This is a genomic window from Chitinophaga oryzae (assembly GCF_012516375.2).
Lineage (GTDB): Bacteria > Bacteroidota > Bacteroidia > Chitinophagales > Chitinophagaceae > Chitinophaga > Chitinophaga oryzae.
This window is the reverse complement of sequence record NZ_CP051204.2, coordinates 3,343,966-3,574,651: the sequence shown is the minus strand read 5'-3', so window position 1 is coordinate 3,574,651 and position 230,686 is coordinate 3,343,966. Positions and strand designations below refer to the sequence as shown.

At 51.2% G+C, this 230,686-nt stretch carries 196 protein-coding genes and 4 tRNA genes (2 of these 200 running past the window's edge); 89 read left to right on the top strand and 111 right to left on the bottom strand.

The window, feature by feature from the left end; genetic code table 11:
- Positions 1 to 479 carry the end of an SDR family NAD(P)-dependent oxidoreductase gene (locus HF324_RS14955; protein WP_168860178.1) on the top strand. The gene continues 979 nt to the left of window position 1, outside the view, so only the last 479 of its 1,458 coding nucleotides appear in the window; its start codon lies off the left edge, out of view; the stop codon is at positions 477 to 479.
- Positions 480 to 515: 36 nt separating this feature from the next.
- Complete coding sequence (locus tag HF324_RS14950) at positions 516 to 1,493, top strand: leucine-rich repeat domain-containing protein (RefSeq protein WP_168860177.1); 978 nt, start codon at positions 516 to 518, stop codon at positions 1,491 to 1,493.
- Positions 1,494 to 1,512: 19 nt separating this feature from the next.
- Here the strand turns inward: HF324_RS14950 and HF324_RS14945 are convergent.
- The 7 genes from HF324_RS14945 to HF324_RS14915 all read right to left on the bottom strand — a co-directional run bounded on the left by HF324_RS14945 (position 1,513) and on the right by HF324_RS14915 (position 4,439).
- Positions 1,513 to 1,584 (bottom strand) — tRNA-Ala (locus HF324_RS14945).
- A gap of 89 nt (positions 1,585 to 1,673) precedes the next feature.
- Positions 1,674 to 2,636, bottom strand: coding sequence for a zinc-binding dehydrogenase (locus tag HF324_RS14940; RefSeq protein WP_168860176.1), 963 nt, complete (start codon positions 2,634 to 2,636; stop codon positions 1,674 to 1,676).
- A gap of 44 nt (positions 2,637 to 2,680) precedes the next feature.
- Entirely contained in the window at positions 2,681 to 2,977 is a 297-nt protein-coding gene (locus HF324_RS14935) for an ArsR/SmtB family transcription factor (protein WP_246269540.1), read from the bottom strand.
- Between the two features lie 316 nt (positions 2,978 to 3,293).
- Positions 3,294 to 3,369, bottom strand: a tRNA-Cys gene (locus tag HF324_RS14930).
- A 12-nt stretch (positions 3,370 to 3,381) separates the two neighbouring features.
- A tRNA-Trp gene (locus tag HF324_RS14925) sits at positions 3,382 to 3,451 on the bottom strand.
- 35 nt (positions 3,452 to 3,486) lie between these two features.
- On the bottom strand, positions 3,487 to 3,843 hold the full coding sequence (locus HF324_RS14920; protein ID WP_168860175.1) for a GIY-YIG nuclease family protein: 357 nt from the start codon (positions 3,841 to 3,843) through the stop codon (positions 3,487 to 3,489).
- Positions 3,840 to 4,439 (bottom strand): TetR/AcrR family transcriptional regulator, encoded by a 600-nt coding sequence (locus HF324_RS14915; protein ID WP_168803248.1) that lies wholly within the window; start codon positions 4,437 to 4,439, stop codon positions 3,840 to 3,842. The genes HF324_RS14920 and HF324_RS14915 overlap by 4 nt, the downstream gene beginning before the upstream one ends.
- 249 nt (positions 4,440 to 4,688) lie before the next feature.
- Here HF324_RS14915 and cfa point away from each other — a divergent pair, with 249 nt between their 5' ends.
- Positions 4,689 to 5,855: a cyclopropane fatty acyl phospholipid synthase gene (cfa, locus tag HF324_RS14910; RefSeq protein WP_168860174.1), complete on the top strand. Its 1,167-nt coding sequence runs from the start codon at positions 4,689 to 4,691 to the stop codon at positions 5,853 to 5,855.
- Here cfa and HF324_RS14905 read toward each other — a convergent pair.
- The gene (locus HF324_RS14905; RefSeq protein WP_168860173.1) at positions 5,845 to 6,678 is read right to left on the bottom strand and encodes a class I SAM-dependent methyltransferase; all 834 of its coding nucleotides are present in this window, start codon (positions 6,676 to 6,678) and stop codon (positions 5,845 to 5,847) included. The two genes, cfa and HF324_RS14905, sit on opposite strands and share 11 nt — an antisense overlap.
- Before the next feature lie 190 nt (positions 6,679 to 6,868).
- Here HF324_RS14905 and HF324_RS14900 point away from each other — a divergent pair, with 190 nt between their 5' ends.
- Both HF324_RS14900 and HF324_RS14895 read left to right on the top strand, forming a co-directional pair.
- The gene (locus HF324_RS14900; RefSeq protein WP_168803245.1) at positions 6,869 to 8,098 is read left to right on the top strand and encodes a YncE family protein; all 1,230 of its coding nucleotides are present in this window, start codon (positions 6,869 to 6,871) and stop codon (positions 8,096 to 8,098) included.
- Positions 8,098 to 9,336 (top strand): TolC family protein, encoded by a 1,239-nt coding sequence (locus tag HF324_RS14895; RefSeq protein WP_168860172.1) that lies wholly within the window; start codon positions 8,098 to 8,100, stop codon positions 9,334 to 9,336. Before HF324_RS14900 ends, HF324_RS14895 begins: the two co-directional genes overlap by 1 nt.
- On the opposite strand, the gene HF324_RS14890 is transcribed toward HF324_RS14895, so the two are convergent.
- Positions 9,325 to 10,068 carry a class I SAM-dependent methyltransferase gene (locus HF324_RS14890; RefSeq protein WP_168860171.1) on the bottom strand — a complete coding sequence of 248 codons (744 nt, stop codon included), beginning with the start codon at positions 10,066 to 10,068 and terminating at the stop codon, positions 9,325 to 9,327. The genes HF324_RS14895 and HF324_RS14890 overlap by 12 nt on opposite strands.
- A gap of 7 nt (positions 10,069 to 10,075) precedes the next feature.
- On the bottom strand, positions 10,076 to 10,882 hold the full coding sequence (locus HF324_RS14885; protein ID WP_168803242.1) for an aminotransferase class IV: 807 nt from the start codon (positions 10,880 to 10,882) through the stop codon (positions 10,076 to 10,078).
- A 128-nt stretch (positions 10,883 to 11,010) separates the two neighbouring features.
- Between HF324_RS14885 and HF324_RS14880 the strand changes: the two genes are divergently transcribed.
- The 6 genes from HF324_RS14880 to HF324_RS14855 all read left to right on the top strand — a co-directional run bounded on the left by HF324_RS14880 (position 11,011) and on the right by HF324_RS14855 (position 20,292).
- Positions 11,011 to 11,613: an RNA polymerase sigma factor gene (locus HF324_RS14880; RefSeq protein WP_168803241.1), complete on the top strand. Its 603-nt coding sequence runs from the start codon at positions 11,011 to 11,013 to the stop codon at positions 11,611 to 11,613.
- Positions 11,614 to 11,712: 99 nt separating this feature from the next.
- On the top strand, positions 11,713 to 12,882 hold the full coding sequence (locus tag HF324_RS14875) for a FecR family protein (RefSeq protein WP_168860170.1): 1,170 nt from the start codon (positions 11,713 to 11,715) through the stop codon (positions 12,880 to 12,882).
- Between the two features lie 328 nt (positions 12,883 to 13,210).
- Complete coding sequence (locus HF324_RS14870; RefSeq protein ID WP_168803239.1) at positions 13,211 to 16,732, top strand: SusC/RagA family TonB-linked outer membrane protein; 3,522 nt, start codon at positions 13,211 to 13,213, stop codon at positions 16,730 to 16,732.
- A gap of 14 nt (positions 16,733 to 16,746) precedes the next feature.
- Complete coding sequence (locus HF324_RS14865; RefSeq protein WP_168803238.1) at positions 16,747 to 18,198, top strand: RagB/SusD family nutrient uptake outer membrane protein; 1,452 nt, start codon at positions 16,747 to 16,749, stop codon at positions 18,196 to 18,198.
- Between the two features lie 25 nt (positions 18,199 to 18,223).
- On the top strand, positions 18,224 to 19,132 hold the full coding sequence (locus tag HF324_RS14860) for a hypothetical protein (RefSeq protein ID WP_168860169.1): 909 nt from the start codon (positions 18,224 to 18,226) through the stop codon (positions 19,130 to 19,132).
- A 38-nt stretch (positions 19,133 to 19,170) separates the two neighbouring features.
- Positions 19,171 to 20,292 carry a TlpA disulfide reductase family protein gene (locus HF324_RS14855; RefSeq protein ID WP_168860168.1) on the top strand — a complete coding sequence of 374 codons (1,122 nt, stop codon included), beginning with the start codon at positions 19,171 to 19,173 and terminating at the stop codon, positions 20,290 to 20,292.
- Positions 20,293 to 20,336: 44 nt separating this feature from the next.
- Here the strand turns inward: HF324_RS14855 and HF324_RS14850 are convergent, their stop codons facing one another.
- Positions 20,337 to 20,717, bottom strand: coding sequence for a nuclear transport factor 2 family protein (locus HF324_RS14850; protein ID WP_168803235.1), 381 nt, complete (start codon positions 20,715 to 20,717; stop codon positions 20,337 to 20,339).
- 74 nt (positions 20,718 to 20,791) lie between these two features.
- Between HF324_RS14850 and HF324_RS14845 the strand changes: the two genes are divergently transcribed.
- Positions 20,792 to 22,435, top strand: coding sequence for an acyl-CoA dehydrogenase family protein (locus HF324_RS14845; RefSeq protein ID WP_168860167.1), 1,644 nt, complete (start codon positions 20,792 to 20,794; stop codon positions 22,433 to 22,435).
- Positions 22,436 to 22,644: 209 nt separating this feature from the next.
- The gene (locus tag HF324_RS14840; protein ID WP_168860166.1) at positions 22,645 to 23,337 is read left to right on the top strand and encodes a hypothetical protein; all 693 of its coding nucleotides are present in this window, start codon (positions 22,645 to 22,647) and stop codon (positions 23,335 to 23,337) included.
- Positions 23,338 to 23,438: 101 nt separating this feature from the next.
- Here the strand turns inward: HF324_RS14840 and HF324_RS14835 are convergent, their stop codons facing one another.
- Positions 23,439 to 24,404: a DUF5996 family protein gene (locus tag HF324_RS14835; protein WP_168860165.1), complete on the bottom strand. Its 966-nt coding sequence runs from the start codon at positions 24,402 to 24,404 to the stop codon at positions 23,439 to 23,441.
- Positions 24,405 to 24,453: 49 nt separating this feature from the next.
- A complete protein-coding gene (locus HF324_RS14830) occupies positions 24,454 to 25,623 on the bottom strand; it encodes an acyltransferase family protein (RefSeq protein WP_168860164.1) in 1,170 nt (389 codons plus the stop codon).
- Positions 25,624 to 25,793: 170 nt separating this feature from the next.
- Between HF324_RS14830 and HF324_RS14825 the strand changes: the two genes are divergently transcribed.
- The gene (locus HF324_RS14825) at positions 25,794 to 26,672 is read left to right on the top strand and encodes an alpha/beta fold hydrolase (protein WP_168803226.1); all 879 of its coding nucleotides are present in this window, start codon (positions 25,794 to 25,796) and stop codon (positions 26,670 to 26,672) included.
- A 65-nt stretch (positions 26,673 to 26,737) separates the two neighbouring features.
- On the opposite strand, the gene HF324_RS14820 is transcribed toward HF324_RS14825, so the two are convergent.
- The 5 genes from HF324_RS14820 to HF324_RS14800 all read right to left on the bottom strand — a co-directional run bounded on the left by HF324_RS14820 (position 26,738) and on the right by HF324_RS14800 (position 30,466).
- Positions 26,738 to 27,805, bottom strand: coding sequence for an alpha/beta hydrolase family protein (locus HF324_RS14820; protein WP_168860163.1), 1,068 nt, complete (start codon positions 27,803 to 27,805; stop codon positions 26,738 to 26,740).
- Entirely contained in the window at positions 27,802 to 28,188 is a 387-nt protein-coding gene (locus tag HF324_RS14815) for a DUF4890 domain-containing protein (protein WP_168803224.1), read from the bottom strand. Before HF324_RS14815 ends, HF324_RS14820 begins: the two co-directional genes overlap by 4 nt.
- A gap of 99 nt (positions 28,189 to 28,287) precedes the next feature.
- Entirely contained in the window at positions 28,288 to 29,064 is a 777-nt protein-coding gene (locus HF324_RS14810; RefSeq protein WP_168860162.1) for a LytR/AlgR family response regulator transcription factor, read from the bottom strand.
- Positions 29,061 to 30,080: a sensor histidine kinase gene (locus HF324_RS14805; RefSeq protein ID WP_168803222.1), complete on the bottom strand. Its 1,020-nt coding sequence runs from the start codon at positions 30,078 to 30,080 to the stop codon at positions 29,061 to 29,063. The genes HF324_RS14810 and HF324_RS14805 overlap by 4 nt, the downstream gene beginning before the upstream one ends.
- Positions 30,081 to 30,163: 83 nt before the next feature.
- Positions 30,164 to 30,466 carry a hypothetical protein gene (locus HF324_RS14800; RefSeq protein ID WP_168860161.1) on the bottom strand — a complete coding sequence of 101 codons (303 nt, stop codon included), beginning with the start codon at positions 30,464 to 30,466 and terminating at the stop codon, positions 30,164 to 30,166.
- 237 nt (positions 30,467 to 30,703) lie between these two features.
- Here HF324_RS14800 and HF324_RS14795 point away from each other — a divergent pair, with 237 nt between their 5' ends.
- The 5 genes from HF324_RS14795 to HF324_RS14775 all read left to right on the top strand — a co-directional run bounded on the left by HF324_RS14795 (position 30,704) and on the right by HF324_RS14775 (position 38,643).
- Positions 30,704 to 31,171 (top strand): sigma-70 family RNA polymerase sigma factor, encoded by a 468-nt coding sequence (locus HF324_RS14795; protein WP_246269538.1) that lies wholly within the window; start codon positions 30,704 to 30,706, stop codon positions 31,169 to 31,171.
- A gap of 46 nt (positions 31,172 to 31,217) precedes the next feature.
- The gene (locus HF324_RS14790) at positions 31,218 to 32,393 is read left to right on the top strand and encodes a FecR family protein (protein WP_168860160.1); all 1,176 of its coding nucleotides are present in this window, start codon (positions 31,218 to 31,220) and stop codon (positions 32,391 to 32,393) included.
- A 212-nt stretch (positions 32,394 to 32,605) separates the two neighbouring features.
- On the top strand, positions 32,606 to 35,980 hold the full coding sequence (locus HF324_RS14785) for a SusC/RagA family TonB-linked outer membrane protein (RefSeq protein ID WP_168803218.1): 3,375 nt from the start codon (positions 32,606 to 32,608) through the stop codon (positions 35,978 to 35,980).
- A gap of 14 nt (positions 35,981 to 35,994) precedes the next feature.
- Complete coding sequence (locus HF324_RS14780) at positions 35,995 to 37,449, top strand: RagB/SusD family nutrient uptake outer membrane protein (RefSeq protein WP_168860159.1); 1,455 nt, start codon at positions 35,995 to 35,997, stop codon at positions 37,447 to 37,449.
- A 69-nt stretch (positions 37,450 to 37,518) separates the two neighbouring features.
- Complete coding sequence (locus HF324_RS14775; protein WP_168860158.1) at positions 37,519 to 38,643, top strand: AhpC/TSA family protein; 1,125 nt, start codon at positions 37,519 to 37,521, stop codon at positions 38,641 to 38,643.
- 80 nt (positions 38,644 to 38,723) lie between these two features.
- On the opposite strand, the gene HF324_RS14770 is transcribed toward HF324_RS14775, so the two are convergent.
- From HF324_RS14770 to HF324_RS14760, 3 genes are all read right to left on the bottom strand, one after another.
- Positions 38,724 to 39,011 (bottom strand): hypothetical protein, encoded by a 288-nt coding sequence (locus HF324_RS14770; RefSeq protein WP_168860157.1) that lies wholly within the window; start codon positions 39,009 to 39,011, stop codon positions 38,724 to 38,726.
- A gap of 429 nt (positions 39,012 to 39,440) precedes the next feature.
- Complete coding sequence (locus HF324_RS14765; protein ID WP_168803214.1) at positions 39,441 to 40,370, bottom strand: helix-turn-helix domain-containing protein; 930 nt, start codon at positions 40,368 to 40,370, stop codon at positions 39,441 to 39,443.
- Positions 40,371 to 40,380: 10 nt separating this feature from the next.
- Positions 40,381 to 41,274: an NmrA family NAD(P)-binding protein gene (locus HF324_RS14760; RefSeq protein ID WP_168860156.1), complete on the bottom strand. Its 894-nt coding sequence runs from the start codon at positions 41,272 to 41,274 to the stop codon at positions 40,381 to 40,383.
- A 211-nt stretch (positions 41,275 to 41,485) separates the two neighbouring features.
- On the opposite strand from HF324_RS14760, the gene HF324_RS14755 reads away from it, so the two are divergent.
- From HF324_RS14755 to HF324_RS14745, 3 genes are read left to right on the top strand one after another with little or no spacing between them, the layout of a single operon-like run.
- Positions 41,486 to 42,892 carry a TolC family protein gene (locus HF324_RS14755; protein WP_168860155.1) on the top strand — a complete coding sequence of 469 codons (1,407 nt, stop codon included), beginning with the start codon at positions 41,486 to 41,488 and terminating at the stop codon, positions 42,890 to 42,892.
- Between the two features lie 33 nt (positions 42,893 to 42,925).
- Positions 42,926 to 43,882 (top strand): HlyD family secretion protein, encoded by a 957-nt coding sequence (locus tag HF324_RS14750; RefSeq protein ID WP_168803211.1) that lies wholly within the window; start codon positions 42,926 to 42,928, stop codon positions 43,880 to 43,882.
- 6 nt (positions 43,883 to 43,888) lie between these two features.
- A complete protein-coding gene (locus HF324_RS14745) occupies positions 43,889 to 45,064 on the top strand; it encodes an ABC transporter permease (RefSeq protein ID WP_168803210.1) in 1,176 nt (391 codons plus the stop codon).
- A gap of 44 nt (positions 45,065 to 45,108) precedes the next feature.
- On the opposite strand, the gene HF324_RS14740 is transcribed toward HF324_RS14745, so the two are convergent.
- The 7 genes from HF324_RS14740 to HF324_RS14710 form a co-directional block, all read right to left on the bottom strand.
- Positions 45,109 to 45,660, bottom strand: coding sequence for a hypothetical protein (locus HF324_RS14740; RefSeq protein ID WP_168803209.1), 552 nt, complete (start codon positions 45,658 to 45,660; stop codon positions 45,109 to 45,111).
- 43 nt (positions 45,661 to 45,703) lie between these two features.
- The gene (locus tag HF324_RS14735) at positions 45,704 to 46,414 is read right to left on the bottom strand and encodes a dioxygenase family protein (protein WP_168860154.1); all 711 of its coding nucleotides are present in this window, start codon (positions 46,412 to 46,414) and stop codon (positions 45,704 to 45,706) included.
- 86 nt (positions 46,415 to 46,500) lie between these two features.
- Positions 46,501 to 47,202 carry a LytR/AlgR family response regulator transcription factor gene (locus tag HF324_RS14730; RefSeq protein ID WP_168803207.1) on the bottom strand — a complete coding sequence of 234 codons (702 nt, stop codon included), beginning with the start codon at positions 47,200 to 47,202 and terminating at the stop codon, positions 46,501 to 46,503.
- Positions 47,203 to 47,234: 32 nt separating this feature from the next.
- On the bottom strand, positions 47,235 to 48,305 hold the full coding sequence (locus tag HF324_RS14725; protein WP_168803206.1) for a sensor histidine kinase: 1,071 nt from the start codon (positions 48,303 to 48,305) through the stop codon (positions 47,235 to 47,237).
- Between the two features lie 110 nt (positions 48,306 to 48,415).
- A complete protein-coding gene (locus HF324_RS14720; RefSeq protein ID WP_168860153.1) occupies positions 48,416 to 48,766 on the bottom strand; it encodes a VOC family protein in 351 nt (116 codons plus the stop codon).
- A gap of 72 nt (positions 48,767 to 48,838) precedes the next feature.
- Positions 48,839 to 50,299, bottom strand: a complete 1,461-nt coding sequence (locus HF324_RS14715) for a hypothetical protein (protein ID WP_168860152.1) — start codon at positions 50,297 to 50,299, stop codon at positions 48,839 to 48,841.
- Positions 50,296 to 50,565: a hypothetical protein gene (locus HF324_RS14710; protein ID WP_168803203.1), complete on the bottom strand. Its 270-nt coding sequence runs from the start codon at positions 50,563 to 50,565 to the stop codon at positions 50,296 to 50,298. The genes HF324_RS14715 and HF324_RS14710 overlap by 4 nt, the downstream gene beginning before the upstream one ends.
- Between HF324_RS14710 and HF324_RS14705 the strand changes: the two genes are divergently transcribed.
- The 8 genes from HF324_RS14705 to HF324_RS14670 all read left to right on the top strand — a co-directional run bounded on the left by HF324_RS14705 (position 50,527) and on the right by HF324_RS14670 (position 58,014).
- Entirely contained in the window at positions 50,527 to 51,666 is a 1,140-nt protein-coding gene (locus tag HF324_RS14705; protein WP_168860151.1) for a PepSY-associated TM helix domain-containing protein, read from the top strand. The genes HF324_RS14710 and HF324_RS14705 overlap by 39 nt on opposite strands.
- Entirely contained in the window at positions 51,659 to 51,838 is a 180-nt protein-coding gene (locus tag HF324_RS14700) for a DUF4175 domain-containing protein (RefSeq protein WP_168803201.1), read from the top strand. Before HF324_RS14705 ends, HF324_RS14700 begins: the two co-directional genes overlap by 8 nt.
- A 113-nt stretch (positions 51,839 to 51,951) precedes the next feature.
- The gene (locus HF324_RS14695) at positions 51,952 to 53,202 is read left to right on the top strand and encodes an MFS transporter (protein ID WP_168803200.1); all 1,251 of its coding nucleotides are present in this window, start codon (positions 51,952 to 51,954) and stop codon (positions 53,200 to 53,202) included.
- A gap of 29 nt (positions 53,203 to 53,231) precedes the next feature.
- Positions 53,232 to 53,969 carry a DUF2625 domain-containing protein gene (locus tag HF324_RS14690; RefSeq protein WP_168803199.1) on the top strand — a complete coding sequence of 246 codons (738 nt, stop codon included), beginning with the start codon at positions 53,232 to 53,234 and terminating at the stop codon, positions 53,967 to 53,969.
- Positions 53,970 to 54,120: 151 nt separating this feature from the next.
- Entirely contained in the window at positions 54,121 to 54,558 is a 438-nt protein-coding gene (locus tag HF324_RS14685; protein ID WP_168803198.1) for a lipocalin-like domain-containing protein, read from the top strand.
- A gap of 39 nt (positions 54,559 to 54,597) precedes the next feature.
- Positions 54,598 to 56,124: an AMP-binding protein gene (locus tag HF324_RS14680; RefSeq protein ID WP_168860150.1), complete on the top strand. Its 1,527-nt coding sequence runs from the start codon at positions 54,598 to 54,600 to the stop codon at positions 56,122 to 56,124.
- A gap of 1 nt (position 56,125) precedes the next feature.
- Positions 56,126 to 57,106, top strand: a complete 981-nt coding sequence (locus HF324_RS14675; RefSeq protein WP_168803196.1) for a beta-ketoacyl-ACP synthase 3 — start codon at positions 56,126 to 56,128, stop codon at positions 57,104 to 57,106.
- 20 nt (positions 57,107 to 57,126) lie between these two features.
- Positions 57,127 to 58,014, top strand: a complete 888-nt coding sequence (locus tag HF324_RS14670) for an MBL fold metallo-hydrolase (protein WP_168803195.1) — start codon at positions 57,127 to 57,129, stop codon at positions 58,012 to 58,014.
- Positions 58,015 to 58,121: 107 nt separating this feature from the next.
- On the opposite strand, the gene HF324_RS14665 is transcribed toward HF324_RS14670, so the two are convergent.
- The 8 genes from HF324_RS14665 to HF324_RS14630 all read right to left on the bottom strand — a co-directional run bounded on the left by HF324_RS14665 (position 58,122) and on the right by HF324_RS14630 (position 70,738).
- The gene (locus HF324_RS14665) at positions 58,122 to 59,624 is read right to left on the bottom strand and encodes a RagB/SusD family nutrient uptake outer membrane protein (protein WP_168803194.1); all 1,503 of its coding nucleotides are present in this window, start codon (positions 59,622 to 59,624) and stop codon (positions 58,122 to 58,124) included.
- Between the two features lie 27 nt (positions 59,625 to 59,651).
- Positions 59,652 to 62,765, bottom strand: a complete 3,114-nt coding sequence (locus tag HF324_RS14660; protein WP_168860149.1) for a SusC/RagA family TonB-linked outer membrane protein — start codon at positions 62,763 to 62,765, stop codon at positions 59,652 to 59,654.
- Between the two features lie 342 nt (positions 62,766 to 63,107).
- The gene (locus HF324_RS14655; RefSeq protein ID WP_168860148.1) at positions 63,108 to 66,296 is read right to left on the bottom strand and encodes a PVC-type heme-binding CxxCH protein; all 3,189 of its coding nucleotides are present in this window, start codon (positions 66,294 to 66,296) and stop codon (positions 63,108 to 63,110) included.
- Positions 66,297 to 66,332: 36 nt separating this feature from the next.
- Complete coding sequence (locus HF324_RS14650) at positions 66,333 to 67,205, bottom strand: ThuA domain-containing protein (RefSeq protein ID WP_168860147.1); 873 nt, start codon at positions 67,203 to 67,205, stop codon at positions 66,333 to 66,335.
- Positions 67,206 to 67,228: 23 nt separating this feature from the next.
- Positions 67,229 to 68,179, bottom strand: coding sequence for a 2-hydroxyacid dehydrogenase (locus HF324_RS14645; RefSeq protein ID WP_168860146.1), 951 nt, complete (start codon positions 68,177 to 68,179; stop codon positions 67,229 to 67,231).
- Positions 68,176 to 68,664: a VOC family protein gene (locus HF324_RS14640; protein WP_168803189.1), complete on the bottom strand. Its 489-nt coding sequence runs from the start codon at positions 68,662 to 68,664 to the stop codon at positions 68,176 to 68,178. The genes HF324_RS14645 and HF324_RS14640 overlap by 4 nt, the downstream gene beginning before the upstream one ends.
- Positions 68,665 to 68,679: 15 nt before the next feature.
- On the bottom strand, positions 68,680 to 69,846 hold the full coding sequence (locus HF324_RS14635; RefSeq protein WP_168860145.1) for a mandelate racemase/muconate lactonizing enzyme family protein: 1,167 nt from the start codon (positions 69,844 to 69,846) through the stop codon (positions 68,680 to 68,682).
- A 7-nt stretch (positions 69,847 to 69,853) separates the two neighbouring features.
- A complete protein-coding gene (locus HF324_RS14630) occupies positions 69,854 to 70,738 on the bottom strand; it encodes a sugar phosphate isomerase/epimerase family protein (RefSeq protein WP_168803187.1) in 885 nt (294 codons plus the stop codon).
- 235 nt (positions 70,739 to 70,973) lie between these two features.
- On the opposite strand from HF324_RS14630, the gene HF324_RS14625 reads away from it, so the two are divergent.
- The 3 genes from HF324_RS14625 (at position 70,974) to HF324_RS14615 (ending at position 74,069) form a co-directional block, all read left to right on the top strand.
- Positions 70,974 to 71,879, top strand: coding sequence for an AraC family transcriptional regulator (locus HF324_RS14625; protein WP_168803186.1), 906 nt, complete (start codon positions 70,974 to 70,976; stop codon positions 71,877 to 71,879).
- 234 nt (positions 71,880 to 72,113) lie between these two features.
- Positions 72,114 to 73,586, top strand: coding sequence for a T9SS type A sorting domain-containing protein (locus HF324_RS14620; RefSeq protein ID WP_168860144.1), 1,473 nt, complete (start codon positions 72,114 to 72,116; stop codon positions 73,584 to 73,586).
- 135 nt (positions 73,587 to 73,721) lie between these two features.
- Complete coding sequence (locus tag HF324_RS14615) at positions 73,722 to 74,069, top strand: DUF6463 family protein (RefSeq protein ID WP_168803184.1); 348 nt, start codon at positions 73,722 to 73,724, stop codon at positions 74,067 to 74,069.
- A gap of 14 nt (positions 74,070 to 74,083) precedes the next feature.
- Here the strand turns inward: HF324_RS14615 and HF324_RS14610 are convergent, their stop codons facing one another.
- A complete protein-coding gene (locus tag HF324_RS14610; RefSeq protein WP_168860143.1) occupies positions 74,084 to 74,530 on the bottom strand; it encodes a DinB family protein in 447 nt (148 codons plus the stop codon).
- A gap of 5 nt (positions 74,531 to 74,535) precedes the next feature.
- On the bottom strand, positions 74,536 to 75,033 hold the full coding sequence (locus HF324_RS14605) for a RidA family protein (RefSeq protein WP_168860142.1): 498 nt from the start codon (positions 75,031 to 75,033) through the stop codon (positions 74,536 to 74,538).
- Positions 75,034 to 75,098: 65 nt separating this feature from the next.
- Between HF324_RS14605 and HF324_RS14600 the strand changes: the two genes are divergently transcribed.
- Positions 75,099 to 75,491 (top strand): Fur family transcriptional regulator, encoded by a 393-nt coding sequence (locus tag HF324_RS14600; protein ID WP_168803181.1) that lies wholly within the window; start codon positions 75,099 to 75,101, stop codon positions 75,489 to 75,491.
- An 80-nt stretch (positions 75,492 to 75,571) separates the two neighbouring features.
- On the opposite strand, the gene HF324_RS14595 is transcribed toward HF324_RS14600, so the two are convergent.
- A complete protein-coding gene (locus HF324_RS14595; RefSeq protein ID WP_168803180.1) occupies positions 75,572 to 75,961 on the bottom strand; it encodes an MmpS family transport accessory protein in 390 nt (129 codons plus the stop codon).
- Between the two features lie 164 nt (positions 75,962 to 76,125).
- Here HF324_RS14595 and HF324_RS14590 point away from each other — a divergent pair, with 164 nt between their 5' ends.
- The 3 genes from HF324_RS14590 to HF324_RS14580 all read left to right on the top strand — a co-directional run bounded on the left by HF324_RS14590 (position 76,126) and on the right by HF324_RS14580 (position 79,639).
- Complete coding sequence (locus HF324_RS14590; protein WP_168860141.1) at positions 76,126 to 78,084, top strand: sensor histidine kinase; 1,959 nt, start codon at positions 76,126 to 76,128, stop codon at positions 78,082 to 78,084.
- A complete protein-coding gene (locus HF324_RS14585; protein WP_168803178.1) occupies positions 78,047 to 78,682 on the top strand; it encodes a response regulator in 636 nt (211 codons plus the stop codon). Before HF324_RS14590 ends, HF324_RS14585 begins: the two co-directional genes overlap by 38 nt.
- A gap of 153 nt (positions 78,683 to 78,835) precedes the next feature.
- Positions 78,836 to 79,639 (top strand): heparin lyase I family protein, encoded by an 804-nt coding sequence (locus HF324_RS14580; RefSeq protein ID WP_168860140.1) that lies wholly within the window; start codon positions 78,836 to 78,838, stop codon positions 79,637 to 79,639.
- A 38-nt stretch (positions 79,640 to 79,677) separates the two neighbouring features.
- On the opposite strand, the gene HF324_RS14575 is transcribed toward HF324_RS14580, so the two are convergent.
- From HF324_RS14575 to HF324_RS14535, 10 genes are all read right to left on the bottom strand, one after another.
- The gene (locus tag HF324_RS14575) at positions 79,678 to 81,717 is read right to left on the bottom strand and encodes a GxGYxYP domain-containing protein (protein WP_168860139.1); all 2,040 of its coding nucleotides are present in this window, start codon (positions 81,715 to 81,717) and stop codon (positions 79,678 to 79,680) included.
- 337 nt (positions 81,718 to 82,054) lie between these two features.
- Entirely contained in the window at positions 82,055 to 82,207 is a 153-nt protein-coding gene (locus tag HF324_RS14570) for a hypothetical protein (RefSeq protein WP_168803175.1), read from the bottom strand.
- Between the two features lie 3 nt (positions 82,208 to 82,210).
- Positions 82,211 to 83,551 carry a c-type cytochrome gene (locus HF324_RS14565; protein WP_258539529.1) on the bottom strand — a complete coding sequence of 447 codons (1,341 nt, stop codon included), beginning with the start codon at positions 83,549 to 83,551 and terminating at the stop codon, positions 82,211 to 82,213.
- A gap of 13 nt (positions 83,552 to 83,564) precedes the next feature.
- Entirely contained in the window at positions 83,565 to 85,022 is a 1,458-nt protein-coding gene (locus tag HF324_RS14560; RefSeq protein WP_168803174.1) for a c-type cytochrome, read from the bottom strand.
- A 186-nt stretch (positions 85,023 to 85,208) separates the two neighbouring features.
- On the bottom strand, positions 85,209 to 85,343 hold the full coding sequence (locus tag HF324_RS33605) for a hypothetical protein (protein WP_258539528.1): 135 nt from the start codon (positions 85,341 to 85,343) through the stop codon (positions 85,209 to 85,211).
- Between the two features lie 14 nt (positions 85,344 to 85,357).
- Positions 85,358 to 85,510 carry a hypothetical protein gene (locus tag HF324_RS14555; RefSeq protein ID WP_168803173.1) on the bottom strand — a complete coding sequence of 51 codons (153 nt, stop codon included), beginning with the start codon at positions 85,508 to 85,510 and terminating at the stop codon, positions 85,358 to 85,360.
- A 128-nt stretch (positions 85,511 to 85,638) separates the two neighbouring features.
- Positions 85,639 to 86,502 carry an AraC family transcriptional regulator gene (locus HF324_RS14550; protein WP_168860138.1) on the bottom strand — a complete coding sequence of 288 codons (864 nt, stop codon included), beginning with the start codon at positions 86,500 to 86,502 and terminating at the stop codon, positions 85,639 to 85,641.
- Between the two features lie 47 nt (positions 86,503 to 86,549).
- On the bottom strand, positions 86,550 to 86,915 hold the full coding sequence (locus HF324_RS14545; RefSeq protein WP_168860137.1) for a hypothetical protein: 366 nt from the start codon (positions 86,913 to 86,915) through the stop codon (positions 86,550 to 86,552).
- Complete coding sequence (locus tag HF324_RS14540; RefSeq protein ID WP_220101318.1) at positions 86,912 to 87,556, bottom strand: SCO family protein; 645 nt, start codon at positions 87,554 to 87,556, stop codon at positions 86,912 to 86,914. Before HF324_RS14540 ends, HF324_RS14545 begins: the two co-directional genes overlap by 4 nt.
- A 247-nt stretch (positions 87,557 to 87,803) precedes the next feature.
- Positions 87,804 to 88,916, bottom strand: a complete 1,113-nt coding sequence (locus HF324_RS14535) for a type I restriction endonuclease (RefSeq protein WP_168803170.1) — start codon at positions 88,914 to 88,916, stop codon at positions 87,804 to 87,806.
- 323 nt (positions 88,917 to 89,239) lie between these two features.
- Here HF324_RS14535 and HF324_RS14530 point away from each other — a divergent pair, with 323 nt between their 5' ends.
- Both HF324_RS14530 and HF324_RS14525 read left to right on the top strand, forming a co-directional pair.
- Positions 89,240 to 90,784 (top strand): hypothetical protein, encoded by a 1,545-nt coding sequence (locus HF324_RS14530; protein WP_168860136.1) that lies wholly within the window; start codon positions 89,240 to 89,242, stop codon positions 90,782 to 90,784.
- A complete protein-coding gene (locus HF324_RS14525) occupies positions 90,784 to 91,872 on the top strand; it encodes a hypothetical protein (protein WP_168860135.1) in 1,089 nt (362 codons plus the stop codon). Before HF324_RS14530 ends, HF324_RS14525 begins: the two co-directional genes overlap by 1 nt.
- 57 nt (positions 91,873 to 91,929) lie before the next feature.
- Here the strand turns inward: HF324_RS14525 and HF324_RS14520 are convergent, their stop codons facing one another.
- From HF324_RS14520 to HF324_RS14500, 5 genes are all read right to left on the bottom strand, one after another.
- Positions 91,930 to 93,306 carry a RagB/SusD family nutrient uptake outer membrane protein gene (locus HF324_RS14520; protein ID WP_168860134.1) on the bottom strand — a complete coding sequence of 459 codons (1,377 nt, stop codon included), beginning with the start codon at positions 93,304 to 93,306 and terminating at the stop codon, positions 91,930 to 91,932.
- Between the two features lie 26 nt (positions 93,307 to 93,332).
- On the bottom strand, positions 93,333 to 96,677 hold the full coding sequence (locus HF324_RS14515) for a SusC/RagA family TonB-linked outer membrane protein (RefSeq protein ID WP_168803166.1): 3,345 nt from the start codon (positions 96,675 to 96,677) through the stop codon (positions 93,333 to 93,335).
- A 236-nt stretch (positions 96,678 to 96,913) separates the two neighbouring features.
- Complete coding sequence (locus HF324_RS14510; protein ID WP_168860133.1) at positions 96,914 to 98,098, bottom strand: FecR family protein; 1,185 nt, start codon at positions 98,096 to 98,098, stop codon at positions 96,914 to 96,916.
- Positions 98,099 to 98,199: 101 nt separating this feature from the next.
- Positions 98,200 to 98,808, bottom strand: a complete 609-nt coding sequence (locus HF324_RS14505; protein ID WP_168803164.1) for an RNA polymerase sigma factor — start codon at positions 98,806 to 98,808, stop codon at positions 98,200 to 98,202.
- A gap of 216 nt (positions 98,809 to 99,024) precedes the next feature.
- Positions 99,025 to 102,789: a DUF3857 domain-containing protein gene (locus HF324_RS14500; RefSeq protein WP_168860132.1), complete on the bottom strand. Its 3,765-nt coding sequence runs from the start codon at positions 102,787 to 102,789 to the stop codon at positions 99,025 to 99,027.
- Between the two features lie 253 nt (positions 102,790 to 103,042).
- On the opposite strand from HF324_RS14500, the gene HF324_RS14495 reads away from it, so the two are divergent.
- The 3 genes from HF324_RS14495 (at position 103,043) to HF324_RS14485 (ending at position 105,433) form a co-directional block, all read left to right on the top strand.
- Positions 103,043 to 103,324: a hypothetical protein gene (locus tag HF324_RS14495; protein ID WP_168803162.1), complete on the top strand. Its 282-nt coding sequence runs from the start codon at positions 103,043 to 103,045 to the stop codon at positions 103,322 to 103,324.
- 90 nt (positions 103,325 to 103,414) lie between these two features.
- Positions 103,415 to 104,158 carry a helix-turn-helix domain-containing protein gene (locus HF324_RS14490; RefSeq protein ID WP_168803161.1) on the top strand — a complete coding sequence of 248 codons (744 nt, stop codon included), beginning with the start codon at positions 103,415 to 103,417 and terminating at the stop codon, positions 104,156 to 104,158.
- Between the two features lie 9 nt (positions 104,159 to 104,167).
- Positions 104,168 to 105,433, top strand: coding sequence for an FAD-dependent oxidoreductase (locus HF324_RS14485; RefSeq protein WP_168860131.1), 1,266 nt, complete (start codon positions 104,168 to 104,170; stop codon positions 105,431 to 105,433).
- 59 nt (positions 105,434 to 105,492) lie between these two features.
- On the opposite strand, the gene HF324_RS14480 is transcribed toward HF324_RS14485, so the two are convergent.
- Positions 105,493 to 105,885, bottom strand: a complete 393-nt coding sequence (locus tag HF324_RS14480; RefSeq protein ID WP_168860130.1) for a RidA family protein — start codon at positions 105,883 to 105,885, stop codon at positions 105,493 to 105,495.
- Positions 105,886 to 105,964: 79 nt separating this feature from the next.
- On the bottom strand, positions 105,965 to 106,624 hold the full coding sequence (locus tag HF324_RS14475) for a helix-turn-helix transcriptional regulator (protein WP_258539527.1): 660 nt from the start codon (positions 106,622 to 106,624) through the stop codon (positions 105,965 to 105,967).
- A 517-nt stretch (positions 106,625 to 107,141) separates the two neighbouring features.
- On the opposite strand from HF324_RS14475, the gene HF324_RS14470 reads away from it, so the two are divergent.
- Together HF324_RS14470 and HF324_RS14465 are read left to right on the top strand one after the other, a co-directional pair.
- Positions 107,142 to 108,647, top strand: a complete 1,506-nt coding sequence (locus tag HF324_RS14470; RefSeq protein WP_168860128.1) for a T9SS type A sorting domain-containing protein — start codon at positions 107,142 to 107,144, stop codon at positions 108,645 to 108,647.
- A gap of 30 nt (positions 108,648 to 108,677) precedes the next feature.
- On the top strand, positions 108,678 to 111,197 hold the full coding sequence (locus HF324_RS14465; RefSeq protein WP_168860127.1) for a phosphocholine-specific phospholipase C: 2,520 nt from the start codon (positions 108,678 to 108,680) through the stop codon (positions 111,195 to 111,197).
- Between the two features lie 156 nt (positions 111,198 to 111,353).
- Here the strand turns inward: HF324_RS14465 and HF324_RS14460 are convergent.
- Positions 111,354 to 111,437 (bottom strand) — tRNA-Leu (locus HF324_RS14460).
- A 159-nt stretch (positions 111,438 to 111,596) separates the two neighbouring features.
- Here HF324_RS14460 and HF324_RS14455 point away from each other — a divergent pair.
- Positions 111,597 to 112,868, top strand: coding sequence for a hemolysin family protein (locus tag HF324_RS14455; protein ID WP_168860126.1), 1,272 nt, complete (start codon positions 111,597 to 111,599; stop codon positions 112,866 to 112,868).
- Here the strand turns inward: HF324_RS14455 and HF324_RS14450 are convergent.
- From HF324_RS14450 to HF324_RS14425, 6 genes are all read right to left on the bottom strand, one after another.
- Positions 112,855 to 113,598, bottom strand: a complete 744-nt coding sequence (locus tag HF324_RS14450) for an ABC transporter permease (protein WP_168860125.1) — start codon at positions 113,596 to 113,598, stop codon at positions 112,855 to 112,857. The genes HF324_RS14455 and HF324_RS14450 overlap by 14 nt on opposite strands.
- 18 nt (positions 113,599 to 113,616) lie before the next feature.
- Positions 113,617 to 114,396, bottom strand: coding sequence for an ABC transporter ATP-binding protein (locus tag HF324_RS14445; RefSeq protein ID WP_168803154.1), 780 nt, complete (start codon positions 114,394 to 114,396; stop codon positions 113,617 to 113,619).
- 129 nt (positions 114,397 to 114,525) lie between these two features.
- Positions 114,526 to 115,161, bottom strand: a complete 636-nt coding sequence (locus tag HF324_RS14440) for a response regulator transcription factor (protein ID WP_168803153.1) — start codon at positions 115,159 to 115,161, stop codon at positions 114,526 to 114,528.
- The gene (locus HF324_RS14435; RefSeq protein WP_168803152.1) at positions 115,158 to 115,949 is read right to left on the bottom strand and encodes a sensor histidine kinase; all 792 of its coding nucleotides are present in this window, start codon (positions 115,947 to 115,949) and stop codon (positions 115,158 to 115,160) included. Before HF324_RS14435 ends, HF324_RS14440 begins: the two co-directional genes overlap by 4 nt.
- Entirely contained in the window at positions 115,919 to 116,557 is a 639-nt protein-coding gene (locus HF324_RS14430; protein WP_168803151.1) for a hypothetical protein, read from the bottom strand. The genes HF324_RS14435 and HF324_RS14430 overlap by 31 nt, the downstream gene beginning before the upstream one ends.
- Positions 116,558 to 116,575: 18 nt before the next feature.
- Positions 116,576 to 117,121 carry a hypothetical protein gene (locus HF324_RS14425; protein WP_168803150.1) on the bottom strand — a complete coding sequence of 182 codons (546 nt, stop codon included), beginning with the start codon at positions 117,119 to 117,121 and terminating at the stop codon, positions 116,576 to 116,578.
- Between the two features lie 208 nt (positions 117,122 to 117,329).
- On the opposite strand from HF324_RS14425, the gene HF324_RS14420 reads away from it, so the two are divergent.
- Complete coding sequence (locus HF324_RS14420; protein ID WP_168860124.1) at positions 117,330 to 117,944, top strand: YdeI/OmpD-associated family protein; 615 nt, start codon at positions 117,330 to 117,332, stop codon at positions 117,942 to 117,944.
- A gap of 102 nt (positions 117,945 to 118,046) precedes the next feature.
- Here the strand turns inward: HF324_RS14420 and HF324_RS14415 are convergent, their stop codons facing one another.
- From HF324_RS14415 to HF324_RS14395, 5 genes are all read right to left on the bottom strand, one after another.
- Complete coding sequence (locus tag HF324_RS14415; RefSeq protein ID WP_168860123.1) at positions 118,047 to 118,577, bottom strand: helix-turn-helix domain-containing protein; 531 nt, start codon at positions 118,575 to 118,577, stop codon at positions 118,047 to 118,049.
- A gap of 59 nt (positions 118,578 to 118,636) precedes the next feature.
- Positions 118,637 to 119,164, bottom strand: a complete 528-nt coding sequence (locus HF324_RS14410; protein WP_168860122.1) for a hypothetical protein — start codon at positions 119,162 to 119,164, stop codon at positions 118,637 to 118,639.
- Positions 119,165 to 119,720: 556 nt separating this feature from the next.
- Positions 119,721 to 120,743 (bottom strand): LLM class flavin-dependent oxidoreductase, encoded by a 1,023-nt coding sequence (locus tag HF324_RS14405; protein ID WP_168803145.1) that lies wholly within the window; start codon positions 120,741 to 120,743, stop codon positions 119,721 to 119,723.
- Positions 120,744 to 120,770: 27 nt separating this feature from the next.
- Positions 120,771 to 122,972 carry a B12-binding domain-containing radical SAM protein gene (locus HF324_RS14400; protein WP_168803144.1) on the bottom strand — a complete coding sequence of 734 codons (2,202 nt, stop codon included), beginning with the start codon at positions 122,970 to 122,972 and terminating at the stop codon, positions 120,771 to 120,773.
- Positions 122,973 to 123,141: 169 nt separating this feature from the next.
- Positions 123,142 to 123,306 carry a hypothetical protein gene (locus HF324_RS14395; protein ID WP_168803143.1) on the bottom strand — a complete coding sequence of 55 codons (165 nt, stop codon included), beginning with the start codon at positions 123,304 to 123,306 and terminating at the stop codon, positions 123,142 to 123,144.
- A gap of 233 nt (positions 123,307 to 123,539) precedes the next feature.
- Here HF324_RS14395 and HF324_RS14390 point away from each other — a divergent pair, with 233 nt between their 5' ends.
- The 5 genes from HF324_RS14390 (at position 123,540) to HF324_RS14370 (ending at position 130,107) form a co-directional block, all read left to right on the top strand.
- Positions 123,540 to 124,793 (top strand): peroxiredoxin family protein, encoded by a 1,254-nt coding sequence (locus tag HF324_RS14390; RefSeq protein ID WP_168860121.1) that lies wholly within the window; start codon positions 123,540 to 123,542, stop codon positions 124,791 to 124,793.
- A gap of 81 nt (positions 124,794 to 124,874) precedes the next feature.
- Positions 124,875 to 125,519 carry a YceI family protein gene (locus HF324_RS14385; RefSeq protein ID WP_220100748.1) on the top strand — a complete coding sequence of 215 codons (645 nt, stop codon included), beginning with the start codon at positions 124,875 to 124,877 and terminating at the stop codon, positions 125,517 to 125,519.
- A gap of 303 nt (positions 125,520 to 125,822) precedes the next feature.
- On the top strand, positions 125,823 to 126,758 hold the full coding sequence (locus tag HF324_RS14380) for a cytochrome-c peroxidase (RefSeq protein ID WP_168803141.1): 936 nt from the start codon (positions 125,823 to 125,825) through the stop codon (positions 126,756 to 126,758).
- Between the two features lie 17 nt (positions 126,759 to 126,775).
- Positions 126,776 to 129,325: a TonB-dependent receptor plug domain-containing protein gene (locus tag HF324_RS14375; RefSeq protein ID WP_168860120.1), complete on the top strand. Its 2,550-nt coding sequence runs from the start codon at positions 126,776 to 126,778 to the stop codon at positions 129,323 to 129,325.
- A gap of 14 nt (positions 129,326 to 129,339) precedes the next feature.
- Entirely contained in the window at positions 129,340 to 130,107 is a 768-nt protein-coding gene (locus HF324_RS14370; RefSeq protein ID WP_168860119.1) for a DUF4397 domain-containing protein, read from the top strand.
- Positions 130,108 to 130,162: 55 nt separating this feature from the next.
- Here HF324_RS14370 and HF324_RS14365 read toward each other — a convergent pair whose 3' ends face one another.
- Positions 130,163 to 132,049 (bottom strand): TonB-dependent receptor plug domain-containing protein, encoded by a 1,887-nt coding sequence (locus HF324_RS14365; protein ID WP_168860118.1) that lies wholly within the window; start codon positions 132,047 to 132,049, stop codon positions 130,163 to 130,165.
- A 156-nt stretch (positions 132,050 to 132,205) separates the two neighbouring features.
- On the opposite strand from HF324_RS14365, the gene HF324_RS14360 reads away from it, so the two are divergent.
- On the top strand, positions 132,206 to 134,587 hold the full coding sequence (locus HF324_RS14360) for an alpha-L-rhamnosidase-related protein (RefSeq protein WP_168860117.1): 2,382 nt from the start codon (positions 132,206 to 132,208) through the stop codon (positions 134,585 to 134,587).
- A 117-nt stretch (positions 134,588 to 134,704) separates the two neighbouring features.
- On the opposite strand, the gene HF324_RS14355 is transcribed toward HF324_RS14360, so the two are convergent.
- From HF324_RS14355 to HF324_RS14345, 3 genes are all read right to left on the bottom strand, one after another.
- Positions 134,705 to 135,472 carry an isocitrate lyase/PEP mutase family protein gene (locus HF324_RS14355; RefSeq protein ID WP_168860116.1) on the bottom strand — a complete coding sequence of 256 codons (768 nt, stop codon included), beginning with the start codon at positions 135,470 to 135,472 and terminating at the stop codon, positions 134,705 to 134,707.
- 10 nt (positions 135,473 to 135,482) lie between these two features.
- Positions 135,483 to 136,280 (bottom strand): PhzF family phenazine biosynthesis protein, encoded by a 798-nt coding sequence (locus tag HF324_RS14350; RefSeq protein WP_168803135.1) that lies wholly within the window; start codon positions 136,278 to 136,280, stop codon positions 135,483 to 135,485.
- Positions 136,281 to 136,373: 93 nt separating this feature from the next.
- Positions 136,374 to 137,453 (bottom strand): 3-oxoacyl-ACP synthase III family protein, encoded by a 1,080-nt coding sequence (locus HF324_RS14345; protein ID WP_168860115.1) that lies wholly within the window; start codon positions 137,451 to 137,453, stop codon positions 136,374 to 136,376.
- A 285-nt stretch (positions 137,454 to 137,738) separates the two neighbouring features.
- Between HF324_RS14345 and HF324_RS14340 the strand changes: the two genes are divergently transcribed.
- Entirely contained in the window at positions 137,739 to 138,098 is a 360-nt protein-coding gene (locus tag HF324_RS14340; protein WP_168860114.1) for a SnoaL-like domain-containing protein, read from the top strand.
- A 54-nt stretch (positions 138,099 to 138,152) separates the two neighbouring features.
- Here the strand turns inward: HF324_RS14340 and HF324_RS14335 are convergent, their stop codons facing one another.
- Positions 138,153 to 139,151, bottom strand: coding sequence for a sterol desaturase family protein (locus HF324_RS14335; RefSeq protein WP_168860113.1), 999 nt, complete (start codon positions 139,149 to 139,151; stop codon positions 138,153 to 138,155).
- 89 nt (positions 139,152 to 139,240) lie between these two features.
- On the opposite strand from HF324_RS14335, the gene HF324_RS14330 reads away from it, so the two are divergent.
- On the top strand, positions 139,241 to 140,149 hold the full coding sequence (locus tag HF324_RS14330) for an alpha/beta fold hydrolase (protein ID WP_168860112.1): 909 nt from the start codon (positions 139,241 to 139,243) through the stop codon (positions 140,147 to 140,149).
- Positions 140,150 to 140,231: 82 nt separating this feature from the next.
- Positions 140,232 to 141,335 carry a metallophosphoesterase gene (locus tag HF324_RS14325; protein ID WP_258539526.1) on the top strand — a complete coding sequence of 368 codons (1,104 nt, stop codon included), beginning with the start codon at positions 140,232 to 140,234 and terminating at the stop codon, positions 141,333 to 141,335.
- A gap of 103 nt (positions 141,336 to 141,438) precedes the next feature.
- Here HF324_RS14325 and HF324_RS14320 read toward each other — a convergent pair whose 3' ends face one another.
- The 6 genes from HF324_RS14320 to HF324_RS14295 all read right to left on the bottom strand — a co-directional run bounded on the left by HF324_RS14320 (position 141,439) and on the right by HF324_RS14295 (position 150,988).
- The gene (locus HF324_RS14320; RefSeq protein ID WP_168803130.1) at positions 141,439 to 141,816 is read right to left on the bottom strand and encodes a VOC family protein; all 378 of its coding nucleotides are present in this window, start codon (positions 141,814 to 141,816) and stop codon (positions 141,439 to 141,441) included.
- 181 nt (positions 141,817 to 141,997) lie between these two features.
- Complete coding sequence (locus tag HF324_RS14315) at positions 141,998 to 142,729, bottom strand: glucosamine-6-phosphate deaminase (RefSeq protein WP_168860111.1); 732 nt, start codon at positions 142,727 to 142,729, stop codon at positions 141,998 to 142,000.
- 52 nt (positions 142,730 to 142,781) lie between these two features.
- The gene (locus HF324_RS14310) at positions 142,782 to 144,218 is read right to left on the bottom strand and encodes a Gfo/Idh/MocA family oxidoreductase (protein WP_168860110.1); all 1,437 of its coding nucleotides are present in this window, start codon (positions 144,216 to 144,218) and stop codon (positions 142,782 to 142,784) included.
- Positions 144,219 to 144,225: 7 nt separating this feature from the next.
- Entirely contained in the window at positions 144,226 to 146,286 is a 2,061-nt protein-coding gene (locus tag HF324_RS14305) for an alpha/beta hydrolase family protein (protein ID WP_168860109.1), read from the bottom strand.
- A 28-nt stretch (positions 146,287 to 146,314) separates the two neighbouring features.
- On the bottom strand, positions 146,315 to 147,865 hold the full coding sequence (locus tag HF324_RS14300) for a SusD/RagB family nutrient-binding outer membrane lipoprotein (RefSeq protein WP_168860108.1): 1,551 nt from the start codon (positions 147,863 to 147,865) through the stop codon (positions 146,315 to 146,317).
- Positions 147,866 to 147,883: 18 nt separating this feature from the next.
- The gene (locus tag HF324_RS14295; RefSeq protein WP_168860107.1) at positions 147,884 to 150,988 is read right to left on the bottom strand and encodes a SusC/RagA family TonB-linked outer membrane protein; all 3,105 of its coding nucleotides are present in this window, start codon (positions 150,986 to 150,988) and stop codon (positions 147,884 to 147,886) included.
- Between the two features lie 139 nt (positions 150,989 to 151,127).
- Between HF324_RS14295 and HF324_RS14290 the strand changes: the two genes are divergently transcribed.
- Together HF324_RS14290 and HF324_RS33410 are read left to right on the top strand one after the other, a co-directional pair.
- Positions 151,128 to 152,144: a LacI family DNA-binding transcriptional regulator gene (locus HF324_RS14290; RefSeq protein ID WP_168803124.1), complete on the top strand. Its 1,017-nt coding sequence runs from the start codon at positions 151,128 to 151,130 to the stop codon at positions 152,142 to 152,144.
- Positions 152,145 to 152,206: 62 nt separating this feature from the next.
- Complete coding sequence (locus HF324_RS33410) at positions 152,207 to 152,587, top strand: hypothetical protein (RefSeq protein WP_168860106.1); 381 nt, start codon at positions 152,207 to 152,209, stop codon at positions 152,585 to 152,587.
- On the opposite strand, the gene HF324_RS14285 is transcribed toward HF324_RS33410, so the two are convergent.
- A complete protein-coding gene (locus HF324_RS14285; RefSeq protein WP_168803122.1) occupies positions 152,588 to 152,938 on the bottom strand; it encodes an iron chaperone in 351 nt (116 codons plus the stop codon).
- A 122-nt stretch (positions 152,939 to 153,060) separates the two neighbouring features.
- Between HF324_RS14285 and HF324_RS14280 the strand changes: the two genes are divergently transcribed.
- Positions 153,061 to 153,777, top strand: coding sequence for an SDR family oxidoreductase (locus HF324_RS14280; RefSeq protein WP_168803121.1), 717 nt, complete (start codon positions 153,061 to 153,063; stop codon positions 153,775 to 153,777).
- Between the two features lies 1 nt (position 153,778).
- Here HF324_RS14280 and HF324_RS14275 read toward each other — a convergent pair whose 3' ends face one another.
- From HF324_RS14275 to HF324_RS14250, 6 genes are all read right to left on the bottom strand, one after another.
- Positions 153,779 to 154,711 carry an NADP-dependent oxidoreductase gene (locus tag HF324_RS14275; RefSeq protein WP_168803120.1) on the bottom strand — a complete coding sequence of 311 codons (933 nt, stop codon included), beginning with the start codon at positions 154,709 to 154,711 and terminating at the stop codon, positions 153,779 to 153,781.
- Positions 154,712 to 154,861: 150 nt separating this feature from the next.
- On the bottom strand, positions 154,862 to 156,196 hold the full coding sequence (locus HF324_RS14270; RefSeq protein ID WP_168860105.1) for an MBL fold metallo-hydrolase: 1,335 nt from the start codon (positions 156,194 to 156,196) through the stop codon (positions 154,862 to 154,864).
- A gap of 12 nt (positions 156,197 to 156,208) precedes the next feature.
- Positions 156,209 to 156,631 (bottom strand): DUF6691 family protein, encoded by a 423-nt coding sequence (locus HF324_RS14265; RefSeq protein WP_168803118.1) that lies wholly within the window; start codon positions 156,629 to 156,631, stop codon positions 156,209 to 156,211.
- Positions 156,632 to 156,644: 13 nt separating this feature from the next.
- Positions 156,645 to 157,214, bottom strand: a complete 570-nt coding sequence (locus tag HF324_RS14260; RefSeq protein ID WP_220101317.1) for a YeeE/YedE family protein — start codon at positions 157,212 to 157,214, stop codon at positions 156,645 to 156,647.
- A gap of 83 nt (positions 157,215 to 157,297) precedes the next feature.
- Entirely contained in the window at positions 157,298 to 158,095 is a 798-nt protein-coding gene (locus tag HF324_RS14255) for a sulfite exporter TauE/SafE family protein (RefSeq protein ID WP_168803117.1), read from the bottom strand.
- A gap of 68 nt (positions 158,096 to 158,163) precedes the next feature.
- Positions 158,164 to 158,811, bottom strand: coding sequence for a Crp/Fnr family transcriptional regulator (locus tag HF324_RS14250; RefSeq protein ID WP_168803116.1), 648 nt, complete (start codon positions 158,809 to 158,811; stop codon positions 158,164 to 158,166).
- Between the two features lie 134 nt (positions 158,812 to 158,945).
- Here HF324_RS14250 and HF324_RS14245 point away from each other — a divergent pair, with 134 nt between their 5' ends.
- The 10 genes from HF324_RS14245 to HF324_RS14205 all read left to right on the top strand — a co-directional run bounded on the left by HF324_RS14245 (position 158,946) and on the right by HF324_RS14205 (position 168,245).
- A complete protein-coding gene (locus HF324_RS14245) occupies positions 158,946 to 159,344 on the top strand; it encodes an HYC_CC_PP family protein (RefSeq protein ID WP_168803115.1) in 399 nt (132 codons plus the stop codon).
- A gap of 202 nt (positions 159,345 to 159,546) precedes the next feature.
- Positions 159,547 to 160,836: an efflux RND transporter permease subunit gene (locus tag HF324_RS14240; protein ID WP_168860104.1), complete on the top strand. Its 1,290-nt coding sequence runs from the start codon at positions 159,547 to 159,549 to the stop codon at positions 160,834 to 160,836.
- A gap of 1 nt (position 160,837) precedes the next feature.
- A complete protein-coding gene (locus tag HF324_RS33600; protein WP_258539525.1) occupies positions 160,838 to 161,461 on the top strand; it encodes an efflux RND transporter permease subunit in 624 nt (207 codons plus the stop codon).
- Positions 161,458 to 162,771: an efflux RND transporter permease subunit gene (locus tag HF324_RS14235; RefSeq protein ID WP_258539524.1), complete on the top strand. Its 1,314-nt coding sequence runs from the start codon at positions 161,458 to 161,460 to the stop codon at positions 162,769 to 162,771. Before HF324_RS33600 ends, HF324_RS14235 begins: the two co-directional genes overlap by 4 nt.
- Positions 162,755 to 164,074, top strand: coding sequence for a TolC family protein (locus HF324_RS14230; RefSeq protein ID WP_220101316.1), 1,320 nt, complete (start codon positions 162,755 to 162,757; stop codon positions 164,072 to 164,074). Before HF324_RS14235 ends, HF324_RS14230 begins: the two co-directional genes overlap by 17 nt.
- Complete coding sequence (locus HF324_RS14225) at positions 164,052 to 165,263, top strand: efflux RND transporter periplasmic adaptor subunit (RefSeq protein ID WP_168860102.1); 1,212 nt, start codon at positions 164,052 to 164,054, stop codon at positions 165,261 to 165,263. Before HF324_RS14230 ends, HF324_RS14225 begins: the two co-directional genes overlap by 23 nt.
- A 3-nt stretch (positions 165,264 to 165,266) precedes the next feature.
- Positions 165,267 to 166,490 (top strand): efflux RND transporter periplasmic adaptor subunit, encoded by a 1,224-nt coding sequence (locus tag HF324_RS14220; RefSeq protein ID WP_168860101.1) that lies wholly within the window; start codon positions 165,267 to 165,269, stop codon positions 166,488 to 166,490.
- A 33-nt stretch (positions 166,491 to 166,523) separates the two neighbouring features.
- Positions 166,524 to 167,078, top strand: a complete 555-nt coding sequence (locus HF324_RS14215; RefSeq protein WP_168860100.1) for a DUF3347 domain-containing protein — start codon at positions 166,524 to 166,526, stop codon at positions 167,076 to 167,078.
- A gap of 16 nt (positions 167,079 to 167,094) precedes the next feature.
- Positions 167,095 to 167,733 (top strand): DUF3347 domain-containing protein, encoded by a 639-nt coding sequence (locus tag HF324_RS14210; RefSeq protein ID WP_168860099.1) that lies wholly within the window; start codon positions 167,095 to 167,097, stop codon positions 167,731 to 167,733.
- A gap of 65 nt (positions 167,734 to 167,798) precedes the next feature.
- Positions 167,799 to 168,245: a heme-binding domain-containing protein gene (locus HF324_RS14205; protein ID WP_168803107.1), complete on the top strand. Its 447-nt coding sequence runs from the start codon at positions 167,799 to 167,801 to the stop codon at positions 168,243 to 168,245.
- Positions 168,246 to 168,257: 12 nt separating this feature from the next.
- On the opposite strand, the gene HF324_RS14200 is transcribed toward HF324_RS14205, so the two are convergent.
- Positions 168,258 to 168,728, bottom strand: coding sequence for a hypothetical protein (locus HF324_RS14200; protein ID WP_168803106.1), 471 nt, complete (start codon positions 168,726 to 168,728; stop codon positions 168,258 to 168,260).
- Between the two features lie 108 nt (positions 168,729 to 168,836).
- Here HF324_RS14200 and HF324_RS14195 point away from each other — a divergent pair, with 108 nt between their 5' ends.
- From HF324_RS14195 to HF324_RS14165, 7 genes are all read left to right on the top strand, one after another.
- Positions 168,837 to 169,811: a helix-turn-helix transcriptional regulator gene (locus tag HF324_RS14195; RefSeq protein ID WP_168860098.1), complete on the top strand. Its 975-nt coding sequence runs from the start codon at positions 168,837 to 168,839 to the stop codon at positions 169,809 to 169,811.
- Positions 169,812 to 169,996: 185 nt separating this feature from the next.
- Positions 169,997 to 170,287 carry a hypothetical protein gene (locus tag HF324_RS14190; RefSeq protein WP_193114995.1) on the top strand — a complete coding sequence of 97 codons (291 nt, stop codon included), beginning with the start codon at positions 169,997 to 169,999 and terminating at the stop codon, positions 170,285 to 170,287.
- 145 nt (positions 170,288 to 170,432) lie between these two features.
- Positions 170,433 to 171,623, top strand: a complete 1,191-nt coding sequence (locus HF324_RS14185; RefSeq protein WP_168803103.1) for an efflux RND transporter periplasmic adaptor subunit — start codon at positions 170,433 to 170,435, stop codon at positions 171,621 to 171,623.
- Between the two features lie 19 nt (positions 171,624 to 171,642).
- Complete coding sequence (locus HF324_RS14180; protein ID WP_168803102.1) at positions 171,643 to 174,813, top strand: efflux RND transporter permease subunit; 3,171 nt, start codon at positions 171,643 to 171,645, stop codon at positions 174,811 to 174,813.
- A gap of 25 nt (positions 174,814 to 174,838) precedes the next feature.
- Entirely contained in the window at positions 174,839 to 176,257 is a 1,419-nt protein-coding gene (locus tag HF324_RS14175) for an efflux transporter outer membrane subunit (RefSeq protein ID WP_168860096.1), read from the top strand.
- 65 nt (positions 176,258 to 176,322) lie between these two features.
- A complete protein-coding gene (locus HF324_RS14170) occupies positions 176,323 to 177,426 on the top strand; it encodes a sensor histidine kinase (RefSeq protein WP_168860095.1) in 1,104 nt (367 codons plus the stop codon).
- 9 nt (positions 177,427 to 177,435) lie between these two features.
- Complete coding sequence (locus HF324_RS14165; RefSeq protein WP_168803099.1) at positions 177,436 to 178,194, top strand: LytR/AlgR family response regulator transcription factor; 759 nt, start codon at positions 177,436 to 177,438, stop codon at positions 178,192 to 178,194.
- 4 nt (positions 178,195 to 178,198) lie between these two features.
- Here the strand turns inward: HF324_RS14165 and HF324_RS14160 are convergent, their stop codons facing one another.
- A complete protein-coding gene (locus HF324_RS14160) occupies positions 178,199 to 179,353 on the bottom strand; it encodes a FecR family protein (protein WP_168803098.1) in 1,155 nt (384 codons plus the stop codon).
- Between the two features lie 41 nt (positions 179,354 to 179,394).
- Positions 179,395 to 179,946: a sigma-70 family RNA polymerase sigma factor gene (locus tag HF324_RS14155; protein ID WP_168803097.1), complete on the bottom strand. Its 552-nt coding sequence runs from the start codon at positions 179,944 to 179,946 to the stop codon at positions 179,395 to 179,397.
- 508 nt (positions 179,947 to 180,454) lie between these two features.
- Here HF324_RS14155 and HF324_RS14150 point away from each other — a divergent pair.
- The 3 genes from HF324_RS14150 to HF324_RS14140 are packed head-to-tail and all read left to right on the top strand — an operon-like array spanning position 180,455 to position 186,492.
- Complete coding sequence (locus tag HF324_RS14150) at positions 180,455 to 183,778, top strand: SusC/RagA family TonB-linked outer membrane protein (protein WP_168860094.1); 3,324 nt, start codon at positions 180,455 to 180,457, stop codon at positions 183,776 to 183,778.
- A gap of 26 nt (positions 183,779 to 183,804) precedes the next feature.
- Positions 183,805 to 185,208, top strand: coding sequence for a RagB/SusD family nutrient uptake outer membrane protein (locus HF324_RS14145; RefSeq protein WP_168860093.1), 1,404 nt, complete (start codon positions 183,805 to 183,807; stop codon positions 185,206 to 185,208).
- Between the two features lie 30 nt (positions 185,209 to 185,238).
- Complete coding sequence (locus HF324_RS14140) at positions 185,239 to 186,492, top strand: TlpA family protein disulfide reductase (RefSeq protein WP_168860092.1); 1,254 nt, start codon at positions 185,239 to 185,241, stop codon at positions 186,490 to 186,492.
- 786 nt (positions 186,493 to 187,278) lie between these two features.
- On the opposite strand, the gene HF324_RS14135 is transcribed toward HF324_RS14140, so the two are convergent.
- The 4 genes from HF324_RS14135 to HF324_RS14120 form a co-directional block, all read right to left on the bottom strand.
- Positions 187,279 to 187,527: a hypothetical protein gene (locus HF324_RS14135; protein ID WP_168860091.1), complete on the bottom strand. Its 249-nt coding sequence runs from the start codon at positions 187,525 to 187,527 to the stop codon at positions 187,279 to 187,281.
- A 76-nt stretch (positions 187,528 to 187,603) separates the two neighbouring features.
- The gene (locus HF324_RS14130) at positions 187,604 to 188,032 is read right to left on the bottom strand and encodes a MauE/DoxX family redox-associated membrane protein (RefSeq protein WP_168860090.1); all 429 of its coding nucleotides are present in this window, start codon (positions 188,030 to 188,032) and stop codon (positions 187,604 to 187,606) included.
- On the bottom strand, positions 188,029 to 189,426 hold the full coding sequence (locus tag HF324_RS14125) for a serine/threonine protein kinase (RefSeq protein WP_168860089.1): 1,398 nt from the start codon (positions 189,424 to 189,426) through the stop codon (positions 188,029 to 188,031). Before HF324_RS14125 ends, HF324_RS14130 begins: the two co-directional genes overlap by 4 nt.
- 381 nt (positions 189,427 to 189,807) lie before the next feature.
- Positions 189,808 to 190,788, bottom strand: a complete 981-nt coding sequence (locus tag HF324_RS14120) for a helix-turn-helix transcriptional regulator (protein ID WP_168860088.1) — start codon at positions 190,786 to 190,788, stop codon at positions 189,808 to 189,810.
- Between the two features lie 217 nt (positions 190,789 to 191,005).
- Here HF324_RS14120 and HF324_RS14115 point away from each other — a divergent pair, with 217 nt between their 5' ends.
- On the top strand, positions 191,006 to 191,617 hold the full coding sequence (locus HF324_RS14115) for a hypothetical protein (protein ID WP_168860087.1): 612 nt from the start codon (positions 191,006 to 191,008) through the stop codon (positions 191,615 to 191,617).
- A 17-nt stretch (positions 191,618 to 191,634) separates the two neighbouring features.
- Positions 191,635 to 192,099, top strand: coding sequence for a GNAT family N-acetyltransferase (locus tag HF324_RS14110; RefSeq protein WP_168860086.1), 465 nt, complete (start codon positions 191,635 to 191,637; stop codon positions 192,097 to 192,099).
- Here the strand turns inward: HF324_RS14110 and HF324_RS14105 are convergent.
- Positions 192,096 to 192,662, bottom strand: coding sequence for a hypothetical protein (locus HF324_RS14105; protein WP_168803086.1), 567 nt, complete (start codon positions 192,660 to 192,662; stop codon positions 192,096 to 192,098). The two genes, HF324_RS14110 and HF324_RS14105, sit on opposite strands and share 4 nt — an antisense overlap.
- 273 nt (positions 192,663 to 192,935) lie before the next feature.
- Between HF324_RS14105 and tnpA the strand changes: the two genes are divergently transcribed.
- The 3 genes from tnpA to HF324_RS14095 all read left to right on the top strand — a co-directional run bounded on the left by tnpA (position 192,936) and on the right by HF324_RS14095 (position 195,242).
- On the top strand, positions 192,936 to 193,100 hold the full coding sequence (gene tnpA / locus HF324_RS33405; protein ID WP_373997300.1) for an IS66 family insertion sequence element accessory protein TnpA: 165 nt from the start codon (positions 192,936 to 192,938) through the stop codon (positions 193,098 to 193,100).
- A 130-nt stretch (positions 193,101 to 193,230) separates the two neighbouring features.
- Positions 193,231 to 194,088, top strand: coding sequence for an IS3 family transposase (locus HF324_RS14100; protein WP_220101314.1), 858 nt, complete (start codon positions 193,231 to 193,233; stop codon positions 194,086 to 194,088).
- A 51-nt stretch (positions 194,089 to 194,139) separates the two neighbouring features.
- Positions 194,140 to 195,242 (top strand): IS3 family transposase gene (locus HF324_RS14095; protein ID WP_168802981.1). Its coding sequence is split into 2 segments (ribosomal slippage): positions 194,140 to 194,403 and positions 194,406 to 195,242, totalling 1,101 coding nucleotides; the frame shifts between segments, so codons are not numbered across the junction.
- A 99-nt stretch (positions 195,243 to 195,341) separates the two neighbouring features.
- Here HF324_RS14095 and HF324_RS14090 read toward each other — a convergent pair.
- From HF324_RS14090 to HF324_RS14080, 3 genes are read right to left on the bottom strand one after another with little or no spacing between them, the layout of a single operon-like run.
- Complete coding sequence (locus tag HF324_RS14090; protein ID WP_168860085.1) at positions 195,342 to 195,809, bottom strand: hypothetical protein; 468 nt, start codon at positions 195,807 to 195,809, stop codon at positions 195,342 to 195,344.
- Between the two features lie 4 nt (positions 195,810 to 195,813).
- Positions 195,814 to 200,205: a DUF6443 domain-containing protein gene (locus tag HF324_RS14085; RefSeq protein ID WP_220101313.1), complete on the bottom strand. Its 4,392-nt coding sequence runs from the start codon at positions 200,203 to 200,205 to the stop codon at positions 195,814 to 195,816.
- A gap of 4 nt (positions 200,206 to 200,209) precedes the next feature.
- Positions 200,210 to 204,055, bottom strand: a complete 3,846-nt coding sequence (locus tag HF324_RS14080; RefSeq protein ID WP_168860084.1) for a DUF5977 domain-containing protein — start codon at positions 204,053 to 204,055, stop codon at positions 200,210 to 200,212.
- Between the two features lie 252 nt (positions 204,056 to 204,307).
- On the opposite strand from HF324_RS14080, the gene HF324_RS14075 reads away from it, so the two are divergent.
- Both HF324_RS14075 and HF324_RS14070 read left to right on the top strand, forming a co-directional pair.
- A complete protein-coding gene (locus HF324_RS14075) occupies positions 204,308 to 204,949 on the top strand; it encodes a methyltransferase family protein (RefSeq protein ID WP_220100745.1) in 642 nt (213 codons plus the stop codon).
- A 49-nt stretch (positions 204,950 to 204,998) separates the two neighbouring features.
- Complete coding sequence (locus HF324_RS14070) at positions 204,999 to 205,454, top strand: GNAT family N-acetyltransferase (RefSeq protein WP_168803074.1); 456 nt, start codon at positions 204,999 to 205,001, stop codon at positions 205,452 to 205,454.
- 50 nt (positions 205,455 to 205,504) lie between these two features.
- On the opposite strand, the gene HF324_RS14065 is transcribed toward HF324_RS14070, so the two are convergent.
- The 3 genes from HF324_RS14065 to HF324_RS14055 form a co-directional block, all read right to left on the bottom strand.
- Entirely contained in the window at positions 205,505 to 206,830 is a 1,326-nt protein-coding gene (locus tag HF324_RS14065) for a DUF3472 domain-containing protein (RefSeq protein ID WP_168860083.1), read from the bottom strand.
- A 277-nt stretch (positions 206,831 to 207,107) separates the two neighbouring features.
- On the bottom strand, positions 207,108 to 208,505 hold the full coding sequence (locus HF324_RS14060; protein WP_168860082.1) for an MFS transporter: 1,398 nt from the start codon (positions 208,503 to 208,505) through the stop codon (positions 207,108 to 207,110).
- Positions 208,506 to 208,523: 18 nt separating this feature from the next.
- Positions 208,524 to 209,567: a bifunctional transcriptional activator/DNA repair enzyme AdaA gene (locus tag HF324_RS14055; protein ID WP_168860081.1), complete on the bottom strand. Its 1,044-nt coding sequence runs from the start codon at positions 209,565 to 209,567 to the stop codon at positions 208,524 to 208,526.
- 194 nt (positions 209,568 to 209,761) lie between these two features.
- On the opposite strand from HF324_RS14055, the gene HF324_RS14050 reads away from it, so the two are divergent.
- Both HF324_RS14050 and HF324_RS14045 read left to right on the top strand, forming a co-directional pair.
- The gene (locus HF324_RS14050; RefSeq protein ID WP_168803070.1) at positions 209,762 to 210,286 is read left to right on the top strand and encodes a DUF4269 domain-containing protein; all 525 of its coding nucleotides are present in this window, start codon (positions 209,762 to 209,764) and stop codon (positions 210,284 to 210,286) included.
- A 223-nt stretch (positions 210,287 to 210,509) separates the two neighbouring features.
- A complete protein-coding gene (locus HF324_RS14045) occupies positions 210,510 to 211,289 on the top strand; it encodes a class I SAM-dependent methyltransferase (RefSeq protein WP_168860080.1) in 780 nt (259 codons plus the stop codon).
- A 56-nt stretch (positions 211,290 to 211,345) separates the two neighbouring features.
- Here the strand turns inward: HF324_RS14045 and HF324_RS14040 are convergent, their stop codons facing one another.
- Both HF324_RS14040 and HF324_RS14035 read right to left on the bottom strand, forming a co-directional pair.
- Complete coding sequence (locus HF324_RS14040) at positions 211,346 to 213,319, bottom strand: M1 family aminopeptidase (protein WP_168803068.1); 1,974 nt, start codon at positions 213,317 to 213,319, stop codon at positions 211,346 to 211,348.
- A gap of 53 nt (positions 213,320 to 213,372) precedes the next feature.
- On the bottom strand, positions 213,373 to 214,167 hold the full coding sequence (locus HF324_RS14035) for a helix-turn-helix transcriptional regulator (RefSeq protein WP_168803067.1): 795 nt from the start codon (positions 214,165 to 214,167) through the stop codon (positions 213,373 to 213,375).
- Positions 214,168 to 214,290: 123 nt separating this feature from the next.
- On the opposite strand from HF324_RS14035, the gene HF324_RS14030 reads away from it, so the two are divergent.
- Both HF324_RS14030 and HF324_RS14025 read left to right on the top strand, forming a co-directional pair.
- Complete coding sequence (locus HF324_RS14030) at positions 214,291 to 215,322, top strand: S66 family peptidase (RefSeq protein ID WP_168860079.1); 1,032 nt, start codon at positions 214,291 to 214,293, stop codon at positions 215,320 to 215,322.
- A gap of 145 nt (positions 215,323 to 215,467) precedes the next feature.
- Complete coding sequence (locus HF324_RS14025; protein WP_168860078.1) at positions 215,468 to 217,903, top strand: TonB-dependent receptor; 2,436 nt, start codon at positions 215,468 to 215,470, stop codon at positions 217,901 to 217,903.
- A gap of 51 nt (positions 217,904 to 217,954) precedes the next feature.
- Here HF324_RS14025 and HF324_RS14020 read toward each other — a convergent pair whose 3' ends face one another.
- From HF324_RS14020 to HF324_RS13980, 9 genes are all read right to left on the bottom strand, one after another.
- The gene (locus HF324_RS14020; protein WP_168860077.1) at positions 217,955 to 219,094 is read right to left on the bottom strand and encodes a PepSY-associated TM helix domain-containing protein; all 1,140 of its coding nucleotides are present in this window, start codon (positions 219,092 to 219,094) and stop codon (positions 217,955 to 217,957) included.
- A 64-nt stretch (positions 219,095 to 219,158) separates the two neighbouring features.
- The gene (locus HF324_RS14015) at positions 219,159 to 220,379 is read right to left on the bottom strand and encodes a DUF4374 domain-containing protein (RefSeq protein WP_168860076.1); all 1,221 of its coding nucleotides are present in this window, start codon (positions 220,377 to 220,379) and stop codon (positions 219,159 to 219,161) included.
- Between the two features lie 18 nt (positions 220,380 to 220,397).
- The gene (locus HF324_RS14010; protein ID WP_220101312.1) at positions 220,398 to 222,719 is read right to left on the bottom strand and encodes a TonB-dependent receptor; all 2,322 of its coding nucleotides are present in this window, start codon (positions 222,717 to 222,719) and stop codon (positions 220,398 to 220,400) included.
- A gap of 189 nt (positions 222,720 to 222,908) precedes the next feature.
- Positions 222,909 to 223,820, bottom strand: a complete 912-nt coding sequence (locus tag HF324_RS14005) for a helix-turn-helix domain-containing protein (protein ID WP_168803059.1) — start codon at positions 223,818 to 223,820, stop codon at positions 222,909 to 222,911.
- Between the two features lie 20 nt (positions 223,821 to 223,840).
- Positions 223,841 to 224,563 (bottom strand): SDR family oxidoreductase, encoded by a 723-nt coding sequence (locus tag HF324_RS14000; RefSeq protein ID WP_168860074.1) that lies wholly within the window; start codon positions 224,561 to 224,563, stop codon positions 223,841 to 223,843.
- A 122-nt stretch (positions 224,564 to 224,685) separates the two neighbouring features.
- Entirely contained in the window at positions 224,686 to 225,783 is a 1,098-nt protein-coding gene (locus HF324_RS13995; RefSeq protein WP_168860073.1) for an efflux RND transporter periplasmic adaptor subunit, read from the bottom strand.
- Between the two features lie 25 nt (positions 225,784 to 225,808).
- Complete coding sequence (locus HF324_RS13990) at positions 225,809 to 228,961, bottom strand: efflux RND transporter permease subunit (RefSeq protein WP_168860072.1); 3,153 nt, start codon at positions 228,959 to 228,961, stop codon at positions 225,809 to 225,811.
- A gap of 7 nt (positions 228,962 to 228,968) precedes the next feature.
- Positions 228,969 to 230,342, bottom strand: a complete 1,374-nt coding sequence (locus HF324_RS13985) for a TolC family protein (protein ID WP_168860071.1) — start codon at positions 230,340 to 230,342, stop codon at positions 228,969 to 228,971.
- A 164-nt stretch (positions 230,343 to 230,506) separates the two neighbouring features.
- Positions 230,507 to 230,686, bottom strand: partial view of an AraC family transcriptional regulator gene (locus HF324_RS13980; protein WP_168860070.1) — the end only. The gene runs 642 nt beyond the window's last position; only the last 180 of its 822 coding nucleotides appear in the window; the start codon falls outside the window, past its right edge; it ends in the stop codon at positions 230,507 to 230,509.

The window sequence follows — 230,686 nt, the reverse complement described above, 5'->3', positions numbered from 1 at the left end:
GGACGCTGCGGCTGGATGAAGTGCCGCCGGGCGAAATGCTGGAGACACAGCTGGTGAACGTGACAGCGCCTTTTATGCTCAACAGCCGCCTGAAAGCGCTGCTGAAACAATCGCCATTTCCGCGCCGGTTTATCATCAACGTATCGGCCATGGAGGGACAGTTTAACCGCGGCTCCAAAACGCCGTACCACCCGCATACCAATATGGCCAAAGCGGCGCTGAATATGATGACACGTACGTCCGCACAGGATTATGCACTGGACGGCATCTACATGAACAGCGTAGACACCGGCTGGATTACGCAGGAAAATCCGCATCCTAAAAAAGAACGGCTATATGATGAAGACGGCTTTGTGCCGCCGCTGGATGAAACCGACGGCATGGCGCGCATCTACGATCCTATCGTGTCCGGCCTCTCCGGTCCGGACATCCCGCTGTTCGGACATTTCCTGAAAGACTACCAGCCGTATGCCTGGTAACACTTATTTCGATCATCACCCTGTAAAAGCAATGATATGCAGAATAATACCGTTGTCTGTCCCGTCGATTATGTAAAAGACACGTTTCCTTTTCACCGGAGCGATCTTGACCCCGTGCTGGCGTACCTCGAAAACAACCAGCCGTTGCCCGTTACCGACCTGGTGTTCCCGGTAGGCACGGTCACTACAGACGGACGGCTGGACATGTGCAAACAACAGCTGGGCGTGGAAGGCGTACAACTGGTGGCTGCCGCGCTGCGGGAGAATACACAGATCAAACATATCCTGATGGGCACCAATGCCTTTGGCAATCCCGGCGCACAGGCCGTGGCAGACCTGGTGTCTGTAAACCGTACGATTGAAACCGTATATCTCGGCTGCAACTACATAGAGCAGGCAGGCACAGAGGCGCTCTGTGAGGCCCTCGGCGGAAACCGGTCCGTTAAAAGCATGTGGCTCAAAAGAAATCCCATCGGCAGCCAGAGCATGAAAAACATTGTACGGCTGCTGCAACAGAACCCGCACCTGCGTACGCTGGACCTGGTGAATACCTGCGCCGGGGAGGGCTTCCTGACACTGCTGGAATACTTGAAAGAAAACAGGACGGTAGAACGGTTGTACCTGAGCGGCAACTACCTGACCGCCGATATGATGATACCTGTCAGCGATATGCTGATCGCCAACAAACACCTGAAATCCCTCTTCCTGAGCGTGAATAATATCGGCGATAAAGGAGTGGCTCATCTAATACGCGGGCTGCAGCAAAACACCACGCTGGAACAGCTTAGCCTGTCCAGCTGCGGTATCGAAGCCGAAGGGATGCAGTTGCTCCATGACCTGCTTTCCTCCAGGCCTTACCTGAAATGGATAGACCTTGGCTATGCCCCTTCCACCAAGGCATTGGGCGCGAAAGGCAATCTGCCGCTGCACCTTTCCGCGATGAAAGATTTCCCGGCGTCGCCCGGCAATTTTGTACATCAGGACAGTAAAGCAATAAAGAGTGTGTATCGTTAACGGAGAGCGAAAAATGTGACAGGACCGGGGAGAATCGAACTCCCACCTCCTGCTTGCAGAGCAGGCGCTCCTCCAATTGAGCCACGGTCCGTCACGGGCGCAAACATAATAACATTTTTCAATATTTATAAAGAATATTGTAAAGCAAGAGAGGCGCACTTTGCAGGCGCCTCTTTCGCTTTACAGTGACAGCACAATTTTACCCAATAAAGGCCTGTCCCGTTTTGCGTCCTCTATTCTCCGATGCGCACTTTGAGCGTCGTCGATCGGATAGACGCTGTCTATCACCGGCTTCACCTGTCCGGTTTCAATTAAGCTGGTAATAGGATGCAGTTCCTCTCTGCTCTGCCGGGTAAAAACAAAATGGTAGGTCGCATTTCGTTCCCAGGCATGGATAAGATTCTGTGGCAGTGCAATGTCCACCAGGGTAACAATGCGGCCGTAGTCGGCCAGGGCTAGCGGACTGTCCGAGAGCGTGCTGCCGCCAACCGTGTCAATGATTACATCCACTCCTCTTCCTTTAGTATGGGCCTGTATCTCTTCGATGTAATTTTTTTTGTGATGGTCAATGACTACATCCGCTCCAAGGCGATGCAGTTGCGCCTGTAAAATGCTCTGACCAGTTGTGTACACAAAAGCCCCCAGTGATTTAGCAACCTGTATGGCTAATGATCCAACGCCACCGGCGCCTCCCGGAATGAGAATGGTATCGCCTTCTTTTAGTTGCGCCCGTACCACCAGCATTTCCCATACCGTTCCGCCAACCAGCGGAGCGGCAGCAGCTTCCTCGTAGCTGAGGTGATCGGGCATTGCGGACAACGAAGATTCGTCCGTCAGATGGTATTCAGCATAACTGCCGGGGCCACCAAACCGCGGGGAATAATAGACTTTATCGCCGGGCCGCCATTTTTTCACGCCTTCACCCACTGCGATCACGTCGCCCGCAACATCGTGACCGGTGATAATGGGCAAATTAAACAGTGGTGCATAGTCTCCCCGCCTTACCTGGTAGTCGAGCGGATTTACGGAGGCTGCCCTTACTCTCACCAGCACCTGGGAATGCCCTGTTACCGAAGGTGTAGGCACTTCTTTTAACCGGAGGACTTCCGGTCCTCCATAATTTTCGATGACAACTGCTTTCATAATTCGATATTTCGCGTATTTTCGAAATGTATAGCATTAAAAAATCAGAATGCCTGTTCAATTAATCCGCTCAGCCGCGCCATTGCCGCCTCGTTACGTTTGTAGTACGTCCACTGGCCGACGCGTGTAGCTTCAACAAGCCCGCATTTTTGCAGGATACTCAGGTAGTCAGACGTTGTGGACAGCGATAACCCGGCTTTTTGGGTAATGTCGCTGACGCAAACGCCGAGATGGGCATCATAGTCCAATAATTCCTCTGCAGGAAAGTGGAGATGTGGCTGTTTGAGCCAGATGAGCATGTTTACCCTGGTGTTGTTGCTGAGCGCTTTGAAGATCAACATTAATTCCATTTTGCAAACATATCGAGATTTTCCGAAATAACGAAATAAAAATTCCAGTCAGTGATTGTTTTGTTTGGCAGGCATTCACATAACCATCTGTGTGTATTTTATATCTGGTCATTACGCCGAAGGTAAGTTGTTATAATACGCGTACACTTCAAAAGAGTGTTATAAGCACCGGGGCCGGAAAGGGCCAAACAGGGCTAGCGCATTTCAAAGCAGTGTGTTTTATAAGCCGGCGATACCAATAAAAAGCGGGCGTTTTTCAGAACGCCCGCTGACGATATCGTATATCCGTAAGGGTTATTACAAAAATTGGTGGAGGAGCAGGGCTCGAACCTACATCTTCCGGCTTATGCTGGCCGGTGTTTTTCCATTTTAAACTATCCCCCTGAATAGCGCAATAAAGCCGGCAGGAATCGAACTTACATCTCACGTTTTGGTGACGTGTATTTTTCCATTAAACTACAGCTTATTGCGGGCGCAATATACTTAAAATCCCTGTCCGATCAGCTTTTCTGCCGGTGATATCCTTTGTCGTGATAGGGCTGCAGTTCTTCGAGGCATAGTTTATACAGTTCCAGCACCTCTTTTTTATAGTCTACTGCAGGGTCCTGTGTATCCTTCAGTTCCTCTATGATCTCGCAGGCAAAATTCTCTTCTCCCAGCCGGTTCCAGTCCTCCTGCAATGCCGTATTGGGATGCCTGTCGGACTGCAGCTGCAACCGCACCGAGTTCCAGGCACGGTCGAGGTCCATGCTGTGATGTATCCATATCCGGTTATCTTTTTTATTGCGCAGGCAGAACACGCCCATGCGGAAAGACATTTGCCGGTAAGCCTCTTTTAATTCTTTTTTCGATTTCATGTGTTCATCTCTTTTAGCTGGCTGTCGATGAAGCTATTGGCTGCTTTCAGGAACGCCGGGTAACCTGCGGGCATCTGCCGGTTGATGTACAACAACAGCAGGCCGGAAAGCCCGTACAGGAGCGCCGCTTTTTTATTGGTTGCCGCTGCCACGCTCACAGCTTTATTTGCGACCAGGTATTTCCATTCTTCTTCGCACAGCCTGTCCAGGAAGCCGGTGATCATAGGAGCTGTCTCCGGCTGTTTGTTCAGCTCCGACAGTTTTTCCATGAAGAACAGTTCAAATATGCCGGGATATTGTACGAAATACTCCAGGTAAGCCAGGAGGATGGCACGCAGCTTCTTCTCTCCTCTTGCCGCTTTGGCGCTGCGGGTGGCCACATGCGCGCTGCATTCTTCCTGGAAGTCCTGTACACAGAGGAATACCAGGTCTTTGGCGTCCTTAAAATAGTTGTACAGCGTGGCAAAGGAATAACCTGCCTTCTCCGCAATGTTGCGGACGCTGACACTTTTCAGTCCTTCGCTTTTCAGGATCTCTTTGGTCGCTTCGATGAAGTACCCCCTGATCCGTTGTTCCTGCAAGGCCTTGTTCTTCATATTAGCCTGTTCACGTTTTTATACCTGCAAATATATTGAACACTGTTCAAATTATAAAACAGTATTCCAAAAAAGCAAACGACAGCCTCAGGCTATACTGCGAGGGGCATGCAGCAGCGGTGGTTTTTACCCGTGAAATATTGTTACATTTGTAGCAGGCGATCGCACCCCCAAACGGCCCGACACCTCAAAAAAATCACTTTGGCGGGAACAAATAGCTCTCCTGGCCTGTTAACTTGTTATACAGCCATGAACAACGAAAAATCAAAGGGTATTGTCACCCGGCTGCTGTCGGCAGCGGGCATCACGGTTAATGGAAGCAACCCGTGGGACATACGCGTATACAACGAAGATTTTTATTCCCGGGCCTTGTACAACGGCTCTCTCGGACTGGGCGAGTCGTATATGGATGGCTACTGGGACTGCCTCCGGCTGGACGAATTCTTTTATAAACTGCTGCGTTCCAACCTCGACAAAAGCGTCCGCAAAAGCATACGGCTGAAGATGGACATCCTGCTGGCCCGCATGTTTAACTTCCAGCGCCCTGCCCGCGCCACCCGTAACGGCCAGCGCCACTACGACGCAGGCAACGATCTTTTCCTGAACATGCTGGACAAACGCCTCGTGTACACCTGCGCATTCTGGGACAACGCCGCCACGCTGGACCAGGCCCAGGAAAACAAACTGGACCTCTCCTGCCGCAAGCTGCAGCTGAAGCCCGGCATGCATGTCCTCGACATTGGTTGCGGCTGGGGAAGCTTTGCGAAGTATGCCGCCGAAAAATACGGGGTAAGCGTCACCGGGGTGACCATCTCCAAAGAACAGCTGGCCCTCGGGCAGCAGCTGTGCGCCGGCCTGCCCGTCACCCTGCGGCTGCAGGACTACCGCCTGCTGAATGAAAAATTCGACGCTATTGTTTCGTTGGGCATGTTTGAGCACGTAGGCTCACATAACTACAGCGAATATATGAAGGTCGCCTCCCGCTGCCTGAAAGATAACGGCCTGTTCCTGCTGCATACCATCGGCGGCAACGAAACGCACGCCTTCACCGATCAGTGGCTCAACAAATACATTTTCCCCGGCGCCGTTATCCCGACGATCCGGCAGATAGGCCAGGCCATAGAAGGTATTTTCGTGATGGAACACTGGGAGAATTTCAGCGTCAACTACGATAAAACCCTCATGGCCTGGTATGAAAACATCAGTGCCAACTGGGACAAGCTCAGGAACCGGTACGATCAGTCTTTCTTCCGCATGTGGAAATATTACCTGTTGTCCTGTGCGGCGTCGTTCCGCGCACGGCATAGCCAGCTATGGCAGATCGTGCTGTCGAAAAGCGGCCTGCCCGGCGGTTACCGCTTCACTACCGCCCTTGAAAACAATGGGCTGACATATGCCGGCGCCATCAGGCCTTAGTGCCTGAAGTCACCCGCAGGCTCCACTGAAAATAAAGCTTGTCGTCTATCACATGCCGCCCTACCGCGCTGGCCACTTCCGACCGGATGATCTCCTGTACCGGCGGCGGGATATCTTTCAGTGCATTGACCACATCCGCGCTCACGCGCGTCACATACTGCCAGTGATCGCCAACTGAATTAAACTGCACAATGCCTGTCAGCGCTTCCTCCTGCACTGCTTGCAAATGGGCTGTTTCAAACCAGTCGGCCATCACCCCGGGCTGCATACAGTGGAACATGCCCGGTACATGCTGGTTGTACAGCTTCCGGCGGGTCACAGCGGCGATGATGTCCAACACAAGACTGATCCACAGGTTTTGCTCCAGCAATCCCCATGCAGACACCGCCAGCCGGCCGCCAGGCTTCAATACCCGGTTGATCTCCCGCAGTCCGTCTGTAATGTTTTTAAAAAACATGACGCCGTTCCTGCATACCACGGCATCGAACCAATGGTCTTCAAAAGGCATGGCGACTGCGTCGCAGCATACCACGTCAAAATTAGCCAATCCTCGTTCTATCGCTTTTCCTTTAGCGATATCCAGCATACGGGTAGATATATCCGTTCCCGTTACCTCCGCTTCCGGATATAACTGTGCAATAGACAATCCCGGCTCGCCGGTCCCCGTGCCGACATCGAGTATCCGCACAGGATTTTTCAGGTGAAGGTGTTGCAACAATGCGGTTGTGACAGGCTTCAGAAAAAGGTTGATAACATTTTCCCATCGTCTGCGATCATCGGACCTATGGTCCCAGTAATCGCCGGGGTGCAAAGCATTTTCCATGGTGGGTGGAATTAAAGGTTCACGAATAGTAACAAATCACTGCACTGGCGAATGGTACAGCCAACGTTAAAAGTACCGCGCGCCTATGCAGAACAACTTCAGTAACAGACTGCTATATAAGTTCTTAGCACGTCCGTTAGTTTTATAGCTCTATTTAAACTCTTCATGCTCTTTTAAAAAACTGCCACGTATGAAAAACGCACTGTTATTGATCAAAATCCTGTTTTGTTGTTGCTCCCTGTTACTGTTGCACGCCTGCAAAAAAATTGAGAACCCTGCCGACAAGCAGAAGACACTTTTCTTTATCGACTACCGGCACCTGGCCGGCGGCAACGATGGTATTGCCGTGATGGAGCTGGACCCCGAATCTCCGGACTTCGGGAAGATCCTTCACAAAACAGAACTGGGCAAAGGCGTATTACCCCATCACCTGTATTTCAACCGGGATGACAAAAAACTGTACACTACCGCACTGGGCGGCAGTTATCTCTATGAACTGAAGATGGAGTGGAACCATGAAGGCTACCCGGTGATCTACCAGGTAAATCCCATAAACACCGGCGGGAACACGGTAGGAGAAGATATATTCTTTACCCGCAACGGCCAGTACTGGGTCACATTCATGGGCGGCAAGGGAGGCCTCCGCGATGGCAGTGTCGGCGTTTTCAATGCGCAAAACAACCAGCTGATCAAAACCATTTCGTCCTCTATCGATGTCAATCCCGATAAATTCATTATGTATCCGCATGGCATTTCCATCTATGAAGACAAAGGCCTCGCCATGGTGACGTCTACCATTCATCCGGACCTTACCAGTGGCGTCGGTAACACCTGCACGCTGATAGACATGCATACTTTCAACATCATCAAAACCTACCGCGTGGCAGACAGCGCCAACGACCTGTCGAGTCCTGTGGAAGTGCTGCTGCTCCGCAACGAATACCCACCCTATGCGCTCGCCAACACCATGATCGGCGGCGATATCTGGATGGCCTCTTTCAACGCAGAAGCACGTCAGTACAGTGAGTTCAAGCGGGTACTAAAAGGGGCGTCCAAAGGACTGGGCTGGGCATTGGAATTTTACATCGCGGATGATAAACTCATGTATGTGAGCTTCGGGCAGCCGGGGAAAATACTGGTCTTTGATCTCAACTACCTCCCCGAGCTGCGGCAGGTACGGACGCTGCCGGCCGACAAGGGCGCGCATCACATGGCCTTTTTCAAAACCAAATCCGGCCGTTCCGTGGTAGCGGTGCAAAATAACCTGTTGAACCTGCCCAACCTCAATGCCGGTACTATTGACGTGGTAGACATCAACACCGGGGAAAAACTGGGCACGGTGGACATGCGCAACAAGTACCAGTTACTGCCTGAATCCATTGAAGGCACCTTAGGCAAGGCTCACTATATGCATCATTGATGAGGTACCGGTTACTGGTCTTCCTGCTGCTCATCGCCCTGCAAAAGTCAGGAGCGCAATCGGCGCCCGTGCTCCAGCCCGACAGTATGCTGTCCCGCATAGCGCACAGCCATCTGCTGTTACAGGCATATACCCTGAGGGCACAGGCCTACCGGTTGAGTGCCGGCGCGGCCCTCGCCTGGGCGCCGCCGGTGGTGGGCGCCGGCACGTTTATGATCCCATGGTCGGCCCGTTATGTTTACAATGACGTGGCGCTGGGCAGCCGCATCGTACAGGTGGAGCAGGAGATCCCGCATCCCGGGCGGCTCAGGGCCCGTTATCGGTATCTTGCTTTTCAGACGGATATGGTACAGACCGCACAGACCATCCTGTTGCACCGGCTTCATTTCACCGCGCGGCAACAGTATATCCACAGGGTGATGGCATTACAGAAAGCCGCAGTACTGCAGCGGCAGGAGCAGGTCCTGTCTTTCCTCCACCAGGTAGCGCTGGTACGCCTTCCATACCGGCAGGCACAGGTCGCCGACGTTAGCATGGCGGCCGCGCGGCTGACGGAGGTGCGTACCCGTATCCGCCTGGAAGAAGCGCTGGCGGCCGGTTCCAAAGCACGCCTGTGCAGTTTGTTGTCTCTCCCCGAAGATTTTACAACAGACAGCCTGTACGCGCCGGTGTTTACCCCCGGCCATACAGATACGGTTTCACTGGCCCGAACAAACCAGGAAGTCTATCAGCTGGAAGAAGCGATACGGTGGCAATATCTTAACAGGAAAGCATTACGGCAGGAGCAAAAGCCGGATTTCAAAGCAGGTTTTTACCAGTTTTTCCCCTTATCGCCGTTGGTGCCGAACAGTTTTAACATCATGGCCGGCATCCGGATACCGCTGGCGCCATGGGCGGCGGGGTATCACCGGCGGAAAGCGCGGGCCATCCAGGCAGACATTGCGGCGCTCACCGAACAGCGGACCAACCTGCTGCAGCAGACACAGGCCCGCCTGGCGGCGCTGGAGCGGGATATCCGCGACTTACAGCAACGGGTATACGGCATGAGCGAAAAAATAATCCCGCTCCTGCAACAGGCGCTGGAGGCGGATATGGCGCGCTACCGGGAAAACAGGCTGGGCCTGGCTACCGTGCTGCGTTCCCTCGAGGCCGTTACCATCATGGAATTACAGCTGCGGGAGTACCGGCAACAGCTATATGAAATGATTGCCGTGTATGACTGGCAGTTATACCGCTGATGGTTTCTGCGCCGCTATCAGGATAAAAATAGGGCGACGGGTTTCGTCTTTCATTTCCGGGTACTTCTCCAGCACGGCCGGCGAGGGCTTCGGCTCTTCCACGCGGCTGACGCTGAAACCAGCGTCCAGCAGGCCGTTGATCAGCGTAGATACCGTACGGTGATATTTCACTACATCGTTGTCCAGGAAGCGGGCTACACGGCGGCCTTCATCCTGGTAGTGGTCTAACGGCCAATGCTGCCGCTGACCGGTAGCATCGTAATGCCAGTCCTGCGCCGCGATGGCGGTAAACACGGGGTGTTCCGTTGAAAATACAAAATGGCCGCCAGGCGACAGGCAGTCGTATATTTTGCGGCAGGTAAGATCGTAGTGTTCCACATAATGCAGCGCCAGGGAGCTGAGCACCACGTCAAAAGAACCGAGCGGGAAATTAATGTCTTCCATAGCTTCACGCAGGTAGGTGATACCTGGTCCGTTGTTGCGCAGGCGTGCCTGTTCCAGCATTTTTTCGGACAGGTCCATTCCTACCACGCTGGCGGCCTGTTGTTCCATTACATAGCGGCAGTGCCATCCAAAGCCGCAGCCGAGGTCGAGCACCCGTTTGTTTTGCAGCGGCGGCAGCAGGCGGCGGAACACCTCCCATTCTCCTGCGGCGTTCAGTCCTTCTACGGAGCGTGCCATCCGGCTGTAGTTTTCGAAGAAGCCGGGATCATCGTACTTATTTTCTTTCATCGTGCTTTTACAGGTTGTCCCAGGGGACCGCTTCGTAGGCCCGTTCCAGTATGTCAGCCAGTGTCTCCTGACTATGGTCAAACACCTGTTGGTCTATCTGCGTGATCATCCCCCGGTGGTTAACAGAGTTGGTATAAAAAGCGTTTTTATATTCGTATAGTTGTGTCAGTGATATGTTCCGGTGAACGACCGCCACCCCGTTGCCCCACAGGCTATCGGAGAGCAGCTGGACCATAATGCCCGGCAACGCCGGCGTGGCAGGCAATACGATGCTTTGGCCATCGTAAAAGCCGACGTTCCAGATGCTGCCTTCCGATATATGCTGTTGTTCGTCCACATACAGCACATCATCGAACCCGGCTGCCATGGCCTGGCGGCGGTAGGCCAGGATACCGGAGACAATGCCGCCGTATTTGATTTCCGGCAGCAGGCGTTTAAAAGGGGCGGATTTTACTTTCAGCGGCTGTGTGGCCGGTTCCACCGCCGGTGTTTTGGTGATCAGCACATACAGGTCTTTCTCCCGGATGATCGTTTGTCCGAAGGCGGTAGTAAAAACATTCAGCCGCAGCGAGCAGTCTTCCTGCTCCTGCGTGATGTGATGCAAACAATCCAGCAGGTGTTGTTCCGGCACCTGGCAGCCAAACAGCTGATTGCTGCTGCGGGCCAGTCTTTCCAGGTGGAGGCGCAGTCCTTTCACCTTTCGCGATCTTACCTGCATCGCTGTAAAATGTCCGTACTGTAATGCCATCAACCTGGGCATATCCGCGGTGGAGAGCGGTTTTCCGTCCAGTTCCTGTATAAAGGTATTGTCCATCCTTAAAGCTACTTAAAGTTTGGCAAATGCGCTGAAAGGGCCGGTGTTTGTGTTTTTAAAAAGATTTTGATACTTTAGCGCCCAAACCAGCCAAACCAACTTTTGTGAGCGGGGGAATACTTTAACTGATGAGGGGCAGTCAATATAATGAAAGGGAGATCGTTGCCCGGATAGCCAAAGGTGATGAATCCGCTTTTGCTGTCTTTTTCCGTCACCATTACCAGAAAATTTACGAAGTAGGACTGATGCTGACGCAGACGGAATCCGTTGCGGAGGAGCTGGTGCAGGATGTTTTCCTGAAAGTATGGAAACAACAGGCACAGCTGCCTGACATCATGGATATTCCTTCGTGGCTGTTCATCATCGCGCGTAACGACGCTTACAAGGCGCTGCGGCGCAGCACCCGGCTGAAAGTCATACTGGACACCCTTGAGCTGCCGCTGCCTGTGTCCAATGAAACCGATGAGCAGATCATTTACCGCAACTACCACGAGCTGGTCAACAAAGCCGTAAGCCAGTTGCCGCTCCGGCAGCAGATGGCATGGCGCCTGAGCCGCGAAGAAGGTTTAAAGCGGGAAGAGATCGCCGCCCGGATGCAGATCCGTCCCGATACGGTAAAAGAACATCTTTCGCTGGCCGTCAAAAATATCCGCAGTTTCCTGGAATCCCACGACGCCTTTATGATCGGTGCAGAGCTGATCTTTATCTCCACCCTGCATATGCTCAACTAAAAAAATATTTTTTTTTGTACCCCCCACCCCATCGCGTTCCGGGATCTTTATGATTAACGGCACCGTACCACCTACTATTTACGACCGTTTACAGCTTATATGGACCAAAATCGACTGGAATATTTATTTAGCAGGAATGCTGCCGGCCAGGCTACGCCCGACGAGCTCCGGGAGTTTGACGCGCTGATGCGGCAACCTGCACATGAAGCCGCCATTAAAACAGCCATTGACCAGTTGTTCCGCACCACCAGCGGAACCGCTACTATGCCGGAAAAGGCCATACAGGCTACGTTGCAACATATTACCGGGAAACCGGCCTCTTCGTCCGTCGTTCGATACCTGCGTCGCAGCTGGTGGGCCGCCGCTGCCGGCTTGTTATTATTAGGCAGCGGCGCCTGGCTGCTCACGCGGCCCCGCCATGAGGCGGTAGCGCCGTTGGCAGACAAGGCGCCCGGCGGCAACAAAGCCGTGCTGACGCTGGCCGATGGCAGCACCGTGGCGCTGGACAGCAGCGGCCAGCAGGTGATTGGCCAGCAGCAGACCACTATCCGCCAGTCCGGCGGACAGCTGCAATACAGCGTACAAGCGCGCAGCGCCGTTACTGCTTACAATACGCTGACGACCCCGCGCGGCGGCCAGTTCCGGGTCATATTGCCCGACGGTACCGCGGTATGGCTGAACACCGCTTCCGCGCTGCGTTATCCGACCGCCTTCAACGGCGCCGACAGGACCGTGGAGCTGCAGGGAGAGGCGTATTTCGAAGTGGCAGCCAACGCAGCGCAGCCTTTCAGGGTAAAGACAGCGAGGCAGGAAATACAGGTACTGGGCACCAGCTTCAACATCAACGCCTACACGAATGAAGCCTATACTGTCACCACCCTCGTCGACGGCCGGGTGAAAGTGAACACACCCGGGAAAGACGCCGGCGTAGTACTGGAGCCGGGGCAGCAGGCCATAGCGGCCCGCAACGGCGACCAGCCGCTGACGGTAGCACGCACTTTTGCGCCTGATGTTATCGCCTGGAAGAACGGGCTGTTTCTGTTCGACAACGCCGATCTGGAAACTGTGATGCGTTGCCTGGAACGCTGGTACGACATCGAAGTAAAATATGAAGCGAAGCCCGACATACACTACACCGGGCAAATCGCCAGAAGTCAGCCGTTGTCCAAAGTAGTGCATATGCTGGAACAAACCGGCCAGGCCCGTTTCAGGCTTGTCAGGGCCGGGCAGGGGCAACAGGCAAAAGACAGGATCATCATCCTGGAATAAAAAATGGCAGGGAGGGCCATACCATGATATTAAATTAATACAAAACGCGACTTTAAGACAACCACCATTAAAAAACCGGAAACGTTGGCGCGTTCCCGGTGCATGCCAGATCTACATTGCCTGACGCCGGCTCGTATTCCATGGCCAGGCAGGATCATGATTTATTACAAACCATCATCGTAAATCCAAACGACACGAAGATATGAGAGAAAGTTTATTCTCCCAAGGGGGCTTATTGCCCCGTTGTATACCGATACCAACAACCAAAATTCCGGCAGATCCCACCACCAGACAGTCTGGCCGGAACCGATTTAAAAAAGTGTTATTAATGATGAAACTTACAGGAATGCTAATGCTCGCATTCTGCCTGCAGGTTAGCGCCAGGGTATATTCCCAGAAAGTGACATTAACAGGACGTAACGCCTCCGTGCAACAGCTTTTCAGCACCATCCGCCAGCAAACCGGTTACCTGTTTCTGTACAGCAACGAAACACTGAAAAACACACGCGCCGTTTCTGCGCAACTGACCGATGTCCCGCTGAAAGAAGCGCTGGACTATATTACCAGTAACCAACCTATCACCTACAGCATCGAAGAAAATAATACCATCCTTATCAAGCCCAAACCGGTAGCGGACATCCCCGCCCCCGTGCTTCAACGGATCAACGGTACCGTACGGGACGCCAGGGGAATGCCGCTCATCGGGGTGACCGTGAAGATCAAGGGTACTAACGGCGGCACCATCACCGACGAACAGGGCGCCTGGTACATACAGGCTGCTGATGAAGCAACGGTACTGGTGTTTTCCTTCATCGGTTACAAGAACCACGAGGAGCCTATCAAAGGCAGAACAGTGATCCATGTGGTACTCAGCCAGGAAGACAAAAGCATGAACGAAGTGGTGGTGACCGGCTACCAGAAAGTGGAACGTCGCTCCCTTACCTCTTCCATCACTTCTCTTAAAACCGAAAACCTCAAAACCATTAATCAGCCTAATATCGACAAGCTGTTGCAGGGCCAGGTGCCCGGCATGGTGGTGATGAGCACTTCCGGCGCTCCCGGCGCGGTGCCGCAGATACGCATCCGCGGCACGTCTACCCTGAGCGGCAACACCCAACCCCTGTGGGTAGTTGACGGTATCATCCTCGATGATCCTATCAACGCCTCTGTGGACGATATCATGACCAACCGCAACCTGATCGCCTCCGGCATCGGTGGCATCAACGTGGAAGATATCGAGTCCATCAACGTACTGAAAGACGCTGCTGCTACCGCTATTTACGGCACCAAGGCCGCCAACGGGGTGATCGTGCTCACTTCCAAAAAGGGAACAGCCGGGAAGACGAGGATCAACTTCAGCAGCTTTGCAACGGTGGGTATGCGGCCAAGGATTGAAGATGCGTATATGATGAATTCCAAAGAGAGGATCGGTGTAAACCTTGAGATGATGCGGCGCGGTGTTTTGACAGCAGGCTCCTCTCGCGCCGGTGAATACGGTACGTCCACCGATTTTGAGCGCGCATTGGTAGATGTACATGATCATAAAATAACCTGGGCTGACTTCGAGAAAAAGGTAAACCAACTGGAATCAGTCAATACTGACTGGTTTGACTATCTTTTCCGAAATTCATTTACGCATCGTCAGAACCTGAATATTTCCGGCGGTAATGAAAAAACGACATTCTATCTCTCCGGCAGCTATATGGATGAGCAGGCCACGGCGCTCCAAACAGGCATGAAGACGTATACTGGCTCCCTAAAAGTATATACCAAGCTTCACCCTACGCTCCGCGTAGGCGGTATGCTGGACCTTAACCGTCGCGACAATAGCAGTTTTTTTGCCACAGACTCCCGCGAAAATCCATTTGAGTGGTCTATTTACACGACGCGTGCGCAGAACGCCTATGATGAAAACGGGCAATTCAATCATCTTTACTACACCGGTATCAAATACAATTTTCTGGAAAACCGCAACTATGGCTGGCGTAATTCCCAAAACTTTGGCATCCGGGGAACGTTGGACTTAGAGTGGAAGCCCATTAATTCTCTTATATTCAGCAGCCTTTTCTCCTTTGCCAACCAAAATACCACCGATGAAGACGTAGCTACTGAAAACAGCTACTTTGTAAAAAGCAGGCAGCGCGACTATTATATTGTTATAGACTACCAGGGGGTACAACTGTGGAAAGAAGGGGGCTACCGTAAAGGCAGAAACAACAACAATAAATCGCTTACGCTCCGTAACCAGGTTTCATTTATGCCTGTATTGAACGCCCATCACCGCTTTGATGTGATGGCTGGTCAGGAAATACGTACTTCCAGATACGAGGACGAAGTGACGGAGATATATGGTTATGTACATGAACGTGGTCGCCAGCAAATGCCGCAGTTTGAACTGATGAAGCAGATCGGTCGCCCGTACTGGTCAGAAAGCCTCAACCAGACAGCGGCAGTTTCGTATTTCGGCACAACCGGGTACACCTATAAAAACCGCTATACCGTTAGCTTTAATGCTCGCACCGATGGATCCAACCGCTTCGGCCTCCGTACCAATCAGTTATTCCAACCATTGTGGGCAGTGGGCGCCAACTACCAGATGAAAGAAGAAAACTTCTTCGCCAACAAAGACTGGCTGAGTTACCTTACCCTCCGCGCGTCCTACGGCAGCCAGGGCAACGTGGCTTCTCAGGCATATTCCGATCTGGTAGCTACTATTGGCAAGCCTGATCTGGCTAATACAGACAACTATCTGATCATTAATGCGCCGAAGAACCCCAATTTGAAATGGGAAAAAAACTATACTACCAACCTCGCATTGGAAATAGGATTGTGGAAGCGCCGTGTGATGGCCACCGTAGAATGGTATCACAAAAAAGGCGTAGACTTGCTGGGCAGCAAAAGGGTGTCACAGGTGTCTGGCTTCAACACGCTGCAGGTAAACTGGGCCTCTATGAAGAACACCGGCCTGGAAGTATCAATCAGCACCATTAACATCGACCGCAAAGATTTCCGTTGGTCCACCAACATCAATGCGGGATATAACCGGAATGAAGTGCTGGATGTATATTCTCTTCCCACTGTTGATGGAATGACTAACGCACAGCGCTACGATTATGCCGCGTCTGCTGTTGTAGGCAAGCCAATCAACGGTTTATGGTCTTACCGCTTTGCAGGATTAAACAAAGACGGCCGCGCTACTTTTTATACGGCCAAACCAGGCGAAACAGTATCCAGCGGTATGCGCAACATCAATGGTCTTGAATATTCAGGTTCTACTATGCCACTGGTCCAGGGAGGTTTTACGAACACAATTTCCTATAAAAAATTCACCTTATCAGCGCTGTTTATAGGAAGCTTCGGCAACGTCATCCGGCTCCGTAACCTTACCAGCAGCGATCTTTTCTATTATCCCGAACCGACTCAAAACTTATCAGCCGAATGGGTGAACCGCTGGCAGCAACCTGGCGATGAGTTGACGACCAATATTCCCAGACTGGAGTCGGAAACTAACATCCCGGGCTTAACAGATGTATCGCCATATAACGGGACCATGTATAATAACAGTGACCTGCGTACGGTAAAAGGCGATTTTGTACGCCTGCAAAACCTTTCACTGAGTTATGACCTCTATAATGCACACCTGCGTAAGAGCGGCATCCAGAATATGCGTTTTATGCTGCAGGGTAACAACCTCCATGTATGGAAGAACAGCGCGCTGAAGGGACAGGATCCGGAGGCGACCGGCTCGGTAATGAAATACGACAATACCAGGTCTGCCAATGTGTCCTTCGGCAACACCTATCTGCCGCTGCCACGTTCTTATTCTTTCTCTTTTTCCTTACAGTTTTAAAAACAGATGCTATCATGAAATTCAGATATCTGACGCCCCTGTTATTGCTTTCACTGATTTTTGCCGGTTGTAATAAAATGCTGGACATCAAACCGGTGAACCGAATGATGCCGGTAACCATCTCGGATTATGAATCTGTTCTACTGGGCGGATATCCGCGTGTAGACTATTTTATGAAGACAGAGCTGATGACCGACAACGTTTACGCCAATTTGAACATTATAGCGTCTGCCCAGAAAGACCTGGATCTCTGGTTTACCTGGTCGCCTTCGAAGCTGGCAGATGGCGTTGAAACGGATCCTTATTGGGGTCAGCTTTATACTTCTATCTACTATGCCAATACCGTTCTGGACAACTTTAATGAACGGCAGCCAGCGAGCAACGAAAAAGAGTTATTTGAAACCGTAAAGGGTGAAGCATACGCTTTGCGTGCCTGGAGCTACTTCTACCTGGCAAATTATTACGCCGAGCCTTACAGTCCTGCAACACTGAAGGCGCATGGGGTTCCTATGCCGCTGACCGCTAAAGATGTTCATCAGAATACCCAAAACAATGTGCGTGAGCCGTTGGAGAAAGTATACACGCAGATTGTATCCGACCTGGACCAGGCCTCCGTGTTATTGGCCGGTAAAAAGTCCCGTAACAAATTTCGGTTCGATGCGAGCGCCGTGCAGGCGTTGCGTGCCCGTGTGAACCTCTTCATGGGTGATTATGAAAAGGCCATTTCCGCTGCTTCAGATGTCATCGTCAACAAACCGTTGTCTGATATGAACAATATGCAGACACGCATCGATGATAAAGAAGACAGATATGCCTTCACGGGTAACGTAGGCGTAATCGATGGCGGAGACTATAAAAATGAGATCTTATTTTTCACGGGTGGGGTGGCCAATACAAACATCTACTATCATGCAAACTACATGTTCAGGCCATCACAAGAGTTGTTTGCATTATGCAACCGTTCTACCGGTGGTAAAGATTATCGTCGCTATATCTTCGCTACTTTCGCGGACATGAACACCAATGAGGGTAAACAAAACGGTCCCACATTGTACAATATGTACGCTAAGCAGGAAAATCCCTGTTACTATATTGGACTGAAGGTAAGCGAGGCTTATGTAATACGGGCGGAAGCGTATGCAAGGCTAAAGCAGAAGGATAAAGCTATTGCCGATCTCAACGCGCTGTTGGTACGTCGTATACGCAAAGGCGAGTTTGTAGCGCTGAAAGCTGCCGATTTCTCGGATGAAACGTTAGTAAGCCGCATTTTAGAAGAACGCCGTGTAGAAACCGCTTTTGAAGGGGGCTTACGCTGGATGGACCTGAGAAGGCTCGGCAAACCGGCACTCTCCCATGTCTATAAAAACGGACAGATTTATAATTTAAAACAAAACGACAATAGATATTTATTGCAGATACCACCTTCAGAATTGAACAATAGCCCTTCCATTCCTTTAAATCCATGATCATCATCTGAAAATGAAACAAAACATGAAACCAATATATGTTTCCCTGCTTGCCCTGGTAGCCTGCTGTATAGGCTGCTCGAAAGAAGACAAACCGGAGATTACGTCGGACCTGGGCATCGAAAAACAGTTCACACCGCCTGCCGATGCTCCTGCTGAAGTAAAAGACCTTTATAATCGTTACGGTGTCTGGGTGCGGATGGATTTCAATCACTGGAAAGAAGTGACCAATGGCGTGCTGGTCACTGATCCTATTAACCGTTGGGGAGTAGCAAAGATAGATAACGATCAACGGGCCGGTGCAACCATTTACGCACAGACGTTGCTTTCCAATGTATCTGAAAAATTCGCCAAAAAGTTCTTTCCGCTGGAGCTTTTCTTTGTAAAGAGCTACGGCGGTAGCTTTTGGATGGATGATTTCAAAGTACTGGGGCGGAGTCGTCTGGTAATATGCTGGCCCAATCAAATATATGGTGCATTACCAGTTACAGATCCCGCCAATCATTACTTCAAAGATTCTGTCCTCGTCCGCATGACCTGGGGCAATCTCGGGGGGATGGTTGCCGCTCGCTTTGACTCCCCGCTTACAGAATTTGTGTTGGCTGGAAAAGCCTATGACGGCGGTGAAGCACGGGATAAAGTATTTAAACAGTTCGAGAAGGACAAGGATGAAGATGCGAGGGATAAAGCGTTTGACCAAATAGCTCTTAACGGCGGATTCATCACATCCGTTGGCAGCATCAACTTCGAGAGTGATTTTGGAGAATGGTTCAGGTTACTTGCCACAGAATCCTATGCCAATATCAAAGCCAAATATCTCGATAGCAGCCCCGCACGGGCACGCAAGTACGAAGTGATCATCCGTTTCTTCAATAGCTATGACTGGGATATCCAGGCTGCCGGTAACAAATACCGGGAGAAGTTGGGTCACTAACGCTTCAATATATCAACATCAGATAAACCAACGATTACATGAGAACAATCGCATTAACCGCCGCCTGTCTGCTGCCTGTCCTGGCCTTTGCACAGGAAGGGCCGTACACCATCAGCGGCAGCATCGGCAAGGACAACAAATTCGAAAAAGCGTACCTGTATAGCAGCAACAGCAAAGGCCGCGTTATTGATTCCGTTGCTATCAATGACGGCCGTTTTACGTTCACGGGTAAGACTGACATCGCTGCAAGAGCATTCCTCTTTACCGGCAATACCCTTTCCTCCTCCTTTACCGCCAACCGCCTGGTATTTTACCTGGAGCAAGGCAACATCAAAGTGGAGAGCGCCGACTCCATCGCCAATGCTACTGTAAAAGGCGGTGCTGCCAATACGGTGCACCAGCAGTATAAAACCGCGTCCAGCGATGTCACCAAACGTTCCGACGCGCTCAGTAAGAAGTACTACGGCACGCCGCCGGCGGAACGTCAGCAGGAAGCGTTTAAGCAACAGTACCAGGCTGACAATAAAGCGATTGCGGCTGCACAGCAGAAAGTGCTGACCGCCTTTATCAAAGCGCATCCGAATACCACGGTGAGCCTCGACGCCCTGACCGAGTGGGCCGGTTACGATCCGGACCCGGCGGTGGCGGAGCCGGTATTTAAGCTGTTGTCGCCTACCGTACGCAAAAGCAAATCCGGCCAGCAGTTTGCCAACCTCCTGGAAAGCCAGCGCAGGACCGCCATTGGCGTGGTAGCGCCGGAGTTCACCCAAAACGACACGCTGGGCAACCCCGTATCACTGAAAGATTTCCGCGGTAAATACGTACTGGTGGATTTCTGGGCCAGCTGGTGCGGCCCCTGCCGCCAGGAGAACCCCAATGTGGTAGCCGCCTTCAACAAATTCAAGGATAAAAATTTCACGATCCTGGGGGTATCCCTGGACAATGAAAACGGCAAGTCTTTCTGGATGCAGGCTATCCATGACGATCAGTTGCAGTGGACACAGGTGTCTGATCTGAAAGGCTGGAAAAACGAAGCTGCCAAAATGTACGGGGTGCAGGGTATTCCGGCCAACTTCCTGATTGGTCCCGATGGGAAAATCGTCGCCAAAAACCTCCGTGCAGAAGCACTGGAGAAAAAGCTGGCTTCTTTGTTACAGTAATATTTCAGCAGCCGTCCCTATCTGTCGGGACGGCTGTTCTTTTTTTAACTGATATCGGTCAGTTTGACAATTTTCCCTTCAGCCGAAAACGTAAAAACTGACTGCCCCGTTAACGCCAGCGTATCGCCCTTTTTAAGGCCATTGGGCAGGTCGATGGCCACTACCGCGTGGTAATCGATGTCTATCGCCGCCTGATCCCCTTCATGGCGGAACGCCCGGATAGTCTGCCTTCTCTCAGTAAATACCGGCAATACCTGTTCCGCCTGTGCCCGCAGGTCATTCCGCCCTTTGATACTGAGGGTAACTGTCCCGCCGGAAACGTTTTCAAAAACTACCCCCTCCGCCATATCGTGCAGCATTCCGTCTACGTCCTTGTTGTTATAAGCCTCCACATAGGCTTTGATGATATTTTCCCGTTGCACCATATTCGTATAGGCTTTATGGTTAATTCATGCTAAAGGTAAATATCGTAAATTTAAGTACATCAAATCCGTTGTTTATGTCTGGTCCCGGTTTCGATTTTGAACATGTCAGCAACCAGGTTCCCGTGCTGGAGAACTACAACACGTTCACCACCCACCCCGTGCTGCAAAACACGTTGCGCGCCTATGGCGGCAGCTGGGCCGTGCCCCTGGCCACCGAAATGGGCCAATTGATGGGCAGTCATGAGTTCCAGGAAGCCGGTATCCTCGCAAATACTCATCTGCCGGTACTGCATACCCATGACCGTTTCGGCAACCGCCTCGATACCGTGGCCTACCATCCGGCCTACCATCAGATGATGACAGCGGCCATCCGGCACCAGGTGCATTCCATCGCGTGGACTACCGCCGAAAAAGGCGGTTACCTCGCCCATAGCGTGCTCTCCTACCTGAAACAACAAATCGATGAAGGCAGCAGTTGCCCGCTGACGATGACTTTTGCCGTGGTCCCCTCGCTGCAGATAGCCCCTGATATTGCCCGGGAATGGCTGCCACGCGTGCTCTCCACCATCTACGACGAACGTCACCTTCCCTACACTGAAAAACACGGCGTCACCTTCGGCATGGCCATGACAGAACCACAGGGCGGCAGCGACGTACGCGCCAATATCACCATGGCACAACCCGCCGGCGACGGCAGCTACCGCATTACCGGCCGTAAATGGTTCTGCAGCGCGCCCATGAGCGACGCTTTCCTCGTGCTGGCACAAGCACCCGGAGGACTCAGTTGTTTCCTCCTCCCCCGCTTTACACCCGACGGCGCCAAAAACCAGCTCCGGTTCCAACGCCTGAAAGACAAGCTCGGTAACCGTTCCAACGCCTCCGGAGAGGTAGAGTTTCACGGCGCCTGGGCCCGTATCATCGGGGATGAAGGCCGCGGCATCGCCAATATTATGGAGATGGTACGCCACACGCGGCTGGACTGTGCCGTCGGTTCCGCCGCTACGCTGCAACGCGCCCTCGCTGAAGCGGTCCATCATTGCCAACACCGGCATACATTCGGAAAATCGCTGCTGCATCACCCGCTGATGCAGAACGTGCTCACCGACCTCGCGCTGGAGTCGGCCGCCGCGACCACCTTCGCCATGCGGCTCGCCAAAGGATTCGACGACGCCAAGACCGACGAGGCGGCGCTGCATTTCACCCGTATCGCTACGGCCGTAGGCAAGTTCTGGAATACCAAACGCGCCGTCCTTGCCATGGGAGAAATAGTAGAATGCCTCGGCGGCAATGGTTACGTGGAAACGTCTATCCTGCCGCGGCTTTACCGCGATGTGCCGGTCAATGCTATCTGGGAAGGCTCCGGAAACATCCAGGCGATGGACGTGCTGCGGGCCATGCAGAAAGAACCCGCGAGCGTAGCTGCGCTGATGCAGTATTTCCAGCAAGGCGTCGGACTACATCCTTTATTGAAGAGGCACCTGGAAGGGTTGCAACTGTTGCTTGCACGCCCGTCGGATTACGAACGTTCCGCCAGGATCATCGTAGAAAAAATGGCGCTGGCGATACAGGCGATAGAGTTGATACAGACGGCATCACCAGAGATGGCGGAGATGTTCTGCCAGGCGCGGCTGCGTGCAGACAGGAGTTTGACATGGGGTACGCTGGAAGAGATGAAGGGATGGGAAGAGGTGATCACCGATAGCTACAATGGTGATTAATTGGCTTTACTAAACCGTTCACTAAACTACCTTGGTAACTTAAACGAGTATACGAAAACTTAATCTAAATCGATATAATTTAGTACAGCATTGAATGTCATAGGATGACTATAAAAATCATTATGAAAAAGAAAAAAGAATCCTGTGATCAACTTACCTTAGAGATGAACCTATTTTCAACTTCTTAACCCAAATCAATTACGTCTCCTATGATGACAAACAGTAAGAAAACTCTATTATTGATCGCTAGTACTGCATTACTTCTTATTTCCTGTCAAAAAAACACCGATGACCAGGAACACTCGGAACAGTATTACAAATCACAACTTGAAAAGTTGATCCATCTAAAAGTGATACCGTCTACCTCAAACACGACGAACACACCGGCTTTTAGAACTTACAAGGAAGCCTATGAAGCATTTGCCTTTGTAAGGACGGGAGAAATTTTTTCAGTTACTGCGGCTGTTACGAAAGTAAAAAAGCCTGAAGGCAACAGTACTAATCAAACCAGAGGTTTTGAAGACGGCCAGCCCCAATACTATAGCACCTCCCCTAACCTGCAGGTCAATTTAGGCAACACCACAACCCTGGGCTGTAGATTCACTGTTGACTTTAACTGTCAGTGGACTGCCGGCGCCAACGCAGATGAATGGATACCCAGTGTTGTCGTCACCAAGAGATCAGAGCCGGTATACTCATACTCAGGTTTGGGTAATATGACAGGGTATAGTTCTGCCTGGACAAATCTTTCCTTTAACGGCCAGATACAAGGTATTACTCCCATAGCCGGTTCTACTACCTCCTGGTTTATAAATACCCAAGGTGGTGTTACCATCCTCCCTTCTCCTCAGCCTGGAGGGCTACCCGATGTTAATGCTACCTTTCAAGCCACAGCCCATTAACTTTATACCAGGTGATGTATCTTTTCGATGCATCACCTGGTACCCCGGTACATACATCTGAAAAGGGTATTTTCTCAGAGGATAAGCTCCCTTCATTGGAATTACTTTGTCTTATAACACCCATACGCCTCCTCCAGGTCCGAATGATCACACTCCAGCGCTTTACGGTCCCAATGCGCCGTGTTAGCCGCCGCCTCATAAGTAGTCCGCAGAAAAGCCATCAGCGTACCTTCCGGGTCATCTGACGCTTGAACCGCCGCATAAGGCAACAGGAATTCTCCCATTTCCGGGCTGAAGAAAGCTGCTGCCGGCTGCACCGGCTGTGCGGCAAATTCCGGCGCCGCCGGATAAGCATAAGCGTAAAAAGCGGCCTCCGGAAACTGATCGTTGCCCGGCCAGAAGCCGCAGGAGCTCACCTCTTTGGAGTAAGCCTCCTGCATCACCACCGCCGGCATATTGGGCATTTGTCCCTGATGCTGCGGAGCGTCACGGCCGGAGAAACGGGTAACGGCCAGGTCGAAAGCACCCCAGAAAAAGTGCACGGGGCTGCACTTGCCGGTGAAACCGGCACGGAAACGGGTGAATACGTTATGTATGCGCACCAGTGCCTGCCAGAAGTTCTCCATCTGGTGCTGATCATACGACTGATGCAGCTGATCTTTGGTGAAAGGAATGGCGTCCGGCATCTCGCTGGGCACAGGATAGATGGTCACATCTATCTGCAGCGACTTCAGCTTGTCGAACAGGGAAGCGTAGAAATCCGCTACAGTACGCGGCCGCAGGCCCAGGGCCTCTTTTCCCCCGCTGCTGGTGGTGATCACAAGCTGGTGATGAATAAAATCAAAATCGATCTGGAAAATACCGTGGCGGTATGGCATACTGCCGGTGCTGAGTCCATAGGGGTTGACATATAACGTTACATGCCAGGAATGATTGAGCCAGGGCATTTGCCGCAGGCGTATTTTACCCACGATCTGCGTCCACAGATGTACAGTGGCGAGGGTGTCTTTCCAGTCGTTGTAGTTAATGACCGGCCATTGGCCGGATGATAATGTAGTCTGCTGCATGTGTATCCTGCTGTTTTAACAGGATAACAACCGAACCCCTTCCGGGGTTCTATAAATATCTGCCGATGGTCCTGTTTTTCCTGACGATGGCTGTCAACCCCCAGCTTAGCAGCCAGCTGGCCACGAAAGTGAGCAGGAATTTGGGCCATGCGGTCAGGGGCACATCCAGCAGGAGATACTGGCACCACAAGACAAAAATATAATGCACGAGGTAGATGCCATAGGCGTTGGCTGAAAGCGACTGCCATCCTGCACCGGTACGGTTCATCAGGCTTTTGAAAGTAGTGAGGAAAGCGATGCCGCTCAGCGTGCAGGACAGTATCCAGACCGACCGGTATATCAGGTTGGCGTGTAGCACGCTCAGCTCCTGCCGGGCCATCATGGCTGTCAGCGGCGCTTCACTGCCTTTCAGGGCCGCATATACGCCTGCCGCGGCCAGCAGCCAGCACCACCAGTAACGTACCCATACGGAGCCGTCAGCGAAAATGCTGCGTGCCAATCCCCCTGCTCCTATCAGTATCCCGAGAGAGAAATAACCGAAATACAACAACACGCGGCTTACCTGGAAATCAAAAGGCCCGATGCCGGTCCACCGGCCCGCGTCTGTCAGCAATACCAGCGGTACATATAACACCCATGAAAAAAGAAACCAGTACAACACAATTTTCACCGGATGTTGCTGCAGGCCGGTCAACCATTGATTCCAGCGCGTAATACGGTGCTGCACCAGGGGAAACAATACGGCTACCACAATATTAAAGGCAAACAATACCCAGATAAACCACGGCGGCCCTACCGGCCACGCCTCTACGGTGAAAAAATCAACGACATAGGCAGCGATGTCGTGCCGGCCGTGCGCTAAATAATAGGCCGGATAATACGCCAGCAACATCAGCACGGTAACGCCTATAAGAAAAGGAAGGAACAGGCGGTAAAAACGATCACGTATAAACTTGCCAGCACCTTTATGTTGCAGGCTACGGAACACAAAAATGCCACTGATCAAAAACATCAGCGACATAAAAAAGACATCGTTAAAATCTTCGAAAATGTCCAGCCCTCTGCTTCGGGCCGCATCCACGACAGGGTGCGTGGAGCGGATATACGCAGTTTTATCAAACCAGGCAAAAGTAGTATAGGCCAGCGACGAATGATGGGCCACTACCAGCACGGTAATGAATGAACGTAGATTGTCTGCCCAGCTTGTTCTGTTGTCCATGCTACAATGTATGCCTTTTTTAAGGAGCAGGGAACAGGATTTGGACCAACGGCAATTATTGTGTATTCACCCCCTCAATTTGTCGTGCTGGCCCCTCTTCGAAATCGATATCGCGTTATAATTTTGTTCCTGTTAAGACAACAGTTTACACCCAAATAAAACACCATAAAATGAACCACTCAACCAAAGCATGGCTGATTGTACTGGTAACATGCATCTGTTTCAAACCTGGCAAAGCGCAACAACCGGCCGCCAAAGGATACGCCCCCGTAAACGGACTTAAAATGTATTATGAAGTTCAGGGCAACGGCGCCCCCATCCTGTTATTGCATGGCGCCTACATGAGCATCGAAGGGCCTTTTCGCCAAATGATGGATTCACTGTCCCGCACCCGGAAAGTGATCATTTTTGAAGCCCAGGGACATGCCCGTACTGCTGACATCAACCGTCCGATCACTTGTGAGAACATGGCCGATGATGCGGCGGCATTATTAAAGTACCTGAAAATAGACAGTGCGGACGTATTTGGCTACAGCATGGGCGGCGGCACGGCGCTGCAGCTCGCCATAAGGCACCCTCAAAAAGTAAAGAAGCTGATCGTTGCCTCTGCTTCTTTTAAGAAGTCAGGCATGCAACCGGAACTGATACAGATGATGCCAGGCTTCAAGGCGGAATATCTGGAAGGCACCCCTATGAAAATGGTGTATGACAGCCTTGCTCCCAATCCCAAAAACTTCCCTGTGCTGGTAGAAAAGCTGAAAGCGCTGGACACAGACGTGCAGGACTGGCCGGCTTCCGCTATCAGCGGCATCCAATCGCAGACGCTGCTGATCTTTGGTGATGCTGATGCCATTGTCGCAGAACATGCCGTAGAGATGTTCCGGTTACTGGGCGGCGGTAAAATGGGCGACATGGGCCCACTGCCCAATAAACGCCTGGCGATACTTCCCGGCACCACCCATATGGGTGTGATGATGCGGCCACAAAGGCTGCTCCCCGTCATGGAAGATTTCCTGAAACAGGATGCTATCCCTCCCGGATATATGTAATTACAAGCACCAGAGGCGCCCCCGCTAACCGGAGGCGCCTCTGGTGCTTCCGCCCCCGCGTTGTATTACTCACAATAGCTATTCCTCGGATTAGTATTGCTGCCACAGGGAAACTGATATTTGCTCTGGGGATATTTGGGCACAGGATTGTCCGTTACCTCGAGTGGCGCCATCGACTGTCCTTTATAGGAAGGCATCGTGGCCTGTGCAGCAGATCCATTCCCTAACGCCACGCTTTTGGCATTGGCATTTGCATTGAAGCTGTAATCCATTAAGGCGTCTAACAGGCGATATACGCCGTAATAATCCAGGGCGTCAAAAGCCTTTCGCGAGCTGGGCATTACGTGGTCTGTCACATAATCATACCCGTTAATGACAGATGATCTGACATAAACGAAATCCTTCTCACTGTCAGGTATATTGATGTGTTTAAAGATATCGACAGACATCCGGTGGTCGTTTACATCATCTTCATCATATACCTGCGCTATCATTTTGGTATTGGCAGGAAAACTTTGTAACTGCTGTGCCGTAGTGAACGGACTGTTCCAGTTAAAAGAATACCACGGCGCCATTGTAAAAAGGAAACGGGCATCCTGCCCCCATCCTTTTTCGGTAAAGGCTTTATAGGCCAGGTCTATGCAGGCGCCACCACCAAATGAATGTCCCATAAAACCCACTTTTCTGGTGTCTATGATGCCAGGATATTTGTCAGCAGCTTTGACAAAACCTTCCCAAAGGGTCTGGTAGCGGTGATCTACGCTGATATCGATGGTACGGTAAGGGACAAACACTACCACGTAACCTTTCTTCGCGATAAAATGGTACAGTTCTATATTATAAGCTTTGTTTTCTCCCCCAAAAGGATGCGCAAAAAATATGGTCGGTCTGGGGGATGTAATACCTTTCGGATAAAAAACGGCCACTTGTGTTCCGGCATACTGCGGATTGTCAAAATCTGCTTCCGCCACCTCATAACTTCCGTCCGATCCATAACCGGACAACGGCTTCTGTATCGGCCCCTGCAGACTTCTATCGGCCTGCAAGTGCAACATCTCTTCAGTATCGTTGTTTTTAGAGCAGGCTAAAATAGCGCCGGACATCATCACCAACAGATATAATAGTTTCTTCATTTTCTGCTTTCTTTTATTGAATTTAACATCTGCTTTCTTAGTGCTTCATAGTTTTTGTACTGGTCCGCATCCAGAATTTTGCCGAGCGCAGCAAGCTTTTCCTCCTGTAGCGCTTTCAGCTTTTTGAACCGGGAGCGCTTGCCCGCTGTACTTTGCAGAAGGGGTGCATTTTTCCTGGCATATTGAAGATTGACATCATACACCTGCGCGGTTTGAGTGGTACTCAGGCCCAGCTTTTCCTGCATCCATTCCGTTTGCATCTTTGCCAGCTGTTCTGGCGTACTGTCTTTTAATATTGCTTTGTTTTGCGCCGACGCCGCAAATGTGATGAGCATCAGGAAGGCCGCCAGGAAGGCCGGTCGTGTCTTTGTTTTCAGAACCATCTTGAAGAATTTTAATTGTTACACAACGAATGTAACGACCCCCACGCTGGTTCTTAAAATAAAAAAAGGTCAGCCTGTAAAATCCGAGGGTGAAATAGCTTATTGGTCCAGCCATTTTCTGAAGAGCATTGCTCTTGCTTTGCTAACCAGTACCTGCTCTTGTGGTGAGGGGTGAATGATGACCTCCAGTCTCCCGTTGAAAAAATACGCTACCGTACCCACCGCATGGCGGTTGATAATGAACTGACGGTTGGCCCTGAAAAAAAGCCCGGGGTCCAGCTGCCGCTCCAGCTGCTCCAGCTTAGACGGAGCGATAAATTGTCGTCCGTCCGCCGTATGGGCATACACGATGTCGTTGGCGGTGTAAAACCAGTGGATTTTAGCTGTTTCCACGGGGATAAGCCTTCCGCAATGATGAAAGAGAAATGAATTTTTATAGTTTTTAGTGGCCGACTGCAACTGCTGTAACAAGGCCGCTATTTTAGCCTGTTGCACTTCCCTACCGGGCGCTATCAGCGTATCGTATTTTGTCAAAGCGCGGCGTATCTCATCTTCATCAAAAGGCTTTAAAATATAATCGATGCCATTATTACGAAAGGCTTCTATGGCATAGTCGTTATAGGCCGTAACAAAAATAACAGGCTTGACGGTGTTTATCTCTTTAAAAATTTCGAATGACAATCCGTCTGCAAGCCGTATGTCCGAAAATATCAAATCATAACCGTTGTTGGCTGTCAGCCATTCAACGCCTTCCGTTACGCCTGTTAAGGTTGCCATTATCTCAATAGAAGGTTTGATGGCGCTGAGAATATACTCCAGGTTTCTCGCCGTAGCGGCTTCGTCTTCGATCAATACTATGCGGAGTGGCGACGTCATACTAAGGGCAGTTTAACAATAAAATATTCCGCTGTCTGGTGTATGGCTATTTCGCGGCTGGTTTGCAGTTTAAATCGTTCGTTCAGATTGGCCAGTCCTAACCCGGTGCCTTCGGTTTCGCCGCTGGCCGGCTGCAGGTTGTTTTGCACAACCAGCCAGTCGTTTTCGTTATAAATATCCACTGTTAACACCTTTGATGAGGTGGCAGCATTATGTTTAACGGCATTTTCAACCAGCGGCTGTAATGATAAGTGCGGAATCCGTTTCTGCAATGCCTCCGGGCTTACGTTTATCCGGATCCGGAAGGCATCTTCCAGCCGCATGGTGATCAGTTGCGTATAAGATGCCAAATGCTGAAGCTCTGTTCCTATCGTTAGCATATGACCGCCCGAGTGTATCAGGGTATACCGGAAAACTTTGGACAGGTGGACGATATAGGCCTGGGCCCGTTGCGGATTCTCCCTCACAATAGCGGAAAGGCTGCTGAGGGTATTGAAAAGGAAGTGTGGGTTGAGTTGCTCCTGCAGCAGTTTCAACTGGGCTTGCAGATAAGCGGCATGAAGCTGTTCGTTTACCAGGTCCTTATGCCTGCTTTCCCGTGTCAGAAGGATAAGGCGTATTACCACGGCTATCATCACGGTACTGAGTGAAAACCGGGCGAAATACCCCCTTGCGATCGTTCCCGGAAGGTGCACCGCCCCAAACAGCGCTGCGTGTATGCAACTCCCCACGATAATGGCTGCCAGTATCAACAGTGCATTTAAGGCATATAACTTCAGCCACTGTTTATTTTGTCTGTACACGCTGAAATATCTGTCGTGAGCAAGGTTCAGGTGTAACAGTGCGAGGCAAAACAACAGGTTGTACAGAAACTGGAAGCCATATTCCCGGATATCAAATTGCCAATAACGGGCGATGATCCCATCTGTATTAAGCGCCATTAATTTGGCCGAATTCACCACCAAAGCAATCAATAAGGAGCTGTACAGGTATATTTTCCTCTCGTTTCTGATCATTTATGCAAATGAAAGAAAAATTGGGGATGGTCAGGTAAAAATCGAAACCGAAACAGGAAAATTAACGGGTGAAGTGACATACGCTATATCGCCCAGGTACCTAAATCATGCTCCAGCTGGCCAAGGAGGTCGTAGAAGCCGCTATCACCGGCCTCTTTGTCGTCAAACAGCTGCACAATAGCCTCCAGTTTCCCGGCAACAGCTGTTTCGTTTTTGGCAAACCTGGAACGAGTGAGCGCTTCCAGCGCCTCCACCACTGTGCGCAACGACTGCTCCAGCGCCTCTTCCCGCATGGTGGCGCGATGTTTCCAATAGAGCCGCAGCTGATCAGGATGAGCAGCCGCCTGAAAAATAAATGGCGTGTTCGGATGGTTCGGGTCTAACATACTATTAAAAATACGGTTTGCGGGAGAAATTACTGCCGGAAAACCTCCCCCGCAGTTTTACCTGATAAATCCTAAAATTATTATTAGCTTGCACGCCCACACGCAAACTATAGTGAATTGACGTCCGGCTCATCTCCATACAGTGACAGAGAACTTCTTTCAAGAATTGCTGAAGGGAATGAAGCCGCCTTTGCCGATCTTTTTAACACCTATTCGGCGGCGTTATCCCGCATTTCCATGCGGATCCTGCAAAGCGAGGCTGCCAGCCAGGAAGTGCTGCAGGACTATTTTATCAAATTATGGCTGAACAGGACCACCCTGGCGGAAATTGAACTGCCTGGCCCCTGGCTGAGAAAGGTCCTGGTCCGGGAATGCCTGCAATACCTCCGCAAAGCCGCCGTCTATCAACGCAAACTGGATGGCCTTCCAACAGAAGCCGACAGCCATAACCAGGCACTCCACTCCTTGTCCGTAAAAGAGATCCAGGAAGCGGTGGGCAAGGCCCTCTCTGCCATGTCTCCCCAACGCAGGCTTATTTACCAGATGAGCCGGGAAAAGGGGATGACAACAAAAGAAATCGCGGAAGAACTGGGGTTGTCCAACGGGTATGTAAGAAATGTGCTTAGCGCGGCCCTGCAAACGATCCGCGGTTTTCTTTTCCCTATGGACCTGATGTCTGTAGTTGTTTTTTTATATTTTTTTTAAGACGCATAGTGACATCCCCCTTTCACGCGCATCTCTTATATAGGATATGGATCAATCTCGCATTATTTATCTGGTTGGCCGCTACCTGGAAAAGGGCCTGACAGAAGCCGAACAGGCCGAATTCGGACAACTGCTCCGGGACCAGGAGAGTTATGACGCCCTGCTGGCAGCTTTTGACGCCCTCGCAGGCGACCTGGATATTTCCGTCCCGCCGGACGGGGCGCTGCTGCCTATACTGCATACTGCGCTCGCCAGCGACCGACCGCCAGTACAGGTCGCATCGTACCGCCGATGGTACTGGCCCGCGGCAGCTGCAGCAGTACTTGCGATGGTTGTATGCAGTTACCTGTGGCTTTCCCGGCCGGCAACAACAGGGCTGGCCCACAACGGAACAGAGAAGCATAATATCCTGCCTGGTAAAGAAGGCGCCATCCTCACCCTTGCTGACGGTTCCGAAGTGGTGCTCGACAGCCTTGGCAATGGTACGATCGCCCGGCAAAACGGGGCGCAGCTGGTACTGGCCGACGCGCAGCTTTCGTATCAACCTGCCGGGACCAGCGCCGAAACAGCTACCTACAACACCATTACTACGCCCCGGGGGCGGCAGTTCCGGGTGGTGTTATCCGACGGCACAGCCGTCTGGCTGAACGCTGCCAGTTCATTAAGATACCCTACGGTATTTGGAGAGGGAAAAAGACAGGTTGAAGTAAAAGGCGAAGCGTATTTCGAAGTAGCGCCCGACACTAAAAAACCTTTTCATGTGAATATCAATCAGAAAGCGGACATCCTGGTGCTCGGCACACATTTCAACGTAAATGCCTATGACAACGAGGAAGCCCTTGCCGCTACTTTAATGGAAGGAGCTGTACGTGTATCCGCCCCCGTGCCAGGGAAAGCGGCTGAAGTAGTACTGCGCCCCGGCCAGCAGGCCAGGATCAGCGCGGCAGCTAATCGTATCACGGTGAAAGAGCATGCCGATGTCGATAACGTGATTGCCTGGAAAAATGGCCTGTTCAATTTTGACGGCGCTGACTTTGCTGATATTATGCGTCAACTGGAACGCTGGTACGATATTGAAGTTGTATATGAAAAAGGGACGCCGGATATTGAATTTGAAGGGCAGATGACAAGAGATGTACCATTAAACGGATTGCTGACTATACTTAGCCGCAGCGGCATTCAATTCAGATTAGAAGGAAGAAAACTGATAGTTCAACCATAATAATACGCATAACGACCAACATTAAAATATGAGATAACAAAAATTACCGCCACAGTTGAGACCTGTGACGGTAAGAGATCCAGCTGACAAAAAAAGCCTTTTACATCAATTTTTCTAACAACCAAATCTATTTGCAATTTATGCAAAAAAAACGTTATTGGCCATTACCCGGCTTGCCGGACCGTGGGCTTATTGAAAAAATCAAACGGATTATGCGATTCACCACCCTTTTGCTAACGGCGGCGCTTCTTCAAACGCATGCCACCGGCAGGGCACAACAAGTCTCGATCGCCGGGCGGCAACTGACCATGCGGGAGATATTCAAGGCCATTAAAGACCAAACCGGCTATGTAGTATTAAATCAGAAAGGCGTTCTTTCCGATGCCAGGCCTTTAGCGCTTTCCGCTAACGCCGTTCCGCTTCTCAGGTTCCTGGAACTCGCCTTCAGGGGCCAACCATTAGAATATATGGTCCAGGGAAAGACAATCCTCGTCACCCGTAAAAATCAACCAACCCCTGATGGAGGCACCACTTCCACCGCCAACATTAATGCGGCGCTTCCGCCGGTAAATGGCGTTGTGCGTTCCGGGGATGGAAAACCAATGCCTGGCGTAACCGTAGTTATCGTTGGTCAGAACAAAGGCACTGTAACCGCCGCCAATGGCACGTTTACAATAGAAGTAGCGGAAGGGGACCTGCTCCGTATCTCTGCCGTCGGTTTCCTCCCCCTGACCGTTAAGCGGGTCAACGGCAGCTTCGTTGCAGTGAAAGACAGCCAGCCGGGGCGCCCCGGCAACAAGGATGAAGGAGAAGCAGTATCCAGCCTGCTCTCCGGCAGCAGCGCCCTGCTATCGGTTCGCCTGGCTCCCAGCTCCTCGCCTTTGGACGAAGTACAAGTGATGGCCTATGGAACCACCACCAAACGGTTCAATGCCGGTAACATCAGTTCCATTTCCTCGAAGGAGATCGCGAAAAGCCCTGTGAACAATGTCATGGAAGCGCTCCAGGGAAAAGTGCCCGGCCTCTTTATTCAACAGGTGACAGGCCAGCCCGGCGGGGCATTTACCGTAAGGATGCGCGGCGCCGCCAACCTCACTACCGGGGCCACACAACCGCTCATTATAGTAGATGGAGTACGGTTCCCTGCCGGCACGCTCCCGCTCTCGACAAATACATTGTACGGCACCCAGAGCTTTTTACAGGGCGGCAGTGGACTCAATTATATCAATCCTAATGACATAGAAAGCGTAGATGTGCTGAAAGATATAGACGCAACGGCTATTTACGGTTCTTCCGGCGCATATGGGGTGATCCTTATCACTACAAAAAAAGCCCGCGGCAATCGCCAGGCCTTTAACGCCAACGTATATACGGGCGTGTCGCTCATGGGCAAGGCGCCTAAGCTGATGAATACCGAAGAATACCTCCTGCTCCGGCGGGAAGCGCTGAAGAACGATCACCTGCAGATCTCAGCGCAAGACCTTGACCTGAACGGCACCTGGCCTGAAGACCGCTATACCAACTGGCGGAAAGAACTGATGGGCAAAGCCGCCGCTACTACCAATATCAACCTGTCTTACAGCGGCGGGGCTGGCAACACCAACTACCTTATAAGCGGAAGCCTGCGCAATACAGGTAACATCCAACGCCATACCGGCGCCAACAAAGACGGCTCCCTGCGCTTTGCCCTGAACACAGGCACTACGAACAACAAGTTCAACATGTCGCTGACTGGTACCTACCTGAGCTCAGTGAACGATATGGTGCCACAGGACTTCTCCGGATCCGTCATGGCTGTTCCAAATGCGCCCCGCCCTTTCAATCCCGACGGCAGCATTAACTGGGATGCTATCGGTACTAACGTCAACAGCACCAGCTTTGCTTCCAACATCAACAAACAATATAAAAACACGACCAATAACCTGCTGGCCAATGCTACGCTGACCTACCGGCCAACGAAGAGCATCACGCTGAACAGCGTATTTGGATATAACACCATCAACGGAAAGGAACTGATAGGCAATCCTACCAGCACCTTCAATCCCTCCAATATCCTGGCGGCCACGCAGACGGTAGGCATCCTGCACCAGTTTTCTACCCGCTCCATTACCATCTCTCCATACGGCGAGTATAGGAAAATGATCACATCACGCGGTAACCTGAGCGTTAAGATAGGCGCAGAGATCAGCAACCAGCTATCACAGATGACCGATATCACCGGCACCGGTTTCCCATCCGACGCGTTGCTCGTCAACCCGGCCATAGCCACTTCCGTGGTTTCGAAATATGAACTGAATGAATACCGCTCTATCGGCACCTATGGTATCGTAAAGTTCGTGTGGAATGAAAAATATATTGCGAACGTGAACCTCCGGCACGATGGCTCTACGAAGTTTGGTCCCGGCCGCAGGTTCGGCAACTTCGGCTCAGGCGCCCTGGCATGGATCTTCAGTGAAGAAAAACTGCTGAAAGATAAATTGCCGGCACTTAGCTATGGTAAGCTGAGGGTCAGCAGCGGCGTAGTAGGCGGCGACGCGATCGGCGATTTCCGTTACATCGAAACTTACCAGGCCATGTCAGGGAACTACGACGGCAAAACAGGTTTACAACCCAACGCCCTGCCAAATCCGATCCTGAACTGGGAACGGAATTTCAATTCAGAAGCAGGCCTGGAGTTAGGGTTCCTCGACAACAAGATCATGGCAGATTTCAGCTATTATTTGAACCGGGCAGGCAACCAGTTGCTTAGTCAGCCACTTTCCAGCGTTACCGGCTACACAAGCTATACGCTCAATTCCGATGCGCTGATCCGCAACAGCGGTTATGAAGCCAGTGTAACTTCCGACAATATCAGGAAAAAGCATTTCAGCTGGACTACCCGGTTCAATATCACCGTACCTGAGAGCAAACTGCTGCGGATCCCTACACAAGCCAATCAAAATTCCAACTATGTTTTAGGCAAACCGGTTACAGGGGTATTGTTGTACAAATACAACGGCGTGAACCCTGAAACAGGCTACTACAGCTTTACCAACAGCAAAGGCAAGACAGATGATTTTTCAGGTTCGTTCACGCAGGCCGATAAAACGGAGTTTATTGACCTGGCGCCAAAGTATTACGGCAGCCTGACCAACTCCTTTACCTACAAGCAGTTTTCATTGGATTTCTCCATCAACTTCACCAGCCGGAAGGGTAAAAACCTGCTTGGCAACGCCCTCCTTCCTTTCGGTATATTTGGAAGCAATGGCAGCAGCATGTGGCTTGAGCGCTGGCAGAAGCCCGGCGACCAGACAGATATTCCCAAAGTGAGTACGCAGTTCGGCAACTTCGGACGCCAGCTGATATTCAATGAAAGTACGGGCGCGTACTCCGACGCTACCTATGCCCGGCTGCAGAATGTAAGCCTCCGCTATACATTAAGCGAAGCCCTTAATAAAAGGCTGCATCTCAAAAACGGCAGCATATACCTGCAAGGGCAAAACCTTTTGACCATTTCGAAATATAACGGACTGGACCCCGAGAATCTCAACCCTTCAGTGATCCCTCCCCTGCGGGTGATCACCGCCGGGATTAACGTAACTCTTTAATGTTTAACCAGCAGATGAAACAAACCATCAAACATAAATTTTACAAGTCGCTGTCGCTCTTTGCGCTGGCCGGCAGCCTTGTATTAACAGGGTGCGAAAAATACCTGGACGGCACCCAACTGCCGGCCGGCACCATTGGAGCGGAAGATGTGTATGTGAACGACAACATGGCGTCTACAGTCGTTACCGGCATGTACATGAACCTTACCAATACCGCCGGTTATGGCGGCGGCACAGGCAGCAACCTGGGTTATATACTGGCCCTGTATACCGACGAAGCCAAAAGTACGCTGAGCGGGAACTTTGCAGACATTGTCTATAAAAATGCGATTCAGTCTTCCGAAAGCCCTTATTGGTCTGCATACTATAAAATGCTCTTCGTTGCCAACGCCGCAATCAAGGGTATTAACGATAGCCCCGCAAAACTGCAGTATAAAGACCAATGGCTGGGGGAAACCTATTTCCTGCGGGCCCTGTTCTACTTCTACCTGGTAAATCTTTACGGGCCGGTCCCTTTGGCGTTATCGACAGATTATACTGTCAACAACCGTTTAAGCCGCGCGCCGGCGGCTGATGTATATGACCAGATCGTTGCAGACCTGAAACTGGCGCAGTCGATGTTGCCGGCGGATTACCGGAACGGATACGGCGCCGCAACTACAAGCCGCGTTCGTCCCAACAGCGCTGCAGCTACTGCCCTGCTGGCCAGAGTATATCTTTACATGGGCGAATGGGCGAAGGCAGAGGCACAGGCAACGGCAGTGATCAGCAACCAGTTATACGACACGGTGAGCCTGGACAAGGTATTCATTGCCAACAGCAAAGAAACAGTATGGTCGGTAGCCCCTAAAACCGCGTCAGCGGCTTACGAATTTAGCTTTTATAATAACGGCATGCCGGCAACCATTATGCCGCCGCAGGGACCTAACTCGTTCAACGTGTATTCAACGGTCAGCGACCAATTATTAAATGCATTTGAATCGGGCGACCGCCGGTTCAACGAGTGGCTTCGGGTTGTCACCATTCCGGCGTCAGGTATGCAGCCGACAAAGACCCTTTATTTCCCGGCCAAGTTTAAATCTTCCGCCAACAATGCCGAGTACCAGGTGCCGCTGCGACTGGCGGAACAATACCTGATCCGGGCGGAAGCAAGGGCCATGCAGGATAAAGGCAACGCCGCCGAAGATCTTAACGTGGTCCGCAGCCGGGCTGGCCTGCCCGCTGTTCAGCCAGCCACAAAAACCGCGCTCTTAACCGCCATTGCCAGGGAAAGACAAACAGAACTATTCTCGGAATACGGACATCGTTTCTTCGATCTGAAACGGACAGGCAAACTTGATGAAGTGATGACCGCTGTGGCACCGGCGAAACCCACTACCTGGAAGAGCTACATGGCTAACTGGCCTATTCCGCCAGGCGATATTCTTTCAAATCCAAATCTTACACCTAACCCGGGGTATGCAAAATAACCCGGCAGCAGAACGGGACGGCCGGCCATTCATCCCGTTCTCATTTTCACAGGCTTTAAATTAAATAAGATGAAACGTTTTATTCTGGCGGCATCGTTATTGATGCCAGGCATCTCGTTTGCCCAATCGTTCGGTTACCAGCTGAAAGTGCAATTGAAATCAGTTAAAAAACCGTTATATGCCTACGTTATATCCGATTATGGCTGGACGAGCCGGAAAGTTCTCGATTCGGCCATCCTGAAAAATGGCGTAGCTGAATTCAAAGGCAGCCTCGATGAACCGGCGATGGTGCACCTACTCATCGATCATGAAGGGCAAGGATCTAAATGGAAGAAAAATGCCGATGTGATAGACCTTTACCTGGAAAGCGGGAACATAACCGTTCAGGGAAAAGACAGCATCAAAACGGCGCAGATCAGGGCCGGCGCCATCAACCGGCAGTTCACCGCTTACAAGGATGCCGTGATGGGGTACTACAGGGAGGCGGCGAAACGACCGGCACCAAAGGAAGCCGACCTGAAAGCGCCCGGCGCAGCAGCATCGATGATGAAGATGATCAGCGAGATGGCTGCCAAAACAGATACGCTCAAAGTTGCGTATATCCGCAGTCATCCGGATTCCTATATGAGCCTGGTAGCCCTTAGGGAGCTGGCGGGAAAAGATATCGATGTAGCATATGCAGAACCGATGTTTAACAGCCTTTCTACCGGTATCAGAAATACTACAACAGGGCAGAACTTCGCCCGTAAACTGGAGGAAGCGCGGTTATTTGCTGTGGGCGCAACGGCCCCGGATTTCACCCAGAACGACGTGAACGGCAAACCTGTAAAACTGTCGGACTTCCGGGGAAAATATGTACTGGTAGATTTTTGGGCTTCCTGGTGCGGACCATGCCGGCGGGAAAATCCCAACGTGGTTAAAGCATACCAGACGTTTAAGGACAAGAATTTCACGGTGTTAGGCGTATCGCTCGACCTGCCTGGGAAAAAACAGGAATGGCTGGCCGCTATTGAGAAAGACGGCCTGACATGGACGCATGTATCCGACCTGAAAGGCTGGAAAAATGAAGTGGCTGAGTTATACAAAGTGAGGGCTGTTCCGCAAAACTTCCTTATCGATCCTAATGGCAAGATCATAGGAAAAAACCTAAGGGAGGAGCGTTTGCAAAAGGAGCTGGCTCGTATCTTACTTTAAACAGCTGCCTTTCCTAAAAAACAAAAGAAGCTGTCTCAAATTACTTTTGAGACAGCTTCTTTTTATTTGATACAACATGATCAGTCGTCATCCCCGTGACCATGTCCATGACCGTGTCCACGACCCCGGCCACGTCCGCGCCAACGGCGGTCATCATCATCGTCATCGTCATCATGGTCCCGGTAGCGGCGGTAACGGTCGTCGTGACAATCGCGGATCAGGTCCTGGCGATCGTACCAGCCGCGGTACCTGCCATAACGGTTGCGGTAGTAACCGGCATTCAGGTACGGTCTTGGCTCGTTGACCACCACTTTGTACCCGCGGTACAGGTCATACTGATAATGCCGGGGCAAGGCGGAGGCAAACACCCAGTCACCTTCATCACGGTCGAAAAAAATAAACTGCCGGCGGGGATATAGTACCAGGCATCAACGTCCGGGAGGTAGTAGTACTCGGCATAGTCGTAGCCAACAGGCCCCCAAAGCGGCTGGCTGCCTACGTTCAGATTAACATTTACGCGGACCTGGGCTTGAGTTGTTGGTGCATAGTACATGCCAGCGGCCAGCAGAACGGCCATCACAGCAAGCTTCTTCATAAAAATACGGTTTATACCGCTCTCATTGCCAATTTAATGCCAGATTCCGCTAACAGTGGTACGGGGAAAAGATCGGGGAAATTACCCCGGGGATTTTCCCGCCCTGCAGATGGTAAAGTATTGGATACCTTTACGCGCCTCCTATCATCCCTACTCCTTCTTTTTCCTCAAAAAAACCTGCTGTTTGAAACAATAATCACCACTACCGGCAAGGCCTTTTGAAGAATGACTGCCGGAAGGCCTGTGGGGAAAGGTTCGTTTTTGTTTTAAACAGCTTGCTGAAAGACTGCGGGTGCTCAAAACCCAGCTCATAGGCGATTTCGCTCACCGACAACCGGGTGGTGGACAGCTTCTCCTTTGCCTGCTCCATCAGTTTATCGTGGATATGCTGCTGCGTGCTTTTCCCTGTCTGCACCTTCAGCAGCCCGCTGAGATAGTTGGGCGACATATTGAGCTGGTCGGCGATGTACTGCACTGTTGGCAATCCTTTACGCTGCAGCTCCCCGCTGTTGCAATAGTCCGCCAGCAGGGCCTCCATCCTGTCCAGCACCTGGTGGTTGGTGATCTTACGTGTCAGGAACTGCCGGTGGTAGTACCGCTCCGAATAGGTGAGCAATAACTCCAGCTGGGCGATCATCACGTCGTGGCTGAAATGGTCCATGTTGCCGTGGTACTCCTGCGCAATGTTCTGCATGATACCGGAGATAGTGGCTTCTTCTTTCTCAGACAGGTGCAGCGCTTCGTTCACCGCATAACTGAAATATTCGTACTGCCGTATCTTCTTCGCCAGCGGCGTATTCCAGAGAAAATCGGGATGGAACAGCAACAGCCATCCCGTATGTTTATATTCTTCATCGGTTTCAATGGAGAACACCTGGTTGGGCGCCATGAAAAACAGGGTGCCTTCATCGAAGTCATATTGCTGCTGACCGTATTTCACCTTTCCGGCGAAGTTCCTTTTCAGGGCCACGGCGTAAAACGCCTGCACCAGCTTTCTGGATTCACCGGAATCCCCCTGTTTGATATCCTCAAAGTTAATGACACTAATCAGCGGATGCTCCGGACTGGGTAAGTTCCGGAGCTGATGTAATGCGCTGATCGTGGGAAGCTGGTATAACTGTGTGCCTGCCATAACGTTTAAATTAATTACTTTTTGCGAAAACTGCCGCAAACTCGCGGGCAAAGTCTTCTATTTTCACCTTCCCTGTCGTAGCCGGCGGGTTCCGGTAGAAGTCCTCAGCCAGCGCGCCGGAGTGGAGGCTGTCATACAGCTCTACCAACGCAGCAGCCATTGGGCCAGGTACACCGTGGGTTTCCAGCTGTTCCCGCATAACATCGCCGGGAATCAGCCGCCATGCGAGGTCCGGCTTACCTATCGCTTTCCCCAGCACGGCCGCCACCTCGTTACACGTGCGTTCATCGCTGGTAACGTAACGGATGGCCGGCACGCTGGCGGTACGCACAATCTCTTCTGCCACCGCGTCCGCGATATCCAGGGGAGATACCCACAACACCTTGTCGTTTTCCCCGTAGCAGGCGGCCATAAAGCCTGCGTGACGGATCATGTCTGTAAAATTATACAGGTTATAATAGAAACTGGTAGGACGTATATGCGTGATGGATAGTCCGGGCACGGCATTCAGTATTTTCTCCGAATGGTGAGAGCCCAGGATAACACCGGTGCCATGGTCCAGGTGCGCACCGAAGCTGCTCAGGTACACCACCCGCTTTACGCCGGCTTTCCCGAGCGCCTGCGCATAGTTGCCCGCAATCCGGGTGTAATAGTCAACCGGAGGTTCTGCAGAGACATAATTCGGCGGCGTCATACAATATACGGCGTCTGCACCGGTAAAGGTTTTTTCCAGGAAGGCGGTATCATTCAGGGAACCGATAGCGGCAACAGCCCCAACAGCCTCAATAGCGGCCTGCTTTTCAGGGTTGCTGCTGATAACCGTCACGGTATGGCCTTTCTCTGCCAGTTGTTGTGTCAATGGCCTGCTGATATTTCCAAGGGAACCTGTTACGATAATATTCATGTTGTACGTTTTTTATAACAACAAAGATCACCTACCTGCACCAGCCCTACGAAGTCAAATCTACTTTTGTTGTAGCCAAAACACATCATTCAACATAATCCATCTTTTATATATATAAAAGAAAAAATTAAACATTGGTTTATTTTATCTGTTAATTCAAAGTAATAAGCTATGTTGCAACCATCTGTAGATTAAAAAAACCTGTTTATCAATGAAAAGTAAGCTGTCGTTCCTACTGCTGTCACTTCTGTTTTACCACTACGCCAAAGCACAAACGGCACCCGGCTTCAAAGAGCTTCTGGACAGCGCCATGATTCGGGATGCAGACCTCAGCGCCCAGCTTACCAAAAACAAACTGACGGTACTGGACCAGCACAAGCTGAAGGATGTTTACCTCCCCACCCTGGAAGTCAGCGGAATGGCCGGTTACCTGAATGCCACCGCACATGTTATTTCCCCGGAGCTCAACCTGCAACCGTTTCTCACCATCCCCGAAGGCAAGTACAATAATAACATCAATGTATCCGGTTTCTCCGGGCTGGCCAAAGCGGATGCCAAAATGCTGCTGTATGCAGGCGGCAAGGTGAAGCAGCTCAACAAAGCCCTCGAAGAAAAGCGGCAATCTGAAAACGTGCTGTTGGAGAAAACATCCGACGAGGTGGCGGCCACCATCTCCCGGGCCTACGATCAGCTGGCGCTGGTACATCAGTCCAAAAAAGTACTGGACGAGGCCAAACGAAGGCTGGACGCCAACCGCAAAACGGCCGACAAAGCGCTGGGCTACGGGCTGATCACCCCTTATGACCATAAGAAGATAGAGCTGGCACAGGCTACCCTCGATTCCAAAATGGCCGAATACGAGGGGAAAAAAGAACTGCTGCTGACCCAACTCGAGGTGCTGACAGGCATCGGCAAGGAGCGGCTCCGGCTGATTGAACCCGTATTGGTACCTGTAGCGCTGCCCGCGCCACAGAAGTCCGTTGAACAACGGGCGGAAATACGCGCGCTGGACCATGGTATCAACGCTTCCGGCTATAAAATAAAAGCGGAACAAACCTGGTGGATACCCAAAGTACAGCTGAAGGCCTCCGCCTACTACATCGGACTGTATGGCACCAGGATCAAATCGTCCGACAATATCATCCCTCCTATTCCGGCGATCGGCTATCCCGGCCGGAAACTGGACTGGCGGCCCACCAACCTCAATATCTTCCCGATGCTGAACGCCGGCATCGGTTTTAAATGGGAGATCTTCGACGGCAGGGAGGGAAAACATGCTATCGAAACGGCGCGCATCGACCGGGAACTGCTGCAAAACCAGAAATACGATGCCATGCGCAAGCTCACGTTAAACCAGGCCAACAATCAGTCCAATTATAACATCGCCAATTCGCAGATAGCCCTGAAGAAAAAAGAAAAAGAAATGGCGAACAATGCTTTGGTACAGGCAGAAAAAGAATTCAGGTACGGGATGTCCAAATCCACCCAGCTGATAGAAGCGGAAAACGACCTCGAAGCAGCGGAACTGGATTATCAGAATGCTATCTTCAACCAGCGCAGGGCCGCCGTGGAACTGATGCGGTCTACCCAGGAGCTGGACATCACCAAATTGTATTAAGCCTACACCATTACTCAAACTAATTACAGTAAGATGAAAATAACTACACCCATATTATTGATCTGTTCACTGACATTCGCAGGCTGTTCTTCCAAAAAGTCCAACGCCGACCGTTTCGAGGGCAAAGCCAAAAAAGATGTGGTGTCTTTTGCGCCGAAGGTTACCGGCAGGATCCTAAATATTTACGTTAAGGAAGGACAGACCGTGAAAAAGGGAGATACCCTTGCCCTGCTGGACGTGCCGGAAGTTTCCGCTAAAATAGCGCAGGCGCAGGGAGCCGTCAACGCTGCCACCGCGCAGGAGCAGATGGCGCGCAACGGCGCCACCGCCGATCAGCTGAAACAGTTACAGGCCAAATACAAAGGACTGAAAGAGCAGTATGAATTCGCCCGCAAATCGTATGAAAGGGCCACCAATATGTTCAACGACAGCCTCATGTCGCCGCAGGCTTATGACGAAGTATATGCCAAATACCAGGGCGCCAAAGCCCAGTACGATGCGGTGATCGCCGAACTGGACGACGTAAGGAGAGGCACCCGCGTGGAAAAAGTGAACATGGCCGCCGGTCAGGCTTCGCAGGCCAAAGGCGCATTACAGGAAGCCAATGTGGCCTACTCCGAACGTTATGTGATCGCCACCAATGATATGGACATAGAAACCATCAGCCTGAACCCCGGAGAGCTGGCCACCGCCGGCTTTGCGCTGTTCAACGGCTACATCCCCGGCAGCACCTGGTTCCGCTTCACCATTCCGGAAAGCAAGATCGCCGGGTATAAAAAAGGACAGGACGTCAAAATGCAGGTGCTGTACAACAACGAAGAAATGGAAGGCACCATCGCTTACATCAAACAGTTGACCCGTTATGCGGACATCACTACCGCTTTCCCCGACTATCAGCCGCAGGACGCGATTTATGAGATCAAGGTGCAGCCCAAAGATCCGGGCAAGACGAAAGACATACTGGTAAACGCAAGTGTTATACTGAAATAATCAGGCATGAAAGAATTTTTCCGATTGTTGAAACGGGAGTTTAAGCTGTTCCTCGGCAATTCCACCCTGCGCTCCGTATTTTTCCTGGCGCCGGTGTTGTATGCCACCCTGATCGGCTTCGTATATAAAGCCGGAAAGGTGGAAAATATACCCGTGATCGTTATAGACAAAGACAATACCCCCTTATCTGCGCAGCTGGTGGAGATGCTGGGCGATAACAAGAGCATTAAAACGCTGAAGTACCTGCAGGAGCCTTCCAGTGTAAACGATGAAGTGATCAGAAAAGAAGCTGCTGCCGTGGTGATGATACCCGCCCGCTTCGAGGCCGGCATCCTGCAGAAAAAATACCCGGAAGTGAATGTGTATGTGAACACCAGCAATGTACTGACGGCCAACTTCGCTTCCAAAGCGCTGCAGCTTACCATCGGAACGTTTTCCGCCGGCGTGTCCATCAAAGGGCTGCAGAAAATGGGAATGCCCGCCGTAAGGGCCGCCACGCAGTACGAACCGTTTAAAACGAACTACATCACGCTGTTCAACACTACCAGCAACTACCTCATATTTATGTGGCCGGCGATGCTGGCGGTGGTATTGCAACAGGTGATATTACTGGCGATGGCCATCAGCTTTGCTGCGGAGTTTCAGCGCGGGTCTTTTGTAACGGAATATGCCGGCATGCGCCGCCGGGCGTTCCCGATCATGCTGATCAAGGTGGTCCCTATCTGGACCTTTTCCATTCTGATTGTTGCTATTTATTACTTCATGCACATGTTCTTCAATGTGCCGATGCCGGAGGGCATTCTCAGCTTTATATGGCTGACAGCCTTCTTTGTGGGGTCTGCATCGTTTATGGGCGTGTTTGTCAGCATTCTCATCCCGGACGCTTTAAAAGCCACGCAGGTACTGATGGTGATTGCCTCTCCCGCGTTCATCATCAGCGGTTTTACCTGGCCGCTCAGCGCCATGCCGGCGTTCGTGCAGTTGATGGCCAATATCATCCCGCTGACGCCTTTCCTGCAGGCCTTCAAAATACTGTTGATCCAGAAAGGATCGGTGGAACTGACTTTCCCTTATATCCGGCACCTGGGTATTTTATTGCTGGTGTATGCCTTCCTGGGTTGGCTGGCGCTGAAGATAAAACTGTGGTACCTGTTCAGGACAGCCAAAGAGGGTAAGTTGTAAGCCTTGCGGCCTGCAACTTACCCTACCCGCCTGTTTTTGTTGTTTTAGCTTACCTGCGCCACGTGATGCACTTCCTGCGGCTGCCCCAGTGGTTTGTAACTGGTAATGGCCAGCTGTGGCTGCATGGCCACCATGAAGGTATCAAAAGTGTCCGGCTGGCCGGTCTGTTCGGGTGATACCAGCAGCAGCCGGTCGCCGATGATCTCCAGCAGCGTGAACGGCGGCGTGATGTAATTCAGCGCCACCCGGTGCTGCTGCCGGTCTTCGATGTCAGACTCGATCAGCTCCAGATGATACAGTTCAAAAGGCAGCTCCTTGTTACCGAGGCAATCCTTCACTCCCGGGATCCTGTTGCCCATCTCCTGCAGGTGTAGCCCCACTGCGAAGCCTACTTTATAATGCAGCGAATTGGATTTCGGATTATGGGCTTTCAGTTCCGTAAAGGTCCGGAATTGTTTATCAGGGTTGTATGCCTGCGACTGCATAAGGAATTCCACATAGGAATCTTCGAATATCTTTTTCTCCAGGTCCCCCGTGGAAGCAGCATCTATAAGCTGCCTGTAAGACAGGATGATCTGCGCTGGCTGCATCTTCATAATAAAAAATTAATCGACTGGTAAGAAATTGGTTGAAAAGAGATCATCTGATGTTGATAACGTGAGACAGGTTGTATCCCCCGCCGGCGGCAGGTGTTACCGTTGCCAGCTCGGTAGCCAGTGAGTCGTTGATGATAGTGTCGAGGTAATTGGTAGTGGGGTTTTGTCCGTGTAAGGCATATAACGGTGTACTATATACGGCGGCGTTGACAGCGTCAGGGAATGCAATCTGGGTGGTGAGGTACAGGGAAGTGCCGATGAAGACCTGCGCATGCAGGTGGGTACAACGGCCGGGGTACCATCCGGGATAGATAGACAGGAAATGTACCATGCCGTTGGCGTCGGTATACTGTAATCCGCGGCCAAACAGGCGTCCGATGTTGTTCTGCACGCCCAGGTAACCGTTGTTGATGTAACCGGAGTAGTAACCGTCTTTATCGCACTGCCAGATATCCACACGTGCGTTGGTCACAGGCGCGCAGCCCCTGCTCACGCTTTGCACTTTGATGTCGATATTGAGCGGCAGACCGGGTTTGTTGTCTGTGATGTTTACCCGGTTAATAATGGATCCGCGGCTGTTATACAACGGATACGGGCCGTCCATATCGGGATCTGTGAGGCGACAGGCAGCTTCGGCCTGGGCGCCGGAGGCAGCCGCTGCGGGTTCTGCAGTGTCCTTTTTACAGGCTTCCAGCAGCACAGGGGCAGAGATGGCTGTTACAGCCAGTGATCTGAGAAAATTTTTCCTTTCCATAAGATAAAAATTGTTTAGCTAAAGTTCAGCCAACACAATTTTTTTATCAAGCAGGTATCGGTAAAAGCGAAGGATGTACCGACGTATTATTTGCCGCTCCACTCCCGGATATCTTCGGCATAGGTGCTGCTGACCGGCAGGCTGATACCGGAATGCAGCAATACCCTGCGATAGGCGATGGCACAGATGCTGCGCACCGCCACAATATAGCTGCGGTGAATACGGCGGAAGCGGTCGTGCGGCAGCTTCTCCAGCACTTTCTTCAAAGGCATCAGCGTCAGCACCGGCCGGCCGCTCAGCAGATGAATGCGGATATAATCTTCCAGGCTTTCTATATATTCCACTTCATCCATCCATATCCTCACCTGTTTGTATTCTGCATATACGAAAAAAGATTCCGGCTCCCGCGGCGCTGCCACCGTGTGCCGGTAGTGGTACTGCGCCATTGTTTTCTGCATGGTACGGGAGAACCGCTCCAGGCTGATAGGCTTCAGCAGGTAGTCCAGCGCTTCCAGTTCAAATCCTTCATGTGCAAATCGTTTATGCGCAGTCGTGAAAATGACCATGGGTTTTTCTTCGAGGGAACGTACCAGGTCAATGCCGGTAATATCCGGCATGTTGATATCGATGAACAGCAGGTCTACCCGGCGGCAGCGAAGGAATTCAGCGCCGGACAGCGCATCGTCGAATGTCTGCAGCAGCTGCAGGGCGGGGAACTGCGCGGTGTAGGTCCTGATCAGCTCCAGCGCCAGCGGTTCATCATCTATGGCAATGGCTTTAATCTTCATACGGGCAAATGAAGTAAATGGTTTCGTACGGGTTAATCTGTCAATAATGTCAGTCTCACGATATATAGGTTGTTGTCTGTGGTGATATCCAGTATATGTTTCTGCGGGTACAGCAATGCCAGCCGTTGCCTTGTATTGGCAATCCCTACGCCGCAGCTGTTGGCAGGTGCGGGTTCACGGTAGATACGGTTACTGCAAAAAAAATCTATCTGATGGTCTTTCACATTCAGGCGGATAGTAACTGTCTCCGGCAGGTGTTTGCTGATGCCGTACTTAAATACATTTTCCACGAAAGTCATCAGTATCAACGGGCTGATCACCTTGCGCTCCATCTCGCCGGATACCTGGTAATCCACCGTTCCCGGCCGGAGGCGGAGCTGCTGCAGTGCGATGTAGTCGCGGATACAGGCTTCTTCCTGCGGCAGCGGCACGTAATCGGCGATCACATCGTCCGTAATGTAACGCATAATATTCGATAAGCGCAGAATACTGTCCGCAGTGTAATTATTTTTTGTGAGCGCCAGGGTATAAATATTGTTGAGCGTATTATACAGGAAATGCGGATGCACCTGCGCTTTGAGGAAAGACAATTCCGCCCGGATCTTCTCCCTTTCCGCGGTGAGCGCCCGCTGTTCGGTCAGCTGCCAGCGCTGCGTGGTGGTAATGGCTGCGCCCAGCGCCATGATCATAAAAAAGATAAAGAGACTGGTAATATCTATCACCGGCGGCACATACACCCACTCCGCTCCTGCCGGCATCACTGCCCATTTCTGCCGCAGCAGCCGGTCGAACGGTTGCAGTAAGAAGATACCGGCACAAAGCAGCAGGGCCATGGCGGCATAGCTAATATATCTGCCCGGAATAAAAAATCCGGGCATCAGATAATAACGATTAAAGTAGAACAGACAGATGTAACAGCTGCAGAACAGCCAATAACTATAATGGGTGGCAGGCGCTATCAATTCAGTATACCCTTTCCCGTTAGACATGAACAACAACGGGAATATCATAAACAGCAGACAACAGACGATGTGAATGCAGATTTGAGGGGCTTTCCAGGATAGCATATGCAAATTAAGGGAGGCGGCCGGGTTATTTTTCATAAGTATCGATGAAACGGAGGTATGTACCGATCTGTGGATGAAGATATAAAAACCGCCCCCATCCACAAAAAAGGCTGTAAGCGCTTGACTTACAGCCTTTTCTATATTACTTAATGCGCCCAGACCGCCAGTTCGTAGCCGTTCGGGTCCGAGAAATGGAAGCGCCGGCCACCGGGGAAACTGAAGATGTCCTGCACTATCTTACCACCCGCCGCTTTGACTTTCTGCTGCGTAGCTTCCAGGTCGTCGGAGTAAAGAATGACCATCACGGTCCCTTTTACCGGTTTACCGGTGGTGAAACCGCCGTCCACATAGTCGCCTTCAAAAGCCGTATAGTCCGGGCCGTAGTCGGTGAATTTCCAGCCAAAACTTTTACTGTAAAATTCCTTTGTACGTTCAAGGTCTTCTGAGAGGAACTCAAGGTATTGTACCTGTTCGTGTTTTAATTTCTGCTGTGCCATGGATGGAATACTTTTTACAAAGGTACGTAAGGAAGGCGCCGGGCTGTTTGGAAAAAAACGACAAAAATGCCATTACAGGTTATGGATAAACGCCACCATCACGGCGGCGGTCATCCGCGAGGCGGGCACCATTCCCCGCTCGCCTGTCAGCAGGTTGTTTTCCTGCGGATGATCGAAATTAATGAACTGTTCATAGCTGCCCGTGCGTCCATATCCCAGGAACAGGCCGGTCCGCAGGTTGTATTTGCTCCGCTTTATGTTAACGCCCAGCTGACAGTAATAGTTATCCCATGTGGCGGTATTCGGTGCGGTGCCGTCCGTGTAGGTCCTTTCCCCGTAGTTGAAATCCGTTCTCAGGGAACAGAAGCCCGTTAACTGCGGCTTTATCCGGTAACTTACGCCTACCGCCACATTGAAGACAGCCTTGCGGGCTTCCCGCATTTTCAGCAGTTCTGATGCGCGGATGATGCTGTTGCCGGTGTCCGGCCGCACAAAGAGGTCGCTGGTGGGCGCGAGGATCGTGTATTCCTTTACTTTCAGGAAGTACTCGGCCGCCACATAGAACTGACCTTTACTGTAGTCGTACGCATAACCTGCCGCCACGCTGAGCGGTGTTTTGTACCGGGTATCCAGTTTGGTTTGCCGGGTGCTGGCCAGCAGGTTCAACGGTTCGTCAACAATGAAGTGTACGTTGGATATCGCGTTGTCGCTGAGCAGCCGGCCTCTCCCCCATGCATGTATCAGCGGGGAAGACAGCAGGAGGCCCAGGTGATGCTTACCGGTCTCATAACTCAGCCCCGCCCGCAGCTTAAAGCCGAAGTGCGTATAGTCGACCTGGTATTTCCCTTCGTTGCTGGTAATAGGCAGCGTAGGCTGGTTACTGTTGACCAGCGCGCGGGAGAGGAAGTTTTCGCTGTAATGCTGGGAACGGGACTGTCCTTCCGCCATAAAGCCGATGGCCCAGTGCCTGTCCAGCCTGAACCCTGTGCTGATAAGCGCGGAGGCATCTCTCGTAATATTCTGCAGGTTGTACTGTCCGAGATAATATTCAGGGCCGGGGCTGTAGCTGTCGTTCAGCACATTCATCCGGGCGTCCTGCTGCTGGGTAACGTTATAGTTAATGACCGCATTGTGGGTGAGCGCATACGCGAGGAATACCGGCTTCCTACGGCCCACCTTCACCGTGCCTGTCAGCATCTGCGGTACGCTGGCCGATATCAGCGAATGCAGGTTTTTCCCTGTTCCGGCGCCGTTCTTAATGTTGATCGATTCTACCTGGTATATCATCCCTGATACAGAGATGGCATTTTTCCCGGAGAGAGGCTGCAGGGCGGGGTTATAAAACAGTACGCCGCTGTCTTTGTTGTTAGCCACTACGGCGCCCGGAGAAAAGAAACCGCCGGCGCCGAAATTACCGGACCAGTAGTTGGCATCCTGCGCCTGCGCCAATCGTGTTAACGGAAGAAATATCAAACACAGCAAGCCGCTGCGCCATGTCCTGTTTTGCAACATCCATAGTAACAATCTTATCAAAGCGTTTTCATTTTAGTACGATAGCAATGGTTTTTCTGGTTGATTCCCGAAGATCTCTCACGATCCTTTTCTGCCGGGGTTTTCCGGGCAACAGTTCTCTTTTCAAGATACTTAATTTTCCCGATTGGATAAATTATTTTCCCAATCCCGTTACCATCGCCGCTGATTTCAGCTGCATTTTTGCCGCGCATCATTCCGGGTCCTTCAAACCTGACAATTAATACTGCATGGATATTAAAACCGCCAAACGATGGTTCAACTGGCATAAATGGAGCAGCCTTATTTGTACGCTGTTCCTGCTGATGCTGTGTGTAACCGGTTTACCGCTCATCTTCCACGAGGAGCTGGACAAAGTACTGGAAAAACAGGTGGTGGCCGATATACCGCCGGGCGCGCGGCCGTTGCCGCTCGATTCACTGGCCATGGCGGCTTCCGCACAGTATCCGGGCAATCACATCCGTTATATTTTCTGGGATGAAGAAGACCGTAACAAAGTGATCTTTGACCTGGCGCCTGCGCCGGACGCGCCGCCGGAGCAAAGCAGGTATGCGATGCTGAACCTGTACACCGGCAAGGTGCTGGACAAGCCTACTACCGACGGACTGATGGATGTGGTCCTGAAGATCCATACCAATATGTTCCTGGGCATTGGCGGTAAGCTGTTCCTGGGGCTGATGGGCCTTCTCTTTATGGCAGCCATTGTTTCCGGGACCGTGTTGTATGGCCGTATTATGAAGAAATACGATTTCGGCATGGTGCGCAAATACAAATCCAAACGGCTGCAATGGCTGGACACGCACAACCTGCTGGGCATCATCACTCTTGCCTGGGCCAGCGTGGTGGGCCTAACCGGCATCATCAACACCATGTCCGATGTGGTACTGTTCATGTGGCAGCAGGGGCAGTTAAAGGAGATGGTGGCGCCCTATGAAAAGCAGCCGCCCTATGAGGGCAAACTGGCGTCACTGGACAGCGCCCTGGTAGTGGCGCAGGCCGCGGCGCCGGATATGGAGCCGCGCATTATTACCTATCCGGGAACGATGTTTTCCAGCAAACACCATTATGCCGTGTTCATGAGAGGCAATACAGCACTCACTTCCCGGCTACTGTCGCCCGCGCTGGTAGATGCGCAGACCGGCCGGCTCACCGATCACCGGCAGATGCCGTGGTATGTGAATACGCTGTTCCTGTCGGAACCGTTGCATTTCGGCGATTATGGCGGTATGCCGCTGAAAGTGATCTGGGCGTTGTTTGACCTGGCCACCATCATTATTCTTATCACCGGCCTGTATTTGTGGTTCGAGCGCAGAAATGCGGCGAGGCTGCAATGGAGCAGGCTCGAAAAAACAGCAGCAGAAAATGAATAGCTTTTCCAGATTATGGTCCCGGCCTATCCTGTTGGCCGTTCTGTCCCTTGCCGGACTGATAGCCGCGCTGGTGGGCGATGGTATCTGGGATATCTTCTCCTGGATAGCGTTGGGCATACCGGTAGCACTGATGGTACGGTATTGGTTTTACCCAACGGGAACAAAAGAATAAACCTGCCACTATGGCCCGCGCGCCCGTCTATTCAATAAATCCATTGAATAGACGGGCGCTTTTAATATCTTTGCCGGGCTGAAGCCGGAGTTCCCGGCGACAGCGCCGGACATATGACGGACATCAAATTAGGATTAAAGGAAAACTGGCAGCAGTTCACCCTGCTGGTACTGGTCAATATGCTGGTAGGCGGCATGGTGGGCCTGGAGCGGACAGTCGTGCCGCTGGTAGGCACAGAAGAGTTCAGGATAGGCTCGGACATTGTGGTGTTCTCCTTCATCATCGCCTTTGGCGTCGTAAAAGCTTTTACCAATCTCATCTCCGGCGTGCTGGCAGATAAGTATACCCGCAAGCGGGTGCTCATCGCCGGCTGGCTGGTGGGCCTGCCGGTGCCTTTCCTGCTGGCCTGGGCACCGTCGTGGAACTGGATCATCGTCGCCAATGTGCTACTGGGCATGAGCCAGGGACTAGCCTGGTCCATGACCGTAAATATGAAGATAGACCTTGTCGGCCCTAAAAAACGGGGCCTCGCCATGGGACTCAACGAGGCGGCCGGTTACGGTGCCGTGGGACTGACCGCTTTGCTGACGGGTTACCTGGCCTCCCGCTACGGGCTGAGGCCCGCTCCTTTCTACATCGGTATTTTTTATACTGTCGCCGGGCTGATACTGTCAGTACTGGTGATCAGGGACACGCGGCAGCACGCCCGGCTGGAATCCGCGCAGGTAACGCAGCAACAGCTGGCCGGAGAAAAATTTCACAAGCCTGATTTGTTATGGGTATTCCGCGAAACATCGCTCAAAAACCGTAACCTCTTTGCCGTTTCCCAGGCGGGGCTGATCAATAACCTGAACGATGGCATGTCGTGGGGCGTTTTTCCGCTATTGTTCATCGCGGCGGGCGTGGGACTGGAAGGCGTAGGCTGGATAAAAGCCGTGTATCCGTTCGTGTGGGGCTTCGGACAGGTGATCACCGGTCCGCTGGCAGACAGGATCGGCCGCAAGCCGCTGATTGTATGGGGCATGTTTGTACAGGCCATCGGCCATGTGGTGATCGGTCTTTCGTTATTCCCGCCGCTGACATCCGGATTAGTGGGTTCTGTTTTACTGGGCATCGGTACCGCAATGGTATATCCCGCTTTACTGGCAGCCGTCAGCGACGCGGCGCATCCTTCCTGGCGGGCTTCCTCGCTGGGCGTCTATCGCTTCTGGCGGGATATCGGTTATGCCGTGGGCGCGCTTATGGCAGGTATTGTGGCCAGCTTCTTCGGACTGATATGGGCGGTGCATATTGCCGGTATCATCACCTTTTTATCCGGTGTGGCGGTATTGATCAACATGAAAGAAAATACTCCCCGGTTATAATTCCAGATTGATTTATTTTTGCGCCTGTTATGCACGACCATCATTTACAACTGCTCGGCGTCAATCGTTTGTTGACCGTTGTTCAGACGCCTAAGAAATCCCTCGGAGATTTAATCAACACACAGGAACCCGGCTGGGAGCTGGTCACCTCCTGGATCGGCGACGCCACCCATAAAGTAACGGTCTTACCCGCTACCGAAAGTAAAGCGAAAGAAACGCTGTATGCCACACAGGTCACCACGCGTTCGCCCATGGGCGCTATTATATTCAACAGTGGCGGCATATTGGTAGATCATGGCTGGATAAGGATCTTAGGGTCCGGGCATAACACATTCAACAGAACATTGCATTCCTGGAATATCAACAAAACAATCTTCGACGAAGGCAACGCAGGATTCCTGCTGGTGGCGGACGACGCAGCCGGCGGGTTCTTTGCCATCAACAGCGGAGGGCTCGGCGAAGACATGGGCAAAGTATACTACTTCGATCCGGCAGCCATGGCATGGGAAGCGCTGGACATCTCCTATTCGGAGTTCCTGCTGTTTTGTTTTGAGGGCGACCTCGGGGATTTTTATCGTGACCTTCGCTGGAGCAACTGGGAACAGGAAGTAAGCATGCTGGATGGTAACGAAGTTTTTAGTTTCTATCCTATGCTCTGGACAAAAGAGGGCAAAGACATCAACAGCGTCCACAGGGCCAAAGTACCGGTGGAAGAACATTACGGTTTTACTACTGATATGCTGCGACAGCTGGATGGCGCAAAATAACGCCGGCAAATACAAAATAAATTTTTATTACGCCACTTGTAAATTCAAATCAGTAATCTTACTTTAGTAAAAATAACAACGGTAGTGCACAACTGAATCCTATAGAAAACCTTTTGCGTTACCACATATTTACACCCTCAAACATAACCATATGAAAACCTTCATTGGCAAACACCTTATTGGTGCATGGCGCCTGATCAGCTGCACAGACGAAGACCAGCAGGGCAACACTCTTCAATTTTTCGGCGACTCCCCTACCGGCATGCTTATCTATGATGATAAGGGTAACATGAGCGTTCAGATGATGAAGCCGGAGAGAAATTTATTTGCTTCCGTCGCAGCAGGCACAGGCACGCCCGAAGAAACCTACGAGGCGTTCCATGGCTACAATGCCTATTATGGCCGTTATGCCGAAGAAACTCCCGGCGAAATCCTGCATGAGGTCGAAGGAAGCCTTTTTCCCAACTATATCGGTATCCGGTTTGTCAGGTATGCAGAACTACGCGGCGATGAACTGATACTGGTGACGCCGCCAATGCCCGTCAAAGACCGGCAGCTGGTGTTCCGGCTTGTCTGGAAGCGGATCTGACAATGAAAATATCTCTTCTCTCAAAATAACCATTTTGTCATGTTTTATAGTCTTGCGGAAACCATGCTTTCTGCCCTGCACCGGCATGCCCATCCCGCCCAGATTGTCTGCAAAGGTGAATCCGTCAGCGCTCACCGGCTGACCCGGCAAGTTCAGGAACTGGCAGGCGCATTCAGCGGCATAGCGCCGGAACAAAGGGCGCTGTTATTATTAAAAGACAAACCTGCCTTTCATTACATTTTTCTCGCATTAGCGACTGTCGGTATTGTACCGGTACCCGTTAACCCCAGGGTAGATCTGCCAACGCTGGAGCATATCCTGCTTGACAGCCGTGCAGTGATGATCATCGTCGACCCGGACGAACTGGAACGGGTAAAACCGGCACTGGCGGTCTCTCCTTTCCTGTCGCCCGACCTGATTTTCACCGACGACCCTGCAGCGCAGCATTCCGTTTTTTCCTTACCGGCAGCAACCGCACCTGCCTACTATTACCGCAAACCGAACAGCATTGCTTTCTGGCAATATACTTCGGGCACCACCGGAAAACCCAAAGCAGTGCAACACAGCCAGGAAGCCATGCTGGCCGCCACCAGGCATTTCGCTGTAGAGACGCTTGGTATTGGCCCGCAGGACAGGATCTATTCCGTTCCGAAGATGTTTTTCGGGTATGGCCTGGGCAACAGCTTTTTCTTTCCGCTACTGACGGGAGCCGGCGTGTTACTGGACGATGCCTGGCCCACGATAGACAACATCGCAGCGAATATACACCACTACCGCCCTACCGTATTTTTCGGCGTGCCTAAAGTATATGCCATGCTGCTAAAACAACGTCCGGCTGGCTTGGTGGAAGCATTGCAGCATGTCAGGATCTTTTTTTCTGCCGGATCAACCTTACCCGCAAGCCTGTACGAAGAATGGAAAGCCTTTACCGGAAAACCCATATTAGACGGCATCGGCAGCACGGAAACAGGACATGTATTCCTGAGTAATTCACCGGCAAGCCATACCGCAGGCAGCACCGGCAAACCGGTATCCGGCTATCAGCTACGGTTGGAATACGCAGGAGAACCGCTGAGCGACAGGTTACAGGTAGGCGAGCTATGCGTACGCTCTCCTTACGCGCTGGCAGGTTACTGGGAAGATCCGGTGCGGACCAACCAGAAGTTCCGCGACGGATGGTATTATACCGGCGATCTTTTTAGTATGGAAACAAATGGTACCTACACCTACTTCGGCCGCAAAGACGAGCTGTTCAAATCCAACGGCAGGTGGGTAAATCCACTGGCGTTTGAATCAGCCCTTCTGAATGCCGTCAGCGATGTGGAGGAATGTGTACTGCTAGACCTTCCCGACGATGAAAACCTCACCTGCACGTTGCTGTTGCTCGTTGGAAAAGCAGATACCCGGGACACCGTCACACAATTTATCAACGAATGCACCGAAAGCCATTACCGGCCCAGAGAAATGCTTTACCTGCCGGAACTGCCGCGCAACGCCAATGGAAAATTGTCCCGCACCGAATTAAGAACACACTATCAACTACACTTTCAACCGAAAAAAAACTAACATGGCCATCACCATCACCGGGGCCGGACATTTCCTGCCCGAGCCGGTAATTGATAATAAAATGATCGTCAGCCGTATCAACACCACTGAAGATTTTATTCTCTCCCGCACGGGAGTGGTTACACGAAGACATCTTGCCCGCGAAAAAGGGCTTAGCTCCCTGCTTGTACCCGCCTGTCTGCGGGCCATAGAACACGCGGGACTACAGGCAACGGATATTGATATGCTGATCGTGAATACGCTCAGCCCCGATCATCACGATCCGTCGGAAGCCTGCTTTATACAGCCTATGCTGGGACTGCGGCATGTTCCCGTCTTTGACATACGGGCGCAGTGTTCCGGATTGCTTTACGGAATGGAACTGGCGCGCAACCTGCTTACTTCCGGTGTTTACAAGCACATCCTGGTAGCCTGCGGAGAAGTACTTTCCAAAAGGATGGACACTTCCGATGACGGCAGAAACCTCTCAATCCTGCTGGGCGACGGTGCCGGCGCAGTCGTACTCAGTAACAGTCCCGCTCAGACAAGTGGTATCATCGACCTGATGATCAAAGCAGATGGCAGCTGCTTCGAACTGTTATGGACCGCTGCGCCAGGCACTGCACAATCCAGCTATACCGACAGTACCGCCATACCTCACTTCAGGATGAACGGCAAGCCCATGTTTGAAAACGCTACGCAGCGTTTGTGTGAAATAGCACAGGAAATACTGGAACGCAACGGGCTTAAAATCGATGATATCGATATTGTGTTACCGCACCAGCCCAACCTGCGCATACTCGAAGCAGTAAGGGAAAAGCTGTCCGTTCCTCCACAGAAGTTTGTTACAAACGTAGAACGCTATGGCAATATGGCTTCAGCCTCCCTCGCTGTCACCATGAGCGAATATGTCCGGGAAAACCATCCCTGCCCCGGCGCCCTCGCGCTGGTACTGACTTACGGCTCCGGCGCCACCTGGGGAGCTATGTTATATCGATTCTGAACCTCTAAAACCCGGTAATTATGTGGATATACGAACCCGGTAAAGTAACCAGCGACCTCTATCTGCTGGGCAGAAAAGAAGTCCCGCTGTACCTGTTGAAATGCGGGCCGGAATGGCTGCTGGTGGATGGCGGCATGTTGCGCGAGCAGGAGCTCGTCCTCTCCCAGCTCAAAGCCATCGTTCCTGATCTTTCCGATATCAGGCATTGGTTTATTACCCATTCTCATTTTGATCACTGCGGACTGCTGGCCACATTGCTGCCGGAAGCCCGGATATACGCTGCGGAAACAGCCATCCGGAATTTCATGACCCCAAAATACAGGACCTCCCTCTACAGGCTCCAGCGCAGTTTCCTTCCCGGACCACCGTCGGAACAGGCAGACAACCCCTATGATGCTTTAGCCTCCGGGGACTTCCTCGCTGTAGGTGAAGGAGACCAGCTGACCATCGGAGACCATACCTTCACGGTGATGGCCACTCCCGGCCACAGTGAGTGTTCGCTCTCCCTCTACAGCGACCATCAGTATTTATTTGCGGCGGACGCTTTCGGGGAAATGCTGCGGCCGGACGACTGGTTCCCGCTGCCTTTTCAGAGTCCGCCCCAATACCTGCAAAGCATCGAACGACTGGGACAACTGCCTGTTTCCCTGGTAACCGCAGGACATCATGGCCTGCTGACAGATGAACATGCACAACAGCTGGCCGGCCATAGCCTGCTTACCCACCAGCGCTACATTCGCTACTTCGAAACAATGTTGCATCAACACGGGCTGGAAGAAGCATCGCGGCTTGTCACGGAGAAATACAGTTACAACAGCAGCACCTTTTTCTCCGTAAGGATGCACCAGGCCAGCGTCCGGAACGTTATCACCATTTTGCAGGAAACAGGGTATATCAGACCCGTATGATACGATACAAAAACAAACAGGCTTATAAGCACGTGACTTATAAGCCTGTTACCCTACCGGCGCCGCATATTCACCGGCAAGGCCTGGGGTTAAAAACAGTATCGTGATTAGTACCCTTTCGTTGGTACCAGGTTGGGATTGTTTCTCAGCTCCACGCTGGGGATGGGGAACAACAGTTCCCGTTCCGTTAACGCACGGCCAACGGGGAACTTATGCCCTACATAGTTCTCAAAAGTCTTCGTGGTCACGTTAAACGCTTTGCGGAGGCGCACCATGTCAAACCAGGTTACGTTTTCGAAACACAACTCGTACCAGCGCTCACGCCATACCGCTTCTCTGAACTGTTCTTTGGTGAGCCCCGACAGTGCCGGCAGTTTTGCCCTTGTCCGGATGGCATTCACTGCCTCATAGGCTTTAGCGCCCGGTCCGCTCACTTCGTTGGAAGCTTCAGCATATACCAGCAATATATCGGCGTAACGGATCAGTGACCAGTTCAGATCACTGTTGGCCGTAGACGTCTGTGCCGCCACGTCAAACAGTTTATAGATAAAATACGCGCCCAGCGCTACTTTTTTGCTTCTGTCATCCTGGTGGGTGAACTCCGTAAAAAAGAACTGTCCTTCTTTGGCCCTGTAATCCGCGGGGTCATAGGACTTCACAAAACTCTCTTCCGCGTAAATACCGCCGGTTTCCGAAGAATAAGCAGAGATATTTTTGTTGTAAGGAATGATCAGCGATTGCCAGTTTCCGGGGATGACCTGCGTTTTATACTGGATCATGAAGATGTTCTCTTCCACATTTTTCTTTGCCGGGTTGTGCAGGTCGTAATAAGATTCAAACAATTTATATTGTTTTGAATCCACTACCTCTTCCGCTTTCTTTGCCGCCAGGTCATAATACGGAGCGCCTTTCTGCAAAGGGTATCCGGCCATGGTGAGATATACTTTCGCCAGCAGTGACTTCACAGCGCCGAGAGATGCCCTGCCGCCGGCATCTACCCACGGAAGGCCTGCATTCTCCGCAGTTTTAAGATCATCCACTATCAGTTTGTACACGTCTTCCGGGTTCGCCTGTTTGGGCCTTATCTGCTCTGACTTCAGGTCAACGGGCTCTGTTACAAGAGGAATATTGCCAAACAGCCTTACCAGCGTAAAATAGTACCAGGCGCGCATAAAGTGTGCTTCTCCCAGCAACTTCTTCTGTTCTGTCGCATCCATTTTGATGTTCGGAATTTTAGCGATGGAGAGGTTGGCATTGGTGATGCCCTTGTAATAATTTCGCCAGTAGCTGACGCCGAACGCGTTGTCGGCGGTATTGCGCAGTGTCCTGATATAAATAGCGTCTACCGCCTGGCCCAGGTCGGTGGCCGCCTGGCCGGTGGCAAACTCCGTCATGGTCCATGGCCCGCCGCCAAAGTCCCCGCCCATAGGTTCACGCAGGCTGGCATAGATCGCATTCACAGAGCTCCGCGCGTGTTCGGGTTTGGTAAAATAGTTCTCTTCTGTATAATTGCTGGGATCTGATTCATCGAGGAATTTCCGGCAACCCGTCAACCACAGGGAGCCTGTTGTCAGTACCAGCAAACCGTATTTTATTATTGTTGCTTTCATAATTTCCAATTAAAGAATTAGACAATACTATAACCCTACATTCAGTCCCAGCATAAATACCCTTGGCTTGGGATAGTCGTACAGCGTCAGCCCCTGGTCAAAAGGAGCGCTGGAGTTGGACACTTCAGGGTCATAGCCTTTGAATTTGGTAGCCAGGAAAAAGTTCTGCACGGAAGCATATACCCGCAGACGGCTGAGCTTCAGGGCTGATACCGTTTTGGCGGGGAACACATATCCCAGCAACAGGTTACGCCCACGGATAAACGATCCGTCTGTTACCTTATGGCTATCGTTGTAAGTGTCGTAGCCTGCATTGATCGGGCGTAGTTGGGCTATCGGCGTATTCTGGTTGGTTTCCGTCCACGCGTTCAGCACCGTCCTGTAACTGTTGGCAATGCCCTGCCTGTCTTCAGCAGAGTGGATGCTCCTGTCCAGCACATCGTTACCATACATGAACTGCAGGTCTACCGTCAGTGACCAGGATTTGTACTGGAACGTATTCAGGAAAGTGCCAAAGCCGTCCGGGATACCTTTTCCGATGATCACCCTGTCCAGGTCGTTGATGGAGCCGTCGTTATTGATATCCTTAAACTTCACGTCTCCGGGCAGCTTTCCGTATTCTGCCGCTTCCGCAGCTTCTTTGGTACTCCAGGTACCCAGATGCACCCTTCCGAAGAAAGAGCCCACCGGCTCTCCCACCCTGATGATACCGTTACCGGAAAGAATGTCGCCGTTCGCCAGGGCCAGTACTTTGTTTTTGTTGATGGAGATGTTGAAGGTGGTGTTCCAGGAGAAGTTGTCCGTTTTAATGTTAACAGTATTGAGCCCGAGTTCAATCCCCTTGTTTTCCATACTGCCCACGTTGGAGAAAATCCTGTCGCGGCCCGTGGTATAGGGCAAAGGTGCATCCAGCAGCATGCCGTCCACTTTTCTGCGGTACAGGTCTACTTCGAAATTCACCCTGTTGGCAAACAATCCCAGTTCCATCCCGAAATCCACCTGTTTGGTTTTCTCCCAACGCAGGCCGGGGTTAGCGATACGATCTATGCCCACGCCGGAGTTACGGGCGCCGTCAAAGATCACGGTATAGTTGCCCAGACCAGCCAAAGCCCTGTAGGCAGGGATCTCGGAATTACCGGTAGCGCCGTAGCTGGTGCGGAGTTTTAAATTGGAAATTACGGGCACGCTCTTCATGAAATTCTCTTCCGTTACCCTCCAGGCAAGCGCTGCGGAGGGGAAGAAAGCAAACTGGTTGTCGCGTCCGAATTTGGAAGAGCCGTCCATACGGCCGGTAAAGGTGACCAGGTATTTGTTGCGAAGGCCGTAGTTGACGCGGCCGAAGAAGGAGTTCAGCCCATTGGCCGTAGCGATGGAATAAGGCGGCTGCGGGCTGGAGCCTGCGCCGAGGTTGTTGTACTTAAAGTACGAATCGGTGAATCCCTGCGTGGTAGCCTGGTTTTCGAAACGATCGATATGCTGCCAGGACACACCGGCCATTGCATTTACCGAATGTATTTTGGCAAACTCTCTGTTATAGGTAAGATAGTTTTCAAACTGCCAGGAGTTGTACCGGTTGTTATTAATATAGGCATCACCGTTATCAGAAATATACTGCATGCCTTTTGCAGCAAAATAATCTTCCCGTTGATTGATGATATTCACGCCGAGGGTAGATCTCAGTTCCAGTCCTTCTGCGAGGTGGATGTTGGCGTACATGTTGCCCAGGAAAGTCTGTGTATGCAGAATGGATACCCTGTCGGCAGAAACGCGCAGCGGGTTGTCGCCGCCTTCCATACCGGGATAGTCGCGGTTGCTGGCCCAGGAGCCGTCTGCATATTTTACCGGTATGATAGGCAGGGCTTCCAGTACCTGGCGCATCATGGTGATACCGCCGCCGTCCAGCTGGTCTACCTGTTTTTCACGCTGGTCGGTGTAGTTCAGCGTGCCGCCTACTTTCAGCCAGTCTTTGATTTTGCTGTCAAACACGATACGGCCGGCATACCTGTCCTGCCATGAGCCGCGTGCCAGCCCTTCCTGGGTGCGATAGTTCAGGAAAGCGCCGAAGCTTTTCTTTTCATCGCCATCGGTAAATCCCAGCTGGTGATTCTGGGTAAACGCTTTCTGAAAAGTTTCATCCTGCCAGTCGGTGTCGTAGAGCGGGTTTCCCTGTGAATCGAATAATAAGGGATTAGTGCGTTTGGTTTTAGGATCGGTATACTTGGTACCGGTAGCCCATCCTGTTGGATCATATTTTTTAGCGTTGGCATATGCCTGGTCTTCCACTGCTAAAAACTCTTTCGCGTTCAGCAGTTCCAGTTTCCGGGGCAATACACCAATGCTGAAATCCGGGTCGTACGTCAACCGTCCGCCGCCTGCGTTGCCTCTTTTGGTGGTAACGAGGATAACGCCGTTGGCACCGCGCGCACCGTAGATAGCGGTGGAAGAAGCATCTTTCAGCACCTCGATGGAAGCAATGTCGTTGGGGTTGATATAATCGATGGGAGTACTGCCGTTCCGCAGGTCTACGGGGTTCAGTATCACACCGTCTATCACGTACAACGGGTTATTGGACACGCTCAGCGAACTGGCGCCGCGGATACGGATATTGGCCCTGCCACCGGGCCTGCCGGAGTTGGAAGACACATTCACGCCGGTCACGCGGCCCGACAGGCTCTGGTTTAAGGACGATGCCGGCCGCTCCTGCAGCGCTTCGGATTTTACAGTACCTACCGCTCCGGTCAGATCCGACTTTTTGGTCGTACCATACCCTACTACCACCACCTCGTCTATTTTTTTCACACTCGGAACGAGCTGGATCACCATGTCTGCGGAAACAGGCACCTCCTGCGTGGTATAACCTATATAAGAAACAATCAGCACTGCATTGTCAGAAAGTCCTTTCAGCACGAACTTTCCGTCTGCATCTGTTGTTGTCGCCTTATCGGCATTCTTTACTTTGATGCTCACTCCGGGCACGCCTACACCGTTTTCTTCCAGCACCCGTCCGCGCACATCCATGAGCGGGGCCGCTGCATTTGCATGGGCCTGTGTAACAATCCCTATCAGCAGGGCTAAAGTGGCATAAATGATTTTCTGGCGCAACGCCATCGTTTTTAACATCACCGTGGAAAACTGTTTCATAGTTAAAAAGTTATCAGGTTAAATTTGATCATTCTTTATTCCGTGCACCTGTATCAGCGACTTGGTTTAAATACAGCCAGGCAGTGGAAAATAGCCGCCCGTACCGGCGGATAACAGCACCGGACTTCAGAAGAAGACATAAAAAGGGGTGGATTGGTTTTACAATATTTTTTGCTGGTTGATAAATAAATACCCTGTTGTAATAATTAGAAGTCCTAACAATATTAAATCTCCAAACCGATACTTTCTTGTGATATTTTCGCTAAATGAAATAGTAATTTAACAGAAGGATGATATAGCGGGCGCTTGCTCCAGCGCCCGCTAATATTTATTTTATGAAGATCACTTTTTTTCCATCGGGTGTTCTTTCAACAGCTGTTCTGCAGAATAGAAATCCGTTTTGTGTTCTATCTGCTTTCTGACCTGTTTTACTTTTTCCGGGGAGATGGCTGAGCCGGTGTTTCCGAAACTGTTGCGCACATAAGTCAGCACCGCAGCGATCTCTTCATCTTTCAGAAGGTTACCGAAAGGTGTCATCGGTACCTGCCCGGCATACTTTTTATTATTTACTTCTATGGGGCCCAGCATCCCTTTCATCACCAGTTTTATCAGGCGTTCTTCGCTGCCTGTCACCCATTGGGAGCCCGCCAGCGGTGGGAAGCCTGAGTCAGGCAGTCCTTTGCCATCCGGCTGATGGCATGTCCTGCAATATCCTTCGATAGAATAGATCTGTTTGCCCTGGTTGAAAAGGGCCAGCGCAGCGCCTTTCAGTTTGGCGTTACCACCCCCCTCTTCTTCATTGCTTACGTTCTCTCCTTTCAGGTGGGCCACCGCTGCATCGTAAGCATGGACCATCCATTCGTCGAGCGGCATTTTCTTTGCCTCCGCCAGGATGGGCAGTCCTTTTTCCTTCCCTATCCAGGATGCCGCTACGATGCCCATCAGTCGCACCCGGCTGTTTTCATCCTTGACCGCCTGCATGAGCAGGTCCGCCTGGTCGGGTATCTGGTGGCCGACATAACGCACTACCTGTACGGCAGCAGCCCTGGCATGGTAGTCTTTCGCTTTTAACACCTGTTTCAACAGGTCGTGGTCTACCTTATTCATGCCCCAGCTCACCCAGAGGCCTTCCAGCAGGTGATGATCGTATTGGGGATCGTTTTTATCGAGATTGGCCACCCATGTTTTCAGTTTAGCCAGTACCTCCGACACATCGCGGCCTCTCAGTTCGCGGCGGGTGCGGTAACGGGTACGGTATTCCGGCAGTTTCAGGTTGTCCAGCAGCTCGTCAATAGTGGCGCCGTCGATGTGTGCTGGTTTTACCAGCGGCCTTGACGGATAAGTGATGCGGTATATTCTTCCGTGGGAATGGTCGCGTAACGGGTCGCGTGCATTGTGCTGCATGTGTCCGATCAGGATGTTATGCCAGTCGATCACATAGAGAGAGCCATCAGGCGCAAACTCCAGGTCCACCGGGCGGAAGTTCGGGTCGCCGCTCACCAGCAGGTCCTGGCGGTGGTGACTTTTATAGCCGGTACCGTCGTCCTGTAAGGTGTGTTCCTTTGTTCCCAGGAAGCCGATGGTGTTGTTGATCAGGAAATCGCCCTGCACTTCATCGGGGAAGTGCCGGCTGGACACAAATTCCAGTCCCGAGGTAGGCCGTACTTTATGTTTGTCTTCTACCAGCTGTACCGATTTGTGCGTATGTTGCCCATATTTGGGCAACACGGTGCCGGGCAGCATCCAGCGCACATCCGGGCTGGATGTTTCTGCGAAGAAGGGCTGGCCCCAGTCGTCGAAAGCAATGCCCCAGGGGTTAGGAATTTCCAGTTGGGCCGTGCGCTCCAGTTTTCGGCGTTTCGGATCGTAGCGATAGAAACCACCATTGGTAGCCCTCACGGTGCCGTAGGAGGTTTCCACATTTGTGTGCAGGAAAACGCCTTCTCCGGAATAGATCGCCCCGGAGGCGTCTACCGTAAAAGCGTGACTGCTATGGTGAGTATCGTGGTCATCGAACCCGCTGAGCAATATCTCCTCCTTATCCGCCTTACCGTCACCATTGGTATCCACATACAGTTTCAGGTTGGTGCCCTGTGCCACGTATACGCCTTCCGGCGCTATCTCAAAGCCGATGGGCAGGTGGAGGCTGTCGGCGAAGACCGTTTGTTTATCGGCCTTACCGTCGTTATCGGTATCTTCAAAAATCAGGATCTTGTCATCAGGCTTGGCATCGCCCGGTTTGTAATGCGGATAGCTCGGCATCACGGCTACCCATAAACGACCTTTGTTGTCAAAAGACATCTGCATGGGCTTGGCGAGGTCAGGGAACTGTTCTTCCGAAGCAAAGAGTTCTACCTTATATCCCGGCGGCACTTTCAGTTTAGCAACCGCTTCTTCACCGGTCAAATAGCGCAGGCTGCCGTTCTTAGCGGGATTATAGTTTGTCTTCACTTCCGGAAGCGCCCTGGTACGTTTATCCGCCACCGTGATATCCATTTTCGTGCCTTTGGATGCCGCCTGCCATATCGCAGAATCGCGGACAGCCGTCATTTCGCGGATCTTCGCTATCTCTGCCGGATAGTTGTCGGGCCCGTAGGGATCGTAGCGGCGGCCAAATACATGCACGCCGTTAGGGATTTTGTAATCGTTGAGCCACATCCAGTTTTTCTCCTTTACCGCAGCATGTACCAGTTGCCTGTTGGCTTCCGCTTTGGCGGGGGCTTCTCCGAAGATCGTTTCCGTTAGCAGGTTGCCCAGTTTCCTGTATCCTTCTTCGTTCAGCTGGGAACCGTCGATGGTCAGCGGCTCTTTGGTGTCTGCATACCATTTTTGGGATGGTGTAAAGGCATCTACAAACAGGATATTGTTTTGTGCAGCTACTTCTTTCATGGCCTCCGTGTACAGTGCCAGGTTTTCGTTTTCCTGTTTTCCGTTGGGGAGGTCGTATTTATCAGAGAGATCTTCGAAAGCGATGGGTGAAACGAGGGCCAGCTGCGGCGCTGATTTACCATTGTATTTTTGTTTCAGCGTCCATTTGATAAAGGCGTCCAGTTCCGCTTTATAATCGGCCAGACCGGCTTTGCCTTCAAAAGATTCGCTGTAGCCGAAAAAGGCGATGATCACATCTGTTTTAAGGCGGGTCAACCACTGGTCGGGCGTTTCAAAAAATCCCTGGCTGTGGTTGTCCGTATTTTCCACTTCTTTTGCCAGCTGCGGGCGGAATTTCTCTGCGCCGGGAAAAGCCCAGGGGGAGTTTCTGCCGGAGTGCGGACGGAAACCAGGCGTTTCACCACCGTCGCACATATTACGGATGACCAGGTTATAGTCGGGATAACGGAGATAGAGCGTTGTTTCAAAGTTGTCATAGTGGACCATTCTCGATCCCAGGTTGCTGCCGATCAGGGAAATATGAGCACCCGGAGGGATGGTCAGCGGGACATGCCCTTTCGGTTTACAGGCATCCAGTATCATTATCGCCAATACCAAGGGCACAAGCGGTACGTACATACCGATTTTAAATAGTCTGGACATCGTATCAGTTTTATCGGGAATCAGGAAACGTTGTACTTATTGGGCCACGCGATAGGGCACGCGGATATCTATCCTGCCTTTCCATTTCTTCGGCACTTTAAGTCCCAGTTCATCATGGATGGCATTAATCACCAGTCGCTGGAAAGGTTCCTGTCTGAAATCTTCCGGATGGCCCATTGTAGTCATGAACACTTTACCGCCGAAGGAGTTGGTGCCGGTCCATGCCACGGGATTTTCGATGGCTTCTTTATCGGGATTTACCGCCTTTCCCATCAGCAGCCAGGTGGAGCCTTTTACGGGATAGTCAGGTAATACGCGGTACAGCCAGGAGCGGACGTGGAAATTTTTGGCAACGCCTGTCAGGATGGGATTGGACGCCTGTTCAGGTACGATGCTGACGTCCGTGCTGCTTTCATGTCCGTAGTGCGTATGTTTGGCGGCGCCGCCCCAGCCCGGAGGCGCGTTGAGCGCGAACTCGCCGAAGGCGTTCCATTTTTCGCTGGCATGACCTTCCGGAAAATGAAATGCGTGGGTGGTGGTGCGGAAGCCCATCACCGGTTTACCGCTTTTAAGATAGGCTTCTATCAGTGCCAGTTGCTCAGGAGGCAGCAGGCGCCAGCGTAAATAGAAAACGGCCAGGTCTGCCTTTTTCAGGGCTTCGAGGCCCGGGATATTTTCTTCGCTGTTATGGTCCGGATAAGCTTTGAGCACGATCGTTTTCATGCCATAGTCTTTCTCCAGCGCAGCGGCTATCAGCGGCATTGTTTCTTCACTGCTGTACTCATGGTCTCCGGTAACAAATACCACCAGCGGCTTTTTGGCCTTTTTGGCGGACTGTGCGAAGAGGATGCCGGTGCAGGTGATGCTGACACCGGCGATGAGTAATAAACAAAGGAATATTTTTTTCATTGTACAGCGTTTATGGCGGCGGTTTACACAAGCGCGTGCCGGTTAAATATACTGTTAGGGTCAGGGTTGTTCCCTGTGAGCGCGGCCACCACATTGCCTACCGTGAGCAGGCATATCTGCCGGTAAGTGGCGGCGGTAAGGCTGCCGGAATGTGGCGTGACTATCACCTGCGGATGATGTACCAGGTCGCGTGACTGTACCGGTGGTTCATCCGGCAATACGTCTGCAGCATACCCTCCTATTCTTTTTTCGTCCAAAGCCTGCAGCAGGGCGGCATGGTCTACCAGGGCGCCCCTGGCGGTGTTGATCAGTAAGGCGCCGGCTTTCATGGAGGCCAGTTGCGCAGGGCCCAGGAGCCGGTCTGTTTCTTTATTGAAAGGCAGGTGCAGGCTCACCACATCGGAACGTTGCAACACCTCCTCCATGGAGAGAAACGGATATGGCACCTCGCCGGCGGATTTGCTCCAGTACAACACTTCCATGCCAAAAGCTTCTCCCAGCCGCGCCACCCGTTTGCCGATATTCCCCATTCCCAGGATGCCGAGCGTTTTGCCGTTCAGTTCATCCCCGGCGTATTGGTTGCGCCACGTCCAGTTGTCCTGTTTTACCTGTGCAACAGATGCATACATGTTACGCATGAGCATCAGCATCAGGGCCAGCGTATGTTCTGCTATCGTGGCGGCATTGCTGCCCGGTGCATTGATCACCATTACCTTCCTGGCGGTAGCTGCCGCCACGTCCACGTTGTCCAGCCCTACCCCGCAGCGGGCAGCGACCTGCAGCTGCGGGCAGGCGGCCATCAGCGGTTCGTTGATCAGCCCCTTTCCCCTGGTAATGATGGCATGGATATCCTCCCTGTCCAATACTTCCTTTAAGTCAGCTTCGTTGTATCCCGTGAACACGTTCACGTGCTCCCGGAGGACGGCCAATGCCTCATCTGCAATTGTCTCGAGCAGTAATACGTTTTTTCTCATCTGTCGTGATATAAAGTAGCGTCGTCGGACCGGTATCCCCTGAAATCATTTCTGTTGGAAACATACAGTCCTTCTTCATACAGTTCGTCTGTAAATATACGGGGATCGATATCGGAGCCGGGCTGGGAGGAAATTTCCACCAGGTTGCCTGCCGGATCGCGGACAAACATCTGCATGGCGCCGTCGGGCAGTTTCCTGACTTTGCCCCATGGATGGATGTCGATGGCATTCAGCTCCTTCATGCGGAAGAAGATGCTGTTGAAATCGTCTACCTGTACACAGATATGACCGCGGAAGGAAGTTTTGTCTTCCCATTCGGAGATATGCAATTGTTGTTCATCATTAAATTTGAAGAACATTACCGGGTAATCAAACCTAAAGGCGGCAAGCGGCTCTAAGCCCAATTCGTGCTGGTAGAAGGCTCCGGCTTTTTCCAGATTATCTACGATCAGCGTAACGTGGTTAATTTTAAGTGCTTTAGCCATATATCATTATTTTCACTATGCTTTTTGTTGATATTCCCGTACAAAATCCCAGTCGGGGCTTACGCCTAATCCCGGGGCCACAGGCGCGGGGATCATACCGTTGGCGACGGTGATTTTTTCTTTTACCAGTTCGTACATCATCGGATTTCCGCCGAGGGAGAATTCGATAATGGTGGCCGAAGGCGATGCGAACGCCACATTCAGTCCTGCCATAAAAGAGAAGGCAGATCCCCAGCAATGCGGCGCCAGTTCCAGCTGATGTACGCTGGCCAGGTGCGCTACGCGTACCGCTTCGGAGATACCGCCGATAATGGCCGCATCCGGCTGTATCACGTCGATGGCCCTGATATCGAGCAGTTCGTTGATATCAAAACTGGTGTATTCACTTTCGCCGGCCGCGATGGGAATATGGGTGGATGCTCTCACTTCCGCCGTCCCTTTGCGGTTGTCCGGGCTGATAGGTTCTTCAAACCAGTAGAGATTGCAGTCCTGTACGCCGCGGCAAAACTGTTTGGCTTCCGGCACGCTGAAGGTGCCGTGTGCGTCCGTCATCAGTTTGATGTGCGGCCCTAACGCGGCCCTGGCGGCCTTCACCCTTTCGATACTGTTCTGTACTGTTTTGTCCATGACGCCTACCCGCATTTTAACGCCGCCGAATCCTTTCTCCACGTAGCCGTTCAGTTGCGCGCCGATGTTGTCTGCGTCTGCCCAGCCGCCGCTGGCATATGCCGGCATCTGATCGCGGCAGGCGCCACCCAGCAGGTCCATCACGGGCACGTTCAGTATTTTACCTTTCAGGTCCCATAAGGCGGTATCGATGCCGCTCATGGCGGAAACGGTAAGCCCCCTCCTGCCGAGCACCGGGAATTTGCGTCCTCTGGACAAAGCGTAGTGGTCGCGGGTGCCGTTGTACATCTCTTCCCAGAGACGGGTGATATCTTTCACGTTTTTACCGATCAACGCCGGCTTCAGTTCATTTTCGATACAGTTCACAATGGAAGCGCATACCCCTGAAGACCCCACTGCCGCCTTGGCTTCGCCGAATCCCTGCAGCCCGTCTTCTGTTGTGATCACCACCAGCGTCATATCAAAGTTCGCCAGCAGCCCGTAGTCGGAAGTATGTTGTTTTTCTTTTGGAACGGGACAACGCAGCCAAAATGCCTCTACATTAGCTATTTTCATCAGTTCTCTAAATAAGTTTTGATAAAGTATTAAATGACCGGCTGGTCAGCATGGTATAAAATGCTTCAGTAACAGCCGAACTGCCATGGTCGATGAGGAACTTCGCCTGTTCGGGAGAAAGATTTTCCGGATTTTCATCGATGGAGTCCGGGTACGGATTAGCCGGCGTACGGTCCAGCGGGGAACAGAATTCCACCGAAAGTACGTCGTCATAACCCACTTCTTTTAAGGTGGCGACGATCTTCTCCCAGTTGAGATGCCCCATTCCCGGCGCCATGCGGTTATTGTCCGCCACGTGAAAACCCACCAGCCTGCCTTTCGCCTTACGGATGGCATCGAACATGTCTGCTTCTTCCATGTTCATATGGAAAGTATCGAGGCATACGCCGCAATTGGGTCCTGTGGCGGCCGCGAGTGCCAGCGCCTGCTCAGCCCTGTTGATGAAATAGGTCTCGAACCGGTTGATAGGCTCTATGCCCAGCAGGATGCCGGAGGCTTCGCTGTAGTCGTAGATTTCCTTCATGGCCTCTACAGCCCATTTCCACTCTTCTTCCGGTCTTCCGTCAGGAACGATTTTGCCAACAGTGCCCGGTACGATGGACACCATATGACCATCGAGTTCCTTCACCATTTTCACCACGTCTTTTACGTATTGTACAGACTTCGCCCGCTGCGCTTCGTCTTTGGCCAGCAGGTTGCGCTCTCCCAGCATAAGGGTAACGGACCCCCAGCAGGACAGACCGTGTTCCTTCATGAGTTTTGCGATCTCTTTGGTATCGTATTGTTCAGGATTGCCGGCAATTTCCAGCCGGGTATAGCCAAGCGCAGACACCCTTCGGATGGTGGTGGCTATTGTTTCGGAGCGCATCCAGTTGTGTATTCCTAATTCCATAACGCATGAAGTATATAACGTGATTAAAATACTGGTTTACCCTCTACAGTGTTTGATAAAATAATTCGCAGTGCATGTACCTGGTTGGCTCATAACGCGGAGCATCATTGTCTTACAAACATATTCAGACTACCGTTGAAATAAAAGTACTGCATTTGCAAAATATTGATACTATATTTACCTTAATTCCGATTTATAGCCTTAGAAAATAAATAGTGTACCAATAACACCAATTATGAAAGTTGCCTACCGACATATATCTACCCCGGAGGATGCCAGCTTTGTTGTTAAAGAATACTGTCAGCCGCGTTTTACGAACACGTTTCATTTTCACCACGGGCATGAGCTGATCCTGATCGTAAAAGGCGCGGGTAAATTGTATGCCGGCAATAAGGTCGTCAACTTCAGCGGAGGCGAGATGTACATGTTCGGTCCCGGCCTGGTGCATTGTTTCTGTAACGACAACATCCCTGCCGGTACAGAAGGGGAAGTGGCTCACGCCATCATCGTACAGTTTACAGAAGACTTCCTGGGCAAGGATTTTTTTGACAAACTGGAATTAAGAAAAATAAAAGAACTCATGCAGTTATCTGAACGCGGCATCAAATTCAGACAACCACCGCCTGTGCTTCCCGGCATGTTTTCTCTGTTCCAGGCCAACCAGCAGATGAAAAACCTGATCATCCTGCTACAGTTGCTGGATGGGTTATCTCAACAAAACAGTGACAACGTACTGCTGCTGACAGACGATCCCAGAAAGATACATTATAAGGATGTAGATTCGAAAAAACTGGAGTCAATATTTAAATATGTGCTGGAGAACTACCATACGCATGTAGACAGTAAGTCGGCCGCCTCGCTCGCCTGTATGAATGAAGCCGCGTTCTGCCGTTACTTTAAAAGAAGGACCAGTAAAACCTTTTCGCAGTTCGTCAATGAAACGCGGATCAGTCACGCCACCAAATTATTGATCGGCACCGATCATGGTATCTCTGAAATATGTTATGCCTGTGGTTTCGATAACCTTTCCTATTTCAACAGGCAGTTTAAAATTTATCAGGGAAAGTCTCCGAGGGAATACCGTAAGGCGCTGGAAGAAAGTAACGCCAGTGCGCCCAGCTTCCGGCCTACGGATGATTGAAGTCCCGGCTGGCCAGCGATCGTTAAACCCCTATCCCCACTGCATTCCTTCATCGCTGTCCTGAAGTATATTTAATATGTGGTCCGGGAGTATCCGGCGCCATTATACCCAAACATGTTTACATACTAACATTGAAATCCTTGACCGACTTGTTAACCGGACGGTACTCCCTTTGCATCAGGAAAACATCTTCTCATCAATAACCATTTACAATGACCCAAAAATCTACCTTTTATGAAACGTTTAAAACCCGCTTACACCCTGGCGCTCTTTCTGTTTATTTCCTTATTCGTTTGTAAAACATCGCGTGGTCAAACCAGGACTTACGCCAGTTCGCAGTATTCAGAGCAGATTATTGGTTGCGGCAGCTGCCAGATCCTCAATCCGGACGGCGCCGTTGGCAGTAACCATAATGATTATTCCACCATCGTCATCAATACCAGTGCGCTCGGCGGTTCTATCAGCCAGTTCCTCGTTTTCCCTCAGATGCAGACCGCGCCCGTATCAAAAATCGTTATCGGTCTTGGCCGGGGAAGAGGGCTCGCCCTGAAGCTACTGGGCCATATCTCCGTGATGACCTATCAGGGCACGGCCACTAACGGAGACTTCCGTATCATTGACAGCACCAGTATCAGCTATCAGCCCGATTCGGTACAGGCGACGTATACTTTCCTGACCAATAAAAAGTATGACCGTGTTGAAATAACATTAGACGGAGGCATCCTGTCACTGGGCGACAGTTTAAGAATATATTATGCCTACAACGAGACGCCGCCGCCTTCTTTTTGTGGCACGCCGCCTGCCAACCCTTACGGGTATTACCCGTTTGAGCTGTCACTCAGAGACGTTTCCGCCAATCCACATCACGGTGTCAATAACAATATTCAATATACAGACAGGGGAATCTGCCAGGCGGGTATAGCGGACACCTCCGGCGTATCAAGAAAGTTTTTTGTAGCAGACAGGCCCTCCCTGCCACAGGAATTTACCATCGCCTTTTGGGCAAAGAGTATAACCGGGAAAGGTAATTCAAAAGCAGCTATTACTTTCGGACATTGGGAGGTAGTGTATGAACGTTCCGAAGCATTCGGCAAAGACAGCGTCACTGTGATATATACCGGGGATATCCCGATTTATCAACGCTATCCTATGGCTGCTGACCCAACGTCCTCACAACAGCGGTATCATCAGTATGTATTTACCTACAAAAATCCTATTATATCGTATTATAAAGACGGCTTTCTTGTAAGTGAAGCCCCTCTTGACATTACGCCTTATCCCGTCCTATTTACAGGACAAAATCTCACCATACGCAATGCCTACCTGGACGATCTTGTCTTCTATGACCGCGCATTAACGCCAACAGCAATTAAAGCCTATTGGGACTCCTATAATATTCCGGCTATGGGGGCGCCTGTATTGCCCGGCGCTGCGTTTGAAAAAAAGGCAGCCGGAGGAACGAATACGCAGGCACTTGAACTGTTTCCGAACCCGACAACGGGCAGAATCAATATCAGCGGCAAACCGGACCCTTCCGGAAGTACCATCACCCTCACGGATATATTTGGCAAAGAAGTGTTCCGGGTAACATCTGCCAGCCGGACACTCAACATACCCTCGTCCATACCGCCGGGCAGCTACTTTATCAGTGTTTACGGGCGGGATGGAAAAATCTATCGCGGAAAGGTGATATTGCGCAGGGAGTGACGAACCTGCCGTCATCATCGGAAGAAAGCGGCCCACAGCCCGCAGAAACATGACAAATATCATAGGTGATGGCTATACGGGAATTACCTTTGTAAAGACAAATCAATCCTGTTAGCATACCCTAAAGTAGCTGTTATGAAAAAAGCCTGGATCGGAAAAACAGTGATAGGCATCGCGCTGGTCCACATCGTATTCGGACTGGTATTCTTCAACGACATTCTATGGCAATTGGTCCGTGAGGGGCTGTTCAACACCATTCACGAGGAATTTGACCGGAACGCCGCATTCTGGTTTTTGTACACCGGGCTGGTCTGGGTTTTACTGGGCATCTTTATCGATGACGCAGAGAAAAAGCAGCTGGCTGTGCCCAGAACGATCAGCCAGGGATTGCTGGTCCTCACCGTCCTTGCGGTGATTCTCATGCCCGCTTCCGGTTTCTGGTTGTTGTTTATCCCTGTTGGAGGACTGCTGACAAGGAAGTAATAAGCAGCCGCTTATTACTTCCTTTCATGGAAAATAAAATCAGTCATCACAGGTTCCAGTCCGCTTTGCCTGAATTCGGTGGCTATCTGCCCTCTGTGGTAGGTGGAGTGATTAATAATGTGAAAGAGTATCTCACTAATTTTTTTATTGAAAGGTTTTCCTTTGACGTTAGGGTGCTGAATGGTATCATTCAGGTCAAACTGAAGGATGATACCCAGCGAATGTTCATAGTTCGCCTGGTCAAGGTCCCTGCAGGCCTGCAGGGAGTGCATGTCCCACACGTCCGGGGAGTCGTTCCGCCTGGCTATGCGGTTGTTCCAGATCTGATGCCCGTTCAGGATATGATTATATAGCCTGATGGCTTTTTCAGACGTCTTGTCCGGATGGGCGTTCATCACCTCCCACAGTTGCCGGTTAACGTTGTGATTATATTCAAACAACGACTGAAAGAATGTTTTCATGCGCGTTACTGTTCTTTTGAAATCAGTGCTTCCAATTCTATTTCCACCATGGCGTCAAGCAGGCCCAGTTCTTTCACACCGATCCAGCTGCCCGTGGGAAAATGATGTGTGTATATTTTCTGCCGGTACGCTGCATTCTTCTGCAGTTCCGCCATGCTGGTGGTATAAATGTTTTCAAGGACCACATCGTCAAACGTACAGCCATAATGTTTCAGCACTTTCTCCAGGCTGGCGTAAACATTGACCAGTTGTTGACCGTAATCTCCTTTCCCTGTCAGATTTCCTTTATCATCGATGCTGATGACGCCACCAATTTTGACGATGTTGCCTACTCTTACCGCCTGCGTGTAGCCGTACATTTTTTCCAGTTCGGGCCGCAGCAGGAAATATTCCGGTTTTTCCGGCGCTGTGGCTGCCGGTGCTTTCGGCGCTTGCTGGTTACAGCTGTATGCCGCCAGCACGCATACCGCGATGAGGGCCGCTTGTTTTATCTGTCTGATCATGGTGGTATTTTTTTGCAATAATAGGGAAAATTCTTATTATTGCGATTGAGTCGCAATAATAAAAAATGAAAAGAAGGAATACGCAGGCGCAGACGGATATTCTGGAGGTGCTGAAATCCTCGGACAGGGCCATGAGCCATGAGCAGCTACAGGCGGTGCTGGGCACGAAAGTGGACCGGGCCACGATCTACCGGGTGTTGAACAGGTTTTGTGAAGATGGCCTGGTACATAAAGCCATGGATGACGACGGGAAGCAGTATTTCGCTTATTGTGCCGGTTGTGATAAACCGAACAATAAACACAACCACAATCATTTTCACTTTAAATGCCGCAGGTGCGGGAAGGTGGAGTGTTTGCAGCACAAGATGCACATCCCGTTGCCGGAGGGGTATGTGATCACGGACTTTAACGGTATGATATCGGGGTATTGCAGCCATTGCGCGCCCGGCGGGATATAAGCCTGAAAGGCTTGCAAGCAGCGCTTACAAGCCTTTTTACCGTACTGGGAAACTTTTTTTCAGTAGCCTGGCATGTCTTTTTAAAACTTATACCCCAGCGTGACTGACAACACCTTGCCGGGAGCAGCAGTCTCCTCTTTCTTCATCACATCGTCCACATAAATCCTTACTTTCATGGTGCTGGTGGTAGAAGGCCCGCTTCCGTTGACCACAATATTGGCGTTGTAGGCGCCCGCGGGGGCTGTTACATCGGGGCTGCTCCAGGTTGTTGCGTTAAGGTTGAGCGCATTGTGCGTATCGGCGTCTACGCCATACACGGCCGCATTAACGACCCCGCCGTTCTGTCCTACGGCTTCGAACCGCACTTTATGCCCGGGCTGGTCGTTATTATCTTCCTTCTTGTCTTTGGAACAGGAGGTTACCAGGACGGCGGCCATGAGGAGACTTGCAATGGATAATTTTCTGAACATATCAACAGTTTTTAGGCGTTGGTTCAAAGTGAAACAACGACTACAAAATTATCTTCACCGGCCAGGCGGGACAATGACGTCAATTGGCTATTTTTATATAGCTGTTTTCAGTCATTCTGCAGGCAGCCCTTTGCCGTTATTGTCTTGTGTAGCAAATTGCACGTATGATGAAATACCTTCCACCCCTACTGCTGCTTTTATTATCTGGTCTTTGCGGGCGCTCCCAGGAGCCGCCGGGAAGATATAACAGGGACAGTCTTGCCCGGCAGGCGGAACAGCCGTTGCCGGACAGCGTCAGGGCAGCTACCTTTTTCCGTTTGGCAGAAGACTGGATAGAGCAGGATACCGGTATGGCAAAGAAATATGCCGGGCAGGGAAAAAGGCTGGTCCATGATAACGTCCGCCTGCAGGGCATCTCGCTTTATTATGACGCCAGGCTGCTGGCTTTCACCATGCCCGATTCCGCTGCAGCCATCTACCTGCAGGCGGAAAACAGGCTGAAGAAGTTCACCGACAAAGAGGCGCTGCGTTACCGCTCCATGTGCTGGCACGATTATGCGCGCCTTCTCCATTTCGATAAAGATGATACCGAATCGTACATTAACCTGATGATGGAGCGGGCGATCCCGCTGGCGTTGCAATCCGGCGACCGGGTGTGGCTCGGAAGAAACTACCTCGATCTGGCATACGGGTTTAAAAACCTCCAGCAGCATCCCAAAGCAGAAACTTACCTGAAGCAGGCCATTGAAACGCTGCGGGATGAAAAAAGCGGTATCAGCTTTCTGACCGCCGCCTATCATACGTTATCGGAAAACAATTCCTTGTCCGGCCACCCTGCGGAAGCGGCTGCCTATATGGACAGTATGCGGCTGTTGCTGTTGCCCTACCCTCACGCCGCCGCCTGGCTGGACTACTACGCCGGCGAAAGTATGCGCCTTACCGTAGCCGCAAAATTTGAACAGTCGCTCGAGGCCGCAGATAAAGGTATTGCGCTGGCGAAGCAACTGAAGAGAACTTACCCGGAACAACGCCTGCTGTTGCAGAAATTCTACGCCCTTTACAATAAAAAAGACCTGACGAAAGCCCGGGACGTGGCACTGGACCTGTCGGAAAGGCAACCCTTTATCCATGTTGCGATGAACCGGCTGTTGATATACTATGGCCTGGTGGTCACCTACGAAGAACTGCACAACATCCCCGAAGCTTTCGGCTGGCTGAAGCGCTACAGCAACCTGCGGGACAGCATCTCCAAAAGTAACCTCGAAGCGAAGATCAACGCGCTGGAAATAAAATACAGGAAGGCAGAAGACCAGCGGAAAATTACGGCGCTCAACGCCGCCAATGACAAGGCCCGGTCAGCCCTGAAGCGCACAAGGCTGCTGAACTGGTCGTTGAGTGTGGTCGTCCTGCTGTTGTTTTCCATCCTGCTGCTCGGTTATTTCTTCTACCGGAACAGAAAGAAAACCGCGGCCCAACGGGAACAGATAAAGGTTTCACAGGCCATGTTACAAGTCCAGGAAGAAGAGCGCCAGCGGGTGGCCCGTGACCTGCACGACAGCCTGGGCGGATTGCTCGCATCTACCAAAATAAACCTGTCAGCCATCGCTGGCCACCAGCCGGAGTTAAAACCTATTATCAGCCAGCTGGATGTTTCCGTCACCGAACTGAGAAAAATTGCACATAACATGATGCCGGAAATGTTGCTGAGGCTTGGACTGGAAGCCGCGCTGCAAGACCTCTGCAATGCTTTTACCACGGAGCAGCTGATGGTCCGGTGCCAATGCCTCGACATCCAGCCCGACATCCCGCAGCAGGAACAGGTGACCATTTACCGCATCATACAGGAACTGCTCACCAATGCGGTCAAACATGCGGCAGCCACCAGAATTTTATTACAGTGCAATCAACGGGACAACCGGTTCTTTATCACCGTGGAAGACAACGGCAAAGGGTTCGATACCACCGCTGACGCCAAAGACGGTATGGGTTTCATCAACATCCGGAACAGGGTCGCTTACCTTCACGGCAGTATCGACATTGTGAGTCCGCAAAACAGAAAAGGCACATCCATAAATATTGAAGTATATGTCACATCAGCCATACCAGCTGGCCATCCTGGATGATCATCCCATCGTACTGGAAGGGCTGGTCAGGGTACTTTCGGGCAAAGACGCTTTTGAAATCGCCGGCGCCTTTACCACGGCAAAAGATTTTCTCGCTTTCCTCGGCAGCCGCCCTGTAGATGTGGTGCTGCTGGATATCATCTTACCTGACAGCAACGGTATGGACCTGTGTAAAACCATCAAGGCGGCAGCCCCGGATACGGTGGTACTGGCGCTGAGTAACCACGACCAGCGCAGCGCTATCATGAAGATGCTGGAAAACGGCGCCAGTGGTTACCTGCTTAAAAACGCCTCCATCGAAGAGCTGGTGAATGCCATCACCGATGCACTGGCGGGGCAGATCGTTTTCAGCGACGCTATCCGGGAAATCATTACGCGCCCTGCGCCGGATATGGCGGCAGCGCCTGCCCTGACCGCACGGGAACAGGAAATACTGAAACTGATTGCTTCCGGCATTACCACCCGGCGTATCGCGGAAATGCTCTTCCTGAGCAAGTTCACCGTAGAAAACCACCGTAAGAACCTGCTGCAGAAGTTCGGAGTAAAAAATGTGGCAGGGCTGATACAAGCTGCCAACAACCAGGGATTGCTGAACTGAACCCACTGCTGCCGCGCTTCACCGGAACGTTAGCACGCTGCCCAAAAATTGATTGCCGTCAATCCAATACCTGTATTGGTGAAGATGGTACGTGTTTCATCGTGGCGAAGGTTGTATATTGATTATCTCTCAATAACCCTTAATTGCTCTGTTATGAAAACACCTCCGGCCCTGGCCACCCTCCTGCTTGCCAGCAGTACCATGCTTATCTTTACCCATTGCAGCAAAAACATGAACGAAGCGCCTGCAAAGCGTGCGTCCAACACGGAAAGCAGTGCGGCGTCCGACATGCAGGTACAGTCGCTCCTGTTTAATGGCGACGCCGCATTAGGTCCGTCTGCCGTATGGAAAGTCCTTAACATAGAAGGTTCCGGCACTATCACGACAGCCACAGACCCAGTGTACGGGAAAGTCTGGAAATTCTATAAGCCTGCCGGCAGCCATCGCACCGAAGGGCATGGCGCCAAAAATTACCAGGCCGTGGAAGGCGATGACATCTATATCGGATGGCGGTCCAAACTGGCCATCCCCGCATCGCAGAAGACCAACGCGGTATTCCAGTGGAAAGCCTACGGTTCCACCCTCCCTATGACGCAGAACTATCCGATCGTGATCAGCACCACCAGCACGGGCCAGTTTCACCTGATGCATTTTGCGCCAGGCAAAATCGGCACGGAAGTATGGGCAACATCCCTCTCCCGCAACACCTGGAATACGATGGTGCTGCGCATCAAAGTATCCAGGGATGCCTCCACCGGTTTCATTGAGTTCTGGTACAATGGCGTCAAACAAACGCTTGTGAACGGCACCCAGCGATATCCTGCCCGCACCCTCGACGCCGATTTCTGTGACCCTAAGTTCGGCGTGTATGGCGGCGACGATGCTGACATTACCAACTATGTGCATGCTATCAGGATAGGGTCTTCCTATGCCGATGCAGCACCGGCTGGCAATTAAAACAATCGCTCCACAGATACGTATAACCGCCGCCGTTACTAACGCCGGTAATGCTGTAACGCACCTCCCCTCAAATAGGCATCGCCCACCGGCAGGCTGTTGGCTTCGCGGATCAGCTGGAAAATATGATCAGGCCGCACCACCTGGTAGTCTGCATTCAGTGAAGCAGCGACGTTCTTAAAGCTGGTGGGCGTAACATTCTGCCAGGGCTGCGCCTGTATGATGATAAAGCGCGGGCTGTTCCCGTTCCATCCCGCGGCGGCGGAAGCGATGTGGTCTTTCATGGCCTGTTCATTGGTGCAATAGTTACAGGACAGCGCCATTCCCGGCAGACTGTTATTGTAGATCGTCAGTCCGCCGCCGGTGTTCTGTCCTGTCATCCCCAGCAGTGACGGGGCTTTCAGGGCGAACGTCTGCCCAGTGTTCTGACTGATGCCCCCGGTGATGGTATTCCAGATAGTCACCACGCGGAAGCCTGCACGCTGGTTGTAGGTCTCCGTTGTCGCCACAAACTGATTCAGCTTTTGCTGGTCCGGCCAGCTGTTGGGATACGTATAGCCGTAACCGGAAGGACCGGAAATCAGGTTGTCATTGTTGGTGGAGCTTTGCCACAGGTAATTGAGCGCCCCCGGCATGGCATCTACCATGGCGGGCGACAGCGTCCATCCGATGGGCACTGCGCCACGGTCGGGGTTGTTCCAGAGCTTGCGCATCAGGTGTTCAATATACTGCAGGTTGTCGCCGTCGCTCAGGATGAAAGCCACGTACAATTTATTCTGCAGCGGCGGTTTGGGCGGTATCGGCTTTTTATTGATTGTCCGGGGAGTGCCGCTATGCATGGTCAGGTTTGTGCACCAGTCACTCGCGATGGTGGGTATACCATAGGTGGAAGACCGCTCCACTCCCGGCGCTTCTTCCGGCCACCACCCCATAAAGTTGGCGCCCGCCGGCATGGAAGCGAGGAAGCTGTTCAGCAGGGTGCTTTCCGCAGGTATCGCCGGATCGAGCCATATAACGCCAGCGCCCAGCGCTGCAGCATATTCGCGCAATGCGGATTTATGGACCTCGGGGTTCAGGCCGATCAACAGGCGGTGGTCCAGGTTAGGCCAATAGGTATTATACAGCGCCTGGTACACCTGCAGTTTGCTGGTAAACTGCCCTCGCAGGTCCATTACTACCGGCAGGTTGTAAGGGGCGGCAGTCAACCTGGACAGCAGCAGCGGGGACACCACCAGTGCGCGCCGGTCTTTAGCCAGCATGGTCGCCAGGTTGACCGTATGTATCTGCGCCGGGTCATATACGATCAGTCCTGCTATCTCGCTGCGGTATTTGGAGATAAGGCTCCATTTGTCCGTGACGTCCGACCAGTTTAAGCCTAAAGACTGCAGCCAGGTATACGGCCCCTCTGCGAAGGCGTCGCCTTCGTAGGAGAAGATGCGTGGCTGCGTTCTGTTAACCACCCCTTTCAGGGAGGCAAACAGGTACATTTCAGCCGAAGAGCCGTTTTGCTGTACACCGACCCAGTCCACTTTCGTATAGGCGGTACCGCGCCAATATATTCGCAGCTCTATCGACTGATGGTCTGCCGGAATAGTGAAGGGCAGCGTAAAATTCGTGTAGTTGGAGGCAACGGGAAACTGTTGCCGGGTAATCGTCTGCGAGGCCAGTATGGCGCCGGTGGTAGCGTTCCGGACGTCGATGTCCACTACCGGGTCGTTATTGGCCGTATTGTTGTCGATTTTCATCCGGAATTCGGCCACATTAGGGCCTGCCGACAGGTTAGTATCGTAAGGGCCATAGATCATGTGCTGGTTGGCCGCATCGATGCCGGTCTGGCATAACCAGCCGTCCGATTCCAGCCTGCCTGTTTTATGGCTCAGCGAGGAGCCTTCGGCCTCCCAGCGGGAAGTCGATTCCCGCAGCATAATCAGGTCCTGCGTTTGCGCCGGCGCCGGAAAAGAAGGGAGTATCTGCCCTGCGGGCCAGCTGATCTGGGCGGAAAGCGGTAGTGTAAAAAAAAGCTGCAACAACAACAGCAGTGCAATGGTCCTGAGAGACGGGTGTGTTGGGTTTACCATAGGTTTTAACAATTAGTACGACAGGGTAACGACAAGAAGATACCGTGCCAACGTGGAATACAAGAAATTTCAGGTCAGGTCAACTAAACCTTAATTGAACTGTTCTTATATAAAAATAACCATTTTTAACCAAAAAAGTAGCTTATGTTCCTCGTAACACCCGTCGAAGCAGTTGTCATGTTAATCTTAATTATTTTAGTGTGCCTGGCAGCGATTACTACCTTTCCCCTGCCCTGAACCTTTCAAGGTAAGTACCGTGGCGGGGAAACACTCCGACAACAATGTACAAACCGGAGCGCTTCCGGTTTGTACATCATTATTTTCTGTCCACAACGCACTAAAAGGGCATCCACGATGAATCATCCCTGGTATTTACCAGCGCGTCATCTTTCGACAGATACAAAATATTGGTAGAGACCAATATCAGCTGCCGCAATATCCCGAACAGCAGCAGTACGATAGCCATTACAAAACAGGTCGTTAGCATCATCCTTTATTTAACAGATAAAATATAATCGGTCAGGACGGTCATCTCCTGTTCGGAGAGCTGCGGAAATCCGGGCATCTGCGGATAGTCATCTCTTTTCTTTCCCGGCTTGCGTATCCATGCTTTCAGCCCGGGCAGATCGTTGTGGTAGATGCTGACCATCTCCGTCACCGGCGGCCCTACCAACCGCCCGTCTTTTTTATGGCACGAAGCGCAGTTAGTTTGAAATACCGCTTTCCCGGCTGCGTGCGGCGTTGCCACAGCTACCGCTGCACTTTCTTCCGGCGCCGGCTGCGCTCTCGCGGCAGCTGACAACTTCTCAAAAGCTTTTGTCTTTTCTGCCACCAGTTTTTTATGAGGCGCCAGCGCGTTGGACCTGTATACATGCCGCCCGCTGGCCATCAGCAGCACCGTAAGGCTCATGGCTGTAATCACCCTCCCAAAATTTTTACCGATGTCTTCCGGTTTTCCGGTGATACCCTTCCACATCCAGTACATCGCCGGCAAAGCAGCGGCAGCGCCGCAAAGGACCACAACAATAAGATTCCACTGTATCCCTTTGGCAGGTAATGTGATCAATACCAGCGGGCCCAGTACAAACTGAAATACGGACGTACCCAGCGTCAGGCTGTACATGCATTTGCGGATATAATAAAGGGAAATCGTTTCAAAACGGGTTTCGAAAGCGTACCGGCGTCTTCCGAAGTACCAGAACAGGAACAGGCCGGTAATGGCCAGCGATGCGCAGAGAAAATGCAGGTACCGCGGGAATACGTTGGGCAGCATCAGCGCGCTGACAAACCCCTTAACGGTGCCCCATTTCTCAGGGAACAGCATCAGGTTGACGTTGGTCAGAAAAATCAGCGGGATAAAAAGAAAAATCAGCACGGCCAATCCAAGGATGGCGATGTGCAGCCCTTTGTGCGCCTCCAGTTTGTGCCAGGCATATTTATGCAGGTAAGTCAGCAGGAAAGCCGCCGTCACCAGGGGTATGATAGAGATCCACATCAGGCCCGTCAGCGCATTGGCGGAATAAAAATAAACGGTATAAAGCACATTGATGCTCAACAGCGGGGCCACACCCAGTACGACCGCCAGGCTTTTGTTGACAGTAATGGTTTTAGCGATTTCATAAGCCAGCGTATCGTAGGCTTTATCTTTCATGCCTTTCACCTGTGCCCACAACGTCAGCAGGGAACCGCCCAGCATCAGGTTCACAAAAAGGATATGGGCCAGGAAAGAAACGACCAGTAGTACTACCAGCAACCATTCCGGCAATGGAAGCGGCAATGGAATATCCCTCGGCACCGGGGTGACCGACTGCAGTAACGTTAACATTTGATTCATGGAGTAGTAATTATTATTTCGATTGCGCCGTATCGGCTAAAGGTTTGGTGTTGTTCATGTTGTTGTCCGGATTGACCGTTACTCCTGCTGACTGGGCTCCTTCCAGCGTCTCTCCTGTCAGCTGCAGATGTTTGATATAGGCGGCCAGGGCATGAAGTTCTTCAGCGTTCCCGGGAAACGGCGGCATGTAAGTCCGCCCCTGGTGCATATTGGGGATATAGGCCGCCACGGAGTTTTCGTCCAGCGGTTTGCCGGCGCCATAAAGCCTTTCAAAGACATACACAATGGAATTGATACCGTTGGTAGTGTGACAGCGGCTGCAGGAGAGCATAAAGACATCCTGCCCGGTGCTTAACTTATTCTCCGGCGTTACCTTACCGGCGGTCGCATAGGTAGCGTATGTCAGCAGCCCGTCCCGTTTATACAACGGATAGTCTTCTTCCCTTAACAGGTTGGAATACATGTACCTCCCTATCACATAAGGCTTACGGATAAATTCCCGCACCCGCTCAAAAATCCCCAGAAACCCGAAAGCAGCGATACAAGGCACCAGCACCATCCACATGCGGACGGAACGGGGCCGGAGCCATGTCCATACGCCGAGGACCACCACCAGGGATACCGCTCCGGGAATGATGTAACGCAGCAGATCATAGTATCGGGCAAATTCCATGGTCCCTACCGCCGTACTCATATTTTCGCGCATTGCTTCCGGCATCGCGCTGTAGTAGATGACAGCCGCCACCAATGAAACGGGCGCCCAGCACAGCACCCACTTTGCGCCATCTTTCAGGGCGGTAGCCCTCCAGGTGGAATCCCGCGCGGCAAACAAAGTAGTGAGTAACATCCCGAATACGCCGCCCAGCACCATGGCCGTGGGTGTTCTGAAAAACAGCTGCGGCAGATATATAGGGTTTGTAAAACCGCTGATCAGCGAATGGTCATTGTTCCAGTTGCCCGGGTCCATCATAAACCCAAGGATGGAAACGATGATGCACATGGTGATCCATGAGAAAACGGACAGAAACCAACCGAATCGGATATGTCTTATTTTGGCTTTCAGGGATTGATTGCTCTGTTTCCATGTCAGAAAATAGATCATGATCAGTACCACTTCCGTCACGAATGTCAGCCACTCCACGAACCATGCAAAATAGAATACCCGGATAAGGCTGCCGATGGAAGAAGGGCTGATCAGACCGGCGGAAAACCAGATCCCTACGCCTGTCATTGCCCCCAGCGTAGTAGTAATGATAAAGGCGACTTTCATTTTCCGGTATACGAGATGGTCCCAATCGGGATCGGTAATTTTAGCTGCACCGGCCATCCTTACGCCTTTTTGCTCCAGCCAGGCGATATAGGGGATAAAGCCGACCGCCAGGCCATGATTGATAAATACGTGCACAATAGCGATCACCGCTATCAGAAACCGGTCGTTCAGCCAGTCGAGATGAAACATTGGAAAGTCCATGCGACAATACTTTTAGTATGCCGCAAAGTTAGACTGGTGGCTGATAAAAGCGAAGAAACAGAAAAGCCGGAAGTTTCAGAAAACAAGCCGGCTTTTGCTGATTTAATAAATAAATACTTAGAAAAAAACCAGTGGCAATGCTGATTTCAGTGACAACAATATAAAGTTCCGGCACTGCCGCGGGAACTACATACGGACCAACAGCAGTACCAGGCAACAAAACAGCACCACCAGTGCTATTCTGTTGGCCCATATGATGGTGTCAATCACATTCCTGTTCTCAGGGTCTACATATCTTGATATAAAATCTGTTAGTTTCATGAGATAAAAAATGTTTAAAAAATACTTTTAAGCAATGCCGTGATATGGTTAAACTGCAACAGCGCCATCAGCGACAACAGCAGTACCAATACGGCTTTCAGCATTCTTCTGCTGCGGTTGAACTTCCGTTCGTTTTCTTTCAGTACGTCTACTGTATCTCTCAGCATATGTTGTTTTTTTAGTTAAGATTCATTTTAACAATCCTGGGGCGCGGTACGATTTTAATGTCTTTACGGACACGTACCTCTACCCTGATTGCTGTTTTTTCTCCTGTTGAATGTTTATCCATCCTGTTTTATTGATGATTTTTTCGAAAATTTTCCGGTGTCGTACCTACGTTCCTTTTGAAAAAAGTAATAAAGTAAGACACGCTTTCAAACTCCAGCTGCTTGGCGATGTCCGCAATGGGCAGCACCGTATAGTGCAACAGCCGTTGCGCTTCAATGGTGATCCGCTTTCTGATCAGTTCACCGGTAGACACGCCATGATATTTTCCGCATAGCTTGTTCAGGTAGTTGGTGGTGATATTTAACCTGGAGGCGTAGAAAGAAGGTGCTTTATGTGCCACAAAATGTTCATCCAGCAATGATCTGAACTGCTTGATCTTTTCCTCATACGTGTTTTTTTTCATCAGTGGTACCACATGGGAAAACTCACGGTCCAGCTTACACAACATGATATTCAGAAAAGATCTGAGGACGCTGTCCGCCCCTTTCTGTTGCCCTGCGTATTCCTTTTTCATGAAAGCCGCCAGCTGTTCCCATTCCGCAGCTTTTTCTTCGGTCAACCGTACATGGCTGCCATATTCCCTTTCGAGGAAAGTGAAGTTGGACAGTGCATTGTTGTTATACCGGATAGAGAAAAAGTCTTCCGTAAAGCAGAGCAGGGTGCCCATGGCCTTCCGGTTTATCTCCAGGCTGAATATACTTCCGGGATGGATGCAGATAATCTTTGGGTGGTCCAGCCGCAGGGTATGGCCGTCTATAATAGCCGTTCCCTGCGCTCTTTCTATGATCATCAGTATGTAAAAACGTCGTCTGTTGGGAAATTCCAGTACAGGGAATTTCTCCAGCACATGCTCCAGGTCACCCACCCAGCAATAATCACTACCCCCCTGAAACATGCTCAGCGACAAAACAGCTATTTCTTCTGTTTTCATAAGCATATAAAAGATTGGTAACGTTAAATGGTCTCTTGTCAGTGAAGCTAACAGACCGGAGGCTTAAAGACGGGGTGCTGGTGGGTGGTGGGAAAATAGGGAGATATATAAATGCCGGACGGCTGCTTCGATTCCGGTGGCAGGCCGAGGGTCGGCGTGGTAACCGGTTCAAAAAACAGCAGCACTTCCTTATGCTTAAGTTCCGGCGCCCGGTCCTGCTGATGTTCATTCTCTTCCAGTTTCTGTTGCAGGTAGCAGATCCCGCGGCATACCGGAATCTGCTCAAAGCGGTTCACGCACAGCGTACTGGCGATACGGTTCCTGTTCAGGTAAAACGCGGCAATGATCCAGCAGTTACCCGTACTTTGCACAAGTATGATACCCAGGAGCCATATGGACAATATCTTCTTCAAATTTTTTGTGCTTCTTCCCTGAGGAGGGTTTGAACGTCATTGATAAGCACTTGCATGGCTTCCTTACTGGTGCCGTCATAGATGCCCCGGATATGCCGTTGCGCGTCTATGAGCAGCATTCCTCCGCTATGGATGTAATTGACCGGATCCGTACTGTCTTTCACGGCCGATACGTAATAGCCTTTCTCTGCCAGCCGGAATATCGTATCCTGGTTGCCCGTTACGAACCGCCATTTCTGATCCGTTATCTGCAGGCTGCCGGCAAACGCTTTCAGCCTGGGTATGGTATCATGCTTAGGGTCGATGGTATGCGACAGGAAATTGACCCTGTCTTCCGACTTAAAATGCCGGTACACCTGCAACATGTTGGCGTTCATTTTAGGGCAGATAGTAGGGCATGACAGGAAAATAAAATCCGCTATATATATTTTCCCCCGGAATGTCTGCGGGGTAACGGTCATACTGTCCTGATCGGTCAGTGAGAAATCAGGCACCACCGGATAGACGGAGTCATACACCACCTTACCGTTCCGGAAATGTTCGGTAACCACCGGCGTACCCAGGTAAGGCAGTTTTTTCTCCGGCTGCCGGCAGGCGCCCCATAACAGCATGCCCGCCAGCATCAACATAACAACTCTCATACGATAACCTGTTTTTAAGACAACAACCACGGCAAAACGGGCTGTTTGCTGGTGCAAAGGTATTGGCTATCGGGTAAAAGTACAGGAATTAGAGCGGACAATAATTTAGAATAAAGGGACTGGCGGGGTCCTGGAAACAAAAAGCTTGTAAGCAAAGCTTACAAGCCTCTTATTTTATAAACTCAGAATTCGTTCAACAATCTATTAATTAAAAAATTATTATATATTAATATTTATGCAATACTCTTTAATTACTGTTTTCTAATTCTGTTTCAGCTGACATCTTCTTGCTGTCGTAATTTTTTACGGTTTCCTGTAAGGCTACAGAATGGGTATATAAGTCATCGAGATTAAGAATTTCTACCTTCGATTCTTTTTTATTGCTGTCAAACAATCCTACCTGCTTTTTGGCACCATTGAAATACAGCCGACAGATCGTCTTACGATTATTGTCATCCAGCAGGATAGAAAAATAAGACTGTGCATCTCTGTAAACGATCCTGTTTACAGATACAATTTGCCTTAAAATCGACTTTATTATTAAGAAACCGTCGATCTCTTCCTGAGTAGTCACTATTTTGGGAATATCCTCCACCGGTGAGCTATCGTTTTCAACAGTAGCTGCTTCCAGCTTTTGTGCTTCGGCTTCTTTACTCAAAGCCGATTTAAGCCGATCAGTTATGATGTCATTTATATACTGGGTGAATGACTTCTTCGTTAACTCAGTAAACTGGTCCACTATTTTCTGTGTAACGACACCAGGATAAATTTGTCGTGCGAAGTATTTCACAAAATCAGGCGATGGATTATTCAGCTCCTGCGCAATGAGTAACTTTAATTCATTTGTATATTTCAACTCACTTGCTGTATTCACAATTTTTGTGAAGTCGAAGTTCGTTTTGTGAAATTTTTTCAGCTCTTCTATCTGAGTATCCTTCATTTCTGTTATATCAAAAACGAAGAAGGGCTTTTCATCCATTCTGTTGGGCTCAACAAGATCTGTGTAAAACCGATACTCTATACCATTAGTCAAAATTGAAAACTTAGCTTTGGTAGCATGAAAATACCTGAAGAGTTGGGATGCGTTGTGTACACTAAGTGGCCCGGTATGGCATTTACATTCTATCAGAATGATAGGGGCGCCGTCTTTTATTATAGCGTAGTCTATTTTCTCGCCTTGCTTTATTCCTATATCAGCAACAAATTCGGGGATAACTTCAAGCGGGTTGAAAACATCATAACCTAACTCTTTGATAAATGGCATGATAAAAGCGTTTTTCGTTGCCTCTTCAGTAAGTACCTGAGACTTCAGCTTGACCACTCTGTCACCAAGCTGTTTAATTGCATCTTTAAAATCCATAGTTATAGTTTTTGAATTTGATTTTGGTGTATTTAATTGGGGGTGGAATAATTATCTAAATAGTTATTTTAAGATCCCGAACGGTACGTGCTATAGGAAAAATTAACTTCTGCAGGATAAAATAACAAATAATTACGCTATCGGCAAAAAATACATTATTCAGCGCGATGGCTGCCTCCCGGTTTGACAAAAAAACTTTGACAAGTTCCAACAAGGAAACTTTGCAGATATATAAATAATCCCTATATTAGCTTCAACTATTCACTGAAGCAGCAAAACACCCCTGATTGTTATTCCTCATTTATCATCCCTAAGATTCACACATGAAGAAAATCTTTACGCTATTTTTCCTGTTGCCTGTGGCGACGGCCTACGCTCAATCACCAGATACTATCCGGATCGATTACCAGCATTTGCCCCAATCCAACATCAGGCACAAAGCACGCCATGGCAGCCTGGTCGTACTGGAGATCGTCAACATCAACAAAAGCCGGTACAATATCCAGGTAAACAGTACCAGCACCAATTTCTTCCTGCAGCAGCCCGATATTCTTAAAAAGCTGGACGGGTCGGCGGTTAAACTCAATACAACGGAAGATCCCAAACCAGACGAAGGATCATCTTTCGCTTTTAACGATGGCGTATTGGCGCTAAGAGCGCAACTGCAGGAAGAACTAACGCCCTTCAAAGCCAGCTACAAAAAGCTCAATGACAAACTGGACAGCTACTGGAAAAGCCTGGAAGACTTCACGAAAGCAGTCGATGTACTGCAACATAGCCTGCTGTACAAAAATGAGCTGACAACCGTCAAAGACGCCTGTGACGGCACTTATGCAAAAGCAGAACAGGATCTGCTGACTGCAACCACTGCTTTCGTCAACAATAATAAAATAAAGAACGAGACTGCAGCCACCTCTAAGGACCTGCTGCTCGCCCAGGTGACGAACATCATCGACCACTACACGAAAATAGCTACCACCGAAAAAGCGAACCTCGAACAACTGGAAAAAGACATAGAAGAGGAAGTGAAACCATTCAAAGAGGTATCGGATAACGTGATGGCTGGTCTGCAGCCACTGAAGAAAGGCGCCAAATCAATGGACTTTGTCAAAGACAGCACTATCCTCGAAAAAGCCATCAGAATCACCTATGAAAGAGTGGATGCTGTACAGTCCAATAAGACGATTGTCTCCAAAGCCGGCGACCTGGTGGACAACTACGTCCTGCTTGACCAGAAGACTTTAATCGCGAACAGTTATAAGATGATCACCCCGGTCAATTATACCATCCGGCAGACCGCCCTGGCAGACAAGGATGAACTGAAATTTGAGATCAAAATAGATCCAAAAGACAACACTATCTGCGCCGACCCGGGCCTGCAAACGCCGATTATCGTAAAAACATTCGGCGGCTTTAAAATCGACTTCAGCACCGGCTTTTTTATGAACTTCGGCAACAACAACTTTTTTGATCAGTCTTACCGGCTTGACAGTATCGCCGGCGATCCGGACCACGCCACCATTGCCCGCAACGATAACCGCAATAAAGTAATCCCTTCTCTGGGAGCGTTGATGCATGCCTACTACAGGACCGGATGGGCCGTCCAGCCGGCGCTGGCTATAGGAGTAAGCCTGTCCACCGGCTCTTCCACCAAATTCAACTACCACGCCGGCATTTCTCTCGCCGCAGGCCGTGACCAACGGATTGTCGCAAGCTTTGGATGGACGCTGACACAGGCTACCCTGCTGTCGTCCAAATACCAGGAAGGACAGGTAGTAGCGAGGTCCGCTATGGGGACCACCGTAGAAACGGAGTCTTTCCACCGATGGGGTAATTTCCTGGCTGTCACCTATAACCTCACACGATAATGGCAACCTATATAAAGCGCCTGCTGCTATGCTCCGCCATCATACTGCTGCACGGACAAAGTACGGTATACGGCCAGGAGGCATTACCTGCACAACCGACGAACGATACCATCCCGGAAGACAAATACTTTATATTCTCCTGCGGATTTGTCAGTAATCAGCTGGAAGACCAATGCATCCCGGACATGATGCCATCGTTGAGCCCTGACGGCCTCACTCCTGCTATGGTCGTTGTTAAAATCCAGCAACTGCTGGGCATGGACAACGACAATCAGACGGCCGCCAATTTCGTCCTGTATGAATGCCGTTTTCCCGGGCCCGTATTTAAAGCCGTTATGACGCGGGGCGACAGTACACGGTATATCTTATATAACCGGGAATATCTAAACAGGCTAGTGGCGCAGAATACCGATTGGGTGACTTTTGCGATCTTCGCACATGAGGTAGGGCACCACTTCCTGGGCCACTCGCTCCGGAACAAACGACTCACGTACGCTCTATCCAGGCAAAGAGAATTAGAAGCAGATTTTTTCTCCGGCTATATCATCAAAAAACTGCAAGGTACCCTGCCTCAGGCGGAATCAGGTATCCGGGCGATCGACAATCACCCTTCTCCCGAACTCGAAGCAGGATGCAGCCACCCCACCAAAGCCAAAAGGCTCGCGGCCATCGCTAAGGGGTATAACTTCGTCAACCAGCCGGGCGCGTCTGTACGCAGCTTTCTGAATATTGACAGCCTCGTCAAAGCCGAAGGCATTGAGCAGCTGCTCAACCGGACCAATCAGCTGTACCAGGAGAAGAAATTCCAGCAGGCACTGGAACAGATCGACAAGTTGTTTGACAGGATCAGCAGCAAACAATTACCGATGATGTACAACAACCGGGGTATGATCAAACTACAGCTGAAACAGAATATTTCCGCGTTGGAAGACTTCAACAAGGCGATACTGATTAACAGTAACCGGGCCGAATTCTTCGAGAACAGAGGCCGGCTGAAAACGCAGCTGCCGAATCAGCTCAATATAAAGGATGCGCAAAAAGACATCGACAGGGCCAAACTGCTGAAAGAACGGCAAAGAATCCAATAACAAAAAAGGCCGGTCTGATGAAGACCGGCCTGGCATAGGAGATGGAACAGTTAAAACTCAGTATCCTTTGTTCTGTGTTAGTTTCGGATTCCGCGCAATATCGATAGAGTTAAATGGCAGATATAAACGGGTAGCATCCTTGCCTTTGGTGGCCAGGAAAGGAATAGCCGTACCGAAGCGGCGCATGTCCTGCCAGCGGCGGCCCTCTCCTGCAAACTCCCTTCTTCTTTCATTTTCCAGCTCTTTCAGGAAAGCAGCGGCGTTCGCAAAGTCGCCGTTGCTTTTGGTGCTGGCTTTACGGGCAGCTCTCAGCTGGTTGTAATAGGTCACGTCTACCACGCCCTTCCTGGCACTGGCTTCCGCCGCGATCAGGAAAGCCTCACTGTAACGGATATACGGATAGATAGCATAAGATGAAGCAGCCGGCTGTAATGTGTCTGCGGAATACTTCAGCAGGTAGGTCACCTGGAGCCCTGTAGCGGCATTGCGCTGGCGGTGCAACAGTTGCTTCCGGATATCGTTTGGCTCGTACAGCGCCACGAGGTCTTCGCTCATCCAGGTCAGCCCGGGGCTGTTTCCTTTAAACGGAGCGCCGGGGCTGTAAAAGGAGTACATGCCATAACGGTTGAAGTTGGCGCTGAGCGGCCCATCTACACCCCTCCACATCATTTCTTTCGCAGGAGTGGCGAACTGGAAGATCTGTCCATAGTTGCTGCTGACAAGAGCGAATTTTCCGGAGCTGATCACCGCTGCGGCCAGATCAGCGGCCTCCTGGTTTTTACCCAGTTGCAGGTACACCCTCGCCAGCAACAGCTGCGCTGTTTGCCGGCAGGCGGCGTTAGGCGTGGTAAAATCCTTTAGCAGCGGAATGGCTTCTGTCAGGTCCGCCACGATAGCGGCATATACTTCTGCTTCCGTATTCTTGTCACGGCGGATTTTGTTGATATCCGTTTCTGTGTCCAATGTAAGGATGACGCCACCGTAAGTTTCAACCAGCCGGGTGTACTGGTAGGCCCTCAGGGCCAACGCTTCTCCCAGTACCTGCGACTGGTCTGACAATTTTTTACTTCTGATGTAATTGATGATAATATTGGCATTGCCGATGCTTTTGTAAGCGCTGGCAGTGGTGCGGTTGTTACCAAAACCATCTTCTACCGTGGGATTGCACGCGTCATAACCCAGGGGGTTAAACTGGGCAGGCGTACCGCCCTGTATGGATACGATATCATCACTATAGATGTCCCATACCGGGTAGGACTGGTAATAAACGCCGTCCGGCTTGTAGGCGCCCTGTAATAACAGTGGCAGTTCCTGCGGCTGCAGGCGGTCCAGGTCGATGGAAGTATCCGGCTGTGGTTCATCCAGTTTACCGCTGCAACCAGCCAGTGAAAGCGCGGTAACCAATATCAGCAAAGTATTTTTATATGTCAGCATGTTATAATCTTTTTAGCATAAGAAAATCAGAACCGGGCGTTGATACCGATGGAAACGGTACGCGGCATGGGCACAATCGCCTGCTGTACGCCGTTTTCCAGCGCCTGTTCGGGGTCTCCCGTTTTCAGACCTTTGTCTTTAAGGATAAAGATGTTCTGCACGGCTCCGTATAACCGTAACTGTTCGAACATCCTGTTCTTCACGATCCTTCCGGCGAAATCATAGCCCAGCGTAAAGTTTTTGAAGCGGAGGTAAGAGCCGCTGAACAGGTATAAGGTAGATGGCCTGCTGTTCCAGTCGGTCGTTTGTCCGGCGCCGTGAGGCCCGGTTACCGCGCGCGGGTAGTGACTGTTGTCACCGGGTTTGGTCCAGCGGTCCAGTACCCAGTCGGGCATGTTTTCCATCACGCCGGTTTCATCGCTCAGGCCATAAAAGCGGGCGAACTGGTCGCTGAGGTTGTAGATCTTGTTACCGACGGTATAAACGAACTGCGCGGAGGCGCTGAAACCTTTCCAGGAAGCTTCGGCATTAAAACCGCCGCTGAATTTAGGCTGCGCTACCGGCAGATAGATCATGTCCGCCTGGTTGATCACACCGTCTTTGTTGGTGTCTTCGTATATCACATCTCCTGTTTGCGGATCTACCCCCTGTGCGTTGTACATCTGCAGCATGCCTACAGGCTGTCCCATGACGACGAAGCCCATCGGGCCGCCGGGGTAATAGCCGGCATAGTTCATGATGCTGTCGCGCAGCTGTGTAATGCGGTTACGGTTGATATTGCCCACCATGCCGACGTTCCATTTGAAGCTGTTGGCGCCGGAAGCAGCGCTGCTGTAGTTGATGGCAATGTCCACGCCGCGGTTGTCCATGGCGCCGAGGTTTACGCGTTGACTGGTGAAGCCGCCGCTGGATGAAGGGATGAGAACGGAAGAAAGCAAACCGTCGGTTTTCTTGCTGTAATACTCAATGGTGGCGCTTAAGCGGTCGTTAAGGAAACGTGCTTCCAGGCCAATGTCCTGTTGCCGGGTGCGCTCCCATTTAAGCGCCGGATTACCCAGCCGGGCATTCAGTTGCAGGGCCGGGGCGTTCAGGTAGGTTTGCGTGGCAAGCAGGCTGGTGACGTCTGTTAAGCCAAGCGGACGGATATTACCGGTGATACCGTAGCTGGTACGTACTTTCAGGTAGCTGATCCATTTTTGTTCTTTCATGAAAGGTTCGCTGCTGACCACCCAGCCTGCGGAAACTGCCGGGAACCAGGCGTAGCGGAAGTCTTTCAGTTTGGAAGAACCGTCTCTCCTGAGGGAAGCACTGAACAGGTATTTATGGTCCCAGCTCATGTTGGTACGCAGGAAAAATGATTGCGAGTTTTCGCGGAACTCGCGGTTCCTGGAGGCATAGCTGTTGTCAAACGCGGAGGCGTTGCCTGGTTTCCAGAGGCTTGGCGTGGCAGGGAAACCGATCAGCGAGTAGCCGCTGGTGTTATAGCTGTTATCGGTGTATTCCTGTCCCAGTACCGCATCGCCTCTCCATTTGTCGAGCTGGTAACGGTAGCTCAGGACGTTGTTCCAGGTGTAGCGCAGTCCCTTGTTGCCAATATTTTGATAAACTCCACGCCGGGCCTGCCCCATATAGCTAATCGGGTTATCGAACGTTTCTTCTGTCACGTCGCTCTTTGAGGCAGCCAGCATGGTGCGGAAGGAGAAGTTCTTCGGCAGGGTGATTTCCCCGAAGAAGTTGCCGACATAGTTCCAGGTGCGTCTGGCGCTGGTATAGCCATCCCTTCTTGCATAGGGATGTTCCTGCAGTCCGTACCAGTAACCGTAGGTACCGTCGCTGTTATATTTAATGGAATCGGGCGTATCAGGCCTGGCTCCCATGGCATTGGCGAGAGGAGAGCCCATCATGTCAATGTCTTTGTCCAGTACACTGGAGATGGCGATATCTGCCCCTGCTTTGAACCAGTTGAATAGTTTCTGGGTAACGGCCAGCTTACCGGAGTAGCGGGAAAAACGTCCTTTCCCGATAGAATTTTCTTCGGAATATTGTCCGAAGGAAAGGTAGTAGGTGGTCCTGTCGGTACCGCCGGATACGCTGGTCTGTATATTCCTGGTCATCGCCAGTGAAGGGGTGATCTTCTTCAGCCAGTTGTTGTCTGCCGTGCCCAGCCCGAGGTTATCGATCTGCGCCTGCATGAGCCCTTTTTCAGTGTTCAGGCTGGCAATCTGGTCGGGTGTCAGTCCGCCACCGGCCAGTTGTTTGTCGATATCGCTGATACGGTTGTTTCGCGCTTCGCGGAACATCATTCCGTATTCCTGCGTGTTCAGCGGGTTGTAGTTGAAAACAGCTTTGGTGACGCCCCAATAGGCGTTCACGTTAACATTCGGTTTGCTGTTGAAATTACCTTTTTTGGTAGTGATCAATATAACGCCCTGTGCGCCTCTTGCACCATATATCGCTGAAGAAGCAGCGTCTTTCAGCACTTCTATGGACTCAATATCCTGCGGGTTGAGGTTGGCCAGGTTATAGTTGGCATTAGCGCCGGTGCCGGCGGCATCTACCACCAGTCCGTCTATTACCATCAGGGGATTGGAACCGCCGCCCACTTCTGTCTGCAGCGTCTGTATCCCCCTGATGGTGAACTGAGGAACAGCTCCGGGCCTGGAGTCGCCCTGTTTCACGAACAGACCGGCCACGCGGCCCTGCAGGCCGTTGACCGTGTTGGACGACATATTCTGTTCCGGCTGTACGGAAGCCACCTTGGCGATGGAGCCGGTCAGGTCTCTCCTTCTGGCGGAGCCATAACCGATCACCACTTTTTCATCAAGCGCCTGCGGCGCGATTTTCAGCACTACCTTAATGGCGGGCCGGCTATTGACCGGTACTTCCTGCGGTTGGTAACCAATGGAAGACACCACCAGTACAGCGTCGGGCGCTACCTCCGGCAGGATAAACTCTCCGTTGGCATTGGTGATGGCGCCTTTAGTGGTGCCTTTTACGCCGACAGACACGCCCGGCACCGGTTGCCCGTTCTCATCATAGATGAAGCCTGCCACGCGGATAGGCGGCGGTGGCGGGATGGGACGTTCCCGGATAATCACCATGTTATCCTGGATGGTATAGGCGAGCGGCTGATTGCGCAGGCAGCTGTCCAGCGCCTGCATCAGCGTAACGTCCTTCAGGTTTAACGTAACTTTTTCTGTCTGACGCAGCTGTGACGCGGTATACACGAAAGTATACCCCGATTGCCGGTGTAGCTCACTGAATACCTTGCTGACAGGCGCGTCGTTCAGAGACAGTTGTAATCGCTGCGAATAGCCGGTGGCACTGAGTTGTAAACAGGCCGCCAGCATAATAACGGCGGATAACTTCATAATCCTCCACAATTTGGTTGATGGGAAACGGAAATCGATTCCGGCTTGGTTCCAAGCGGGTAAAATCATACTTTTGATGTTGGGTGATTAATAAATGATCATCAGCGTGATGTTTAAATTACCCGCAGCACCTGGTGTTAGCAGCACCAGGCGCCGATCCTGTTCATTAGCAGTGAACAGGATTTTTTACGGGATGGCTATACGAATGGTTGGTTCGTCTCTTTGTTCATGGTAGTTCAGGGATACACGGTTACACGCCGTCCTTCCAGCCGGAAATGTACTTTTCCGGTAAGTTCCAGAATCCTTAACGCTTCGGCCGCATTGGCAAAGCGAGGTATCTCCGCATAAAACTGTTCATTCACCTCTCCTGCATATATTACTTCTATATTATACCATCGGCTTAATTGCAGCATGATCTCCTTTATCGGGGTACCGTTAAAAAGGAACCTGCCGTTTTTCCAGGCTATCGCTTCATTGGTGTCTGCCTGTGTAATGGTCACCTGCCCCGTGCGCCTGTTGAGGGCTGCCTGATAGCCCTGCTTCAGCGGCAGGCTGACGTTATGATGTTTTACCACTACTTTGCCGCTAAGCAGCGTGGTGTTCACAAATGCCTCGTCGGGGTAGGCCATCACATTGAAGCTGGTCCCCAGCACGGTCAGCTCCATGTCGTTTACTTTTACGAGGAACGGTTGGGCGGCGCTGGCCGATACTTCGAAGTAGGCTTCGCCGGTGAGTTCCACTTTTCGTGTTCCTTCCGGGAACATGTCCGGATAACGCAGGCTGCTCATCGCGTTGAGCCATACTTTGGTGCCGTCTGCCAGGATTACCCTGAATTGCCCGCCTGCGGGGACTGCCAGCGTATTATAGGATGGTTTGGCTCCCTGTACGGCCAGCTGCTGATAGGTCACCAGCCCGCTGTCCGTTTTAACGATACGCACGTTACTCCCGGCTATGACGGTGTTGTTCATGGTGCTGTCCAGCGGGATCACCGATCCGTCGGCCATAGTCAGCGTGGCCCTGTTGCCACCCGGTGGCGCAACGTCCTTCTTCACCGCCTGGGCCACCGCCGGTGCGGGAGGTGTCTGCGGGCGTGACTTCCACACGATATACCCGCCTGCCAGTGCCACGATGGTCACGGCGGCGGCGACATATCGCCACGTCCTGCGCATCGGGCGTATGCGGGCGGTTACCGGCCCTGTCTCTTCCTGCCTGCCCAGGATATCGTCCAGTATCCGGGAAGAAGCCGTGGGCGTCAGGTCCGCCACAGGCTCGTAATGGGCCCATGCACGCTCCAGCACCCGCTGCAGCGCAGCATCGTCGGCGGACTGTTCTATCCAGGCGGCCAGTTCTCTTTTCTCAGCCGGCGTACAGGTCTGCTGAAAAAATTTCGCCACAAGGTCATCTATTCTTCCTTCGGACATGGAAACAGGTTTAATAGGTAATGCCAGGTGTTAAAAATGTCCCTGGATACCAGTAAGACAATCAAAAAGCGGGATATGTCTAGTGTAATGGAAAAATTTTTTCAGAAGGGGGACTTTTCAGAAAAGCTGAGCAACAGAAAGAATACCGGCAGCAGGTCGGTATGATTGCCCAAACCCGTGCGCAATGCGTGGAGCGCCTGTACCAGGTGTTTATTCACGGTGGAAGGGGAAATATTCAGCAGCTCGGCAATTTCTTTGTGTTTCAGGCCCTGTTCCCTGTTCAGGAGATATACTTTGCGTTGCTGCGGAGGCAGGGAGCCGATAATTTCGTGTACCCGTTCGCGCAGGGCCTTGAATTCTATTTCTTCGTTGGAATCCGTAGCCGGTGTTGTTTCCTGCCGGCCGGCTTCTTCTATGGGTAAGAGCGTAGCCCTGGCCATTTTCCGGAAATCGTTGATGGCCTGGTTTTGCGCCATGCGGAAAAGATAACTGTTGAAGTGCGTGATAGCCGCCAGTTTATCACGTTCTTTCCAGAGTTTGAAGAACACTTCCTGCACGATGTCTTCTGCAGCCGCGGCGCCGTTCAGCGGCAGCATGAAACTATACAGCTTCCGTCCGTACTTCCTGAAAAGTGCTTCAAAAGCTGTTTCGTCTCCTGTAGCCGCCGAAGCCAACAGTACCTGTTCATCCCGCTCACCTGACATATTCATTATAGTCACTCACTTGTTTCTAAAAATCGCATCCTCCGTAATGGAACTATAAAAATAGAGAATAACATGATAGTATTGGCAATAATTTACAAACCAATCCGCCAATTAAAAACAAAGCCTTGCAGGGAGCTCCTGCAAGGCTTTAGCCGGCTGTCGCCAGCCGATACATTATATGTGATTATCAATATATTAAATAATCTAATTTACAACAATAAATTATTTGAATGAGATGTATTTCTGCTCCTCTTTGATAATGCCGTTGAAAAATGTTTCCAGTTCCTTAAATGCGGCGGGGGCGATCGTTGTATTACTTTTTGTTTTAAAATGTCTGTTGATAATCAGGTTGTTGTCGTCCGTCTTTTTAAAGTCCAGTGTGTAATTCATGTCATTTAGCCGCAGGCTGGTGCCGGAGGGGACCTGTTCAAATTTCTTTCCTGCCGGTAAATGTACCACCAGGTCGGTATAATAATCTTCTATCGATTCATAGTCGGCATATTCAAACGGATGTTGTCTGGGCAGCGGCGTAAAGATATTCGCGGTGGCAACTACGTCCATAAAAGTAGGCTTGATCATGCTGAAGTCTCCTACGCTGATCACTTCGTCTTTTACCGTGAAATAGGTATCCAGCCAAACGGTATCTGACAGGTTATCGAGATTTCTGAATGACAGGCTGTCCAGCACTACTTGTTTTTTGAATGAGCTGCTGACATTATTTTGTATAGCGTCCCTTGCCTCTTCGCTGGTGGCATGCTGATAGGTACTTCTCATGGCCGCAGCCACTTCACCGATATACGCGCAGCTTGATTTAGCGCTGAGGCTATTGTCTTCCAGCGTAATGTCCATCCGGCGGCGTATTATATTGGAGGTGAAGTTATCCAACGGCAAGGTGGTGATTTTCTCTCCCGCCTTGTATTCGTAAGGGATGTTGAGCACCTGTGCGCCTACCAGCCTGCCAGGCAGTGCATTAAAGGGAAGCGTATTGTCCGTCAGTTCCTGGTAGTATGTTTTGTTGTTTGCTTTGAAGCTGATGATACAGTGGTTAAAATCCAGCGATGGCAGCTGCATGTTGCGCTGACCGTATCTCCTGGTGCTCACCAGGATCAGGTTTGCCGGCAAGCCGGCTTTGCGGGCAAATGCAAGGAAGAGTGTCGACAAATCCTTACAGTCTCCCAGTTTCGTTAACAGGGTTTTTCCTGCTTTTTGGGGGACGTAGGCGCCCTGCCGGAATGAAACAGAGCTGTAGGAAATATTTTTCTCTATGAACTCATAAATTTTCCGGGCTTTGGCCAGATCGTCCAGGCCGCTTACTCCTGCCGGGAACAATTCCCTGAAGGCTTCATTGATCTCAAAATCTTCCTTCGATTGTTCGCGTGTAACATCACTGTACCATTCCGCTATTACATCCCAGTTTTTGACAGTAGAAAGGTGCAGTACCTTTCCCACATCATTGATGCTGGGCATATAACTTTCATTCCGTACCGGCGGAATATTGTCTTCCCTCCAGCTGTACAGTTTAAACTTTTCGTGCTGTGTTATCTTTGGCTTGATATTACCGCCATTCACATATTCATAATTCAGGGGGATGGTGTCAGCTATCAGCAAATTATAACTGGAGATATTGACCGGCATGAAGTCAGCGAAATAGAATTTATCCCAGTATTCACGGCCAAGGCGGCCGCTTCCGGTGCTTTTCACCTTATAGCTGTAGTAGATCACATCCCCTTCATTCAGTTTGGTGAATACCAGTTGATTCTCGTCTGTTTCAGCGGGAATCTTTGCGCCTCCCGGTTTAATTACTTCTGCTTTTACTATAGACACGGTCTGGTAGACACTGTTGTAGGGTATGGAAATCTCCTTCCAGTGATCGATCCCCTTTTTGTTATTAACGACAACGGCAGTGTTAAAGGTTTGTTCCCCCGCTCCTTCCGGATATACGATTACATTTTTCTCGTCAAAAATGTAAGCATAGGCATGGGTGGAGTCGTGGGGTTGCTGTATATACTTTTCTATCTCCTTGTAATAATCCAGCGCAGGAAAATATTTGTCTACCTGCGGCTTATTTTCCAGCATACGCAGTTGTTCGCGGTAGTCGAAGCCTCCGGCATATAAAGCCAGCGCTTTCCTGAAATATGCGATAGCGGAATCGGTTTCTTTTTTCTGGAGATAACAATGGCCCAGGTCTCCCAGCGGCAGATGGTAATAAGGACTGATCTGCCGTTGTATGTTGAGGTAATGAATAGCAGAATCGTATTGCTGGCTGGCAAAGTAATATTTTATCAGTTTGCTGTATTCATCCAGTTCATAAGGAGCCACCTGAATCAGTTGTTTCATCTGGTTGACGGCTGCATCTGTTTTTCCCTGGTTAAGGTATACGCTGGCCAGGAATGATGCTGTGCTATAGCCGTACTGCCGGTTGCAATACGTTTCCAGCACTTTGAGTGCCGCAGCAGGATCGTTGTTCATGCTGGCTTCATACTGGTACATTGTCTGCACCAGCTCCTCGTCTTCAGGATAGGCAGCATACGCTTTTTTCAGCAACTGCACCATGCTGTCGATCTTCCCCTGCGCGGCTAACAGCTGCATTTTCTTTACGGTTGTGACCCGTTGCTCTCCCTGCATGCCGACCAGTTTGTCCAGTACTTCCATGGCTTCCGCATAACTCTTTTCCTCTTCCAGCTTGACAACTTTAGCATAAAGGGTCCAGTAATTATCCGGCAACAGTGTTTTAAAGGATTCCAATGCTTCCGCATAGCCCGTCCTGTCGTTACTGCCTGACATACAGTCCGAGTAGTAGTTCGTGATAAAAGCATTTTTGGGGTAGGTCTTGTAAAATTTTGCCAGTGCGGCTTTGGCTTTGTCCCATTCCTGGTTACGGATATAAACCCTGCTTAATAACACCGCGTTAATAGGGTCCTGCGGGTGTGCTGCCAGTTGCTTTTTGAAATAGGTTTCCGCAAAATGCGGGACCAGTACCGGCTCATCTTTCTGCGTATCCGGCTGATAAGGCGCCGGGGATGCCTGGCAAACAATCCCTTTCACCGCTTTGTAATCATTATCTGTCAGCCGTACAATATAATTGGGCCGGATATTCTGTTTTGTGAAGCCGATCTGCACCAGTATCCTGTTAAAGCCCTTTTTCAGGCGCACCCTGGTTTTCCACCAGTCCAGCTCTGTGACTCTTTCTTCCGGCTGGCTGATCATCAGTTTATCATTCACCCACACTTTCAGGGCGCCTGTGCCACCCAGGCACAACAGGGGCTCCATATCCGCAGGCGCGTTTACAAAAGTCTGCGCATATCCAACGGCGTTGCTCACCGGGAAATAGGCCCCTACGTAGCTCCAGCCCTGCCCTGTTGCATACAGCGGCTCAAACCAGTTTACCGGGCTGTTATTATTGCTGCTGATAAAGGCGCCGCCCTCCGGTTTGCGTACCGGCCCGAAGTCCTTATCAAATCCGCTTCCCATGAGATTATCAAAGGGACCGGTAAAAGCCCATTTTTCTAATGCGCCGATACGGTTAAAGAGCGGCTGGGCGAGGTCCATCCGTTTGCTGACCAGTTGATGCATGCCCATAAAATAGGAGGCGGCGGCATTCAGGGACCCGTTAAAGTTCACAGTATCCGACAACACTTTTTCCAGGTTCTGCAGTTGCACGCCTTTTTTAAGTCCATAGCTACCCAGTACCGGCTCAAAGAACCACAGGGCGTAGGTGTAGGGCGCGGGATTGCTTAGCTGTTGAAGCGGATTAAAATAGCGTGCGGTAAAATCCCGGTCGAACCCGGTCATATTGTTGAGTAATATCAGCGTGGCAATGGCGCTGTTTTTTTGGGGTCCACCGGATTTGATTGTCTTTTGCAGATAAGTGGCAGCAGTGACAAAATCATTTTTTTGGATAGCCTCCCAGGCTTTTTCATAGTCCCCCGCCATTAAACCAAAGGGGAACAGGATTAACAAAATAAAAGAACAAACAGTTTTTTTCATCGGTAAAGGATTTAACGGTGGCGAAATTACAAATTAATCACGCTCGCTGTATTCCTTTACACCTTCCGCCGGCCTACTTATCAAGACCGCTGCTTCCGGGAACGAGGTTAACCGGTATGCCGGGCTACGCGGAAAAACCCGGAAGCAGGCTCCGCAACTGACAGGCGAAAAAATGTTAATTCACTTTGTAATTCAAAGTGCTTTTTATAATTTTAAATCCACACATTGATTTACGCTTTGAAATATGCTTAACATGGAAACGAAAACACTGAGTGTCGTTACCGCGCTGTCAATGATATTTACCCTTACTGCAGCGGTACTCAGCATTGCCGGTATTGCCATCACAGGTTTTTATCCGGCGATAGCGGTATTCCTGGTATTGGCGCTGATTCCTATCGCCTCACGGCTCTACGCTAAGAAAATGAAAGGGAAATACAATACCCCGCTGATCGTCCTCAATTCACTGTTGATATTGGTGGTGTTATGGATGGCGTTCGTCATAGTGCATGACCGTGTGCTGGGCGATTGTTGCTGAGGTTTTCGGGAGTGACTTTTGAGCCATTCCAGGCGGGCTTCAAAATAAAAACGTAATTTTATCAACGTACATCATCTGTCATCAGACGGCATGGAACTAAAAAGCATACAACCCGCTAAAAGCCTTACCGATTTTGTTGAAAGCATTTGGATGCTCCGGAATGACTCTCCGGAAGAGAAAGCCATTATTGTACTGCCGGACGGCCGGTTCGATATCATTTTTTCTGCCGCCGCCGGCGAAGATTTCCATGCTACGCTCCGTGGCCTCGACACCCATCCTGAGCAGGGCGTCATTCCGGGTAACATGACCATGTTTGCCGTTAGTTTTAAATTACTCGCCGTCGAATATTTACTCGATATTAAAATGGCCAGCGTATTAAATGAAGGACAGCGGCTTACAGACGGGTTCTGGAACATCGGCCCTGCCGATCTCGCTGACTTCGAAAGTTTTTGCGCCAAAATTTCAGAGACGATGTCCGGTCTGATCAAACCTGATATCGACAATCGTAAAAAAGAACTATTTGACCTGATTTATACCTCCCAGGGCACGCTGACCGTACAGGAGCTGTCGGACCGTGTAGCCTGGAGCAGAAGGCAGATCAACCGGTATTTTAATGAGCAGTTTGGTATTTCTTTAAAAGCGTACTGCAATATTTTCCGCTTTAAGGCCTCCCTGCAACAAATTAAAGAAGGACGGCTTTTCCCGGAATTGAATTATACCGACCAAAACCATTTTATTAAAGAAGTCAAACGGTTTTCGGGCGTGGTCCCGAAAGAGCTGGCTAAAAATCAAAACGGCCGTTTTATACTATTATCTGAGCTATCGCAGCAATAGTTTTGCGATATGAAAATTCAAAACAAAAAAATAGCTATTATCGGCGGCGGTCCCGGCGGATTGACCTTAGCACGGCTTTTACAGCTCAAAGGCATAGCGGTGAAAGTTTACGAACGGGATATTCATAAAGATGTCCGGCTGCAGGGCGGCGCGCTGGACCTGCATACCGACTCCGGCCTGGCCGCGCTCACGAAAGCCGGCTTAATGGACGCATTCAAAGCCAACTACCGGCCGGAAGCAGGGCTCATACGTGTAGTGGACGACCAACTGCAGATACATTTCGATGAACACCAGCAAGGCAAAAAGCAAACTTTCGGGGACGATGACCATCGGCCGGAGATCGACCGGGGTCCACTCCGGCAAATCCTCCTGAGCTCGCTGGAGCCCGATACTGTCGTCTGGAACAGCCATCTCCTGTCGATGGAAAGAACAGAGGATGGCTGGAAACTGGTTTTCGAAAACGGTCACACTGCTACCGCAGACCTGGTCATCGGGGCAGATGGCGCCAACTCCAAGGTCAGGCCCTTCGTCACCCCTGTCCAACCTTACTGGACGGGCATCACCATGCTGGAAGGGTCGCTGAAAGACGGCGCTAAAACAGCTCCCGTCATCAGTGAATTATTGAAGGGAGGAAAGATGTTCGGTTACGGGAAAGCACAAACGCTGATCGTCAGTTCCAAAGGCAATGGCAGTTTCGGCTTCATGGCCAGCTTTAAATCTTCCGAACAGTGGGCGAAGGAAAGCGGTATCGACTTCAAAGATAACCAACAGGTGCTCGCCTGGTTCAAAAGGGAATTTTCCGCATGGAGCCCTGCCTGGTGGGAACTCTTTGAAAGCCCGGATACCGTTTTTATTCCGCGGCCGCAATATTGCATGCCGCTGGACCAGCGATGGGAGGCAAACGCCGATATCACCCTGTTGGGAGACGCCGCGCACTGGATGCCCCCTTTTGCCGGCGAAGGGGTGAATATGGCCATGCTGGATGCATTGCAGCTTAGCGAAGCGCTCACCAACCCGGCGTTTAACGATACCAGACAGGCGATCGCCTTTTATGAGCAGCAGATGTTTGCCCGGTTTGCTAAGATAGGCCAGGCTACGCTGTTTAATACCAAATGGATGCATCAACCCAATGCATTAAAGGACATGCTGGCGATGTTTGGCAAAAATAAGCCGCAGCAGGCAGTGTTTTTTATGAAGTACCTCATGCAGATAAATGTGATTCCATTCATCCGGCGGATGCTGGGATGGGCGCCTGTCCAGGAGGTATTTCATTGAAAGGGAAAAGGCTTATGAGCTTAAGCTCACAAGCCTTTCGATGTACGTTAACCAAATAATTACTTTACGACTGTCGCTTCCAGCTCCACCGTCAATGCAGCAAACAGTTCCCTCACACCCAGTAAAGTGGTGGCTTGCTGAATATTGTATTTTTGGATGAAAGGCACATACACATCCATACAGCTGGTAAAGAACTCCTGTGTCGATGTGGTGTAAACGTTCAGCCTAACAATGTTTTTGCATTCATAACCCGCTTCGTTGATCAGCTGTTCGAGGTTCTGAATGGTTTGGACCAGCTGTGAACGCATATCCGCACTGGACGGCATTCCATTGCCATCTATCGCCGCCTGTCCGGAACAATAGAGTGTTCCTGTAACGTTTTTTACTTCAACGGCCTGCACCGAATTGGTGTTTTTGCCCCATTCCCAGGGATCGAAAGTCTGCTTTTCCATCTTTTTTACCTATTAATTGTGATTGATGGAACAAAGCTAAAACGGGGGTGCGACAGCCTTATGTCAGGGGTATCAAAAATTAATGATACTTATCAAAATATTCCTGCAGGGTCATTTTATGTGGTGTAAATCTCTCTGTAAGGGTTTCCATTCTTTTGATTCTGTCGGGGCGGAAGTACCTGAATTCTTTCCGCAGCCGGCACCAGGCAATCAACAACCAGTTGTCGTTGGTGCTGACCAGGGCAAATGGCTCGATGGTCCTGCCGGTGGTCTTGTTTTGCCCGTTGGTGTATTCGATTTTTATTAAACGAAAATTGGTCAGTGCGTTCTGTAGTTGCGAGATATTATCGCTGTTTCTCTCCCTGTTTATATTCTGTTCAAAACGTGTTCGGTCAGCCAGCAAATTGGCTTTATCTTTTTCTGATTGCCGCAGAACTGCTTTTATTTTGTCAATCGCTTCCATGTAGTCCCTGATAAAAGAAGCGTCTTTATTTTTGAGCACCAGCTGCGCTGCCAGAATGAGGGCATTGGCCTGACTTTCGGAAAACATCACGGGAGGAATTTTATATCCTTCCATCAGGGTATACCCTTTCCCTTCTTCCGTAAGGATAGGTACACCCGCTTGCTCTAAAGCCCTGATATCCCTGTAGATGGTCCTTACATTTACACCAAATTTATCTGCGAGATCAGGAGCTGTCAGCAATCGTTTTGTCTGTAATTGTGTTAAAATTGCGGTCAACCTTGATAGCCGCTTTGTATTATTATCGTTCATATTTAATGCGTAATCGGCACCGGAAAAGCTTTATCAATTCTATACCCCCTCCTCTATCGACACCTCATTTACTTTTTTCCTGTTTTAAAATCGATCCGGTATTTTTTAATCTTGGCAGCAGGTTAAATTCAATTTCAAATATATCGGAAGTTTTCCAATATCCTTTCAAGGCGGTAAGCGTTCAAACTGAAACTTATTAATTAAACAAGTTTAACGGGTTGCAGCGTCAACTTTCCTAACCCGGTAATTACCCTGCAAAGGGGCCTGATACTTTCTTACTGGCAGAACATACCAGCAGGGAATAACTTCCTCAATATTAAATCAATGTTAACTCCTTCTTCCGTTAGGGTATAATGGTATACCAACGGTATCTCCTGTGTACACAACACCGATGAATCAAGAACAGTAAAATTCATCTCTGTTGGAGGCCTGAAGACGCCTTTATTGTTCCGGTATGCCATGCTTAAATTGAAATATAAAATTTATGAATCCAGCTGTACGAGTTTTACCAAACACCGTGCTTACAATCACCTGCATTGCCTTTCTGCTAGCTATCCCCCACCTTTTACATGGGCAGGCCATTCGTTTTACTTTTGACGCCAGCACCTACAGATGGCCCAATAGCTCTCCCGGGAAGGTCATTTCAGCTGATTTTGACAATGACACGAAGGATGAAATAATTGTCGCCAGTCCTAAGCAGAAGAAGCTTTACATATGGGAGGGAATTGCGGGAGGCGAAGGGCAATCCTGGAGGATGAAAGATAGTATTCCACTGGAGAGCAGGATGCTTTCTTTTTGTATTGGCGACATTGACGGTGATTCAAAGAACGATATTATCACCTTGTCTGATAGAAAGGGGAACAATAGTATTATTGACATATTTCTGAACGGGTCGGCCCCGGGGTCAATCAAATTTGAAAAAAAATATAGTATCGGGACGAACGGGCCGGCCTATGATGTCGCTGCAGAAGACCTTGACGGAGACAACAGAAAAGATCTTATTGTAGCTGATTTTGACAAAAAATCGCTGACATTCCTGGGTAACGCTACCGACAGAGGGATGATATCTTTTTCAAGATCCACCTATAATTTGGGAATACGCCCTAACTATTTTGTTGTAAAAGATATCAATGGCGATAAAAAACCGGATTTGATTATTTCCGACTATGACAAAAACGCCATGTTCGTTTTACAGAATTCCACTTCATCGCAGGCCAGCATATCTTTTACACAGGTTGATAAATTGACTACGGGAAGTGGGCCTATTGCCTGTGCCGTTGAAGATCTGGACGGCGACAAAATGCCGGATATTGCTGTTGCAAACTTATTTGGCAATTCGCTTTCCATTTACATGAGTGTATCGTCGCCAAACGGTCATGCTCATTTTGCAGATGCCAACGTACCGATAACTATTAAAAGGCCAAGCTCACTGGCAGCCGGCGACCTGGATGGCGATGGCATGCCGGAGATCGCCGTCACCAGCGAGGAAGATAATAATACTGTTATTCTGAAAAACTATTCTTCGCTGCATAACATATCACTTGACAAAATCAGTGAAATACCTGTCGGTAAGGCTCCGCAGCATGTTTATATGAAAAAGGCCGGCAAAAGCAAACAGCTGGATTTAATAGTGTCCAATTCCCGCAGTGACAACTTTCTTGTTTTAAAGCACCTACAGGAAAAGGAGCGTCCGTCACCGGCCGATACTGTTGTCCTATCAAAACAGGACGGGAACCCAACCGAAAAGATAACCATATACCCGAATCCTGCCAGCTCGATAATACATATTTCATTCAGTTCTTCCGCAAAAAGGTCCGGGCCGATGCTCATCAGAATTATTAATGCCTCGGGACAAGAGGTGACACGGGAACGTCATGATGCCACCAACTTGATAACGATGGACATCAGCAGGCTCGCCGCAGGTTTTTATTGGTGCCAGATAAGCTCACCGGGGCATTATCCCCAAACCCTGCGGCTGATTGTAGAATAATCATCTTAAACGTTCATAACAAAAGTTAAAATGGAATCCAGACGCGATTTTATTAAAAAACTGACGGCTTTATCCGGAAGCATGGCCCTGGGTAGTCTCCCTGGCGCTGTTCAGAGAGCATTTGCCATCAACCCCGATCCCGGTACCACCTTTATGGATGCCGAGCATATCGTGTTTTTAATGCAGGAAAACCGGTCATTTGATCATTTACTGGGGACGCTTCGGGGCGTGAGAGGGTTCAATGATCCCCGGTTCCTGCGGCAGAAAAACTGCAACCCCGTCTGGTTGCAAAGTGACAGCCAGGGAAATACCTATGCACCGGTTAGATGCGATATCAAAAACACCAATGTTACCTGGTCAGGAGGCTGTCCGCATGAAGTGGAAAATCAGATAGGGGCAAGAAACGCCGGATTTATGGATAAGTGGATAGATCAGAAAACGCCGAAAACAATGCAATATTTCACTCGTGAAGACCATCCGTTTTATCATGCATTGGCGGATGCCTTTACAGTATGCGATCATTATTTCTGTTCATCGTTGACTGGCACATCATCCAACAGGTCCATGTTTTGGACGGGCAAGCTTAGAGGTCTTAATATTTGTGATCTGCAGTTGTGTAGGACAAAGGAACATATGGACAATACACTGTTTTCATTGCCAGGCACCTGCACCTGGGAGACATTCCCGGAAGTATTGCAGGCCAATGAGGTTTCATGGAAAGTCTACCAAAACCAGACTTTTGTAAATTATCTTCGACGGGATGATATTGAAAAAGCGCTTCCGGGCATTTTAAAGCAGTTTGAATCGCAGCCGGCACCGGCATTTCATGCATCCTCCGATCCGTTTGAAGCGATACTACAGATACCTGAGATGATAGCGGCCGCGCTTAAGCCATTATTCGAAATTGCCGCGAAAACTTATCTCAACACTGATGACCTTAAGATAAAATGGTTATCAAACTTTTCTGACAACGTATTGGAATCGTTTCTTAACTACTATCCTTTATTAACGGAAGAAAACAGAAAGGTTTTCAAAGAAGCCCAAAGTTTGTGGGAGAGTTTGGCCCCCAAAACGCGGGACCTGCATAGCAGGGCATTTACAACCAATATCAAGGACCCGTTATATAATTGCCTTAAAGAAATCACACTGGATGACGGAACAACCATGTCGGTACCCGCCGGTGATATTCTTTATCAATTCAGGCAGGACGTCCGCAATGGCGAATTGCCAACGGTATCCTGGTTAGTGGCTCCTGAAGTTTTTTCAGATCATCCGGTTTCTCCGCAATATGGTCCCTGGTATGTTTCCGAAGTGCTGGATATTCTAACATCAAAACCCGAGGTCTGGAAAAAGACCATCTTTATCATAAACTTTGATGAAAATGATGGCTTTTTTGATCATATGCCACCTTATGTGCCTTCTGTTCAGGGAGCGGGTAAATGTTCCCCGGGCATAGATACTGATGAAGAACTGGCAAAGGACTTTAACAGCCCCATTGGCCTGGGGTATCGGGTACCGATGCTGGTAGTGTCCCCCTGGAGCCGTGGCGGCTGGGTGAATTCACAGGTACTGGATCACACTTCCACCCTGATGTTCCTGGAAAAATTTTTAAATGCCAAAAAAGGCAATAATAATATTCAGTGCAGCAACATCAGCCAGTTCAGGCGAACTGTTTGCGGAGATATCACTTCCGCCTTCAGGCCCTATAATGGCGAAAAGATAGTATTTCCGAAACCTGTTGACAAAGAAAAGTTTTTCGCACAGGTAAGGAGGGCAAAAACCAACGCGCAGCCAGGCACTAATTTGTTGAACCCGGATGACATAGAAGGGATTAGGAGCGATGTGCTCAATAGTACCTTGTTGCCCAAACAGGAGGAAGGCATAAGGCCGGCCAATGGGTTATTATATCAATTATATGCTGAAGCATGCGCGGATAAAAGCAAAAATCAGGTTACTATAGCATTGGGGGCGGGAAACGAAATCTACGGCCAAACCTGCTGGGGGGCCGCCTTCCATGTTTATTGGGGTTTTGATGACAAAAAACCAAGGTCCTATGTAGCAAAGGCTGGAGCAGGCATGCTTACAGACTCCTTTAATCTTTCCGATTTTGATGATAATGCTTATCACATCGTTGTTCATGGCCCTAATGGTTTTTCAAGGGAATTCTCAGGGACCGTTCAGGACCCCGGCATTGGTATTGCATGCACCTATGAATTCGCGCTGCAGGACGCCCGGACTTTAACCGGAAACGTTGAAATAGTAGTTAAAATTCAGGATAAATCCATCAGCTGCACTCATCTTGTTATTACAGACAATGCTTACGGACAACCTGACATTATGGTGCCCCTTCGAATCAGTCGCTATGATGATACGATTACACAGGTCATCAACCTGGAGCATTCACTGAACTGGTATGATTTCACCGTCAGCATTCCGGGGAATAAAAAATACTACAGACGATATACCGGCCATGTAGAAACAGGGCTGCCCGGCTACACAGACCCGTATATGGGGCGTTGGGACGGCGCAACTAAACCGCCTTTAACATGATCAGGCACCGGCATAATGATGTTGTTCATTTCTATTGATGCGGAATGGACATCTATGCCCCTGGGAAAAGCCCGGGGCTTTTTCATGCTTTAGCGTCTCTGAATTATTTTAATAAAAAAAGGCTTGTAAGATATACTTACAAGCCTTTCATTGTAGTGCCCAGAACTGGATTCGAACCAGCACACCCTTGCAGGCGCTGCGACCTGAACACAGTGCGTCTACCAATTTCGCCATCTGGGCAACTGATATTGTGATCAGGGAGCGCAAAGATAAGCACTCATTTCATTTCTCCAAAAATTTTACTGATATATTTTTTCAGACAGCACCTTTAAACAAGCTGAAAACCAGTACTATAAACAATTATAGCAGATAGTTGTTATCCAGTAAAGCGAATAACTTATGCTGTCTATCATCATCATTATCGTTCTCATTGCGCTCAACTTTTACTTCTCTCTCGCGGAAATAGGCCTGATATCGGTTGATAAAAATGCCCTGACCATACAGGCCAATGGCGGTAATCAGCGCGCCGCCAGCGTACTCCGGCTGATAGACGACCCCGATGAATTCCTCAGCGCGGTCCAGGTGGGCATCACTTTGGTAGGCATACTGGAAGGGCTATACGGCGGCGACATGATGGCGGCACTGCTCGAACCTGTGTTCCGCTCCTGGCACCTGGGCAACTATGGCGCCCATCTGCTGGCACTGCTCATCGGCGTAGGCTCTATCACCTATCTCACCATCGTCTTCGGTGAACTCATCCCTAAAACGCCCGCACTGCTCAACCCGGAAAAGATATCGTTTATCATCACACCGTCCATGATCATCTTTTCGAAGATCACCTACCCTTTTATCAAACTGCTGACCTCCAGCACAAAGTATATCCTCGGACTGTTCCATATCAATACCATCAGGGAACAGAAACTGACCGACAACGATCTGCGCGGCATGCTGATCCTGGCTTACAAACAGGGACTGATAGAAAAAGGCGAGTTTATGCTGCATAAAAATATCTCCACCGCCTATGACCTGCCCGCGGAAAACATCATGACGCCGGCCAGCATTGTCACCGTGGTGAAAGAAGACATGTCCCGCGATGAGATAACGGCCACGGTCCAACGCAGCACGCACCGCACCTTCCCGGTGATGACGGCAGGCAACGACATCCCCGGCGCCCTCATGATCAAGGATTTTTTCCTGCAGCCGGACAAACCGCTGCGGGAGCTGATCAGCCCCGTCTCCTACCTGTCGCTCAACCAGGGCATCTACGATATGTTTCAGCTATTGCGCCGCGAGGGCACTATTATGGGGATTGTGCTCAACGAATACGGGGAATTTGAAGGCATCGTCACCTTCCACGATATCGTGTCGGGGCTGCTGGGCAACCTGCCGGGGTATAACACCAAAGAGCGGATACTGCAACAGCAGCCGGACAAAAGCTGGCTCACCAACGGTATCACCCGGCTGTCTTTTATCAGGGAGACGCTGAACCTGGAATGGCTCCGCCCGTACGAAGAGGAAGATATTACCGTAGCAGGACTGCTGATCGGTAAACTGAAGCACATTCCTCAACCCGGGGAAAAGGTAACGCTCAACCAGCTTACCTTCGAAGTAAAAAGCATGAACAAACACCGGATTGAGGAAGTAATTATCAGGGAAGTCAGTTCCACTTAAAAAACCGGATGCCCAGCACGCCAAACACTGCGGTATATCCCAGTGTGGCCAGCAATGCATAGGTAGCATGCAGGTCCCATGTTTCGGGCTGCAGCGCTGTAGCGATCACCCGGTTGACCACACCATAAGGCGACCACTGCACCATCTCTTTCACCACATCGCCCAGCACGCCGAAATTACCCAGCATGCCCACCATGATGAAAATAAAATACACCAGCCGCGTGGTGGAGTTCACCGTCTCCGGATTTTTAATTAGTCCCACGATCAGCTGACCAAGGCTAAGATACAGCGCACCACCCAATACAGCGGCGAAGAAACCTGTTACATAACCCAGCGGCGGCAGCGCTATTTTATCTACCAGGTTACCGACGGCAAAAATGGCGATGGTCATGACCATAATGGTCGCCAGCTGCACCAGGATACGGCTGCACATGATGGTCCATGCGGCCACGGGCCCTACCCGCAGCCGCTGAAACACGCCTTTGTCGCGGTCGCGCGCAATAGAGTTGGTATAGCCCAGCAGACCGATGCTGATAAGACCGATGGTAATGCCGCCGGAGAGTACATAAGCGCCACCCATCATGTTCACCATCCCTTTCCAGGAGATGACGATCACCACAGGGACCAGCAACACGAGCCGTAAAGAACGGCGGTTACGCCACAGCGTGGTAAAATCTGCCCGTAATAAAGCGGACATCACAGCAGAAGTCTGAGGTATTTTGGTTTGCATAAAGTACGGATTAAGGAGTTAGGAACGGACAGCCCTGCCGGTGAGGCCAATAAATACATCTTCCAGCGTGATCTTCCCTTTGCGGGATACGGCGATCACGTCCGGATCGTTGCGGTGCGCCGCTATCAGGGCTTCGGGCGTATCGATGGCTATCACGCGGCCATGATCAATGATAGCTATGCGGTCGCACACCGCTTCAGCCTCTTCCATGGAATGAGTGGTGAGCAATACAGCATGGCCTTTTGCTTTGATGGCTTCGATACGGTCCCACAGCTGCCTCCTGGACTGCGGGTCCAGGCCGGTGGTAGGCTCATCCAGCAGCACCAGCTGCGGATCGTGGATGGTGGAGATGACCAGCGATACCCGCTGTTGTTGTCCGCCGGACAACTGACCAAAACGTTTGGTACCGGAGTCCTGTAAGTTGATTTCTACCAGCTTCTCCTCTACTTCTGCGGGGGTCATTTCTTTGCCATAGATACCGGCAAACAGCCGGATGATCTCGGCGACGGTCAGTTCCGCCTGAAAACTGGTGGATTGCAATTGTACGCCCATGTTGGCTTTGGCGTGAAGGGGCTGTTGCAGGATGCTGAAGCCGGCTACGCTGATTTGCCCGCCCTGCGGCCGCAATAATCCCTCGATAGCGCTCAGGGTACTCGTTTTTCCGGCGCCGTTAGGTCCCAGTAAACCAAAGATTTCACCGGACGCTACGGTAAAGGATACACCTTTGACCGCCTGAAAAGGGCCATAGGAAACACTTAGCTGGTCGACCTCCAGGATTGCCCTTTGTTGATTACTCATGTGCTGACTCGATTTTGGATAAATGAACAGGTTGCAATGATACAAAAATCAACAAAGGGCGCAGGAGAAATAAGGTAAATGACCCGTACAGGTCGGTAAAGTACAATTTTCGGCCGGTAAAGGGGCCTGTCAGAGAGATACCAGCTGCCGCCGCAAAGCCTCCAGCACCATACCGGTGCGGCTTTGTACGTTGAGCTTATGGAAAAGGATTTCGCGGTAACCGTCAACCGTACGCTCGGAGACGTTCATCTTTTGTGCGATCGCCTTATAGGTAAGGTCGCTGCAGGCGAGGCTGAGAAATTCTTTCTCCCTTTCGGTGATGGTCTCCTGCTGTTCGGACTGCAGGATCAGCCGGCGGTAGTTGACATTGGAGGCGTCGTTGTGATAGTAGCCTGATTCATGTATCTCCCGCAGGGCTTTTTCCAGTTCTACCGGATGAATGTCTTTAAGCAGATAGGCACAGCAACCGGCTTTGAGCATGGTGATAATGGTCGTGTCATTTTCCTTCATGGACAACGCCGCGATCCGGATGCCCGGATACTGCTTCTGTAACAGCGCGGTCGCTTTGGGTCCGTCCATGACGGGCATGTTCACATCGAGCAGTACAATGTCCGGCTGGGCAGGCAGCGCTGCAATTTTGTCCAGCAGCTCCTTTCCGTTGACTGCTTCTGCCACAATACTAAAGCCGTTAAAGCCCGCGATGAGCAGGCTGAGTGATTTGAGGAATAACTGATGGTCGTCTGCGATGGCAATTTTGATGTTCATAACTGATTTGGTTCAACGGGTAATTTTATCAACACGGCAGTACCTCCTGCATCCGTCACTTCCCAGTTGATCGATCCGCCCAATAGCTGGGTGCGGTGCTGCATGTTCCGGATACCCAGGCCGGTGGCGGACATACCAGCTTTGTCAAAGCCGGCGCCATCATCTGCGATGATCAGCAGCAATACCCTTTCGGCTATACGCAGACTGATGTCTATCACTTGCGGGCGGGCATGTTTCAGGCAGTTCTGCATGGCCTCCTGAATAATACGGAACAGAATGATCTGCGGTTCGGACTGTAGCGGCAACTCCGCCAGTTCGTGGGTAAACTTTACTTTAATGGTACGACTGGCATTAATACGGGCCACTTCGCTCTTCAGGTTATCGATCAGACTGAACTGATCCAGCCACTGGCGGCTGAATGATTTGGACAGCGCGCGCAGGTGATGAATGGCCGTACTGAGGGTGTCTTCCGCGGTCTTCAACATTTCCGGTGCATCGGTCAGGTTACGCTGAGTAACATTGATTAACAATTTGGTGCTGGTTAACAATTGGCCAATATCGTCATGAAGCTCCTGCCCCAGGTGGGCAAAGGTTTCTTCCTGTATTTCAATCTGTGACCACATCAATTGTTTATCATACTCTTCTTTCATTAATTTAAGCTGATGCAGGTAAGCCTGTTGTTTTTTCTTGTAATTGATGATCGCCGCAATCACTATCAACCCCATGATGATAAACAACAAGGTGAGTAATATGACTGCTACGAAGAAATCTTGTTTGACCGGAAGCATATGATGCTTTTTATCAGCATAATATACAACAGGTAATTGGATAATGAGTTCAAAATCGCAAAAAGATGTTTGGCGGACCGCGCATCACCGGCCAGTAACAGGTTGTAAAAGCCGTTGACACACATGGACCCCGCGAAATAAAAGAAAAACGCGAGGGTCAGCCAGAAATCGGGGTGCCGGAATATAGACGCTTCACTATTGGGGGTAATCGAAAAAAAGGACAAAAGGCACCAGCATATGACCAGGAAGCTTTCAATGGTGATATTGATACCCGGAAAATAACGCCAGCCGCCGTAAACAAAGCTGTGTGCGAGTGACACTATCCCAAACACAAATATCGACACCCACATCAGCAACCGCCAGCGCTCATCCTTGATCCCTGACCGTAAAATAATTGTTATCAGACTATATTCCAGCACCACAAAAAAGTGGTATACAATAAAGAAATGGGAATCACGCTTTCCGATCATTTCTACCATCACCTCTGATAATATGGAGAAACCCAGTAACACCGCCAGCTGCCTCACCTGCGTATACTGCAGGTTAAACAGGCTAATGGCAAAACATGTCACCAGCATCGCATAGTATCCATAGATCCATCCGTTCATTCAGCGCAACAATTTTTTTTAGCAGTTTTCTAAATCAATCGGCGTTACCGCTCCGAATGGATGCCCACTGGCCTTCAGGGCAGCAAACAGCTGGTTCATCAATTCCTGCTTTTCTCCGCCGTTACCTCTTTCTTCAATGCCCGGGTCGCCAGGGCCGCTGTCCAGCACACCTGCTGTAGCTTTCTCCAGCAGAACAGGAAAACCAATGTTGACATGATTGGCATCCAGTCCCTCGCCCATCAGGCTCAGTTTGTTGTTTTCTTCCGGAATGACAAAATGAAAGCGTACAAACTCACATCCGGGCTGGCTCAGCAACCGGAAGAGGGATGCCTTGCTAAACTCTACTGCGTACACGCCCTGGAAAAATTCTTTTACCTCAGGATTCTGGGAGAGGTACTGGTAAAAATGAAACAGCATTCCGAAATAAGCACTCACGGTAACCGGCATCCCGTAGGTTTTGGGATCCCCGGTAAAAGGCATGTTGGAGTCCAGGGGGATAGTAGTATTCTCAAGATACCCCTGGCTATTGGCGGTATAACCGCTGACAATCATTTTGTCGCTCATGTTGTTGTGTTTAGTGGAAACAAATATTCAACATTTTTTTCATGCTTATACCGGGGTTTTCCCCGGGTGTCTCCCCGGGAGATTTCCTGTTACCTGCTATCAATAATATATAAATATCCTGACATGAAGAATTTTCCTCCTGTAACCCGCTCCGCTAAACCTTCCATGATCACCCGCTTTTATTTAAATTGCAGTAAAACCGATGGTCATGAGTCAACAGGATCCCCGTATCGACGCCTATATCCTCCAATCGGCCGATTTCGCCCGGCCCATTCTGGAACACATGCGGCACCTCGTGCACAAAGCCTGCCCCCAAGCCGCCGAAACCATCAAATGGGGCATGCCGTATTTCACCTGTGAAGGACAACTGCTTTGTTGCTTCGCCGCTTTTAAAGCCCACTGCTCCTTTATCTTCTGGCAAGGCGCCCATATGGACGATCCGGACAACATCTTCCGGGCAAGAGGCGAAAACGGCATGGGACAGCTGGGAAAAATCACCAGCCTGAAAGACCTCCCCTCCGATAAAATCTTTATTAAATACCTCAAAGCCGCCGCTAAACTAAGCACAGCCGGCACACCACCTGCCGCCAAAAAGACCGCCCCAGGCAGTAAAGAACCGGAAGTGCCGGACTGGCTGCTGTCTGCCATTAAAAAAAACAAAAAAGCATGGGCCACTTTCGAAGCCTTCAGCTACAGCAATAAAAAGGAATATGTGGAATGGATTACCAGCGCTAAAACAGAAACAACCCGCAACAGCCGCCTCGCCGATGCGTTAGCCTGGATGGCAGAAGGTAAAATCAGGAACTGGAAGTATGTGAAGTGAGGGAGAATGCAGGTTCAATTTCCTTTCTTGAGCACCAACCAACGCCGGTCAGTTGGACATCTAAAAAATAAAACCCACTCTGCTAGTGGGCTTCTTAATTTCTTAGGTCAAAGAGAATTTCAATTGTTGCTTAACGTGACTTCTCTCATTATTTACTATAGATTTATCATGAAGCAATTCATAAGCTCTTTCTTTCTCCAAAATTTTAAACCACATGATTGCGGGGAAGTTCCTATTGGAATGAATTTCTAATCTATAAATAATTTTTTCTGTAGGCTTTCTATGCTTATTGATAATCTGGCTTAACTCTGTGGGATCTACATCAATCTCCTGAGCAAACTGCTTTTTTTTCTTTTCCAGACGGGCAATATACTCGTTTAAGAAATACCCGAAATAGAAATTCTTATTGAAGGAATCAGCTTTCAGATAGTCCTCCATCAGAAATTTTAATTGAAGCAATTGCGAAATAAGCTTACTCTCTTCAGATTGGTTTTCTTTTTGTTGTTTTCTGACTTCCCTTAATGCCGACAGCATTTTTTCCCGCTTAACAGGATCTTTAGGTCCCGGAAACACGAGTGATTCGGCTATTTCCTCCGGACTATGCTTCTTTTCGATTTCCTTGTACGATTTCATATCCTCGATTTTTCTTTTCTGCACATTTAAAGTTAATGATGATCATCGCGTAATGACCATTAGGCTGCATCCAGGTAAGTTTTGATCAGTTTTCTCGCACCCGATTCAAAGAGTATCATAAATCCGTTTGGCCTTCTGTCCGTTTTAACAGGGATATATTGAAATCCGTACTTAGCCGGATAATGATCTAACAAAGAGCTCTTGGGTACTAAAAAAACGCATCCCTCATGCCCTCTTTTAAATGACTCCCTGTAAGCAAATGCAATTAAACACCCTCCAATGCAATCCAGCCTTTTTCCCTTCCCTATATTTTCAGACGAAACCTCCAGTAACTCAATTTCAATCGCATCGGTAGCTTCATCGGTATGATCAACCAAGCACATCAGACCTAAAATAACATCTTCTTCTTTAAGTCGTAATTTGTAGACTTCTTTTTGTCTATATTGGTTCCAGTTAAATTTATCGAACTGTTCCCGGCTCTTTTTCACCACTTTAAAATCCGCCAATGTCATTGGCTCAATCACAGCCACCAAATGTGAATTGGTCAACACTTCCTTTAATTTTACCTCAAACTGAGCTATCTCCATGCTCTTAGTATTTCTCTACAAAAATACAAAAAACAATTTACTTATTTGTAAATTATTTACATATTTGTAAATATTTCAAATATACAATTAAATAACAAAAAGCTGATTATCAACAAATTGAAAACAATATTTTAAAAATCAACCTTTAAGGACCGGCTATATTATTTAAACGGAAGATGATGTTTCGGATCAGGCTCTCTGGGGGTTTCTGACAGGCCTATCACGTCATCATCTGAGGCCAGGGGTCAAGGGTGATCATACGGGAAGCCTGAAAGTCCTGGATTGTTATCATGTCGCTATTAAGCCGAAACCACGGCCTTGTACGGAAAAAATAAGAATCCTTTATCGGGGACTTTTTTAGGTCTTCGAAATCAGGGATAGCCGGCCGGATTTTTTTAAAGAAGTTAAATTTCATAAATATCGGAATACCATCAATATACCCTGATAAGCTCAATTATTAAACAGATTCATGCTACATTTCGAACCCCCTTCTGAAGATTATAAAAAAAGGAATTGACGATCAATTCCTTTTTTTATCGGGAAGATTACCTCCGTTCTAACGCCATCCCAATCCCGGCGCCACATGCGTTAAAATAGAAGACAGCACATGAACGTTATAATCCACCCCTAATGTATTCGGTATCGTTAACAGCAGTGTGTCCGCTTCCTGGACCGCTTCGTCTTTCGCTAATTCCTTTATCAGCTGGTCGGGCTCCGCGGCATAACTTCTTCCGAAAATAGCACGTCTGTCACTTTCAATATACCCTACCTTGTCCGTCCTGTCAGCTTCCCGCCCGAAGTAATACCTGTCCTGGTCATTGACCAGCGCAAATATAGAGCGGCTCACGGAAACCCTGGGCTCGCGCTGATGCCCTGCCTTTTTCCACGCCTCTTTGTAGAGCCTTATTTGCTCTGCCTGTTGCACATGGAAAGGTTTGCCGCTTTCGTCATATTTCAGGGTAGAACTTTGAAGGTACATGCCGTTTTCAGCGGCCCAGACAGCCGTAGCGTTCGACGCAGCTCCCCACCAGATCCGGTCCCTTAGTCCTTCGGAATGCGGTTCCAGGCGCAATAAACCCGGCGGATTCGGAAACATCGGGTAGGGATTAGGCTGGGCAAACCCCACACCTTTTAACTTATCCAAAAACTGAAGGGCCTTGCGGCGTCCCATATCGGCATCCGTTTCTCCCTCAGCCAGCTCATAGCCAAAATAACGCCAGCCATCAATCACCTGCTCCGGCGACCCTCTGCTGATCCCCAGCTGCAACCGGCCTTCCGAAATCAAATCAGCAGCCCCGGCATCTTCTACCATATACAACGGATTTTCATAACGCATATCGATCACACCGGTCCCGATCTCGATGCGGCTCGTCCTGGCGCCGATAGCCGCCAGCAGCGGAAACGGAGACGCCAGCTGCGCCGCGAAATGATGTACCCGGAAATAAGCGCCGTCCAACCCGATCTCTTCGGCGGCAACCGCCAGGTCGATAGACTGAAGTAGCGTATCCCCCGCTGTACGGGTGGCATAGGCAGCGTTATTGGACCAGTGCCCGAATGATAAAAAACCTATTTTTTTCATACCACTTCTTTATATGTAAAAAGCTCCCTACAACTTCAACAACCCCGACCTGTACAACGTATTCACCGGCTTGTTATCCCAGAAAAGCTCAAAATCCTCCAGGCCGGCTGCTTCATAGCTGTCTTTGATCTCCTGCAACGTATAGGTCTTCGGGTTAGCCACCGCTACCTGCGCCAGCATGCCTGCCAGCCATTCGCCCTGCGATGGCGGCACGCTGATGTTCATCTTTTCTTTTTTATTCTGAAAAGTGAAAGACGCTACTTCCCAGGTGCTGCCTTTCTTGGATTTGGTGATCACCTCCATAGATGGCTGTTTGCCCAGGTATACCACTTTACTGGTAGGTTTAATGCTCCCTGCCTCCTCCTCTGTCAGCGCTTTGGTGATGAAATCCGGCGCCACGCTGGTTTTCGGTACTTTGAAATCGAACCATTTCTGCAACGGGTAATCCAGGCAGGCGCCATGCATGAAATTGAGCAGCGACTTCTTCAGGCCGTAGCTGAAACTCTCATGGTCTGCCCCGGTGGGGTCGATATGCATAATATCGTTGTTGGCAAAAGTACCGACCACCTCGCTCTCTTTCTGCACGTTGTACCTGGCAGGCTCCAGCCCTACGGGGCTATGGGCCGTCATGGTGAACTGATGCCAGAAGGCGGATTGCAAAATCCCTGCGGCGAACATCTGCCGCACCATTTCCAGCGAATCGATGGTCTCCTGCGCGGTCTGCGTGGGGAAACCATACATCAGGTAAGCATGCACCATGATGCCCGCTTCGGTAAAGTGACGGTTCACCCGCGCCACCTGCGCCACGGTGATCCCTTTCTGGATAAGGCCCAGCAAACGGTCAGACGCCACTTCCAGCCCGCCGGACACGGCGATGCAGCCGGACGCTTTGAGCAGCAGGCAGAGGTCGCGCGTGAAACTTTTTTCGAAGCGGATGTTGGTCCACCAGGTAACGGTCAGCTTGCGCCGGATGATCTCCAGCGCCAATGCCCGCATCAGCGCAGGCGGTGCGGCTTCATCCACAAAGTGGAAACCGTTCTGGCCTGTCTGCGCAATGATAGTCTCCATCCGGTCGCACAGCATGGAAGCGGCGATCGGCTCATACACGCGTATATAGTCGAGGGAAATATCACAGAAAGTGCATTTGCCCCAGTAGCAGCCATGGGCCATGGTCAGCTTGTTCCAGCGCCCGTCGCTCCAGAGGCTGTGCATAGGATTCACTACCTCAATGGCCGACACGTATTGGTCCAGCAGCAGATCGCTGTAATCAGGCGTACCCACCTGGCTCTGTTTGTAATCGTGGCAGGCAGCGTTGTTGATATAAGTCACCGCACCATCCTGCAACAGGAAGGTACGTTTCAGTTCTCCGATGGTCTTCTGCCCCTGGAGGTATTGAAACAGGTTCTCCATAGGCGCTTCGCCGTCGTCGAGGGTAATGAAGTCGATGAATTCAAACACTCTCGGATCGCTGAGCGAGCGCAGCTCCGTATTCGGGAAGCCGCCCCCCATGGCTATTTTTACCTGCGGATAATGAGCTTTGATCCACTGTCCGCAACGGAAAGCGGCGTACAGGTTGCCCGGAAAAGGCACCGAGATGGCCACCAGCGAGGGCTGTACCGTCTCCATCCGGGCTGCCAGCAGGTCTGTCAGGATGTGGTCTATATAAGTATATCCCTCGTGAAGGGCGTCATACAGTTCATCGAAACTGTTGGCGGAACGGCTTAATTTTTCGGCATAACGGCTGAAGCCAAAATGCGGGTCCACACATTCCATGATGAGGTCCGACAAGTCCTCCAGGTACATGGTGGCCAGGTGTTTGGCCCTGTCCTGCGTGCCCATGGAGCCGAAAGCCCAGTGCAGATCGTCCAGCTGCGCAAACCGGGATGCTTCCGGCAGGAAATCGCGCTTGCTGATCTGATGCGCCAGCGTGGGGTTCCTGCCCTGTAAAAACAAAATAACCGCGTCGATCGTGTTTACATAGTCGTCCTGCAGCGCAATGATCCGGGCGACGTTCTCCGAAAGTTCCGCCGGCGGTTCTGCTTTGATGCTGTCAAACAACTGCTGTAAGCCCTGTTTTGAAAATAAAGCCAGCGTGACTTCAATACCCAGGTCAGCCTGGAAAGCGCTGATCCCCTTGGTGTTCAGGAACCCCTTCAGGTAGGCTGTGGCCGGATATGGCGTGTTCAGCTGTGTAAATGGCGGTGTTATTAAAAAAACAGAATGACTCAAAACAGGTTATTTTAAAACGCAAAGGTAGGTCATATTAATGAAAGATAGCAGGGCCGCGGATGTACACATGAAAACACAAATAGTCTACAAAATTTATAGACTTTTATTTGGAAATATAAACACCCCCTCCTATCTTTGCTCCATCACACCTAATTAAGCCCACCGTTAATTAGTTTATACCACCACCATCTATTTGCGGAGCTATAAAATAATTAGCATGAAACAACCAGTATACTTCTTCCGATGTTGCCCTAACATCATTTGGGAATTTTGATATTTGCCGGGTTCCTTTCCGGCAACATCCTTCACCAATTTCATAGTTTTTCTTTTTCATTTTTTACCCTTCGGGCGATGACCGCCTGGCCCCTGTAGCGTGTAGGCGTTACAGTGGCCTCGCGTAGTCGCCACGTACAGGGCCTCCTGTCGCCTTACGTCCGGCAGCGGGAAATTTCAGGTCTAAATTCATCGTTCACCGCTCTCAAAGTCCATACACGCCGGACAACAGCAGCGCAAAACATCTTTGCGCCCTTTGCTCCCTTGTGTTCTTTGCGGGAAAAAAATAAAACCATGAAAACACATAAGTCACTTTTCCTCACCGGCCTGCTGTCTGCTTCCCTGCTGGGCGCTACCGCTGCCACCCCCGACAAACCCTTTGTCCGCGAAGGCATCTGGCGCGGCGTCTTTACCCTCAACGAATCACAGGTGCCGTTTAATTTCGAGCTGAAAGGCAAAGACCCGGAACATGCTGTGTTTACGCTGCTCAACGGCTCCCGCCGCGATGACTTTCATGTGCAACGCATCGGCGCCGACTCCCTCTTCATCAAAATGAATACCTACGACGCCGCCCTCGTAGCCAAAATAAAAGACGACGGCAAAATTACCGGAGAATACCGCAGCCTGGTACCCAATTTCCGCGGCAACGCACTCCCATTCTCCGCTGAATACGGCCACAGCTACCGCTTTGCGCCCCCCGGCACGGAAGCGGCACCACAGCATGATATCAGCGGCAAATGGGACCTCACCATATACAGCAAAGAACCTACGCCCAACCGTGTAGGCCTGCTGAAACAACAGGGCAACAAACTCACCGGCGTCATCATGTCGGTAGTGGGCGACAGCCGCGAACTGGAAGGTACCGTCCACGGCGACGAATTTGAGCTGTCCGGCTTTACAGGCCCCAGTCCCATCTACATCAAAGGAAAAATAAATGATGACAAATCCCTGACCGGAGAACTCAGCCTCGGGATCTACAACAACATCAAATTTGACGGCAGCAAAAATGCGGCAGCGGAACTACCGGACCCGTACGCGCTCACTTTTCTCAAAGAAGGCTACAAAAAACTGGACTTCTCCCTGCCTGACCTGGACGGCAAAACAGTCTCCCTCAGCGACGGGAAATACAAAGGCAAAGTGGTGATCGTGGAAATCATCGGCACCTGGTGTCCCAACTGTACAGACCAGACCTCCTTCCTCTCCCCCTGGTACAATAAAAACAAAGACAGGGGCGTAGAAGCGATCGCTATTGGTTTTGAACAGAAAGACGACCTGGAATATGCCCGCTATACGCTGGGTAAACTGAAAGAAAAATACAACATACAATATGATATTCTTTTTGGTGGCATTGCTGATAAGAAAGTGGCGTCAGAGAAACTACCGGCGCTCAACCGCATGATGGCTTTCCCCACCACCATCATTATAGACCGTAAAGGAGAAGTCAGACAGATACACACCGGCTACACGGGTGAAATCACCGGAAAATACTACCAGGATTATGTAGCGCGGTGGAACAAAGACCTGGACGCACTGATTGCAGAAAAATAATTAACGTTTTTTTTCCGCTTTGCGCAAATGCTTCTCCGTAAATCAACCTACTTTGCAGCAAATTTTTAAACACACATTCATATGCAACGACTAGTATCCCTGGTATTCATGGGAAGCGCCATCATACTGATGTCTTTATCCTCTCCTGCAACTGCCGGCAACAATAAGCCTGCAAAAGCTGTCACCAACACTAAAAAAGCAACTACCTACCAGGTAGACAAATCCCAGAGCAAACTAAACTGGGTTGGCAAAAAAGTAACCGGTCAGCACAGCGGCACCATCAACGTATCCGACGGCAAACTGGATATCGAAAACAACGTACTGAAAGGCGGTAACTTTTCACTGGACACCCGCAGCATCGCGGTTACCGACATCAAAGATGCCGACGGCAACGCCAAACTGGTAGGCCACCTGAAAAGCGAAGACTTCTTCGGCGTGGAAAAATTCCCGACTGCCAATTTCGTGATTACCAAAGTAACGCCTAAAGGCAGCGGTAAATATGATATTACCGGTAACCTGACCATCAAAGGCATTACCAACCCGATCACTTTCCCTGCCACCGTGGCTGTTGCAGGCAACAATGTATCTGCCAAAGCGGACATTAAAGTGGACCGTACCAAATACAACATCCGTTACGGTTCCAAAAGCTTCTTCGAAGGTATCGGCGACAAAGCCATCTACGACGAATTTGACCTCGCCGTGGAACTGGTGGCAAACGCCCGGTAACTACCTCCTCCGTCCATTACTACTTACCCCCATCATAATTCCTGGGGAGAGCAGGCACTATCGCCCGCTCTCCCGGGAATGCCAAAGACATCTTTTTATTTGGTTATTTTTTATTTAGCTATTTTTTGAGAGTGGCAAACTTTCTCCTGATAGCCTTGTAAATGGACCAATACATCATTCCCTCTGTGGCAATCCACCATGCATCTTCTGCAAACAAGCCACAGTACATCATCACCGAAACAAATACTCTTCTGTTTGCAGCTTACCTGCTAAACAGCCCAAAGTAAATATCCAAATAACAAAATGACAAAATTGTTACCAGGCATGTTATGCCTGTGCATCCTCCTTGCGGGGTTCCGCAGCGGCGACCCTCCCACCAAAGCACAGCTGGGAGAACAACTGTTTTTTGAAACCCTGTTATCCAAAAACAACAGCATCAGTTGCGCCTCCTGCCACCAGCCACAGCACGGCTTTGCCGATACCGCCGCCCTCAGCCTCGGTATCCATCGCACGCCCACCAAAAGGAATACGCCGGGCATCACCAACCTCTCCGGACGGCCCAGCTATTTCTGGGACGGCCGCGCCGCAACCCTGGAAGCACAGGCGCTGCAACCTATCATCAACCCGGATGAGATGGGACTGCCCATCGAAGAAGCCGTGCAGCGGCTCAATGCCAGTCAGCGTTACCGGCAACTGTTCCAACAGGTGTTCAACAGCCCGGCGACTGCCACCAATATCACACAGGCGCTGGCCGCCTACGAGAAAACACTCGAAACGGCCAACAGCCCCTACGACCGCTTCATCGCCGGCGACGATAACGCCCTCACGGAACCGGCTAAACGCGGCAGGATACTGTTCATCGGCAAAGCCAACTGCAACAACTGCCACTCCGGGGAAGACTTTACGGCCGACCGTTTCAAGAACATCGGGCTGTACAACGGTACCACCCTGAACGACGCCGGCCGCTACGACATCACCAAAGACGAACACCACAAAGGCTTTTTTAAAGTGCCCGGACTGCGCAACGTTGCCGTTACCGCTCCGTATATGCATAACGGTATGTTCCGTACGCTGCGCGAAGTGATCGTCTACTACAATAATCCCAACGCCATAGTACCGGATGGCATTGGCAGAGACCTCTCCCTGGGCAAGCCGCTGAACCTGAGCGAACAGGAAATACAGGACCTGGAAGCTTTCCTCGTAGCACTCACCGACGACCGATTTACTCACCGCCCTTAACGATCATCAACCAATACATGAAAAAACTTATACTCACTGTCACTGCCCCGTTGCTCTTTCACAGCCTGTCGGCACAGGACAAACACCTGACCGACACTACCCGGCAGCTGGGAGAAATACAGATCGTCGGCTCCCGCAGCGCAGACCGTACCAAGTTGAACTCCCCCGTGCCGGTAGATATCATCGATATCAAAACCCTGCAGGAATCAGCGCCACAGACCAGCATCACACAACTGCTGCAATACATCTCTCCTTCTTTTCACTCCGTCAACGGCAGCAATGCGGGCGACGCCGGCTCCGCCCTCAACCTCGCCCAGCTGCGGGGCCTGGGCGTAGACCAGTTGCTGGTGCTGGTGAACGGCAAACGCCGTCATAAAAGCGCCAACATCAACTGGGGCGGCCTCGGCAACGGCGCTACCGGTTACGACCTCAATACCATCCCCGTCAGCGCCATCGACCGCGTGGAGATACTGCGCGACGGCGCCGCCGCACAATACGGCTCCGACGCTATCGCCGGTGTGATCAACATCGTGCTGAAAAAACAAACAAACCATATCCTTGTGAATACCACGGCCAGCACACGACGCAGAGGCGACGGCGTCATCACCCGCACCGGCATCAACTACGGCACACGGGTAGGACAGGCAGGCGGCTTCTTTAACGTGACCGCTGAATTTGCCACACAAGCCATCGCCCTGCCATCCGGCCACGATGAGGCGGGCCTGTACATCGGGCCCGTCTACGGCGGTGGCGCCAATACCAGGGGCTATGACGCCATCTATACCAAAGCTATCGACGACGCCATCCTGCAAAGCCGGGGCCTGGACCGCCATCATTTCGACCAGCGCAGCCCCGGTTCCAACAAAGCCAAAGACGCACTGCTCTTTTTTAATACAGCCATCCCCGTTAGAGACGAGACGGAAATATATGCCTTCGGCGGTATCAGCCGCCGCAACTCGCAGTTCACCGCGGTATACCGCCTCCCCGGCTGGACGGAACGCAACAATACCACCCTGTACCCCGACGGCTTCCTGCCCGCCATGGACAACGGTATCACTGACAAGTCCGCCGCCATCGGCGTGAAAACCACGGTCAACCAATGGAAGATCGACCTGTCCAACGTATACGGCAAAAACGATTTCAGTAATGTCATCACCAACTCATTGAACGCCAGCCTGGGCGCCAAAAGCCCCACCACCTTTGACGCCGGCAAATACAACGGCGTGCAGAACACTGCCAGCCTGGACATCAGCCGCTACTTCAAACAGGCGCTCCATGGGCTCAACATCGCGTTCGGTGCACAATACCGCACGGAAACCTACCAGATCATTGCCGGTGAAGAAGCGTCCTATATCAAAGGAGACCTGCGCCCCGTTTACCGCGTAGATACCAGCGCCGCCGGCGTCCCCTATCTCTCCGACGCCGGATGGCTGGCGCTCAACGGCCTGTCTCCCGGATCGCAGATCCATGCAGGCTTCCGGCCGGTCAATGAAGTGAATGTCAGTCGCTCTATCGTAGCCGCCTATGCAGACGTAGAAGCTAAAATCACCCGTCAGTGGCTCGTGTCCGCCGCCGTACGCGCAGAGAACTTTTCCGATTTCGGCAATGTCACCACCGGCAAAGTGGCCTCCCGCTACAGCTTCGCACCATGGCTGAGCATCCGCGCCTCCGCCAACACCGGCTTCCGTGCACCCGACCTGGCGCAGTTCTATTACACGGAAACATCTACCACCTTCCAACAGGGCCGCGCTGTAGACCTGGTAACAGCATCCAACAAAAGCGCCGCCACCCGGGCATTAGGCATCCCATCGCTCACACCGGAACGCTCTACCGGTTATGCCGCCGGTATTACCTCCCAGCCCGTACCCAACGCAGAAATTACCGCCGACGCCTACTACGTGGACATCAAAAACCGTGTAGGCAATACCGGTAACTTCTCGGCCGCCGACACCCATCTGCCGGCTGACGTCCGCGCCCTGCTGCTGCAAACCGGCACCACACAGGCCAAGTTCTTTTACAACGCCTTCAGCACCCGCACCAAAGGCATTGAAATAACCGCCAGCTACCGCATCCCGCTGGAAAACGGACAGATACAACTGCTGGCAGGCGGTAATTTTGTGAAGAATGAAGTGACGCATATCAATACCCCGAAAGGACTGGAAGAATACCAATACGTGATCTTCAGCGAAGCGGAAAGAGCCAGGGTAACGACCAACATCCCCGGACAGAAGATCACCCTGCAGGGCAGCTGGACTACGCCCCGATGGTCACTGTTGCTGCGCACGGTGTATTTCGGGTCGGTGACTACCGCCACCGCGCAGAACGCCACCTTTCCCAAACCGGACTATTACTTCCAGGAGCTGAAACCCGTCTGGGTCACCGACCTGTCCGCCGGATACCATATCAGCAAAGCCATCCAGGTGACACTGGGCGTCAATAACGTGTTCAACGTGCTGGGTGATTATACCGATCAGGCCATTTCAGGCCTCCGCAATCCAACCATTGTAGGCATACAAAACGGCAACGCCGGTATCCAGCCGTTTGTACGGCTCGCCGGCAAATTTTAAAACCATCGTCATATATGAAAAGATATTTTCCCTTTATACTGCTGACGCTGAGCGCATGCACCAAAAGCGATTACCTCGATGTAAACGCCGCCGACAGGCCGCCGCTCAGCGCCTACATCAGTTTCGTCAACGCCCGGCCTGCAGCCACCGGCATACAGTTCTGGACCTTTACCCAACAGGTCACCACCACCGCGGTGGCGGTCAATCAGGCTTCTCCCTACCTGCCCACCACCTTTGGCAATGTCCAGATCAATTTTACGGAAGGAAGCGGGACCAGCTACAAGGCTTCGCGCCAGTTTGGTAACAGCGCCGCCTATACGGAAACAGGAGGCCCTAACGGCCCTATCGCCGGCTACTACCATACCGTTATCGCAGCAGCCAAAAAGAACGACCGCAGCAAAGACACACTGGTATTGTTTTACGATGACCTGAGCAAATCCCCTGCCGGCAAGGCAAAACTGCGCTTCCTCCACTTCGCGGCTGGTACCGGCGAAGTACAGGTGACGCTGCTGCAACAGGGTGTCGGGAAAGTCTGGTTTGAAAAGGTGGGTTATGGCAGCGCCGGCGGGGGCAACCTGTCAGGCGCTGCTTATGAACTGGGGCCGTTTACTAACGTAGACGCAGGTACGACTTCTCTGACCGTCAGCTCCGGCGGACGGGTATTGAATATCCCCTCCCTCTCCGGGCTACAGCTGGAAGCCGGCAAAGCGTACACCGTACTGCTGCATGGCGGGGTAAATGAAAAAGACATCCCTGGCGCCAGCCTGATCGTGCATCCATAAAAAAGGAGATGAACAGCACCTGTTCATCTCCCTTTATTTTTAAAACACCTTTTGTCTAAAATTTCACCAGGCCTCCCAGTGTTACCCATCTGCCGGGCATAGGCACCGCCCCGGCTTCCACATAGGTCACATCCAGCAGATTACCAGCATCTGCATACACCTGGAAACGGCGCTGCTGGTAAGCAATACGAGCATCCACCACGGTATAGTCCTTATAATTGATACGCATATTGTAACGCGCAGTAGCGGACACCATCCAGTGCTGCAACAGTGAGGCTCTTACGCCGGCGGTAAGCTGGTGGCGCAGACTTTCAATCACATAGCGGGAAATCTTTTTACTGTTGTCATCTCCCTTAAAAGAAGGTGACAGATAGTTATAACCCGCGTTGGCGGCAAAGCTGTTAAATACGCCGGAAGCAAAGGTAGTGGTATAACCGGTCTGCAGGGAAAAACCTTTGGTGTCCGCCCGCTGGAAATTCTGCGGCTGCCATGGCTGCGGCAGGCTGTCTTTCACATAATCGATAAAATCGGATATCTGGCGGTAGAACACACTGCCGGAAAAAGAGAACTTACCGCTGTACTTACGGATGCCGGCTTCCATATAGGTCGCTTTCTCCACGCCCAGGCTGGCATTCCCGAGTATAGCAGGACTTTTATAATACAGGTCGGTATACGTCGGCAGGCGTTGCGCCGTTCCAACGTTGGCATATAGCTTCAGATCGGAAGTGAGGTTAAAACCCGCATCTGCGCCGGGGAAGAACTGCCAGCCATACGCGGAGTTATAGTTCAGGTAACCGCCGACGGAAAAGCTGAACCGTTTGTCGGCCCTGCTTTTATACTCACCGTAGATACCAATGTTGGTGCGTTCATGAATGCCGAGGTTATTACTGTTGATGGCTTCATAACGTGCTTCAGCGCCGGCCCCGAAAGACCCGATGGCCGTTTCAAAACGGTTGTTCAGCTCCACGTCCACGATGTTGTTGTCGTGCAGGTTGGCGCCTGCTTTATTTTGTTTAACGTAGAGGTAATTGTCTTCCGTATAACGGTAACTCACCCTGGGCGTCATCTCCCAGTTTTTGCTGATCTGTATCTTATCGCTGACTGCCGCCAGGAAGGTCTTCACGGTTTCTTCCGATTCCTTGTCGCCGGGAGCGGCATAAAAACCGTTGGCGCCGTAGCTGTTTTTCACAAAACCGGCCAGCGCACGGATGTCGTGGTTGGCTGCCGGTTGAAAAGCGCCCTGGTAAAACGCCCGGTAGTTGTCATACGCCGTATTGTAGCGGTAACCGTTGCCGCTGTTGGCGCTGAGCGACAGCGACTGGCCGGCGTTGCCGGTCATCAGCGTACCCGTGGCCCCGACGCCGTAACCACTGTACAACTTGTTTTTTTCGTCTTTTTTGAAACTGCTGCCGGCATGGGCGCGGACAACAGCGCCTGTTTCTTTCGGCTGACGGGTGATGATATTGATGGCGCCGTTGAGGGCGTTGATACCATATACCCTCGCCGCCGCGCCCCGGAGCACTTCGATGTGGTCTACATCGTTGAGGTCAACGGGCAGGTTCATCATATTGTGGCCGGTTTGCGGATCGGTAATTTTGATACCGTTCAGCAATACCAGCGTCTGGTCAAAGGTACCGCCGTCGATGCCGATATCTGCCTGTACGCCTCCCGGGCCGCGCTGACGCACGTCCAGGCCCGGCACAAAGGCCAGCACCTCGTTGATGGAAGTAACCGCCAGTGCGTCTATCTGTTTACGGCTGATGATGGTAATATTGCGATTGGCGGCCTTTAATGGCGCTGCCAGCCTGTTTTCATGTACAATCACCTCATCGAGGCTGTGTGTGGCCATGGCAGTGTCGGGACGCTGCTGGGCGGCTGCCCGGCCACACAGGCCCGTCAGCAGAAATATAAGAATGGTACGGTTTGTCGAATGAATGCGCATTCTGTTAAAATTGGTCAAAGCGGCGCAAAAGTACAGAATTATTTACAACCGCCCTGCAGCGCATCCTGTACTGTCCTGTCCGCCGGTCATATTTTCTTCCGGGTATAAATATTAGACATTAATTTACCGGCACTGCTTACATTTAAAAGCTTCAACATGAGATTCCACGTATATCCTTTGCTGATCTTACTTTGCTGCATCAGCTCATTGCCCGGACACAGCCAGCTGCCTCCTAACCCGGCGCTGCTGCAGAACCGCTGGACCGCCTCCTGGATCAGCTGTCCCGGTATCGCCCAGCGGGCCTACGGCATTTATCACTTCCGCAAAACGGTGTCGCTCGCAGCCAAACCTTCAAAATTTATTGTGCATCTCACCGCCGATAACCGCTACCGTTTTTTTGTGAACGGCCAGGCCGTATGCAGCGGCCCTGCGCGCGGGGACCTCTATAACTGGAACTACGAATCGGTGGATATCGCGCCCTATCTGCAGGCTGGCAATAATACCCTGGCGGCCCTTGTCTGGAATATGGGCGAACATGCGCCGGTAGCACAGGTGTCTAACCAAACCGGCTGGCTGTTGCAGGGAGACAGCGATGCGGAAAAGATGGTCAACACCAACAACAGCTGGAAAGTGTATCACGACACGGCATATACCCCCTGTTCCCTTGACAACGGCGCCCGGATGCGCAGCTATATGGTCGTTGGCCCGGGCGACCGGGTGAAAGGCGCGGCTTACCCCTGGGACTGGGAGCAGTCCGGCTACGATGACAGCGGCTGGCAGGCCGCCAGCGTGCTCGTACATCCGGCTTCTTTCGGTTACGACAGCGACAACCGCTGGACGCTGGTGCCCCGCAGCATCCCGCTGATGGAAGAGGTGCCGGAGCGTATGGGCGCCGTACGGCGCAGCAGCGGCATCACACCCGCTGCCGGCTGGCCCGGCAGGCCCGGTACCCTGGAGATCCCCGCCCATCAGACCGTGAGCATACTGGTAGACCAGACCTACAACACGTCAGCCTACCCCCAGCTGACCGTGTCCGGCGGTAAGGCATCCAGCATCAAAATGACTTACGCAGAAGCGTTGTTCCGCAACCATCAGAAAGCTAACCGCAACCTGGTGGATGGCATGGAAATGATCGGCAACTACGACATCTTTGAGCCGGACGGCGGCGAACACAGGACTTTCCGGCCGTTATGGTTCCGCACCTACCGCTACCTGCAGCTCGATATCACCACCGGCGACCAGCCGCTCCGCATCGACGACCTCTATGGAATGCGTACCGGTTACCCCTTTGAAGAAAAAGCTTCTTTCAGCTGTAACGATACTACGCTGACGGCTATATGGAAAACCGGGTGGCGCACCGCGAGGCTCTGTGCCGGCGAAACCTATTTCGACTGCCCCTACTACGAACAGCTGCAATATGAGGGCGACACCCGCATCCAGTCGCTGATATCCCTCTATGTGGCCGGCGACGACCGGCTGATGCGCAAAGCCATCCACGACTTCTACTGTTCCCGCGTGCCCGAAGGGCTGACGCAGGGCCGCTATCCAAGCAACCGTCTCCAGGTGATACCTCCCTTCTCTCTCTTCTGGGTGTCCATGCTGCACGATTACTGGATGCACCGGAAAGACGATGCCTTTCTGCAGCAGTACCTCATGGCCGCCCAGGGCGTGCTGGACTGGTACGAGCGGCATATCGACAGCAGCCGCATGATGCTGGGACCAATGCAGTGGTGGGGGTTCACCGACTGGAATACCGCTTTCCCCGGCGGCGTGCCCGACGGCGCCACCAACGGGCACTCTGCCGTGATCTCCCTACAATACGCCTATACGCTGCAACAGGCGGCAGCGCTGTTTGCCGGCTTTGGTAAACAAGCGCTGGCGCAGCATTACGGCCGCCTGGCGCAACAGCTTACCCAAAGCGTATACCGTCAGTGTTTTGACCTTGCCCGTAATGCCATGGCCAATACGCCGGAGAAAAAAACGTTCAGTCAGCATGCGGGTATCATGGCGGTGCTGTCAGGCGCCATTCCTGTCAACCAGGAACAGGCTGTTCTCCGTCGCCTGATCACAGACACTTCGCTGAGCCAGGCTACTTTTTACTACCGTTTTTACCTGAACCAGGCGTTGAAGAAAGCTGGCATGGCCCATCAGTATTATGGCCAGTTACAACCCTGGCGCGACATGCTGGCCATGGGGCTTACCACCTTTGCAGAAAATCCGGAACCTACGCGCTCCGACTGCCACGCATGGAGCGCCAGTCCCAATTATGATTTCCTTGCTACTATCTGCGGTATCGTTCCGGCGAAGCCCGGCTTTGCGCGGGTGAAGATTGCGCCCGCGCCCGGCGAGCTGCAACAGGTAAAAGGCAGCATGCCGCATCCTATGGGCGAGATAACGGTATCGCTTGTACGAAAAGGTGCGCATGGCATTACCGCCGACATCACCCTGCCTGCCGGACTGGATGGGGTGTTCGTTTGGGAAGGAAAAGAGAAAGCGTTACACGGCGGCCACCAGCATTTTGAGATTGGGTTATTTTGATTTACGGATTTTGGGATTTTGGGATTTACGGATTTTGGGGTTGAGGAAGATTTTTAATTTTTCTTATTTGTCAAATTTTTATCAACCCCGAAATCCCAAAATCCGTAAGTCCAAAAATCAAAAAATCGATTCAAAGTTCCTGTCGGTCATTACCTGCTCCAGGCGCGCGCCCAGCGCTCTCTTCTGTGCCCAGTACATGCTTCCTCCCGTACTGATGCGTTTTACGCCCAGCGACGTCAGTTCATCGAGGCCTGGCAGTCCTTTCATGGCGAGTACGTTTACCGGCAACTTAGTGGCCGTCACCACCGCCTGAATGTCTGCTGGCTCCTTGATAAATGGTACAAAGAGACTGTCGGCTCCGGCCCCTGCGTATGTCCGTGCACGTTGGAACGTTTCTTCCAGTTTACCGGGAACGTCCAGCAGGAAGGTATCCGTACGGGCATTAATGAAGAGGTGTTGTCCTTTGGCGGCCAGGTGGCTTTTGATGGCCGTGATTTTTTTCACAAAATCGTCGGCGGGCAGCAGGGTCCTGGTACCGGAAGGCGCCGAGTCCTCCAGGTTGATGCCTGCCACGCCCGCTTCCACCAGCTGATCGATGTTGGCCAGCATACCTTCCGTGGTGTCGCTGTAACCGGCTTCGATATCGGCAGATACCGGTACTTTCACACAGGCCACGATGCGGCGGACAACATGCAGCAGTTCCCGGAAAGAGATATTTTGCCCGTCGGCATATCCCAGCGTATCGGCGATGGCGGAGCTGGAAGTAGCGATGGCTTTAATTCCTTTTTCCTGCATTACGAGGGCGCTGGCCACGTCCCAGGCGTTACTCAGCAGCAGCGGCGTATCCTGGTGATGTAATTGTTTGAATTGCTCGAAAACAGACATGATTTCCTTTTTATAAATGGTTTACATGAAATGTACCGGAGATGACCGTCACCGCTTCTCCGCGGAGCAACACACGGTCGCCCTTCAGTTCCACCTCCAGTTCTCCTCCCCTTGCGGAAGCCTGATAAGCGTTAAAAGTAGTTTTTCCCAGCTTGTCTGCCCAATAGCGGGCGAGGCAGCAATGGGCGGAGCCGGTCACCGGATCTTCATTGACGCCCAGCGGCACGGCAAAATAGCGGGACACAAAATCATACGGGCTGTCGCTGTCGCCCGGAGCGGTGATCACCACCGGATAGGATTCCAGCAGGTGGAAGTCGGGCACGAACTGTGCAACAGCGCCGGCTACCGGCAGCTCCACAATATAACGGTCATGGCTATATACTGCGCGGCTGTAGTTGTCCTGGAAGAGCTGGCGCAGGGCTGTAGGCAGCACCACGTCTTCATAAGTGCGGGCGGGGAAGTCCAGTTCAATCAGGTGGTCTTTGCCGGTAGCGGTCAGCAGGCCGCTGCGCACGGTATGAAAACGTAACGGCATGTCTGCAGGTTCCAGCCCGTTGCTCCAGAGCACATGTGCGCTGGCCAGGGTGGCGTGGCCGCAGAGCGCTATCTCCAGTTTGGGCGTAAACCAGCGGAGGCTGTAGCCGTCGGCCTGTTTGAGCAGGAAAGCGGTTTCAGCGAGGTTGTTTTCAGCCGCGATGGCCACCATTGTCTCATCCGGCAGCGGTGTCTCCAGCAGGCATACGCCGGCCGGGTTGCCGGAGAAGGGTTTATTGGTAAAAGCATCTACCTGGAAGAAGCGGATATCCATATCGTGGGGAATTGTTGAGCAGCAAAAATGCAACAATTACTCCGCCGAAAACAGACGCAGTTTTTTAATTTTTGACCATATCAGATGAGCTGGCTACATCCGGTAACAAACCGCGTTGATGTTCATCCCGGCGCCTACTGACGCAAACACGATCACGTCGCCCGGATGCAGGGTATGTTCCGGCAGCGCGCCTTTGCGGACCATGTCGAACAGGGTGGGAATGGTAGCCACGGAACTGTTGCCCAGCTCATGAATATTCATGGGCATAACGCTGGCCAGGTCCGGTGTGAGGTCGTACAGTTTGTACAGCGCTTTGATGATGGCTTCATCCAGCTTTTCATTGGCCTGGTGGATAAATATTTTCTTTATCTGCGAGATGGGAATACCGGTGGCGTCGATGCAGGCTTTGATGGCTTCCGGCACATGTTTGAGGGCGAACTCGTACACCCGCCGCCCCTGCATTTTTACGTATTTAATACCGCTGTCGTCCTCCGGGGAGTTGGAGACGCCGGTACTGATGTAGTTTAATTCCTGTATCGCGTAGGTTTGTGCGGCGGCCGCGAGGATGCCCGGCCCGCCGGCTGTTGCTTCGGCGGCTTCCAGCACCATGGCGCCTGCGCCATCGCTGAAGATCATACTGTCACGGTCGTGGCCGTCCAGCACGCGGCTCAGCACTTCTGCCCCGATGACGAGGCAACGTTTGGCGACGCCTGCGCGGATGAAGGCATCAGCTTGTATCACGCCCTGCAACCAGCCGGGGCAGCCGAAGAGGATATCGTAGGCCACGCAGTTGGGGTTACGGATACCGAGAATGTGTTTCACACGGGCCGCCAGTGAAGGCACGGCACCCGACTGTATAGAACCCTGTTCCACGTCCCCGAAGTTATGCGCCACGATCAGCTGATCGATGGTTTCCGGGTCTGTGCCGGCGTCTTCCAGCGCCTTTTGCGCAGCCCATGCTGCAATTTCGGAGGTATGCTGATCGTCCGTTACATAACGGCGCTCTCCAATGCCGGTGATCTGCCGGAACTTATTGACAATTTCTTCGCCCGGTGTATCAATAGCCACCTGCTGGGCATCATAAAAGCGATTGGGAATAAAGTCCCTGTTCAGTTTAGCGACTGCGGGAATAAAGCTGCCAGATCCTTTGATAATAGTGTTGGTCGTGTTCAATGTCCGAGTTTAATTTTTTGATAAAAGGCAAATAGGCTCGTCACCCACATGCGATTCATCCGGTTGCAGGGCGGATGGCATGTGCCCTTCTGTGCATATAGTGTGCAGAAAAAATCCTGCCGTGTTTGCGGCTCATCAGACTTCGAAAGCAATTATATCCCCCTGAAGGTACTTTTTTTGACGGATAAAAACTAATGCGGCCCGAACAATATCTGACCGCAGTGGCGAAAAGACGGCCCGATTTTTTGTTAACTTTAAATCCAAACACTTATAAACCATATCAATATGACAATCCAGGAAATCGCCCAACGCCTTGCGGCTTACTGCGAAAAAGAAGATTACACGGGCGCCCACAAAGAACTGTATGCGGAAGATGCCATCAGCATTGAACCGGAAGCCATGGGTGGCTTTGAGAAAGAAACCAAAGGCCTGCAAAATATCATCCGTAAGGGAGAGATGTTCATGGACCTGATAGAAGCATCCTACGGCGTAAAAATATCGCCACCGCTGATCGCCGGTAATGCTATCGCTTTCACGCTCACCATGGATACGAAATTTAAAGGCAGGGAGCGGGGCACTTTCGAAGAGCTCTGTGTATATGTGGTAAAAGACGGAAAAATCATTTCAGAACAATTCTTCCTCTAGGGAACGCTTTGCTGAACAAATAGCCCGGGGCATTGCTCCGGGCTATTTTATTAATCAGACTGCAGCCGCCGACATCTCTTCCCGGTACGCTTTTTTAACCACCTTCGCCGTCTTATGATCACCGGTATGGCTCCATCCCGGTGGCATAACGATATACAGCAGTTTGTTGACAATTCCCGGCGCCCTGCGGATATCTTTCCACAAACAGTACAATTCCCCAAAATACACATCCAGCAAATTCCCCGGGTCCATCTCGCGCGTGATACCATATTGTATGCTGACCTCTTTCTTCTCCGGCTGGAAAGTACCGAATACCTTGTCCCATATATTGAGCAGGTTACAGAAATTGGTATCCATATATTCCGGGTTCTTCGCGTGATGCACCCGGTGATACGACGGTGTAAGAATGATCCGGTTCAGAAACCCCATCCTGCCGTCGGGCAGGATGTTCTCCCCCACATGGATAAAGGCGCCCCAGGTACCGTCTATAAACATAATCAGGAACAGCATCGGCGGGTTCACGCCGGCCAGTATACAAATAGAAGTACGGATCACATCTGCATACGGCGCCTCCAAAAAAAAGTGCGCATAGGTAACAGACAGGTTCATCGCTACCGGCGCGTGGTGCGTGGAATGCAGGCACCAGAAAATACGGACCTTATGCCCCAGGTAATGATAGATAAAATGTGCGAACTCCCATACCACGTAGCCGTAGATAAACCAGTACCAGGTAAACGTGGTCTGAAAAGGCGCTATTTTTTCAAACACCCCGATACAAAAAGCAATGGCGGCGATGGAAATAAACCGGGAGATAAATCGATTAAGCACAAAGATCAAAAAAGGAATTTTGTAGTCTTCTATCTTAAAACGCTTGTAGATCAGTGCGCGGGCAACTTCTATCAGCAGTAGAAAAGGTATCACCGGTGAAATCACCCAAAGGATACCGTTCAGCGTGAGCAATGAGGAATAGTTGCCGGTACGGTACAGTTCAAGCAGGTTTCCGATACCCAGGAAAGAAATCACCTCCTGGTACAAAGTGTGGAAAATGGCCATAACAGGATAATTAAAAAGATCAGTAACGCGGAAAAACTTCTCCCGGAAAATAATATAAATTCGGGAAGATTTTACCCGAAATTATTCTTATGAGAAAATTTTCTATCCTGCTGACTTTACTATTGTCTGCAACCCTGCTCAGCTCCTCCCAGTCGACCGACTCCATCCGTACCTCCTGGGGCCACCTGTACTATCACCGCTACGGCAAAGGAGAACCTATTCTGGTACTATCCGGCGGACCGGGCAACTCCTGCCTGCAACAGGCGGGGGTAGCAGCGGAACTGGGAAAAACGCACCAGGCCATCCTGCTGGAACAAAGAGGTACAGGCCTTTCTATACCCGTGCCGATGGACTCCACCACCATCAACCTGAAAGCGGCTGTTGACGACGTGCGCCTGCTGCTGGACCACCTGCACCTCCCCCGCGTGACCATCTACGGCCACTCCTGGGGCGCCATGCTGGCCATGAACTTCGCCGTCACCTACCCGCAACGCGTCAGAAAACTGGTACTGGCATGCCCCGGTTATTACAAATTCGATCCCGGCTTTTTTGCCACCCACATCAACAACCTGAAGGTCAGAATGGGCCTGTCGGAGATCGGCCGTTATGATTCGCTCGACAAAAAACTCAAAGCAAACCAGGCCACCAAAGCAGATTCAGCGGAATATAACCGCATCATCCGCATGTCCTACATCTTTGACAAAAGGATGATCGACAGCATGCTGAAACAAATCGACGTGGCGCCTTCCAACACTACCATGCAGGGTCTCATGATCCAGGACCTGAACCGCATCCACTATGATCTGAGTAAAACACTGCCCCGGTACAAAGGCCCTATGTATGTGATCGGCGGTGCACAGGATGCCCTGTCGTTCTATACGTACGAGCTGAAACAGGTACACCCCTCAGCCATCCTTTACTGGATACAGGGCTCCGGCCACTTCCCCATGTTCGAACAACAGCAGGCTTTCTTCGAAACGCTGAAAAAAACTCTGTGACCCTCACTGTTCCCGGGGTTCACGCCCCGGGACTTTTATGAAAATTTCCATTATCTTGTCGCCCGAGTTAATCTAAAACCCGTTGTCAAATCCAATTAAAAGAGCACTGGCCCGGCTGGTGATCCGGATGTCCGACCGCCTGTCGTCCCGCCCGGATAAAAATGCGGTATTCAAATCCCTGTCGCAGCTGCACGACCGTATCCTGAAAGGGAAAAAGGACAGCGGCCTGCTGGTGCCGTTTGACCTGCAACAGGGCCGTTTCATTATTTTCTCCGACCAGCATAAAGGCTGCCGCGATGCTGCCGATGACTTCAAAAGCGCGGCTGACAACTATATTGAAGCATTACAGCACTATTACGATCATGGCTATACGCTGATCAACCTGGGCGATTGCGAGGAGCTCTGGGAAAACAAACCATCGGCTGTTCTGCAGCACAACAGCCCTCCCCTGCAGGCGGAAGCACGCTTTCTGCAGAAGAAACGCTACTACCGCATCTTCGGCAACCACGACCTGGAGTGGCACTACGTGGTGCCCCGCCGCCAGTTCCTGCAACCGCTGTTCGGAAAAAAACTGAGGGTTTACGAGGGACTGATACTGCAAACACAATATAACGGCAACGCCCACGGTATTTTCCTGGCGCATGGCCATCAGGGCGATAAACGCAGCGATGGCAACGCTTTCAGCAAATGGTTCGTGGCAGCCATCTGGACGCCGGTACAACGGCTCCTGGATATACACCCCGATACGCTGTCGGAATCCTTTGACCTTGTAGACGCCCACAATATCATCATGTATGAATGGAGCGTGCAACTACCGCGCACGTTATTCATCTCAGGCCATACCCACAAACCAGTCTTTGCATCGCTGGACCATATCGACCGGCTCAGCAAACAACTGGAGCGGGCCATGGCCGACAACGACCAGACCACCATTGCCGCGTTGCAAACCGAACTGCGCCGGCGACAGGAGGAATATGCGGGTAAACAGTTCGTTAAAACGATGGCGTACCCCACCTATTTCAATACCGGCTGTTGCTGCTTCAGCGATGGCGACATTACAGGCATAGAGATCGCCGACGGCTTCGTCCGCCTCATCAAATGGAGCGCTAAAAACAATACAGCAGCCAATCGTAGTGTGCTGGAAGAAGCACCGCTGTACTACCTTTTTGATCAGCTCCAACCATAACAATTTGGTTATTTTTTTATTTTGTCATTTGGTCATTTGGCGTCCGGTGTCAGTGCAAAACGGATCAAATGACAAAATGACAAAATAAAAAAATAACCAAATGCTATTGTTGGAGTACAGAGATAATATTCCCTGCCGGGTCTGCAAACCAGGCGATAGCCATGCCCCGCTCTTTATCCCTGAAAATACCTTTTTCATCGGTCCCTATTTCACCTTCATATTGCAGGAAGCGGATGCCTTTCTGCGTAAGCTGTTCCACAGCATCGTCCACATTGTCTACAACAAAATTCAGCACGGTGAAAGTCGCCGGTTCATGATTTGGCTTGGGATAGAGAAACACTTTAGGTCCGCTGTCCACCTTTAACTCCAGTCCTTCGGCGGTTTCGGCGACATCCAAGCCTACTTTGTCCTGGTAAAACTGTTTAGCCTGTTGCAGATCATTGACGGAAAAGCTGCTGAAAGCCCCTGAATGTTTAAGCATAAGCGAAGGTTTAAAAAATGAGGAATATCTCAGCTCCTCAATTTTGTAACCAGAAAACCTGCAGATCAGGATGAGGCCGTCTTTTTGGGGTGATGGGGTTTGGGGTGATGGGGGTATAAAATGAAAAGGCAGCAGGCCATTAACCATACGACGCCTGCTGCCTGTAAGCCACCAGTCTGCCTTATGCCAGCAGTGCCGCTGCTGCAGTATCGAGATAAAAAGTACAATGCGGGTGTTGTTGCAGAATACTGGCCGGGAACAGGTTGCTGACCGGCTGTTCCAGGCTGTTTTTGACAGCCCTGGCCTTTCTTTCGCCAGGCACTGAACAGATGATCTGTTTAGATAACATGATCTGGTGTACCGACATGCTGATGGCCTGTGCCGGCACATCGGCCGCGGTTGCGAACCATCCTTCGTTGGCCTGCTGCTGCCGGCAGGCTTCGTCCAGGTTCACCACCAGGTAAGGCGCTTTGGTGGTAAAATCAGCCGGAGGATCATTGAAAGCGAGGTGACCATTTTCTCCTACGCCTACCAGCGCTACATCAATAGGATGCGCCTGTATCAAAGCCGCCAGCCGGGCTATTTCCGCCTCCGGGTCTGTTTCCCCGTCGATCAGGTAAGCGGCTTTCAGCGGGCTAACCTGCTGCAGAAAACGTTCTTTCAGGTATTTCCGGAAGCTGGCCGGGTGGGTCACCGGCAGCCCGATGTATTCGTCGAGGTGGAACATCACCACCTTGCTCCATTCGATATCGGCCGTTATCAGCTCACGAAGGGTTTCAAACTGACTGGTACCGGTGGCGAGGATAACATTCGCCTGTCCTTTTTCATGGATAGCCTGGTTGATCAGGGCAGCCGCATCCTGGCCGGCTGACGTCCCCAATTCCTGCGGGTTGTTGGATCGGATGATTTTCATGTATATGCTTTTTTTAGTCGTGACGATGAAATTGTTTGTTATCGGGAGCGGATCACTTTTTCTTCATTACACCGGTGGTGCCGCCCTGTGCCAGGGAGATATCTACCGGCTGGTTTTTCTTCCACGATCCCCCGGTGAAGTCAGGGACATCAATGGAATTGGAGCGGTGGTTGACGGACCATTCGCTGAGGGGCCATACGGCGCTCCAGGTGGCGGCGTCATAAACGTCCATGTCCATCGGCAGACCGTTACGCAGGCAGTCTATCAGGCGCCAGTCCATCATAAAGTCCATACCGCCGTGGCCTCCTACCTGTTTGGCCATCTCTCCCACTTTGCGGACGATGGCCGGCATATACTGCTCTTCCAGTTTTTTGAACTCGTCGTCGCTGAGCCATCCTTCGTGGCTGGTGGAGATACGGGCGGGCAGCGGATATTTCTGTGCCGTGGCTTTGGTGCCGCTGACCAGGTGAATGCGGGAGTAAGGCCGCGGGGAGGTCACGTCATGCTGCACCATAATGGTTTTGCCTTTGCGGGTGCGGATCGTGGATACGTTCATGTTACCCCTGAAATGCGCTTTGGTGAACTGCTGAAAGAAATTGTCTTTCGCTGCCAGTTCCACGGCGCGGTCATGCATCATAAAATCATTGGAGGAAACAGACACCAGGTACTCCATGCTGTCGCCCCGGTTGATATTGAGCACCTGGCATACCGGCCCCAGTCCGTGCGTGGGATAGAGGTTACCGTTATGTTTGGCATTTTCGCGGAGGCGCCAGTTGTCATACCGTTTTGTTCTGTCGAACATGCTTTCGAAGATATCATGGATATAGGCGCCTTCGCAGTGGATGATTTCTCCGAAGAAACCCTGGCGCGCCATATTGAGCGTGAGCAGTTCAAAGAAATCGTAGCAGCAGTTCTCCAGCATCACGCAGTGTTTGCGGGTGCGTTCGGATGTTTCCACGAGGCGCCAGCAGTCTTCCAGCGTATAGGCGGCCGGTATTTCCGTGGCCACATGTTTGCCATGTTCCATGGCATATACGGCGATGGGCGTATGCAGTTCCCACGGCGTGGCGATATATATCAGGTCGATGTCATCCCGTTCGCACATTTTTTTCCAGGCGTCGGCAGACCCCGTGTATTCGTGGGGGTGATAACCGCTGTTGGCGATCCGTTTTTTGGCTTCTGCTATTTTCTCCGGGCGGATGTCGCAGAGGGCTTTTACTTCGATGCCCTGCAGCCAGGTGATACGTTCCACGGCTGCCCCGCCCCTGTTGCCCAGTCCGACGTAACCGATGCGAACGGTATCAATTTTAGGGGCGGCATAGCCGCACATATTAAAGCGTTGCTTACGGGCTTGTTGCGCCTGTTGCAGCAGGTTGTCCGGTATGCCGGCGGCGTGAGCTGTTCCGATGCCCGGCAGTACGGCGCTGCCGGTAAGACCGATACCGGCGAGGCCTGCCAGTTTGAGAAAATCCCTGCGGTTATTTTTCATATGCATATTATTTTTCGACGTTATCGTTGTTATCTGTGGTGCGGACGATGAGCTGTCCGCGCTGGCGGCAGCGTTTGCGCAGTTCCTGGAACTCATCGCGGTAGAATTTAAGCGGTAGTCCGCCGACCGGGTTGCCGGACATGTCTACCGGCGCTATCAGCTCCACCTCCCGGCCGGTGAGCGCGGCGGCCAGCGACACGTCGCCCCATGGCAGGATGCCGGGCACGTGGATGGCCATGTTAAAATAATCGACGCCCTGCCTGTTGGCGAACTGGTAACTGACGGGGCTGTTATGTGCCACCACTTTGTGCACGCCGCTTTCCATCGCAGCGGCGAAAAGGCTGGCCATACCGGTTTCCTTGTATCCTTCAAGGATGATGCGTTTTACCCCGTAATGGCTGCGGAGGAAGCCGGTTAGCAACCGCAGATCGTTGGCCCATTTACCTTGCAGGGTATGCCCCAGCCAGAGGGCGCTGCGTGACAAGGTATGAAAGCGTGGCAGGCTGCCATCGGTTTTAGTGGCCGTTTCGGAGCTTTGTTCACCGGTACCCCACAGGTCGGCCAGCACCAGGCCATAACCCTGTGCCAGCAGCGCGTCTATGCGGTCGGAAGGGATACTGTCTTTCCCGCCGCTGTGGCTCAGCACCACATAACCGTTTTCCCTTTTGCGGGGTTTGCGGTGCAGCAGCGGCAGCAGTTCTCCGTCTGTTGTCTCCAGCGCCAGCCTGTCCCATCCCTCTTCCGGCGTATAGGTATGTAATTTTTTCAGTTGCAGTGGTTGTTCCGCTTTCAGCACAGCTTTTAAAGCGGCCCTTTTTTCTTTTACGTCGAGGCGGTCATGTCCCAGCATGTTAGCGCGCCATTCGCTGCCAGCCTGGCGGCACCAGGCGGCGGTGCTGAGCACATTACTGTCCCGCTGTAACGCGGGGAACGTGAGCAGCTGCCGTTCGGGCAGCAATGCCGTATTGGGCAGCGGTACCGCGTCGCCGTTGCCGGTATGTTTCAGGTGCTGATCAAACCATCCCAGCATGGTACTGCGTATCTCCGGCCAGTAGCCGTGGGTGGTATCAAAGAGCTGGTACTGCAGGCGGTCGCCGGCCTTCAGCAGTTGAAACAGCGGCATGGCCGCTTTATAGCTGCGCAGCATCTCCGAAGGATAGAAGGATTTGCTGGCGTCTTTTTCCGCGTTGCATATTTTCAGCGCCCTGGGCGCCGCCATAGCGAGGATGCCGGCTTCTTCGGTGAAGGTGAGGCCGGAAGGCAGCAGCTCGCAGACACAGTTACTGTTAAGGATATACGCTTCGAAGGTACCTACGCTGACCACCGGTACTGCGGCTTTAACCCGTTCATCCATGGCCGTTAGCCACATGGTCTGGTTACCGCCGCCGCTGGCGCCGGTGGCGCCGATCCGTTTTTTGTCTGTCTGCGGCAGGCTGCACAGCAGGTCTACCCCGCGTATATTGTCGGTCAGCTGCATGCCCATCAGTGTGACGCCGGCGTTCATCAGGGAGGCGCCGAGGTTAGCGCCGTGGTATTCAGCCGTACCGGGCGTGGTGGTCCGCTCTCCTGCGCCCCAGGCATCGATATTCAGGCAGATATAGCCGTGGCTGGCCAGTTCATGGGCGGTGGCCTGCACCATATCACCGGTGCGGGCGCCGGGCCAGTGGCCGTGCATATTGATTACCGCGGGGAAGGGACCCGGACCGTCCGGCATATACAGATTGGCGGTAGCGTATACACCGGGCCGGGTCTGGAAAGCGATATTACGGATGCTGTATCCCTGCCGCTGTATACGGCCGGTTTCTTTTGTATCGAGCGGCAACGTATGGTCTTCCTGCATACCGGTTTCCCGGACAATCCTTTCCCGCAGCTCCTGCCGCCAGGCGGTCCACCCTTCGGTGGTTTGCGGAAGCGTGGTATGCCGCTGAAAGGCGGCAGCAGCTTCCAGCTTCAGCTGCCTGACGGCAATATCCTCCCGTTCAGCAGGAAGCACTCTGGGCAACGGCCGCCCTACAGCCAGAAAAAGCGAAGACATGACCATGAAAAACTGCGCTATCGTATTCAACATCCAATGAATTTAACTATTTACAACAAGGCTATTCTACGTCCCACCACAACCGGGTGGCGGCGTTATCGGGGCCTCCCAGCAGCTGTATCCCTTTCTTCAGCTCGGCGCCGTTGGTGGTTGCTTCTGCTGAAGGATAAGGCAACCGTTTGATAAAGGCGCCGGCAGGCAGGTCTGCATTATCTGACTGCAATACCGGGTACATCTTCGGGTAACCGCTGCGGCGGAACTCAGCCCACCCTTCCATCCCGTCGGGATAGATGGCGATCCATTTCTGCGTGCCGATCTGCTGCCGTTGCACATTGGCCGCCGTCCCGAATTTCACCGGGATGTCGGCCACAGCCGGCGAATTGGCGACATCGCCCGGCGCCGCAGGCAGGGCGGCGGACTGTTTATAGGCATTGATGACAGCAGCGTCTGTAACGCCCCACTGCTGCATGCTTGTCTCAATCCCTTTTTCATAGAGCGCCTGCGCGGCACCGCCCATATTCCAGCCGTTGACAGCCCCTTCTGCCCGCAGGAAATAAGCTTCTGCAGCATAGAGCACCGTCTGGGAAGCTTCCAGCAGGGGCAGCCATGCGGTACCGTTCCAGGTAGCCCAGTAAGTGCCCGCGTTGGAAGTTTGGTCTGCCTGGTTCAGCGGGTTATTGAGCGCCACTGCCGGGGAGCCGTTACGCACGCTCCTGAAGGCGCCGTTTCCAACGGCCGGCTGGTACATTTTGTTCATCCGCGGATCATTATATCCTTTTAGATAAGACAACATGGTGGAACTCATGCTAAACTCGTTATAGGAAGCTACCCTGGCCAAACCGTTGCCATCGTTACCGCTGAGCGAGCGTTTTAGTTTAGCCGTATGCGTAATATCTGTCATTACGCCGGCAGCAACAGCCGCTTCGGCTTCCTGTTTGGCCCTGTCGGGCTGTACCCGGGAAATACGCAACGCCAGCCGCAGCCGCAACGTATTGGCGAACCGTATCCACTGCTGCACGTCGCCGCCATAGATCAGGTCATAATTGCCGAACACATTGCTGACGCCCGCCTGTTGCAGGGCTTTCACGGCATGGTCCAGCCGTTTGAAAAAATCATCGTAGATCTTGTCCTGCGCGTCGTAGGCGATCACGTCCTGTGCTTTACCGGCATCAAAATACGGTACCGGCCCGAAATAATCAGTCATATGATGAAACACGTACACCCACATGATTTCGGCCAGCGCATATTCCCCGGAGGCGGGCTGGGCATTTTCAAAGATGGTGCGTAGCTGGGGGACGGTCTGCACGTAGGTCACAATCCCCGGACGCGGCAGCCAGCCGTCGTTGATCAGGTAACGGTCGGTCTGGAAGCTGGTGGTATTCAGCGCAAAATATTGAGCATACAGATCGGCGTACAGGTTCTGCGTGGTCTGGTAATAGCCCTGGTTAACGGCGGCAGCCGACTGGGCTTTGGAGAACATAAACGGCATTTCCCTGAGACCTGCCTCGGTAAGTGTGCCGGGATTGGTATTCAGTTCATCGAAATTTTTGGTACAGCCGTTCAGTGCAGCAGCCATTACCAGCGGAAGAATATATCGGAATTGTTTTTTCATGGCAGTTGATTTTAGCGGCTAAAAAGATACGTTCACGTTGAAACCGAAGCTGCGTACCGCAGGCAGCAGACCGGCTTCTATGCCCTGGTAGTTGCTGGCGCCGATGGCCATTTCCGGGTCTACCGGGAGGGTACGTTTGCCGACGCCGGGAATATCCAGCAATGACTTACCCCTGTACAGGAAGAACAGGTTCCTTCCGGTGAGCGCTACCCTGGCTGATTTCAGCACTTTATTATTCAACTTGAAATCATAGGCGACAGACAGCTCCCGCAGGCGGAAGTTAGTGGCGCTGTAAGTAAAGAACTCGCCGTAAGCGTTGCGGCCGCCCTGTGACACGGTCGTCCAGAGATCTTCGGCCTTGATAGCCACATTGTTGGGAGAGCCGTCGGGCAGTACGCCGGGCAATACCAGGCCGCCATCGCGGAAACGGGTGGTATAGTCGGCCACGCCGTAAGCCGCGAGGATCGCGTCGGTGCCGGATACCAGCACACCGCCTACCCTGCCGTCTATCAGGAATGACAGGGAGAGGTCTTTATACTTCAGCTGGTTGCCCCAGCCCAGGGTAAAGTCAGGATTAAAGTTGCCCAGTTTCTGGTTGGCCGTTACCACCGGCAGACCGCTGGCATTCACCATGCGCTGACCGGTTTTTTCGTCGCGGCTCCAGGTGTAACCGTAGATATCGCCGTAAGAGCCGCCCGGCTTGATCAGCAGGCTGCCAAAATTATCCGAGGGCGACAGGTCGGCCTGGTCCACGCCCGGCGCCAGCGACAGCACCTTGTTTTTATTGGTGGCATAATTCAGCGTGGTATTCCAGCTGAAATGATCATTACGTACAGGCGTAGCTGTTACCATCACTTCTACCCCCCTGTTTTCGATGTTACCGGCGTTGATGTACTGGTTGTCGAAACCGCTGGCCTGTGGCAGGCCGATATAGATCAACTGGTTGATGGTATTATTTTTATAGATGGTAGCGTCCACACCGAGACGGCCATCGAGGAAACGCGCTTCCAGTCCTGCTTCATAGGACTTGGTCTGTTCCGGTTTCAGGTTCCTGATGGCTTTGGTGAAGCTTCTGGACACAAAACCGTTGCCTGCGCCTATGCTGTAATCATAGGTCTGTAGCAGCAGGTAGGGGTCTGCATCATTACCCACCTGGGTATACGAGGCACGCACCTTTCCGAAAGAAACCCAGGAAGGCATTTTAATCATATCGGACAAAACAGCGGACAGGCCTACAGACGGGTAAAAGTAGCTGTAGGGGCTGGGCAGTGTGGAAGACCAGTCGTTGCGTGCGCTCACGTCCAGGTAGAGGTATTGTTTAAAATCCAGCTGGGCGCTGCCATACACGGATTGTATTTCTTTTTTGACGGTGGTATTGGAGAATGCCGGCGCGGAGGCGAAGTTCAGGTTGAACTGATTGGGGATGCTCAGGCCATTGGCGATGGACTGGGTGTTATATCCCCGGCTTGTCAGCACGCTGCCGCCCACGTTGTAGCTGATATGAAAACTGTTGGAAAGGGTGTTGTTACCGGACAACAGCAGGTCCATGTTACGTTCCCAGTGGTTGACATATGCTTCGAGATAGCGGCCGCCCGGTTGTACGGGGAAGGCCACGGTACCGTCGTAGTAGGAAGCGGTGATTTTATCATCGTAACGGTCAAGGCTATATCTTCCCTGCACGCTGAGCCAGTCGCGCAGCTGGTATTTGGCAGATCCCATGAGCATGATGCGGTTGCGGGACTCGTTGACGCTGTTGCGGTGCACGTCCCAGTATGGGTTCTGGAAGGTGGAAGAATTGGTCCAGTAAATGGGATATGGTTTCCCGGTGGCATCTCTTCCTTCGAAGTGCCTCAGCGAATCGGGACTGAGGTCGCGGGGCATGATATAGGCCTCGTTGGCCACGCCCTGGTCTCCCACGCGGGGTTTGTTTTTGATATCCTGGCTTACGTAGGTCAGTTTCACATCGGTAGTAAGGCGGGGCAGTACTTCCGCGTTCACCCGAAGGTTGAGCGTATTACGTTGCAGGCTGTTTTTGGGATAGATGCCGGTAACGGAATTATTCGCGTAGGAAGCGTATCCCTTCAGTTTATCGGTACCGCCGGACACGTCGACTGCGTTGTTCACCGCCGTACCGGTATTAAAGAAACCTTTTACGTTGCTGGCGTAGGTCTGTGCCGGCGCGCCCCAGCTGTTGCCCGCACGGGCGCCGTACTGGCCGCCGTTGCCCCGGCCGTAGGTGTTCTGGAACTTCATGAGCAGGTTGGGCTGATCGATGGACACGCCGCCATTGTAGTGCATGGCCAGTTTGCCGCTTTTACCGCTTTTGGTGGTGATGATCAGCGCGCCGTTGGCAGCGCGGCTGCCATAGAGCGCTGCCGCAGCGGGGCCTTTCAGCACGTTGATGGATTCCACGTCCTGCGGGTTGATGCTGGCCGCGCCATCGCTGCCGGAATAACCGCTGGAGGTGCCTTTAGGCTGTGTGGCCACCGTATTGGCGGAACCGCCGCCGGCCGTCTCTGTGCTCATGGTATTATCAATGGGTACGCCGTCTACCACTATCAGGGCGTTGTTATTGCCACTGATGGAGCGGTTGCCGCGGAGTACTACCCTCACCGCGCCACCGGGGCCGGAGGCTGCCGGTGTCACCACCGCGCCGGCCACTTTACCGTTGAGCGTATTCATAATATTAGCGCCCGGATCTTTCACAGCATTGATGCTTTCGGTGCCCAGCTGCTGGGTGGCGTACCCCAGGGAGCGGGTCTTGCGTTCGATGCCCAGTGCCGTAACGACTACTTCGCTGAGGCTGGAGGAGCTTTCGCTGAGCGTTACGTCGATGGTGGTTTTGCCGCCTGCCGGTATTTCCTGGCGGGTATATCCCACAAAAGAAAATACGAGGGTGGCGTTGGCGGGCACGGAGAGCGAATAAGTACCGTCAGCGCTGCTGGTAACGCCCTGTGTGGTACCTTTAACGGTGATGGTAACGCCGGGAAGCGGCGCTTTGGAAACAGCATCTCTGACAGTGCCTTTAACAGGCGAATTTTGCGCTGCCAGTTGGCCGGACAGCGCCATGAACAGACATAGCAGCAGGTAAGGGAATAGGTCGCGGCAATTACAGTTCTTCATACGCTCGAATTTTAATGAGTGATTCCTGGTTGGTTTCGTTGCTAAAACGTGTCCCCAAAATACGTAGCCTCGAAACGTTTTGCCGGAATTTCACCGGTAACGTTACCGAAAACGTCGGTGATTTCTTATATTCGGGCATATGCGCCGACACTATGCTACGATAAAAGATATTGCCCGGGCGTTGAATATATCTGTATCAACGGTTTCACGGGCGCTGCGGGACACTTATGACGTGAATGCCGAAACCCGGCGGATGGTACTGGACAAGGCGGCAGAACTCAATTACCGGCCCAATTTCAATGCCACCGGCCTGGTAAAAAACAGTTCCCATAACCTGGCCGTATTACTGCCGGCCATCACCAACTACTATTTCTCCACGGTATTTACCGGTATACAGGAAGTGGCTTACCGTCATGGCTATAACCTTATCCTGCACGTGACCAACGACGATGCGGAACGGGAGCTGAGCATCATCCGCAACCTGTCTTTCAGCAGCCTCGACGGCATGCTGGTATCTGTATCCTCGCAGGCAGACGCCTGCGACCATTTCCAGGAAATTATCGACGACGGAGTGCCGGTCGTGTTTTTTGACCGTGTGGCCGAACATGTCAGGACCAGCAAAGTGATGCAGGACGATTACAACGGCGCTTTTGAAGCCACAGAACACCTGATCGCCAAAGGGTACCGCCGCATTGCGCACCTGGCAGGGCCACAGGGATTAACCTTCACGGCTAACCGGCTACAGGGATACCTGGATGCATTGCGCAAACATAAACTGCCGGTGCAGGAATCATGGATCATTCATTCCGGCTTCGCACAGGATAGCGGGTACCAGGACTTTCAGCAGCTATGGCAGCTGCGGTCTAAACCGGACGCCATTTTTGCGGTCAACGACCGTAAGGCTGTCGGCGCCATGCTGGCCATGAAAGAAAAGAAAATTATTCCGGGTAAAGATGTAGGTGTGATCGGCTTTACCAACGACCCGGTTTCGGCGATCATCTCCCCTTCGCTCAGCACCATAGCAGAACCAGCCTATGAGATCGGCAGGGTAAGTTGCCAGCTGCTACTGAATCATATCAGGAAGAAGAATTTTGTAGCGGAGGAAGTAGTGCTGCCAGGGAAGCTGATAGAAAGGGAATCGACGCAAAGGGGATAGTTAATTTTAATATCATGTGCAACGGCAAATATTTCCGGCTTAGATCCAGGCAAAATACCTCTGTGCAAACAAAGCAATTGTTCCCACTGTCTCTTTGTTTTGTTTTCCTGGCAGCCTGTAATATCACGCCTGTCGGACCTGTGGAGGAATTATCGAGGAGTTATTCTCCCGACAGCAGTAAATGTCTGTTGTTCTATCAGCATCAGCAAGGCGCCTGGGACGGCGACCATGCCTGTCTGGTTACCATAATAAAAGCTACTGACACTTTAACGGCAACAGAAAAATCGCCTGCTGTGGCGGTTTATTATTTAGACAGCGTTTATTGGAAAGCAAACGACTCAGCAGTGATACTGGAAAAATATACCGCATCTGTTCATAAAGGGCAACCACCCTACCGTGACACCACGATCAGGGGAATTAGCATACAAGTCCGGCATCGTTAGTTACTCCGCCAGTGCTTTCACCCTATACTTCACAATCTTTCTGATCAGCGCTGCCGGTAGCGGTTTGTCTACCGGGAACTGGATAGCGCCTTTCGAAGTCTTGTAAGCAGTCAGGTCGTCCTGGAAAATTTCGATAGCGGCGCCGCCGGGATAAAAGCCGATATGACTTTTATAGCCGGCAAACCATACCAGCACCTTATTCAGTTTAAACGCCGGTATGTTATAACTAATCACTTCCGTGGCTTTGGGCGCCGCTTTGCGGATAATTTCGCGGATCTCCTGCGCCTTATCGATGCTGGTTTCCGGCAGCGTGGCCAGGTATTCGTCGGTAGTTGTGAATTTAGTTCCCATCGTCGTTAGATTGTACTGCAAACTTACAAATACTGCCGCAGCCGTGCGCGGTGTCAATACGACAAATACAGGGGCATATGCCGCCATAAATGACTATTTTGGGGAACCTATTTTTGATACAGATGACAAACAGCCAACAACCAAAGATCTGTCTTATCACCGGCGCCAGCAGTGGTATCGGTTATGCGATCGCCCGCGCGCTGGCAGCAGAGGGCCACACCGTAGTAATTACCGCCCGCCGGCAGGAGCGGCTGCAGGAACTGGATGCCGCCAATGTGACGATGATGGCCGGCGACCTTACCGATCCCGGCTTCCAGGAGCAGGTGGTCAATACTGTTTTTGACACTTACGGCCGCTGCGATTATCTCTTTAACTGTGCCGGCAGCATTGAAGCGGGCCCGGTTGAAAGCATTGATATCGATAAGATGTCGGCCATGATACGCCTGAACGTGGAAGCGACTTTCAGGCTGACTTACCTGGTATTGAAACGTTTTAAGGCGCAGGGCTCCGGACATGTGATCAACCTGTCGAGCGTGATGGGAACAAAAGTGCGGCCCACGGCCGGCGCTTATGCCGCCACCAAGTTTGCCATGGAAGCGCTGTCCGAAGCGCTGCGGATGGAGCTGGCAGGTACCGCCATCAACATCTCCTGTATAGAACCCGGACTGGTGATGACGGAACTGCACAAGGACTGGGCCGTGCATCCCAGGGAAAGTATGGGCATCCATGATCCGCTCACGGTAGAGGATATCGTCCGTACGGTGAAGTTTATTATGGAACAGCCCTCACATGTGCGCATTCCGAAACTGATGATCCTGCCGGGCCATCACCAGATATGAGTTACGGAATCACAACCACTTTACCGCGGGTGCTGCCGCTGGCGATCTGCTGATGGGCTTTCGCCATATCGGCAAACGGGTAAGTGGCGGATACATGAGAGGTGAGTCTGCCGCGCTCCAGCAAGTCTGCCAGCAGCCGCATATCTTTTCCGCTGGACGCCACCATGATAAAATAACCGTTTTTATGCTGAGCGGCGGCCTTCTCTCCCACCGCCTCACGTAGTCCGCTGGGCAGGCTGATGATGGTGCCCTGCGGCCGCAGCGTTCTCAGGGAACGGTCAATGTAATCGCCGCCCATGGTGTCCAATACGAAGTCCAGGTCATGATAACGATCTTCAAACGGGGCTGATTTGTAATCGAAATGCTCATCTGCCCCGAGCCCCAGCACAAAATCACGGTTGGCCGCAGAAGCGGTACCGATCACGTAGGCGCCTGCCGCTTTTGCCAGCTGTACCGCGTAATGCCCCACGCCGCCGGCAGCGGCATGTATCAATACTTTGTCACCGGGATGAATAGTGGTGCTTGCGAAAGCCTGTAGCGCTGTCAACGCCGCCAGTGTGGCCGCTGCGGCTTCCTCGTGGGAAATGCCGGCCGGTTTATGCGCCAGTTGCTCCGCCGGCGCCGCTACATATTCAGCGTACGCTTTACCATGGCCGGGGAAATTGACCATGCCGAATACCTCGTCTCCCGCTTTGAACAACGGAGAATGAGACGCGGTAACAACCCCGGAAATATCCCACCCCAGGATGAGCGGGTCTTCTGCCTGCAGTTTGGTGAACATTCCTTTACCGCTACGGGTCTTTATGTCTACCGGGTTAATGCTGATGGCTTTTACCTGTACCAGCACTTCGCCGGCTGCGATCTCCGGTTCCGGTAAGGTGGTATGTACGAGTTGGTCAACATCTCCTGCGCCTTTTAATATGATTGCTTCCATGGCTGTCGAATTAATTTATGACAAATGTAAGCCTCCCGCCGCCTCTTTTTGCTGTACAATCCTGATATAAATCTGTAAAAATACCAGATACCTCCCATAAAAAAAGCGGCCTGGAAAACCAGGCCGCATACGGATATATATTCGTTAACATTAAAACGTTTTGATGTCTTCGCCGAGGTCGTACACCGGCGTTTTTTCCTTCAGTGCGTCGGCCACGATGCTGCTGCCTGCCGCGCTGCGGTAACCGCCGGCGCAATGCACGACGATCGGTTTCTCCAATGGTATTTCGTGTATCCGTTCCCGTAACTGGTCCAGCGGAATGGCCATGGAGCCGGGCAGTAAAGCGCCCGCCTTCGTTTCGCTGTCCATGCGCACGTCTATGATCGTGAACTGTTCGGGATGCGCGCGGAGCTGGTCCAGCGGTACAGGGTCCATTGTCTCGGAGCCGCCGGAATACACCGTTCCGCCGCGTATCATGCTTTCATAGCCGATGCTGGCCGCTCTGCGCAGCGCTTCCTTTAACTGTGCCATATCTGCGGCTATCAGGTAAAACGCTTCTCCCGGCGTCACTACGCTGCCCAGCCACGTTTCAAACTTACCGTTCAGCTGCAGATTGATGGCGTGCGGTAAATGACTTTGTTTAAAAGCGGCGGCCGGACGTGTATCCACCAGCAGCACATCGCCTTTCAAAGCAGCGCCGGTTGTAACCACCGGCACCTCTTCCAGCGCGGTTGCCAGCGCTGGCGCCCCTTTCCGGTTGATGTCCACGTCATACGGGAAGTATTTCGGGATATAGGGCTGCTGGGACAACAGCTCCGCCACAAAAGCGTCTTCTGTGTAGTCCTGTAAACTCCAGTTGGTCAGTTTTTCCGCACCGATGGTGCTGTGATTGGCTTCACTCAGCGATTTACCGCACAGCGTACCGGCGCCATGGGCAGGATACACCTGCGTATTGTCCGGCAGGGTCATCAACTTCTCCCGCAGGGAATGATACATTTGTTTTGCCAGGTCGGCACGGGTAGCGGTCAGGTTACCTGCTTTCTCGCGCAGGTCCGGCCGGCCGCAGTCGCCGATGAACAGCGTATCGCCGGTGAATACCGCTTTCACCACGCCTTTTTCTTCCAGCACAATGCTGATGCTGTCCGGCGAATGGCCCGGCGTATTCAGGGCTTTGAATGTCAGCTCCCCTGTTTGTATAGTATGTCCTTCATCGAAAGCCGTATGCGGATAGGCGGCGCCTACCAGCGCGGAACAGTAGATGGTAGCCCCGGTGGCCTGATGCAGCTCCAGGTGGCTGCTCACAAAATCGGCATGCGGATGCGTCTCTATCACGCCGGTGATTTTAGCGTTCCTGGCTGCCGCGAACTCCACATAAGGCGTTACATCCCTGGCAGGGTCTATCAGTATCACTGCTCCTGCCTTTTCGCTGTACACTGCATAGGAATAATGGGACAGTCCCTTATCTTCAAATTGTCTGATCTCCATAGCTATATATTTTTAATGTGGTAATTGATCACGGAAACGGCCATACACCCAGGTGCCGGCGATGGCGCTCAGCAAAGTGACGGCGACTACGGTGGCGCCTACACCAATCTGGGCGAACAGCGGCCCGGGGCAAGCGCCTGTAACAGCCCAGCCCAGGCCGAATATTAAACCACCATAGATTTGTCCTTTGTTGAATTTTTTAGGATGAAACACTACTGTTTCTCCCTCCAGCGTTTTGATATTATATTTTTTGATGAGCCACACCGATAACATACCCACCACGACTGCACTACCGATCACCCCATACATATGGAAGGACTGCAGCCGGAACATTTCCTGGATACGGAACCAGCTGATCACTTCCGCTTTCACAAAAATGATTCCGAACAAAGTGCCGATCACCAGGTATTTTAATTGACTAAACCATGTATTCATAAAAAAGTCAGCATTACAATGAAAGAATAAAAGGCAGTATCAGGTTAGCCATCACAAAGCCGCCGATCATAAAACAGATGGTGGCTACCAGTGAAGGCCATTGCAGGGTGGAAAGCCCCATGATGGCGTGACCGCTGGTGCAACCACCGGCGTAACGGGTGCCGAAGCCCACCAGGAAACCACCGCCGACCATCATCAGCAGACCACGGACGGATAAGAGCGCGGGCCAGTTGAACAGCTGACCGGGTACCAGCGAGTGAAAATCCGTAATGCCATATTGAGCCAGGTCAGTCACCAGTTTGGGATTTACCGCCACCGGCGCCGGATTGGCCAGCAGCGTACCGGCGATGATACCGCCTAACAGGATGCCCCCTACGAAAAGAAGGTTCCAGGCCTCTTTCTTCCAGTCGTACTGAAAGAAGGGCACTTTTGCCGGTATGCACGCCGCACAGATATGCCGCAGCGAAGAACTGATACCAAAAGATTTGTTGCCCACCAGCAGCAACACCGGCACGGTAAGCCCGATCAGCGGGCCTGCGATATACCAGGGCCAGGGTTGTTGTAAAAATTCAAGGATCGTCATTTAATATGTGTGTTTATATTACGATTACAAAGGTGTGGCAATACGTTCACGAACATGGTGACAATTGTTACACAAGCCTTTTCTTATTTCAGCACTGTTTCCAGCAGAATGATGTAAACGCCCATGGCCAGTACAAACCAGCCGAAACCACGCTTCAGCTTCTCCCCTGGTATCCTCCGGGAAAGCAGCCCGCCGGCTATCACCCCGGCCACGGCAATACCCGTCAATGTCAGCAGCAGCAGCCAGTTGATGCCTGCGTGCCCGGTATCACCCATAAAACCAATCAGCGTACTCATGGCCATGATCATCAGGGAGGTGCCTACCGCCGTTTTCATGGGCAGGCCGGCCATCATGATCAGCGCCGGGATGATCATAAATCCGCCGCCGGCGCCCAGCAGGCCCGTTACAAAGCCGATCAGCGTGCCATAGAGCGCCAGCCGTACTTTTCCGGAAGGGGTCATCGGCCTGGCCGTTTGCGGCTCTTTGGTGCGCCCCAGGATCATAGAGAAAGACGCCAGCAGCATCAGGCCTGCAAACAGCAGCATGACCGCCAGTTCCCGGGTGACCATCCATCCGCCGATGCTGAAAAGTTCAGCCGGCAGGACCGGCATCACATAACGCCTCGTCATCCATACCGCTGCAATAGAGGGTATGCCAAACAATAACGCCACCGGCACATTCACACGTTGTTTCCGGTAGCTGCCCACCGCGCCCACCAGGCTGGTGGCGCCTACGATGAACAGCGAGTAGGAAGTAGCGGCCGCCGGTGTAATACCGAAGAGATACACCAGCACCGGCAGGGTCAGCACAGACCCGCCGCCGCCTATGAGGCCCAGCGATACGCCAATCAACGCCGCAGCGATATAACCTATAATTTCCATCTGTTACATATTTGCTTTACTATCCATACAAAAGTACGGACCTCCCAAAGCAAACTCTGTGACTTAGGTTACACAGGCAATACTTCTATAGAATTCCTGTTGAGTTTGACAATGCCTTTCTGTTCCAGTTTTTTCAGCAAACGGGAAACGACTTCCCGGGACGAGTTGAGATCAGTGGCGATCTCCTGGTGGGTTAATTTCAATTCCAGGGTGCCCAGTTTGGTGGCCTGGGAACGGATGTAGGACAAAAGACGCTCGTCCATGTTTTTAAATACGGTGCTGTCCAATACGCTCAGCACCTCTTCGAAGCGGCGGCGGTAAGATTCGATCACAAACTGGTACCAGCTTTTGTAATCTTTCATCAGCGCTTCCATATACCGTACAGGTATCATCAGCACCACGGAGTCTTCCACGGCTTTGGCCATCACCTCGCTCGCTTTACCGGAGGCCACGCATACCATAGAAATGGCGCAGGCGTCGCCCGGCTCCAGGTAATACATAAAAAATTCGCCTATATCTTCCCCTTCCCGGTACAATTTGATCCTGCCTTCCAGCACCAGTACCGTGTATTTAATGTACTGGCCCTGCTGCATCAGCACCGTACCGGCAGGCACTGCCTGTAAGACCCCTATCTCCGACAGATGTGCTTTCAGCGCGTTGTCCAGCGCAGGGAAATGAGCGTTGAGGTATTCCAGAATATCCGATTTAGCATCCATAGTACGCGCGATATGGTTACAAGGTACAAAAAAGCCCGCGATCAGGGAGCAGCAGGGACATCATCACAAAAAAATATAAAAGAACTTAAAATTATATAACAAACATTCCGCTACTTACGGCTACTTTTGTCCGCATGAAGAAAGTCCTCACACTCGTTTTACTGCTGCTGTACGTTGGCACCTCCACCGGGGCCACGTTCCACATGCACTACTGCATGGGCAAGCTGGTAAAGATAGCGCTGTGGCATGGGGACAACAAAAAATGCAGCCACTGTGAGACAGACCTGAGCAAGGGATGCCCTAAAAAATGCTGCAAAGATGAGCATAAGACCGTCAAGCTGGAGAAAGACCAGAAAGTGACCGCTCACGCCCTTCATTTCCTGCAGATGCCTGTAGCGGACGTACCTGTGAGCTATGTACTGCTGCCGCCTGCTAAAATAGTGCCGCTGGCGACTGCGCATCCGGTGAGCCATGCACCACCTTACAGCAGTAAAGTACAGCCCTATATCCTGCATTGTATTTTCCGCGTGTGATACCCCTTTCCGCAGAATGGCAAGCCTGCCGTTCCTGATTTACCGCCCTTTTTATTTCTGTTTTTTCCGGGAGATAACTGACTCCTCCGTGCGACGTGTAGCCTGTGCCGTTATACACCACCGCCGGCGGTATGCAGTCCCCGACAGACCTTGTGCCCGCAGTGGTTTCTGTTATCTTCTGGTACCCATTGAATTAACATATATGGTACATCGAATTATCGAATGGTCGCTGCGCAACCGCTTCATTGTGCTGGTACTGGCCACCGCCCTGTTTGCCTGGGGCATCTATGCCGTCAAAAAAAATCCTATCGACGCCATCCCCGACCTGTCGGAGAACCAGGTGATCGTATTCACCGAATGGATGGGCCGCGGCCCGCAGCTGATAGAAGACCAGATCACCTATCCGCTGGTGACCAACCTCCAGGGACTGCCCAAAATCAAATATGTGCGCGGCTCCTCCATGTTCGGCATGAGCTTTATCTATGTCATCTTCCATGATGATGTGGACATCTACTGGGCCCGCGAAAGAGTGCTGGAAAGGCTCAGCACCGTGTCCCGTACCCTGCCCGCCGGCGTTTCGCCGCAGCTGGGCCCCGACGGCACCGGCGTAGGCCATATACTCTGGTATACGCTCGACGCCCCGCAGATGGATCTCGGCGAACAACGGGCGTTGCAGGACTGGTACGTTAAATTCGCCCTGCAAAATGTGGAAGGCGTCAGCGAAATCGCCTCCTTCGGCGGCTTCCAGAAACAATACCAGATCACCGTAGATCCCAACAAACTGCTATACTACCGCCTTTCCGTACCGGAAGTGATCAACGCCGTCCGGACCAACAACAACGAGTCCGGCGGCCGCAAATTTGAAATCAGCGACATCGGTTACATCATCAAGACCTCCGGCTACCTGAAATCGGCCGAAGAAATTGCCGACATCCCCGTCAAAACACAGAACAGCATCCCGATACGCGTGGCCGACGTGGCCACCGTGCAGATGACCGGTGAAACACGCCTCGGCATCTTCGACCAGGACGGCGAAGGAGAACGTGTAGGCGGCATCGTGGTGATGCGCTACGGCGAAAATGCTGCGGAAGTGATCGATCGCGTGAAAGCCAAAATGAAAGAAGTGGCCAAAGGTCTCCCCGAAAACGTGAAGTTCGATATCGTGTACGACCGCGGGGAACTGATCAAAGAATCCGTAGACTCCATCCGGCACACGCTGATCGAAGAGATGATCGTGGTGTCTGTGGTGGTGATCATCTTCCTGTTCCACTGGCGCAGCGCCCTCAGCATCATCATACAGATACCTATCACCCTGGCCGCCAGCTTCCTGCTGCTCAACGCCTTCGGCATCTCCTCCAATATCATGTCGCTCACCGGTATCGCACTGGCCATCGGCGTGATCGTGGACAACGGGATCATCATGAGTGAAAACGCCTATAAACATCTGTCCGAACGGTACGCCAGCTGGCAGGAACAACAAAAAAACAAATAACATGAACTGGCTGAAAAAAATATTCAAAAAAACACCACAGTGGATCAGCGAAGAGGAACGGCTGAAAGTGATCGAGCAATCCAGCAAACAGGTGTCGCGCGGCGTGTTTTTCGCTACCATCATCATCATCACCTCTTTTCTGCCGGTGTTTATGCTCACCGGGCAGGAAGGGAAACTGTTCCACCCGCTGGCCTATACGAAAACATTTATCATGATCATGGACGCCCTGCTGGTGATCACGCTGGCGCCGGTCCTGATCTCCTTCTTCATGAAAGGTAAATTCCGGCCGGACAATGCCAACCCGGTCAACCGCATACTGGAGCGCATATACGAACCCATTATCAAAGGCGTATTAAAATGGCGCAAGACCACTATCGCCATCAATGTGATCGCCCTGGTGATCACCATTCCCCTGCTGAAAAGCCTGGGCAGTGAATTTATGCCGCCGCTGGACGAGCAGAGCATCCTGTTCATGCCGGTGACCCTTCCCGATATCTCCAACGCAGAAGCCAAACGTATCCTGCAGGTACAGGACAAAATCATCAAATCCGTACCGGAAGTGGAGAAAGTACTGGGCAAGGCCGGCCGCGCCAGCACCGCTACCGACAACTCCCCATCAGCATGATCGAGACGATTATCATGCTGAAGCCTAAATCACAATGGCGGGAAGGCAAAACGAAGAAAGACATCATCGACGAGCTGGATAAAAAGCTGCAGATACCCGGCGTGGTGAACGGATGGACACAGCCCATCATCAACCGCATCAACATGCTGGCTACCGGTATTCGTACAGACGTGGGCGTGAAAGTGTACGGCCAGCAGCTGGACACCATCGCCGCCGTTTCTGAGAAAGTAAGGAAAGCGCTGGAAGGCACGCCCGGTATCACCGACCTGTATGTAGAACCCGTTACCGGCGGCAAATACCTCGATATCACCGTTCGCCGCGCCGACCTGGCCCGCTACGGCCTCAATGTCGACGATGTGAACCAGACCGTGGAAACCGCCCTGGGCGGCGCTCCTATCGGTAACACCATCGAAGGGCGGCAACGTTTCTCCATTAGCGTGCGGCTGGCGCAGGACTACCGCAACAGCGTAGAGCGCATCCGCCGCATCCCGATCATGTCTGCCTCCACCGGCGAAGTACCCTTGTCCGCCGTAGCCGACGTGAAATTCACCGACGGTCCGCCCATGATCACCTCCGACAATGCCATGCTGCGTGGCGCCGTACTGTTCAACGTGCGTGGCCGCGACCTCGGCAGCACCGTACAGGAGGCCATCAAAAAAATGGGACAGGCACAAGGCATCCTGCCGCAAGGCTACTACCTGGAATGGAGCGGCCAGTATGAAAACCTCATCCGCGGCCAGCAGACATTATTATGGATTGCGCCGGTGGTACTGGTCATCATATTCTTCTCGCTCTACTTCGCCTTCCACTCTGTCCGCGAAGCTTTCCTGAGCCTCATCACCGTGCCTTTCGCCCTTATCGGCGGCGCCTATATGATCTATTTCTGGGGCGTAAACCTGTCCGTGGCGGTAGCCGTAGGCTTCATCGCCCTCTTCGGCATCGCGGTGGAAACGGGCATCGTGATGGTCATCTACCTCAACGACGCCATGCAGCAGCTGGTGAAACAGAAAGGTAACAGTTCCGAAACCATCACCCGGGAAGACCTGCGGACACATGTTATCTACGGCGCCGCCAAAAGGCTCCGTCCCAAACTGATGACCGTCTGCGTGTCTCTCTTCGGGCTGGTGCCCGTTCTGTGGGCCAACGGCGTAGGCACCGATGTGATGCAGCCCATCGTACTGCCCATGATCGGCGGCGTGCTCACCTCCTCCACGCATATCCTGCTGGTGACACCGCTGATCTTCCTCATGACAAAAGAATATGAATTGCGTAAGCACGGAAAACTGGAGATCCATGAAGTACATCACTAAATATAAGCACGCAAAGGATTTGCACGCAAAGGCGCGAAGCAGCAAAGGCGCAAAGATCGTAACCGGTTTTTTTATGCTGGTGATGTCTTTGGTGACATCTGCCGCCACTGCGCAACACGCGCCGGTATTGTCGCTGCAAAGCATCCTGGAGAAAATAGACAGTAACAACGTGCTGCTGCAATCCTACGGCCTGAAAGCGGAAAGCTACCGCCACAGCGCCGAGGCAGCCACCGCCTGGATGGCCCCCATGGTGGGCGCCGGCACCTTTATGACGCCCTATCCCGGCCAGACGCTGATGGACGACCGCGACAAAGGCAGCCTGATGCTGCAGCTGGAACAGGACATTCCCAATCCGGCCAAACTGTCCGCAAAGAAACGCTACATCGCTTCACAAGGCAACGTGGAAATGGCTACCCGCGGCATTACGCTCAACGAACTGAAGGCGCAGGCCAAACGCCTGTACTATACCTGGATCGTAGCGCAGCAGAAAATCCGCGTACTGCAGGAAAATGAAAAAATCATGCAGACCATGCAAAAGATCGAAGAGGTGCGGTTTCCCTACAACCAGTCACAGCTCAGCGGCGTGTACAAAACCGCCGCCAAGCTGGAAGACAACCGCAACATGATCCGCATGCAGGAAGGCACCATCGCCAAAGCGCGCTCCTGGCTCAACAGCCTCATGAACGCGCCCGGTAACCAGTCTTTCGATATCGATACCACTTTTCAGCCTGTCTTTGAACAGGCATCGTCTTACGATACCGCCTCCCTGGCAGCCGTGCGGCAGGACGTGGTGAAGATGAATGAAAGCATCCGCTCCATGCAGCTCAACGTCGAAGCCATGAAGCGGGACAAGAAGCCGGATTTCAGGATACGCTTCGACCATATGCAGCCGCTGGGCAGCATGATGCCAAAGGCTTTCAGCGCTATGGGCATGGTGAGCATCCCTATTGTGCCGTGGGCTTCCAAAATGTACAAGTCAGGCATCAAGTCCATGGAATACAGCGTAGCGGCCATGGAAAAAGAGAAAGCTGCCATGTTACAGGAGACACAGGGTATGCTGTACGGCATGCAGTACGAGATCCGGTCCATGCAGCAGCGCATCACCGCCATGGAAGACAAGATCGTGCCTTCCCTGCGCCAGACGCTGGATGCCGGCTTCCTGAACTACCAGGAAAACAAACAGTCGCTCTCCGCTGTCATCGACGCCTGGGAAGCGCTGACCATGATGCAGTCCAATATTCTGGACGAAAAACTGAAACTCTATGAAATGATCGTGGATTATGAGAAACAGCTATATCGTTAATATCAATATCCTGTCTGTGACAGCCGTCGCGTTGCTGACGCTCGCCGCCTGCCAGCGTAAGCCGGCGCAGACACATGCTACCGGGCACGCACAAACGCCGGACAGCAGCATTACCGCGCTGACGCAGCCGGTCAATGCCCGCGTGATCGCCACCATCCCGGTGATCAAAGCCAGCAGCGGCACCCGCATCCATACTTCCGAGGTGAGCGGTGTCATTACCTATGATACCCGCCGGCAGACCAGCATCGCCAGTCGTGTAGGCGGCCGCATCGAAAGGCTGCTGATCAAATACAACTACCAGCCGGTCAGCAAAGGGCAGCTGATCATGGAGATTTATTCTCCCGAGCTGGCTGCTGCACAGCGGGAGCTGTTGCTCGTGGCCAGGCAGGGCGGCCCGTTGCTGGACGCCGCCAGGCAGCGTTTGCAGCTGCTGGGCATGCAGTCCGGGCAGGTAGAACAGGTGCTGAAGACGGGGCGTATCCTTTACCGTATCCCGGTATATAGTAACGCCAACGGCTATATCCTGGAACAGGGCAGCGCCGCAGCACCGGCCGCCATGGCTCCCACCAGCACGGCAGCAGCGCCTGCAGGCGACGGTATGGGCAACATGGGCGGCGGTGGTGGCGCCAGCGCTCCTGCAGCCGCTACGCCCGCAGCGCCGGCCAATACGCCCGTAATGCTGCGCGAAGGGCAATATGTAAGCGCAGGGCAGTCGCTCTTCACCATCTACCAGGCAGACAACCTCGTGGCGGAATTCGCGTTCCCAGTTGCGCTGGCAGCGAAGATAAAACCGCAGCAACGTCTGCTGTTTTACCCGGTGCATGATAAAAACGCTATGCAGCCCGGCAGCATCGGGCTGATAGAGCCGGTATACCGCAACGGCCAGAACTTCACGCTGGTAAGGGTGTACCTGGGCGCGCACCATTTCCGCGCCGGACAGCTGCTCACCGCCAGCATACCGCTGGTGTACCGCGAAGGCTGGTGGCTGCCGGCCAAAGCCGTGTACCGCTCCGGCAACCAGTCGCTCGTATTCCGTAAAACCAACGGCGCCTTTACGCCCGTGGCTGTAGAAACCGGCGCCGCCGTAGGTGGCATAGTACAGGTAACGACAGCTATCGGCGACTGGGAAGTGGCTTCCAATGCCGCCTACCTGGTGGACAGCGAAAGTTTTATCAAAACACAACCTTAGATTATGGAAAGAAAACATTTCTTACGCAACATAATGCTGGTAACCGTGGCGCCTGCCGTATTGCTGGCCGCCTGCAAGGAGACCGGCAAGCCCGCTGCACAGACAGGTCCGCAACAAACGTTTACCTGCCCCATGCACCCGCAGATCGTGCAGAACAAACCCGGCACCTGCCCTATCTGCGCTATGGACCTGGTACCGTTCGACAAGAACAACAAAGACCATTCCCTCACGCTGGACAACAGCCAGATAGCCCTTGCCAATATCACCACCATGACCATCGGCGCGGGTAACCTGGCCGGCTTCAAACAGCTGAACGGCCGGCTGGCCATCGATCCGGAGAAGACCAACGTTATCTCCAGCCGCGTACCGGGACGCGTGGAAGTGCTCTACGTACGGGAGACAGGCGTGAAAGTCACCAAAGGACAACCGCTGTACCGCATCTACTCCGAGCAACTGGCAGCCCTACAGCAGGAATACCTGCTGGCAGCCGCACAGGCACGGCAGTTCCCCGAGGACGCCCGCTTTGCGCAGATCGAAAAAGGCGCCCGCCAGAAGCTGACGCTGTACGACCAGTCGGATGCCGCTATTCAGCAGCTGCTGCAATCCGGGAAAGTAAATCCTTATGTAACTTATCCTGCCACCCAGAGCGGCATCGTCTCCGAGCTGTCAGTCACCGAAGGACAGTATGTGGCCGAAGGTGGCCCTGTGATGCGCCTGGAAGGGTATCAGCAGTTATGGGTGGAAGCGGACCTGTATCCCGCAGAAGCCGAAGCCGTTAAACCAGGACAGACCGTAAAAGTGATGGTGGCCGGCTGGGAGCAGGAACCGCAGCAGATGACGGTGCAGTTCATCAACCCGGCCCTGCAGAGCGGCAGCCAGCTGATGCAGCTGCGCGGCACTATCCCCAACCCGGACAACCGCTGGCAGCCCGGACAACAGGCCAGCATCCTGCTGCCCGTCAAAAGTAAAAACGACATACTGACGTTACCGGTAGATGCCGTTATCCGTGATGGCAAAGGCACCCACGTATGGATCGAAAAGAGCAAAGGCAAATTTGAGCCGCGCATGGTCACCACCGGCATGGAGAATTACGACGCCGTAGAAATCGCAGACGGTCTCGCCGCAGGCGATAAAGTAGTGGTCACCGGCGCCTACCTGCTGTACAGCGAATATATCCTGAAAAAAGGGGCAGACCCGCTGGCAGCGGCAGCCGGTCATCAACATTAAACAATCAACTGTTAATCATAAAAAATCATCAGCATGACATCATTCGTAAAAGCGGGCATACCCGTACTCTCCGCTCTCCTGCTGGCCGCCTGCGGTAACAGCGCTTCCACCGGCAGCAATGCCGATTCGTCCCATCAGCATCAGCCGGAACCGGCTGCCGCTGCCACAGCACAGCCAGCGGCCCTGCAGCTGAAAGATGATCAGCTCAACGCCGTATACCAGCAATACCAGCAGCTGTCCGAAGCCCTCGTGAAAGGGGACGCCGGCGCTGCCCGCATCGCCGCCAACGCCATCGAGGTGGGCGCCAAAGACCTCACCGGCGGCGCACAAACCGCCAGCACCGCCGCCGCCATCGTAGCCGCAGCAGATATTGAAGCGCAGCGTACCGCCTATGCATCGCTCAGCAACGACCTGATCGCACTGGTGAAAAAATCGGGCGTGAGCAGCGGCACCCTGTACGTTGACTTCTGCCCGATGGCGCTCAATGACAAAGGCGGCTACTGGCTTAGCACCGAAAAAGGCATTCAGAACCCCTACTTCGGCGACCAGATGCTCACCTGCGGAGAAGTAAAAGAAACGATTCAATAACACCTAACGTATACGCATGAAGACGATCATCATCACCACCCTGACTGTCACCACACTGGCCTTCGCCGCCTGCAACAACCAGCCTGCCAGCCATGAGGGCAGCCATACCGACAGCACCGCCGCCGCACATCATCACGATGCAGCACCGGCCGCCGCTGCAGATGTCACCACCGTACAGCCGCAGTTCACCGATGTGGACCCGGCCATCGCCACAGCCATGAAAGGCCTGGTGGACGGTTACCTGCAACTGAAAAACAGCCTCGCCGCTGACGACGATGCCGCCGCGGGCAAAGCCGGACAATCCATGAGCGCCGCACTGGCACAGGTGGACGCTTCCCGCTTAACGGCAGATCAGAAGAAAATCTATGACAACAACGAAGAAGATCTGAAAGAACATGCCGATCATATCCGCAAAAACGTGGGCAATATCGCTCACCAGCGGGAGCATTTCGTGATGATGAGCGATGATATGTATGAACTGGTAAAAGCTTTCGGGGGCGGCCAACCGCTATACCGCACGCATTGTCCCATGTACGATCAGAATAAGGGCGCCTACTGGCTCAGCGAATCCGTCACCGTAAAGAACCCTTATATGGGAACTAAAATGGCTGACTGCGGGTCGGTAAAGGAAATGATCGACACAGGAAAACCATAAACAAGTCAGCTTATTTCTTTATATTTGAACCATCCCGGGGCTTTTTTGCCCCGGGATAAATAGCTATGAAAAAAGGCAAATTGATCGCGGGTGCATTGTTGCTCATTTTCGCCGGTATACAGCTTTTCCGGCCTGTTAAAAACCAGGGGAATGATCAAACAGCTGACATCAGCAAGGTAATCTCCATACCGGACAGCATTCATACTCTCCTACAACAAGCCTGTTACGACTGTCACAGTAACTACACGAACTATCCATGGTATGCGGAAATCCAGCCGGTGGCCTGGTGGCTCGACAACCATGTACAGGAAGGTAAAAGAGAACTGAACTTTCATGAGTATGGTAAATATACGCCCAAACGCCAGGCGCATAAACTTAAGGAGATGAAAGAACAGATTGCCGAAGGCGAAATGCCACTGTCATCCTATACGCTCATACACCGGGAGGCTATATGGACGCCTGCACAACAACAGGCCGTTATTGCCTGGATAGATAGCGCCATGGCAAAGTAACGCCCCTGACACTCAGGTGAATTTCAGCACACCGCAGGAGAAGATCGCCAGCAACAATAACAGCTGCAGGATATAGAACAGGTTCAGCCGCGCTTTCAGCGGCTCCAGCGAAATACCGATATTTTCATTGGAAGCGGCGGACTGTAATACCGGCTTCATCTTCAGCCCCAGCCTTCTTCCCATTATCCCGTTGACGATCACCAGCAGAAACATGACCATCTTAATCCTGAACCAGAGCTGTTCTCCATAGACGCCGTGCACCTGAGCCATCATAATAGTACCCGATACCAACAACAGCAACATGCCAATACCCATTGCTACAGGAAAACGGGCCGTCAGGTCGAGGATAGCCACCGCTCTTGTTCTGTCAGTAGCATAAATTTTCCAGAAACGGCGATTTGCCAGAAATCCTGCCAGTACAATGCCTGCCACCATGGCCAGCCCGATAATGTGCGTCAGTAAACTCAATAAATAGGTGTTCATCTTAGCTAAATTTTATACCTGCAAAGGTCTGCCCCGCCCGCCTTTTCCATTTACATTAAAAGGAGCCTTATTTATATAAAAAGGAATTAGATTTGTAAAAAAAGTACCATGCCGCTTGAATGGGATGATTCCGGCAATGCCACCTCCAGGGCCGACGACACAAGACCGGATATTAATGCACCGCAATTGCATGAAGGCGCCACCGAAGTATCTCTCCCCTTCGGACGGGGAAAGATGTGCAACTGGCAGTTTGATGGTATCCGCATGATCAAAAGTGACTGGGAATATCACAGCCGCAGCCAGATGAGCTGGCAGACCGAAGCGGACCTGGTCCACCTGCACTTCCTGATGAAAGGACACCTGGTCATGGAGCCGCTGGAAGGGAAAGTGCCGGTCCATTTTACCAGCAACACGCACAACATGTTGTTCAATAACGGGGAGCGGGGCGTGCTGAATATCCAGGAACTGGAAGCTTCCGCTTTCATCCTGCAATTCACCAAGGATACTTTCGTGCAGCTCACCGAACATTCCGACGACGCATTGCAACGGTTTGCCGACAAGGTGCTGAGCGGAAAACCCGGCATACTGTCCGCACAATCGATGCCGATCAGCCTCCCCATGCAACAGGCCATCTATTCCATTAACCATTGCGATTACCAGGGCGGCATCAAAAAGATGTTTCTTTTTTCCAAAGCCATCGAAATGCTGGTGTTACAGGCAGCGTCCTATCACCAGCACCACCACCGGAAAAACCCCGTCGTACGTACACCTTATGACCGCGACCGGCTGTACTTTGCACGCGAGCATCTGGCGCAAAACCTGGAGAACCCTCCTACCCTCTCCGCGCTGGCCAAACTGGCAGGGCTCAACGAATACAAACTGAAACACGGCTTTAAGGAACTGTTCAACACCACCGCCTTCAGCTTCGTAGCCGAACAGCGGCTGGAACTGGCCCGTACCTACCTGCTGGACCAGCATAAGACCGTCGGCGAAATCGCCGATATGCTGGGATATTCCTCTATCCAGCATTTCAGTACCGCATTTAAAAAGAAGTTTGGCTGTTCACCGAATAAAGCGAGATGACTTTACGCCGGTTGTTACCTTATATAGCGATAGCAGTTTTGTTTACCGGAATTTACTGGTTGACAACGATCATTCCTGCCTCCTGGCTTGGCAGTGGAGCTTTTGGCGTTTACCGGCAGAGAATTCAGTTACAGGTTGAAACTTTACTGCTCTTGCTACCCGTCAGCCTGCTCGCAGTAAACACCATGGAGATACTGACAGTTACTTCCGACACCTTTCTTCTCCGATTATTAAAATCACTTGTCGCCATAGCCTTCACCTATCTGATGATGGCCGGCATATGGCATTTGTCTTCCACTCCTCCGGCTAACCTGTTCGGACCACATCGTCTGTCCTCCCACTTCATCTGCGTCATGGCTATAATGTTTACAGTGTGCCTCATCATTTGCCTTGAGATATTACAGCGCATCCTGTTTCACTATACCGGCAAAGCCGTTATCGCCCGCTATATCCCCCAATGGCTCCGGATGGACTAACCCTCAATAAACTTATCTGGAAAGCTTTTTTTCATTCCCCCCATTTTCCGGTTCATCGCCCATTTTTTCCGGTTCACCCCGATTGTCGGCAGGAGATCTCCCGTAATCGGCCACATTTGCTCTTTATAAAGAAAAAATGATGGCAATGACACACCAACAAAGCAACAAAGGAAGCAGACGACTGATCCCGGGGCTGATCATCGCCTGCCTGTTGCCGGCTGCCCTCAGCAGCTGTGGTAATAAAGCCGGCGCTGAAACTGCCGGAATGGAGGCTCCTGTGCCCGAACTGCCGGTGCTGACACTGGATTCCACCACTGCGATGACCACCAGCGATTATTCCGCCCTGCTGGAAGGTAAGGTGAACGTCGATATCCGTCCGCAGGTGGATGGTTATCTCGATAAAATCTTTGTGGATGAAGGCAGCTTTGTAAAAGCCGGCCAACCGCTGTTCCAGATCAATGACCAGACCTACCGCGAACAGCTCAACAAAGACATCGCCAGTCTGCATGCCATGGAATCTGCGCTGAATGCGGCCCAGCTGGAGGTTGACAAAGTTAAACCGCTGGTAGATAATAAAGTGATGGCCGAAATGCAGTTAAAAACAGCACTCGCCACCCTTCAGACCGCCAAAGCCAACGTAGAACAGGCAAAAGCGGCGGTAGCTTCTTCCCGTATCAACGTAGGCTTTACCCTGGTAAAAGCGCCGGTGAGCGGTTACATTGGCCGTATCCCTAAGCGTATAGGCAACCTCGTTGGTAAAGGCGATGCCGCCCCACTCACCACCCTGTCTGACATCAGCGAAGTATATGCGTATTTCTCCATGAGTGAAAACGATTTCATGAACTTCAGCAAAGGCGCTTCCGGCGTTACTTTACAGCAACAGCTGAAACAGCTGCGCCCGGTAACGCTGATCCTTTCCAACGGGGAGACCTACAGCCAGAAAGGGCGTATTGAGATGGTAGACGGTCAGTTCAACAGGACCACCGCCGCTATCAGTCTGCGTGCCACCTTCCCCAACCCCGCTTCCCTGCTGCGTTCCGGCAATACCGGCAAAGTAAGGGTAGAACAGCTCTTTAGCGGAGTAATACAGGTACCGCAGGCGGCCACACTGGAAATGCAGGACAAAGTGTTTGTGTACCAGGTGGCCGACAGCAACAAAGTAGTACGCCGTATTCTCGACCTCGCAGGCCGCAGCGGGGAGAACTTCATCGTCCGCGACGGCGTGAAGAAAGGCGATAAGATCGTGACCGCCGGCATCGAGACCCTGATGGAGGGCGCTGTGGTGAAACCTGCCGCCGGCACTAAAGCTACCGATGCCCCTGCAGCGGGAAAATAAATCCAAAGTAATACAAGCCATGCTGAATAAAATCATTCAACGACCAGTACTCGCCACCGTGATATCGGTGATCCTGGTTATCCTGGGCATCGTAGGACTTACCCGTCTGCCGGTGACCCAATTCCCCGACATTGCGCCGCCAAGCGTAATGGTCAGCGCCACTTTCCCCGGCGGCAACGCCGCCACCGTACTGCGTTCGGTGGTAACGCCACTGGAAGAAGCCATCAACGGCGTGGAAAACATGACCTATATACAGTCCACCGCCAGCAACGACGGTACGGGCATGGTCACCGTTTTCTTCAAACTCGGCACCGACCCCGACCAGGCAGCGGTGAACGTACAGAACCGCGTGTCGCAGGTAACCAGCCAGCTGCCTTCCGAGGTAATACAAGCCGGCGTTACCACCACCAAACAACAGAACGGGATGATCATGATCCTGGACCTGGTGAGCGACGACAACAAAAAATATGACGAGGCTTTCCTTCAGAACTACGCTAAGATCAACGTGATACCGGAGATCAAACGTATCCCGGGCGTAGGCCAGGCGCAGGTCTTCGGCGCCAAAGACTACTCCATGCGGGTGTGGCTGAAGCCTGAACAGTTGTCCGCCTATAATGTCACCCCCGCCGAGGTAATGAACGCTATCCGCGACCAGAGCCTGGAAGCCGCTCCCGGTAAATTCGGGGAAGGCACCAACGAGCCCTTGTCTTTCGTGATCAACTATAAAGGGAAATTCAATCTCCCCGAACAGTATGAAAAAATTGTGATCCGCGTAGCGCCCGACGGGTCTGTGTTGTACCTGAAAGATCTCGCCCGTATCGAGCTGGGATCGGCCAACTACACCACCGACAACCGTGTGAATGGTAAAGACGCCGTGACCATGGCCATCTTCCAGACCAACGGATCTAACGCCAACGCCATCCAGACCGCTATCGGCGAAGTGATGGACAACGCGTCCAAACTGTTCCCCAAAGGGATACGTTACAACGTGACCATGAGCACCAAAGAGCAGCTGGACATCTCTATCAAACAGGTGAAGTCCACGCTGATAGAAGCTTTCATCCTGGTATTCGTGATCGTGTTCCTGTTCCTGCAGGACTTCCGTTCCACGCTGATCCCGGCCATCGCCGTGCCGGTGTCGCTGGTAGGTACGTTCTTTTTCCTGCAGATGATGGGCTTTTCCATCAACATGCTGACGCTCTTTGCGCTGGTGCTGGCCATCGGTATCGTGGTGGATGACGCCATTGTGGTGGTGGAAGCCGTGCACAGCAAGATGGAGCGATCGCACCTGCCCGCCAAAGCCGCCACCATGTCGGCCATGGGCGAGATCACCGGCGCCATCGTGTCTATCACGCTGGTGATGGCGGCCGTGTTCCTCCCGGTAGGCTTCATGGAAGGCCCGACGGGCGTGTTTTACCGGCAGTTTGCGTTTACGCTGGCCATCGCCATCCTGATCTCGGCGCTGAACGCGCTGACGCTCAGCCCTGCATTGTGCGCCCTCTTCCTGAAGAACACCCACGCCGGCGAAGGCAGCCACGATGGAAAGGCCGCAGCTCCCAAAGGCTTTGCCGGCCGTTTCTTTACCGCGTTCAACAGTGGTTTTACAGCGCTCACCAACAAATACGGCCGTGCCGTTAAATGGCTGATCTCCTATAAATGGGTGGGACTTGGTTTACTCGCTATCGTGACCGCTGTCACCGTATGGCTCATGCAGGTAACGCCCAAGGGCTTTATCCCCAATGAGGACGGCAGCTTCGTGGCCTACTCCCTGTCCCTCCCTCCTGGAGCGGGCCTGGACAGGACCACCCAGGTGTTGCACCGTGCAGACAGTATCCTGCAAAAAATGCCTTTCGTGGAATCCGAGACCAGCATCTCCGGTTATAACATCCTGAGTAACGGCGCCAGCCCGGCTTATGCTATGGGCTTTGTAAAACTGAAACCGATCAAAGAACGTGGCGACACCAGCAACATCGACGACATCGTATATGTGCTTACCGAGCAGCTGGCCGCCATCAAGGAAGGCGCCTTCAGTGTGTTTACCTTCCCGACAGTGCCCGGCTTCGGTTCCTTCAGCGGCCTGGAGCTGGTACTGCAGGACCGTACCGGCGGCCCGGTGGAAAAGTTCAGCGAAACCGCCAATAAGTTCATCGGTGAGATGATGCAGACACCCGAGATAGGCGTTGCCTTTACCATGTTCAAGGCGGACTTCCCGCAGTACGAGATCATGGTGGATGCCGTGAAAGCGAAGCAGCTGGGCGTGAGCGTGAGTGATCTGATGGCGACTATGCAGACCTACTACGGCAGTAACCAGGCCAACGATTTTAACCGCTTCGGCAAATACTATCGCGTGATGGTGCAGGCCGAACCGGAAGCCCGCGGCAACCCTACCAGCCTGGAAGGCATCTTTGTGAAGAATGACCAGGGGCAGATGGTGCCGGTGAACAGTATTATCACACTAAAAAAAGTGTATGGCCCGGAGATGATGAACCGTTACAACCTGTTCAACTCCATTACCATCAACGCTATTCCCAAACCGGGCTTCAGCACCGGCGACGCCATCAAGGCCGTGGAGCGGCTGGCGGCCACCAAACTGCCGACAGGTTTCAGCTATGAGTGGACCGGTTTAAGCAAGGAAGAAAAAACGGCCGGCAACCAGATGGTGTTCATCTTCGTACTGGCGCTGGTGTTTGTGTATTTCCTGCTGGCAGCGCAATATGAAAGTTACCTGCTGCCGCTGGCCGTACTGTTGTCCATCCCTACCGGTATCCTGGGCGTGTTCCTCGCCATCAATATGGCCGGTATCGACAATAACATCTATGTGCAGGTGGGACTGGTGATGCTGATAGGGCTGCTGGCCAAGAACGCTATCCTGATCGTGGAATTTGCCGTACAGCGGCGCCGTGCGGGCAAAACGCTCCTGTCGGCCGCCCTGGAGGCAGCCAAGCTGCGTCTGCGTCCGATCATCATGACATCGCTCGCTTTTGTGGCCGGCCTGATGCCGCTGACGATCGTAAAAGGGCCGTCGGCGCTGGGCAACCATTCCATCAGTATCGGTACCGCCGGCGGTATGTTGTCCGGTGTTATCCTCGGTGTGTTCATTATCCCGGTATTGTTTATCGTGTTCCAGTACCTGCAGGAAAAAGTTACCGTTCACAAGCCGGTAGTCATCAAAGAACCTGTAGCAGTATAAACACTTTCTAAAAAATAGTATTACAATGACTATCAATAAATCACTGTTGTTCGCCATGGCCGTGCTCACCAGCACGGTAATGGCCTGCAGGGTGGGCAAAGAGTTCACCAGACCGGCCACCGCGCTGCCCGAAAAGTACCGGGACGCTGCTGTGCCGGCCGACAGCAGCAATATCGGCCAGCTGTCGTGGAAGACTTTTTTCACCGATCCGGTGCTGCAAGCCCTGATCGACAGCGCTATCGCGCATAATTTCGATATACAGACCGCCCTGAAAAATACGGAGATCGCAGCGCAGACGGTCAAAACCTCACGGCTGGGCAATCTGCCCGACATCAACCTGCAGATACAGGCCAACCGCAGTTACCCGTCGAAAAACAGTTTGAACGGCTCAATGGCCGACCAGTTTATGGGCACCCGTTACATGGACGATTATAACGCCAACGTGAGCCTGAGCTGGGAAGTGGTGGCCTGGGGGAAAATCAGCCGGCTGAAAGAGGCCGCCCTCGCCGGCTACCTGCAGAGCACCGAAGCTGCCCGCGCGGTACAGACCCGTATTGTCAGTGAAGTGGCGCAGGGCTATTACAACCTGCTGATGCTTGACCAGCAGCATGCTATCGCCGCCAGGAACCTGGCGCTCAACGACAGCACGCTGTCCATGATGCAGCTGCAATATCAGTCCGGGATGATCAACAATCTCGCTATAGAGCAAACCGCCGCACAACGGCAGGTGGCTGCCGCCCTGTTACCCCAACTGGAACAGCAGATCAAGCTCCAGGAAAACGCGCTGAGCATTCTCACCGGCACGCTGCCTGCCAGCATTGCCCGGAGCAACCGGCCTTCATCCATAGTAACAGGCAGTCCCCTGCAGGCCGGCGTGCCCGCCAGTCTGCTCAGTCAGCGCCCCGATGTACATGCCGCCGAGATGGCCGTAAAAGTAGCTAACGCCAAAGCGGGCATCGCACAGGCCAGCATGTACCCCGCCCTTAATATTACCGCCACCGCGGGTCTTAATACGTTTAAGGCCAGCAACTGGTTCAGCATACCAGGCAGCCTTTTTGAAACAGTAGCCGGCAGCATTACGCAGCCCATCTTCCAGCGAAAGAAGTTAAAGACAGATTGGGAAATAGCTAAAATCGAATGGGAAAAATCAGCTATCGACTTCCGGAGATCGGTACTGACAGCTGTAGGAGAAGTATCGGACGCTCTCGTGAAGCTGGACAAGCTCAAAGTGCAACAGGAGATGACGCAGCTGCGGGTGGACAAGCTGCAAAGCGCCACCAAAAATGCCGGCTTACTGTTTCAAAGTGGCATGGCCACCTACCTGGAAGTGATCACGGCACAAAGCAACGTGCTGCAAAGTGAACTGGACCTTGCTTCCGTACAGCGCGCCCAACAGGGTGCCGTGGTGGAGCTTTACCGCTCCCTGGGCGGCGGCTGGAAATAGTTGTAACAACATGATAAGCCTGATTATTTTATATTTAGGGCCGGTTGAAGCACTAAAAACAAGCAATGACCAAGAATAACATGGCAGAGAAGATGTTCAACAGGTATTACCGGATATTTATTATTCCGATGATATTTCTCCTGTACTACCTGTTGTCCTACCTGGTAAATCCCTACAGCGAATCCTGGGTGAGGATGTTCAAGCAGAGTAGGAAAGAGTGGGTGATAGAGATCACCATCATGATGATTTTCTGCTGGCTGATTACAGAGGTCAGCCTGATCACCGCCCGCTGGATGGACCGGTGGATTCCCTGGGAGCAGTGGCCTATCCGGCGTTTTGTGGCCCAGCTTTTTGGGCAGATTATTTCCGTGGGCATCCTGCTGAGTATATTTTACGTGGTGCTGTCGCTGATCTTCGGTCCCCGGGAGAACGAGCCGGTGACCATCCCGGAAAAGCTGGATGAGTGGCAGTTTGTCTTCGTATGTGTGATGCTGTCTATCCTGATCAGTGCCGTGCATACAGGCAACTATTTCCTGCAACGCTGGAAAACGTCTATGCTGGAGGCATCCGAGCTGGAGCTCAAAGCGTCCGAGCTACGGCAGATAGCGATGCAGTCGCAGTTACAGTCGCTCAAGCTACAACTGGACCCGCATTTTATGTTTAACAATTTCAGTACGTTGTCGGCGCTGATTGAAGAGGATAAAAATACGGCGTTGTCTTTCCTGGAAAACCTGTCGCGTGTGTACCGGTATATGATCGTGAATCTGCCGAATGACATTATCACGCTGAAAGAAGAACTACGTTTTATAAAAGCTTATATCTACCTGATCCGGATCCGTCACGGCGACAACGTAGACATCCGCATAGATGTGCCGGACGAGCTCTCCGGCCGGGGCATCCCTCCTATCACGCTGCAGCTGCTGATAGAGAATGCCATCAAACATAATGTGGCTACCGGCGAACACCCGTTGCACATTCATATTTATCAAAGCGAAGAAGGAAAACTAACTGTCAGCAATAATACACAGCGTATCCCCAATGTGATCCCGTCAACCAAACTGGGCCTGGAAAATATCCGCAACCGTTATGCCCTGCTCTCCGACCGGACCCCTGATATCCGGGAAGAAAACGGGATGTTTATGGTGACGCTGCCATTACTGGACTTTTAAATTACTTGTATGAAAATTGTGATCGTTGAAGACGAAAAGCCCAATGCCACCCGCTTAAAGAACCTGGTACTGGATATCTGTCCCGATGCGGTGGTAGATGCGATGCTGGATACAGTCACCGGCAGCGTGGCCTGGTTCAGGGAACATTCCCATCCCGATGTGGTGCTGATGGACATACGGCTGGCCGACGGCCTGTCGTTCGATATCTTTCAGCAGGTATCTCTCGAATGCCCCGTTATCTTCACCACTGCCTACGATGAATACGCTATCCGTGCCTTTAAGGTAAATAGTATTGACTACCTGTTGAAACCTATAGAGAAAGAAGACCTGCGGCAGGCGCTGGACAAGATCAAAAAAGAGCCGGCGCAGGCGGGGCCGACCGATATGGTGCAGCAGCTGCTGGAGTTTTTCAGGCAGAAAGAAGTGACCTACCGGACGCGTTTTATGCTCCCTTTCCGGGATGGCTACCGCACCGTGCTGGTAGAAGATGTGGACTTCGTTTTTTACGCCGCCAATGTGACACACCTCGTGTTAAAAGACAAATCGCATGTGGTGGTGACCCAGACGATGGATGAGCTGGAAGAGCAGCTGAACCCCGTACAGTTTTTCCGTGCCAACCGGCAGCATATCATCGGCGTACATAGTATAGACCGTATACTCCATTCTTTTGCCGGCAAATTACAGATACGGCTGAAGCGCGATCCTGAGCGGGAAGTGCTGGTCAGCAAAGAGAAAGTGCCGCTGTTTAAACAGTGGCTGGATAAATGATCTGTTATTTGAAATGCAGGCTGCCTTTTTTATCGAAGTAGTAATCTACTGTTGTCGTTGATTTCAGGTTATCGAGGAATACCGTGATGGGCTGGTTGCGTTCCAGGCTGCCGGTAAAGGTTTCCCCGGCGATGCGGGTATTGTCCATGATCACGGGTATACCGAACCAGCGGGGCAGTATGCGGGTGATATCGGCCAGGGTGGTATTGGAGAAGTAGAAGACGCCCCGGCGCCAGGAGAGTTCCTCGGGTTCGTCGAAGGGTTGGATGCGGATGCCATTGTTTGTTGCTATGGCTTGCTGACCGGGTTTGAGCGGCACGTCGTTCATTTTCACCGCGCCCTCCACTAAAGATACTTTTACGCTACCGCTATCATAGGTATTCACATTAAAGGATGTGCCCAGCACCTGTACAGTACCTTGTGCGGTATGTACCAGGAAGGGGCGCGCCGCATCTTTGGCAACGGTAAGAAACGCCTCTCCGGAAAGATATACCTCACGAGCGTCCGTGGAGAAAGGTACGGGGAACCTTAGTGTAGAAGCAGCATTCAGTGCCACTACGGTCCCATCCGAAAGCTTTATGGTGTAGTATTGCCCAATGGGGACGGCTAATGTTAAGTTTTCATTACCATGCTTGTTCTGAATGGTACTTTCGGGCAGTGAAAGCGTATTATTAGTATTGACGGCCTGTGTGGTACCAATGTGGAGGATTCCACTGTCTTTAGACAAGTTCAGCCTCTGACCATCGCCCAGCAACAATTGGACACCGGTCGAAGAATTAAGCAGCGATAAAGATTCAGGTGCCGCAGTACGGGAACGGAATAGCCATCCTCCTGTGATCGTCAATATCAGGAAGGCAATAGCGGCGGCCGATATCAACGGCTGTAGCCGACGTATTTCCCTGGCGGGCTGATTTTTCCTTTGTTGAAGCGCAGCATCCACTTCCGATTGAAATGGCATCTCCTGCCATGGGAGGTCATCAAAACGTCGGAAGTTATTGTCCAGATCTTCCTGACGGTATAAACTTTTAGTTTGCTGCCACATAACAGCCACCTGATGGTCGGTTTCGATCAGATGGTCAAGATAGGCCTCATCGGCGGCGCTGATAATGCCTCCGAGCTTTTCTGTTATCAGCCTTTGTATTTCCGGATTACTTCTCATTACGCTAATAAAGACACATTTCTAAGTTGGACGGGCTAATATTAATATACACTATTTTTCAGCAGATTGCGCAAGTCCTTCAATGCGAGCGCCATATGTGTTTTAACGGTGGCCTCGCTAATACCAAGATGGCGGGCTATCTGTTGCCGGGAATACTGATATAAATATCCGAGTTTAAAAACCCTGGAACGTACGGCGGGCAGCTTAGACATTGCATGCGACAGCTGTTGTTGCAGTTCTTTGGTCTCCAGAATGTTGACAGGTGGTTCATATTCCCCCGAAAGCTGAATGGCGGTAGCGCGTTTCCGTTTAATTTCATTTGCCCGGACCTGGTTCAGACAGCGGTTTCTGATACTGATGAAAAGAAAGTTCCTGATCGGGCCGGATAATGTGCCGGTTTTCCCCCAGTCCATTTGCCAGAGGTCGACATAAAATTTCTGTACCACATCCTGTGCTTCCGTATCATCCTGCAGTATCCCATAGGCCACTACCATCAACCATTTCCGATAGGTGATATAAATATGGGCAAAGGCTTCGGGATCATGCTCCTTCAGCTGCTGCCATAGTATCATATCATTTCCAAATCTGTTCATGACTTGCGTTCGGTAAGGTATGCTGTACGAACAAAGACTGCTAAACACCATTTCAAAGGGATAAACAGGGATGACTCACCAAAGTCAATGGCGCAACTATGAGAAGATTGCTTAAAGCCATGCGCCAATGTCTATGCTTGACGGAGGCCTATGTTTCCGTTATACAGCCGATGTAACGTAAGGCAGCATACTGTTAATGCTATGCTTCTATTTGTTACATGAAAATAAGAGATTGATGGTGGTTACTGCAGAATGGACAAAAATTAAATTGTTAAGCGGTTGTTATGAAAATTTGATATGCAAATAACGGAGTCTCATCTCAATTATAAAAATTCTATATGTTATTTTTCTGTAACCTGCATAACATTAAGTTAATATGAAAAATCCACCCCGCTGTTAGCCCTGAATAATTTAAATGTTGTCTTCATAATGGGGATACCTCATTTTAACATTCATTCAACAACAACAACAACAACAACAACTTATCCAAACCTATCAACACATTGTCATGAACATTACTCACTCCTTGCGCGGCGACAGTCTCCGCAAGCTACTGGTACTGATGCTTTACGGCTGCATCCTGTGCATCTCCTTTTCCGCTATGGCTGGCAGCCAGGGAGACATAAAGGTAACGCTGTCATTCAGGGATGCTCCGTTAAACCAGGTATTTAAGGGAATTGAAAGGCAAACCGGCCTCGTATTCATGTACAATACCAACCAGGTACAGGATTCGTACCGTGTAAGTATCAACGTAAAAGAAACAGCCCTCAGTAGTGTTTTTAAAAACCTGCTGTCGCCGCGTGGCATTACATGGGAATTCAGAATGAAAACGGTAGTATTAAAACCGGAGAAAACGGAAGCTTCCGCTAATTTGCTTCCCCCCGATTCCGCTGCCGGCCGTATTGTAACAGGTGAAGTAAGAGACATTAACGGCACACCACTCCCTGGCGCGTTTATATACATAAAGGCTACACGAAAAGGAACCATCAGCAATGAAAAAGGCGCATTTACTCTAAACAACGTCCCACACGGAGCAGTGTTATTGATTACCTACACAGGTTATGTACCACAGCAGATCAGTGCTTCCGGCAATAGCCCCCTTCATATTCAGATGGACATTGCTAACAACAAACTGGACGAGGCTGTCGTAATGGCCTATGGTGTTACCTCCCGCAGACTGAACACTGGCTCTATCAGTAAAGTAACGGCGGAAGAGATCGGCCGGCAGCCGATTTCCAACCCGCTCGCCACCCTGGAAGGACGCGTACCGGGTATGCTGGTCACACAAAGCAGCGGCGCTCCCGGCGCTTCGGTGAAAGTCCAGATCAGAGGTCAGAATTCACTCATAAACGGGACTGAGCCTCTCTATATCATAGACGGTATCCCATTTGCGCCCAACAACAACAACCTCAACAACGTAAGCTCACTGCTAACTAACGGAAACGGAGCGGGGCTAAGCCCGTTTAGCATGATTAACCCGGCAGACATAGAGAGTATCGAGGTGCTCAAAGATGCTGATGCAACAGCCATATACGGCAGCCGGGGAGCGAATGGCGTAGTGCTGATTACTACTAAAAGAGGAAAACCGGGACTAACTTCCTTCCAGGCAATAGTTAACGGAGGTCTGAGCAAGGTTACCAGGAGTTTAGATATGTTGAACACACAACAGTACATCGCTATTCGAAAAGAAGCTTTCAAAAACGACGGCATCACTCCGAGTGCAATTCCCGGCAGTATCGGATATGCCCCGGATCTGATGATCTGGGACACCACCAGATACACAGATATCCAGAAACTTCTGTTAGGAGGTACCGCTAAAGTATATAATGCTACCTTGTCCCTGTCAGGTGGGAATGCTTCTACGCAATTTCTGGTCAGCGGAACCCTTCATCGAGAAACATCTGTATTTCCTGCTGATGGCGCGGACAGCAGGCCATCATTGAACTTCAACCTGAGCCATACCTCTCTCAACAGAAAACTGACTATTTCTCTCGCCGCGATCTCAAGTTTCGATAACAATACTCTGCCAGCAGCTAGTGGATTTAGTATTCTCTCACCTCCCAACATCCCTTCTCTCTATGATTCCACGGGGCAATTAAACTGGCAGGAAAAAGGTATCCCGTTTCATAATCCGCTGGGTGATTTAGAGAAAAAGTACACCGTTAATTCCAACAATTATTTAACCCGGCTAAATCTGAATTACAAACTGCTCCCCAACCTCACCGTTGCGGTAAACGCAGGATTTAATATCATAAACACCAAAGAAACTCAGACAAGCCCTATTTTATCACAAGACCCCGTCGATAACCCAACAGGAACATCTACATTTTCAAATGGTAACATAAAAAGCTGGATTATTGAGCCGCAGATCAACTATACCACCTCTCTCTTGAAAGGAAAATTAGATGCACTGGTCGGTAGTACGTTACAAGATAATAAAAGAGACTTTCTATTTATTATGGCTACCGGATATACTTCCGACAACTTACTGGGGTCATTGGCCGCTGCTCCCAACATCTCCTATAAGACGTCAAATGATGTCAAATATAGATATCAGGCAGTTTTTGGCAGGTTAAACTATATCTATTCTGACAAATACATAATTAATTTAACGGGCAGAAGAGACGGCTCGTCTCGCTTTGGCCCGGGAAAGAGATTCTCTAATTTTGGATCAGCAGGAGTAGCATGGATCTTTAGCAATGAGAAATTTATTTCGCCGTTGTCATCTGTACTTAGTTATGGAAAACTAAGAGGCAGTTACGGAGTAACCGGTAACGACCAAATAGGCGACTATCAATACCTTCCCAGCTGGAGCTCAATGGGAGTACCTCCATATCAGGGTACTCCAGCGCTCAGACCGGACATTCTGTTCAATCCCAACTTCTCCTGGGAACGAAACAAAAAGCTGGAAATCTCCATAGACCTTGGCCTTTGGAAGGATAAAATATTGTTGTCGGCCAATATATATAAAAACAGGAGTGATAATCAACTTGTAAATGCTCCGCTTCCGGGACAGACCGGGTTTTATAGCATTCTTGAGAATCTACCTGCAGTTATAATCAACAAGGGAACAGAGCTGGACCTTACAGTCAAAATGATCAACAAGAGGGATCTAAAGTGGAGTGTTAATGGTAATATAACAATTCCATCCAACAGATTAGAGAGCTTTCCAGGACTCAGCATTTCCGGCTACGCCAATCAATATGAAGTTGGAAAATCAATCAATATCATCCGCGCCTACAAGCAACTGGGCGTTGATCCCAAAACAGGGTTGTTTACTTTTGAGGATCTCAACAATGATGGCTCCATCAACATTAAAGATCTCCAGACGGTTGCTCAAATAAATCCCAGCTACTACGGAGGAATCGGAACAGAAATACGGTACAAGAATTTCCAGTTAAACATTTTAGTTTCCTTTAGAAAACAGGTGGGAAAGAATTACCGGGCAGATCTCTTTTCGAACTACTATCCCGGGATGATGTATAACCAACCAACTGCTGTACTGGACCGGTGGCAAAATACAGGAGACATAGCTCCCTTCGAAAAATTCACCAGCATTACGTATAGTGATGCATACGCAAAAGCCTTGCTTTATCGGTTGTCCAGCGGCACATATAGTGATGCATCCTTTGTCAGAATTAAAAACATCTCCATTACTTACTCTCTTCCCCAATATTATCTGAAAAAAGTATCCGTAAAGGATTGCAAATTATTTTTGCAAGCTGCTAACCTTTTCACTATCACCAACTACATTGGTGACCCCGAAACACAAAGTATCTTTAATATACCAACAATGAGAACAATTACGGGTGGAATTCAAGTGGCCTTATAAAATTCTTCACTGCTAAATACTCTAACATGAAAACAACACAAACAACTCAACATATTCTTTTTTTTATCTTCCTAACAACATCTATAAGTTGCAGTAAATTCGTGGATGTTGGCATACCAACTAATAAACTGACAACTGACGTCACTTTCAGCAGTGATGCAAATGCAACATCAGCCGTAGTAGGCATATATTCTCAGTTCTCCTCCAGCACAAGTCTGTGTGCGGGAGGAGTTACCGTTTATACCGGTCTCGCCGCCGACGAGCTACAATATACATTTAACAGTTCGGATATAAAGGAATTCGAGACCAATTCCATTGCTACCACTAACCCCACCGTACAAACTAATTTCTGGCAACCGGCCTATCAATATATCTATCAGGCAAACGCCTGCATTGAAGGCATTTCGGCGAGCCACACACTATCTCCCAGCGTCAAAAATCAGCTCCTGGGAGAATCCAAGGTTATACGAAGCCTTCTATACTTCAATCTCATACAGCTATTTGGCGACGTACCACTTGTCACTGGAACCGACTATCATACATCAGCAAATCTGCCAAGAACGGCAACTAATCAAATATATCACCTAATTATTGAGGACCTTACCAGTGCTAAACAGCAATTAAAAGAAGACTACCCAAGTGATAATCCGGTACGCCCCAATCTTTTTACCGCTAGCGCACTACTTGCCAGAGTCTACCTTTATATGGGCAATTGGGCTGCAGCAGAGGCAGAGGCAAATGCGGTAATTGAATCAAAAAAATACTCTCTTGTCACAGACTTAAATAAGGTATTCCTTATGAATAGTAGTGAAGCTATTTGGCAAATAATGCCTTATGGTAACACTATAAATACACTTGAAGGGAACAACTTTGTTCCCTTTTCACCCAAGGGAACACCCGCTTATCTGATCACCGATCGGCTCTGGCAGGCTTTTGAAACAGAAGACCCACGACGGGACTCCTGGACAAGTACCCGGACATTAAACGGCAAAACCTACAGCTTTCCTTTCAAATATAAAGTTCCAGCAAGGCCCAACAACACCATCAGTGAGTATTACACAATGTTTCGATTGGCTGAACAGTATCTCATCAGATCCGAGGCCAGGATCAGGCAAGGTAAGATCTCCGATGGCATCACCGACCTAAACACGATCAGAAGCCGTGCCCGAGGCACCAACTCGGAAATTCTACAAAACAGGCCCACCAATATATCCCATGAACAAGCTCTTGCATATTTGCAACATGAAAGGAGGATCGAATTATTTGCAGAATGGGGACATAGGTGGTATGATTTGAAGAGAAATAAACTTGCAATCGCCACGCTAAAACCCATTAAAGCGCAGTGGAATGATACAGACACACTATTTCCAATTCCAAGGGGAGAAATGATACTCAATCCTCAGCTCACACAAAACAATGGCTATAATTAATCAACTACAACTTATACAATAATCCATAATATGAAAATAGCAAAAAAAATAATATTGCTAATAACATTCATTGCTTCAACAGAATCAAGCATCGGACAAAAAATAGAAATAGGAAAGCCGTATCAAGACATCCTCCTACGAAACGTCGTTAATTACAGCAAGGAGAATGTACTTCTTTCTACTTTTAACGACAAACCCCTGATAATCGATTTCTGGTTTATAGGCTGCGCACCATGTATGGAGTTAGTCCCTCATCTTGACTCCCTGCAGAAGGCCAATCCCCGCAAGTTCAATATACTACTTGCAACATTCGAAAACAGAAACGCAGTGCTTGCATTTACAAAAAAAAATCCGGTGTTTCGAAAATTCCCTATCATCACCGACTTAAAACGCTCAGATAGCTTAATGCTTATGTTTCCACACACAAAAGAGCCTCATGAAATTTGGATTGATCGCAACAAAGTGGTACAGGCTATCACCTCAAACGAGGAATTAACAACTCAAAACCTGGTTGCCTTTCTTAACGGAGCTTCACTTTCGCTTTCTGAAAAAAAAGAGTTGACACCAGAACAACGTCGCCTCCCTCTATTTCTAATTGACCGGGAATTCAACAATAGCAAAGGCCAACTCTTTTACTCATATATTAGTGAATATGACCCCAAAATATCCAATGTGTCCTGGGGCGTACAATATGCAAAAGAAAACAACACCGTCAAAGCACTATGTCTTAACTGTATGCTGGACATCTTATACAAAGTAGCCTATGACATATCGGGGCCTGACAAGGTCTTCTTTAACGGGAAATCATGGTCGGAAAATCAGGCAAAAAAAACACCTGAATTAAAGTTGCCTTATAGCTATGAATTAATAATACGGGATACCTCCATCTCAAAAGCAAGAAAAATTATGCACAATTCGCTTGACAATTACTTCTCACTGCAAAGTAAAGTCAAACAAGTAGAAATGCCCTGCTATATACTATCGAGATTAGAAAACAGAAGTGATTTCATCTCAAAAGATGAAACTCCAGCCAATAATCTCGACATAACAGTGGATAAAATTATCATAAAAAATATTGGGATTGACTTTGTTATTAACAACGGATTGTACAACAACCTAGAACATGAAGTACTGAATGAAACAGATTACAACGGAAGAATCACAGTTACAATACCTCGTACAAAAGAGCTTCAGAAAATAAAAAAAGAGCTAAACAGATATGGCCTTGATATCAATATCGAGAAACGAAAAAGAGAAATAATATTTCTCGAAAACATCAATTAGTCTTTCATTGACGACCTTAGTTACCAAACCAAAAAGATGAGATGGCTACCCTCACCATCTCATCTTTAATGACAAGGGTGAAAAAAAGTTATTCTTTTTGCTCCAGCGGTACCCTTCATACAGACACAGTTCCCTGTCAGAGGACATACCATAAACATCGCAGCAGATACTGTACCCGTAAAGACAAACTGACCATTAACTGTATACCAGTTAAAAATGGTACCAACACGTGCAGAGCCGCTGGAATGACTAGTCGCATAGGCACCTCCTATACCAAGAATAGCAGCCAATACCGAAAAAAATAATTTCAAATCCATCCTATTAACAATATTATACCTTATAAGAACAAAAACAGTTTTACAACAATTAGCGCCAATGCATCAGAACACCCAGGTACATATTAAACACCCCGCAATCAAAACACCCGGGAAGCAATATAACGACTTTCTATTTTCAGGAAGGGCGTCCCAAAGTTATACGCCTCCATGTACCAATCGTCCCTATTAAACAAGGAGCAAATCCCTTTAACGGACACTCCATGAACCTTGCGGTCGCTGTAGTGCCAGTAAGCCTATACTGGCCATTAACTGTATACCAGTTATAAATAGTAATTCGTTTTGTACTAAAAGTTGAATTATAACCGGCATATGCCCCACCAATTCCAACAAAAGTGGCTAAAACTGAGATCATATTCGCTAATCTGCTCATAAAATAATGTTTATAACCGGTATGACAAAGTAAGGAGATAGTTCAACACTATCTCCTTACTTTATCTAAGAACAAAGATCAGGGTTTGAATAAGGTAGCTTTTTTTGAACCAGCTGTACCTTTCAAACAAATAACTGTACCAGGCAACTTACAAGACTGGAACCTTGCAGTCGCTGTAGTACCGGTCAATCTGTACTGACCATTAACTGTATACCAGTTGAATATGGTTCCGGTGCGTGCTGCATCATTGGAATGAGTAGAAGCATAAGCTCCACCAACGCCCGCAACAGCAGCCAGTGCGGCGAAAGCAACTTGTAACTTTTTCATGTTTCTGATTTTAAAGGTTATTAATTGAGAACCATTTTTATACAGGTGGCTTACCTGTACTATGCGCATTAGTATTTTAGTTAAATTTCAAGACCGGCTTCTTTAATTGAATACCCAAACCGAACAGCCCCAAGGCAACGAAAAACAGGTTAAACACAAGATGTTGCTCCCAGTTCAGGCTCCTTATAACTCCCCCACAACTGCAGGGGACCTTATCAAACATCCTTAATATCACCAACAATACATAAACTGTAAAAAGAAGCATCAATCCTGTGGCAGCCTTTAATCCCGCAATCCGGTAGCGGGGAAAAATCAATGCTAATACAATCAGTGATTCAATAATAGGAACTCCCCAGGTTAACCCCTCCGTTACTATGTGATTAAATGGCTGTTTTTCCATATCACGGGCAAATTGATCTATATCAAGAAATTTGCTCCCTGATGTGTAAGAAAACAGAATCACGTATAAAGTAATTGCAAAATCAGTTACATAAGTCCTTTTCATAAAATATCAATTGTAAAAACTTTTCGGATTACCTGTTTGATTTCATTCAGTTCCGGGCGCTTCTCAGGCTCATTTTCCAAACACTTTAAAATTAAATCAAGAACGGGGCCTGAAGTAATTAACGACCTTAGCCCTTCAATATCTACCTCGTGTTCAAGGGTAATAAAATTACGAGGATGCCTGCCAACGATCACATGTATCAATAAAGATCCCATCGCATAAATGTCTTCTTTTACAGTGGGAACTTCAACATTTGCCTGCTGAGGAGATACATAACCAAATGAACCAAGTGTGAAAGGAACATCAGGCTGCCTGGTATTCAAATTATAGCTTAACTCAAGATCAATTGTATATAATTCTTTGGAAGGGAGAATTATAAAATTATTTGCAGTCGCATCACGATGTACATACCCTTTTTGATGCATTTTTTCAAGGATTTCTAAAACCTGTAGATAATACCCGATGAATTCCCGCCGGCTTTCCTCCTCCCATTCATCCCATTTCTTTTCTTTGTGCGCTGCATAGATCTTTGTATTCAAATCTATCCCTTCCAAATATTCCATGACGAGATAACATTCCTCGCCCTGTTCAAAGTAATCGATGAACTTGGGAACCGCCACGTCATTTTGTAATGCCTGCAGTAACTGTCGCTGCCATTTAAAGCGATCTTTGATGTCCCGGCCATGCTTATCTACAAAAACATGGCTCTTACCTTCTTTAATAAAACACCACCCAAAGCGAAATCCTTTCATATCAATAGCCTTTAGAAGATCTCCTTTAGAAGATCGGGCAATCATCTCCAGTGGAACATATCTCCTTTTTAAGATGCGTTTACGTCGCCAATATTTATACGCAGCATTAATTTTAAATGGTATTTTTTTCACCGGTGGAGCACTTAGTGAAAACTTCCACTGCTTTTTCTCTGTCTCGCTACCTTCTTCCTGCTGAAATGTTATATAAGTCACATATAATACGCGTTCTACCCTTATCGCGTTATTAACCTGAGGTCCACTGTAACACTTCGTCAGCATTGTCAATTTCTTCAAAGCTTGTCTGGTAATATCTTCATCATTAGAGTATACGGTAAACAGCCGGCCCACTTCATCAGCACCATACCAAAAATCATTCACTTTCTCGGCGATATTTTCACTCTTCACACAACTAAAAGCCACCTTCAATTCATACAAGACAGGAGCAACATTTTTTATCAAATCTCCTAGCTCGTGAGAATTAACCGACAAAAAAATCACCCATCCATTCTGATAGGATAAATTACCCACTGTCAGAAAATTTTCATTTTCCTGATAAGGTATTCCCATTTCATCAAGCAGGTGGTGGAAACCATTTTGCTGATCTACATTCTGGTTGTGTGTTTCCTTCAATTCGTTTATCATATGTATTATTTTATGCAATGCGAAGCCTTTGCCAGACAAAAGGTGGCATACCAATACGGGCACAATGTATACACATCACTATTCGGGATTACTTATAGCATCCATTGGCATAGCAAGGCTGCGAGGAACCAGGAAGCCTCCACACATTTTATTCGCTGCATTTTTTTTACAGATTATTCGATTTCGTCTTTAATGATAACTCTCCAGGAAAAATGATCGGTTATTTTGATAAAGTTGTTAGGTTCTTCTTTTCGGGCTTTCTGATTTTCCTGATGACAACGTCAACAATATAAAGTTCCTTAATAAAAAAATAACAAAATATTCATTTTGGGAATGGTACCTTATCATTTTAGTTTTTTCGAAAAAGTTAACATTGGGAGGTTAACGGGTAGATCCCGGCAGTTTTCCATGATACTTTTTATACTCCCTGGTGAAGTTGGCCGGATAGCCATATCCCAGCATGTAGGCTATTTTATTCATACTCAGACCCGATTCCCGCACCAGCCGCTCCGCGGTTTCCATCCGTTGTTTGATCAGGTATTTACTGATGGGGATCTGATAGTATTTGGAAAAACCCTTTTTGATCTTTGATTCACTGATATTATACATATGGGCTAGCTCCGCAATGGTATGGGGAATATCCAGGTTCTGGTCTATATAGGACTTAATACCGGCAAACAGCATAAACTCGTTATTCCCCACGTCTGATGACTGCTCTCCTTCGAAATAGCTCACCACCCACATCAGCACTTCGAATATTTTATGCTGCATCCACAGACCCTTTAGCTTTTTGGACACAACTGCCTTCTTTAGTTCCCGTATGCGGTTCCCCAGCTCCTCCTGTATGATGCCGGAATGTTTGCTGACAGCATCAAACTTCGCCCCGTCGATAATAGACAGCCACTTGTTCAGCATAGGCGACAACCCCGCCAGATCGCTGATTTGTTTCTTTGAAAAGGTAATACCCTGCCACTCATACACTCCCGGTTCAAAGTACAACAACAGCTTTTCCGGTTTTACTTCAAAAATGTTAAACTGCCCCTGATACAGCAACACTTTCCCTAAACTTCTCACAAGCACCTCCGTCGAACCCTGCAGCATACAGGAACAGACATGGAACGCACTTTTAACCTGCGTCTCTACAATCGATTTCTCATGAGCAATAAAAACAATATTAATAACAGAAGTGCCGCTCGCCTCATAGCGCTGCACGAGAATATCTATTTTGGAAGATGTAAATAAATACGGTTCAGCAAACCCTTGTGTATACTGCATATAAGCCTCCGGAATCGTCACACAGGGAACGACATGAATACTGGGCGCATTTGCTATAACAAACTCCATGGTTTGGAAGAGGGACATCTCAAAAGTGGTTTTAGGCGGTCGACCAAATAAGTAGATCATACAAATTAGAAAAAAACACTGCTAATGTATTACAGGTAACGCAAAATAACTAACTCCAAACTCTTTACAGAAAAGCATTCCATCCAATGTTAAGTTTTTATTGCTGCGGTCACATCAGCAGTTTGGAATCATAACTTGTTAGTTATTTTTTCATCCTTTTCTAAAAGAATACAACATGATATTAAGAATTGCCGAAACAAACCCTAAAGTACATACCTTGGAAAATACAGTCCCATTTTACTACTGTAGTTACATCAAACCTTTCACAAAGCCACATTTCATACATTTTGAAGATGTTGGTATTCTCTTTCAGGACAAACGACACAAAGAAATTTCCTTGCGCCGAATGGTCTGCTTCACAGAGCAGCGACGAACCTTACTCATCAATGAAGAAAAACCCAAACTCGTCATCGAAACCTCCCCCAACAAAACCCTCTACACCCGCTTCGTCGAACAGGGAAAGGTGTTAATCGAACCGGATGAATATGGCATTGCCCACGGCAGCACAGAATATTCTTCTATCATCCTCACCAAAGGCAGACAGGAAGTCATCCGACTGGAATTTACAGCAGAAGCGTTAAAAGAGCGTACAACCCAACACTATCTGGACAATTTCGAACAGGAAAAATCCTGGCTCTATGGAAGCGGAAAAATAAGCGACACCTTACAGCAACAACTCCACGACCTCCTCCACACACCAGCCAATACACCCGAAGAAGAAGCTGTTTTCGGAGCCCGATGCCGGGAAATCTTACATCAGGTAGCCACGGAACAGATCACGGCATAATTGCCTATCTTCACTGCATGACCATCAGACCATACACCACCGCCGATAAATCCGCCTGCCTGGAAGCTTTCCGCAGCAATATGCCCAGGTTCTTCGCTCCGGAAGAACTGAAAGACTTCGGCGAATGGCTGGAAGAACAGGGGAAACGCGACCTATCGGATAAAAACGAATGTTATTTCGTCATCGAAACAGCGGAGAAGATCATCGGTTGCGGCGGTTATTATATCCGTGCCGACAAAACCACCGCGGTCATGACGTGGGGACTGCTCCATCAGCAATACCATCTACAGGGATGGGGCAAAAAACTGCTGCTGCACAGGATAAACGCCATCAGGGAAGTATGCCCCTCCTGCGCCATCCAGCTGGATACCACACAACACTCCGCCCCTTTCTTTGGGAAAATGGGATTCGCCGTGACGAAAGTCACGCCTGATTTCTACGGTCCGGGACTGGACCGGTATGATATGGAACTGAAAAACTAACCGTTAAACCGGGGATGGTTCAAACCATATAACATTACATACACATCGTCACCCTCCGCATTAAATTCATTGATCAGGCCAATGCCCAGGATCTTATGGTCCATATAGTCCGACAGGCTGTCGGTCTCTGCGTCGAAGTTTGGTGTAAAATACAGGCAGATACCCAGGAAATTAGGGCTCATCAATCCGCCGGGAGGAGAATAACAGGTAAAGCCCGCATCCACCTGCAGGACTTCACGTACGGTCATACCTACACGAAGCACGCCGTTAACCGTACCCTGATAGCCTTTCGTGGCGATGATATTGGTAATCCGCCCATCGTAGATGTCCACTTTCAGGCGGATAATACCACCCATATACCAGTATTCTATATATCGCAAGGAAGGTGTTGTCACGAGGCTGATCTTCTTGTCACGGGCAAAGTACTGGTCCGTACGAAACATCTTCTCCAGGCCTTTTACCTGCATCCCCTGCTGTATGCCACCCAGACTTACGCCTGGAATGATCGGTGCTTCAATGTCAAAATATTGCTCCTGGAAATTTATTTCTAAATTTTTATACATATTTATAAACTCTTGTGGAGCTATTTATTCTTTTAAGTCAGGCGTCAAAAATAAGGGAATTCCTGTACAATCAGGTACACAACATCACCAGATATAAAAAAGCCTTGCAGGTGACCAAATCAGCAAGACGGAAGCGTCACGACACAATATGTATATCTACCTGATTATCAATAATTTAAAATCAAAATATAATCTCAGCTCCGAAAGGGGGCGGTTCTGAAAGCTTCCCATTAAAACGTAACGGTTAAAAATATCGAATAATCGTTAAATTTAATGGGTATGAAAAAATCAAAATTTACAGAAAGCCAGATTATTGGGATTCTAAATGGCCAGGAATCAGGCAAATCGGTAGCCGACATCTGTCGTGATCATGGAATAAGCCAGGCGACATTTTATCAGTGGAAGTCGAAATACTCCGGCTTGAAGTCAATCAGTTAAAGAAACTGAAGGATCTGGAGTCGGAACTTGCCCAGTACAAAAAAATAGTAGCGGAACAAGCCTTTCAGATCACCGTAATGAAAGATGTCATAGAAAAAAAGCTCTAACGCCTGCAGATAAGCGTGAGTTGGTGGATTATGCCCGTGATAGCCATAAAATGAGTATCCGGCAGGCGTTAAGATTGTTTCAAATCCATCCTTCTGTTTACTATTATAAACCATTGCCAGACGGTGACGAAGATATTCGGGAGAAATTATCTGAATTGTCGCAATTGCATAATCGCTGGGGATTCTGGATGATGCACCATTATCTGCGTAATCTGAACCACAAATGGAATCACAAGCGGGTATACAGGGTCTATACAGAGATGGGACTCAATATGAGGCGTAAGCATAAAAAACGCCTACCAGCAAGAATAATGGAGCCATTGCTACAGCCTCTCAGACCTAATATAACCTGGTCCATGGATTTTATGCATGACACACTAAGCAATGGTGTTACTTTCAGATCATTTAATATCATCGATGACTATAACAGAGAGGCTCTAAACATCACTATTGATACCAGCTTAACCAGCAAGCGTATTATCAGGCAGCTGGACCAATTGATTGCCTGGCGTGGACAACCGTTAAAGATCAGAGTCGATAATGGGCCGGAGTTTGTTGCTGAAGCACTCTCTCAATGGGCTGAGATCCGATGTGTCGAACTCAAATTCATCCAGAAGGGTAAACCTTTCCAGAATGGTTATATGGAGCGCTTCAATAGAAGCTACCGCGAGGAAGTATTGGATGCATTTTGTTTTACCCGCCTGGGGGAAGCTCAAATACTTTCAAACGCCTGGATGTGGGTGTACAACAACCAAAGACCACACAAGGCACTGGGTTACAGATCGCCAATAGATTTTCTATGTCGGCATCAAAAAACCAACACATTTCCTACTCTTCAAAAAGATGAAGGTGACCTTGTACCGAAAAATCGGGCAGTTTAAAATTAGAGAAAATGGGCAATTATTGATAACTTTAAAAAGGAGGTAATTGCCATGAAAAAATCCAAATTTACGGAGGCACAGATCGTTTTTGCGCTGAAGCAGGCAGAAACAGGGGTAGCGGTACAAGAGGTTTGTCGAAAGATGGGAGTGAGTGAAGCTACCTTCTACAACTGGAAAAAGAAGTACGGAGGGCTTGGCATCACCGAGCTTAAGAGATTGCGTCAGCTGGAGGAGGAAAACTTCAAGCTGAAACAGATTGTCGCAGATCTAAGCCTGGACAAGCAAATGTTACAGGATGTGCTAAAAAAAAGTGTTTAACGCGTATTCAGATAAAGAAACATGCGCAGTACCTGATATCCAGTTATAAGGTGGCTGTAAAGCGTGCGTGCTCGGTGGTGAAGTATGCCCGTTCGAAGTGGTATTACAAATCGAAACGGAAGAGTGATTTGCCGGTCAGACAGCGAATCAGGGAGATTGCCGCGACCCGGGTAAGATATGGTTATAACCGGATTCATATACTGTTGCGTAGAGAAGGCTGGAAAGACAATCGTAAGCGCGTACATCGTATCTACAAGGAAGAGGGGCTTAATCTCAGAAGTAAGCGTCCACGCAGAAGTAAAGCAGCAGCACATCGGTTGGAACGGCCTGGCTTAACTGGAATATACCAGTGCTGTTCGATGGATTTTGTGGCAGATCAGCTGTTTGACGGACGGAAATTCAGGACCTTAACTTTAGTGGATAATTTTAGTCGCGAATGCCTGACAATCGGGGTTGGGCAATCGATAAAAGGCATCGATGTGGTGAAAATTCTGGAAGATTTAAAACGTCAAAAAAATATCATTCCCCGGCGAATCCAGGTTGATAACGGGAGTGAATTTATCAGCAAAGATTTTGACAAATGGGCTTATGAAAATAACGTAACTTTGGATTTCTCCCGGCCCGGAAAGCCCACTGATAATGCTTTTATCGAATCGTTCAATGGTAGCTTCCGGGATGAGTGTCTGAATGTGAACTGGTTCTTATCCCTTGAGGATGCCCAGGAGAAAATCGAACATTGGCGCTGGGAGTATAACAATTTTCGCCCCCACAGTTCGCTTAATAACCTAACGCCGAACGAGGTCGTTGAAAGACATAAAAACGCCCAAAATCTCTAATTTACCGTGTCCAGAATTGGGTACAAGCTCAATTGCCCATTTTCTCTAATTTTAAACTGCCCGATTTTTCGGTACAAGGTCACTCTGCGGTTACCATTCTTATATACCATTGGTTTTGACTCCTAAAATATTAAATTTCTTACTTGAACAATCATATAAAAACTCAACTATACTTCCTCCACTATTAATATAATTTATTCCTGACGATGTGCTTACTACATTAAACGGAATGATATTTATAAAAAAATTACCATTTTTAATCCGTAGTGGAACTATCCTGATGAGTATTATTGATTTCTTTTCTTTCAACTTATTTTGTACGCCAAAAACGTCAAGCACCTCTATATTATGAGCCCCTATTCGCCGGGGAATACTTTCTGTCGTTATATTATTTTCTTCCAATAACAGTGTTTGTACATTTTCAGATGAAAGTTGAGCACAATAATTACTAAACGCTTGATAATACAAATTTGTACTATCCTTCGCCTCTGTATTATCCGCTTTTTGTCCAAATGCCCAACAAGGGGTAACAACTAAAAAAAATATTAATCCCCATAACTTTTCCATAATTCTATTTCTTTATGCCAATACTAAAAAATTGATCAAATGTAAATGTTGCTACTGTACCACCACCATTGTATATATAAACCGTCTTATTCCCTTGAGCCAAAACATAATGATTACCTGTAAATCCTTCTACATTAGCTCTTGCATTCGGCAAATCTCCAATATTCTCTCCATTATGCATTAAATTCGACGGAGGATTCCCAAAGGAAGATGTCTTTGTAAATTCTGTATTACCAACTATTTCTTTGTTTACTACAACTCCATCAGGATGCGTATGCCAATCTCCTGATAATTCAAGCCCAATATTGTTCAAATCATTTTTATTTGCCGCCTGCATGGTGTTTATTGAAGCATATGGGTCTTTTGATGGATCAGCATTTTCTCCAGCCTTTGCCCTTACCACAAAATCTGACCCATCTTCTCTCTTTCCAAAAAAACCGCCTTCTTCGTGAAAAGAAGGTGATCCTGCATCCGCAAGCGATTGCTGCATAGCACCTCGTACAGTCGCACCAGGTAACTCAACAGCTGATGTTAATCCTTCTTTATTCACTTTGCCGTTTTCCCTCATACTCACTGAAATTGCAGCTTCATCTTTTATAGTGCTGACTGCATATATTTTTTTATCATTAATACCATCCGAACCTATTTTCTTATTTTCAAGGTTGTAATAATCACCAGGTATCATTCCATCCGCGTCTATAAATCTTATCGGATTATCAAAGGCATAAGTATACGGTGACCATCTCCGCATTTTATCCGCTAATGGATCTATTACCCACCATCGCCCGATTTGCGGATCTTGCATCCTTGCTCCATAGTCATACAACTCAAGTCCTGATCCATCTCCGAACTCTTTCGACTGTAGTTCTTTTCCATTGTATTTCAGGCGGTTTTCAGCGTAGTTGCTCCCCTTCAACGCATTCGAACTTATCCCCGCCATCGTCAACCCAAACGGATAATAATGCGTCACTTCCAGCAGCGGCCCGGTCGCCTGCGTCACGACAAGGTTATCAAAGAACACGTCCTGCGGGGTTTCATTGCTGGTGTACACATACAGGAAACCACTTTTAGACACCGGCATTTTATCCGTCGCCAGCGTCTGCAGCTGGTCAGGCTCCTTCTTCACCTGCTTCACCCCGCTGTTATTGTCAACTAAGTTAAACTGTTCATCAAACAATACAAAATTGAGATAAGCGCGCGGATTATCCGGCTTTTGCTGGTCCGCGTCTTTGGTTTTCAGCCGCTGATATTCGTGATTGTAGAAATCGGCCGTGAACGGCGTAGTGTTGTTCGCGGCATCAAAGCCATGCTGCCCTTGCCCTGCAGCGGTACCCTGAAATGCCAGCGCCAGGCTGGCGATCATATCCTCCATCGGTGGCGGGGTATTCTTATCCGCCGGCGCCTGGGATTTATAAAACGCTTTGACGCCTATCTGAATAGTGTCGCCGGCCATCACCTTCAGCACCAGCGACGGACCTATTTTATGACCGCCGGTTTTGGCGTTCAGTTTCGCAACGGACGCATTCTCGCCGGCAGCTTCATCGGGCGGGTAACCGGCAGGTTTGGCGGCACGGGTTTCGGTGACATTGCTGAACAAGGCCGTCTCCTGCGTTGCGCGGGCGTTTTCCATGGTAGCTGTGTACATCGACAGGTCCGTTTGTTCTGTCAGCACGATCCTGACGTTGCCCAGATGGTCTTTTTCAAAATAATCATAGACGTAGGCTACCGGCTGATTCACTTTCAGCACCGTACGGATACGCCCTTCTTCATGACCGAGGAACTGCAGCGTATCGTTTTTAAACTCCCCGGCAATGGCATAGTCGGTCACGGTGGTCTGCGAAGGCGCCTGCGTATTGTCCACAACCGTCTTCCGCAGCTTGACGCCGGCCGCATCATACTGATAGGAAATCGTTCCTTTCCCGGCAATAGTGATCTGCTGCGGCAGGTTCAGATGATTATACTGTATGCCGGTAATCCCTTTGTTATTGTCCTGCGTGAGGTTACCGTTGGCGTCGTAGCTATAGTCCTGTGTTTCATTGGACGCCGGCTCTTTAAAGTCACCCAAGGTACTGTTAGGGTTGTTCGCCCGGTCGGTCACAAAACGAAGCTTGTTGCTGTTGGCCACATAACCGTATTTGAGGTCGTCCACAATCACTTGCGCACCACTGGACAAACCCTGCTGTTTCATAAAAAGGATATTGCCGTTTTCATCATATTGCAGGCCGCTGACTGAAAAGTCCACCAGGTTGCGCGTCCAGCTGGTACTACCGGCATTCTGCTGGTTAAAGTCCGCCAGTGTCAGCCGGTTGACCGCATCATAACCAAAATCATATTTTCGGGAGATGCCATCGTTCCTGCTCCGCCATATCGTTCCCGAGATGTTGCCGTTAAATGCGGGTGTGGCATAAGCAGTACCATCGATCACGGATGCCGGCTGATCATACCCCAACTCATACCCAAAATAGCCGCCCGTATTGTTTTTTAGGTAACTTCTGTTCGCGCCCAGCTGCCATCCGCGGATATTATAATCATAGTGGATATTATCGAGGTTGTCGCCCAGCGTTTTATCCGTCAGCTGTCCGATAGCATTGTACCGGTTAGTGGCAATCACTTTCAGTGTACCGGCATCATTGAGCTGCTTGGCAACCGTCAGCAGGCGGCCGGCATGATCGTAAGTTTGGACGGTACGTATGCGAACATCGGGCGTGGTGCCGCTTCGCGGGTTACGCTGCCTGACATAAGCCCCCAATACCTTACCAGAGAAATCGTACAACGTACTGGACACATCACGACCGTTATTGTTGTTTTCAGACACTACCTGTATGATACGTCCTTTCTCATCATAATAATTGGTCGTTGTAAGATATTGATCTGTCCCGAGTATCAATTTCTTCATCCCTGTCACCTTGCCCGTCACCACAGCCGCAGGAACCGACGCGGGGTCTGCATTGGCGCCGCCACCGGCATTCACCCGGGACAAATCACCGGTTTCAGACGCTAAAGCACCAGTATAACTGTAATCGTCATAAAAGGTGTATATCAACGGCTGCAGCGATGCTGCGGGAATACCAGGCAACGGATTATTAACCGTTATAGTCTGTGTCCCTGCCGTCAGTGCAGGATCGGTTTCCGCCACCATATCTGCACCGGTACCGGTATCAAAACCATCTTCCAGTGTCACACTGCTGCGGGCCCTGTAGGCGTCACTGTTATCATAAGACGCTATCACGAGGTTGTCCGGTCCGGGAAAAGAGCGGGTAATACTGCTTTGTGTCCCGGAAATAGTATTCATGGAAGCCTGCAAGGTGGCCCGTGTGGCAGTGGAGGTATACAGCGCTGTCATCACAGGCCTGTTCTGACCATCATAAAAAGTGACCATCCACTTTCCCTGTGCCGTCAGATTGCCGTCACGGGTAAAAACCAGCCGGTCCCGCACATCGTAGACCATCTCCGTTACTGCGGCGCCGGGTACTTTTTTAGTGATCATCCGCTGCCGCTCATCGTACTCGTAGATAAAACAGAGTTCGGCAGCGATATCCGGATGACCGGTAAAGGTCCAGCCTCCCGCCGCCAGTGCTGTTACCGCCTTCGGCGGGATGACATAACGCTGGTTGTTATAATCGTCATACACATAATAGGTACACAACCAGTCAGTATGCGGGTTCACAGGAGTCACAGCCAGCTGTGCTCTTTTCAGCACCACCTTCCCTTCCCTGTCTGTAAAAGTAATGGCCTGTTTTCCCTGCTCATCAATGGTAACATTTTTAAAGAGGTCGCCGGCCGGATAACTGGCCACAACCGGGTCTCCACCCGCGCTGGGGCCGATCGTCCAGCGTTTTACATCGTCCGCAGCGGTATTAACGGCATACACTTGTTGCTGCGTATGCCCTCCGCCAGGCTGCCAGCTACGCCCTGGCGCACCCTGCTGCAATGGCCTGCTCAACGGCGAAAGCTCCGGCACCTGCTGTCCAAAAGGCCGGTCATCTTTTGCAATGTCCGCCAGCGTTGTATTTGCCGGACTATAGAAATTCAGCTGGTCGGCAAAAGCGCCTGTCCGAAAACTGCCCGACCCGGCGCCCGTCATATCAGTATACGGCAGGATCGTTTTCACCGTCCGCCCATAATTGTCATATTCTGTTGGCGTAATAATGTCCTTTTTATCCGGGCTGCCCTGCAGAACAATTGCCTGCACCTGCCGGCCAAGACCATCAAAATAAGTGACGGTCCTGTTACCGCTTTCAGCGGGCAGCGCGTTTACCTGCGCCTGCGTGCTCACACCTGGCACGTTGACAGCCGTCTTACTGATGAAGTTATGCCCGGTACTCAGCTGCGCCGCTGCACTACGGGTCATCAGCAATAAAAACAATACCTGTGTGATCGTATATATGCGCTTCATAGTATCAGGGATTAACACAGTTAGTGGGTGACAATTTGGTATAAGTTCCGCTGGTAGTTCCGTCGCTGAACTGATACTCATAGGTACAGCGGTATTGCCCGTTCTCCGGCACGCTCGACAGGTAGTACATAGTCCCCGTCTCACATACACCGTTGATAAACTTCTTCCCTTCGCCCGAGCAGGCGCAGGACCCGTATTTGTTGGCGGCAGCCTGCCCGTTGGCATCAATATCATCCTGCGCCAGCTGATCGGCGGCTGCCTGGCTCACGGGACTGGACCATTTGCGGGCTGGCACTTCATACTTATAGATTTTACCGATGTCCGGCGCACAGTCATTTTTAAAGAAATTCTGATAGCGGTATACGTTGTAGAATAAACATTTCCCTTGTGCGTTGGCGTAAGCCTGCCCTTTGGCATTGATTTCGGCCGTGGCCTTGGCATCCGCATCAGCCTGGCTTACTGCCGATATATAGCTGCCATATTTCACTGCGTATGTTACTGTAGTGGGCTCCCCCTGTGTACAGTCATTCTTTACAAACGCCCGGGACGCCTCCACGTTGTAAAAGAGCGTGGGAGTCCCCGGCGTCATAGGAGCGCCCGGCCCGTAGTTATACACAAAATTCTGAAGGATATTGCCTTTGTCATCCCGGATATTCATCAGCCGGTTCAACCCGTCGTATTCATAAAAGGTGGTGATATTATCCGGGGAGGTCGTGCTGGTAATGCCCACGCCCGGTTCGTAGCTGTAGGAGGTCACCTGTGCATCAGCGGGGTATATCCTTATATCATCCACCCAAACATTCGCGCCACCCAGCCGTACCACCGATGTGGTGCCGGAGAGGCGATGCAGGTAAAGCGTCCAGCCATTACGGGTAATACCTGTTGCCGACAACGGTATACTGGTAGCGCTATTTTGCGTAACGGTCAACGCTCCCCCTCTGGACCAGTAACTGACGATCATCGGCCTGGCCACGGCGCTTCCCAGTGTACACTGAACAGACGCGGACGCAGGAAATTTCAGCGACCGCTTTCCCGTGTGGGCCAGGGTAGCATCGAACAGGCCACCGGTATTTACCCAGCTTCCCCCATACAGCCCGTCTGTTTCAAATCCGGTATAGGCAATTTCATTGATACCCGCATTCATGGCCGCCATCGTTGGATAGCGGTCAGGGTAGTCCCTTACAAAGGATTGCACAGCATCTTTGTCTTTACTTTGCTCTACCACCTGGCCAAAGGAATATCTGAAGGTGGCCAATGGCTTGTAACGGCTGTCCGTCACCAGGTTGTTACCGCTCCAGGAAGAAGTCGTCCACGTACCGGGCGCATTGGCAGCCTCCAGCCGGAAAGTCTGTACCGGCAGGTAATTGTCATAGTACGTCAGAAGTCCGCTGATAAGCTTTTTATTGGCGCCGCCGGCATTCTGGCGATACTGGATACGCTCGATCTCTGTTCCGGGCATTCCTGCATTGACCAACGCCAAAATACCGGCCGTGGAGCCATTAACGCCCGTGTAGTCACCGGCATATTTCTTCACTGTCACCAGCTCTTCGTTATTGGTCGTTTGATCTGTGATCTGCGTAGGAAAAGTATGTTTATCACTGCCATAGACCATTTTCCGCACACTGGTGAGGTAAGCACCGGTCAACTGGTCATACGTCTTTTCCTGCTGCTGCACCAGTTGCTTTTGCTGTGCCCAGATGGCATAACCATCGGCATACAGGATCTTATAGTAGGTGCGAGTATCTATACAGTCGCTCATGGACTTCCACGTACCCCTTCCCTCATAGGTGAACAGACCGTTCGCATCCTGTTTCTTGCACCACTGGATAAGATTGTCCTGCGCATCCTTCACCTTCACCCTTGTCTGCGGAACGTTTCCAATGATCTGATAAACATACGTATTGGTCAGTTCACTGAGCAGGTTTCCTTTATTGTCGTATACCGATTTCTTTTCCAGGTCTCCGTTACCCAAGTGATCATCAAACTGGTTGATACTCTCTATATGGTACTGGTAGACGGTCTTTCCCAACGGCTGGGAATTGTTAAAATCGAACTGGTATTCCGTAACGCGGTTGTAACCGATGGGTGAGCCCTGCACAGATCCCATTCCATATACCGCGTTAGCAGAAACGGTATAATTTGCCGTCCCCTGGTCCTCTGTGCCGGGGTTAACAATCGGCGGCGGCCAGCGGTGCATGGTTGTGGTGACATCGTAACGGGGGAAGTTATTGTCGCTGCGGCCGCTCGTTCTGCCGTTCTCCTGCAGGTATTCATACCGCTTCACCGTCCCTTTTTTGTTGACATACGAATAATCCGTGATTTCGCGGATCCGGAGGCCGCCGACTTTGCGCGAGGAGGAATCATCACTCAGCAACGCCTCATGGTCCTCGTAAGTAAAGGTAGTATAACCACCGGTTGGATAAGTGATCCGCGACAATACGCCCTGAACAGCCCCTTCGAAACGAGGTTCCCTGTTTGCTCCGTTACCTACCACCCTGCCATTGGGGAACGTTATATTTGGTACCAGGCTGGTATTACCGCTGGCGTTATAATATCCCCAGTGGTCCAACGAAGCTGTAAACCTTTCAGGCATATTACTATCCATTTCATAATAGGTAAACAGATATGGCGGAGGCGCCGCCACACCGGCCACTGGGGCCACTGGGGCCACTTCTGCCAGTGTATCCAGATGAAGCCGTTTCTTTGAATAAGTATTCCCCGGATTCTGGAAGAAACCATAGCCAAGACTATATTGCTTTACCAGCTTATCAGCACCGTTCAGTGTTGCATAAATATTGATTTTTTTCAGCAGCCTGTCATGCGGGAAATTCGAATCCGGTCGGTCTTCCACAGACTCCAGCTGAATGCTTCCCACCTGGATACCATTTCTTTGATAGCTGATGCCCGTCAAAAATTTACGCTGGGCCCTAATGAAAGGCGGCGAAGCGGTAAAGCTGCTCAACTGCTCCTCATATCCCGATTGCGGCGGCTGTACCTGCGTCCGGATAATACTCAGTGTCACCGATTTGTTCCTGGAGATTTCTTCCGTGATGGCCCCTTCAGCTGTTGTCTGATAGGTAAAATTAAGGCTCTCCATAGCATTTGGGGCCATCATACTGGTCAGGTACCAGCTGGAATTGTATTGATAATATCTGCGCGGCGGCGCATCCGGCTCGGCATCGTCCATGAGGTCCATCGTCGTCCTTTCCGGATCGGCAAACCGGAAGACCGTTCCGTTTTCATCGGTAATAATAAACTCATCCGGATAGTTAAAACGAATCGTGAGATTATCCCGCTCCTTTTTTACGATGCTTTTATCCGGCAATACCATAAATTTCCCCGCTCTGCCAGCGAAATTATAATAGTAAACATCCGGTTGCAGGTCGCGCACTTCCATCTTCATCTGTCGCAGGAAATCCTGGTACGCAAATACATCGGAACTGGACGGCACTACCAGCGGGCCGTTATTATAATAGTTCTCCGGGATGTCGGGATTACCCATCACCCCTCGCGTGATCACACCACCGGCATTCAGAGACCAGCCCATTCCTACCCAGGTGGCCACTTCTCCCGGCTTAAACCCGCTGTTATTATAACCGAGGCTTACAGGCAATTCCAGCTGCTGCCCTTTGAACGCATACAGCGGAATACTGATCTGCGGAGTACCGGTAAATAAACTCACAGGCACGTTACCATATTTCCCCAGCTGCGCCGCCTCAGGCGCTACCGGCAATGACTGGCGCGCTTTGAACTCCAGCCGGGACACATCCACTGGCAACGACGCCTGTTGCGCCGCAAGACGGGCAACAACACAAAAAACAACAATGAAAACGAAAACAGCTTTCTTCATAGATATACGATCAGGGTAAACTTCCATAACACCAGCGAAAACGCGGCACATACAAGCGACCGGCCTCAGACAATGTGCTAATCCAGCAACGATAATATCAGCGATACCATCAAAGGCATAACAAGAAAATGTGGTTAATAAATGGTTACCAAACAACTACACTGCATCCGAAAAAGTTAACATAACTAACCAAATATAAACTTTTTTCACGCATGCCAATTATTCTTTTTTCCATAGACAACCATCGCAAAAATGAATAAAATGAATAGCCTGTATATCCGTCATCCGCTGTACCTTCAGCGTCTGAAAAAAAACCGTCCTATATTCATGAACAACCCGGCCCTCTTCACCTGGATCACCCTCTGCTGCTGGATCATATTCATCTGTTGCTGGCTCGCCCTCCGGAACCGTACCAGGGAAAACATACAGTTCAGAACGAACCGCCAGCGCTGGCTGGCCGCCACCGGCTACGTGCTCATTTTTACAGGGCTGTACCTTCCGCTGTTGACAGGCGCCCGCCTGCTGCCGGCGTGGTGGTCGCTGCAGGCGACAGGCGTTTTATTGTGTATCGCCGGTATCGGGCTGTGTATCTGGTCCCGGTTACTCCTCGGCGTTAACTGGAGCGGCGGTGTAGCCGCCAAAAGAGACCACGAGCTGGTCACCAAAGGGCCATACCGCGTGGTAAGGCATCCCATCTATACCGGCTTCCTGATGGCGTTGACGGGCACCAGCCTCGTCACCGGCGGAGGAGCGGCCATCGTCGTCACCGTCGTTTGCGCGCTGGGGTTATACCTGAAAATCACCCGGGAAGAAACGCTGCTCAACGAACTTTTCCCCGGCGCCTACGCGGCCTACCGGCAACGGACACGTAAACTGATCCCGTTCCTCCTTTGACAGCGGAAACGAAATGTTGTATCTTCATGGCCCGTTCAACGAACTATCTATGCTACAACTTATCAGAACAGACTCCGGTCATCCTGACTTCGTATCGCTGGTACGGTTACTGGACCAGGACCTGGCTGTCCGCGACGGCAGCGACCATGCCTTCTACGCCCAATTCAACAAAACAGATCTCATCAAACAGGTGGTGGTAGGTTACCTCGACGGCCAGCCGGTGGCCTGTGGCGCCATCAAGCCGTTTTCTGAACAACAGGCGGAAGTAAAGCGCATGTTTGTGCATCCCGGTTATCGCGGCCGCGGTCTCGCCGGTGAAGTGCTGCGGGAACTGGAAAAATGGGCACAGGAACTCGGCTACAACGCCTGCGTACTGGAAACAGGCAAAAAACAGCCCGAAGCCATCGCGCTCTATCGGAAAAGCGGTTACGCCATCACGGACAACTACGGCCAGTACATCGGCGTAGACAACAGCGTGTGTATGCGGAAAGATTTACCGGCATAAAAAAACGGGCGCCATTAAGACGCCCGTTCAATAAGCAAAGCCGGCGGCAATCAGGGTAAGGTGTTCAGGTTCACTGTTGGCGCTACCCCTGTGGCGGTGCGCGTAAAAGTAGTATTGTAGTTTACATAATCGGCGAAGAACCCGCCGTTTTTCAGGAAGAACCGCCCGGTGGCATTATCTACGCCGCCGGCATAATCCCTGCGCTGGTCGCTGGTAGCGGTGGCATCAGCCGTAAATTTGGCGCTGGTGATCTCCGTCCACACGCCGGCGGTGGAACGTACCCACTGATTGTTATACTGGCCGCTCCGGCCGAGGTACCCGTTTTTATCGCTGAAATTTTCGAGGAAAGAATACAACCCTGCGTGATAGGTGTTGGTATTAGGTCGCTTCCAGGTGGCAATAAAACGCCATGTACCGGTTTCCGGTGTAAATACCCACGCAGAGAAATTGGTAGCTCCGGCGCCATCCGGTAGGATACGCGTCAGGAACTTGTAGGTGGTGCCTACGGACCAGTTAAATACCAGGTAACTTTGGCCGCCGGTACCTTCGCCGCCGAAAGCATTGTCCACTACGCCCGGCCCTTTGCGCACCAGCGTCGTCTTGCCTATGGCGGGGTCCCAGATGGAAAACAACACCCTTCTTTCAGTGGCGCTGTTCACCTGTATACCGAAATAACCGCCGTTAAAACCATTGCTCATAAAGTAAGAACCGATCTTGTCTTCGCCTGCCGGCACGGTCACTTCATTATAAAACCATTCGGCGTCCACTCCGGCAGGAATAGGATAATTCAGGTGCACGGAAGGACCGCGCCTGGACCAGTAATAGTTCGCGGCGTCGTTGGCGTACACTACGTTGTTGGCTGTGGCGCTGCCACTGATGATGATATGGGACACATCGCCAAAGTAGCTGCCGGTTTTATTGACACCCTGCAGGTCTACCTTTACATATCCCACACCTGTAACATTCACCGTACCGATCGTGAAGTCCGTATAGGCGGTACCGGTAACCGTTTTATTGAAAGCGGTACCGTTGATCGTCACTTTGATGGTGCTAGTGCCGGAAGGTACTTTCATCCGCACGGCCACATTCAGCTGGCCGGTTTGCCCCAGCCGGAAATAAGCGCTGGTGACACTGTTGGCGTTGGTCCAGTTACCCAGGCCGTTGTCGGTGATCACTTCCGCGCCGCCTGCCGGCAGCGTGGTCACAAAACCGTTGCCGGCCAGCGCTACGGCGTAACTGGAAGCGGGAGGAACAAGCGATGCCTTTTTATCATTACCGGAAGCGGCATCGGCAGGAAGGGCGTCCTGCATATTTTTAGCGCAGGACGAAATGGCCATGGCAGCCATGAGCATAAAGATAAGGTGTGCTTTTTTCATTGGATCGCAATTTGATGGTTGCAGACTAACAGCTTTGCTTATACGATTTTTCAATGCACAGAACTTCCCGCAGCCTGCTTACAGGCCCGTCAGTAGCAGTGCTGATGGTAATACTCAATAAGGTTAACAGCCACTATTACCCTTTCCATTGTTCACGCCGGTAATGTTTGCACGGGATTATAATTCACTGTTTGGAAGTAAAGGTCCAGCTATTTTGGTTGTATTGATGATCCTGTAATTTAAGACAGGATCATCAAATAAAATAATTTATTTACGCTCAACTGTCAGTGCGATTTTGCGGCAGGCAATACAACATGGCAGCAACGACCAGCAGGCAGGCCATTCCCGCTCCCAAGCCATATTGCAGCGCCTCCGTATAGGCGTCCGGGTGTGTATCCGATGCCAGCGCAGCGAAAAACACACCGCCGATAATACTGATGCCCAGCCCCGACGCCGTCTGCTGAAAAGTGGAGAAAATACCGGAAGCAGCGCCGGCATCTTCCACCGGCACTTTATCCAGCACGATGTTCAGCAGGAAAGGCAACACCATCCCATTACCCAGCCCGTACAACGCTATCAGCGAGATGGTGCCGGCAGCATCATCGACACCTGAAAATTGCACAACAAAGGACATTAAGATCATCAGCAGTCCTGCCAGTAATACCTTCCTGCCATACCTCACCAGCAACCGGGAAGCCACCACAGACGACAGCATAAACAACAACGCATGCGGGATAAAACCTGCCCCGCAAGCCAGCGCCGACAGTCCCAGGCCACTTTGCAGGTATACCGCCATCATCAGCAGGTAGGCCGTATGCAGCATAAAATGAAACAACACCGCCAGCAACCCGATGTTAAACGCCGGCTGTTTAAACAACCTAAGATTGATCAGCGCACTTTTATCTTCCTGTCTTACCTGCTGTATCCGTACAAATACCAGTGACAGTACCACGAACAACGCCAGCAGCACAAAACTCCATGCCGGCCAATGCTGCTCCCGCCCTTCCGTGATGGCGTAAATGAGGCAGCCCAACGCCCCTGTCAGCACCACCGCCCCGGCATAATCGAATTTCACGCCTACCGTCCTGCCTGTTTCCGGCAGGTAACGATGGATCGCCCACATAGCAGCAATACCTACCGGCAGGTTAATAAAGAAGGTCAGCCGCCACCCTTCAATGACGCCGTGCGTCTCCGCCAGGTAGCCGCCCAGCATCTGCCCGATAATAGCCGCAATGCTCAGCGTAATGCCATACCAGCCGATGGCTTTGGCCCGCTCTTCAGCTACGGGAAACAATACCTGTATCAACGAAATGGACTGCGTGACCATAAACGCGGAACTCACCCCCTGGAAAAAACGGGCAATATTCAACTGTAACGGCGTCTGTGCCAGTCCACAGATACAGGAGGTAAGGGTAAACCAACCCATTCCAAGAAAGAACACTTTTTTCTTGCCGAGATAATCACCCGCCCTGCCGCCGGTGATCAGGAAACAGGCGCTGCCCAGCAGGTAAGCGGCAATCACCAGCTGCACTTCGCCGTCGGTGGCATGCAGACTGCCTTTGATAACAGGAATGGCGATGTTGATGATAAAAATGTCGATAACGTACAACAGGGGCGCTGTCAGGACAATAAGCAGCGCGTACCACCTGTTGATGGTGGAAGTAGTGATAATCATAAAATAAAAAGGAAAAAGTTAGCGGGCGTTGTTCTTCTCAAATTCCAGCAGCCATTGTTTGCGCCAGATACCGCCACCATAGCCGGTCATAGAACCGTCGGCCCCGATGATGCGGTGACAGGGAACGAGGATAGAGATTTTATTCATACCATTGGCATTGGCCACTGCGCGGATAGCTTCCGGCTTTCCCAGCGCCACTGCCTGGTCTTTATAAGAGCGGGTGACGCCATAGGGCACCTCCTGCAATACACGCCATACGGACTGCTGAAAGGCAGATCCCGGCATATACAACGGAACGGTAAAGGATTTCCGCCGTCCATCGAAATACGCTTTCAGCTGGGCTTCCAGCGTGGCAAAGTGGGGATTGTGGCCCTGCACGATGGTAGCGTTCAACACCCGGGACAGGTAAAGGAATTCTGTTTCCAGCATTTTCCGGTCAGTGAACTCCAGCAGGCACACCCCTTCTTCTACGGCACAGGCGTACATAGTGCCCAGCGGCGTTTCCAGCCGTTTCAGGTCAATTACCCGTTGTGCTTTGCTTTTTTTGGGAGACACTCCGAAGATGTTCCTGAAAGAGTCCCCGAAACCGCTCAGCGATTCAAATCCGGCGTCAAAAGCGGCGCCGCTGACGGACTCGCCCTGCTGTATCTTTTTAAACGCCGTATTGATACGGAACATCCGCTGGTAAGCCTGAAAAGTAATGCCGTGGTTCTTCAGGAACCAACGCCGTATCTGGTGCGGCGCTATGCCCCGCTGCAGCAGGTCTGCATCTGTTATTTTCCGCCCCGGTTCGTCAGCCAGGTCCTGCAGCAACTGCCGGATATTGTCCGGCGTCTGGTCCAGCTGCTCCAGCGGCCGGCATACCTTACAAGGCCGGTATCCTTTCAGGATGCATTCTTTGGACGTGGGAAAGAACTCAATGTTCTCCGGCTTCGGCTTCCGGGCGCGACAAGAAGGCCGGCAGAAAATGCCGGTCGTTTTGACCGCCGTAAAAAATACGCCTTCAAAAGCCACATCTTTCTCCAGCGAAGCCTGGTACATCCTGTCAAAGCTCAATTGCATGGTGTATTGTATTGATTTCCCGACAAAAGTAGGATTACCCTTTCCGCCGGACAACCGGAAAATTGACAACTATTTTTTTCCTGTACAATTTTACGGAATAAAAGCGGCAACGCCTCCATGGAGATATCCGCCAGGCCGGCAACGACGACCGCCCGTTCTTGTTACGACGCTGCGATGCCATTATCTTTGCGCTTATGCATGATTTTACCGATATCGCTTATCTGAAAAACGGACCGGCCTTCCATCAGCAGGTATACGATCTGCTGACCCGCCGGCAGCTGCTCTCCGGCCTGAGCGCCTTCTCCCCCGTCTTCGCCGGCAGCATTCCCATAAGGGTGCACACCGCCGGCAGCGACATCGATATCATTTGCTGTTTTGATAACAAAGCGCTGTTTATCGACAACCTGGGACAATTATTCCAACACTACCCCGGCTTTGCCCTCCGGGAGATAACCATCCGGGAGGTACCTGCCGTGGTGGCTAACTTTACGGTAGACGAACAGCCGGTCGAGGTATTTGGCCAGGCCATCCCGGTAAAGGAACAAATGGCCTACCGCCATCTGCTGATCGAAGCGGCTATCCTGCAACAGCAAGGGGAAGACTTCAGACGGCAGGTCATCTCCCTGAAAGAGCAGGGATATAATACGGAAGCAGCTTTTTGCCACCTGCTGGGGATCTCCGGCGATCCTTTCCTGGAACTGCTGAAATGGAAGCACTAAAGTTTCATCTGTGCTCAATGCTCCAGGCTGACAAGCCAATGAGGTCACAGGTCGTCCTAAAAGTGATTGATTGTTCCGGCAAAAAAAAGGGAATCAGACAAAAGAAAGCGGCCATCCGTCGCCGGTAAAAACCTGCCGTTCACCGACAATACACTGCCTCCTGCGTGGATGCTATTTCCCGTCCCCCCGGGATAGTATTGTTTTGCAGAACAAATTAAAAGACATGAACATCCGGGAACTGGCAGCAATGTTAATTAACCCATATAACCATCAGTCTTTACATCCGGTGGGAGAACAGCACCTGGAAGATGTTTCGGGCAACCGTATCCCTGTGGTCAACGGTATCCCCGATTTCCTGGCACTGGAAAAGATCGGCGGCATGAATAAAAAACATCAACGCCTATACGATAATCTCAGCCCTTTTAACGATATCGCTGAACGGGTCGTTTCGCTTTTTGTAGACATGGAAAAGCTCCGGCGGGAATGGCTGGCCGACGTGGAAGTAAAACCAGGCTTTAAAATACTGGAGACCTCCGTGGGCAGTGGCTGGAACATCAAAGCCCTCCCCGGCTTTGGCGATTACTACGGACTGGACATCTCCGGCGGCATGTTGCGGCAGGCCGCCCGCAATATGACCAAATGGAACCGTACGGCACAACTTTTCAGGGGCAATGCAGAATATCTCCCCTTCAAAGACCATACGTTTGACTGTGTATTTCATGCAGGGGGGCTGCATTTCTTCGACAACCGCGTGCGGGCCATCCGGGAGATGGTGCGGGTAGCCCGCCGCGGCAGCCGTATTGTTATCATCGATGAAACGACGCCGCATATACGAAAACAATACAGGAGTATCCCATCTCTAAAAGGCTATCTCAACAACAGCAGCAGCGAAGCGTTGAGGGCGCTGGCGCCGCTGGAACTGGTACCGGGCAATATGCGGGAACAGGAAGTGAAACTACTGGACCATGGCAGGATGTACCAGCTCAGTTTCAGAACAGCCTGAAGCTATTCAATGAAACGGCGGGCGTCCGTGTGTTGCGGATGCCCGCCGGCATGCCATTATTTTCTGAGCAGTTGTACTTTGGTTTCCATGCCATCTATTTTCTGATTGGCGGCATCGGCAGTAACGGCATTGTTGCAGGCCCATTCCAGCAGGGCGTTATCGTGTTTGGCGGCTGCCAGTTGCGCAATACGGTAATAGGTATACGCCAGCAGCTCCCGTGAACGGGTGGCACTCTGCAACGCATGTTGGTACCAGCGGACCGCCTCATCCGGTTTGTTCTGGATGGCGGTAATACGGCCCATCATATAGTACAGGCCAAACTCCACGCCGTACTGATCGTCGGGGATGCCTTCGGCCAAATAGGATTTTGCCAGCGCCAGCGCTTCCTCCGGTTTCTGTTGTATGCGCAGGTTGTATACCCGCGCTACTTTCGACTGGGCCATAGCGATAGGTGTCAGCGCCTCGTCCCAGTGCAGCACCTTAAAGTAAGGATCTATCTGAACGGAATCCACGATACCGTTCACCGGCAGCTGCACCTGGCTGGTACGCGCTTCTACGGTGATATGTTGTAGAGAAGTTTTACCACCACGATATACTACCAGCACTTCCAGCGGCAGCCGGTATAAACTGTCTTTCTGGGTAACGGTCAGCTGCAGTGTGTTCCCCTGCTGTTTCCAGCTGTTCTCCCAGGCCGGCGCGCCGGTACGGTCAAACCACTGGCGGTAAAACCAATCGAGGCTGCTGCCGTGTGCGGTGGCTATCTCCTGTAAAAAATCCTGCCAGGTGATGCCGTCATGGCTGTACTTGTCCCCGATAGTGCGCAGCGCTTTGTGAAACACCGGCTTTCCTACTACGGAGGCCAGCAGTTCCAGCGCCATAAAGCCTTTGCTGTCGCCCAGAATATGGCCGTTTTTGCTGCTGAGGGTGGCCAGCGGCTCATCGTTACCGGCTGCTGCATTTTTAAGATATCCCAGGCCGCTCTGGTCCGACAGGTAGCCGGGGTAGCCTTTTTTACGGTAAAGGATGGCGCGTGCACTATCGAAATGCTCCACTACCTGCAGCGAGCCATACTGGGCCATCGCTTCGGACATCATCTCAGCCCCCATGCTCCCTTTGGACAGGACTTTATTGCCCCACCACTGATGCCCTATCTCGTGGCCAAACAACGCATAGTTGAACTCCCGCAGCGCCCCGGTAGGCATCACCACGCCGCCGAGGATGCTGGCGCCGCCAATGCCTGTCAGCTCAGACACCGCTTCTGGAAATTCGATCACAGAAAAGTTAGGGATCGTCAGCGGCCCGAATTCACCGGTCAGGAACGCCAGCACCGAGGAGGCTTTACGGGAGATCTCTTCTCCGTTGATCGCCTTACTCAGGCTGTAAGTGTAAAACGGTATTTTACCGGAAGACTCCTGCCGGGTATATTTTCCGATATACAGGGAGAAGATATCAGGCTGCGCGTAATGAAACTCGTAAGTCTGTGTACCGTCACCCTTCGTGGCTTTGACGGTTGCAGCTGCCATAACGGCCATCAACGGCTGCGGCACTGTCACCCGCAGAGTACCGGTGCCCCGCATGTAATCGTCCGTGCCGTCGTTGGCGCGCACCATCACCTGCGGGTACCATGCGGAACCATAACCGCCGGCCATACAAAAGCTGCTGTCGACATAATATTGAAAAGTGGGGGCATCGCCACGCTCGTAGGCGTAGGTGTACTGCAGGCGGGTGCCGGCAGGTACTGGCCTTTTAAAATGCCAGTGATAGAGAATATCACCGGAGGAGCTGAGACTTGTATCCATTGTGGCGGCAACGCCCCCCTGTAGTTGCAGTTTAGCCGGGCCCCTTCCCCTGCTGATCATGATTTTAACAGAATCGGTGGTAGCTGCAGTCGTTTCAAACGAAAGGCTACCCTGTACGGCGAAGGTCTTTTTCCCCAGGTCGGCCTGTACCTGCAGCTGGTAGTCCACCTTTTGCTGGGCAGCAAGCCATAACGGAGAAAACAAATATAAAAGGGCGATAAGTCGGCGCATGTTCTTTTTTTTCACAAAGTAACGCCGGAGGGAAGACAAAAAATAGTATCAGATTAACCATTCAGTTGCCGCCGGAACTGATGAGGCGTGCAACGGTAAAAAGAGCGGAATACCCTTATCAGGTGCGAGGTATCGGAAAATCCGGCGGAAAAGGCGATGTCCGTAACGGGCAGCCGGGTGGTAAACAGCAGTTCCATCGCTTTCTCTGCCCGCATTTTTAACTGGTACGCCCCTACGGTCATTCCTTCCTTCTCACGGAAAGCCCGCGCCAGGTATATCGGATGTACAAACACCCTGCTGGCAATAGACTGAATGGTATGATGCGTATCAAATTCATTTTGCAGGATCTCCCTGGCCTGCGTAAGCCAAGGCAGACGGCTGGCGATCTTCACCTCTGTGACGGCAGACAGCCAGTTGACGATATACTCTTCCGGCAAACAGTCGGCAGGCTTCTTCAAAAATGCATATAGCAGCTGGTACAGTTCATTGAAAACACCCGGCTTGTAAATCATCAGTTGCTGCGGAAGGGAGCCCTTCAGCGTCAGCGCTTCTATCCCCGATGGCTTAAACTCGATATTCAGGCAACGGCCCGGCACTTCCCGGAAATGGTTGGCATGCGTATACCCCGCAGGCCTGAACAGCAGCTGCCCGGGTAACACCTCGTCGGTACGGCGGCTCACCTCATGATAACCGCCCGCCACCAAAAGACTCAGGTAAGCATTTTCGTGGTAATGCGCGCCAATATGCGTATCCGGCTGGTAAGCCGTGATGTTCAGCTTGAAGAAAGCGTTTTCGTTGAACTGCTGCTCCTTACCAAAATAACGTCCGGGTGAAAGAATGATACTCATAAGCCTGGCCTGTGTAAACCGATAGTAAATATACGGCATATAACGGCAAGATCAACGAAAGACCGGATAATCAAAAAAATATATCTTGCAGCATTCAATAGCTAAATACTCAAATAAAAAAATATGAACTTAATCAGGCCTGCCCGGCTGGCGGCCGGCGACAAAGTTGCCACTATTTCCCTCTCCTGGGGCGGAGCGGGAGAACTGCCGCACCGGTACAGGAAAGGCAAAGAACAATTGCAGCAACAGTTTGGCCTTACCGTTACCGAAACAAAAAATGCCCTCCGGCCCGCGCAATGGATCTACGAAAACCCGCAGGCAAGAGCGGAAGATCTCATGGAGGCTTTCGCCGACAAATCCATTAAAGCCATTATTTCCAATATCGGCGGGGAAGATAGCATCCGGACACTGAAGTATGTAGATATAGATGTTATCAGGAACAATCCTAAAATATTCCTTGGTTTCTCCGACAGCACCATCACGCACCTGCTCTGCCTCAAGGCAGGACTCACCTCCTTTTATGGTACCTCCCTGCTGGTAGGCTTCGCAGAGAATGGTGGCATGCATCCCTACCAGGTAGAGGATTTCAGGCAGACTTTCTTCTCCGGCGCACCCGTACGCCCCATCCTGCCTAGCGGCGGCTGGACCTCCGAGCGGCTGGAATGGTTCGATCCCTCTTTGCAGGACGTTAAAAGAAAGATGCAACCCCACACCGGATGGAAGTTCCTGCAAGGCGAAGGCGTGGTACAGGGCCGGCTCATCGGCGGCTGCCTCGACGTGCTGGAGTTTTTGAAGGGCACGGCCTGGTGGCCGGAAGAGGAGCACTGGAATGACAGCATTCTGTTTTTCGAAACATCTGAAGAAATGGCCCGCCCGGAACTCCTCCGCTACTGGATGAGAAACTATGCCGCGCTGGGTATCCTCCGGAAAGCGAAGGCCATCCTGCTGGGCCGCCCTTATGATAATCAATATGCGACGGAATATGAAACCGCCATTCTGCAGGTACTGCGGGAAGAAAGGTTAACAGACATGGTGGTGGTTACCCAAATGGACTTCGGCCATACCTGTCCTTCATTTACCCTCCCTTACGGGGTGCTGGCGGAGGTAGACTGTACCGAAAAGAAATTTACCCTGTTGGCATCAGGCGTGCAATAGAGGTTTGTAAGCGGGGCGCTTACAAACCTTCCGCTTACCGCTCATCCATCATTTCCCTTTTTCGCAAATCTTTCTCCGCTTTACATAAACGGTCCGTTTCCTGCGCTGCTGATCTTTGCAGCTGACCAATTTATGTTACTGTAGCATGTTTAGGAAATCAATAGGATATCTTCTATGGATAGTTATCCCTTTTTCAACCGGCGCTTTTGCGCAGACTAACCCCGTCGCCTATACGGTACGTGGTGTAGTGGCGGATTCCGCCTCCCGGCAGGTCATTCCCTATGTCACCATCGGTATTACCGACGAACAGCAAACGCCTGCCGCCTCGGCTTACAGCGGCGAAAACGGCGCCTTTAAAATGTCGCTGCCCAAAGCCGGCCGCTACCAGCTGGTGCTCTCCTCCGTGGGGTACCGCCCCGTCAGCCGGCCGCTGCTGATCGATAAAGACAAAACTACCCATCAGCTGGACACTGTTTTCCTGAGCGGCAGCACCGTGCAGCTGAGCGGCATACAGGTGATCTCCCGGCGGCAGCTGATAGAGCAGAAACCGGGGATGCTGGTCTATAACGCCGAAAGCGACATCAGCAACCGCGGCGGCACCGCAGCCGACGTGCTCCGCAAAGCACCGGCGCTGAACGTGGACCCGCAGGGCAACGTCACCATGCGGGGCAGCGGCACGCTCAAAATACTGATCGACGGAAAATACTCCGGACAAATCGCCCGCAGCCCGGCCGATGCACTCAACATGATGCCGGCCAATATCATCCGCTCGGTAGAAATCATCACCTCCCCCTCCGCCCGGTACGATGCGGAAGGCGCCGCCGGCGTGATCAACATCATCACCAAAAAAGGCAATAAAAGCTTCAGCGGCAACCTGGAAGCGATGGCCAGCAACCGGGAACAGGCCTTCAATCCCCGTATCTCCCTGTCGCGGAACAAGTGGAACATGAGCCTGCACGGGCACCTCCACCGCCTGCAGGACAAATCCTCCGCCGAAATGGAAAGGACCGTACTGGATAAAGGTCAGCCTACGATGGTCATCCGCCAGGAAACACGCCGCAATAATATCATGCCGCACAGCTCCGGGGAACTGGCGCTCGGCCTCCTGCCGGACTCCCTCAGCGAAATCTCCCTGTCCGTCAACGGCTGGCTGGGCAACTGGCCGGACAACAGCCGCCAGCATACGCTCATCACCCTGCCCGACGGCACCACCACCGATCAATACCAGCAACAGGTAAGATCAAAAGAGAAGTTCACCGGCGCCGATATCGCGCTCGGCTATACGCGCAGACTGAAGAGAGACAGACAGGAAATTACCCTGCTGGCGCAGTTCTCCCCTTCCAAAGAAAATACCTCTTACAACAGCGAGCAACACAGCGACGATAAAATCCGCTACCGGGAAGATAACGTTAACCGCACTACGAACCGGGAATGGACCTTCCAGGCAGACTACACGCACCCGCTTACCAGAGATGGCAGGTATACGTTACAAAGCGGGCTGAAATCCATCTTCCGGCATGCCGACAAACAATACCAGGTACGGGCAGCAGACGGACCGCCGCCGGCCGCCATGGTACCGCAGCAGGACCGCTCCGACAATTTCATCTACTCACAGGATGTCCTCGCCGGCTACCTGCTGCTGAAAATGAAACTACCCCGCGGCTGGAACGCAGAAGCCGGCTCCCGGCTGGAAAACACGCACATCAAAGGCAGGTTCAATGCACCCGGCTCGGCTTTCTCGAACGATTTCCTCAACTTCATCCCTACGGCCAACATCAGCAAAAAACTGAATGAAGCGCAGACCATCACCCTCAGCTATACACAGCGCCTCACCCGGCCGTATATCTGGGACCTGAACCCTAACGCCAACGCCAGCGATCCACGCAACATCACCGTGGGCAATCCGCAGCTGCGGCCGGAAACAATGCACCAGGGAGAACTGTCCTACGGCTGGACGTCCCCCGCCGGCACGTTTATCAATGCCGCCGCGTTCCTGAAGAAAACTGACAACACTATCATCGACCTGACCACCACCAATGCAGCCGGCATCGCCACCACCCGCAAGGAAAACCTGGCAGGCAACACCCAATACGGAATTAACCTGAGCGGCTCTGTAAGCCCCGCTCCCAACTGGAGCCTCAACAGTAATGTCAACATCAACCATCTCAACTTCGAAAGCAATGCGCTGATGATCGTCAACACCGGATGGGCGGCCGACTTTAATCTTAACGCACTGTATAAACTTCCCGGTGCTGTCAGCCTGCAGGCCTTCGGCGAATACGATACCCGCATCGTTACCCTCCAGGGACATAAAACTCCACGGTTCTACTACAGCTTCTCCGCCAAGAAGGAAATCAAAGCCACCCGGATGACCGTTACCCTGGCAGCGATCAATCCGTTTAACCAGACCATCCGGCAAAAAGAATACATACACGCGGCATCCTTCCGTTCAGGAGTGCTGAACAGGTATTACAACCAGGCGCTGAAGATTACGCTCAACTGGGAATTCGGATCGATGTTCGAACAGCGGGAGAAAAAGAAAATCAGTAATGACGACGTGAGAGAGCAAGGAAAGGGATAATCAAAACAACAGCTGTTTGGCGGGAACGTATCCCGCCAAACAGTTATAACATCAGGCGGTTTGTTGCTGCCTGTTCACGGCTGGTTTCTTTTTTTTCTTCTTCTTTCCCCACCAGATATAAAAACCGGTGACCGGCAAGCTGGCCGCTACCAACGAGCCCAGGAAAAACAGTATCTTACTCGGAATACCCCAGATAGACCCTACATGCAGCGAATAATTTAACCGCCGCAGTTTATCGCCCCCGTTGGCCTCACTGAAAGGCATTACATCTACGCCACCGCCCTGCAGTTTTTTGCCGGTATACTGATCAAAGTAGTGCGCCTGGTAATAAGCGCCCTCCATATTCGTATAGGCGTACACGGAAGCATCCTTCTCCGGAGGCATGCCAATAAGCACAGCAGGGCTCTTTTTATCGGCCAGTTCGTTTACACATTGCCGCCAGATACCGTCCAGCACCGCCCACCGGGAACCGGCAGCCGCCATCGTGGTATCAGAAGGCGGTTCGTAGTAGGCCGGCATAGACTTTCCGCCGGAAGCCACCGTATACACAGAACGGGACAGCCAGCCGAAGCCCATGTACAAGCCCGAATAAGCGATGAGCAGCGCTACCGGCAGCGTATAAAAGCCCAGCACGTTATGCAGATCGTAATTGACTCTTTTGAATTTCCCCTTCCATAAAATGGCAAAGGCATTGCGGATGTTATGCCGGTTCCACTTTTTGGGCCACCACAGTACCATGCCGGTAATCAGCAAAACAGTGAAGACAAGCGTGGCATACACCACGATACGGGAGCCGATTTTGCGGGGCAGCCACAGATTGACGTGCCCTTCTTCCACTTCATGAAAAAAATCTTCATGGTCCACCACCGCCGCCACTTCCGCCGTATAGGGGTCCACGTAAACGATAGAATCAGACCGGAAGTTGACCTGCGTGGTCTTGCCCGGCAGACGGTATTCGATGGACCTTGCGCGCAGCCCGCCCATCGCTTTTTCTGCTGCGGAGATCAGTGCGGAAGGCGGCAACATGGCGCCGTTATTGGTGATGGCTGCCTTTCGGTAGGGATACAGCAGGTCTTTGAGATCATGTTCAAACACCAGTATACAACCTGTGATGGAAACGATAAAAACGATGATTCCCGATATGAGCCCAAGCCACAGGTGCAACCATGCGTTGATCTTTGAAAATTTCATGATACAGTACAAAAGACAATACTTTCCCGGCAAGCGGGAAAGTATTGTGGTTAACGGTTGGTAGTTACTTCAGTTTGTCTATGCGCAACAGGTAGTCGTAACCGCCTGCTATTTCCAGTCCGGTGTTGATGGTGCCATTGGCGATGTCATAAATCCAGACATAATCTTTTCCGGATTCAGCGTTGACCATGATATAGGCATTATTGCCTTCCACCATCACGGTTTGCAGCGACTCTCCCTTGTCCAGCGGCAGTTCCGTGAGTTTACGCACTACCGTCGCGCGTACCAGGTCTACGATGGCATAGCCGTAGATATGGCCTTCATCGGTGTTGGCTTCCCCTGCGGCTTTGTATTTAACGATGGCGCGGCCGTTGCCGATGCCGTACATAGAGAAGGCGGGGCCTCCCAGCGCCTGGTTCATATTATAGAAGTAGGAGGCGTCAAATTGCTGCTGGCCGGCGGATATTTTATACACCGCCGACGGCAGGGAAGACGACAGCCAGCCTGGTGAGGAAAGCAGATAGTAATCGCCGTTATTGTCCAGCGCTGTGCCGGACATCCACATATTGGCCTGTCCCATGCCTACAGAGCGGCCATCTTCCAGTTGCGCTACCAGTTTCATGGAAGGGTAATCAAAAATCGCCACGATGGCTTTGGGGTAAGCCGGCGCGGGCCAGTCGGCCGTATACACCAGACCCAGGAAGAGTTTACCGTTGATATAGTCCAGGCTGCGGGACATCATGCCGGCATAACCAGCAGGAACGGGATTTACCGGGAGCTCCATATTTTTTATGGCGAGGGTATTGGCGTCCACCACAGAGCAGAGCAGCTTGCTGCCCCGGCCGTTGGTGCCCATCAGCACCAGCGTGGCGTCGTCTACCCAGGTATAGCTGCTGACACCTGTCTGATAAGTAAATGGCACCTCTTTGATAGTAGTCAGCTGATTGTCTTTCAGCGAGTATTTTGATAAACGGCCGTTAGTAGAGCTGGTGCTGGGGTAATAGTAGTAGCCTTTATGCGGGATAATACCATAGTCTGCTTTGGACGTCACTTCCACGCCGTTGCCTTTCAGGCTTACGGCGCCGGAGGTGAGCGAGGAAGCACCTACCACGTATTGGGTGGTATTAGGCCAGGAGCCCAGCTGCATCCATATGGCATAGTTGTCGGAACCGTTGCCGGGGTTGCCGGCAACGGTGTCGTCGTCATACTTTTCGCAGGCGCTGAAACCTGTCAGAACAGATAATAACGCCGCTGCACAAAATAATTTTCTGGTAAGAATGGACATGATATAATAAGCTGATGATTATTTAATGAAGTACCGCAGTTTCACATAATAGGCCCTGCCCGGCTTCTGCAGGCGGAAATTGTCGTACGCCCGCTGGTCGGTGAAGTTCCTGCATTCGGCGGAGATGTTGTATTTACCGTTTTGCAGCGAGTAGGTAAGACCCAGGTTTTGGATGTACTGGTTGGGTACCCTGTTTTTCGTAGCGGCGGCGCCGTAAGCTTCCCAGGTCAGGTAAAACCAGTGCACGTACTGCATGTCCCAGTTGAGCTGCAGCCGCGTGTCTTTACCCAGCAGGTTATTCCTGCCAAGGCTGGCCAGCGCGTTACCAAACAGCCAGGGCTGGTTGGGGATCTTGTTGCGATAGGTAGCTTCTACCGTACCGCCGTTGGTACCGGGAGCATACTTCGTGTTATTCAGCGCCTGCTGGTAACTAACGTTCACGGTAGTATGAAAAATATCGCGGAAGTCGTATTGTATTTCCCCTTCGACGCCGTTGATCTGTACTTTGGAAGTATTTTCATAGCGGCTTACCCTGGAATTGGATTGATATACCACGGCGTAGATGAAGTCGGCCGCATCGCGGAAGTACCAGTTGCCTTCTGCATAGAAGCGGTGCTGTCCTTTCTTCAGCGTCAGGAAAGCACCGGCATTCACGTTGTTGCTGGATTCCGGTTTCAGGTTGGCATTGCCGATCTGATCATAGCCGTTGCCGAACAACTCTCCTACTTCCTGCAGGCGGTAAGCTTTTTCATAGGAGGCTTTTACGCCCAGTACCGGCAGGATGTTGAAACGGCTGGCAAGGCCATATCCAAAGTAAGATTTGAAACCTGAGGCAGCAACATAAGTACCGTTGCCGGAAAGCATTTCCGGCTGCTGCAGTTGCATACCATACCATTTACCGAAGAAGGTGTTGGTAAGCCTGCTGTCCAGCAAAGTTTGCTGATATCCCAGCCCTACCATGTGTTTCCCGATCCTGCCCGGATTATGGTCTTTATCGGTCAGCAGTTCGTTATAATTCTTATTGGTTACCTGGTCGAAAGTATAGTTGAGGTTGAAACCGTGCATTGGGTTCAGCATATAGCTGAAGTTAGCGCGGGCGAAGTTCCTGGGGCGGCTGATATGCGTCCGCTGTTTGATGGGTCCCATTTCGGCCTGGTTGCCGGGCACGCGGGAGCCGTCCCAAAAATAGCGGTACGCGGTAGTATCGGTGATGGTATACTTATCTTCTGTATGCGCTGCAAACACGCTCAGGTTGAGCCCTTCGGTGAAGAGATGGTCTTTGCGGTAACGCAGCGTGGTGTTGAAAGCGTGGCCGTTCTGCATGGCGGCGCCATATACGTTGTCCTGGTTGCTGCCGGTCTGTATTTCGCGGTCGGTGGCGGAGAAGCCTGCACCGACAAAGAAGGCGTCCGCCCATTTTTTATGCATCACTCCCACTTCCGCCTGTGTCATATAAGAGCGGTACTGGTCGTGGAAACGGCGCACATCTCTTTTCACGTAGAGTTGTTTGTCTTCGTCCCACAGCTCCATCGCTTTCATGATGTAGTTGTTGTCTGAATAGTTCAGGAACGCGCTTACGCGGGCCACGATACCGGATTTGCCGGTCACCTGTCCCGTTACGGCGGCCCTGTGCGTATTGAAGGAGCCAAAGCTATAGCTGGCGTCGAGGTAGTTTTTAATGTTCTGATTGGTGACCAGGTTAACTGCTCCTCCGAGCGCATCGGCGCCAAGGGACACCGGCAATACGCCTTTATAGATCTCCACCCGCTCGGCGAGGTTGACCGGAATATTATTGAGCGTCATGGACGAACCCATGACCTCCATCGGTATCCCGTCGATAAAGAACCGCACCGCCCTGCCGGAGAGGCCGTTGATCGAAAAGTTGAACTCGGAGCCCATACCGCCCTGCTCGCGGACTTTCACGCCGGTCGTCCTGTTCAGCACACTGTTGATGTCCGAAGTGGTATTGGCAAAACGTTTGGTGTCGATGGCGTTCACCGCATAACCGCTTTCTTTCAGCTGGCGGCTCTGGCTCTTGCCGGTCACGGTCACCCCTTCGCGGGAGAGGCTTTCTTCTGCCAGTGTAAAACGGAAAGTGATTGTTTTGCCGGCAGTCACGGTGACAGCCTGTTCCTGGCGCGTATATCCCAGCAGGCTGGCTACGATGGTATAGGAGCCGGCAGGCACCTGATCTACAAGATAACTTCCATCTTTTTTCGTATAGGCGCCCTTGTTGGTACCCTTCAGCGTAACGGCAACGTCGCTCAGCGGCTGACCCGCGGCCGAAAGCACAGAACCCGTGATAGCGCCCGTCTGTTGGGCATTTGCTGATATCGCCATCAGCATAAAAAATACAGTAAAAACAAAATGGTTGGATAGATGACGCATGATTATCGCTGCTACATGATTTGAGCAGCAAAGGTCGTTCAACGCAAATGGGCCATCAGATCCGATGCGGAAAAAGTTTTATCAAATCCGAAAAAATAGGTCGTATGTCCTACCCGTGATTTTTTTCAAGTGCAGCATTGTTCACTTTAACGACTGCCGGAACGCCAGCGGAGAAAGATTCGTCTTGGCCTTAAAAAGTTTACTGAAAGATTGTGAGTGTTCAAACCCAAGCTCATAGGCGATTTCGCTGACGGTCAAGGTAGTCCCGATCAGCTTGTCCTTGGCCTTCTCGATAAGTTTTTCATGGATATGTTGCTGAGTATTTAGTCCTGTGGCTACTTTCAGCAGCGAGCTGAGATAATCGGGCGTCAGGTTCAGCTGCCCTGCGAGGTAGTTGACCGTAGGCAGGCCTTCTTTATGCGTATGCTCAAAATATTCATCCAGCAACGTTTCCAGCTTTTCCAGTACCTGGTGGTTGGCAACTTCCCGGGTCAGGAACTGCCGCTGGTAGAACCGCTCTGCATAATTAAGCAGCGCTTCAATCTGGGAGATAATGATCTGCTGGCTGAACTTATCGATGTTGCCCTGGTATTCCTGGCGGATATTCTGAACGATGCCGGTGAGCACTGCTTCTTCCTTTTCAGAAAGAAACAGCGCTTCCCGGACAGAATACCCGAAGTATTTATATTTTTTGATGTCTTGAGCCAACGGCCGGTTGCGGAAGAAATCGGGATGTATCAGCAGCATCCAGCCGGATTTACCGGGTGCGTCCTGTACGACTTCTATCTGAAATACCTGTCCGGGTGCTATAAAGAACATGGTGCCCTCATCAAAATCGTACTGCAGCTGGCCATATTTCAATTTGGCATCCAGTCCTTTTTTCATGGCGATCATGTAAAAGTCATATACCCAGGCGATGTCGTTGAACTCGCGGGTATGCCTGATCAGACGGTAGTCTATCAGGCTTATCAGCGGATGTTCCGGGGCCGGCAGGCTACGGGTACGATGATACTCGCTGAGCGTTCTTATCCGCCGGATATTATTGTTTGTCATGTGCCAGTTTTTTATAACGGTTACCAATGCACCTCTCCGCCATCCTGGAAGAACTTACCGGTGATCCTTCTGTCGGTTGACAGGGCCAGTTGCACAATGGGCCTTGCCCCCTCTTCCACTGTTTTAAAACCTTTGAACGCATTCAGGTCTGTAGCAGTATAGCCGGGCGTAACGCTGTTGACTGTAATATTTTGTGCGCGCAGCTCATTGGCCAGTATCACCGTAAACGCATTCAGCGCGGTCTTTGTGGCGCCATAGGCTGAATAGTTGCCCCAGTTGGCACGTCTGTCCGGTGCGGAGTGCATCGTTAAAGAACCAACCTCGCTGGACACATTGATAATGGCCGGCGCTGCTGACCGCTTCAGCAAGGGCAACAGCACCTGTGTGGTCTGTACGGCGCCAAAGAAATTTGTATCGAACAGGTGACGCAGATTTTCCATGCTGCCATCCGCCAACTGTTGCGGCTGTTCGCCGGCAATGCCGCTGTTGTTGATCAGCACGTCCAGGACGCCGCTTTGTGCGCTCAATGTTTCTTTTGCGCTCCTGATAGAACCGATATCGGTCACATCTATCTGAATAGCCGCTACATTATTGATGCCCGCAGCTTTCAGCGTGTCTGCCGCCTTCCGGCCGTTAGCGATGTCTCTGCTGCCGATATAAACAAAGTTGCCCTGCTGCGCCAGCTGCCTGGCTGTTTCAAATCCGATGCCTTTATTGGCGCCGGTGATCAGAACCGTCTTCATGCAATTCAGTATTAAAATTAGAAAATCTACCGCAAATATCAGGAGGCGCAGCCAGGCGGTTGTAGTCTAATCCTGATAGTTTGTATCCAAATGCGGGATCACTGAATGCAGGACGGCCTGTATTACTTTTTGGGGAATTTTGGCACCAGCGCCGTCCCCGGTTTAATTTCATCGGTAGCCCTTACCAGCAGGGTATCACCTGCGGTGAGGCTGCCAAATATCTCCATTTTATCGCCCGGATTGATACCGTTGCGGACATCCACCCATTCCGCTTTACCACCGTTCAGGCGGATGACAAAACGTTTCTCGAGGTTGGTAGCCACCGCGGAAGCCGGCACCAGGAAAGTGGGCGCAGGCCTGCCCAGTTTTAATATGGCGTTGGCAAACATCCCTGATTTAAGCTGCTGCTGATCGTTCTGAAAAAGAAACTCCCATGTCTCCGTTCTGTTGGCGAGGTTAATAACACCCGCCTTACGGGACAACTTTGCCTGATAGGTAACATCCGGCCGGGCATCTACGGTAAAGTCGATCGTGGGCGTGGCTGTTCCGGCGGCGGTGTATGCTTCGGGAACTGGAACGCGCAAACGAAGCGTGCTGATGTTCTCTACTACCAGCAGCGGCTTGCTGTTTCCTGCGCTGACCAGCGTACCGGGATCTACATTCCTTTGTGTCACAATACCGCTGAATGGTGCACGGATCATCAGGTAGTCTTTCAGCTGGCCATAGGCCGTAGTCCTGGACCGCGCGGCGTTCAGCGCGGCGCTGTCGGCCATCATCGCGCTCCTGGCTTTCTCCAGCTCCCCGGCGGCCACCGTTCCTTCTACTTTGGCAGCGTTGACAATCCGGTGGTAAGCATCCAGGCTGCCCAGATAACGGGAACGGGCGGTCTGCACATCTGCATTGGCCTGCGCATAATTGGCCTGCGCTTCGGGCGCTTCCAGCACAGCCAGCAGCTGCCCCTTGCTCACCTTATCGCCTATATCCACTTTCAGTGATCCGACATATCCGCTTACTTTGGCAAACATCTCCGCCCGTTCCAGCGGGATCAGCTCGGCAGGAAAAGTCACCTGTTTGTTAACGGTATCTTTCTTTAGCAGGAAAACCGACACGGAATCGCTACCTGCTTTTTTGGTGGCAGCTTCTTCGCGCGGCTGCTGCTGACAGGCCGTCAAAACGATCGCCGCTGACACTGACACTATGATAGGAGAAGGAAATCTCATGGTATAATGTTTATAGAAAATCTGTTTAATCATGATTGGTTTTATAGTACCTGCTTTCTTTATCTTCCGGATGTAAGGAGGGGCTGTGAAAAGCTTTCCTGCCCATCATTCCGCCATAAATAGCCGGGAGGAAAACGAGCGTGCTGAGGGTCGAGAAAACCAGTCCGCCGATAACGGCGATGCCCAGCGGCGCCGTCTGATCGCCCCCTTCACTGAAGCCGATCGCCATAGGCACCATGCCGGCAATCATGGCGAGGCTGGTCATTAAAATAGGCCGTAAACGGTTACCCGCGCCCGTGACAGCAAAACCCTCCCTGGCCTCCTTACGGTACAACTCCCCGTTGGTGATCAGCAGGATCGCATTGGCTACGGCCACGCCTACCGCCATGATAGTACCCATATAAGACTGTATGTTGAGCGACTGCCCCGTGATCCACAACAGCAGCAGCGCGCCGGCAATAACTGCCGGGACCACGGACAATACCGCCAGCGATAAACGGAATGACTGGAAATTGACGGTCAGCATTAAAAAGATCACTACCACGGCTATCAACAAACCGGCTTGCAGCTCATTCATAGTTTGCGTAAGCAGGTCCGCCTGTCCCCGCAACATAATTTTGACGCCCTGCGGCAGCTCTCCCAGCGAGGCAATGGCGCCCTTCACAGCTTTTACCGCCGCGCCCATGTCTTTTTTATGAATATTGGCAGTGATCGTGATGTACCGTTGCTGGTTGATACGGTCGTATTCTCCGGGCGACGTTGTCTTCTGCATAGTGGTCACATCTCTCAGGTAAACCGGGCCACCGCTGCCGCCAGCTACCGGCACCAGCCCCAGCTGATCGCTGCTGTTCACCCGGTACTGCGGATACTCCACCTGCACCTGGTAGGCCGTGCCTGTATTTTTGTCCAGCCAGTAGTTAGGCTGGGTAAAGCGGCTGGAAGACGTGGCGGCTACCATCGATTTGGTGACCTGGTCTACCGTCAGCCCCAGCTGACCGGCTTTCACCCGGTCAATATTCAGCTTCACGCCGGGATACTCCAGCGGCGTGGCAATCTGAACATCCCGCAGGTAGCGGACCTCCTGTAGTTTTTTATTCAGCGCGTCAGCGATCTTACGGCTTTGAGAAAGATTTTTTCCCAGCACCGCTACCTCTATAGGATTGGACGTGCCCATATTAACCACCTGCTCCACCATATCGCCGGGTTCAAAGGAGAGCGTGGCGGCTGGCATCTCTTTTTTCACGGCCTCCCGCAGCGATTCCTTAAACATTTCAATGGCCATGCCCGCACCTTTCTTCAGCTTTATCTTCGTCACCGATTCATGCGGACCGCTGGTCCAGAGATGAATCAGGTTCACCGGGTAACTGGATGGCTGTACGCCCACAAAAGCAGAACTGATGTCTATCTGGCTATGGGTGATGCTGTCGGCCAGCTGCAGTAATCGCTGCGTGGCGCTCTCCGTTCTCTCCACCCGGGTACCGGCGGGCAGCCTTAACCTTACCTGCGCCTGACCGGCGTCTGTCCTGGGAAAGATGTCTGTCCCCAAAAAATAAAAACCAAGGGCCATAAGTCCGAACGCTCCAATGAGATACACCGGCGTCGCCAGCGAAGCTGTTTTCACAAAGCGTTGCAACCAGCTTTCATAGCGTTCGCGGAAGCGGCGGAACCTGTCGGGGCCACTGGCTTCTTCGTTCCGGATACGGTCTTTCAGCAGCCAGTGGGAAAATACCGGCACCAGCGTCTGGGAAAGGATAAAAGAAGCAATCATGGCGAAGCCCACTGCCAGCGACAGCGGCAGGAACATCGCCCCGGGGATGCCGGTCATAAACAGTGCCGGCACAAATACCGCCAGCACACAGAGCAGGATCAGCAGTTTGGGCAGCGCTATCTCGCGGCAGGCGTCCCATATGGCTTTGGCCTTCGATTTTCCGAGTTCCTGGTGATGGTGGATGTTCTCTATCGTGACCGTCGATTCATCTACCAGGATGCCGATAGCCAGCGCCAGGCCGCCCAGCGTCATCACGTTCAGCGTTTGCCCGAAAATCCGCAGGCAGATGATGGCGGACAACAATGCCAGCGGGATGGTGATCACCACGATAAACGCTCCCCGCAGGTCGCGCAGGAACAACAATACCATCAGCCCTGTCAGCAGGGCGCCGAGGATACCTTCCGTGGTAAGGCTTCTCAGCGAGTTGATCACATAACCCGACTGATCGAAGGCGTAAGTCACTTTGATGTCTTCAGGAACAGCGGCCTGCATGTCGGGCAACGCTGCTTTTACCCGTTGCACCACATCCCAGGTGGCGGCATCTGCGCGTTTGGTAACGGGGATATACACCGAGCGTTTTCCATTGATGAGCGCATAGCTGGTCGTTACATCGGACCCAAGTTCCACGCTGGCTATATCTCTGACATATACAGCAGGACCGGCGCCTGTTTTCAGCGGTACGTTCTCCAGCTCCTTCACGTTCTCCACTACCGCATTCTGAGCGGTGATCAGCAGCTGATCTCCTTCCCGGAGGTTACCGGCAGGCGTAATGCTGTTGGATTTGGCCAGCGCCTGCACCACTTCATCGGGTGACAGGTTATAGTCTCTGAGTTTTTCCGGGTCTGCTTTGATGATGACCGTTTTCTGGTTCCCTCCGAAAGGCGGCGGCGCCGATACGCCCGGCAGGGTCGAAAACATCGGTCTTACCTTAAAGAGCGCCAGGTCCTGTATCTCGCCGAGAGAGCGTGTTTCAGAGGTGAATACCAGTTGCCCTACCGGCACGCTGCCGGCATCGAAGCGGGTAACGAAGGGCGGCACGGTACCCGGCGGCATAAAGGCGCGGGAGCGGTTGACGTAACCGACCACCTCTCCCATGGCCTGGCTCATATCGGTGCCTTCATTAAATTGTATTTTGATGATCGTCGCTCCCTGTATGGATTTGGACTCCACAAATTTGACACCCGTCACATACAGAAAGTGGTACTCATAATAAGAAGTGATAAACCCCTCCATCTGTTCCGGTGAAAGGCCGCCATAAGGCTGGGCGACATAAATGGTGGGCAGTCCCATTTTGGGGAAGATGTCCATCTTCATGTTCCTGATGGTGAGCCATGAAAAAAAGACAATCGCTATAAAGGCTACCACCACCGCCAACGGCTTACGTAATGCTAACGCTATTAATCGGATCATAACCCTGCTAATTAACCTGATTTAAGAATAAACTGAGATCGCCGTTCACCGCCGCTTTATACAGCAGGGCTTTCCATACTGCCATGTAAGCTGTTTTATTTTCCGTGGCTGCTTTTATCAGTGCGTACTGCGCCTGCATCAGGTCCGCAAAATTGGCCAGCCCCGACTGGTAGCGGGACTGCATCGCCTTGTAGGAAAAGCTGGCGGATTCGTAATACAACGGTGTTTCTTTCGCTACCGTCAATGCCGTTCCCAGCGCAGTATCTGCCAGTGTATGCTGTTTTCTTACCTGCAGCGCCACTTCGTTCATTTTTTCTTCGCTGGACCGTACCAGGAAGTCGGCCTGCTGTACCTGCGATCTGATGCGGGCAAACTGGAGGACCGGGAAACTCAGCTGCAATCCTACGCCGTAATTGTACCGCTGAAACGCCAGCCCGTCCGTAGCTTTCACCTGACCGTCGTAATCAATGCCGGAACCTCGTGCATAAGCAGTGCCCCATACTCCCAGCGTGGGCATGATTGTTTTTCCCAGTACTTTTCTGCGGGCTTTGCTTAATTCGATATTGGACGCGTATAAAGAGAGCAGCGGGTTCTTCGCGGTATCGGCCGGCAGGCAGGCCGCCGGCAACCGGGTGAAGAAACTGCTGTCGGTAAGGGCAGGCAGGTTATCGGCGGACAGTAACGCCGAAAGCGCTATGACTGTCTGTTCGCGATATTTGCGGCTGTTGAGCAGGTCCACCTTCGCCCGCGACATTTCCGCTTTCAGCAGGGCCGTATCCACACCGGGCTTGATACCGTTGGTGACCAGCGTACGGGCCACGGACAGGTTAGCGGCGGTGCGGGCCACGTTTTCTTCGTATACTTTTTCCAGTTCAGTAGCAGTAACGATGTCGAGGTAGGCGTTGATCACTTTGATCTTATGCTGAAAGATCTCGTTGCCCGCATCCGCTTTTGCGTATTGCAGGCCCGCTTTGGAGACATCCACCTGTGCGCTCCGCTGACCGAACGTCACCGGTTGCCAGTTCAGCAGCAGGCTGGCAGCACTGCCGAAAACACCGTCATACCGGTTGGAGGAGGAAGGCGGACCGCTGATGGGGACCAGGAACTGCGGATACGCCATTCCGGTAATGTTGTTGTAGGTAGCGTAGTTGGCCTGGTAGGAAGCATCAAGGGTAGGGATCAGGGAGCTTTTGCCGGCGGCGACTGCCCTTTCGGCGGCTTTTATCTCCCACGCTTTGGATTTTAACAGCGGGTAGTTGGTTTCCGCAGTCTGCAATAGCTCCTTAATAGCGGCACGGGCGGGCGTTTCCTGCGCTATCCCGCTTTGCGCACAGCTAAGGAGGCAGACGACGCCCCATAATCCCGACAGGAATCTGTACATATCGGTTTGTTTATATCATTTACATATTTTAAATGCCCGTTGTTTCCATTATGCTGATTTTTTGCTCTCAACAGGGCATAAAAAGGGCTTTCCGCTGGTGGGACGGCCTGTAAATATTGAAAATCAGGCAGCCGATTTATGGTATATTTGAAAATATTGTGGTATCAATTGCTTTTCCGGAAGGTGAGCGGCGTTTCGCCCGTCTTCCGTTTAAAGTATTTTACGAAATGGGAAGGATCATGGAAATCGAGCATAAAGGAGATTTCCGCGATGGTATTATCGGTATAGATCAGCAGCCGCCTGGCTTCGCTGATAATAAATTCTGACAACACTTCTTCTGCCGA

What these genes read in the sequence shown, in the direction of transcription:
- HF324_RS14950 (WP_168860177.1), top strand. Translation starts at nt 516, where the DNA reads ATGCAGAATAATACCGTTGTCTGTCCCGTCGATTATGTAAAAGACACG.
- HF324_RS14940 (WP_168860176.1), bottom strand. Translation starts at nt 2,636, where the DNA reads ATGAAAGCAGTTGTCATCGAAAATTATGGAGGACCGGAAGTCCTCCGG.
- HF324_RS14935 (WP_246269540.1), bottom strand. Translation starts at nt 2,977, where the DNA reads ATGTTGATCTTCAAAGCGCTCAGCAACAACACCAGGGTAAACATGCTC.
- HF324_RS14920 (WP_168860175.1), bottom strand. Translation starts at nt 3,843, where the DNA reads ATGAAATCGAAAAAAGAATTAAAAGAGGCTTACCGGCAAATGTCTTTC.
- HF324_RS14915 (WP_168803248.1), bottom strand. Translation starts at nt 4,439, where the DNA reads ATGAAGAACAAGGCCTTGCAGGAACAACGGATCAGGGGGTACTTCATC.
- cfa (WP_168860174.1), top strand. Translation starts at nt 4,689, where the DNA reads ATGAACAACGAAAAATCAAAGGGTATTGTCACCCGGCTGCTGTCGGCA.
- HF324_RS14905 (WP_168860173.1), bottom strand. Translation starts at nt 6,678, where the DNA reads ATGGAAAATGCTTTGCACCCCGGCGATTACTGGGACCATAGGTCCGAT.
- HF324_RS14900 (WP_168803245.1), top strand. Translation starts at nt 6,869, where the DNA reads ATGAAAAACGCACTGTTATTGATCAAAATCCTGTTTTGTTGTTGCTCC.
- HF324_RS14895 (WP_168860172.1), top strand. Translation starts at nt 8,098, where the DNA reads ATGAGGTACCGGTTACTGGTCTTCCTGCTGCTCATCGCCCTGCAAAAG.
- HF324_RS14890 (WP_168860171.1), bottom strand. Translation starts at nt 10,068, where the DNA reads ATGAAAGAAAATAAGTACGATGATCCCGGCTTCTTCGAAAACTACAGC.
- HF324_RS14885 (WP_168803242.1), bottom strand. Translation starts at nt 10,882, where the DNA reads ATGGACAATACCTTTATACAGGAACTGGACGGAAAACCGCTCTCCACC.
- HF324_RS14880 (WP_168803241.1), top strand. Translation starts at nt 11,011, where the DNA reads ATGAGGGGCAGTCAATATAATGAAAGGGAGATCGTTGCCCGGATAGCC.
- HF324_RS14875 (WP_168860170.1), top strand. Translation starts at nt 11,713, where the DNA reads ATGGACCAAAATCGACTGGAATATTTATTTAGCAGGAATGCTGCCGGC.
- HF324_RS14870 (WP_168803239.1), top strand. Translation starts at nt 13,211, where the DNA reads ATGATGAAACTTACAGGAATGCTAATGCTCGCATTCTGCCTGCAGGTT.
- HF324_RS14865 (WP_168803238.1), top strand. Translation starts at nt 16,747, where the DNA reads ATGAAATTCAGATATCTGACGCCCCTGTTATTGCTTTCACTGATTTTT.
- HF324_RS14860 (WP_168860169.1), top strand. Translation starts at nt 18,224, where the DNA reads ATGAAACCAATATATGTTTCCCTGCTTGCCCTGGTAGCCTGCTGTATA.
- HF324_RS14855 (WP_168860168.1), top strand. Translation starts at nt 19,171, where the DNA reads ATGAGAACAATCGCATTAACCGCCGCCTGTCTGCTGCCTGTCCTGGCC.
- HF324_RS14850 (WP_168803235.1), bottom strand. Translation starts at nt 20,717, where the DNA reads ATGGTGCAACGGGAAAATATCATCAAAGCCTATGTGGAGGCTTATAAC.
- HF324_RS14845 (WP_168860167.1), top strand. Translation starts at nt 20,792, where the DNA reads ATGTCTGGTCCCGGTTTCGATTTTGAACATGTCAGCAACCAGGTTCCC.
- HF324_RS14840 (WP_168860166.1), top strand. Translation starts at nt 22,645, where the DNA reads ATGATGACAAACAGTAAGAAAACTCTATTATTGATCGCTAGTACTGCA.
- HF324_RS14835 (WP_168860165.1), bottom strand. Translation starts at nt 24,404, where the DNA reads ATGCAGCAGACTACATTATCATCCGGCCAATGGCCGGTCATTAACTAC.
- HF324_RS14830 (WP_168860164.1), bottom strand. Translation starts at nt 25,623, where the DNA reads ATGGACAACAGAACAAGCTGGGCAGACAATCTACGTTCATTCATTACC.
- HF324_RS14825 (WP_168803226.1), top strand. Translation starts at nt 25,794, where the DNA reads ATGAACCACTCAACCAAAGCATGGCTGATTGTACTGGTAACATGCATC.
- HF324_RS14820 (WP_168860163.1), bottom strand. Translation starts at nt 27,805, where the DNA reads ATGAAGAAACTATTATATCTGTTGGTGATGATGTCCGGCGCTATTTTA.
- HF324_RS14815 (WP_168803224.1), bottom strand. Translation starts at nt 28,188, where the DNA reads ATGGTTCTGAAAACAAAGACACGACCGGCCTTCCTGGCGGCCTTCCTG.
- HF324_RS14810 (WP_168860162.1), bottom strand. Translation starts at nt 29,064, where the DNA reads ATGACGTCGCCACTCCGCATAGTATTGATCGAAGACGAAGCCGCTACG.
- HF324_RS14805 (WP_168803222.1), bottom strand. Translation starts at nt 30,080, where the DNA reads ATGATCAGAAACGAGAGGAAAATATACCTGTACAGCTCCTTATTGATT.
- HF324_RS14800 (WP_168860161.1), bottom strand. Translation starts at nt 30,466, where the DNA reads ATGTTAGACCCGAACCATCCGAACACGCCATTTATTTTTCAGGCGGCT.
- HF324_RS14795 (WP_246269538.1), top strand. Translation starts at nt 30,704, where the DNA reads ATGCGGATCCTGCAAAGCGAGGCTGCCAGCCAGGAAGTGCTGCAGGAC.
- HF324_RS14790 (WP_168860160.1), top strand. Translation starts at nt 31,218, where the DNA reads ATGGATCAATCTCGCATTATTTATCTGGTTGGCCGCTACCTGGAAAAG.
- HF324_RS14785 (WP_168803218.1), top strand. Translation starts at nt 32,606, where the DNA reads ATGCGATTCACCACCCTTTTGCTAACGGCGGCGCTTCTTCAAACGCAT.
- HF324_RS14780 (WP_168860159.1), top strand. Translation starts at nt 35,995, where the DNA reads ATGAAACAAACCATCAAACATAAATTTTACAAGTCGCTGTCGCTCTTT.
- HF324_RS14775 (WP_168860158.1), top strand. Translation starts at nt 37,519, where the DNA reads ATGAAACGTTTTATTCTGGCGGCATCGTTATTGATGCCAGGCATCTCG.
- HF324_RS14765 (WP_168803214.1), bottom strand. Translation starts at nt 40,370, where the DNA reads ATGGCAGGCACACAGTTATACCAGCTTCCCACGATCAGCGCATTACAT.
- HF324_RS14760 (WP_168860156.1), bottom strand. Translation starts at nt 41,274, where the DNA reads ATGAATATTATCGTAACAGGTTCCCTTGGAAATATCAGCAGGCCATTG.
- HF324_RS14755 (WP_168860155.1), top strand. Translation starts at nt 41,486, where the DNA reads ATGAAAAGTAAGCTGTCGTTCCTACTGCTGTCACTTCTGTTTTACCAC.
- HF324_RS14750 (WP_168803211.1), top strand. Translation starts at nt 42,926, where the DNA reads ATGAAAATAACTACACCCATATTATTGATCTGTTCACTGACATTCGCA.
- HF324_RS14745 (WP_168803210.1), top strand. Translation starts at nt 43,889, where the DNA reads ATGAAAGAATTTTTCCGATTGTTGAAACGGGAGTTTAAGCTGTTCCTC.
- HF324_RS14740 (WP_168803209.1), bottom strand. Translation starts at nt 45,660, where the DNA reads ATGAAGATGCAGCCAGCGCAGATCATCCTGTCTTACAGGCAGCTTATA.
- HF324_RS14735 (WP_168860154.1), bottom strand. Translation starts at nt 46,414, where the DNA reads ATGGAAAGGAAAAATTTTCTCAGATCACTGGCTGTAACAGCCATCTCT.
- HF324_RS14730 (WP_168803207.1), bottom strand. Translation starts at nt 47,202, where the DNA reads ATGAAGATTAAAGCCATTGCCATAGATGATGAACCGCTGGCGCTGGAG.
- HF324_RS14725 (WP_168803206.1), bottom strand. Translation starts at nt 48,305, where the DNA reads ATGAAAAATAACCCGGCCGCCTCCCTTAATTTGCATATGCTATCCTGG.
- HF324_RS14720 (WP_168860153.1), bottom strand. Translation starts at nt 48,766, where the DNA reads ATGGCACAGCAGAAATTAAAACACGAACAGGTACAATACCTTGAGTTC.
- HF324_RS14705 (WP_168860151.1), top strand. Translation starts at nt 50,527, where the DNA reads ATGGATATTAAAACCGCCAAACGATGGTTCAACTGGCATAAATGGAGC.
- HF324_RS14710 (WP_168803203.1), bottom strand. Translation starts at nt 50,565, where the DNA reads ATGCCAGTTGAACCATCGTTTGGCGGTTTTAATATCCATGCAGTATTA.
- HF324_RS14700 (WP_168803201.1), top strand. Translation starts at nt 51,659, where the DNA reads ATGAATAGCTTTTCCAGATTATGGTCCCGGCCTATCCTGTTGGCCGTT.
- HF324_RS14695 (WP_168803200.1), top strand. Translation starts at nt 51,952, where the DNA reads ATGACGGACATCAAATTAGGATTAAAGGAAAACTGGCAGCAGTTCACC.
- HF324_RS14690 (WP_168803199.1), top strand. Translation starts at nt 53,232, where the DNA reads ATGCACGACCATCATTTACAACTGCTCGGCGTCAATCGTTTGTTGACC.
- HF324_RS14685 (WP_168803198.1), top strand. Translation starts at nt 54,121, where the DNA reads ATGAAAACCTTCATTGGCAAACACCTTATTGGTGCATGGCGCCTGATC.
- HF324_RS14680 (WP_168860150.1), top strand. Translation starts at nt 54,598, where the DNA reads ATGTTTTATAGTCTTGCGGAAACCATGCTTTCTGCCCTGCACCGGCAT.
- HF324_RS14675 (WP_168803196.1), top strand. Translation starts at nt 56,126, where the DNA reads ATGGCCATCACCATCACCGGGGCCGGACATTTCCTGCCCGAGCCGGTA.
- HF324_RS14670 (WP_168803195.1), top strand. Translation starts at nt 57,127, where the DNA reads ATGTGGATATACGAACCCGGTAAAGTAACCAGCGACCTCTATCTGCTG.
- HF324_RS14665 (WP_168803194.1), bottom strand. Translation starts at nt 59,624, where the DNA reads ATGAAAGCAACAATAATAAAATACGGTTTGCTGGTACTGACAACAGGC.
- HF324_RS14660 (WP_168860149.1), bottom strand. Translation starts at nt 62,765, where the DNA reads ATGAAACAGTTTTCCACGGTGATGTTAAAAACGATGGCGTTGCGCCAG.
- HF324_RS14655 (WP_168860148.1), bottom strand. Translation starts at nt 66,296, where the DNA reads ATGTCCAGACTATTTAAAATCGGTATGTACGTACCGCTTGTGCCCTTG.
- HF324_RS14650 (WP_168860147.1), bottom strand. Translation starts at nt 67,205, where the DNA reads ATGAAAAAAATATTCCTTTGTTTATTACTCATCGCCGGTGTCAGCATC.
- HF324_RS14645 (WP_168860146.1), bottom strand. Translation starts at nt 68,179, where the DNA reads ATGAGAAAAAACGTATTACTGCTCGAGACAATTGCAGATGAGGCATTG.
- HF324_RS14640 (WP_168803189.1), bottom strand. Translation starts at nt 68,664, where the DNA reads ATGGCTAAAGCACTTAAAATTAACCACGTTACGCTGATCGTAGATAAT.
- HF324_RS14635 (WP_168860145.1), bottom strand. Translation starts at nt 69,846, where the DNA reads ATGAAAATAGCTAATGTAGAGGCATTTTGGCTGCGTTGTCCCGTTCCA.
- HF324_RS14630 (WP_168803187.1), bottom strand. Translation starts at nt 70,738, where the DNA reads ATGGAATTAGGAATACACAACTGGATGCGCTCCGAAACAATAGCCACC.
- HF324_RS14625 (WP_168803186.1), top strand. Translation starts at nt 70,974, where the DNA reads ATGAAAGTTGCCTACCGACATATATCTACCCCGGAGGATGCCAGCTTT.
- HF324_RS14620 (WP_168860144.1), top strand. Translation starts at nt 72,114, where the DNA reads ATGAAACGTTTAAAACCCGCTTACACCCTGGCGCTCTTTCTGTTTATT.
- HF324_RS14615 (WP_168803184.1), top strand. Translation starts at nt 73,722, where the DNA reads ATGAAAAAAGCCTGGATCGGAAAAACAGTGATAGGCATCGCGCTGGTC.
- HF324_RS14610 (WP_168860143.1), bottom strand. Translation starts at nt 74,530, where the DNA reads ATGAAAACATTCTTTCAGTCGTTGTTTGAATATAATCACAACGTTAAC.
- HF324_RS14605 (WP_168860142.1), bottom strand. Translation starts at nt 75,033, where the DNA reads ATGATCAGACAGATAAAACAAGCGGCCCTCATCGCGGTATGCGTGCTG.
- HF324_RS14600 (WP_168803181.1), top strand. Translation starts at nt 75,099, where the DNA reads ATGAAAAGAAGGAATACGCAGGCGCAGACGGATATTCTGGAGGTGCTG.
- HF324_RS14595 (WP_168803180.1), bottom strand. Translation starts at nt 75,961, where the DNA reads ATGTTCAGAAAATTATCCATTGCAAGTCTCCTCATGGCCGCCGTCCTG.
- HF324_RS14590 (WP_168860141.1), top strand. Translation starts at nt 76,126, where the DNA reads ATGATGAAATACCTTCCACCCCTACTGCTGCTTTTATTATCTGGTCTT.
- HF324_RS14585 (WP_168803178.1), top strand. Translation starts at nt 78,047, where the DNA reads ATGTCACATCAGCCATACCAGCTGGCCATCCTGGATGATCATCCCATC.
- HF324_RS14580 (WP_168860140.1), top strand. Translation starts at nt 78,836, where the DNA reads ATGAAAACACCTCCGGCCCTGGCCACCCTCCTGCTTGCCAGCAGTACC.
- HF324_RS14575 (WP_168860139.1), bottom strand. Translation starts at nt 81,717, where the DNA reads ATGGTAAACCCAACACACCCGTCTCTCAGGACCATTGCACTGCTGTTG.
- HF324_RS14570 (WP_168803175.1), bottom strand. Translation starts at nt 82,207, where the DNA reads ATGATGCTAACGACCTGTTTTGTAATGGCTATCGTACTGCTGCTGTTC.
- HF324_RS14565 (WP_258539529.1), bottom strand. Translation starts at nt 83,551, where the DNA reads ATGAATCAAATGTTAACGTTACTGCAGTCGGTCACCCCGGTGCCGAGG.
- HF324_RS14560 (WP_168803174.1), bottom strand. Translation starts at nt 85,022, where the DNA reads ATGGACTTTCCAATGTTTCATCTCGACTGGCTGAACGACCGGTTTCTG.
- HF324_RS33605 (WP_258539528.1), bottom strand. Translation starts at nt 85,343, where the DNA reads ATGAAACTAACAGATTTTATATCAAGATATGTAGACCCTGAGAACAGG.
- HF324_RS14555 (WP_168803173.1), bottom strand. Translation starts at nt 85,510, where the DNA reads ATGCTGAGAGATACAGTAGACGTACTGAAAGAAAACGAACGGAAGTTC.
- HF324_RS14550 (WP_168860138.1), bottom strand. Translation starts at nt 86,502, where the DNA reads ATGAAAACAGAAGAAATAGCTGTTTTGTCGCTGAGCATGTTTCAGGGG.
- HF324_RS14540 (WP_220101318.1), bottom strand. Translation starts at nt 87,556, where the DNA reads ATGAGAGTTGTTATGTTGATGCTGGCGGGCATGCTGTTATGGGGCGCC.
- HF324_RS14535 (WP_168803170.1), bottom strand. Translation starts at nt 88,916, where the DNA reads ATGGATTTTAAAGATGCAATTAAACAGCTTGGTGACAGAGTGGTCAAG.
- HF324_RS14530 (WP_168860136.1), top strand. Translation starts at nt 89,240, where the DNA reads ATGAAGAAAATCTTTACGCTATTTTTCCTGTTGCCTGTGGCGACGGCC.
- HF324_RS14525 (WP_168860135.1), top strand. Translation starts at nt 90,784, where the DNA reads ATGGCAACCTATATAAAGCGCCTGCTGCTATGCTCCGCCATCATACTG.
- HF324_RS14520 (WP_168860134.1), bottom strand. Translation starts at nt 93,306, where the DNA reads ATGCTGACATATAAAAATACTTTGCTGATATTGGTTACCGCGCTTTCA.
- HF324_RS14515 (WP_168803166.1), bottom strand. Translation starts at nt 96,677, where the DNA reads ATGAAGTTATCCGCCGTTATTATGCTGGCGGCCTGTTTACAACTCAGT.
- HF324_RS14510 (WP_168860133.1), bottom strand. Translation starts at nt 98,098, where the DNA reads ATGTCCGAAGGAAGAATAGATGACCTTGTGGCGAAATTTTTTCAGCAG.
- HF324_RS14505 (WP_168803164.1), bottom strand. Translation starts at nt 98,808, where the DNA reads ATGAATATGTCAGGTGAGCGGGATGAACAGGTACTGTTGGCTTCGGCG.
- HF324_RS14500 (WP_168860132.1), bottom strand. Translation starts at nt 102,789, where the DNA reads ATGAAAAAAACTGTTTGTTCTTTTATTTTGTTAATCCTGTTCCCCTTT.
- HF324_RS14495 (WP_168803162.1), top strand. Translation starts at nt 103,043, where the DNA reads ATGGAAACGAAAACACTGAGTGTCGTTACCGCGCTGTCAATGATATTT.
- HF324_RS14490 (WP_168803161.1), top strand. Translation starts at nt 103,415, where the DNA reads ATGGAACTAAAAAGCATACAACCCGCTAAAAGCCTTACCGATTTTGTT.
- HF324_RS14485 (WP_168860131.1), top strand. Translation starts at nt 104,168, where the DNA reads ATGAAAATTCAAAACAAAAAAATAGCTATTATCGGCGGCGGTCCCGGC.
- HF324_RS14480 (WP_168860130.1), bottom strand. Translation starts at nt 105,885, where the DNA reads ATGGAAAAGCAGACTTTCGATCCCTGGGAATGGGGCAAAAACACCAAT.
- HF324_RS14470 (WP_168860128.1), top strand. Translation starts at nt 107,142, where the DNA reads ATGAATCCAGCTGTACGAGTTTTACCAAACACCGTGCTTACAATCACC.
- HF324_RS14465 (WP_168860127.1), top strand. Translation starts at nt 108,678, where the DNA reads ATGGAATCCAGACGCGATTTTATTAAAAAACTGACGGCTTTATCCGGA.
- HF324_RS14455 (WP_168860126.1), top strand. Translation starts at nt 111,597, where the DNA reads ATGCTGTCTATCATCATCATTATCGTTCTCATTGCGCTCAACTTTTAC.
- HF324_RS14450 (WP_168860125.1), bottom strand. Translation starts at nt 113,598, where the DNA reads ATGCAAACCAAAATACCTCAGACTTCTGCTGTGATGTCCGCTTTATTA.
- HF324_RS14445 (WP_168803154.1), bottom strand. Translation starts at nt 114,396, where the DNA reads ATGAGTAATCAACAAAGGGCAATCCTGGAGGTCGACCAGCTAAGTGTT.
- HF324_RS14440 (WP_168803153.1), bottom strand. Translation starts at nt 115,161, where the DNA reads ATGAACATCAAAATTGCCATCGCAGACGACCATCAGTTATTCCTCAAA.
- HF324_RS14435 (WP_168803152.1), bottom strand. Translation starts at nt 115,949, where the DNA reads ATGCTTCCGGTCAAACAAGATTTCTTCGTAGCAGTCATATTACTCACC.
- HF324_RS14430 (WP_168803151.1), bottom strand. Translation starts at nt 116,557, where the DNA reads ATGAACGGATGGATCTATGGATACTATGCGATGCTGGTGACATGTTTT.
- HF324_RS14425 (WP_168803150.1), bottom strand. Translation starts at nt 117,121, where the DNA reads ATGAGCGACAAAATGATTGTCAGCGGTTATACCGCCAATAGCCAGGGG.
- HF324_RS14420 (WP_168860124.1), top strand. Translation starts at nt 117,330, where the DNA reads ATGAGTCAACAGGATCCCCGTATCGACGCCTATATCCTCCAATCGGCC.
- HF324_RS14415 (WP_168860123.1), bottom strand. Translation starts at nt 118,577, where the DNA reads ATGAAATCGTACAAGGAAATCGAAAAGAAGCATAGTCCGGAGGAAATA.
- HF324_RS14410 (WP_168860122.1), bottom strand. Translation starts at nt 119,164, where the DNA reads ATGGAGATAGCTCAGTTTGAGGTAAAATTAAAGGAAGTGTTGACCAAT.
- HF324_RS14405 (WP_168803145.1), bottom strand. Translation starts at nt 120,743, where the DNA reads ATGAAAAAAATAGGTTTTTTATCATTCGGGCACTGGTCCAATAACGCT.
- HF324_RS14395 (WP_168803143.1), bottom strand. Translation starts at nt 123,306, where the DNA reads ATGAAAAAGAAAAACTATGAAATTGGTGAAGGATGTTGCCGGAAAGGA.
- HF324_RS14390 (WP_168860121.1), top strand. Translation starts at nt 123,540, where the DNA reads ATGAAAACACATAAGTCACTTTTCCTCACCGGCCTGCTGTCTGCTTCC.
- HF324_RS14385 (WP_220100748.1), top strand. Translation starts at nt 124,875, where the DNA reads ATGCAACGACTAGTATCCCTGGTATTCATGGGAAGCGCCATCATACTG.
- HF324_RS14380 (WP_168803141.1), top strand. Translation starts at nt 125,823, where the DNA reads ATGACAAAATTGTTACCAGGCATGTTATGCCTGTGCATCCTCCTTGCG.
- HF324_RS14375 (WP_168860120.1), top strand. Translation starts at nt 126,776, where the DNA reads ATGAAAAAACTTATACTCACTGTCACTGCCCCGTTGCTCTTTCACAGC.
- HF324_RS14370 (WP_168860119.1), top strand. Translation starts at nt 129,340, where the DNA reads ATGAAAAGATATTTTCCCTTTATACTGCTGACGCTGAGCGCATGCACC.
- HF324_RS14365 (WP_168860118.1), bottom strand. Translation starts at nt 132,049, where the DNA reads ATGCGCATTCATTCGACAAACCGTACCATTCTTATATTTCTGCTGACG.
- HF324_RS14360 (WP_168860117.1), top strand. Translation starts at nt 132,206, where the DNA reads ATGAGATTCCACGTATATCCTTTGCTGATCTTACTTTGCTGCATCAGC.
- HF324_RS14355 (WP_168860116.1), bottom strand. Translation starts at nt 135,472, where the DNA reads ATGTCTGTTTTCGAGCAATTCAAACAATTACATCACCAGGATACGCCG.
- HF324_RS14350 (WP_168803135.1), bottom strand. Translation starts at nt 136,280, where the DNA reads ATGGATATCCGCTTCTTCCAGGTAGATGCTTTTACCAATAAACCCTTC.
- HF324_RS14340 (WP_168860114.1), top strand. Translation starts at nt 137,739, where the DNA reads ATGACAATCCAGGAAATCGCCCAACGCCTTGCGGCTTACTGCGAAAAA.
- HF324_RS14335 (WP_168860113.1), bottom strand. Translation starts at nt 139,151, where the DNA reads ATGGCCATTTTCCACACTTTGTACCAGGAGGTGATTTCTTTCCTGGGT.
- HF324_RS14330 (WP_168860112.1), top strand. Translation starts at nt 139,241, where the DNA reads ATGAGAAAATTTTCTATCCTGCTGACTTTACTATTGTCTGCAACCCTG.
- HF324_RS14320 (WP_168803130.1), bottom strand. Translation starts at nt 141,816, where the DNA reads ATGCTTAAACATTCAGGGGCTTTCAGCAGCTTTTCCGTCAATGATCTG.
- HF324_RS14315 (WP_168860111.1), bottom strand. Translation starts at nt 142,729, where the DNA reads ATGAAAATCATCCGATCCAACAACCCGCAGGAATTGGGGACGTCAGCC.
- HF324_RS14310 (WP_168860110.1), bottom strand. Translation starts at nt 144,218, where the DNA reads ATGAAAAATAACCGCAGGGATTTTCTCAAACTGGCAGGCCTCGCCGGT.
- HF324_RS14305 (WP_168860109.1), bottom strand. Translation starts at nt 146,286, where the DNA reads ATGTTGAATACGATAGCGCAGTTTTTCATGGTCATGTCTTCGCTTTTT.
- HF324_RS14300 (WP_168860108.1), bottom strand. Translation starts at nt 147,865, where the DNA reads ATGAAAAAACAATTCCGATATATTCTTCCGCTGGTAATGGCTGCTGCA.
- HF324_RS14295 (WP_168860107.1), bottom strand. Translation starts at nt 150,988, where the DNA reads ATGAAGAACTGTAATTGCCGCGACCTATTCCCTTACCTGCTGCTATGT.
- HF324_RS14290 (WP_168803124.1), top strand. Translation starts at nt 151,128, where the DNA reads ATGCGCCGACACTATGCTACGATAAAAGATATTGCCCGGGCGTTGAAT.
- HF324_RS14285 (WP_168803122.1), bottom strand. Translation starts at nt 152,938, where the DNA reads ATGGGAACTAAATTCACAACTACCGACGAATACCTGGCCACGCTGCCG.
- HF324_RS14280 (WP_168803121.1), top strand. Translation starts at nt 153,061, where the DNA reads ATGACAAACAGCCAACAACCAAAGATCTGTCTTATCACCGGCGCCAGC.
- HF324_RS14275 (WP_168803120.1), bottom strand. Translation starts at nt 154,711, where the DNA reads ATGGAAGCAATCATATTAAAAGGCGCAGGAGATGTTGACCAACTCGTA.
- HF324_RS14270 (WP_168860105.1), bottom strand. Translation starts at nt 156,196, where the DNA reads ATGGAGATCAGACAATTTGAAGATAAGGGACTGTCCCATTATTCCTAT.
- HF324_RS14265 (WP_168803118.1), bottom strand. Translation starts at nt 156,631, where the DNA reads ATGAATACATGGTTTAGTCAATTAAAATACCTGGTGATCGGCACTTTG.
- HF324_RS14260 (WP_220101317.1), bottom strand. Translation starts at nt 157,214, where the DNA reads ATGACGATCCTTGAATTTTTACAACAACCCTGGCCCTGGTATATCGCA.
- HF324_RS14255 (WP_168803117.1), bottom strand. Translation starts at nt 158,095, where the DNA reads ATGGAAATTATAGGTTATATCGCTGCGGCGTTGATTGGCGTATCGCTG.
- HF324_RS14250 (WP_168803116.1), bottom strand. Translation starts at nt 158,811, where the DNA reads ATGGATGCTAAATCGGATATTCTGGAATACCTCAACGCTCATTTCCCT.
- HF324_RS14245 (WP_168803115.1), top strand. Translation starts at nt 158,946, where the DNA reads ATGAAGAAAGTCCTCACACTCGTTTTACTGCTGCTGTACGTTGGCACC.
- HF324_RS14240 (WP_168860104.1), top strand. Translation starts at nt 159,547, where the DNA reads ATGGTACATCGAATTATCGAATGGTCGCTGCGCAACCGCTTCATTGTG.
- HF324_RS33600 (WP_258539525.1), top strand. Translation starts at nt 160,838, where the DNA reads ATGAACTGGCTGAAAAAAATATTCAAAAAAACACCACAGTGGATCAGC.
- HF324_RS14235 (WP_258539524.1), top strand. Translation starts at nt 161,458, where the DNA reads ATGATCGAGACGATTATCATGCTGAAGCCTAAATCACAATGGCGGGAA.
- HF324_RS14230 (WP_220101316.1), top strand. Translation starts at nt 162,755, where the DNA reads ATGAAGTACATCACTAAATATAAGCACGCAAAGGATTTGCACGCAAAG.
- HF324_RS14225 (WP_168860102.1), top strand. Translation starts at nt 164,052, where the DNA reads ATGAGAAACAGCTATATCGTTAATATCAATATCCTGTCTGTGACAGCC.
- HF324_RS14220 (WP_168860101.1), top strand. Translation starts at nt 165,267, where the DNA reads ATGGAAAGAAAACATTTCTTACGCAACATAATGCTGGTAACCGTGGCG.
- HF324_RS14215 (WP_168860100.1), top strand. Translation starts at nt 166,524, where the DNA reads ATGACATCATTCGTAAAAGCGGGCATACCCGTACTCTCCGCTCTCCTG.
- HF324_RS14210 (WP_168860099.1), top strand. Translation starts at nt 167,095, where the DNA reads ATGAAGACGATCATCATCACCACCCTGACTGTCACCACACTGGCCTTC.
- HF324_RS14205 (WP_168803107.1), top strand. Translation starts at nt 167,799, where the DNA reads ATGAAAAAAGGCAAATTGATCGCGGGTGCATTGTTGCTCATTTTCGCC.
- HF324_RS14200 (WP_168803106.1), bottom strand. Translation starts at nt 168,728, where the DNA reads ATGAACACCTATTTATTGAGTTTACTGACGCACATTATCGGGCTGGCC.
- HF324_RS14195 (WP_168860098.1), top strand. Translation starts at nt 168,837, where the DNA reads ATGCCGCTTGAATGGGATGATTCCGGCAATGCCACCTCCAGGGCCGAC.
- HF324_RS14190 (WP_193114995.1), top strand. Translation starts at nt 169,997, where the DNA reads ATGGAGATACTGACAGTTACTTCCGACACCTTTCTTCTCCGATTATTA.
- HF324_RS14185 (WP_168803103.1), top strand. Translation starts at nt 170,433, where the DNA reads ATGACACACCAACAAAGCAACAAAGGAAGCAGACGACTGATCCCGGGG.
- HF324_RS14180 (WP_168803102.1), top strand. Translation starts at nt 171,643, where the DNA reads ATGCTGAATAAAATCATTCAACGACCAGTACTCGCCACCGTGATATCG.
- HF324_RS14175 (WP_168860096.1), top strand. Translation starts at nt 174,839, where the DNA reads ATGACTATCAATAAATCACTGTTGTTCGCCATGGCCGTGCTCACCAGC.
- HF324_RS14170 (WP_168860095.1), top strand. Translation starts at nt 176,323, where the DNA reads ATGACCAAGAATAACATGGCAGAGAAGATGTTCAACAGGTATTACCGG.
- HF324_RS14165 (WP_168803099.1), top strand. Translation starts at nt 177,436, where the DNA reads ATGAAAATTGTGATCGTTGAAGACGAAAAGCCCAATGCCACCCGCTTA.
- HF324_RS14160 (WP_168803098.1), bottom strand. Translation starts at nt 179,353, where the DNA reads ATGAGAAGTAATCCGGAAATACAAAGGCTGATAACAGAAAAGCTCGGA.
- HF324_RS14155 (WP_168803097.1), bottom strand. Translation starts at nt 179,946, where the DNA reads ATGAACAGATTTGGAAATGATATGATACTATGGCAGCAGCTGAAGGAG.
- HF324_RS14150 (WP_168860094.1), top strand. Translation starts at nt 180,455, where the DNA reads ATGAACATTACTCACTCCTTGCGCGGCGACAGTCTCCGCAAGCTACTG.
- HF324_RS14145 (WP_168860093.1), top strand. Translation starts at nt 183,805, where the DNA reads ATGAAAACAACACAAACAACTCAACATATTCTTTTTTTTATCTTCCTA.
- HF324_RS14140 (WP_168860092.1), top strand. Translation starts at nt 185,239, where the DNA reads ATGAAAATAGCAAAAAAAATAATATTGCTAATAACATTCATTGCTTCA.
- HF324_RS14135 (WP_168860091.1), bottom strand. Translation starts at nt 187,527, where the DNA reads ATGAAAAAGTTACAAGTTGCTTTCGCCGCACTGGCTGCTGTTGCGGGC.
- HF324_RS14130 (WP_168860090.1), bottom strand. Translation starts at nt 188,032, where the DNA reads ATGAAAAGGACTTATGTAACTGATTTTGCAATTACTTTATACGTGATT.
- HF324_RS14125 (WP_168860089.1), bottom strand. Translation starts at nt 189,426, where the DNA reads ATGATAAACGAATTGAAGGAAACACACAACCAGAATGTAGATCAGCAA.
- HF324_RS14120 (WP_168860088.1), bottom strand. Translation starts at nt 190,788, where the DNA reads ATGTCCCTCTTCCAAACCATGGAGTTTGTTATAGCAAATGCGCCCAGT.
- HF324_RS14115 (WP_168860087.1), top strand. Translation starts at nt 191,006, where the DNA reads ATGATATTAAGAATTGCCGAAACAAACCCTAAAGTACATACCTTGGAA.
- HF324_RS14110 (WP_168860086.1), top strand. Translation starts at nt 191,635, where the DNA reads ATGACCATCAGACCATACACCACCGCCGATAAATCCGCCTGCCTGGAA.
- HF324_RS14105 (WP_168803086.1), bottom strand. Translation starts at nt 192,662, where the DNA reads ATGTATAAAAATTTAGAAATAAATTTCCAGGAGCAATATTTTGACATT.
- tnpA (WP_373997300.1), top strand. Translation starts at nt 192,936, where the DNA reads ATGGGTATGAAAAAATCAAAATTTACAGAAAGCCAGATTATTGGGATT.
- HF324_RS14090 (WP_168860085.1), bottom strand. Translation starts at nt 195,809, where the DNA reads ATGGAAAAGTTATGGGGATTAATATTTTTTTTAGTTGTTACCCCTTGT.
- HF324_RS14085 (WP_220101313.1), bottom strand. Translation starts at nt 200,205, where the DNA reads ATGAAGCGCATATATACGATCACACAGGTATTGTTTTTATTGCTGATG.
- HF324_RS14080 (WP_168860084.1), bottom strand. Translation starts at nt 204,055, where the DNA reads ATGAAGAAAGCTGTTTTCGTTTTCATTGTTGTTTTTTGTGTTGTTGCC.
- HF324_RS14075 (WP_220100745.1), top strand. Translation starts at nt 204,308, where the DNA reads ATGAATAAAATGAATAGCCTGTATATCCGTCATCCGCTGTACCTTCAG.
- HF324_RS14070 (WP_168803074.1), top strand. Translation starts at nt 204,999, where the DNA reads ATGCTACAACTTATCAGAACAGACTCCGGTCATCCTGACTTCGTATCG.
- HF324_RS14065 (WP_168860083.1), bottom strand. Translation starts at nt 206,830, where the DNA reads ATGAAAAAAGCACACCTTATCTTTATGCTCATGGCTGCCATGGCCATT.
- HF324_RS14060 (WP_168860082.1), bottom strand. Translation starts at nt 208,505, where the DNA reads ATGATTATCACTACTTCCACCATCAACAGGTGGTACGCGCTGCTTATT.
- HF324_RS14055 (WP_168860081.1), bottom strand. Translation starts at nt 209,567, where the DNA reads ATGCAATTGAGCTTTGACAGGATGTACCAGGCTTCGCTGGAGAAAGAT.
- HF324_RS14050 (WP_168803070.1), top strand. Translation starts at nt 209,762, where the DNA reads ATGCATGATTTTACCGATATCGCTTATCTGAAAAACGGACCGGCCTTC.
- HF324_RS14045 (WP_168860080.1), top strand. Translation starts at nt 210,510, where the DNA reads ATGAACATCCGGGAACTGGCAGCAATGTTAATTAACCCATATAACCAT.
- HF324_RS14040 (WP_168803068.1), bottom strand. Translation starts at nt 213,319, where the DNA reads ATGCGCCGACTTATCGCCCTTTTATATTTGTTTTCTCCGTTATGGCTT.
- HF324_RS14035 (WP_168803067.1), bottom strand. Translation starts at nt 214,167, where the DNA reads ATGAGTATCATTCTTTCACCCGGACGTTATTTTGGTAAGGAGCAGCAG.
- HF324_RS14030 (WP_168860079.1), top strand. Translation starts at nt 214,291, where the DNA reads ATGAACTTAATCAGGCCTGCCCGGCTGGCGGCCGGCGACAAAGTTGCC.
- HF324_RS14025 (WP_168860078.1), top strand. Translation starts at nt 215,468, where the DNA reads ATGTTTAGGAAATCAATAGGATATCTTCTATGGATAGTTATCCCTTTT.
- HF324_RS14020 (WP_168860077.1), bottom strand. Translation starts at nt 219,094, where the DNA reads ATGAAATTTTCAAAGATCAACGCATGGTTGCACCTGTGGCTTGGGCTC.
- HF324_RS14015 (WP_168860076.1), bottom strand. Translation starts at nt 220,379, where the DNA reads ATGTCCATTCTTACCAGAAAATTATTTTGTGCAGCGGCGTTATTATCT.
- HF324_RS14010 (WP_220101312.1), bottom strand. Translation starts at nt 222,719, where the DNA reads ATGGCGATATCAGCAAATGCCCAACAGACGGGCGCTATCACGGGTTCT.
- HF324_RS14005 (WP_168803059.1), bottom strand. Translation starts at nt 223,820, where the DNA reads ATGACAAACAATAATATCCGGCGGATAAGAACGCTCAGCGAGTATCAT.
- HF324_RS14000 (WP_168860074.1), bottom strand. Translation starts at nt 224,563, where the DNA reads ATGAAGACGGTTCTGATCACCGGCGCCAATAAAGGCATCGGATTTGAA.
- HF324_RS13995 (WP_168860073.1), bottom strand. Translation starts at nt 225,783, where the DNA reads ATGAGATTTCCTTCTCCTATCATAGTGTCAGTGTCAGCGGCGATCGTT.
- HF324_RS13990 (WP_168860072.1), bottom strand. Translation starts at nt 228,961, where the DNA reads ATGATCCGATTAATAGCGTTAGCATTACGTAAGCCGTTGGCGGTGGTG.
- HF324_RS13985 (WP_168860071.1), bottom strand. Translation starts at nt 230,342, where the DNA reads ATGTACAGATTCCTGTCGGGATTATGGGGCGTCGTCTGCCTCCTTAGC.